The organism is Streptomyces sp. NPDC096079 (assembly GCF_040303145.1).
Classification (GTDB): domain Bacteria; phylum Actinomycetota; class Actinomycetes; order Streptomycetales; family Streptomycetaceae; genus Streptomyces.
On sequence record NZ_JBEOST010000009.1, the window covers coordinates 1 to 230,686 of the forward strand.

General features: G+C 72.4%; 182 protein-coding genes, 1 tRNA gene and 7 pseudogenes (1 of these 190 cut by a window edge). 88 read left to right on the top strand and 102 right to left on the bottom strand.

Features of this window, described 5'->3' with window-relative positions:
• Positions 1–105: 105 nt before the first annotated feature.
• Positions 106–1,350, bottom strand: coding sequence for a serine hydrolase domain-containing protein (locus tag ABTY59_RS19390; protein WP_352020208.1), 1,245 nt, complete (start codon positions 1,348–1,350; stop codon positions 106–108).
• Between the two features lie 131 nt (positions 1,351–1,481).
• Here ABTY59_RS19390 and ABTY59_RS19395 point away from each other — a divergent pair, with 131 nt between their 5' ends.
• The gene (locus ABTY59_RS19395; protein WP_352020209.1) at positions 1,482–2,141 is read left to right on the top strand and encodes a maltokinase N-terminal cap-like domain-containing protein; all 660 of its coding nucleotides are present in this window, start codon (positions 1,482–1,484) and stop codon (positions 2,139–2,141) included.
• Positions 2,142–2,175: 34 nt separating this feature from the next.
• Here the strand turns inward: ABTY59_RS19395 and ABTY59_RS19400 are convergent, their stop codons facing one another.
• Positions 2,176–3,249 (bottom strand): trypsin-like serine peptidase, encoded by a 1,074-nt coding sequence (locus ABTY59_RS19400; protein ID WP_352020210.1) that lies wholly within the window; start codon positions 3,247–3,249, stop codon positions 2,176–2,178.
• Between the two features lie 126 nt (positions 3,250–3,375).
• A complete protein-coding gene (locus ABTY59_RS19405) occupies positions 3,376–4,272 on the bottom strand; it encodes a DNA/RNA non-specific endonuclease (protein ID WP_352020211.1) in 897 nt (298 codons plus the stop codon).
• Between the two features lie 209 nt (positions 4,273–4,481).
• Here ABTY59_RS19405 and rox point away from each other — a divergent pair, with 209 nt between their 5' ends.
• The gene (gene rox / locus ABTY59_RS19410) at positions 4,482–5,909 is read left to right on the top strand and encodes a rifampin monooxygenase (protein WP_352020212.1); all 1,428 of its coding nucleotides are present in this window, start codon (positions 4,482–4,484) and stop codon (positions 5,907–5,909) included.
• 214 nt (positions 5,910–6,123) lie between these two features.
• On the opposite strand, the gene ABTY59_RS19415 is transcribed toward rox, so the two are convergent.
• The 7 genes from ABTY59_RS19415 to ABTY59_RS19445 all read right to left on the bottom strand — a co-directional run bounded on the left by ABTY59_RS19415 (position 6,124) and on the right by ABTY59_RS19445 (position 16,797).
• Complete coding sequence (locus tag ABTY59_RS19415) at positions 6,124–9,057, bottom strand: helix-turn-helix transcriptional regulator (protein WP_352020213.1); 2,934 nt, start codon at positions 9,055–9,057, stop codon at positions 6,124–6,126.
• Positions 9,058–9,282: 225 nt separating this feature from the next.
• Positions 9,283–11,085: a S8 family serine peptidase gene (locus ABTY59_RS19420; protein ID WP_502995386.1), complete on the bottom strand. Its 1,803-nt coding sequence runs from the start codon at positions 11,083–11,085 to the stop codon at positions 9,283–9,285.
• A gap of 661 nt (positions 11,086–11,746) precedes the next feature.
• Positions 11,747–12,613 (bottom strand): GNAT family N-acetyltransferase, encoded by an 867-nt coding sequence (locus ABTY59_RS19425; protein ID WP_352020214.1) that lies wholly within the window; start codon positions 12,611–12,613, stop codon positions 11,747–11,749.
• A gap of 146 nt (positions 12,614–12,759) precedes the next feature.
• On the bottom strand, positions 12,760–13,659 hold the full coding sequence (locus ABTY59_RS19430; RefSeq protein WP_352020215.1) for an NAD(+)/NADH kinase: 900 nt from the start codon (positions 13,657–13,659) through the stop codon (positions 12,760–12,762).
• Entirely contained in the window at positions 13,656–14,666 is a 1,011-nt protein-coding gene (locus ABTY59_RS19435; protein ID WP_352020216.1) for an SPFH domain-containing protein, read from the bottom strand. The genes ABTY59_RS19430 and ABTY59_RS19435 overlap by 4 nt, the downstream gene beginning before the upstream one ends.
• Before the next feature lie 176 nt (positions 14,667–14,842).
• The gene (locus ABTY59_RS19440) at positions 14,843–15,922 is read right to left on the bottom strand and encodes a DMT family transporter (protein WP_352020217.1); all 1,080 of its coding nucleotides are present in this window, start codon (positions 15,920–15,922) and stop codon (positions 14,843–14,845) included.
• On the bottom strand, positions 15,919–16,797 hold the full coding sequence (locus ABTY59_RS19445; protein ID WP_352020218.1) for a phosphatase PAP2 family protein: 879 nt from the start codon (positions 16,795–16,797) through the stop codon (positions 15,919–15,921). Before ABTY59_RS19445 ends, ABTY59_RS19440 begins: the two co-directional genes overlap by 4 nt.
• A 151-nt stretch (positions 16,798–16,948) precedes the next feature.
• Between ABTY59_RS19445 and ABTY59_RS19450 the strand changes: the two genes are divergently transcribed.
• Both ABTY59_RS19450 and ABTY59_RS19455 read left to right on the top strand, forming a co-directional pair.
• The gene (locus ABTY59_RS19450; RefSeq protein WP_352020219.1) at positions 16,949–17,551 is read left to right on the top strand and encodes a TetR/AcrR family transcriptional regulator; all 603 of its coding nucleotides are present in this window, start codon (positions 16,949–16,951) and stop codon (positions 17,549–17,551) included.
• Positions 17,552–17,614: 63 nt separating this feature from the next.
• Positions 17,615–17,992 (top strand): DUF488 domain-containing protein, encoded by a 378-nt coding sequence (locus ABTY59_RS19455; protein WP_352020220.1) that lies wholly within the window; start codon positions 17,615–17,617, stop codon positions 17,990–17,992.
• Here ABTY59_RS19455 and ABTY59_RS19460 read toward each other — a convergent pair.
• Positions 17,969–18,457 (bottom strand): annotated as a pseudogene (locus ABTY59_RS19460) (DUF309 domain-containing protein); the annotation flags it as partial. The gene ABTY59_RS19455 and the pseudogene ABTY59_RS19460 overlap by 24 nt on opposite strands.
• Positions 18,458–18,843: 386 nt before the next feature.
• Between ABTY59_RS19460 and ABTY59_RS19465 the strand changes: the two are divergent.
• Together ABTY59_RS19465 and ABTY59_RS19470 are read left to right on the top strand one after the other, a co-directional pair.
• Complete coding sequence (locus ABTY59_RS19465; protein WP_352020478.1) at positions 18,844–21,528, top strand: AAA family ATPase; 2,685 nt, start codon at positions 18,844–18,846, stop codon at positions 21,526–21,528.
• 53 nt (positions 21,529–21,581) lie between these two features.
• Positions 21,582–21,655 (top strand) — tRNA-Pro (locus tag ABTY59_RS19470).
• Positions 21,656–21,712: 57 nt separating this feature from the next.
• On the opposite strand, the gene ABTY59_RS19475 is transcribed toward ABTY59_RS19470, so the two are convergent.
• Complete coding sequence (locus tag ABTY59_RS19475; RefSeq protein ID WP_352020221.1) at positions 21,713–22,558, bottom strand: AraC family transcriptional regulator; 846 nt, start codon at positions 22,556–22,558, stop codon at positions 21,713–21,715.
• Between the two features lie 82 nt (positions 22,559–22,640).
• On the opposite strand from ABTY59_RS19475, the gene ABTY59_RS19480 reads away from it, so the two are divergent.
• The 4 genes from ABTY59_RS19480 (at position 22,641) to ABTY59_RS19495 (ending at position 26,217) form a co-directional block, all read left to right on the top strand.
• Positions 22,641–23,471, top strand: a complete 831-nt coding sequence (locus ABTY59_RS19480; RefSeq protein WP_352020222.1) for an alpha/beta fold hydrolase — start codon at positions 22,641–22,643, stop codon at positions 23,469–23,471.
• A 2-nt stretch (positions 23,472–23,473) separates the two neighbouring features.
• On the top strand, positions 23,474–23,746 hold the full coding sequence (locus tag ABTY59_RS19485) for a hypothetical protein (protein WP_352020223.1): 273 nt from the start codon (positions 23,474–23,476) through the stop codon (positions 23,744–23,746).
• 98 nt (positions 23,747–23,844) lie between these two features.
• Entirely contained in the window at positions 23,845–25,566 is a 1,722-nt protein-coding gene (locus ABTY59_RS19490; RefSeq protein WP_352020224.1) for a PP2C family protein-serine/threonine phosphatase, read from the top strand.
• An 84-nt stretch (positions 25,567–25,650) separates the two neighbouring features.
• A complete protein-coding gene (locus ABTY59_RS19495; protein ID WP_352020225.1) occupies positions 25,651–26,217 on the top strand; it encodes a HutD/Ves family protein in 567 nt (188 codons plus the stop codon).
• An 8-nt stretch (positions 26,218–26,225) separates the two neighbouring features.
• On the opposite strand, the gene ABTY59_RS19500 is transcribed toward ABTY59_RS19495, so the two are convergent.
• The 4 genes from ABTY59_RS19500 to ABTY59_RS19515 form a co-directional block, all read right to left on the bottom strand.
• A complete protein-coding gene (locus ABTY59_RS19500; protein ID WP_352020226.1) occupies positions 26,226–27,674 on the bottom strand; it encodes a purine-cytosine permease family protein in 1,449 nt (482 codons plus the stop codon).
• A 150-nt stretch (positions 27,675–27,824) separates the two neighbouring features.
• Positions 27,825–29,090 (bottom strand): MFS transporter, encoded by a 1,266-nt coding sequence (locus tag ABTY59_RS19505; RefSeq protein WP_352020227.1) that lies wholly within the window; start codon positions 29,088–29,090, stop codon positions 27,825–27,827.
• Between the two features lie 14 nt (positions 29,091–29,104).
• Positions 29,105–30,472, bottom strand: coding sequence for a GH1 family beta-glucosidase (locus tag ABTY59_RS19510; RefSeq protein ID WP_352020228.1), 1,368 nt, complete (start codon positions 30,470–30,472; stop codon positions 29,105–29,107).
• A 93-nt stretch (positions 30,473–30,565) separates the two neighbouring features.
• On the bottom strand, positions 30,566–31,231 hold the full coding sequence (locus ABTY59_RS19515) for a TetR/AcrR family transcriptional regulator (protein WP_352020229.1): 666 nt from the start codon (positions 31,229–31,231) through the stop codon (positions 30,566–30,568).
• Between the two features lie 83 nt (positions 31,232–31,314).
• On the opposite strand from ABTY59_RS19515, the gene ABTY59_RS19520 reads away from it, so the two are divergent.
• Both ABTY59_RS19520 and ABTY59_RS19525 read left to right on the top strand, forming a co-directional pair.
• Positions 31,315–31,977, top strand: a complete 663-nt coding sequence (locus ABTY59_RS19520) for a helix-turn-helix transcriptional regulator (protein WP_352020230.1) — start codon at positions 31,315–31,317, stop codon at positions 31,975–31,977.
• A gap of 32 nt (positions 31,978–32,009) precedes the next feature.
• Positions 32,010–32,510 (top strand): DUF3291 domain-containing protein, encoded by a 501-nt coding sequence (locus ABTY59_RS19525; RefSeq protein ID WP_352020231.1) that lies wholly within the window; start codon positions 32,010–32,012, stop codon positions 32,508–32,510.
• Positions 32,511–32,689: 179 nt separating this feature from the next.
• Here ABTY59_RS19525 and ABTY59_RS19530 read toward each other — a convergent pair whose 3' ends face one another.
• From ABTY59_RS19530 to ABTY59_RS19555, 6 genes are all read right to left on the bottom strand, one after another.
• Positions 32,690–33,922: a serine hydrolase domain-containing protein gene (locus ABTY59_RS19530; protein WP_352020232.1), complete on the bottom strand. Its 1,233-nt coding sequence runs from the start codon at positions 33,920–33,922 to the stop codon at positions 32,690–32,692.
• Positions 33,923–34,040: 118 nt separating this feature from the next.
• Positions 34,041–34,736 carry an alpha/beta hydrolase gene (locus ABTY59_RS19535; RefSeq protein ID WP_352020233.1) on the bottom strand — a complete coding sequence of 232 codons (696 nt, stop codon included), beginning with the start codon at positions 34,734–34,736 and terminating at the stop codon, positions 34,041–34,043.
• A 158-nt stretch (positions 34,737–34,894) separates the two neighbouring features.
• Positions 34,895–35,716 (bottom strand): SDR family NAD(P)-dependent oxidoreductase, encoded by an 822-nt coding sequence (locus tag ABTY59_RS19540; protein WP_352020234.1) that lies wholly within the window; start codon positions 35,714–35,716, stop codon positions 34,895–34,897.
• Between the two features lie 210 nt (positions 35,717–35,926).
• Positions 35,927–38,110, bottom strand: a complete 2,184-nt coding sequence (gene katG, locus ABTY59_RS19545; RefSeq protein WP_352020235.1) for a catalase/peroxidase HPI — start codon at positions 38,108–38,110, stop codon at positions 35,927–35,929.
• 153 nt (positions 38,111–38,263) lie between these two features.
• The gene (locus ABTY59_RS19550; protein WP_352020236.1) at positions 38,264–40,147 is read right to left on the bottom strand and encodes a transketolase; all 1,884 of its coding nucleotides are present in this window, start codon (positions 40,145–40,147) and stop codon (positions 38,264–38,266) included.
• Complete coding sequence (locus tag ABTY59_RS19555; protein ID WP_352020237.1) at positions 40,144–40,770, bottom strand: endonuclease; 627 nt, start codon at positions 40,768–40,770, stop codon at positions 40,144–40,146. Before ABTY59_RS19555 ends, ABTY59_RS19550 begins: the two co-directional genes overlap by 4 nt.
• 158 nt (positions 40,771–40,928) lie before the next feature.
• Between ABTY59_RS19555 and ABTY59_RS19560 the strand changes: the two genes are divergently transcribed.
• From ABTY59_RS19560 to ABTY59_RS19570, 3 genes are all read left to right on the top strand, one after another.
• Positions 40,929–41,192 carry a DUF6213 family protein gene (locus tag ABTY59_RS19560; RefSeq protein WP_352020238.1) on the top strand — a complete coding sequence of 88 codons (264 nt, stop codon included), beginning with the start codon at positions 40,929–40,931 and terminating at the stop codon, positions 41,190–41,192.
• A gap of 5 nt (positions 41,193–41,197) precedes the next feature.
• Complete coding sequence (locus ABTY59_RS19565) at positions 41,198–41,425, top strand: hypothetical protein (RefSeq protein ID WP_352020239.1); 228 nt, start codon at positions 41,198–41,200, stop codon at positions 41,423–41,425.
• Between the two features lie 135 nt (positions 41,426–41,560).
• Positions 41,561–43,870, top strand: coding sequence for a SpoIIE family protein phosphatase (locus ABTY59_RS19570; RefSeq protein WP_352020240.1), 2,310 nt, complete (start codon positions 41,561–41,563; stop codon positions 43,868–43,870).
• Positions 43,871–43,874: 4 nt separating this feature from the next.
• Here ABTY59_RS19570 and ABTY59_RS37665 read toward each other — a convergent pair whose 3' ends face one another.
• From ABTY59_RS37665 to ABTY59_RS19590, 5 genes and pseudogenes are all read right to left on the bottom strand, one after another.
• Complete coding sequence (locus tag ABTY59_RS37665) at positions 43,875–44,282, bottom strand: response regulator (RefSeq protein WP_502995395.1); 408 nt, start codon at positions 44,280–44,282, stop codon at positions 43,875–43,877.
• An 18-nt stretch (positions 44,283–44,300) separates the two neighbouring features.
• A pseudogene (locus ABTY59_RS19575) lies at positions 44,301–46,774 on the bottom strand (HAMP domain-containing protein); the annotation flags it as partial.
• Between the two features lie 137 nt (positions 46,775–46,911).
• Positions 46,912–47,361 carry an ATP-binding protein gene (locus ABTY59_RS19580; protein WP_352020241.1) on the bottom strand — a complete coding sequence of 150 codons (450 nt, stop codon included), beginning with the start codon at positions 47,359–47,361 and terminating at the stop codon, positions 46,912–46,914.
• 60 nt (positions 47,362–47,421) lie between these two features.
• Positions 47,422–47,829 carry an STAS domain-containing protein gene (locus ABTY59_RS19585; protein ID WP_352020242.1) on the bottom strand — a complete coding sequence of 136 codons (408 nt, stop codon included), beginning with the start codon at positions 47,827–47,829 and terminating at the stop codon, positions 47,422–47,424.
• Positions 47,826–48,752 (bottom strand): SigB/SigF/SigG family RNA polymerase sigma factor, encoded by a 927-nt coding sequence (locus ABTY59_RS19590; protein WP_352020243.1) that lies wholly within the window; start codon positions 48,750–48,752, stop codon positions 47,826–47,828. The genes ABTY59_RS19585 and ABTY59_RS19590 overlap by 4 nt, the downstream gene beginning before the upstream one ends.
• 186 nt (positions 48,753–48,938) lie before the next feature.
• Between ABTY59_RS19590 and ABTY59_RS19595 the strand changes: the two genes are divergently transcribed.
• Positions 48,939–49,280, top strand: coding sequence for a DUF3040 domain-containing protein (locus ABTY59_RS19595; protein ID WP_352020244.1), 342 nt, complete (start codon positions 48,939–48,941; stop codon positions 49,278–49,280).
• A 96-nt stretch (positions 49,281–49,376) separates the two neighbouring features.
• On the opposite strand, the gene ABTY59_RS19600 is transcribed toward ABTY59_RS19595, so the two are convergent.
• Positions 49,377–49,532: a hypothetical protein gene (locus tag ABTY59_RS19600; RefSeq protein WP_046906037.1), complete on the bottom strand. Its 156-nt coding sequence runs from the start codon at positions 49,530–49,532 to the stop codon at positions 49,377–49,379.
• Between the two features lie 207 nt (positions 49,533–49,739).
• Here ABTY59_RS19600 and ABTY59_RS19605 point away from each other — a divergent pair, with 207 nt between their 5' ends.
• The 4 genes from ABTY59_RS19605 (at position 49,740) to ABTY59_RS19620 (ending at position 53,999) form a co-directional block, all read left to right on the top strand.
• A complete protein-coding gene (locus tag ABTY59_RS19605; RefSeq protein WP_352020245.1) occupies positions 49,740–50,342 on the top strand; it encodes a DJ-1/PfpI/YhbO family deglycase/protease in 603 nt (200 codons plus the stop codon).
• A 136-nt stretch (positions 50,343–50,478) separates the two neighbouring features.
• Entirely contained in the window at positions 50,479–51,273 is a 795-nt protein-coding gene (locus ABTY59_RS19610) for a polysaccharide deacetylase family protein (protein WP_352020246.1), read from the top strand.
• 71 nt (positions 51,274–51,344) lie between these two features.
• On the top strand, positions 51,345–53,528 hold the full coding sequence (locus ABTY59_RS19615) for a TerD family protein (protein WP_352020247.1): 2,184 nt from the start codon (positions 51,345–51,347) through the stop codon (positions 53,526–53,528).
• Between the two features lie 165 nt (positions 53,529–53,693).
• The gene (locus ABTY59_RS19620; protein WP_352020248.1) at positions 53,694–53,999 is read left to right on the top strand and encodes a hypothetical protein; all 306 of its coding nucleotides are present in this window, start codon (positions 53,694–53,696) and stop codon (positions 53,997–53,999) included.
• 162 nt (positions 54,000–54,161) lie between these two features.
• Here ABTY59_RS19620 and ABTY59_RS19625 read toward each other — a convergent pair whose 3' ends face one another.
• Positions 54,162–54,653 carry a carboxymuconolactone decarboxylase family protein gene (locus ABTY59_RS19625; protein ID WP_352020249.1) on the bottom strand — a complete coding sequence of 164 codons (492 nt, stop codon included), beginning with the start codon at positions 54,651–54,653 and terminating at the stop codon, positions 54,162–54,164.
• 140 nt (positions 54,654–54,793) lie between these two features.
• On the opposite strand from ABTY59_RS19625, the gene ABTY59_RS19630 reads away from it, so the two are divergent.
• From ABTY59_RS19630 to ABTY59_RS19650, 5 genes are all read left to right on the top strand, one after another.
• Positions 54,794–55,717: a pirin family protein gene (locus tag ABTY59_RS19630; RefSeq protein WP_352020250.1), complete on the top strand. Its 924-nt coding sequence runs from the start codon at positions 54,794–54,796 to the stop codon at positions 55,715–55,717.
• Positions 55,718–55,763: 46 nt separating this feature from the next.
• On the top strand, positions 55,764–56,114 hold the full coding sequence (locus ABTY59_RS19635) for a GNAT family N-acetyltransferase (RefSeq protein ID WP_352020251.1): 351 nt from the start codon (positions 55,764–55,766) through the stop codon (positions 56,112–56,114).
• Positions 56,115–56,489: 375 nt separating this feature from the next.
• Positions 56,490–57,905, top strand: coding sequence for a family 2B encapsulin nanocompartment shell protein (locus tag ABTY59_RS19640; RefSeq protein ID WP_352020252.1), 1,416 nt, complete (start codon positions 56,490–56,492; stop codon positions 57,903–57,905).
• An 88-nt stretch (positions 57,906–57,993) separates the two neighbouring features.
• Positions 57,994–59,385, top strand: a complete 1,392-nt coding sequence (locus ABTY59_RS19645; protein WP_352020253.1) for a family 2 encapsulin nanocompartment cargo protein terpene cyclase — start codon at positions 57,994–57,996, stop codon at positions 59,383–59,385.
• A gap of 13 nt (positions 59,386–59,398) precedes the next feature.
• A complete protein-coding gene (locus ABTY59_RS19650) occupies positions 59,399–60,283 on the top strand; it encodes a geranyl diphosphate 2-C-methyltransferase (protein ID WP_352020254.1) in 885 nt (294 codons plus the stop codon).
• Between the two features lie 57 nt (positions 60,284–60,340).
• Here ABTY59_RS19650 and ABTY59_RS19655 read toward each other — a convergent pair whose 3' ends face one another.
• Positions 60,341–61,834 carry an MFS transporter gene (locus tag ABTY59_RS19655; RefSeq protein ID WP_352020255.1) on the bottom strand — a complete coding sequence of 498 codons (1,494 nt, stop codon included), beginning with the start codon at positions 61,832–61,834 and terminating at the stop codon, positions 60,341–60,343.
• A 155-nt stretch (positions 61,835–61,989) separates the two neighbouring features.
• On the opposite strand from ABTY59_RS19655, the gene ABTY59_RS19660 reads away from it, so the two are divergent.
• Entirely contained in the window at positions 61,990–62,430 is a 441-nt protein-coding gene (locus ABTY59_RS19660; RefSeq protein WP_352020256.1) for a MarR family winged helix-turn-helix transcriptional regulator, read from the top strand.
• Positions 62,431–62,469: 39 nt separating this feature from the next.
• Here the strand turns inward: ABTY59_RS19660 and meaB are convergent, their stop codons facing one another.
• Genes meaB through ABTY59_RS19675 form a run of 3 tightly spaced genes read right to left on the bottom strand, consistent with a single transcriptional unit; the run spans position 62,470 to position 67,438 of the window.
• Positions 62,470–63,453: a methylmalonyl Co-A mutase-associated GTPase MeaB gene (gene meaB / locus ABTY59_RS19665; RefSeq protein WP_352020257.1), complete on the bottom strand. Its 984-nt coding sequence runs from the start codon at positions 63,451–63,453 to the stop codon at positions 62,470–62,472.
• Positions 63,450–65,624: a methylmalonyl-CoA mutase gene (scpA, locus tag ABTY59_RS19670; protein WP_352020258.1), complete on the bottom strand. Its 2,175-nt coding sequence runs from the start codon at positions 65,622–65,624 to the stop codon at positions 63,450–63,452. Before scpA ends, meaB begins: the two co-directional genes overlap by 4 nt.
• Entirely contained in the window at positions 65,624–67,438 is a 1,815-nt protein-coding gene (locus tag ABTY59_RS19675) for a methylmalonyl-CoA mutase family protein (protein ID WP_352020259.1), read from the bottom strand. The genes scpA and ABTY59_RS19675 overlap by 1 nt, the downstream gene beginning before the upstream one ends.
• A 141-nt stretch (positions 67,439–67,579) precedes the next feature.
• Here ABTY59_RS19675 and ABTY59_RS19680 point away from each other — a divergent pair, with 141 nt between their 5' ends.
• A complete protein-coding gene (locus ABTY59_RS19680; protein WP_352020260.1) occupies positions 67,580–68,287 on the top strand; it encodes a DUF2470 domain-containing protein in 708 nt (235 codons plus the stop codon).
• Positions 68,288–68,423: 136 nt separating this feature from the next.
• On the top strand, positions 68,424–70,694 hold the full coding sequence (locus ABTY59_RS19685; RefSeq protein WP_352020261.1) for an MMPL family transporter: 2,271 nt from the start codon (positions 68,424–68,426) through the stop codon (positions 70,692–70,694).
• Positions 70,695–70,725: 31 nt separating this feature from the next.
• Here ABTY59_RS19685 and ABTY59_RS19690 read toward each other — a convergent pair whose 3' ends face one another.
• Positions 70,726–71,652, bottom strand: coding sequence for an LLM class F420-dependent oxidoreductase (locus tag ABTY59_RS19690; RefSeq protein ID WP_352020262.1), 927 nt, complete (start codon positions 71,650–71,652; stop codon positions 70,726–70,728).
• Between the two features lie 77 nt (positions 71,653–71,729).
• Between ABTY59_RS19690 and ABTY59_RS19695 the strand changes: the two genes are divergently transcribed.
• Positions 71,730–72,233, top strand: coding sequence for an HD domain-containing protein (locus tag ABTY59_RS19695; RefSeq protein ID WP_352020263.1), 504 nt, complete (start codon positions 71,730–71,732; stop codon positions 72,231–72,233).
• Positions 72,234–72,241: 8 nt separating this feature from the next.
• Here the strand turns inward: ABTY59_RS19695 and ABTY59_RS19700 are convergent, their stop codons facing one another.
• The gene (locus tag ABTY59_RS19700; RefSeq protein ID WP_352020264.1) at positions 72,242–73,162 is read right to left on the bottom strand and encodes a glycerophosphodiester phosphodiesterase; all 921 of its coding nucleotides are present in this window, start codon (positions 73,160–73,162) and stop codon (positions 72,242–72,244) included.
• A 170-nt stretch (positions 73,163–73,332) separates the two neighbouring features.
• Between ABTY59_RS19700 and ABTY59_RS19705 the strand changes: the two genes are divergently transcribed.
• Together ABTY59_RS19705 and ABTY59_RS19710 are read left to right on the top strand one after the other, a co-directional pair.
• Entirely contained in the window at positions 73,333–74,061 is a 729-nt protein-coding gene (locus ABTY59_RS19705) for an IclR family transcriptional regulator (RefSeq protein WP_352020265.1), read from the top strand.
• 172 nt (positions 74,062–74,233) lie between these two features.
• Positions 74,234–74,704 carry a hypothetical protein gene (locus tag ABTY59_RS19710; protein ID WP_352020266.1) on the top strand — a complete coding sequence of 157 codons (471 nt, stop codon included), beginning with the start codon at positions 74,234–74,236 and terminating at the stop codon, positions 74,702–74,704.
• Between the two features lie 60 nt (positions 74,705–74,764).
• Here the strand turns inward: ABTY59_RS19710 and ABTY59_RS19715 are convergent, their stop codons facing one another.
• The 4 genes from ABTY59_RS19715 to ABTY59_RS19730 form a co-directional block, all read right to left on the bottom strand.
• Positions 74,765–76,207: a GH1 family beta-glucosidase gene (locus ABTY59_RS19715; RefSeq protein WP_352020267.1), complete on the bottom strand. Its 1,443-nt coding sequence runs from the start codon at positions 76,205–76,207 to the stop codon at positions 74,765–74,767.
• Positions 76,208–76,255: 48 nt separating this feature from the next.
• Positions 76,256–77,137 carry a carbohydrate ABC transporter permease gene (locus ABTY59_RS19720; protein WP_352020268.1) on the bottom strand — a complete coding sequence of 294 codons (882 nt, stop codon included), beginning with the start codon at positions 77,135–77,137 and terminating at the stop codon, positions 76,256–76,258.
• A gap of 4 nt (positions 77,138–77,141) precedes the next feature.
• Positions 77,142–78,155 (bottom strand): carbohydrate ABC transporter permease, encoded by a 1,014-nt coding sequence (locus ABTY59_RS19725; protein ID WP_352020269.1) that lies wholly within the window; start codon positions 78,153–78,155, stop codon positions 77,142–77,144.
• 88 nt (positions 78,156–78,243) lie between these two features.
• Positions 78,244–79,590 carry an ABC transporter substrate-binding protein gene (locus ABTY59_RS19730; protein ID WP_352020270.1) on the bottom strand — a complete coding sequence of 449 codons (1,347 nt, stop codon included), beginning with the start codon at positions 79,588–79,590 and terminating at the stop codon, positions 78,244–78,246.
• A gap of 295 nt (positions 79,591–79,885) precedes the next feature.
• Here ABTY59_RS19730 and ABTY59_RS19735 point away from each other — a divergent pair, with 295 nt between their 5' ends.
• A complete protein-coding gene (locus ABTY59_RS19735; protein ID WP_352020271.1) occupies positions 79,886–80,908 on the top strand; it encodes a LacI family DNA-binding transcriptional regulator in 1,023 nt (340 codons plus the stop codon).
• Between the two features lie 66 nt (positions 80,909–80,974).
• On the opposite strand, the gene ABTY59_RS19740 is transcribed toward ABTY59_RS19735, so the two are convergent.
• Together ABTY59_RS19740 and ABTY59_RS19745 are read right to left on the bottom strand one after the other, a co-directional pair.
• Positions 80,975–82,729 (bottom strand): glycoside hydrolase family 6 protein, encoded by a 1,755-nt coding sequence (locus tag ABTY59_RS19740; protein ID WP_352020272.1) that lies wholly within the window; start codon positions 82,727–82,729, stop codon positions 80,975–80,977.
• A gap of 16 nt (positions 82,730–82,745) precedes the next feature.
• Positions 82,746–84,293, bottom strand: coding sequence for a cellulase family glycosylhydrolase (locus ABTY59_RS19745; protein WP_352020273.1), 1,548 nt, complete (start codon positions 84,291–84,293; stop codon positions 82,746–82,748).
• Between the two features lie 308 nt (positions 84,294–84,601).
• On the opposite strand from ABTY59_RS19745, the gene ABTY59_RS19750 reads away from it, so the two are divergent.
• The 5 genes from ABTY59_RS19750 (at position 84,602) to ABTY59_RS19770 (ending at position 89,712) form a co-directional block, all read left to right on the top strand.
• Positions 84,602–85,363: a MerR family transcriptional regulator gene (locus tag ABTY59_RS19750; RefSeq protein ID WP_352020274.1), complete on the top strand. Its 762-nt coding sequence runs from the start codon at positions 84,602–84,604 to the stop codon at positions 85,361–85,363.
• Positions 85,364–85,609: 246 nt separating this feature from the next.
• Entirely contained in the window at positions 85,610–86,197 is a 588-nt protein-coding gene (locus tag ABTY59_RS19755) for a hypothetical protein (protein WP_352020275.1), read from the top strand.
• 82 nt (positions 86,198–86,279) lie between these two features.
• The gene (locus tag ABTY59_RS19760; protein ID WP_352020276.1) at positions 86,280–87,800 is read left to right on the top strand and encodes a carboxylesterase/lipase family protein; all 1,521 of its coding nucleotides are present in this window, start codon (positions 86,280–86,282) and stop codon (positions 87,798–87,800) included.
• A 59-nt stretch (positions 87,801–87,859) separates the two neighbouring features.
• A complete protein-coding gene (locus ABTY59_RS19765) occupies positions 87,860–88,324 on the top strand; it encodes a pyridoxamine 5'-phosphate oxidase family protein (protein WP_352020277.1) in 465 nt (154 codons plus the stop codon).
• A 224-nt stretch (positions 88,325–88,548) separates the two neighbouring features.
• Entirely contained in the window at positions 88,549–89,712 is a 1,164-nt protein-coding gene (locus ABTY59_RS19770) for a Cmx/CmrA family chloramphenicol efflux MFS transporter (RefSeq protein ID WP_352020278.1), read from the top strand.
• Between the two features lie 47 nt (positions 89,713–89,759).
• Here ABTY59_RS19770 and ABTY59_RS19775 read toward each other — a convergent pair whose 3' ends face one another.
• The 4 genes from ABTY59_RS19775 to xylA all read right to left on the bottom strand — a co-directional run bounded on the left by ABTY59_RS19775 (position 89,760) and on the right by xylA (position 93,979).
• Positions 89,760–90,395, bottom strand: coding sequence for a LutC/YkgG family protein (locus ABTY59_RS19775; protein ID WP_352020479.1), 636 nt, complete (start codon positions 90,393–90,395; stop codon positions 89,760–89,762).
• Positions 90,396–90,571: 176 nt separating this feature from the next.
• Complete coding sequence (locus tag ABTY59_RS19780) at positions 90,572–91,996, bottom strand: lactate utilization protein B (RefSeq protein ID WP_352020279.1); 1,425 nt, start codon at positions 91,994–91,996, stop codon at positions 90,572–90,574.
• Complete coding sequence (locus ABTY59_RS19785; protein WP_352020280.1) at positions 91,993–92,709, bottom strand: (Fe-S)-binding protein; 717 nt, start codon at positions 92,707–92,709, stop codon at positions 91,993–91,995. The genes ABTY59_RS19780 and ABTY59_RS19785 overlap by 4 nt, the downstream gene beginning before the upstream one ends.
• A gap of 100 nt (positions 92,710–92,809) precedes the next feature.
• Positions 92,810–93,979 carry a xylose isomerase gene (gene xylA, locus ABTY59_RS19790; RefSeq protein ID WP_352020281.1) on the bottom strand — a complete coding sequence of 390 codons (1,170 nt, stop codon included), beginning with the start codon at positions 93,977–93,979 and terminating at the stop codon, positions 92,810–92,812.
• 105 nt (positions 93,980–94,084) lie between these two features.
• Here xylA and xylB point away from each other — a divergent pair, with 105 nt between their 5' ends.
• Entirely contained in the window at positions 94,085–95,563 is a 1,479-nt protein-coding gene (gene xylB / locus ABTY59_RS19795) for a xylulokinase (RefSeq protein WP_352020282.1), read from the top strand.
• Between the two features lie 76 nt (positions 95,564–95,639).
• On the top strand, positions 95,640–95,870 hold the full coding sequence (locus ABTY59_RS19800; RefSeq protein ID WP_352020283.1) for a hypothetical protein: 231 nt from the start codon (positions 95,640–95,642) through the stop codon (positions 95,868–95,870).
• A 79-nt stretch (positions 95,871–95,949) separates the two neighbouring features.
• On the opposite strand, the gene ABTY59_RS19805 is transcribed toward ABTY59_RS19800, so the two are convergent.
• From ABTY59_RS19805 to ABTY59_RS19815, 3 genes and pseudogenes are all read right to left on the bottom strand, one after another.
• Positions 95,950–96,369 (bottom strand): arsenate reductase ArsC, encoded by a 420-nt coding sequence (locus ABTY59_RS19805; protein ID WP_352020284.1) that lies wholly within the window; start codon positions 96,367–96,369, stop codon positions 95,950–95,952.
• Positions 96,370–96,536: 167 nt separating this feature from the next.
• A pseudogene (locus ABTY59_RS19810) lies at positions 96,537–97,229 on the bottom strand (aquaporin); the annotation flags it as partial.
• Positions 97,226–97,606: an ArsR/SmtB family transcription factor gene (locus ABTY59_RS19815; RefSeq protein ID WP_352020286.1), complete on the bottom strand. Its 381-nt coding sequence runs from the start codon at positions 97,604–97,606 to the stop codon at positions 97,226–97,228. The pseudogene ABTY59_RS19810 and the gene ABTY59_RS19815, both read right to left, overlap by 4 nt.
• A gap of 87 nt (positions 97,607–97,693) precedes the next feature.
• Between ABTY59_RS19815 and ABTY59_RS19820 the strand changes: the two genes are divergently transcribed.
• Positions 97,694–98,113 carry an ArsI/CadI family heavy metal resistance metalloenzyme gene (locus ABTY59_RS19820; RefSeq protein ID WP_352020287.1) on the top strand — a complete coding sequence of 140 codons (420 nt, stop codon included), beginning with the start codon at positions 97,694–97,696 and terminating at the stop codon, positions 98,111–98,113.
• Positions 98,114–98,136: 23 nt separating this feature from the next.
• On the opposite strand, the gene ABTY59_RS19825 is transcribed toward ABTY59_RS19820, so the two are convergent.
• From ABTY59_RS19825 to ABTY59_RS19845, 5 genes are all read right to left on the bottom strand, one after another.
• The gene (locus tag ABTY59_RS19825) at positions 98,137–98,520 is read right to left on the bottom strand and encodes a nuclear transport factor 2 family protein (RefSeq protein ID WP_352020288.1); all 384 of its coding nucleotides are present in this window, start codon (positions 98,518–98,520) and stop codon (positions 98,137–98,139) included.
• A 51-nt stretch (positions 98,521–98,571) separates the two neighbouring features.
• The gene (locus ABTY59_RS19830; RefSeq protein ID WP_352020289.1) at positions 98,572–100,008 is read right to left on the bottom strand and encodes an amidase; all 1,437 of its coding nucleotides are present in this window, start codon (positions 100,006–100,008) and stop codon (positions 98,572–98,574) included.
• Between the two features lie 81 nt (positions 100,009–100,089).
• Positions 100,090–100,617: a hypothetical protein gene (locus ABTY59_RS19835; RefSeq protein ID WP_352020290.1), complete on the bottom strand. Its 528-nt coding sequence runs from the start codon at positions 100,615–100,617 to the stop codon at positions 100,090–100,092.
• A gap of 240 nt (positions 100,618–100,857) precedes the next feature.
• The gene (locus ABTY59_RS19840; RefSeq protein ID WP_352020291.1) at positions 100,858–101,787 is read right to left on the bottom strand and encodes a ketopantoate reductase family protein; all 930 of its coding nucleotides are present in this window, start codon (positions 101,785–101,787) and stop codon (positions 100,858–100,860) included.
• On the bottom strand, positions 101,787–102,353 hold the full coding sequence (locus ABTY59_RS19845; RefSeq protein ID WP_352020292.1) for a winged helix-turn-helix transcriptional regulator: 567 nt from the start codon (positions 102,351–102,353) through the stop codon (positions 101,787–101,789). Before ABTY59_RS19845 ends, ABTY59_RS19840 begins: the two co-directional genes overlap by 1 nt.
• 130 nt (positions 102,354–102,483) lie before the next feature.
• Between ABTY59_RS19845 and ABTY59_RS19850 the strand changes: the two genes are divergently transcribed.
• The 3 genes from ABTY59_RS19850 (at position 102,484) to ABTY59_RS19860 (ending at position 106,062) form a co-directional block, all read left to right on the top strand.
• On the top strand, positions 102,484–103,695 hold the full coding sequence (locus ABTY59_RS19850) for an ROK family transcriptional regulator (protein ID WP_352020293.1): 1,212 nt from the start codon (positions 102,484–102,486) through the stop codon (positions 103,693–103,695).
• A gap of 150 nt (positions 103,696–103,845) precedes the next feature.
• Positions 103,846–105,315, top strand: coding sequence for an ABC transporter permease (locus ABTY59_RS19855; RefSeq protein WP_352020294.1), 1,470 nt, complete (start codon positions 103,846–103,848; stop codon positions 105,313–105,315).
• A 42-nt stretch (positions 105,316–105,357) separates the two neighbouring features.
• Entirely contained in the window at positions 105,358–106,062 is a 705-nt protein-coding gene (locus ABTY59_RS19860) for an ABC transporter ATP-binding protein (protein ID WP_352020295.1), read from the top strand.
• A 21-nt stretch (positions 106,063–106,083) separates the two neighbouring features.
• On the opposite strand, the gene ABTY59_RS19865 is transcribed toward ABTY59_RS19860, so the two are convergent.
• Both ABTY59_RS19865 and ABTY59_RS19870 read right to left on the bottom strand, forming a co-directional pair.
• Positions 106,084–107,079 carry a M23 family metallopeptidase gene (locus tag ABTY59_RS19865; protein ID WP_352020296.1) on the bottom strand — a complete coding sequence of 332 codons (996 nt, stop codon included), beginning with the start codon at positions 107,077–107,079 and terminating at the stop codon, positions 106,084–106,086.
• A 2-nt stretch (positions 107,080–107,081) separates the two neighbouring features.
• Positions 107,082–108,029, bottom strand: a pseudogene (locus ABTY59_RS19870) (SPFH domain-containing protein); the annotation flags it as partial.
• 269 nt (positions 108,030–108,298) lie between these two features.
• Here ABTY59_RS19870 and ABTY59_RS19875 point away from each other — a divergent pair.
• Together ABTY59_RS19875 and ABTY59_RS19880 are read left to right on the top strand one after the other, a co-directional pair.
• Positions 108,299–109,735 (top strand): WGR domain-containing protein, encoded by a 1,437-nt coding sequence (locus tag ABTY59_RS19875; protein ID WP_352020297.1) that lies wholly within the window; start codon positions 108,299–108,301, stop codon positions 109,733–109,735.
• Between the two features lie 26 nt (positions 109,736–109,761).
• The gene (locus tag ABTY59_RS19880; protein WP_352020298.1) at positions 109,762–110,214 is read left to right on the top strand and encodes a hypothetical protein; all 453 of its coding nucleotides are present in this window, start codon (positions 109,762–109,764) and stop codon (positions 110,212–110,214) included.
• 17 nt (positions 110,215–110,231) lie between these two features.
• Here ABTY59_RS19880 and ABTY59_RS19885 read toward each other — a convergent pair whose 3' ends face one another.
• From ABTY59_RS19885 to ABTY59_RS19895, 3 genes are all read right to left on the bottom strand, one after another.
• Positions 110,232–110,654, bottom strand: coding sequence for a DUF350 domain-containing protein (locus tag ABTY59_RS19885; RefSeq protein WP_352020299.1), 423 nt, complete (start codon positions 110,652–110,654; stop codon positions 110,232–110,234).
• A 154-nt stretch (positions 110,655–110,808) separates the two neighbouring features.
• The gene (locus tag ABTY59_RS19890) at positions 110,809–111,420 is read right to left on the bottom strand and encodes an HdeD family acid-resistance protein (RefSeq protein WP_352020300.1); all 612 of its coding nucleotides are present in this window, start codon (positions 111,418–111,420) and stop codon (positions 110,809–110,811) included.
• Between the two features lie 35 nt (positions 111,421–111,455).
• Entirely contained in the window at positions 111,456–112,832 is a 1,377-nt protein-coding gene (locus ABTY59_RS19895) for a dipeptidase (RefSeq protein WP_352020301.1), read from the bottom strand.
• A 170-nt stretch (positions 112,833–113,002) separates the two neighbouring features.
• Between ABTY59_RS19895 and ABTY59_RS19900 the strand changes: the two genes are divergently transcribed.
• Positions 113,003–113,554: a DoxX family protein gene (locus tag ABTY59_RS19900; protein ID WP_352020302.1), complete on the top strand. Its 552-nt coding sequence runs from the start codon at positions 113,003–113,005 to the stop codon at positions 113,552–113,554.
• Between the two features lie 83 nt (positions 113,555–113,637).
• Positions 113,638–114,549: a glucose-6-phosphate dehydrogenase assembly protein OpcA gene (opcA, locus tag ABTY59_RS19905; protein WP_352020303.1), complete on the top strand. Its 912-nt coding sequence runs from the start codon at positions 113,638–113,640 to the stop codon at positions 114,547–114,549.
• Positions 114,550–114,850: 301 nt separating this feature from the next.
• Here the strand turns inward: opcA and ABTY59_RS19910 are convergent, their stop codons facing one another.
• Both ABTY59_RS19910 and ABTY59_RS19915 read right to left on the bottom strand, forming a co-directional pair.
• Positions 114,851–115,636, bottom strand: coding sequence for a class I SAM-dependent methyltransferase (locus ABTY59_RS19910; RefSeq protein ID WP_352020304.1), 786 nt, complete (start codon positions 115,634–115,636; stop codon positions 114,851–114,853).
• 2 nt (positions 115,637–115,638) lie between these two features.
• On the bottom strand, positions 115,639–116,724 hold the full coding sequence (locus tag ABTY59_RS19915; RefSeq protein ID WP_352020305.1) for a cytochrome P450 family protein: 1,086 nt from the start codon (positions 116,722–116,724) through the stop codon (positions 115,639–115,641).
• A gap of 378 nt (positions 116,725–117,102) precedes the next feature.
• Between ABTY59_RS19915 and ABTY59_RS19920 the strand changes: the two genes are divergently transcribed.
• Together ABTY59_RS19920 and ABTY59_RS19925 are read left to right on the top strand one after the other, a co-directional pair.
• Positions 117,103–118,293 (top strand): cytochrome P450, encoded by a 1,191-nt coding sequence (locus ABTY59_RS19920; RefSeq protein WP_352020306.1) that lies wholly within the window; start codon positions 117,103–117,105, stop codon positions 118,291–118,293.
• A gap of 375 nt (positions 118,294–118,668) precedes the next feature.
• Positions 118,669–118,911, top strand: a complete 243-nt coding sequence (locus ABTY59_RS19925; protein ID WP_352020307.1) for a hypothetical protein — start codon at positions 118,669–118,671, stop codon at positions 118,909–118,911.
• A gap of 54 nt (positions 118,912–118,965) precedes the next feature.
• Here ABTY59_RS19925 and ABTY59_RS19930 read toward each other — a convergent pair whose 3' ends face one another.
• The 4 genes from ABTY59_RS19930 to ABTY59_RS19945 are packed head-to-tail and all read right to left on the bottom strand — an operon-like array spanning position 118,966 to position 122,616.
• Positions 118,966–119,640 carry a peptidoglycan DD-metalloendopeptidase family protein gene (locus ABTY59_RS19930; protein WP_352020308.1) on the bottom strand — a complete coding sequence of 225 codons (675 nt, stop codon included), beginning with the start codon at positions 119,638–119,640 and terminating at the stop codon, positions 118,966–118,968.
• 10 nt (positions 119,641–119,650) lie between these two features.
• A complete protein-coding gene (locus tag ABTY59_RS19935; protein WP_352020309.1) occupies positions 119,651–120,367 on the bottom strand; it encodes a peptidoglycan-binding protein in 717 nt (238 codons plus the stop codon).
• A 19-nt stretch (positions 120,368–120,386) separates the two neighbouring features.
• A complete protein-coding gene (locus ABTY59_RS19940) occupies positions 120,387–121,907 on the bottom strand; it encodes an esterase/lipase family protein (protein WP_352020310.1) in 1,521 nt (506 codons plus the stop codon).
• 16 nt (positions 121,908–121,923) lie between these two features.
• Entirely contained in the window at positions 121,924–122,616 is a 693-nt protein-coding gene (locus ABTY59_RS19945; protein ID WP_352020311.1) for an SH3 domain-containing protein, read from the bottom strand.
• 303 nt (positions 122,617–122,919) lie between these two features.
• Here ABTY59_RS19945 and ABTY59_RS19950 point away from each other — a divergent pair, with 303 nt between their 5' ends.
• Positions 122,920–123,699, top strand: a complete 780-nt coding sequence (locus ABTY59_RS19950; RefSeq protein WP_352020312.1) for an AfsR/SARP family transcriptional regulator — start codon at positions 122,920–122,922, stop codon at positions 123,697–123,699.
• A 14-nt stretch (positions 123,700–123,713) separates the two neighbouring features.
• Entirely contained in the window at positions 123,714–124,592 is an 879-nt protein-coding gene (locus ABTY59_RS19955; protein ID WP_352020313.1) for a peptidoglycan-binding domain-containing protein, read from the top strand.
• Between the two features lie 153 nt (positions 124,593–124,745).
• Here the strand turns inward: ABTY59_RS19955 and ABTY59_RS19960 are convergent, their stop codons facing one another.
• Positions 124,746–124,940, bottom strand: coding sequence for a hypothetical protein (locus tag ABTY59_RS19960; RefSeq protein WP_352020314.1), 195 nt, complete (start codon positions 124,938–124,940; stop codon positions 124,746–124,748).
• Between the two features lie 174 nt (positions 124,941–125,114).
• Here ABTY59_RS19960 and ABTY59_RS19965 point away from each other — a divergent pair, with 174 nt between their 5' ends.
• Together ABTY59_RS19965 and ABTY59_RS19970 are read left to right on the top strand one after the other, a co-directional pair.
• Entirely contained in the window at positions 125,115–128,489 is a 3,375-nt protein-coding gene (locus ABTY59_RS19965; RefSeq protein WP_352020315.1) for a LodA/GoxA family CTQ-dependent oxidase, read from the top strand.
• Positions 128,490–128,529: 40 nt separating this feature from the next.
• On the top strand, positions 128,530–129,795 hold the full coding sequence (locus ABTY59_RS19970) for an NAD(P)/FAD-dependent oxidoreductase (RefSeq protein WP_352020316.1): 1,266 nt from the start codon (positions 128,530–128,532) through the stop codon (positions 129,793–129,795).
• Here ABTY59_RS19970 and ABTY59_RS19975 read toward each other — a convergent pair.
• From ABTY59_RS19975 to ABTY59_RS19995, 5 genes are read right to left on the bottom strand one after another with little or no spacing between them, the layout of a single operon-like run.
• Positions 129,707–130,588: an RICIN domain-containing protein gene (locus tag ABTY59_RS19975; protein ID WP_352020317.1), complete on the bottom strand. Its 882-nt coding sequence runs from the start codon at positions 130,586–130,588 to the stop codon at positions 129,707–129,709. The genes ABTY59_RS19970 and ABTY59_RS19975 overlap by 89 nt on opposite strands.
• A gap of 34 nt (positions 130,589–130,622) precedes the next feature.
• On the bottom strand, positions 130,623–131,390 hold the full coding sequence (locus tag ABTY59_RS19980) for a T-complex 10 C-terminal domain-containing protein (protein WP_352020318.1): 768 nt from the start codon (positions 131,388–131,390) through the stop codon (positions 130,623–130,625).
• 43 nt (positions 131,391–131,433) lie between these two features.
• On the bottom strand, positions 131,434–133,611 hold the full coding sequence (locus tag ABTY59_RS19985; protein ID WP_352020319.1) for a hypothetical protein: 2,178 nt from the start codon (positions 133,609–133,611) through the stop codon (positions 131,434–131,436).
• A gap of 28 nt (positions 133,612–133,639) precedes the next feature.
• A complete protein-coding gene (locus tag ABTY59_RS19990) occupies positions 133,640–135,967 on the bottom strand; it encodes a hypothetical protein (RefSeq protein ID WP_352020320.1) in 2,328 nt (775 codons plus the stop codon).
• 25 nt (positions 135,968–135,992) lie between these two features.
• Entirely contained in the window at positions 135,993–138,020 is a 2,028-nt protein-coding gene (locus tag ABTY59_RS19995) for a hypothetical protein (RefSeq protein WP_352020321.1), read from the bottom strand.
• 80 nt (positions 138,021–138,100) lie between these two features.
• Here ABTY59_RS19995 and ABTY59_RS20000 point away from each other — a divergent pair, with 80 nt between their 5' ends.
• The 5 genes from ABTY59_RS20000 to ABTY59_RS20020 are packed head-to-tail and all read left to right on the top strand — an operon-like array spanning position 138,101 to position 146,992.
• Positions 138,101–139,198 (top strand): hypothetical protein, encoded by a 1,098-nt coding sequence (locus tag ABTY59_RS20000; protein ID WP_352020322.1) that lies wholly within the window; start codon positions 138,101–138,103, stop codon positions 139,196–139,198.
• 39 nt (positions 139,199–139,237) lie between these two features.
• Positions 139,238–141,391: a hypothetical protein gene (locus tag ABTY59_RS20005; protein ID WP_352020323.1), complete on the top strand. Its 2,154-nt coding sequence runs from the start codon at positions 139,238–139,240 to the stop codon at positions 141,389–141,391.
• Positions 141,392–141,402: 11 nt separating this feature from the next.
• Complete coding sequence (locus ABTY59_RS20010; protein ID WP_352020324.1) at positions 141,403–143,655, top strand: hypothetical protein; 2,253 nt, start codon at positions 141,403–141,405, stop codon at positions 143,653–143,655.
• A gap of 23 nt (positions 143,656–143,678) precedes the next feature.
• Positions 143,679–146,078, top strand: coding sequence for a hypothetical protein (locus tag ABTY59_RS20015; protein WP_352020325.1), 2,400 nt, complete (start codon positions 143,679–143,681; stop codon positions 146,076–146,078).
• Positions 146,075–146,992, top strand: coding sequence for a hypothetical protein (locus tag ABTY59_RS20020; protein WP_352020326.1), 918 nt, complete (start codon positions 146,075–146,077; stop codon positions 146,990–146,992). Before ABTY59_RS20015 ends, ABTY59_RS20020 begins: the two co-directional genes overlap by 4 nt.
• A gap of 85 nt (positions 146,993–147,077) precedes the next feature.
• On the opposite strand, the gene ABTY59_RS20025 is transcribed toward ABTY59_RS20020, so the two are convergent.
• Complete coding sequence (locus tag ABTY59_RS20025; RefSeq protein WP_352020327.1) at positions 147,078–149,192, bottom strand: ATP-binding SpoIIE family protein phosphatase; 2,115 nt, start codon at positions 149,190–149,192, stop codon at positions 147,078–147,080.
• A gap of 411 nt (positions 149,193–149,603) precedes the next feature.
• The gene (locus ABTY59_RS20030) at positions 149,604–150,668 is read right to left on the bottom strand and encodes a zinc-binding dehydrogenase (protein WP_352020328.1); all 1,065 of its coding nucleotides are present in this window, start codon (positions 150,666–150,668) and stop codon (positions 149,604–149,606) included.
• A 228-nt stretch (positions 150,669–150,896) separates the two neighbouring features.
• Here ABTY59_RS20030 and ABTY59_RS20035 point away from each other — a divergent pair, with 228 nt between their 5' ends.
• Complete coding sequence (locus ABTY59_RS20035) at positions 150,897–154,106, top strand: bifunctional cytochrome P450/NADPH--P450 reductase (RefSeq protein ID WP_352020329.1); 3,210 nt, start codon at positions 150,897–150,899, stop codon at positions 154,104–154,106.
• A gap of 69 nt (positions 154,107–154,175) precedes the next feature.
• Here ABTY59_RS20035 and ABTY59_RS20040 read toward each other — a convergent pair whose 3' ends face one another.
• Positions 154,176–154,799, bottom strand: a complete 624-nt coding sequence (locus ABTY59_RS20040) for a TetR/AcrR family transcriptional regulator (RefSeq protein WP_352020330.1) — start codon at positions 154,797–154,799, stop codon at positions 154,176–154,178.
• 374 nt (positions 154,800–155,173) lie between these two features.
• On the opposite strand from ABTY59_RS20040, the gene ABTY59_RS20045 reads away from it, so the two are divergent.
• Entirely contained in the window at positions 155,174–155,698 is a 525-nt protein-coding gene (locus tag ABTY59_RS20045) for a peptidylprolyl isomerase (RefSeq protein WP_352020331.1), read from the top strand.
• A 78-nt stretch (positions 155,699–155,776) separates the two neighbouring features.
• On the opposite strand, the gene ABTY59_RS20050 is transcribed toward ABTY59_RS20045, so the two are convergent.
• The 3 genes from ABTY59_RS20050 to ABTY59_RS20060 form a co-directional block, all read right to left on the bottom strand.
• Positions 155,777–156,412: a VOC family protein gene (locus ABTY59_RS20050; protein ID WP_352020332.1), complete on the bottom strand. Its 636-nt coding sequence runs from the start codon at positions 156,410–156,412 to the stop codon at positions 155,777–155,779.
• Positions 156,413–156,599: 187 nt separating this feature from the next.
• Positions 156,600–157,736 carry an HNH endonuclease signature motif containing protein gene (locus tag ABTY59_RS20055; RefSeq protein WP_352020333.1) on the bottom strand — a complete coding sequence of 379 codons (1,137 nt, stop codon included), beginning with the start codon at positions 157,734–157,736 and terminating at the stop codon, positions 156,600–156,602.
• Between the two features lie 212 nt (positions 157,737–157,948).
• Entirely contained in the window at positions 157,949–161,779 is a 3,831-nt protein-coding gene (locus ABTY59_RS20060; protein ID WP_352020334.1) for an nSTAND1 domain-containing NTPase, read from the bottom strand.
• A 210-nt stretch (positions 161,780–161,989) separates the two neighbouring features.
• Between ABTY59_RS20060 and ABTY59_RS20065 the strand changes: the two genes are divergently transcribed.
• From ABTY59_RS20065 to ABTY59_RS20075, 3 genes are all read left to right on the top strand, one after another.
• Positions 161,990–162,160 carry a hypothetical protein gene (locus ABTY59_RS20065; RefSeq protein WP_352020335.1) on the top strand — a complete coding sequence of 57 codons (171 nt, stop codon included), beginning with the start codon at positions 161,990–161,992 and terminating at the stop codon, positions 162,158–162,160.
• Between the two features lie 57 nt (positions 162,161–162,217).
• Entirely contained in the window at positions 162,218–162,604 is a 387-nt protein-coding gene (locus ABTY59_RS20070) for a hypothetical protein (protein ID WP_352020336.1), read from the top strand.
• A gap of 290 nt (positions 162,605–162,894) precedes the next feature.
• Positions 162,895–163,698: an alpha/beta hydrolase gene (locus ABTY59_RS20075; protein ID WP_352020337.1), complete on the top strand. Its 804-nt coding sequence runs from the start codon at positions 162,895–162,897 to the stop codon at positions 163,696–163,698.
• A 14-nt stretch (positions 163,699–163,712) separates the two neighbouring features.
• Here ABTY59_RS20075 and ABTY59_RS20080 read toward each other — a convergent pair whose 3' ends face one another.
• Positions 163,713–166,475 carry an ATP-binding protein gene (locus ABTY59_RS20080; protein WP_352020480.1) on the bottom strand — a complete coding sequence of 921 codons (2,763 nt, stop codon included), beginning with the start codon at positions 166,473–166,475 and terminating at the stop codon, positions 163,713–163,715.
• A gap of 210 nt (positions 166,476–166,685) precedes the next feature.
• Between ABTY59_RS20080 and ABTY59_RS20085 the strand changes: the two genes are divergently transcribed.
• Positions 166,686–167,336: an HAD-IA family hydrolase gene (locus ABTY59_RS20085; RefSeq protein ID WP_352020338.1), complete on the top strand. Its 651-nt coding sequence runs from the start codon at positions 166,686–166,688 to the stop codon at positions 167,334–167,336.
• A gap of 25 nt (positions 167,337–167,361) precedes the next feature.
• Here ABTY59_RS20085 and ABTY59_RS20090 read toward each other — a convergent pair whose 3' ends face one another.
• The 3 genes from ABTY59_RS20090 to ABTY59_RS20100 form a co-directional block, all read right to left on the bottom strand.
• Positions 167,362–167,850, bottom strand: coding sequence for a TetR family transcriptional regulator (locus tag ABTY59_RS20090; RefSeq protein WP_352020481.1), 489 nt, complete (start codon positions 167,848–167,850; stop codon positions 167,362–167,364).
• 348 nt (positions 167,851–168,198) lie between these two features.
• Entirely contained in the window at positions 168,199–169,071 is an 873-nt protein-coding gene (locus ABTY59_RS20095; protein WP_352020339.1) for an alpha/beta fold hydrolase, read from the bottom strand.
• Positions 169,072–169,357: 286 nt separating this feature from the next.
• A complete protein-coding gene (locus ABTY59_RS20100; RefSeq protein ID WP_352020340.1) occupies positions 169,358–170,422 on the bottom strand; it encodes an alpha/beta fold hydrolase in 1,065 nt (354 codons plus the stop codon).
• Between the two features lie 556 nt (positions 170,423–170,978).
• On the opposite strand from ABTY59_RS20100, the gene ABTY59_RS20105 reads away from it, so the two are divergent.
• On the top strand, positions 170,979–172,421 hold the full coding sequence (locus tag ABTY59_RS20105) for an aldehyde dehydrogenase (RefSeq protein ID WP_352020341.1): 1,443 nt from the start codon (positions 170,979–170,981) through the stop codon (positions 172,419–172,421).
• A gap of 49 nt (positions 172,422–172,470) precedes the next feature.
• Here ABTY59_RS20105 and ABTY59_RS20110 read toward each other — a convergent pair whose 3' ends face one another.
• The 3 genes from ABTY59_RS20110 to ABTY59_RS20120 all read right to left on the bottom strand — a co-directional run bounded on the left by ABTY59_RS20110 (position 172,471) and on the right by ABTY59_RS20120 (position 176,519).
• The gene (locus tag ABTY59_RS20110; protein WP_352020342.1) at positions 172,471–173,031 is read right to left on the bottom strand and encodes a CGNR zinc finger domain-containing protein; all 561 of its coding nucleotides are present in this window, start codon (positions 173,029–173,031) and stop codon (positions 172,471–172,473) included.
• A gap of 115 nt (positions 173,032–173,146) precedes the next feature.
• Complete coding sequence (locus tag ABTY59_RS20115; RefSeq protein WP_352020343.1) at positions 173,147–174,805, bottom strand: ABC-F family ATP-binding cassette domain-containing protein; 1,659 nt, start codon at positions 174,803–174,805, stop codon at positions 173,147–173,149.
• A gap of 79 nt (positions 174,806–174,884) precedes the next feature.
• Complete coding sequence (locus ABTY59_RS20120; protein WP_352020344.1) at positions 174,885–176,519, bottom strand: ABC-F family ATP-binding cassette domain-containing protein; 1,635 nt, start codon at positions 176,517–176,519, stop codon at positions 174,885–174,887.
• A gap of 752 nt (positions 176,520–177,271) precedes the next feature.
• Here ABTY59_RS20120 and ABTY59_RS20125 point away from each other — a divergent pair.
• Positions 177,272–178,891 carry a tannase/feruloyl esterase family alpha/beta hydrolase gene (locus ABTY59_RS20125; protein WP_352020345.1) on the top strand — a complete coding sequence of 540 codons (1,620 nt, stop codon included), beginning with the start codon at positions 177,272–177,274 and terminating at the stop codon, positions 178,889–178,891.
• A gap of 43 nt (positions 178,892–178,934) precedes the next feature.
• The gene (locus ABTY59_RS20130; RefSeq protein WP_502995389.1) at positions 178,935–179,375 is read left to right on the top strand and encodes a hypothetical protein; all 441 of its coding nucleotides are present in this window, start codon (positions 178,935–178,937) and stop codon (positions 179,373–179,375) included.
• 418 nt (positions 179,376–179,793) lie between these two features.
• Here the strand turns inward: ABTY59_RS20130 and ABTY59_RS20135 are convergent, their stop codons facing one another.
• The 4 genes from ABTY59_RS20135 to ABTY59_RS20150 all read right to left on the bottom strand — a co-directional run bounded on the left by ABTY59_RS20135 (position 179,794) and on the right by ABTY59_RS20150 (position 182,390).
• On the bottom strand, positions 179,794–180,222 hold the full coding sequence (locus tag ABTY59_RS20135) for a hypothetical protein (protein WP_352020346.1): 429 nt from the start codon (positions 180,220–180,222) through the stop codon (positions 179,794–179,796).
• Positions 180,223–180,251: 29 nt separating this feature from the next.
• A complete protein-coding gene (locus ABTY59_RS20140) occupies positions 180,252–180,656 on the bottom strand; it encodes a hypothetical protein (protein WP_352020482.1) in 405 nt (134 codons plus the stop codon).
• Entirely contained in the window at positions 180,653–180,811 is a 159-nt protein-coding gene (locus ABTY59_RS20145) for a hypothetical protein (RefSeq protein ID WP_352020347.1), read from the bottom strand. The genes ABTY59_RS20140 and ABTY59_RS20145 overlap by 4 nt, the downstream gene beginning before the upstream one ends.
• Before the next feature lie 1,387 nt (positions 180,812–182,198).
• Positions 182,199–182,390 (bottom strand): hypothetical protein, encoded by a 192-nt coding sequence (locus ABTY59_RS20150; RefSeq protein WP_352020348.1) that lies wholly within the window; start codon positions 182,388–182,390, stop codon positions 182,199–182,201.
• 389 nt (positions 182,391–182,779) lie between these two features.
• Between ABTY59_RS20150 and ABTY59_RS20155 the strand changes: the two genes are divergently transcribed.
• On the top strand, positions 182,780–183,205 hold the full coding sequence (locus ABTY59_RS20155; protein ID WP_352020349.1) for an Ohr family peroxiredoxin: 426 nt from the start codon (positions 182,780–182,782) through the stop codon (positions 183,203–183,205).
• Between the two features lie 76 nt (positions 183,206–183,281).
• Positions 183,282–183,482, top strand: coding sequence for a hypothetical protein (locus tag ABTY59_RS20160; protein WP_352020350.1), 201 nt, complete (start codon positions 183,282–183,284; stop codon positions 183,480–183,482).
• A 307-nt stretch (positions 183,483–183,789) separates the two neighbouring features.
• Here the strand turns inward: ABTY59_RS20160 and ABTY59_RS20165 are convergent, their stop codons facing one another.
• Positions 183,790–184,344 (bottom strand): hypothetical protein, encoded by a 555-nt coding sequence (locus ABTY59_RS20165; RefSeq protein ID WP_352020351.1) that lies wholly within the window; start codon positions 184,342–184,344, stop codon positions 183,790–183,792.
• A gap of 860 nt (positions 184,345–185,204) precedes the next feature.
• Here ABTY59_RS20165 and ABTY59_RS20170 point away from each other — a divergent pair.
• The 3 genes and pseudogenes from ABTY59_RS20170 to ABTY59_RS20180 all read left to right on the top strand — a co-directional run.
• Positions 185,205–185,495: pseudogene (locus ABTY59_RS20170) on the top strand (molybdopterin-dependent oxidoreductase); the annotation flags it as partial.
• A pseudogene (locus ABTY59_RS20175) lies at positions 185,495–186,031 on the top strand (cytochrome b/b6 domain-containing protein); the annotation flags it as partial. The pseudogenes ABTY59_RS20170 and ABTY59_RS20175, both read left to right, overlap by 1 nt.
• A 595-nt stretch (positions 186,032–186,626) precedes the next feature.
• A complete protein-coding gene (locus tag ABTY59_RS20180) occupies positions 186,627–187,148 on the top strand; it encodes an SsgA family sporulation/cell division regulator (RefSeq protein WP_352020352.1) in 522 nt (173 codons plus the stop codon).
• Here ABTY59_RS20180 and msrA read toward each other — a convergent pair.
• On the bottom strand, positions 187,091–187,606 hold the full coding sequence (gene msrA, locus ABTY59_RS20185; RefSeq protein WP_352020353.1) for a peptide-methionine (S)-S-oxide reductase MsrA: 516 nt from the start codon (positions 187,604–187,606) through the stop codon (positions 187,091–187,093). The two genes, ABTY59_RS20180 and msrA, sit on opposite strands and share 58 nt — an antisense overlap.
• Positions 187,607–188,238: 632 nt before the next feature.
• On the opposite strand from msrA, the gene ABTY59_RS20190 reads away from it, so the two are divergent.
• On the top strand, positions 188,239–188,706 hold the full coding sequence (locus ABTY59_RS20190; RefSeq protein WP_352020354.1) for an SsgA family sporulation/cell division regulator: 468 nt from the start codon (positions 188,239–188,241) through the stop codon (positions 188,704–188,706).
• Positions 188,707–188,783: 77 nt separating this feature from the next.
• On the opposite strand, the gene ABTY59_RS20195 is transcribed toward ABTY59_RS20190, so the two are convergent.
• Positions 188,784–189,041 carry a hypothetical protein gene (locus ABTY59_RS20195; protein WP_352020355.1) on the bottom strand — a complete coding sequence of 86 codons (258 nt, stop codon included), beginning with the start codon at positions 189,039–189,041 and terminating at the stop codon, positions 188,784–188,786.
• A gap of 554 nt (positions 189,042–189,595) precedes the next feature.
• On the bottom strand, positions 189,596–191,155 hold the full coding sequence (locus ABTY59_RS20200; RefSeq protein WP_352020356.1) for an AMP-binding protein: 1,560 nt from the start codon (positions 191,153–191,155) through the stop codon (positions 189,596–189,598).
• A gap of 218 nt (positions 191,156–191,373) precedes the next feature.
• Here ABTY59_RS20200 and ABTY59_RS20205 point away from each other — a divergent pair, with 218 nt between their 5' ends.
• A complete protein-coding gene (locus ABTY59_RS20205; protein WP_352020357.1) occupies positions 191,374–192,291 on the top strand; it encodes an alpha/beta fold hydrolase in 918 nt (305 codons plus the stop codon).
• Here ABTY59_RS20205 and ABTY59_RS20210 read toward each other — a convergent pair.
• From ABTY59_RS20210 to ABTY59_RS20245, 8 genes and pseudogenes are all read right to left on the bottom strand, one after another.
• On the bottom strand, positions 192,285–193,622 hold the full coding sequence (locus ABTY59_RS20210) for an MFS transporter (protein ID WP_352020358.1): 1,338 nt from the start codon (positions 193,620–193,622) through the stop codon (positions 192,285–192,287). The genes ABTY59_RS20205 and ABTY59_RS20210 overlap by 7 nt on opposite strands.
• 885 nt (positions 193,623–194,507) lie before the next feature.
• Complete coding sequence (locus tag ABTY59_RS20215; RefSeq protein WP_352020359.1) at positions 194,508–197,048, bottom strand: ATP-binding protein; 2,541 nt, start codon at positions 197,046–197,048, stop codon at positions 194,508–194,510.
• Between the two features lie 56 nt (positions 197,049–197,104).
• A complete protein-coding gene (locus ABTY59_RS20220) occupies positions 197,105–200,335 on the bottom strand; it encodes a phospholipase D-like domain-containing protein (RefSeq protein ID WP_352020360.1) in 3,231 nt (1,076 codons plus the stop codon).
• Positions 200,332–203,946, bottom strand: coding sequence for an AAA domain-containing protein (locus tag ABTY59_RS20225; protein WP_352020361.1), 3,615 nt, complete (start codon positions 203,944–203,946; stop codon positions 200,332–200,334). Before ABTY59_RS20225 ends, ABTY59_RS20220 begins: the two co-directional genes overlap by 4 nt.
• Positions 203,939–207,976: a hypothetical protein gene (locus ABTY59_RS20230; protein ID WP_352020362.1), complete on the bottom strand. Its 4,038-nt coding sequence runs from the start codon at positions 207,974–207,976 to the stop codon at positions 203,939–203,941. Before ABTY59_RS20230 ends, ABTY59_RS20225 begins: the two co-directional genes overlap by 8 nt.
• A gap of 4 nt (positions 207,977–207,980) precedes the next feature.
• On the bottom strand, positions 207,981–209,432 hold the full coding sequence (locus ABTY59_RS20235; protein WP_352020363.1) for a lipase/acyltransferase domain-containing protein: 1,452 nt from the start codon (positions 209,430–209,432) through the stop codon (positions 207,981–207,983).
• 209 nt (positions 209,433–209,641) lie between these two features.
• Positions 209,642–210,406, bottom strand: a pseudogene (locus tag ABTY59_RS20240) (IS701 family transposase); the annotation flags it as partial.
• Between the two features lie 61 nt (positions 210,407–210,467).
• Entirely contained in the window at positions 210,468–211,421 is a 954-nt protein-coding gene (locus ABTY59_RS20245) for a hypothetical protein (RefSeq protein WP_352020365.1), read from the bottom strand.
• 1,201 nt (positions 211,422–212,622) lie between these two features.
• On the opposite strand from ABTY59_RS20245, the gene ABTY59_RS20250 reads away from it, so the two are divergent.
• From ABTY59_RS20250 to ABTY59_RS20265, 4 genes are all read left to right on the top strand, one after another.
• Positions 212,623–213,735 carry a tyrosine-type recombinase/integrase gene (locus ABTY59_RS20250; protein WP_502995397.1) on the top strand — a complete coding sequence of 371 codons (1,113 nt, stop codon included), beginning with the start codon at positions 212,623–212,625 and terminating at the stop codon, positions 213,733–213,735.
• 637 nt (positions 213,736–214,372) lie between these two features.
• Entirely contained in the window at positions 214,373–215,272 is a 900-nt protein-coding gene (locus tag ABTY59_RS20255) for a peptidase S1 (protein ID WP_352020367.1), read from the top strand.
• 356 nt (positions 215,273–215,628) lie between these two features.
• On the top strand, positions 215,629–216,198 hold the full coding sequence (locus ABTY59_RS20260; RefSeq protein WP_352020368.1) for an RICIN domain-containing protein: 570 nt from the start codon (positions 215,629–215,631) through the stop codon (positions 216,196–216,198).
• 100 nt (positions 216,199–216,298) lie between these two features.
• On the top strand, positions 216,299–217,597 hold the full coding sequence (locus ABTY59_RS20265) for an NAD(P)/FAD-dependent oxidoreductase (RefSeq protein ID WP_352020369.1): 1,299 nt from the start codon (positions 216,299–216,301) through the stop codon (positions 217,595–217,597).
• Here the strand turns inward: ABTY59_RS20265 and ABTY59_RS20270 are convergent.
• Positions 217,572–218,555: a hypothetical protein gene (locus tag ABTY59_RS20270; RefSeq protein ID WP_502995390.1), complete on the bottom strand. Its 984-nt coding sequence runs from the start codon at positions 218,553–218,555 to the stop codon at positions 217,572–217,574. The two genes, ABTY59_RS20265 and ABTY59_RS20270, sit on opposite strands and share 26 nt — an antisense overlap.
• Before the next feature lie 1,207 nt (positions 218,556–219,762).
• On the opposite strand from ABTY59_RS20270, the gene ABTY59_RS20275 reads away from it, so the two are divergent.
• The 3 genes from ABTY59_RS20275 to ABTY59_RS20285 all read left to right on the top strand — a co-directional run bounded on the left by ABTY59_RS20275 (position 219,763) and on the right by ABTY59_RS20285 (position 221,912).
• Positions 219,763–219,957: a hypothetical protein gene (locus tag ABTY59_RS20275; protein ID WP_352020371.1), complete on the top strand. Its 195-nt coding sequence runs from the start codon at positions 219,763–219,765 to the stop codon at positions 219,955–219,957.
• 157 nt (positions 219,958–220,114) lie between these two features.
• Positions 220,115–221,677: an adenosine deaminase family protein gene (locus ABTY59_RS20280; RefSeq protein ID WP_352020372.1), complete on the top strand. Its 1,563-nt coding sequence runs from the start codon at positions 220,115–220,117 to the stop codon at positions 221,675–221,677.
• A 34-nt stretch (positions 221,678–221,711) separates the two neighbouring features.
• Positions 221,712–221,912, top strand: coding sequence for a hypothetical protein (locus ABTY59_RS20285; RefSeq protein ID WP_352020373.1), 201 nt, complete (start codon positions 221,712–221,714; stop codon positions 221,910–221,912).
• Positions 221,913–221,954: 42 nt separating this feature from the next.
• Here ABTY59_RS20285 and ABTY59_RS20290 read toward each other — a convergent pair whose 3' ends face one another.
• Positions 221,955–222,635: a GAP family protein gene (locus ABTY59_RS20290; RefSeq protein ID WP_352020374.1), complete on the bottom strand. Its 681-nt coding sequence runs from the start codon at positions 222,633–222,635 to the stop codon at positions 221,955–221,957.
• A 252-nt stretch (positions 222,636–222,887) separates the two neighbouring features.
• On the opposite strand from ABTY59_RS20290, the gene ABTY59_RS20295 reads away from it, so the two are divergent.
• Together ABTY59_RS20295 and ABTY59_RS20300 are read left to right on the top strand one after the other, a co-directional pair.
• A complete protein-coding gene (locus ABTY59_RS20295) occupies positions 222,888–224,045 on the top strand; it encodes a SulP family inorganic anion transporter (RefSeq protein WP_352020375.1) in 1,158 nt (385 codons plus the stop codon).
• Between the two features lie 227 nt (positions 224,046–224,272).
• Positions 224,273–224,605, top strand: a complete 333-nt coding sequence (locus ABTY59_RS20300; protein ID WP_352020483.1) for an STAS domain-containing protein — start codon at positions 224,273–224,275, stop codon at positions 224,603–224,605.
• 60 nt (positions 224,606–224,665) lie between these two features.
• On the opposite strand, the gene ABTY59_RS37670 is transcribed toward ABTY59_RS20300, so the two are convergent.
• Entirely contained in the window at positions 224,666–227,680 is a 3,015-nt protein-coding gene (locus ABTY59_RS37670) for a DUF1254 domain-containing protein (RefSeq protein WP_502995391.1), read from the bottom strand.
• A 167-nt stretch (positions 227,681–227,847) separates the two neighbouring features.
• On the opposite strand from ABTY59_RS37670, the gene ABTY59_RS20320 reads away from it, so the two are divergent.
• From ABTY59_RS20320 to ABTY59_RS20340, 5 genes are all read left to right on the top strand, one after another.
• The gene (locus tag ABTY59_RS20320) at positions 227,848–228,204 is read left to right on the top strand and encodes a SpoIIAA family protein (protein ID WP_352020376.1); all 357 of its coding nucleotides are present in this window, start codon (positions 227,848–227,850) and stop codon (positions 228,202–228,204) included.
• A gap of 847 nt (positions 228,205–229,051) precedes the next feature.
• On the top strand, positions 229,052–229,378 hold the full coding sequence (locus ABTY59_RS20325) for a PadR family transcriptional regulator (RefSeq protein WP_352020377.1): 327 nt from the start codon (positions 229,052–229,054) through the stop codon (positions 229,376–229,378).
• Positions 229,375–229,731, top strand: a complete 357-nt coding sequence (locus tag ABTY59_RS20330; RefSeq protein ID WP_352020378.1) for a DUF1048 domain-containing protein — start codon at positions 229,375–229,377, stop codon at positions 229,729–229,731. The genes ABTY59_RS20325 and ABTY59_RS20330 overlap by 4 nt, the downstream gene beginning before the upstream one ends.
• A 1-nt stretch (position 229,732) precedes the next feature.
• On the top strand, positions 229,733–230,059 hold the full coding sequence (locus tag ABTY59_RS20335) for a DUF1048 domain-containing protein (protein ID WP_352020379.1): 327 nt from the start codon (positions 229,733–229,735) through the stop codon (positions 230,057–230,059).
• A 354-nt stretch (positions 230,060–230,413) separates the two neighbouring features.
• Positions 230,414–230,686: the beginning of an ATP-binding cassette domain-containing protein gene (locus ABTY59_RS20340; RefSeq protein ID WP_352020380.1), read on the top strand. The gene runs 681 nt beyond the window's last position; only the first 273 of its 954 coding nucleotides appear in the window; the start codon lies at positions 230,414–230,416; its stop codon lies beyond the right edge, outside the window.

The following is a 230,686-nucleotide window of genomic DNA, read 5'->3' on the forward strand; positions in this document are numbered from 1 at the left end:
GAGGAGCTCGTCGAGCAGGCTCTGGGTGAAGGGGGTGCCCCGGTGGTCGAGGTCGGTGCCGGGCGGAGGCCGACAGCCGGGTGATCGCGGGTCCGGGGGCGCGCGTCAGCTTCCGCTCGGACTCGGCTTGGCCTGCGTCACGGGGATGTCGAAGACGTGGTTCGGGGTCACGATCTCGGTGATGGCCTGACCGAACAGCGTGCTGGGCTCGTTGCCGTCGTGCAGGACGTCCGTGTTGAGGACCACGACCAGGGTGGCCTGGGCCTCCGGCAGATAGATCGTGAGCGACTCGTAGCCCGGCAGCGAGCCGTTGTGGCCGATCCAGCCCTGGACGTTGAAGATGCCGAGGCCGTAACCCGCGCCGGCCAGGCCCGTGGGGAACGTCTTCAGCCGCTCGGCCTGCGTCTGGGGCGTCAGCAGGGTTCCGGTCGCGACCACCCGGGCCCAGGTGCGCAGGTCCTGGAGGTCGGAGATCATCGCACCGGCCGCCCAGCCCCAGGAGGGATTCCAGTCGGTGGAGTCCTCCAGCTTCCCCGAGGCGGTCTGCACCGTGTAGCCGTGGGCGTGCGGGCTGGGGAACGCGGCGTTCGTCGGGAACACCGTGTGGCGCAGCCCCGCCGGCTCGATGACGTTCTTCTGGATGAACTCGTTCAGCGGCGTCCCGCTGACCTTCTCCACCACGAGCCCGAGCAGGATCAGGTTCGTGTTGCAGTACTGGAACTCGGCGCCCGGCTGGAACTGGATCGGGTGCTTGAAGGAGTAGTCGAGCAACTCCTGCGGAGTGAAGGGCCGGTAGGGATCGGACGTGAGCGCCTTGTAGAAGTCCTCGTCCGCCGAGTAGTTGAAGAGGCCGCTGCGCATGGAGGCGAGGTTGCCCAGGGTGATCTTGTCGCCGTTCGGCACCCCGTCCACGTACTTCGAGATCGGGTCGTCCACCTTCACCTTGCCCTGGTCGACCAGTTCGAGCAGGGCGGTCACCGTGAACGTCTTGGTCTCGCTGCCGATCCGCATGTAGAGGCCCGGGTCCATGGACTGCCCCGTCGCCTTGTCGGCGACGCCGAAGGAGCGGATGTACGTGCCCTTGCCGGGCGCCGAGAGACCGACGGTGACGCCCGGGACGCCCGCCTCCTTCATCACGTCCTGGACCGCGCGGTCCAGACGGGCGGCGACGGCCGGGGTGAGCTGCGGGAACTCCTCGTCCGCCGAGGGGGAGGGGGCCGCGGCCAGAAGGGCGGCCGGCCCCGAGGGCTCGGCCGCGAAGGCCGTGCCCGCGCCGACGGGGGCGACGAGGATCCCCACGGCCGCGAGGGCCGCGCAGACGCGTCGGTTACGTGTGTGCGAGTACCTCACGGCGGGCCTCCTGCCGGCCGGGGACAACACCACCTCCAGGCTAGGTCGGCGTGGTGGTCCCCGCATCGCGACCCCGCCCGTCTGTTAGGTTGCGGATTCTTCGACCCCAGGTCACGAGGGAGATGCGCACGATGGCCGTCATCCACCACACCACGATGCAGCCCACCAAACTGGAGCTCCTCGCCGAGTGGCTCCCCGGCCGCGCCTGGTACACGGCGGGGCCCGGCGGGCCGGGACCGGTCAAGGCGGGCGGCTTCCGGCTCGACGACCCCGCGGGCGAGGTCGGCATCGAGTTCATGGCGGTCACCGACGGCGCCGGGCCGGACGCGCTCACGTACCTGGTCCCGATGACCTACCGGGGCACGCCCCTGGAGGGCGCCGAGCACGCGCTCATCGGCACCTCCGAACACGGAGTCCTCGGCACCCGCTGGATCTACGACGGCGTCCACGACCCGGTGCTCGTCGCCCAGTTGTACGCCCTGCTCGCCGGCCGCGCCGAAGCGCAGGCCCAGTCCGTCGACGACACCCCCGACCCCACCGTCGCCGCCTCGCTGGCCCCCGCAGCGGCCGGAGCGGAGCTCGTACGGGCCGCGGACGGGTCCGGCCACACCGATGTGCTGGTCCACGAGGCCGGCGCCGCCGCCCCGCTGACCCTCCGCGTCCGGCGCGTCCTGCGCTCCGGCGAGGACGGCGGACCGGGCCGCGGCCGGATCGTCGCCGAATGGCGCCTCGCCGACGGCACCACCGCACGCGGCGCCTTCACCGTCGCGCTCGCGGACGGCGACCGGTAGCCGCGGGACCGCCCGCCGTCTCCCGAGCGGGGTCTCACACCCAGTTGACCTCCGCCTTCTCCAGCAGCGGGTCGTCCTCCAGCTCCCACAGCGGGACGGCGACGTTGCCCGTGCCGTAGCGGCCGCCGAAGTGCAGTCCGAGGACGCGGTGGTCGGCGAGGTCGAGGACCGGGGCGCCGCCGTTGTCGCCCAGCGTCGAGCAGTCGTGCCCCATCACGAGGCCGTCGGGGACGAACGCGGTGGCCGTCCCGGGCTGGAGGCGCTTCACGCCGTAGACGTCCATGAAGAGCCGGCGCATCGACTCGGGCTCGTCGCGCCGGCCGTCCCAGGCCGGGTAGCCGATCACGTACACCGGCCGGCCCGGCAGGTCCGCCGGCGCGTCCGCCGCCACCGCGAGCGGCGTCGGCAGGCTCGCGTCGGTCGCGGGCTCGACGCGGAGCAACGCCAGGTCGACGTCCGGGTGGACGCCGATGACGTCCGTGATCGTGTACGGCACGGCGGGTCCGCCCGGCTCGCCGTCGACGGTCGGCTCCTCCGCCGGGTCGACCCGCGCCGACATCCCGAACTCCAGGCTCCAGCGCTCGTCCTCGAAACGGCTGAACTCCGCGGCCACATGACGGGTCGTCATCACCGTGCGCGGGCCGACCAGGAAGGCCGTGCCGATCCAGTCCAGGCTGGGATGCCCGGTGACCTCCACCCGGCCGACCCGCGCGAGCGACTCCCGGATCGCGGGCCGCTGCGGTTCGAGTACCGACCACTCGTCACGCTGTACGGCGAAGTCCTGGCGCTGGACCAGGATCGCGGGCCGCCCTTCGAGGAGGACGATCGCTCCCACGCCGAAGGCCTCGTCCTCGCGGAGCTCGTCCTCGCGGTGCCCGGCCAGCTTCTCCAGGCCGCTGACCCCGGCCTCCAGGACACGGGCCCGTTCCTCGCGCGCGAAGCGGGAGATCTCGGCCGCGGGGGACGCGTCGGCGGGCGGATCGAGCACGGACTCGGCGATCTCCGCCTCCAGTTCCGCACGCACCCGCGCGGCGACCTCCCGCAGATCACCGAAGATCCGCTCCGGCCCGGCCGCCACCGGCGACACGCTCCGTGATCCGTTCGGCATGGTCGCTCACCTCGGCTGATCCCCCTCATCGTTCCACCGGCCGGAGACGGTCGCAATCGCTCCTCGCGGGCCGGGAAGGGCCGGGCCGCGACGGGCGCGCCCGCGACGGGCCGGGCCGCGACGGCGTCACGGGTGCAGCACGACGTCCTCGTACGCCTCCAGGCGCCGCCACCGCTCCTCCGGCTCGCCGTACGGGGGCATCACGTCCACGTCCGGAAGCGGCCCGAACTCCAGCTCCGTGATCTCCGCGACGTCCGCGACCGGCACCTGGTACACGCGGAAGGGTCCCAGCGGCGGCGGCGCGCCCGACGGCGTCCCGGCCAGGGCCCGCTCGGCGTCCCGGCTCAGATCGGGGCTCTGGTCGAGGACGTACGCGGCGGCGGCGAGCGCCCCGTCCTGGAGGAAGGCGGCCACCTTCCAGAACCGCAGCGGCACCTGGAGCCCTCGGTACGGCGGGTCGGAGTCCTGGAGCACCGGGCCCGTGAGCACCGCCAGCCTCCGGTCGTAGGGGGCCGCGTGGTCGAGCAGGTGGTTCTCCAGCCCCTCCCACAGCTCCCGGTCCCGATTGAAGACGTCCGCCCGGGGAGCGGCGTTGGGGTAGTGGAAGGTGTCCGCGTCGGCCGACGCCGCCACGGCCGGGGCTCCCCAGGCGACATCGGGACGGCGGACGAGGGCGCCCCGGTCGAGGCTGTTGTTCCGGTAGACCTCGTCGCCGGCCTGGTGCTCCTCCGGAAGCCGGGGGTCGTACGCCCAGCCGTGCTCGCCGGGTGTGTCGAGCCGCGGCTCCCGGCCCTCGACGCAGACGGCGGCCGAGGCCGCGAGCCGCCGGTCGGGCCGGAACACCACGGTGAAGCGGGCGTACGGCAGGATCACCGTCCCGACCGTGTGCCGGACCGGGAGCGCCAGGGGGACGACCGGGCCGAGGAAGGCCTCGTCGTAGCCGGTGCGGCCGGCGAGGGCGGCGGCACGGCGCTCGGCGGGGGTCGGGCGGCCCGGAGGCGGCGGCACGTCGGAGGGCGTCATGCGATGTACGTACCGCGTGGGGCAGGCCGCGCTCGGCACCGGACCGCAGGCCACTCGATCAGACGCCCCGGGACAGCAGAAAGGCAAGGAGGAACGACCTCTCCTTGCCACTCTCAAGATATAGCGCATGGGGGGCCTTGCGGCAAGGCCCCCTTGGTGGCGCAGAATCTCCGTCCTGAGCAAGGAACTGAGAAAAACGGGGCGTAAAGATGTTCGATGCGATCGTGGTCGGCGGCGGACCCACCGGCCTGATGCTGGCGAGCGAACTGCGGCTGCACGACGTGCGGGTCGTCGTGCTGGAGAAGCTGGCCGAGCCGACCCCGGAGTCCCGGGGCCAGGGCCTGCACGCCCGCAGCGTGGAGATCATGGACCAGCGCGGTCTCCTGGAGCGGTTCACCGCCATCAGCAAGAAGTTCCAGGTGGGCGGTCTCTTCGGCGGGGTCATGAAGGAGTGGCCCGAGCGGCTCGACACCGGCCACCCGTACGGCCTCGCCACCCCCCAGCCGGACACCGAGCGGATCCTCGACGCGCGCGCCCGGGAACTCGGCGCGGAGATCCGGCGCGGCGCCGAGGTGGTGGGACTGAGCCAGGACGGGGACGGGGTGACCGTCGAGCTCGCGGACGGTACCACCCTGCGCGCCCGCTACCTCGCCGCCTGCGACGGCGGCCGCAGCACCGTGCGCAAGCTGCTCGGCGTCGGTTTCCCCGGCGAGCCCGCGACGGTCGAGACGCTCCTCGGCGTCATGGAGGCGACCGCGGACCCGGAGTCGATCGCCGCCGCCGTCGCGGAGGTCCACAAGACCCAGCTGCGCTTCGGCCTCGCCCCGCTCGGGGACGGCACCTGGCGCGTGGTCGTGCCCGCCGACGGGGTGGCCGAGGACCGGGCGACCCCGGCCACCCTCGACGACTTCAAGCAGCGGCTGCGGGCCTTCGCGGGCACCGACTTCGGCGTGCACTCGCCGCGCTGGCTGTCCCGTTTCGGCGACGCCACCCGGCAGGCCGAGCGCTACCGGGTCGACCGGGTGTTCCTGGCGGGCGACGCGGCGCACGTCCACCCGCCCACCGGCGGCCAGGGCCTCAACCTCGGCGTCCAGGACGCCTTCAACCTCGGCTGGAAGCTGGCCGCCGCGGTCGACGGCTGGGCGCCGGAAGGGCTGCTCGACACCTACGAGGCCGAACGGCACCCGGTCGGTGCCCGCGTGCTGCGGAACACCCGCGCGCAGATGACGCTCCTCGGCGCCGAGCCCGGCCCGACGGCGCTGCGCGAGCTGTTCTCGAAGCTGATGGACTTCGAGGAGGTCAACCGGTACGTCACCGGCATGATCACCGCGGTCGACGTCCGTTACGACCTCGGCGAGGGCCATGAGCTCCTCGGCCGGCGCCTGCGGGACCTGACGCTGAAGCGGGGCCGGCTGTACGAGCTGACGCACGCCGGCCGCGGACTGCTCCTCGACCGGAGCGGACTGCTCTCGGTGGAGGGCTGGGCGGACCGCGTCGACCACGTCGTCGACGCCGGTGAGGAACTCGACGTGCCCGCCGTGCTGATGCGGCCGGACGGCCACGTCGTCTGGGTCGGCGAGGAGCAGGAGGAGCTGACCGCCCGTCTGACGGAGTGGTTCGGCGGCGCGAAGGGCTGACGCCCGGCCCCGTGACCCGGCGGGCGGCGTCCGATGTCCCGGACGCCGCCCGCCCGCCCGTTCGGGACCTGCCGTGGGACGGGCCCCCGGGGGGTGCGGGGGGACCGGGGGCCGGCCGGGCGGGCCGGTCGTGCGGATGCCGGGTCCGCCGGACGGGGGTGCGTCGTACATCGAGAAGCCGTGGGCGGGCGGGGCCACGCGTGGGTGCCGGGCGCTACGGGCGCAGCGCGGTCGCCAGTTGGGCGCGGGAGCGGACGTCGAGCTTCTGGTAGATGCGCGTCAGGCGTGCCTCCACCGTCTTCACGCTCAGGTACAGCTTCGCCGCCGCCTCCTGGTTGCTCGCGCCCTGGCCCACCAGCCGGGCCAGGCGCAGCTCCGCCTCCGTCAGCGACGAGAGCGCGGACACCGACTCCTCGCCGGCCGCGCCGGGACCCGTGCCCTCGGCCGCCGGCGTCTCGCTCACCAGGGCCAGCCACGGGACCGCCCCCGCCCGCTCGAACACCGAGGCCGCCTCGTGCAGCGCCGTCTGCGCCGCCGACCGCCGCCGGCGCCGCCGCTCGACCCGGGCCAGGGCGATCAGCGCCCGCCCCCGCTCCAGCGGCAGCCCGGCCCGCCCGAAGCTCTCGGCGGTACGGGTGAGCAGCTCGGCCGCCTCGTCCGTCCGCCCCTCCGCCGCCAGGCACAGGGCGTGCGCCCGGTCGCAGCCCAGCAGCACCGTGGACCGGCCGAGCCGCTCCGCCACCGGCCGCACCTCCGCGAGCAGCGCCAGCGCCTCGTCGCCCGCGTCCTGGGCGAGCAGCGCCTCGGCCAGCTCCTCGTGCCAGCGCAGCATCGACGGGTCCACCGTCGACTGCGCCCGCTCGTCGGCCTGGACCCGGCGCAGGGTCTCCAGGGCGGCGGTGACGTCGCCGTTGATCAGCTGGACGCGGCCGAGCGCGTACCGGCTGCGGGAGAGGAACACCCGGTCCCCCTCCTCCTCCGAGGCCTGCACGCTGCGCCGGGCGTAGCTCGCGGCCCGCGCGAAGCTGCCGCCCGCCGTCTCCGCCAGCGCGAGCGTGTACCACGCGGGACCGGGGGAGAGGCCCGCCTCCAGGGTCAGGGCGAGGGACTGGCCCGCGTGCGCCAGGGCCGCCGCGCTGGCGCCCCTGCGGGACTCGATGGCGGCGAGCGTGGAGAACAGCTCGATGGTGTCCTCCACCGAGCCGCGCCGCTGGACCAGGGGCAGCAGCGCGTTCAGCTCGTCCCGCGCGTCGTCGAGACGGTCGTCGAAAAGGGCGTGACGGATCGTCAGGATCTGGGCGGCGTTGCGGATCCCGAGCGGGCGCTCGGCCCGCTCCAGGGCGCGGGCCTGCCCGAGCACGGTCTCGGCGTCCGGGGAGCCGAGCGCCCGCTCCATCCGCGCCTGCACGGTCAGCGCCTGCGCCGCGAGCCGGGGGTCGCCCATCGAGGCGGCCAGCGCGGCCGATTCGACCGCGGCCGTCCGCGAGCGCTCCGGATCGCCGTCCGCGAGCACGTACTTGACGGCGAGCCGCAGCTGCACCGCGGCCCGCAGGGCGGTGTCCCCCTCCGAGTCCTCCATCGCGTGGACGTACATCTCGTCGAGCCCGGTGAGCCCCTGCCCCGCCGTGTCGAGCACGGCGAGCCGCGCCCTGACCCGGTCGGAGGGCACCGCGTCCCGGGCGAGCAGATCGGTGGCGGCCCGCATGGCCAGGTCGGCGCGGGCGGCGCGGGCGGCCTCCTCGGCGGCGTCCACGAGCCGCGCGATCCGCCGCGACCCGTGCCGCCCGGGGGTCGACTCGGCGGCGAGCAGGGCGAGTTCGGCGGCCAGCGCGCTGTTCCCCCGCCGCCGGGCCAGGTCGGCGGCGGCCGCGACCTCGGCGGCCAGCTCCTCGTCCGGCCGCTCGGTGGCCAGCGCCCGGTGCCGCACCGCCTCGACGGGATCGTCCACGACCTCCGCCAGGGCCGCGTGCCCGGCGCTCCGCTCGGCCCAACAGGCGTCGTGCACCAGGGTGGAGGGCAGCAGCCCGGCGGTGAAGGTCACCGAGCCGTCCTCGGAGAGCGACACCAGGTCCGCCCGCTCGGCCGCCGCGAGGTCCGCCTCCGCGGTGGGCCGCCCGGCGCGGCGCACCAGCGTCGCGGAGGGGCGCAGCGCGAGCGCGGCGAGCAGCAGCGTCTCGCGTACGGCGGGGGGCGCGGCGCCCAGGAGCTGACGGGCGAGGTCACGGGCGCGCCCGGAGAGGGTCAGGGCCTCCGCGTGGTGCACCGGGGTGCGCGCGTCGGCGAGCGAGCGGCCCACGGCCAGCGCGAGCCGCGGGTTGCCGCCGCTGGCGCGGTGGATGCGGCCTGCCATCCGGGACGGCAGCCGGTGGTGGATGAGGAGTTCGGCGATCTCGTCGGCGTGCAGCGGAGGGACGCGGAGCACGTCCGCCTCGGAGGGGACCCAGAGGTGCGCGGCGTGCGGGTCGTCGGACCGGTGGCTCTCGCGGTACGGCGCATGGGCCTCGGCGTACGGCTCCGGGGTCTCCACCGCCACCACCCGCAGCGCGGGCGGGGCGAGGTGGAGGGCGAACCGGAGCAGGTCGGCGCTGTCCGCGTCGACGTGCTGCACCCCGTCGACGACGAGCAGGACCGGACCCCGGCAGGTCAGGGCGCGCAGGATCCGGGCGATGCCGAGGCGCAGCGCGATCGGGTCCCAGCCGCCCGCGTCGATCGGCGCCTCGCGGCAGAGCATGGCGACGGCGGTGCGCTGGGGTCCCGGCAGCTGGTCGAAGACCCCGGACGCGAGCACGCCCGAATCGAGCACCCCGGATGCCGCGGCGGCCGGGGTCCCGGGTGTCCGCGGCGCTCCGGCTTCGGCGCCGGGCCCCCCGGTGCCGAGGCCCGGCCAGGTCACGGTCGCCGCGACGGAGGCCACGAGCGCGGCGGCCGCCGCCCCGGGTATCTCCCGGTCGGACGGCAGGGTCGCGAGCCACAGCACGGTCTCGCCGCGCGCCTCCGCGCGGGCCGCCTCGGCGAGGGCGACCTCGGTCTTCCCGACGCCGGCGGGTCCGGTGAGCAGGGCGCGGCCACGGGTGTGGAGGGCGCGTTCGAGCCGGGTGAGGAGTTCCTGCCGGCCCACCGGGGCAGGGCTCTGTGGAGCTGTCGTCACTGTCCACCACCTCCGGCCCCTCGGGGCCCGGCCCATGAACCCCGTGCGCAGAGGATACGGAGCCCACCGGCACAGTCCAGGCCCCTTGTCCGGCATTCGGACAGACGGCTTCGTCGGCGTGTGTCCCCCAACGCCAGGACGCGCCAGTGGTGTAGACCACGGGCGCGTCGCTGACCAGCAAGGATGCTGATGTGGGGGGTGGTTCAGAGGTGGTGCGGTGGTGCGTCAGAAGGTGAGGCTCCACGAGTTGATGTAGCCGGTGTCACCCGAGGCCACATCGCGGACCTGGAGCTTCCAGGTGCCGTTGGCGACCTCGCTCGACGCGTCGACCGTGTACGTGGTGATGACGTTGTCGGCGCTGTCCGAGGACGAGGAGGCCTTCAGGTTGCGCACCGTGCCGTCGGGGGCGACCAGGTCGACGACCAGGTCCCCGCGCCAGGTGTGCTTGATGTCCACGCCGACCTTGAGGGTGGCGGGGGCGTTGCCCGTGAGGCCGGTGACGGCGATCGAGGACGACACGGTGGTGTTGTCCGGGATCTGCACGTCCGTCGCGTTGGTGAAGACGGTGCCGGTCGGCGGGGTCGTGTTGAGGACCGCGTCCACCGACTTCGCGGAGTCGGCGATGCCGGTGCCGCAGCCGCCGGTGCAGGTGCCGGGCAGCGGGCGGGCGTTGCTCTTGATCGCGGACTCGATCTCGGCCGGGGTGAGGGTGCTCTTGGCCGACTTCAGGAGGGCGGCGAGACCGGCGATGTGCGGAGCCGCCATCGAGGTGCCCTGGTAGGGCTTGTACGTCTCGGTCGACTGGGTCGTCAGACCCGAGTTCAGCGTGGAGTAGATGCCGTTCTCGGGGGTGGTGACGGTACCGGGCGTGTCCGTCGAGCGACGGGTCTCGCCGCCGGGCGCGGCCACGTCCACGATGGTGCCGTAGTTGGAGTAGTACGACCGGTTGCCCTCGCGGCTGGTCGACGCCACGGTGATGACGTTGGAGCAGTTCGCGGGGGTGAAGCCGGAGGCGTTGGCGTTGCTGTTGCCCGCGGCGACGACGACGGTGGTACCGCGCGAGACGGCGCCGTTGATCGCGGTCTGGTAGACGCTCGGGCAGGTGGCGCTGGCGCCGCCCAGGCTCAGGTTGATGACCTTCGCCGGGTTCGCGTTGGCCGGGACGCCGGGCACGGTGCCGCCGGAGGCCCAGGTGATGGCGTCGGCGATGTCGGAGGACGAGCCGCCGCACTTGCCGAGCACGCGCACGGGCTGGATCTTCGCGTTGTACGCGATGCCCGCGATGCCCTTGGTGTTGTTCGTGGTCGCGGCGATGGTGCCGGCCACGTGGGTGCCGTGCCAGGAGGAGTTGGAGGCGGTGGAGCCGGTGCCGCACTCGCCGGCGGTGGCGTTCCAGTCGCCCTCGTCCTTCGGGTCCGCGTCGCGGCCGTTGCCGTCGCGGGCGTCGGCGGAGGTCGAGATGAAGTCGTAGCCGGCGACGACGTTGCCCGCCACGTCCGAGTGGGCGGCGTAGCCGGTGTCGATGACGGCGACGGTGACGCCGGAGCCGGTCGTCTTGTCCCAGGCCGCAGGAACGTTCATGCCACCGGTGGGCTCGAAGAGGTCCCACTGCTTGGCGTAGTCGGTGTCGTCGGGGGCGACCGCCATCGCGTAGGCGCGGATGTCGGGCTCGACCGAGGCGACGGCCGGGTCGGCGCGGAACGCGTCCATGACCTCGGTCACGTCCTGCTTGGTCGCCTGGCCGCCCAGGTTCACGAGGGCGCCACCGCCGGCGAGGCGGCGCTCGAAGGAGAGCTTCTCGCCCGTCTTCGCGGCCTTCTCGGCCGTGTCGCTCTTCGCGGCGGTGTTGGAACCGGCCTCGGCGGTGCGGGTCTTGTAGGTGACGATCAGCTTCTCGACGGGGGCGCTCGGCAGCGCCCGCATCGACTGCGAAGCCGGGACCGGCTTCGGGGTGGCAGCGACCGGGGCGGCGGCGAACGCCCCGGAGGTCATGGCAGCGGCACCGAGGATCGCGGCGCTCGCGACCACGGATATGACTCTCCGCCTGGAACCGTTCAAGGTGTGGCCCTTTCGAGTACGACGTGACTGCGGAGCAGTGGCGGCGGCGCGGGACACGCGGGGCGAAGTGGGGTCGCGTCCGTCGTTCCCTGGGCTTGGGGGGCCCGTGCGCCGCCACCGGCGCGACGGCCCGGGTCAAGGCCGTCACCGGCGGACAGCACCCCCTCCGCATGCACCTGTCAGGGTGCGCTCGGGGGATGATATCTGCCGGTGCGGAGGACAGTAGGGAACGGGGTGGTGAACCCGATACGGGGAAAACCCTTGTCACCCCTCACCGGCCGGCGGGGGTCCGGCGAGGGGAGGCCACGAGGCACCCCCGGAGAGCCGGAGCGCCCGCCGCGTCAGGGTATGCGGTGGGGATGTGGGCCGGTGAGCGGGGGTACGCGCCGTCACACGGGGCTGCGCGGGCCGGTGCGACGGGCGCGGGACGAGGGTTCCGGAGGGTTGGGCGGGAGCCCCGGGGGGCTTCGGGGTGCGGGGGTTTCCAGGGTCGCAAAGGCGTCGGAGTGCGGGCGCTTCGAGGCCGGGGCTTCGGGGTGCGGGGGTTTCGAGGCTCGGGAGGGCGTCGGAGTGCGGGAGCTTCGGGGGTGGGCGGTGCGGGGGTGAGGGGTGTCGGCCGGGGTGCGGGGCGTCAGCCGAGTTCGAGGGTCGTGATGCCGAAGACGCGCTCGCGGGCCACCGGGCGGACCGGGCCCGTGTACATCCGCGCCGTCTCGAACGTCGGCTCCAGACCCCGCTCCTCGGCCAGCGCCGCCGCCGCCGGATTCGCCTCCGGCATGTCGACCGCGATCCGGTCCGCCCCGAACTCCCGCGCCTCGGCGGCGAGCCCGTCCAGCAGGGCGGCCGCGTCCGCCGGGGTGTCCGCGAACAGTGGCCCCACGCGCGCCTCGTCCTCGGCGGGACGAACCACCCCGAACCCGGTCAGACGTCCCTCGGTGACACGCGCCAGCGCCCGATGGCCGGGCGTCGACAGCCAGGCGTCCAGGAAGCGGGGCCGGTCGGCGTGATGACAGGCCGAGTCGTACGCGGCGAGGGCGGCCCGGTCGACCCGCTCGGCCGCCACCAGGCCGGCCACGGGGCGGTCGGGAGCCGGGACCTCGCCCACGTACCGCGCGGTGCGGTGCGCCGGCGCGAAGCCGGAGCGGCGGTAGTTGTCCTGCTGCGCCGGGACCCCGTCGAGCCCGACCGTCCGCCCGCCCGCGTGGGCGAGCGCGGCGCGCCAGGTGGCGAGGCCGTGCCCGAGGCCGCGGAGTTCGGGGCGGACGAGGTAGAAGCCCAGGAAGGCGTAGGAGTCGTCGTAGGTGACGACCGAGACGGCGGAGACGGGCTCCCCGTCGACCCGCCCGAGGAAGAACCCGGCGGGGTCCTGCGCGAAGAACGCCGACGCGTCGGAGCGTCCGGGGTTCCAGCCCTCCTCGGCGGCCCAGGACCGCACGAGCGCCCACTCCTCCTGGGTGGCGGAGGAGACGGAGAGCGAACCGGAGGAGACGGAGGTCATGGGGTGTCCTTCGACGGCCGGGAGGCGGGCGGGCACCTGAGTGGTCGGAACCCGGGCAAACCGCGCCGAGCATAACGCCGCGCGGCGCGGCCCCGACCCCCGACCGACCACTTTCGGCCGCGGGCTCCCGTCGGGCGGCGGGCCGTTCAGTGGATCAGGTGGAGGCGGGTGCTCGCCGTCGTGAGGCGGATCGTCTGACCCCAGGTCAGTTCCAGCGCGTCCGACTCCACGCCGTCGCCGAAGGCGACGAGCCGGTCCGACTCGACGGTGAGCCGCAGGCCGTGTCCCGGGTCGAGCAGCCCCTCGACCCGGGACGTCCCCGTCGCCGGCGACGGCCAGGCCTCGCGGACGAACCACGCGAGCCGCCCGTCCGACGGCGCGGGCAGCGCGAGCGCGCTGGAGCGCTGCTCCCACAGGGAGCGGAGCCAGCCCGTGGCGCCCGTCCCGGTGCCGACCAGGACGCCCGAGGAGGCCTGGGGCTCGGGCGGGACCTCCGCGCCGTCGAGGTCCAGGGTGTAGCGGGCGGTCTGGTGGCCGGGCGGGCCGACGTAGATCTCGTTCAGCGCGAGGAGCCGCTGCCGGTCGTCGGTGACGGCCTCGACCATCGTCAGCTCGTCGACCGCGGCCCCGGCCCCCGCCGCGTACGGCAGCAGCCGCCGCGCCCGGTCCGGCCGGTGCCGGACCAGGACGCCCGCGTTGCGCCCGGGATCGGCGTCGATGCCGATGACGGGCTGCCCGGTGAGGTACTTGGCCGCGTTGGCGACGAGGCCGTCCTGCCCGACCACCACGACGACGTCCTCGGGCCCGAACAGGAAGCGGTCCAGGTCGGCGCGCTCCACCCTGGTCTGGCGCCACGTCAGCGGCACCGCGCCCGCGACCTCGGCGAGCGCCCGCCGGGTGCGCTCGTGGCGTTCGCGCACCGCGTCGACCGAGCGGCCGCGCGCGGCGAGGAAGAACGCGGCCTGCCCGTGCGTCCCGTGCCGGGCGAGCAGCTCCTCGTACTCCGTGGTCCGGTGCACGAGCACCGCGCGCGGCGCGAGGCTCACGGCCGCGCCCCGCCCTCGCCGCCCAGCTTGGCGAGGAGTCCGGTCAGCACGTCGGGGGAGAGCGTGAGGTGCTCGATGCGCGGCAGGTTCTCCGCGGCCCGCGTCACCGCCAGGGCGTGCAGGGTCGCCGGGTCGGCCTCCGTGTGTGCCCGCAGCCACGCCGCCTGCGCCCCGGCGCGGGCCTCGCCGACCTCCCGTGCGGCCTCGGCCTCCGCGCGGGCCAGCCGGACCTTCCGTACGGCCTCGGCCTCGGCCCGTACCGCGTCGGCGGCCGCGTTCTCCTCGGCCTCGCGGCGGGCGTTGGTGCCGCGCTGTTCGACGAGGCGTTCCTCCTGCCGGGCGAGTTCGATCTTGCTGGCGAGTTCGTTCTCGGCGATGGCGCGTTCCCGCTCGACGGCGACCGCGCGGCGCTCGTAGGTGGCCCGGTCGGCCTCCTGCTGGATCTGCTCGCGCGCGGGCGTGCGCAGGGCGCGCTCGACCTCCGGCTCGGGGCGGATCGCGACGACCCGGACCGCGACGACCTCGATGCCGGTGTCCGGGAGGCGCGGTTCGTCGGCGAGTCCGGCCGCGACGCGGTCCCGCACCGCCGCGACGCCGTCGACGAGCGCGGCGGCGAGCGTGGTCCTGGCGAGGACGTCGAGGGCGTGCTGCTGGGCGGTCTCGGTGAGGAGGGTGGCGAGCTGCTCCAGCGGGGTGCCGCGCCACGCGCCCGTGTCGGGGTCGATGGAGAAGTCGAGCCGGGTGGCCGCGGCGGCGGGGTCGCCGATCCGGTAGGTGACGGTGGACTGCACGCTCACGTCCTGGAAGTCCGCGGTGCGGGCGTGGAAGGCCATCGCGAGTTCGCGGTCGTTCACCGGCACCTCGGAGAGGGCGGCGGTGAGCGGCCGGAACCAGAAGCTCAGCCCGGCGCCGTCGTGGACGAGCCGGCCGCTGCGCTGGTGGCGGATGTGGGCGGTGGGCGCGGAGCGCAGATGCCGCCAGCCGGCCCGCCGGGTGATGTCAGCCATGGAACCCCCTTGTCGTCATCATGACGATAGGGGGTTCGGCTGATTGTCGTCAAGATGACGAATACGGGCGGGGTGTCGGGGGTGCTGGGGGTACTGGGGGTACCGGCGGGTACGGGCTTGCCGGTACGGGCTGTGCCGGGGGTGCCACGGGTGCCGGCGGTGCCGGGGGTGCCGCCTCAGCCGGCGACCGGGGCGGGCGCGGGCCCGGTCGCGGGCACCGGATCCGTCTCCGGAGCCGAGAGCCCCGGGAGGTCGGGCAGGCCGGGCAGGTCGGGCAGGCCGGGGAGTCCGGGAAGGTCCGAGAGGCGGGGGCCGGGCATCGGCAGGGCCTCCGCGACGGCGGTCCGCGTCTCGGATGGCGCCACCGCTTCCGGCGTGCCCCCCTTCGTCAGCAGCACCACGCCCCGCGCCGCGACCAGCGATGCCCCCGCCGCGACCAGCCAGCCCCAGGCGCCCGCCCGGAAGGTCTCCCCGAGCAGCGCCACGCCGATCACCGCGGCCGCCGCGGGGTTGGAGAGGTTGACGACGGCCAGCGGGGCCGCGAGGCCGCCGCGGTAGGCGGCCTGGGAGAGCAGCAGGCCGCCGCTGGCGAAGGCGGATATGAGCACCGCGAGGATCGCGGTCTGCCACCACGTCGGCTCGGTGCCGGGCAGTTCGAGCGCGAGCGCGGCGGTCAGCGTCTGGGTGAGGGCCGAGGCGACGCCCGAGGCGATCCCGGAGGCCGTCGCGTGTCCCAGCCCGCGCCGGGCCGGACCGTCGGTCCCGCCGTGCTCGCGGCCGTGCAGCCGTCCGGAGGCCAGTACGGCGATGAGGAGCGCGGTCGCCGCCGCGACGATCAGGGACTCGCGCAGGCTGAGTGCCTCGCCGGGGGCCGCGGGTCCGGTGACGGCGACGAGCCCGACGAGTCCGCCCAGGGTCCACAGGGCGCCGCGCCATTCGGTACGGGTCACCCGGCGCCGCGCGCAGTACGCGCCCAGCGGGAGTGCCGCCACGAGCGTCAGCGCGCCGAGCGGCTGCACCAGGGTCAGGGGCCCGTAGTGCAGTGCGGCCACGTGGGCGAGGGCGCCGGCCGCGTTGAGGCCGACCGCCCACCACCACTGGCCGCGCGCGAGCAGGGCGCGCAGCGCGCCGCGCCCGTCGGGGGCGGCGGGGGAGGCGGCGGCGAGCCGGGACTGGGCGACGGCGGCGAGCGCGTACCCGGCGGCGGAGACGAGGGAGAGGAGGACCGCGAGCGCGGTGCCGGCGGCGGGGTTCATCGCAGGGCTCCGACCGGGAGGGGCGCCGCACCGAGCGGGCGAGGTACGGGTGGGGGCGTCGTCCGCCGGCCGGGCGCGCGGACGGCGAGCAGCGCGAGGCCGAGGAGGGCGGCGGCGGCGAGCGCGTCGAACCAGTAGTGGTTCGCGGTGCCGACGATGACGAGCAGGGTGAGCAGCGGGTGCAGCAGCCAGAGGAGCCGCCAGCGGGACCGGGTGGCGGCGATCAGGCCGATCGCGACCATCAGGGCCCAGCCGAAGTGCAGCGACGGCATGGCCGCGAACTGGTTCGCCATCGAGTCCGTCTCCGGCGTCGCGCCGTAGACGGAGGGGCCGTACACCTGGGCGGTGTCGACGAGTCCGGAGGCGGCGAGCATCCGGGGCGGGGCGAGCGGCATCAGCAGGTGGAGCGCGAGCGCGGCGCCGGTGGTGAGGGCGAGCACCCGGCGCGACCACAGGTAGTGCGCGGGGCGGCGCCAGTACAGCCAGACCAGGAAGGCGATGGTGGCGGGGAAGTGCACGGCCGCGTAGTACGTGTTGGCCGCCTGGACCAGCGGTTCGCCGTGCAGGAGCAGCTGCTGGACCGTTCCCTCGCCCGGCAGGTGGATCGCGCGCTCGGCGTCCCAGACACGGTCGGCGTTGCGGAAGGCGCGGGTCTCGTGGCCGTTGGCGAAGAGCCGGCCGCACTTGTACACGAGGAAGAGCGCGGTGACGAGCAGGAGCTCGCGCAGGAGCGGCGGCCTCGCGGAGGCTTCGCCCCCGGGATCCGGCGGGTCCTCCGGGGCCTCGGTCCCGTCGCCCCGGGCCGGGACGGGGGGAGGGGTCGTCCCCGGTCCTGCAGGACGTGGTCCTCGTATCCCGCCTACCCCGACAGCCATCGCGCGGCCCTCTTAATCCGTCAAATCGCCAACAAACGGAGTGAGCCTAGATCCGATTTCATCGAGACGCAAGCGTCTCGATACGTTTGCGTCTCGATTGTGCACCCCCTACTCTCGTATGTGCAGAGACAGAGGTGTCCGGGAGGGATCGATGTCCACTCAGGCCGCGACCGCGGCAGCCCGTCGCAGCAAGATCACGCCGGAGCGCGAGACCGAGCTGTACGACGCCGTGCTCTGCCTCCTCCGCGAGGGCGGCTACGACTCGGTGACCATGGAGGGCGTCGCCGCCCGCACCAAGTGCGGCAAGGCCACCCTCTACCGCCAGTGGGGCACCAAGCCCCAGCTCGTGACCGCCGCGCTCGCCCAGCGCCGCTGTACCGTCTTCACCGGCATCGACACCGGCACCCTCGCCGGCGACCTCAGGGAGGCCGCCCGCGTCGCCGCCTCCCGCCGTGACCGGGACGCCGAGCTCATGGAGGCCGTCGCCCAGGCCTACATCCAGCACCCCGACCTGCGCGCCGCGCTCCGCGAGACCGTCATCGCCCCCGAGGTCGCGGCCATCGACGCCGTCGTGGCCCGCGCGGTCGAGCGGGGCGAGGTCGCCGCCGACAACCCGGCGATCGGATTCGTCGCCCCCAGCTTCATGGGCATGCTCCGCATCGAGCGGATCTTCGAGGAGCGCTTCGCGGACGCCTCGACGATCCCCGCCTTCGTCGACGCCGTCCTCCTCCCGGCCCTGGGCGTCCGGGGCTGAAACCGGGCCCCGCGCCGCGCGTCGGGGCCGGTGACGCCCCGTCCCGTCCCGCACCCTGGGACCATGGCCGCAAGCACCCCCGACGTCCGTGTCCGCCGCGTCTACGACGACCCGTCACCCGACGACGGCGTACGCGTCCTCGTCGACCGGCTCTGGCCGCGCGGCCTGAAGAAGACGGACGCCCGGATCGACGAGTGGCCCAAGGCGCTCACCCCGTCCACCGAACTCCGCCGCTGGTACCACGGCACCGAGGGCGCGTACGAGGAGTTCCGCCGCCGCTACGAGGCCGAACTGGACGCCCCGGCGGCCGCCGAGGCGCTCGACCGGCTCCGGGACCTCGCGACCGCCGGGACCGTCACCCTCCTGACGGCCGCGAAGGACCCGTCCGCGAGCCACACGACCGTCCTGCGCGGCTTGCTAGGACAGTCCCTGAAGCCGTAGCCGGGGCGCCTGCGCGGCGGCGTCCACGCCGTCCCCCGTCCCGTCCTCCGTACGGTCGGCCAATTCCCGCGCCCACGCCACCAGTCCGCCGACATCGATCCCGTACGCCCCGGGGACGCGACGCGCGCCCGCCAGGCGGTCCGCGCCGCGACGCAGCAGCCTGGCCCCGCCCGCCGCGTTGCCGCGCGCCGCGTGCGTCAGGCCGACGGCGAGCTGCGCGAGCCCCTGCCACAGGTCCCGCTCCGCCTCCGGGCCGGACTTCCAGGCGTCCTCGAAGACCTCGTGCGCGTGGAACGGCATCCCCGCGTCGAGCAGCCGCTGCGCCTCGCGCAGGGTCTCCCCGGGCGCGCGGACGACGCCCTCGGGCTGCCGGGGCACCCCCTCCGCCCCGTACGGCAGCGGTCGGCCGAGCCCGTCCCGGGGCCGGGCGCTGCGGGCACGCCCCTCCTCGTCCCGGTCCCTGCGGCCGCCGTCCCCGGCGCCCCGCCCAGGCCCGTCGACACCCCCGGCACCGTCTCGTCCGCCGCCCCCGGCGCCCCGCCCAGGCCCGTCGACACCCCCGGCACCGTCTCGTCCGCCGCCCCCGGCGCCGCGCCCGCCGTCGTCGCCGGTACCGTCAGTTCCGGTGCCGTGGTCACCCGTTGTCCGGTTCACCCTCCCATTGTCGCCCGTCGGACGATCACGAGCGCTAGGCTCGACGATCCGGCGCTGTTCCGGTCCGCGCGGGTGGTGCCGGACGCGTCATGCCAACAGTTCGTGTGGGGAGTGAGTCACCGGTGCCGACGGATCCCGAACAGTCGCCGCCCGCAACGCCGTTCGCGCCCGGCGTCTCCGACGCGGAGCGGGGCGCTCTGCTCGAACGCGGTCCCGAGCTCGCCGCGGCCGCCCACGCCGTGGACGAACTCGTCGCCGGAGCGGCGGCGGGCGGCCCCGGCCGCGGCGGCATACTCGTCTACCGGGGCGACGCCGGCATAGGGAAGACCGCCCTCCTCGGCGAGATCCACCGCACCGCCCGCGACCGCTGCACCGTGCTCACGGCCCGCGGCGGCGAGACGCTCACCTCCGTCCCCTTCCACCTCACCCGTCAACTGCTCCAGCCCGCCCTCGACGGCTTCGCCGCCGACGAGGTGCGGCAGCTCTTCGGCGACCACTTCGACCTCCTGGCGCCCGCGCTCGGCCTCGCCGCGCCCTCCTCCGACGCGCCCGCCGACCCGCAGGGCGTGCTCCTCGGCCTCGCCCGGCTCCTGGACCGCCTCGCGGACCGGCTGCGGGACCGGCCGCCCGTGCTGCTCGTGGACGACATCCACTGGGCCGACGCCGAATCCCTCGCCTGGCTCGACACCTTCACCCGGACCCGGCCCGGCGGCCGGCTGCCCGTCCTCGTCGTCCTCGCCCACCGGCCGTTCGTACGGGAGCCGCAGGGGCCCGGCAGGGCCGCGACGCTCGCCGCGCTCGCGGACCGCGCCGTGCTCACCCTCGGCCTGCACGCCCTCACGTCCGGCGCCACCGCCGCGCTGGCCCGGGACACGCTCGGCGGGCACGCGGACGAGCCGTTCTGCCGCGAACTGTGGACGGTGACCTCGGGCAACCCGTACGAGACGGTCGAACTGCTCGCCAAGGCCCGCGACCGGATGCTCGAACCGGTCGCCGGTTCCGCGGGCCTCCTCCGCGGCCTCGGTGCCGGAGCCCGGGGAGGCGGACTCGTCGCCCGCCTGGAGGAGCTCGGCAGCGGCCCGACCCGCCTCGCCTGGGCGACGGCGGTCCTCGACACGGACAGCACGCCCGAACTCCTGGAGGCCCTCACCGGCCTCGGCGCGAAGCAGGTCGCCGAGGGCACCGCGCTCCTCCGCGCCGCCAGGATCGTGACGGCCCCCACGTCCGGACGGAACGGACTCGCCCTCGTGCCCGTCCCGCCGCTGGAGTTCACGCACCCGCTCATCGCGACCGCCGTGTACGGCTCCGTGCCCCCGGGCGTACGCACCGCCATGCACGGACGCGCCGCCTGGGCGCTCACCCAGGCCGGCCACGGACCGGCCGCCGTCTCCCGCCACCTCCTCGAAGTGCACCCCGACGACGACCAGGACGTCGTGGCACGCCTGCGGGCCGCCGCCGTCGAACACCTCGCCGTCGGAGCGCCCGACGCGGCCCGCCGCTGCCTGGAGCGCGCGCTCACCGAACCGCCCGGCCCGGACGCGTACGCCCGCGTCCTGTACGAACTCGGCTGCGCCTCCCTGCTCACCGCGCCCGCCTCCACCGTCAGGCACCTGCGCTCCGCGCTCGAACTGCCCGGCCTCGACGACGAACTGCGCATCGACGCGACCTACCGGCTCGTCCAGGCCCTCGCCCACAACAACCAGCTCCAGGAGGCCGCGCGGGCCGCCGCCGTCGAGTACGCCAGGACCCCGCCCGGCACCGGCCGACGGCGGCTCCAGGCCGCGCACTTCATCTACGAGGGGTTCCAGGCCGCCGAGGAGGACGGCCCCGGCCGCTCCCGCCGACTGGCCGAGCTCACCGCCGGTCTCACCGGCGCCGACAACTCCGAGCGGGCCCTCATCACCGTCCGCGGCTTCGACGCGACGATGCGCGGCGAACCCGCCACCGAGGTCGTACGGCTCTGCGACCTCGCGCTCGTCGACGGCGTGCCCGCCCGTGGCCTCGGCTGGACCGACCCCGTCTGGGGCTTCGAGCTCCCGGCCTTCACCGGCATCGCCTACGCCTTCGCAGACCGCCCCGACCGGGCCGAGGCCCTCTTCACCGAGGCGGTCCGGGCGTTCGAGATCTCCGGCTGGAGCGGCGCCCACCTCGCCTTCGGCCACACCCTCCTGGGCCTGGTCCACCGGCGCCGCGGCGATCTGCCCCGCGCCCAGCACCACCTGGAGGAAGGGCTGCGCCTCGCGGACCGCGTCGGGGACGGCCTGCCGGTCCACTGGGACACCGCGTGCCTGCTCGTCGACACGCTCGTCGCCCGGGGCCGCATCCCCGAGGCGCGGGCCGTCGCCGACCGGTACTCCTTCGGCCCGCCCTGGCCGGGCGCGATCGTCCTCCCGGACGGCCCCAGCGTCCTCGGCAGGCTGCTGCTCGCCGAGGGCCGCGTCGACGAGGCCGTGTCCACCCTGGAGGGGGCCGCCGAGGCGCTGACCGTCCGGGGCCGCCACCACATCGTCTGGGCCCCGTGGCCGCTCGACCTCGCCCGCGCGCTCGCACCCACCGATCCGAAGCGCGCCGAGCGGATCGCCCGCGAGGCCCTCGGGCACGCGGAACGCCTCGGCACCCACACCGCCCTCGGCGAGGCCCTGCGCTGCCTGGCCCTCTTCGCCGACCCGGACGAGTCCCGCCGCCTCCTGGAGCGGGCCGTCGACCACCTCGCGGCGTCGCCGTCCCGCTACGAGGAAGCCCGCGCCCGCTGCGACCTCGCCCACGCCACCGGCTCCGCCACGACGCTCGCCGAGGCGAAGGCCCTGGCCGCCACCTGCGGCGCCGACCTCCTCACCCCGGACACCGTGACAGCCCGTGCGTCATCCCACCCCCGCGAGTGAGGTAATGTTTTCCCTGCACGGCACCGAGGGGGAAACCCCCCGGAGACGCGCATCGGGACGTGGCGCAGCTTGGTAGCGCACTTGACTGGGGGTCAAGGGGTCGCAGGTTCAAATCCTGTCGTCCCGACTCGAAAGAGTCGTGGTCCGAGGGGCCGTTTCAGAGGTATCTGAAACGGCCCCTCGGTCATGTCGCGGCCGTTGTGAGGCCGGGCCAGGCGAGGGTGTCCACCGCGAGGAACGGTTCGCGGGCCACGGTCGTGGGGGTCGCGCCGGTGAGTTCCCTGACATCACGGTGCAGGTGGGACTGGTCGGCGTAGCCCGTGTCGGCCGCGACGCGGGCCGTGCCCTCGCCCGCGACCAGGCGGTGGGCCGCGTGGTCGAAGCGGATCAGTTTCGCGGCGCGCTTGGGCGGGAGGCCCAGCTGTGAGCGGAAGCGGGACCACAGCCGCTTCCGGCTCCAGCCGACCTCGGCCGCGAGCCCGTCGATCCGGGGCAGGCCGCGGCCGGCGACGATCCGCTGCCACGCCCAGGCCACCTCCGGGTCGACCGGCGGCCCCGACTCGTACCGGCGTGCCAGCACCAGGTCCGTCCACGCGAAGCGTTCGTGCCACGAGGAGGCGTCGGCGAGCCGCTCGCGGATACGGGAGGCCTCCCGGCCCCACAGGTCGTCCAGCGGCACCACGGCGCCGTCGAGGTCGGCGGGGGAGACGTCCAGGACCGCGCGGGCGATCACCGGGGACAGACGCACCTGCACGCACTCGACGTTCTCGCCCCGGGCCCGCACCGCGCCCCCCGATCCGAGTCCGGGTCCGGCGACGAGGCTGCCCCGCCGCCGCTGCCCCGGGGCGCAGTCGAGGACGGCCGTCCCGTCGCCGAAGTCCAGGAGCAGGGTCACGGCCGGGTGCGGCACGATCCGGAGCGCGGCCAGGTCGGCGACCCGGAACCCGGCCATGCCGACTCCGGCCACCCTGCTGGGCAGGCGCGGGCACGCGACGTCCCACATCGCCGCCCCGTGCGTGAAGGTCCGCATCGGTCCATGATGCGACGCCGGCCGGCCGGGAGGGGAACATTCGTCCAATACGGCGGCGCGTGCCCGCGGAGAGAGTGGGCTCATGACTGTTGCTGACGAAGGCTCGTACGCGGACGGTGGCGCCGGGGCCGGTCACGGCCTGTACGTGTGCCAGGACGGCCCCCGCGACGCCCCCGCACTCCTGCTCCTCCACGGGTCCGCCTCCTCGGCCCGCTCGTGGAACGCGATGGTCCCGCTGCTGACGGGATCTCACCACGTCATCCGGATCGACCTGCTCGGGCACGGGCGCTCGGCGAAACCGCTGGACGGCGGTTACGCGGTCCCGGACCAGGCACGTCGGGTCGGGGAGGTCCTCGACGGGCTCGCCGTCGCGCACGCCGTCGTCGTCGGGCACTCCAGCGGCGGCGTCGTCGCCACCGCCCTCGCCGAGCAGCGGCCCGACCTGGTCCGCGCGCTCGCGCTCCTCGATACGGGCCCCCGCCCGGAGGCCTTCGTGGGCCCGCCGTCCGGGGCGATCACCCCCGAGCAGTGGCCGCCGGACGACGAGCGTCTGCGGATCCTCGCGAGCACCGCGGTGAGCCGCCCGGGCTACCGGATCCCCGACGAACTCCTCCAGGACGTACGCGACATGACGTACGAGTCGTTCGTCGCGACCGCGAGGGCGACGCTCTCCTACCTGGAGCGGCGCGCCCTGCCGGACCGGCTGGCGGTCCTGGGCAAGCCGCTGCTCGTGCTCTTCGGCGAGGAGGACCGCCGGTGGCGCCCCTCGTCCGCCGCCGAATACTGCGCCGTCCCCGGCGCGCGGGTCGAGCTGCTGCCCGGCCTCGGGCACTCGCCGCTGCTGGAGGACCCGCAGCTGACCGCCGCCCGGGTGCTCGCCTTCGCCGAGCTCCACGCCGTGCGGGAGGCCTGAGGGTGACGCTCGTCGGCGACGCGGGCTACTGCCCCGGTGCCGTCGTCGGCGGCAGCACCGGCCTGACCGTCGTCGGCGCGTACGTCCTCGCCGGGGAGCCGAGCGCGGCGGGGACCCTGGTCCCCGCCGCGCGCGTCGGCGCAGGGCGCCCGCCCGATCTCCTCGCTGCCCGCGGGCCCCGGTCGCTCCTGCTCCGGCTCACCGCGAGGACCGGGCGCCGGCACGACTCCATGACGGTCGAGGTCCACCCGCCGCCCGCACCTCGTGGCGCATGATCGCCCGTCGAGCGGGCAGGGGCCCCGAGGACGCCCCGGTGGCGGCCGGGCCGGGACCGCCGGCCCGGTCCCGTGCCCACCGGCCCCGGGAGGCGATCATGGGTTTTCCGCTGCCCGACACCGTCGAAGAGCTCAAGACCCTCATCGGAAGCGAGGTCTCCGCACTGCGCGCCGCGGTCCGCCGTGCCGCCGACCGGCCGCCCGCCCCCACCCCCGGTGACGAGGTCACCGCCCCGGTCAAGCAGCTGACCACGGCGCCCGCCACGCCCGCGCACGACGGCACCCGGACCACCTGCCTGTGCAGCACCCATGACCCCGGAGCCACCGGCGTCTGCTCCGTCCTCGCAGTGATACCGGCCTCCGCGGCCCTCCTCGAACCGGTCCACGACGAGGCGGGGACGGTACGGGACTTCCGCATCGTCGCGGGCAACCGGATCCGCTCCGCGGACTGGCTGGAGGCTCCCGACCGGCAGGTCGGGCAGCGGTTCCTGGAAGCCAGGCCGGGAGCGGCGGCGAGTGGCCTGCTGCCGGCGCTGACGGACCTCATGGCCGGTGGCGGCCCGCTGGAGGGCCGGGTCGTGGACTACACGGAGCAGCGCCTGGGGCGGCTCCACCGCGCCCCGCTGCTCTATTCGGCGGCGCTCTGCGGCGAGCAGCTCCTCGCGACCTGGCGGCCCGTGCAGAGCCGGACGGAGCTCCTGACGATCGACGCCCAGTACCTCGCCTCCCTCGGCTGGGGCAACTGGGACCTGCTGTCGGGGAAGGTGACCTGGTCGGAGGGGCTGAGCCGGATCTTCCACGCCGAGATCCAGATGCCCTGGCCGCTGGAGCAGCTCTGCGACGCGCTGCTTCCCGACGACCTGACCGCGTTCTCCGAGTTCCTCACCTCCGTCCTGGCCGGGGAGGAACCCGCCTGGACCCGGATCCGCTTCCTCGTCCTCGGCGAGGTCAGGACGCTCGATCTGATGGGGCGGCCGGTCGCGGGCACCGACGGCCGGCCCTGGGCGGTGAACCTGGTCGCGCGTGACCTCACCCCGCAGATCCGCAGTCGCCGCAGGCTCGCCGAGACGGAGCGCGAGTCGGACCGGCTCCGGCGTCAGGCGCGGGCGGAGCGCCGGGTGGCCGACGCCCTGCGCGAGGCGCTGCTGCCCACGCACTCCGAGGCCCTGGCGGCGGTGGGGCTGACCGTGGCGGCGGCGTACCGCCCGGCCGAACCGGACGCGGCCGTCGGAGGCGACTGGTACAAGTGCCGCCTCCTGCCCGACGGCCGGGTCCTGGTCGCCATCGGCGACGCCGCGGGGCACGGCCTGGACGCGGTGGCGCGGATGTCCCAGCAGCGCCACGCCCTCGCCGGGCTCGCGCAGACCGGGGCGTCCGCGGGCGAGATCACGACCTGGCTCAACGAGCTGGTCTGCAGCGACCCTTCGGAGCAGACGGCCACGGTCGTCGCCGGGCACATCGACGAGGACCGCGCCTTCCGCTGGGCCGACGCGGGCCACCCCGCGCCGATCCTCCGCCGGGACGGGCACGCCCGCCCGCTCCGTACGAGCCGACGCGGCCCGCTCCTGGGGGCGCTGCCCGGTTACGCGTACGAGACCGCCACGACGGCTCTGAACCGGGGCGACCTGCTGCTCCTCTACACCGACGGGATCGTCGAGCGCAGGGGAGAGGACGTCACCAAGGGCATCGACCGTCTGGTGGACCTCGTCTCCCGCTCCCCGCACGCCGAGCCCCAGGAGCTGATCGACACGATCCTCGCCGATCCCGACCAGTCCGGTCTGGAGGACGACGCCTGCATGCTCGCGATCCGCGTCGACTGACGGCCGCCCGCCGGGCCCGGGGGGCCGTAGATTGGGGGCGGCGGTCGTGACCGCCGTCGGCCCGCACCCAGCCCTGGAGACCGCATGCACCGCTTCGACGTCGAGACCCTCCCCGCGGGCCGGTGGCGGAACGGCGGGGGTGCCACCCGGGAGATCGTCTCCTGGCCGGTCGGCGCCGAGGAGTTCGGGTGGCGCGCGAGCGTCGCCGACATCGACCGGGACGGGCCGTTCTCGGCGTTCGCGGGGGTCGACCGCACGCTCACCCTGCTGGCCGGTGACGGCGTGCGGCTGACGGGGCCCGGGGGCTTCGACCGGACGACGCGCGTCGAGGAGCCCCTCGCCTTCCCCGGCGACCTGGAACTCGCCGCCGAACTGCGGGGCGGGGCCTGCCGGGTGCTCAACCTCATGGTGCGACGCGGCCGGAGGACGGTCAGGGTGCGACGGGTCAGCGGGCCCGTCGCTCCGCCCGCCGGGCACGCCGGGGTGTTCCACGTGCTGCGCGGCCGGTGGCGGGCGGGGCACGGACAGCCTCCGCTGGAGGCCGGGCAGGGCGTGTGGTGGGGCGGGGACGACGAGGCGCCGGGCCCGGCGGTCGCACCGCTCTCGCCCGACGCCGCCGCCCTGTGGGCGGACGTCGCCCCCGTGGGGTGAGTGCCGGGTCAGCCGACGGTCGCCGTCGCCCGGTCGCCGTCTTCGGTGCCGGCCGGGTGCACGGTCGCGGCGGGCGGGTTCGCGGTGCGGCGCACCCACAGCCAGTACAGGGCCGCGGTCACGACGAGGCCGACGATCCACGAGATGTCGGCGCCGCCGAGCTTCTCGGTGATCGCGCCGGTGTACAGCTTGGTGGCGAGGAACGGCACCTGGACGGCGACGCCCAGGACGTAGCAGGTCAGCGCCGTCACGTTCCAGCGGCCGTAGCGTCCCTCGGGGTCGTACAGGGCGGGGATGTCGACCCGCTCGCGGGAGACCAGGTAGTAGTCGACGAGGTTGATCGCGCTCCACGGGGTGAACACCATGAGGATCAGCAGCACGAAGTTCTTGAAGTTGTTCAGGAAGTCGGCGCTGGCGGCGAGCGCGATGCCGATCGACACGGCGGTGAAGCCGACGATGTACGCGGCGCGTGCCGCCGCCGAGATCCGCGAGCGGCCGTCGAAGGCGGTGACGGTGGTCAGGATGGACATGAAACCGCCGTACGCGTTCAGGCAGTTGACGGTCAGCTTGCCGACGACGATCACCAGGTAGACGAGGACGGCGAGGGCCGCGGGTCCGGCCAGCTCGCCGAGGAAGCCGACCTGGTCGGTGAGGAAGGCCTTGCCCGCGACGGCCGCGGTGAGCGCGCCGAGCGTCATGGCCCACTGGGAGCCGATGACGGAACCGGCGAACGTCGACCAGAACGTCGCGCGGGTGCTGGTGTCGCGCGGCAGGTAGCGCGAGTAGTCGGCGACGTACGGGCCGAAGGTCAGCTGCCATCCGGCGCCGAGTCCCACGGCGAGCAGGAACGTCGCCGCGTCGAAGCCCTTGTCCCCGACGTGCGCGCCGACGTCGTACTGGGTGAACACCCGTACGAGCAGATAGCCCAGGCCGAGGACACCGGCCACGGTGGCGACGCGGCCGGCGGCGTGGATGAGCCGGTAGCCGGTGACGGCGACGACGGCCGTCAGCACGCCGAACACGAGGATCCCGACCCGGGTGTCGTCGATGTGCAGCATCGCCGACAGCGCCTGGCCGGCGAGCACGCTGCCGGTCGCGGCGAAGCCGAGGTACATGAGGATCACGAGCAGCAGCGGCAGGACCGCCCCGTGGACGCCGAACTGCGCGCGGCTGGAGATCATCTGCGGGACGCCGAGCCGCGGGCCCTGCGCGGAGTGCAGCGCCATCACGATGCCGCCGAGCACGTTGCCGACGAGCAGCGCCGGTATCGCCCACAGCGCGTCCGCGCCGAAGACGACGGAGAGCGCGCCGTCGACGATCGCGGTGATCTGCATGTTGGCGCCGAACCAGAGCGTGAACTGGCTGCGCGGCGTGCCGTGCCGCTCGGCGTCGGGAATGACCTCGATGGTGCGCCGCTCGATCGCGGGCCGCTCCCCGGGGCTGTGTTGGACCGGCATGGTGGAGACCTCTCCCCGCTGCGATTCCTTGTGTGTCCGGACGGGCCGCAGCCGTGCACCCGCACTGCGGTGCGCCGAATCTCGCATGGAGCACAACAGGGATCAAGACTCTGAATGAACAATTTCAGTCCCTGAGATCCCGGTGCCGCGTCAGGCGACTCCCCGCACGCGGTGGACGAGCAGGCCGCCGGCCAGGATGACCAGGGCCGCGCCGGCGTACAGGCCGGTGTAGCCGCCGAGGTGCGCGATGACCGGCGAGGCGACGGCGGGGGCCAGGACCTGGGGTCCGGAGTTCGCGATGTTGATGACGCCGAGGTCCTTGGCGCGGTCGGCGGCCTCCGGCAGGACCTGGGTCACCAGGGCCTGGTCCACGGCGAGGTAGATCCCGTACCCGCCGCCGAGGACCGCCGCGGCGGCCAGCGCGGACGGCCAGGTGTGGAGCAGGGCGAGCAGCAGCGCGGCGGCGGCCATGATCAGCGAGCAGAGGACGACATAGCCCTTGCGGCGTCCGGCGCGGTCGGACAGCACGCCCACGGGGACGGCCGTGAGCGCGGCGCACAGGGTGTAGACCACCGTGAGGATCAGCACGCCGGTGCCCGGGTCGTCGTAGTGGACGGCGTCGGCGAGGAAGTAGAACAGGTACAGGGTGCCGAGCGCGTTGCCGAGGTTGATCAGGAACCGGGTGAGCCACGCCCAGCCGAAGTCGGGGTGCCTGCGCGGACTCACCCAGAACGACCGGGCGAAGGCGCGGGCGTCGAAGGCGGGGCGCAGTGTCCGGGGCAGCGGCGGCTCGGTCTCGCGCAGGACGAACGGGAGGGCGAGGGCGACGGTGAGCGCGGCGAGCGTGACGTAGCCCGACCGGACGCCGGTGACCAGGAGCGTCGTGATCAGCGCGCCGAGGACCAGGCCGACGGACTGCGTGAGCCCGGTCCAGCCGGAGACCACCGCGCGCTGGCCGAGCGGCACGCGGTCCGCGATCGGGGTGGTGACGCCCGCGAGCATCGCGTTGAGGCCCGCCTGGGCCAGGCACCAGCCCACGGCCACTCCCGCCACGCTGTGCTGCGAGGCGGTGACGACGAGCCCCGCAGCCCCGGCGAGGGCACCGCCGAGGATCCAGGGCCTGCGGCGCCCGAACCGGCTCGTGGTCCGGTCCGACCAGGCGCCGGCCAGCGGGTTGGCCAGGACCGCGACGAGCGCGCCGAGGCCGGTGACGAGCGACAGCGCGCCGTTCTTGTCGTGCGGGTCGATGTGCTCCAGCTGGAGCGGCAGCAGGATCTGAATGGGCGTCATGAACGCCATGAAGACGGCCAGGGTGGCCAGCGAGAGGCTCGCCGTCCACCCGGCCGCGACCGGGACGGTGGGCTCGGCGAGGACGGCGGCGGCGTCCCCGGCGGCTTCTTCCGCGGCGTGCGCCACGACGGCTCCGTCGCTCACGGCCGCTGGGCGGCGATCAGGTCGCGGTACCACGCGAAGCTCGCCCGGGGCGTGCGCCGTCCGGTGGCGAAGTCGACCTCGACCAGGCCGAAGCGCTGGTGATAGCCCTCGGCCCACTCGAAGTTGTCGAGCAGCGACCAGGTGAAGTAGCCGCGGACGTCCACCCCTCGGGCCACGGCCTCCGCGACCGCCGTGATGTGTCCGGCGAGGTAGTCGACGCGCTCCTGGTCCTGCGGGCCGGCGGGCTGCGAGCAGCCGTTCTCGGTGATCCACACCGGGGGCAGGGCGTCGCCGTAGCGGTCCTTGAGGCCGGTGAGCAGTTCGGTCAGTCCCTGGGGGACGACGGGCCAGCCGAACGCGGTGCGACCGTACGACTCCTGGGGTTCCGTCAGGTCGAAGGGGAGTCCGGCGGCGGGGTCGGCCGGGGCGGTCACCCAGGACGGGTTGTAGTAGTTGACGCCCAGCCCGTCCAGCGGGGCGGCGAGGGTGGCGAGGTCGCCGTCGCGTATCACGCCGCCCCAGGAGGGGTCGGCCATGCCGTACGCGGACAGGTCGGGGTAGCGGCCGAGCAGCACCGGGTCGTTGAAGATCCGGTTGTGCAGCGCGTCGTACGCCGCCGCCGCGGCCGCGTCCGCCGCGGACCGGGCGTCCGTGCGCAGCCGTACGGGCGTGCAGTTGTTGGCGATCAGCACCTGGCCGTCCGGGACGGCCGCGCGCAGGGCCGCGGTCGCGAGGCCGTGGCCGAGCAGTTGGTGGTGCGCGACGGGCAGCGCGTCCAGCATCAGGGCGCGGCCGGGGGCGTGGACGCCGAAGGCGTAGCCGAACGCCATGTGCACGAACGGCTCGTTCAGGGTGATCCACCGCTTGACCCGGTCGCCGAGCCGGTCCGCCGTCACCGCCGCGTACTCCGCGAACCGGTACGCCGTGTCGCGGTTCAGCCATCCGCCCTCGTCCTCCAGGGCCTGCGGCAGGTCCCAGTGGAAGAGGGTGGGCGTGGGCTCGATGCCCGCGGCGAGCAGCGCGTCGACCAGCCGGTCGTAGAAGTCGAGGCCGCGCGGCTCGACCTTGCCCGTACCGCTCGGCAGCACGCGCGGCCAGGAGACCGAGAAGCGGTACGCGTCGAGCCCGAGGCCGCGCATCAGCGCGACGTCCTCGTCGAACCGGTGGTAGTGGTCGCAGGCGACGTCGCCGGTGTGGCCGTCGCGGACGGCGCCGGGGCGTCGTACGAAGGTGTCCCAGACCGACGGCCCCTTGCCGTCCTCCTCCGCCGCGCCCTCGATCTGGTACGCGGCGGTCGAGGCGCCCCAGACGAAGCCGGCCGGGAGCAGGGGGAGTCGGGTGGGATCGGTGGGGCTGGAGGTCACGGGTTCCTGCCTTCGCTGCTGGCTCGCCGTCCGGAGTGGGCCGCACCGTAACATGAACACTCGTTCACGTTCTATGGCCGGGACCGGCCGGATTCACCCCTCGCCGGTCAGCCGCTCGCGCAGGTCCTCCCAGTAGCGGTCCAGCATCCGCTTCAGCTCCGCCACCGTCTCCAGGTCCGGCTCTCCCTCGCCCTTGAAGGCCTCGTGCAGCACGGCGTTGGCCGCCCACACCACCATCCGCGTCGCCCGCCGCGCCCGCTCCCCGCCGGGTGCTCCGGTGAGGTGCTCCACGATCCGCAGCAGGCCGTCGGCGATGAGCGCGTTGCTCGCCTCGTCGGCGCGCGCGAGCTCGGGGCTGAGGTGCCGCCCGGCCCACAGGGCCATCCCGCCCGGCTGCGACCGGAACAGCTCGCTGTAGACGTCGACCATCGTGCCGACCAGATCGGTCAGCTCCCCCTGGACGGCCCGCTCGACCAGCTCGTCGATCGCCGTCCCGAAGCCCTCCAGATACCGCCGGCCGAGCGCGTCCACCACGGCGCCCTTGTCGGGATAGAACTGGTAGATGCTGCCGACCGGCACCCCCGCGCCCTCGGCGATCCGGCGCATCGTCAGCGCCTCGTACCCCTCCTGGGAGAGGATCCGGTCGGCCGCGCCGAGGACGGCCTCGACCCGCGCCCTGCTGCGCGCCTGCTGCGGCTGCCTCCGCACGCGCGGGCGCGCGCCCGGCTCCGGCCGTGCCGCTTCTGTCGCCTCTGTCACCCTGTGCTCCCGGTCGTCCGACGGGGGGAAGGTAGCACCCGGCCGCTTCTATCGCGGATGCGCGTTGTTTCTAGAATGGTCCGGTGGAGGACATCGACGCGATCGCGGTGCTGCAGGATCCTGTACGGCGCCGTCTGTACGAGTACGTGGTGGCGCAGGGCCGTGAGGTCGGGCGCAACGAGGCCGCCGAGGGGGTCGGGGTGGCGCGGACCCTCGCCGCGCACCACCTGGACAGGCTGACCGAGGCCGGGCTCCTGGAGAGCGGCAGCCGTCGCCTCACGGGGCGCTCGGGGCCCGGGGCCGGCCGGCCCGCCAAGGTCTACACGCGGGCGCCGGCCGAGCGCTCGGTGTCGCTGCCCGGGCGCGACTACCGGACCGCCGCCGAGCTGCTGGCCGAGGCCGCCGAGGAGGCCGGGCTCGACGCGGGGCTCTGCGCGGCGGCGCGCCGCCGGGGCGAGGCGCTGCGCGGCCCGGAGGGGCCCCGGGCCCTGGAGGAGGCCGTGGCGTTGCTCGGCGCCCGCGGCTACGAGCCGTACCTGGAGGAAGGTGAAGGCGCGCCCGTCGTCCGGATGCGCAACTGCCCCTTCCATGCCGTCGCCGAACGCTTCCCGCCGCTCGTCTGCGGCATGAACCTCGCCCTCCTGGAGGGGCTGCTGGGTGCGGACGGGCCGGTGCGCGCCCGGATGGACGCCCGGCCGGGGGAGTGCTGCGTGGTGGTCGAGGATTCTAAAAACAACGATCATTGACATAGAAAAGCGGGTCGTGCTGGGATGAGGCCATGACCGCATCCGCGCACGGCCCGCACCTCGCCCAGCTCAACGTCGCCCGGCTCCGCTTCCCCCTCGACGACCCGCGCGTGGCGCCGTTCGTCGACATGCTCGACCCGGTCAACGCCGCCGCCGACGCGGCGCCCGGCTTCGTCTGGCGGCTCGTGGAGGACGGCGAGGCCGACGCGACCGGCCTGCGCCCGCTGGGCGACGACGTCATCGTGAACCTGTCGGTGTGGGAGAACCAGGAGGCCCTGTGGGACTTCGCCTACCGCAGCGGACACCTGGAGGTCATGCGCGGGCGCCGTGACTGGTTCCACCGGCACGTCGAGGCGCACCTCGTGCTCTGGTGGGTCCCCGCCGGGCACGTGCCGACCGTCGCCGAGGCCGTGGAGCGGCTGGCCGAGCTGCGCGCGCAGGGACCGTCCCCGCGCGCGTTCACGTTCGCCTCCTCCTACACCGCCGCCGAGGCCGCCGACCACGCCCGGGGCGGGGAGTCGGCGACCGTCTGAGGCGGCCCGTCCGCGACGGGGCCGGCTCGTCCGCGTCGGGGCCGGCTCGTCCGCGTCGGGGCCGGCTCGTCCGCGACGGGGCCGGCTCGTCCGCGTCGGGGGGCAGCCCGTCCGTTACGGGCCGGCTCGTCCGCGACGGGGCGGGACCGTCCGCGACGGGACCCGGCCGGAGTCCGGGCTCAGCCGAAGTCGGGGATCGGGTGGTCCGGAGCCAGCGCGGCGGCGATGCGCTGGGCGATCGTGTGCGCCGAGTGGCCGGCCGGGGCGTCCGGGCCGTTCGTGGTCGACACCGCGATGGACAGCCGCCGCGACGGGAGGTACGCCATGGACGCCGAGTACCCGAAGAACAAGGGGTGCTGGGACACCCAGTCGCCGAGGACGAGCACGCCCATCCCGTAGTGGGTGGCCTCCGTCTGCGCGAGGCAGACCGTCGCCGGGCACTTCTCGGTGGCATGGCCGAGACCGACCGTCCCCGGGTCCAGCAGCTCCCGGTGCGAGGCCGGCGAGAGCAGCCGACCCGAGCCGATCCCCGCGGCCGAGGCCGCCAGGTCGCAGATGTCGGTGGTCTCCACCGCCCCCGGGGCCGTGGTCCACGAGGGGTTCCAGAAGGTGGACTCCTCGTACGTGCCGCGGTCCGAGTCGAAGGCGTGCAGGACCGGTTCGGGGATGTCGGGGGTGGCGGAGTCGCGGGTCTCGCGCAGTCCGAGCGGGCCCAGGACCTGACGCCGGAGCAGCACGTCCAGACGCGTCCCGGTGATCTTCTCCAGGGCGGCGCCGAGCAGGACGAAGTTGGCGTGCGAATAGCTCCAGTTGGTGCCCGGCTCGTACCACCGCTCCTCGCTCGTCGAGAGCCGTACGACCTCCTCGGCCGTCCACTGGCGGAAGGGGTCGGCCGACACGGCCTGCTGGAACGCGGGCAGCCGGACGTAGTCGACGAGCCCGGTGGTGGAGGCCGCCAGCATGCGCAGGGTGATCCGCTCGCCGTCCTTCAGGCCGGGCAGCCAGCGGGCGACGGGGTCGTCGAGCCGCACCTTGCCCTGGTCCACGAGACGCAGGAGTGCCGTGCCCAGGTAGCTGATCGCGATGTTGCCGTTCCGGAAGTGCATCGCGGGCGTCGCCGGCACGCCCGTCATCGACTCGCCGAGTGCGCGGGTGACGACCTCGCGGCCGTCGACGGTGACCCGCACGATCACGGACTTCAGGTCCATGTCCGCCTTCGCCCGCTCGGCGATCCGCAGGACGTCGCGGGCCGGGCCGGTCTCGGGCGGCCGGGAGGCGACACAGGGCCGGGGCCGGCCGGGATCGGCCGCCGGGCGGCCGGCGGCCGTGGCGGGGGCGCCGAGCGTGACGAGCGCGACGAGGGCGGCGGTCGCCGCGCGGCGCGCCCTGGGGGTGCTGCGGGGTGGTCTCATGGCCGGAGTATTGGCCGGTGCCGCCCGCGCGGTGACGCAGGCGCCGTCGAGCCGCGCGAACATCACCCGTCAGGACCGCGCGAGATGACGGACCGTCACCGCCGCGCCCCGGGGGCGGTCAGCCGGAGGTGCCGTTCACCGCGTCCTCGATCAGATCGACGACCTCCTTGGGCCGGGAGGCCAGGGAGGCGTGGCTCGCGTCGAGCTCGACGGTCCCGCGCGGGTTCATCCGCGCCGCCATGCGGCGCTCGTTGTCGGGATGGATCATGCGGTCCTCGGTGGACACCTGGTACCAGACCGGCTTGGCGCGCCAGGCCGGTGCCGTGACGGCGTCCCCGAACGTCGAGCCGAGCGGGGCCTTCTGGGTGACCGCCATCACCAGGGCGTCCTCGCGGGTGAGGTCCTGGGCGAAGCTCTCGTGGAACTTGTCCTGCGCGATCCACAGGTAGCCGTCGGAGTCGGGGGCGATGTTCGCGACGGCGGCGGGCGGCTTCTCCGCGGTGATCCCGCCCGGACTCTCCCCGGCGTCGGGCGCGAAGGCCGCGATGTAGACGAGGGCCCTGACGTTGGGCAGGTCGCCCGCCTCGGTGATGACCGCACCGCCGTACGAATGGCCCACGAGGATGACCGGGCCGTCGACCTGCCGGACCATCGTGCGGGTGCGCTCGGCGTCGTCCGCGAGCGAGGTGAGCGGGTTCTCGACGGCGTGGATCCTGTCGTAGCCCCGCTTGTCCAGCTCGACGATGACGTTGGCCCAGTGGGCCGCGCCGCCCCAGAAACCGTGGACCAGGACGATGGTGGGCTTGGCGGGCATGCGGGCTCCTTCGGTGGGGCATCACTGAGGGTGAGTCTGCTGTCCGGGCTCCGTCGCGGCGCGGCACGCGGTCCAACGGGGTGACACGCCCACGACCCCCTCGGCCGGCCCTCCGCCCATCAGGCGCCGGGGCCGCCGGGCACCCGCGTGGGGGAGCCTCAGCCGGCGCGCCCGACCAGTCGGTGCGTCAGGCTCATCAGGCGCTCGCGCGCCGCGGCGTCGTAGGCCTGCTCATGCGCCCGCGCCTCGGTGAAGCGGTCGAAGTAACGGCCGGTGACCGTGGCCAGGTCCGGATCGAGGAGCAGCCGTACGGTCGGACGGACGCCCTCCTCCGTGGTGGTGACGGGCGTCAGCCCGTAGTCGCGGACGCCGGGCGTGTCCATCAGATGGGCCGGGTGGAGGGCGTTCACCGTGACTCCGGTGCCCTCCAGTTCGGCGCCCAGCTCGAAGGTCGCCATGATCATGGCCAGCTTGCTCCGGCAGTACGCCTGCAGCCCCTCGTAGTCGCGCTCCAGCATCACGTCGTCGAAGTCGACGGCCTCCTGCCCGATGGACGCGACGTTGACCACCCGCGCCGGGGCCGAGGCGATGAGCAGCGGAAGCAGGGCGCGGGTGAGCGCGTACGGCGCCAAGTGGTTCACCGCGAAGCGGAGTTCATGGCCCTGTCCGCTGAGCTCCCGGACGAGCGGGCGCTCCCCGCCCCCGGCCACCGCGTTGTGGATCACCCCGTCGAGGCGCGGCTCCGACGCGCGGATCCGCGCGGCCATCGCGTGCACCTGGTCCAGGTCGGAGAGGTCGGCGAGGTACGTACGGACCGTCGTGCCCGGCCCGGCCGCCCGGGCTTCGGCGGCCACGCCCTCCAGCCGTTCGGCGTTCCGGCCGTGCAGGAGGAGGGTGCCGCCGAGGGGCGCCAGGTCGAGCGCGAGCGCGCGCCCCATTCCGTGGGTGACGCCGGTGATCAGAGTGGTGTGCTGGGTCATGGCGACCACGCTGGACCACGCGGCCCCCCGCAGGGAGTGCGTGCCACACCTGGTGTCGGCACCACCAGGCTCCCGAGCGGAACGAGGACGGGACGTCACGTCAGGGGCGCCGCCACCGGGATCCCGCGGCCATCCTGTGTCGTCCCCACCGGGATCCCGAGGGGAACGACGAGGGGGCCGGGGCGCGCCGCCCCGACCCCCCGAGGGCGCTCAGCGCAGGTCGAACCGGTCCAGGTTCATGACCTTGTTCCACGCGGCGGCGAAGTCCCGGGCGAACTTCTCTCCCGCGTCGGCCGACGCGTACACCTCCGCGAGCGCCCGCAGCTGGGAGTGCGAGCCGAAGACGAGGTCGACCGGGGTGGCGCTCCACCGCACCTCGCCCGTCGCCCGGTCGCGGCCCTCGAAGACGTTCTCGTCGGACGTCGACGCCTTCCACTCCGTGCCCATGTCGAGGAGCCGGACGAAGAAGTCGTTGGTCAGCGCGTCCGTGCGGTCGGTGAAGGCGCCGTGCGCCGACCCCCCGAACCCGGTGCCGAGCACCCGCATGCCGCCGACGAGCACCGTCATCTCCGGCGCGGTCAGCGTCAGCAGACTGGCGCGGTCCAGGAGCAGCGTCTCCGGGGACAGCTTCTCCCCGGCCCGCAGGTAGTTGCGGAAGCCGTCCGCACGGGGTTCGAGCACCGCGAACGACTCCACGTCGGTCTGCTCCTGCGAGGCGTCCGTGCGCCCCGGCGCGAACGGGACCGTGATGTCGTACCCGGCGTTCTTCGCGGCCCGCTCGACGGCCGCGCACCCCCCGAGGACGATGAGGTCGGCGAGCGAGATCCTCGGCCCGCCGGCCGAGTCGAGGTCCGCGCGGATCCCTTCGAGGGTCTCGACCGTCCGCGCCACCTCGGGCGAGTCGTTGACCTCCCAGTCCTTCTGCGGTGCCAGCCGGATCCGGGCCCCGTTGGCGCCGCCGCGCTTGTCCGTGCCGCGGAAGCTCGCCGCCGACGCCCAGGCGGTGGTGACGAGCTGGGCGAGCGAGAGTCCCGAGTCGAGGATCCGGGCCTTCAGCGCGGTGACGTCCGCCTCGCCGACGAGCGGGTGGTCGACCGCGGGGACCGGGTCCTGCCAGAGCTGCGGCTCGGGGATCCACGGACCGAGGTAGCGGGAGAGCGGGCCCATGTCACGGTGCAGCAGCTTGTACCAGGCCTTCGCGAACGCCTCCGCGAGCTGGTCCGGGTTCTCGTGGAAGCGCTTCGCGATCGGCGCGTACACGGGGTCGAGCCGCAGCGACAGGTCCGTCGTGAGCATCATCGGCGCGTGCCGCTTCGACGGATCGTGCGCGTCGGGCACCGTGTCCTTCGCCGACGCGTCCTTGGGCGTCCACTGCTGCGCGCCGGCGGGGCTGGTCGTCAGCTCCCACTCGTACCGGAACAGGTTGTCCAGGTAGCCGTTGTCCCACGTCGTGGGCGCGGTGGTCCACGCCCCCTCCAGACCGCTGGTGAGCGCGTCGGCGCCGCTACCGCTGCCGTGCGCGTTCCGCCAGCCGAGGGCCTGCTGCTCCAGGGGCGCCGCCTCGGGCTCGGGACCGATGTACTCCGGGTCGACCGCGCCGTGGCACTTGCCGAAGGTGTGGCCGCCGACGATGAGCGCGACCGTCTCCTCGTCGTTCATCGCCATGCGCCCGAACGTCTCCCGGATGTCCCGGGCGGCCGCCACCGGATCCGGGTTGCCGTTCGGGCCCTCCGGGTTGACGTAGATCAGGCCCATCTGCACGGCGCCGAGCGGGCCGCCGAGCTGCCGGTCGCCGCTGTAGCGCTCGTCACCGAGCCAGGTGTCCTCCGGGCCCCAGAAGATCTCCTCGGGCTCCCAGACGTCGGGACGCCCGAAGCCGAACCCGAAGGTCTCGAACCCCATGGACTCCATGGCGCAGTCGCCCGCGAAGACCAGCAGGTCGGCCCAGGAGATCTTCCGCCCGTACTTCTGCTTCACGGGCCACAGCAGCCGGCGCGCCTTGTCGAGGCTCGCGTTGTCCGGCCAGCTGTTCAGCGGGGCGAAGCGCTGGGCGCCGGCACCGCCGCCGCCCCGGCCGTCCGCGATGCGGTACGTCCCCGCCGCGTGCCAGCTCATCCGGATGAAGAGCGGCCCGTAGTGCCCGTAGTCGGCGGGCCACCACTCCTGGGAGTCCGTCATGACCGCCATGACGTCCCGCTTCAGCGCGTCGACGTCGAGGCCGGCGAACTCCTTCGCGTAGTCGAAGTCCTCGCCCATCGGATCGGACAGGGGCGAATGCTGATGGAGGACCTGGAGGTCCAGCTGGTTCGGCCACCAGTCCATGTTGGTCTTGGGCCGGGTCTCGGTGGGGGTGGGTGCGGGAATCGCCGGGTTCTCGCTGTCGCTGCCGGGCACGTGGGTCCTTCTTCCGCTCATTCGTGACGGTTTCGGCGTCCGACATGCTCGCGCACGGGGGACCGCGCGGCCGTGAGAACACGCAGGGCCGCCCCAACCGACGGAAATGATCAGAAGAGGGGACTTTACGCACCCGTACCCGGCGGCCGGCGTCTACCGGGCCAGCGCGCGGGCGGCCCGCGCGATGTGGCTGCGGGAGATGCCGCACCGGTCGAGGAGCTCCTCCGTGGTGCCGGAGCCGGGCAACTCCGTGACGGCGAGGTGCGCGAAGGCGGGCCGGTCGCCGCTCCCGGCGAGCGCCGACAGGACGGCCTCGCCGATCCCGCCCTCCGGATGGTGGTCCTCGACGACGACGAGCGCGCCGGTCTCCCGGGCCGCGCGGGACAGCGTGCCCGCGTCGACCGGCTTCACGGAGCACAGGTCGACGACCCGGGCCGCCACCCCCTCGGCGGCCAGCTCGTCGGCGGCCGCCAGGCACTCGTGCAGGGTCACGCCCGCCCCGACCAGCGTCACCCGGTCGTCCGCGCCGTGCCGCGGCGTCTTCGACCCGCCCACCGGGAAGGTCTCGTCACCGCCGTAGAGCACGGGGTAGGCGCCACGGGTCGCGCGCAGATAGGAGATCCCGTCCAGGTCGGCCATGGCCGCCGTCAGGGCGGCCGCGGAGGTCGCGTCGGCGGGGTACAGCACGGTGGAGCCGAGCACCGCGCGCATCATCGCGAGGTCCTCAAGACCCATCTGCGAAGGGCCGTCCGCACCGATCTCGACCCCGCAGTGCGTCCCGCACAGCGACATGGTGATCCGCGAGACGGCGGCCATGCGGATGAAGTCGTGCGCGCGCGTGAGGAAGGCGGCGAAGGTCGTCGCGTACGGGCGGAAGCCGCGCACCGCCATGCCGACCGCGTCCGCGACCATCTGCTGCTCGGCGATGTACGTCTGGAAGTACCGCTCCGGGTGGGCCTCGCCGAAGTCCTCGGCGTGGGTCGAGTTGCCCACCTCGGCGTCCAGGGCGACGACCTCGGGCCGGGCGCCGAGCGCGGCGAGGGCGCCGCCGAAGGCCACCCGGGTCGCGACCTCGTCCCCGACCTCGTAGCGCGGCAGCTCGACCGGACCGGCGTCCCGGGAGCCGGTCCGCGCGGACCCGTCGCGGTCCGGGAGGGGGCCGCGCACCCGCAGGTCGCGTACGCCGCCGAGCTCGGCGACGGCGCGCCCCGCCAGCTCCTCGGGCAGCGGCTTGCCGTGCCAGCCCTCCTTGTCGGCGACCTCCGCCACGCCACGGCCCTTGACGGTCCTCGCGACCACGACGGTGGGCGCCCGCCCGTCGGAGGCCTCGGTCAGGGCCCGGTCGACCGCTTCGAGGTCGTGGCCGTCGACCACGATCGCCCGGCACCCGAAGGCCTCGACACGGCGGGCGTACGCGTCCGTGTCCCACTCCAGCGCGGTGGGGCCGCTCTGACCGAGACGGTTCACGTCCAGCAGCACCGTGAGGTTGGCCAGACGGCGGTGCCCGGCCTTGTCCAGGGCCTCCCACACGGAGCCCTCGGCCGTCTCGCTGTCGCCGCACAGCACCCACACCCGCCCGGGCCGCCGCTCCAGGTCCCGCAGGGCCAGCGCGATCCCCGCGGCGTAGCCGACGCCCTGGCCGAGAGAGCCGGTGGCCACGTCCACCCAGGGCAGCTCGGGGGTGGGGTGGCCCTGGAGCCGGTGGCCGGCGCGGCGGTACGTCGTCATCAGCTCGGCGTCGGTGACGGCCCCCGCGGCCTTGAACATGGCGTACAGCAGGGGCGAGGCGTGGCCCTTGGAGAAGACCAGGTGGTCGGCGTCCGGGTCGTCGGGCGCCGCCCAGTCGTAGCGGAGGTGGCGGGTCATCAGGACCGCCATGAGATCGGCCGCGGAGAGACTGGAGGTGGGGTGCCCGGACCCCGCCGCCGTACTGGCGCGCACCGCGTCCACCCGCAGCTGCGCCGCGAGGTCGCGGATCCGTGAGAGTTCGCTGCGGGGGCCGAGCGTGGCGGCGGGGGTGGCGGGAGCTGCGGTCATGACCGGGTCCTTTCCCCGGCCCGCCCGGCGCGCACGAGGGCGGCAGCCAGGCGGGCCAGGTCCTTCGGAGGGACGTGGCGGGCGAGGCCCGCCGGAGTGTGGGGCAGCGAGAGGTCCGCGGCGACCGCGAGGCAGCGCTCGTCGAAGTACGGGCGCAGCTCCGGCCAGACGGCCTGCGCCTCGCGGCAGAAGATGCCGGCACCGACGGGGCCGATCCGGGGGAACTCCCGCAGCAGCTCGGCGAGGCGCTCCGGGTCGCCGGAGGCCCGCTCGCGCAGCCGCCGCAGGTCGCCGCGGTAGCGGTCGAGGACCAGCTCCGCGCCGTCGCCCAGGGCCGTGGCGGTGCTCTCGTCGTACCGGACGTAGTGCGCCCGTCCGAGCGCGTCCACGCGGTCCTGCCAGGAGGAGTCCGCCATGGCCCGGGGGGTGCGCAGACCGGCGGCGGACAGCTCGCGGGCGGCGGCGGTGGCGGTCGAGGCCCTGATGCGCACGGAGCAGAGGACCGTGAGGACCAGCAGCCGGTACAGCGGGGCGGGCTCGTCCCGCAGCGCGATCCCCGCCTCGTCGGCGAAGGTCCGCCCGTGCTCGCGCAGCAGTCGCGCGACGGCCTCGCCGGTGTCCATCGGAATCCTCCTCCGCGGCGGCCCGCTCCTCTCTCGGCCGGCGTCTACCCGCGGACGGGGGAGGTACGCGTACGGGACGCGGTGCCGGGTACTCGGTGGGGGAGGAGCCGGCGGGACCGGCTTCCCGTCCCCGTTCCCCACAGCGGCGGAGGTTCCCCATGAACGCGTCGATGTCGCTCGTGCACGTCCCCGGAGGCCCTCTCCTGCTGCCCGCCGACGAGGTGACCCTCCTGCTGAGGCGGCTCGCGACGCGCTGGCTGGAAGCCGCCGACGACGGCGCTTCGGGCCTCGAACCGGAGACCGTCCAGGCCCTGGTCGAGTCGCTGACGGAGGTCGCGGACCGCATAGACACCGAGTGCATCGCCCTCATGCCGTTCGGCGACGGGGAGCGCGGCGGGAGCGGCACGCCGGACGGAAGGTGAGGACCATGAGCGAGCCGCAGAGCCCACGACGCGCGGACGAGCCGCTGCCCAGGGACCGTGAGGACCAGCAGGCCGCCGCGGGCGACCCGCTGTCCGTCCCCGTCCCGGTCTCCGAGGAGACCGACGACGGGAAGGTCCCGGACCCGGACGAGGCCGGTACGGGCCCCAGGGGCCGCCCCCGGGACGGCACCGTCCACCCGGAGCACCCCACCCCGGAGGAACCGGCCGACTGACCCCGCTCCCCCGTGGATCCCGAGGCGTGCCGGCCAGGGGCTCGGAGCCCCGCGCTCCGGCCCGTCCGCGAGTAAAATCCGGAGCGGATCCGCAGGCCTCCCGCACGTCCGCGCGGAGGCGGATCGGAGGTCGTCTTGACACCTTCTCCACGGTCCACCGGGCCGCCGCTCGGCGCCCGGGGGGATCCGGGGCTGGCCGCCGAGAACCGGTGGCTGCGCGACCGCTTCGCCCGGCGCCGTCTGCTCGACCTCGCCTCCGGTGTGCTGACCGCGCAGCTGCGGGTGCCGCCCGCCGAGGCGGCCGCATACCTCGACGCCCTGGCCCAGGCGACGGGTCTGACGGTCGAGGACCTCGCCGCGGACGTCGTGAACGCCGTGATCGGGGACGCCGTCGCCCCCGCCGTCGGCGGCAGCGCCGAGCGTCCCGCGGAGAGCCGCCGGGCCCGCCGCACGGCCTCGGCGGTGGAGGCCGCGGACACCGTGGGCGCCGCGGCGGCGACCCTCCTGGAGGAGGGCCTCGCCCCGCTCGGCGTGGACAGCCTCTGGCTGTGGCGGCGCGTCGACCGCGACTGCCTGCGGCTCGCGGGGACCGCCGGGGTGGCCGCCGCCGAGGCCGCGGCCTGGCAGTGGATACCCCCCGCCGTTCCAGGGCCGTTCCGCGCCGCCCTCGTCGACGACGAGCCCGTCTGGCTGGAGAGGGGACCGCCCGGCGGCGATGAGCTGCCGGGCGCCGGGGCGCGCGCGGCCCGGGCCCTGCTCCCGCTGCGCCGGCGCGACCGCACGATCGGCCTGGCCCTCGTCGGCTGGCCGGGACCGACGACCCTCGACGACGGCGTACGGCGGATCCTCACGGGGCTCATGGAGGTGGCCGGCACGGTGCTCGACACCGACGACCCGGCACTCACTCCCGTCCCCGTCCTCGTGGACGTGCTCGACGCCCTCACGCAGCCGGCGATCCTGCTCGACCTGCGGGACGCCCGGGGCGCGGCGGGGGCGCGGGAACCGGGCGCGCGGCCGCCGGCCGTCGAGCACCTCAACGAGGAGGCCGCCGCCGTGCTCGGCGGGGCCTTCGCCGGAGGAGGCCCGTCCCTCGCCCGCGCGTTCCCCGGGGTCCACGCCGACCTGGCCCGTCTGGCGCGCCGCGCCCTCGGCACCGGCCGCACCCAGCGGGCGGCGCGGCTGCCGGCGACGGCCGTCCCCGAGGAGGAACCCCTGCCCCTGGTCGACGTGCGGGTCCTTCCGGCCGGCGGGGGGGGGCGCGCCGTGCTGCTGTGGCACACCGTGGGCGCCACCGGCCTCGCCGCGGCCCGCGCGGTCGCCCGGCTGCAGAGCGTGGCCCCCTTCCAGGACAGCCTGACCGGCGGCGACACCGTCTGGTCGGGGGAGGCGTACGGCATCTTCGGCATGGACCCGAAGGAGGCGCCGGTCCCGCTCCCCGAGCTCCGGGAGCGCATCCGCCCGGACGACCAGGAGGCCCTCGCCGACCTGCTGGCGACCCTGACCGAACGGCAGACCGGCGGGCAGACGCTCCTGCGGGTCGTGCTCCCCGACGGAACCGTGCGCCATGTGCGCGTGGCCGCGGAACCGCTGATCGCGGAGGGGGCGGTCACCGGCTTCGCCGGGGTGTACCAGGACGTGTCGGACAGCCGCAGGACGGAGGCCGCGCTGACCGCGACCTTCGACCACCTCACCGCCCTGCACGACCAGGCGGAGCTGCGCCACCAGCTGGCGCTCCAGCTCCAGCAGGCCATCGTGCCCGAGGTGCCGGGGTTCCAGGAGCTGCCCGGGGACCTCATGGTCGCCGCCCGCTACCGGCCGGCCGCGGAGGAGTACCGGGTCGGCGGCGACTGGTACGACGTGCTCGCCCTGCCCAGCGGGAGGGTCCTCGTCGCCGTCGGCGACATCGCCGGGCACGGGATCGACTCCGTCACCGGCATGGTGGCGCTCCGCAACGCGCAGCGGGCTCTCGCCTTCACCGGCCACTCGCCCCGACGCCTGATGGAGTGGCTCAACGACGTCACCCTGCGCACCGGCGGCGGCACCACGGCGACCGCCGTGTGCGCGCTGTACGACCCCGAGGACGGCGGCCTGCTCTGGTCCAGCGCGGGCCACCTGCCCATGCTGCTGCTGAGGGACGGCCGGGCACGGATCCTCGAACCGCCCCACGACCTCCTGCTCGGTGCGCAGCCCTCGTACGTCTACCAGGAGCAGCGGATCGGCCTGCGCCCCGGCGACACGCTGCTGCTGTACACCGACGGGCTGATCGAGCGCCGCCACGCCGGCCTGGACGAGGGGGTGGCGCGGCTCGCCGCGCAGGCGGAGCGGGTGGCCGGCCTCGCGCCGGACACGCTCGTCGACGAGCTGCTCCGCAGGGCGGCCGGCGACACCGACGACGACACCAGCATCGTCGCCGTACGCGTACGTGGCCTGCCGCCGGGGCCCTGAGCGCTCAGCGCGTCAGCCAGGCGCGGATCTTGGCGGTCAGCTCGTCCTCGTCGACCGGCTTGGACACGTAGTCGTCGGCGCCCGCCTCCAGGGCGTCGGCCCGGTCGCCGGGCATCGCCTTCGCGGTGACCACGATGACGGGGAGGGCCGCGCGGCCCGGCAGTCTCCGGATCGCCTCGATCGCCGTGTAGCCGTCCATCCCGGCCATCATGACGTCCATCAGCACGAGCCCGACCTCCTCGTGCGCGGCGAGCAGGTCCAGGCCGGCCCGGCCGCCGTCGGCCGTGAGGACCCGCAGCCCGTGCCCTTCGAGCACCTCGGTGAGGGCGAAGACGTTGCGCGCGTCGTCGTCCACCACGAGCACGGTCCGGCCCGCCGTCCCGTCCGGGCCCGCGGCCGGCGCGGGGCTCACGGCGGGGGAGGGGCCGAGGTCCCGGGCGTCGTCGTCGGCGGGGCCCGCGCCGGGCGCGGACGTCCCCGCGAGCCGGGGCGCGGGCAGGTAGAAGGTGAAGGTGCTGCCGCGGCCGGGGACGCTCTCCGCCTGGATCGTCCCGCCCAGCAGCGCGGCCACCTCCCGGCTGATGGAGAGCCCCAGACCGGTGCCTCCGTACCGCCGGGCGACCGTGCCGTCGCCCTGCTGGAAGGCCTCGAAGACGTGGTGGAGCTGCTCGGTGGGGATGCCGATGCCGGTGTCCGTCACCCGGAAGGCCAGGACGCGGTCGGCCGTGCGCAGGGTGGGCGGTGTCTCCGCGGGGGAGGCGTATCCGACGCCGAGCGTCACCCGGCCCTCGTCGGTGAACTTCAGGGCGTTGGACAGCAGATTGCGCAGGACCTGCCGGATGCGTCCCTCGTCGCCGCGCAGCTCCTCGGGCAGGCCGTCCGCGAGCGTGACGGTGAAGTCGAGGTGCCGCTCGTCGGCGACCGGGCCGAACGTGGCCTCCAGGTACTGCATCAACTGGCTCAGCGGGAAGGGCTCGTGCCGGATCTCCATCTGGCCGGACTCGACCTTCGACAGGTCGAGGATGTCGTTGATCAGCTGGAGGAGGTCCGAGCCGGCGGAGTGGATGACCTCGGCGTAGTCGATCTGCTTCTGGGTCAGGTTCCCCTCGGCGTTCTGGGTGAGCAGCCGCGCCAGGATCAGCAGGCTGTTGAGCGGGGTGCGCAGCTCGTGGCTCATGTTGGCGAGGAACTCGGACTTGTACATGGAGGTGCGGGACAGCTGCTGGGCCCGCTCCTCCAGCTCCTGCCGGCCCTGCTCGATGACCCGGTTCTTGGATTCGATGTCCTTGTTGCGCTGCGCCAGGAGCGCCGCCTTCTCCTGCAGCTCGGCGTTGGAGCTCTGGAGTTCGATCTGTCCCGTCTGCAGTTCCTTCGACCGGAACCGCAGCTCGTCGGCCAGCTTCCGGTACTGGCCGAGGAGTTCGTCCGTGCGCAGGTTGGCGACCAGGCTGCTGAGCACGGCTCCCGCGCTGACCACGAACCGGTCGAGGAACTCGCGCCGGAGCGGGGTGAAGGGGTGGAGGGAGGCGAACTCGACGGCTCCGAGGACCTGTTCCTCGACCACGATCGGCAGCACGATGAGCATGCTCGGACCGCCCGAACCGACCCGGAGGCGAGGGTGGCGTAGCCGTCGGGGACCTGCTCGACGAGGAGCGCGCGCCGGTCGCGGGCGGCCTGCCCGACCAGGGACTGCCCGAGGCGGAACCGCCGCGGCTCGGCGTCCGGGTCGTCGGGGGAGCCGTACGCGGCGGTCATGACGAGTTCCGTGCCGCGCTCGCCGTCCTGGGCGAGGAAGAAGGCGCCGTACTGCGCGGCGACCAGCGGCGGCACCTCGGCCATGATCAGTTCGGCGATCTCGGGCAGGCTCCGGGTGCCCTGGAGGAGTCCGGTGATCCGGGCCAGGTTGGTCTGGAGCCAGTCCTGCTCCTCGTTCGCCCGGGTCGTGGCCCGCAGCGACTCGACCATCGAGTTGATGTTGTCGCGCAGGTCCCGGACCTCGCCGGGCGCGTCGACGGTGATCGAGCGGGTCAGATCGCCCTCGGCGACGGCGCTGGTGACCTCGGCGATGGCCCGGACCTGACGGGTCAGGTTCCCGGCGAGTTCGTTGACGTTCTCGGTGAGCCGTTTCCACGTGCCCGAGACGCCCTCCACCTCGGCCTGGCCGCCGAGCTTGCCCTCGGTGCCGACCTCGCGGGCCACCCGGGTCACCTCGGCCGCGAAGGAGGACAGCTGGTCGACCATCGTGTTGATGGTGGTCTTGAGTTCGAGGATCTCGCCGCGGGCCGAGACGTCGATCCGGCTGGTGAGGTCTCCCTGCGCGACGGCGGTGGTGACCTGGGCGATGTTCCGCACCTGGTTGGTGAGGTTGTCCGCCATGGAGTTCACGTTGTCCGTGAGGTCCTTCCAGGTGCCGGAGACGCCGTGGACGGTGGCCTGGCCGCCGAGCTTGCCCTCGGTGCCGACCTCGCGGGCCACCCGGGTGACCTCCTCGGCGAAGGAGGACAGCCGGTCGACCATCGTGTTGATGGTCTCCTTCAGCTCCAGGATCTCGCCGCGCGCGTCCACCCGGATCTTCCGGGTGAGGTCCCCGCCGGCGACCGCCGTGGCGACCTGGGCGATGGACCGCACCTGCGAGGTCAGGTTGTCCGCCATCGTGTTGACGTTGGACGTCAGCTCGCGCCACACCCCGCGCGCGCGTGGTTCGCGGATCCGGCCGCCGAGCAGCCCCTGACCGCCGACCTCGCCCGCGACACGGGTGACCTCGGAGGTGACCAGCGAGAGCTGGCCGACCATGTCGTTGTAGACCCCGGCGATCTCGCCGAAGATGCCGCCGCCGGTGTCGGGGAGCCGCACGGACAGGTCGCCGTCCCGTACGGCGGTCAGCCCGGCGAGCAGCCGCCGGAGGCCGTCCTCCCCGAGCTCCGCCTGCGGCGCGGACGCTCCCGAGGGGGAGAGGGGCTCTGCCATGGGCACCTCGCGCAGAGGGCTGTCGTGGAGCGGCTCCGAGGACCCTCGGGGCCGCCTTGCGTCACCCCTCCACTCTAGGTCGGTGACCCGTTCCCGGTCCGCTCCCGCACCACGACCTCGAACCAGACGGCCTTGCCGCGGTCCCGGGGGACGCAGCCCCAGTGGGCCGCGAGCCGCGCCAGGAGGTAGAGGCCGTGCCCGGAGGGGCGATCCGCGTGGTGCCGGCCGCGGGGCCGGGGCCGCACCGCGCTCGTGTCGCTGACCTGCACCCACAGCCGCCCCTCGGCGTGGTCGAGGCGGAGCTCGTACGGGACGCCGCCGTGCGTGAGCGCGTTGGTGACGACCTCGGACACCAGCAGGAGGGCGTCCTCCGCGGCGAGGCGCCCGGGGGCCCCGGCGGACCCGAACCACTCGCTCAGGGCCCGCTGCGTGAGTTCACGGCACTCCCGGACCACGCCCTCTCCGGCCGCGAGGTCGTAGCGGCGGGTGCGGGGCTTCGCACGCCGGGTGCTCGGACCGGTCATACCGAGCGGCTGCCCCGGTCCCGCCCGGCGAACCGTCCTGGGCCCGTCTTCCCCGCACCGTCACGGGCGGCGTGCCTCCGGCGTGCCGAGTGCGGTGTCGACGTCGTCGTACACCCCGAAGACCTGGAGCGCCCCGGTGATCGCGAAGATCCGCTCCACCGGCGCCCGCAGCCCGGCCAGCTCGACGCGGCCGCCCTCGGCGAGCAGCCGCAGCCGCGTCCGCAGGAGGACGTTGAGACCGGTCGAGTCGCAGAACCGCAGCCCCGAGCAGTCCACGACGACGCGCACCGCGCCCGAGGCCCCGCCCAGCGCGTTCCGCAGGGGTTCCGCCGTCTCGTGGTCGAGTTCGCCGTCGAGCGACAGGACCACGGTGCCGGGGCGCCGGTCGGGCAGGATCTCGACGAGCAGGCGGCCGGCCCGCGCAGCCCTCGGTCTCCCCGTCGGGCCGCCGGTGTCCATGCCGGTCATGTGTCCGCGCCGCCCCCCGGGGTGTCGTCCTGGAGGAGGCCGGTCCTGAGCTCGCCCAGGATGCGGGTGAGCAGCCGCGAGACGTGCATCTGGGACAGGCCGATCCGGGCGCCTATCTCCGCCTGGGTGAGTTCCTCCCCGAAGCGGAGCTCCAGGATGCGCCGGTCGCGGTCGTCGAGCCGGGCGAGCAGGGGCCGCAGGGCCGTCAGCGACTCGATCAGCTCGTACGAGGGCTCCGCGTCGGCCAGGTGACGGGCGCCGGCACCGGGGGTCCCGTCCTCGTCCCCGGCGGGGACGTCCAGGGACCGGGCCGCGTAGCCGTGGGCCGCGAGCTGGCCCTCGGCGACCTCCTCCTCCGTGAGGTGCAGCTCCGCGGCCAGCTCCGCCCGGCTCGGGCGCCGGCCCAGGCCCTGTTCGAGGCCGTCGGCGGCCTTGGCGAGGTCGATGCGGAGTTCCTGGAGGCGGCGGGGGACGCGCACGGCCCAGCTGGTGTCCCGGAAGAAGCGCTTCATCTCGCCGACGATCGTCGGCAGCGCGAAGGCGGAGAAGTCGACCGCGCGGTCGGGGTCGAAGCGGTTGATGGCCTTGATGAGGCCGATCGTGCCGACCTGGACGATGTCCTCGGCGGGCTCGGCGCGGTTCCTGAACCTGCGCGCCGCGAACTTCACCAGGCTGAGGTTCAGCTCCACCAGCGTGTTGCGGACGTACGCGTACTCGGGCGTCCCCTCGTCAAGCGCCCGCAGCCGGGCGAAGAGCGCCACGGACAGGGTCCTGGCGTCGTCCGTGGAGACCGCGGTCGGCCGGGCCGGCTCGGGGAGCCCGTCCAGCGCCCGACGGCGCGTCGCGGCCCCGGCCACGGGCGTGCCGGCCGGGGTGCCGAGGGTGGCGGGCGTGGGCCCGGTGCGTTCTCGGGCGAGCGACATGAGGGCTCCTTCGACGGTGGCGAGGGGCCTGCGCCGCGGCCGGGGGGCGGCGACGGGGGTCCGTCGGTCGAGCGTCCTGCTGGAGAGAGGATGCCCGCCTTAGACTGGTTTGACACGATTTCTCGGGGAAGTCGCCGGATACGACGCACGCGCGTCGCCCGCGGTGATCGCGAGGAGGTGACCGCGATGGACGAGGCCCGGCTCTCGGCGCACGAGCGGCGCGTTCTGGCGGAGATCGAGGAAGAGCTGAACCGGGACGGAGCGCTCGCGCGCCGGCTGCGCACCATGCGCCGAAGCCCGCGTCTGCCCCGGCCCTCGATCGCCGCGGCCCGACGTCACCTGCCCTCCCTGAGCGTCACCGTGCTCGCCGTCATGACGCTCGCCCTGCTCGTGCTGGGCGTCGCCACCGAGGCGCCGGCCTTCATCTGGGCGTTCGCCGCCGTGTGGGTCCTGACCCTGCTCGTCGCGCTCGGCCTGGTCGTGCGCTGGACCCGCCGCCGGGCCCCGGGGGCCCGGACGGAGAAGTGAGCCGGGCCTTCCCGAAAGGCCGGGCCTACCCGGCACCACGAGCGCCGCCGCCCCGGACGATGTCCGGGGCGGCGGCGTACGACCGGGGAGCCGCGCTCACCAGCGGTACCAGCGTCCGCTGCCGCTCCGCATCAGGAAGCCGAGCAGCCACAGCACGAGGACGGCGATGGCGACGTACCAGAGCACTTCGACGGCGAAGCCCGCGCCGAACAGGATCAGGATCACGAGGAGTACGAGGAGAAGGGGAACCATGGCTGCACCTCCGCTGCCTGCGGGGCCCGGCCGTCGGTTGTCGGCGCGGGAACTCGGTATCAGCGCGGTTGCCCCCTCCCTCCGAGAACATGCGCGCTCCTTCGGGAACGCGTCCTCCGGGGACCGGCGCCCCGCGATGTTTCGAGGCGCGCGGGCGGGTGAGGCGCGTCAGTGGCGGGGGCCGTGACACCCGAGAGGAAGCGCACTGTGCCGACCGACCGACAGCACGACGGACAGCTCGAAGAGAATCGCGACGGACAGCTCGACGGACGGAACGTCCTGGTCCTCACGACGAACTACGGAACGGAGCAGGACGAGTTGCGCACCCCGGTGGCCGTCCTGCGGGAGCACGGAGCCCGGGTCACGATCGCCGCGCAGCAGGACGGGCCCGTACGGACCCTGGTCTCCGACCGGCGTCCCGGCGCCGACGTCCCGCCGGACACGACCCTCGCGCGGGCGACCGCGGACGGGTACGACGCCGTGATCGTGCCGGGCGGCACCCTGAACGCCGACCGCCTGCGGACCGATGCCGACGCACGGCGCCTCGTCTCGGCCTTCGCCGAAGCGGGCAGACCGGTGGCCGCCATCTGCCACGGACCGTGGCTCCTGGTCGACAGCGGGCTCGCCGAGGGGCGCGAACTGACCTCGTACCCCTCGCTCCGTCCCGACCTGGAGAACGCCGGGGGCACCTGGCGGGACCGCGAGGTCGTCGTCGACACCGCGGGCCGGCACCCCCTCATCACCTCCCGCAGACCAGGTGACCTCGACGCCTTCTCGGCGGCGATCGTCCGGGCGCTCACCGGAAGCTGAGTCCCGGTCGGATCGCGCCGCCCGCCCCTCCCTCCGCCCGTCCCGGCAGTCGGTCGCGATTGGGTGAAACCTTCCGGCTCCTCGTACCGTCCTCTCACCAGGGAGAAGGACAGAACGACGGGGAGTGGGGAATTCCATGGGGCAGGGCAAGTACACCGCGCACATAGCCGTGGTGGCTTCGGCGGTGGGGCTGAGTCTGGCGGTGTGGGGCGCCGCGGCGCTGATGGACGACGAGGCCGCCGCGAACATGGGGAACGGGCCGGTCGCGCAGGCGCCGGACGGGAAGCCGGCGGCTCCGGACCGCGTACCGCCGCGGAAGGTGCCGGTGAGCATCGCGCACGCCGCCGAGGCGGGCGGTCAGGCCGTGAACATCACCATCGACGACGGCCCCGATCCGCGCTGGACGCCCCAGATGCTCGACATCCTCAAGGAGAACGGCGTCAAGGCCGTGTTCTGCATGATCGGCCCGCAGGCCCAGCAGCACCCCGACCTCGTCAAGCGGGTCGTCGCGGAGGGCCACCGGCTCTGCGACCACACCATGACCCACGACACGACGATGGACAAGAAGCCCGTCGCGTACCAGAAGCAGCAGATCCTCGACGCGAAGCGGCTCATCGAGAACGCGGCCGGCGGCGCGAAGGTCGACTACTACCGGGCCCCGGGCGGTGCGTTCACCCCCGACAGCCGCAAGATAGCCGCCGCCGCCGGGATGCGGCCGCTCGGCTGGAACGTGGACACCAAGGACTTCGAGCAGCCGGGCACGGCCGCGATCGTCAACACCGTCAAGAACGAACTGTCCAACGGGCCCACCATCCTCTTCCACGACGGCGGCGGCGACCGCAGCCAGAGCGTCGAGGCCCTGCGGCAGGTCCTGCCCTGGCTCAAGCAGAACGGACACCCGTTCAGCTTCCCGGTCATCACCACGCCCTGAGCCTCCGTAGCCCCGCCCCACGGCCCGAAATCCGCATGCACCGGGCCGTGCGGGGCTGGCAGCATGCCGGAATGGTCCACGCTCTCGAACGTCTGGTCGTCCGCCACACCCGCCGCCTGCCCCTCCCGGCCGCCACCGCCGGCAACGGGCGGGCGCCCGGGAACGGAGCGGCGCGGCGACTCGACGCCGCCCTGATGTCGGTCGGGTTCAAGCTGTCGGCCGGGCTGTTCGACGAGCTGTCCCGGCTTCCGGAGGAGACGGTCCTCGCCGTCGCCGCCCGCACCCTCGACTCCGTCCGCGAGACCGTCGGCGACCACGTCCGGCACAACGTGTACTTCATCGACTTCCCGGCCAACGTGCCCGACACCACCGACTTCTGGACGCGCTGCGTCGCCGAGGCGCTCGACGACGACACCGCGCGCCCGGGACTGCTCCGGCGGCTGCGCGCCGGCGTCCTCGACCTCCTCGCCCTGCCCTCGTACGGCTCCTACCGCCACACCTACGAGGAGATGCTCGCCGCGCACGACGCACTGATCGCCGCCGCGGGCGACCGCCTGACGGTCCTGCACCCCGGCGGCTCCCTCGACGACGAGGTCACCGCCCTCTACCTGTCCCTCGCCGGAAGCACCACCCCGCTCGGCGACGACCACCTGCGTGACCTCGCGCTCCTCGCCGCCCACCGCGCCGACGGGCCCCAGCCCGAGACGATCCCGGTCCGGGAGCACCGGGCCGTCGTCAACCGGGCCCGGCTCGACGCCGGAGCCGGCCTCCTCCTCGACACGGTCACCGACGTCCTGCGCCTGGCCTGCGCCCTCTCCGACGGCGACGTCGCCCTGCGCGAGCCGACCCGGTTCCGCGCGCTGTCCCGCCCCGTCCGGCGCGCCCTGCTCGGCGGACTCGACGCCGTCGTCGCCGCCGCCCCCGCGAAGCTCGCCGACGTCGCCGCGCACCGCGAGGCGTGGAAGCGGCTCGGCGAGCGGCTGCACCCGCACGAGTACCCGCGGTGGCCGCACGCCGCCGAGGTCTTCTCCGTCGCGCGCGGCGAGACGAAGGCGCCCTCCCTCGACAGCCGCGTCGAGGAACTCCTCGGCCGGAACGACGTCGTCGGCGCGGCCACGCTCCTCCGCTCCGCCCCCGGCCGGCTGCTGCGCGCCCTCGACCGGCTGCTCCGCGCGGCCGACGGGCCGGAGGAAGTCGACGCCGTGCTCTCCGCGTGCGAGAGCGCCGTCCCCCGGGTCTCGGGCCGTGTCGTGCTCTCGCTCCGCGAGCACGTCCAGAACCGCACGGGGACGGCGGGGGACCGGCGGGTCTTCGTCAACCGGCTCGGTGCCGCCTGGGTCACCCCCGACACCCGCCCGCCGCTGCCTCCCGAGGTGCGGGAACGCCTCTGCGCCGTCCTCGACGCCGAGACCCGGCGCCGGCTCCCCGCCCCCGGGCACCTGCTCGTCGACCCCGCCGTCCTGGACGTGGCGCTCCCGCTCAGCGGCCGGGCGACCGCGGCCGGCCTCGGCGTCCTGCCGCGCGGCTCCGTGTCGCCGGTCGAGGGCGAGCTGCTGCGCTTCTTCACGTACTGGAAGCAGACCGCGCGCACCACGGACTACGACCTCTCGGCGCTGGTCCTCGACGAGGACCTCGGGACCGTCGCCTGGCTCTCGTACACGGCCCTCACCGCCGTCGAGGGCCGGCACTCCGGCGACATCACCGACGCGCCCGACGGTGCCTCGGAGTTCATCGACCTGCGGCTCGGCGCGGTCCGCGGCCGCTACGTCGTCCCCCAGGTGAACCTCTACCGCGGCGAGGGCTTCGAGGAGGTCGAGGAGTCCTTCTTCGGCTTCATGCTGCGGGAGTCCGAGCAGCGGGGCCGCCCGTTCGAGCCGCGCACGGTCCGGATGAAGTCCGAGCTGCGCGGGCCGGGCCGGGTCGCGCTCCCGCTCGTGTTCGAGCGCGTCGAGGACGGCGCCTGGCGCGCGCGGTGGCTGCACCTGTACCTGAGGGGCAATCCGTCCGAGAACCGGGTGGAGGAGAACCGGGTGACGGTCGCGGTGCTGCTCCGCGGTCTCCTCTCCCGCACCCCGCTGACGGTCCGCCATCTCACCGGCCTGCTGGCTTCCGAGGCCACGGCGACGACCTGGTGGGACGGCGTGACGCTGCCGGAGGGCCCCGTCACGTACATCGGTCTGGAGCGGCCCGAGGGCCTGCCGCCGGGCTCGCGCGTCCTCACGCCCGAAAATCTGCGCGACCTGATCCCGGCCTGACTGCTACGGTCGTCCCGGGCGAGGCCATGAAGGGGCTTCCTTCTCAAAACCCCTTGAATATAGCCTCTTCGCTCTCCTCGCCCCTCTGCTTGGTGCGGGACCCCCGTTCGGACGGTGCGGGCGGGGGCTCCCGTGTCCCACGGCGGGCCGGTCCGTTGTGAGGGTGTGACCTCTACACGACGCATCTCCTCGATCCTCGCCGTCGCCGCCGCGTTCTCGTGCCTCGGCGCGTCCGCGGCCTCCGCCGCCGGCGCCGCCGACGCCACGGGACCGCTCGGCCCCAAGGTGAACCCCGTCAGCGAGCTCGACGCCCTCACCATGACCGGCATCCCCGAGGAGTCCCGCGGGCGGTTCCCCGGCATCGCCGACCAGCTGGGCGGCCTCAGCCGGGTGAACGAGCTGGGGCAGCTGCGCCAGCTCACGGACCTGGCGGCCCCGGCCACCGGTGTCCTCCCGGAGATCTCCACCTGACCGACCCGCACGCCCCCGACGCGAAGGCCCGGTGCCCCGGCGGCACCGGGCCTTCGCCGTGTCCGGGGCCGGATGGTCCGACGGCACCGGGGCCGGATGGTCCGACGGCACCGGGGCCCGATGGCCCGGCGGCACCGGGCCCCGCCGGGTCGGCGGCCCGGATCAGGCCTTCGGGGCCATCTCCCGGACGGGGTGCTTGCTGAGGATCGAGACCCGGTTGAAGGCGTTGATCGTGATCGCCACCCAGACCACCGCCGAGATCTCGTCGTCGGTCAGGGAGCCGCGCGCGGCCTCGTACGCCCGCTCCTGCGCCAGGGCGTCGGCCGGCGCGGTGGTGGCCTCGGCGAGGGCCAGGGCCGCGCGCTCCCGCGCCGTGAAGAGCCCGGTGTCGCGCCAGGCGGCGAGCACGCCGAGGCGGCGGGTGCTCTCACCGGCGCGCAGGGCGGCCCTGGTGTGCACGTCGAGGCAGTACGCGCAGCCGTTGATCTGGGACACGCGGAGGTTGACCAGTTCCACCAGCACGCGGTCGAGCCCGGCGTCGGCGGCCGTGGCGCGCACCGCGTCCGCCGTCTGGACCAGGGCGTGATACGCCTTGGGGCTCTGCTTGTCGACGTAGACCCGCCGGTCCGCCGGGGCTCCTGCCGTGTCGCTCACCGTGTGCTCCTTCCCGGGACGCGAGGTCCCGCTGCCGACCGTGCGTGTCACCGTCGCAAGGGCTATCATCATCCATGATTGTTGAAAATGGAACTAAATCCATGGAGGGGTCGGCAATGAACGTCACGGAAGGATCGGCGATGAGCGCCACCGGAATCGAGGTCCTGACGGCACGGGACGTCCCCCTGGGCGGGCCGCGGGCGATGACCGTACGCCGCACCCTCCCGCAGCGCGCCCGCACGCTCATCGGGGCCTGGTGCTTCGCCGACCACTACGGCCCCGACGACGTCGCCGAGTCCGGCGGCATGGACGTCGCGCCCCACCCGCACATCGGACTGCAGACCGTGAGCTGGCTGTTCAGCGGCGAGATCGAGCACCGCGACAGTCTGGGCAGTCACGCCTACGTGCGTCCCGGGGAGCTCAACCTCATGACCGGCGGCCACGGCATCAGCCACACCGAGGTCTCCACCGCCCGCACCACCACCCTGCACGGCGTACAGCTGTGGGTGGCGCTGCCCGAGGAGCACCGGAACGCGGCGCGGGACTTCCAGCACCACGCCCCTGGCACCGTCCGCGTCGACGGAGCCGACGTCCGGGTGTTCCTCGGCTCGCTCGCGGGCTCGACCTCCCCGGTCCGCACCTTCACCCCCCTGCTCGGGGCCGAACTCCTCATCGACCCCGGCGCGACCGTCACCCTCCGCACGGACCCCGGCTTCGAGCACGGGCTGCTCGTCGACCAGGGGGAGATCCTGCTGTCCGGCACGCTCCTGCGCCCCGCCGAGCTGGGCTACGCCGGCCCCGGGGCCGAGACGCTGACCCTGACCAACACCTCGGACACCCCCGCCCGCGCGGTCCTCCTCGGCGGGACCCCGTTCGAGGAGGAGATCGTCATGTGGTGGAACTTCATCGGCCGCAGCCACGAGGACATCGTCGAGGCCCGCCGGGAATGGGAGGAGGCCTCCGAGCGCTTCGGCACGGTCGAGGGCTACCCCGGCGACCGCCTCCCCGCCCCCGCCCTCCCCAACGCCCGGATCGCGCCCCGCAAGAACCCCTCACGTCACTGACCCCGCGTCTCCGCTCCCGGCACCCGTCACGCGAAAGGCACACCCCATGACCGAGCAGACCCCCGCCGCCACCGCTCCCGTCGTCCGCCGGGTGGACCCCCGGCACCGTTACGAGATCCTCGTCGACGGCGAGCGCGCGGGGCTGACCGCCTACCGCGACCGCGACGACCGGCGCGTCTTCTTCCACACCGAGGTCGACGAGGCCTACGCGGGCCGGGGACTGGCCTCGCTCCTCGTCGAACAGGCCCTCGCCGACGTCCGCGCCTCCGGAATGCGCATCGTCCCCGTCTGCCCCTACGTGGCGAAGTTCCTGAAGAAGCACGAGGAGTTCGCCGACATCACCGACCCCGTGACGCCCGAGGTCCGCCAGTGGCTGGACGGACAGCTGGGGCGCTGACCCGGGGTCAACACGACGCACGCGGGTGCGAATACTTCGCCCGGATGGGCCAGTTGTGCGCGTCCGGCTCCCGCGGCACTCCGCTTCGGGCGGCCGGACGGGCGAACCGAAGAGCCGTTCCCGCGCGCGTCGTTGGCCGACCTTCGATCAGTTGGCCGGAATGCTGCTGATCGAGAGTTAAACATCGTTTCGAGCAAGATCACTGCATGGAGGTAATGCCCTCGGACTCATCGAGCGAGGCGGGCGCGGCGGCCGTTACTGTTCCCCGGGATCTGGACGGATTCCCGGATCTTCGCCCCCCTTTTATCTTCTTTCACCGGATTTCGGCGTGCCCGCACGCCGATCGCCGACCCCCCGCGAAGGAGAGCTCGCCCGATGACCGTCGACGACCGCCCGGACGTGACGCCCGCCCCGCCCCGGCCGCAGTCCAGCCTCAGCACCGCGGCTGCCCGCAACCTCGCCACCACGACCAAGTCCGCCCCGCAGATGCAGGAGATCAGCTCCCGCTGGCTGCTGCGGATGCTCCCCTGGGTGGAGACCAAGGGCGGTGCCTACCGCGTCAACCGCCGCCTGAGCTACACCGTCGGCGACGGCCGCATCGACTTCGTCCAGGACGGAGCCCGCGTCCGCGTCATCCCCCGCGAACTCGGCGAACTCGCCCTGCTGCGAGGCTTCGACGACGACGGGGTGCTGAACGCGCTCGCCGACCGCTGCGTCCAGCGCGACTTCCGGGCCGGCGAGGTGCTCGTCCAGCGCGGCGCGCCCGCCGAGCAGATCCACCTGATCGCCCACGGCCGCGTCAGCCAGACCTCCCTCGGCAAGTACGGCGACGAGGTGGCCGTCGCCGTCCTCGCCGATGGCGACCGCTTCGGAGAGAACGCCCTCCTCGACGGCGACGCCGGCTGGGACTACACCGCGACCGCCGAGACGGCGGGCACCCTGCTCACCCTCTCCCGCGCCGACTTCGCGAACATCCTCGCCACGGCGCCCAGTCTGCAGGCCCACATCCAGGAGTTCAGCTCGCTGCCCCTCCAGCGGCAGAACAAGCACGGCGAGGCCGAGATCGCCATGTCGGCCGGCCACACGGGCGAGGCCGAGATCCCCGGCGCCTTCGTCGACTACGAGCTCAAGCCCCGGGAGTACGAACTCTCCGTCGCCCAGACCGTCCTCAAGGTCCACACCCGGGTCGCGGACCTCTACAACGGGCCGATGAACCAGACGGAGGAGCAGCTCAGGCTCACCATCGAGGCGCTGCGCGAGCGCCAGGAGTACGAGCTGATCAACAACCCGGAGTTCGGGCTGCTGCCCAACGCCGACTTCAAGCAGCGGATCCAGCCGCACTCGGGCCCGCCCACCCCGGACGACCTCGACGAGCTGCTCTGCCGCCGCCGCAGCACCAAGCTGTTCCTCGCCCACCCCAAGACGATCGCGGCGATCGGGCGCGAGTGGAACAGGGCCGGGCTCTACCCGGACACCGTCGAGCTCGACGGGCACCGGGTCCCGGCCTGGCGAGGGGTCCCGATCCTGCCCTGCAACAAGATCCCCATCAGCAAGGAGAACACCAGCTCGATCCTCGCCATGCGTCTCGGCGAGGACAACCAGGGCGTCATCGGTCTGCGCCAGACCGGTCTGCCCGAGGAGTACGAGCCGGGCCTGTCCGTGCGGTTCATGGGCATCAGCGAGCAGGCGATCATGTCGTACCTCGTCACGACGTACTACTCCGCCGCGGTCCTCGTCCCCAACGCCCTCGGCGTGCTGGAGAACGTGCAGATCGCGCGCAGGCGCGACTAGGGCCTGTCCGACCATTCCCGTCGGGTCCGGGCCGGGCCGGCATGCCCGGAATCCGGGACGGCCCACCCACCTCTCCAAGGAGTCACGGATGCCCGATCCCGGGCTTTCCCCTCTGCAGTCCAGCCTGCCCGGCGCCGCGGCCTCGTTCACCGCCCGCGTCCTGGCCGACGCGGCGGCCCACGGCATCGCCGTACCCCAGGGCCTCGCCGAAGCGCGGCCCGTCCCCACCGAACCCGGCCCGGAAGCCCCCGACGGAGCCCCCGCCGGGCTCCGGGAGGGGGCGGGGCTCTCCACCGGGGCCGCTTCCGGGCTCCCGAGCGGGCTCCCCGCCGGGACCCCCGCCGGAGCCGGCGCCGTCGCGGCTCCCGTCGTGGTCGCGCCGTCACGGCCCGATCCGGGGTGGGCGCCGCGCGGGCCCAGCGGCCTCGGCACGGCGGGCCTGTCCCTGGTCCGGCGTGCGGAACCCCCGGCACTCCCGGCGGAACCCACCGCGCCGGAGGGCGCCCTGATCATCCCGGGGCTCTACTGGCACCCGATCCCCGAGCCCGACCCGGTGCGCGTGGAGGAGGTGAGCCTCCGCATCAAGTCCTGGGCGCTGGACGAGATCCAGCTCTATCCCGAGGACTGGGAGGGCGACTTCGACGGGTTCCGCGTCGGGCCCTACATGGTGGCCTGCCACCCGGACGCCCCGACCATCGAGCACCTGATGGTCGCCGCCCGGCTGATGGTCGCCGAGAACGCGGTGGACGACTGCTACTGCGAGGACCTCGGCGGCTCGCCCATCGGTCTCGGCGGACGGCTGCTGCTCGCGCACACCGCGCTGGACCCGCTGCACTCGACCGCCGAGTACCAGCCGGTGTGGGCGGAGTCGCTGCACGCGGACGCGCCCCGGCGCTCGTACCGCTCGGCCATGGAGTACTTCGTCGGACTGGCGACGCCCTCCCAGGCCGACCGGTTCCGGCACGACATGGCCCGGCTGCACATGGGCTACCTCGCCGAGGCCGCGTGGGACGAGACGAACCACGTGCCCGAGGTGTGGGAGTACCTGACGATGCGTCAGTTCAACAACTTCCGTCCCTGTCCCACCATCACCGACACCGTCGGCGGCTACGAGCTCCCCGCCGACCTGCACGCCCAGCCGGCGATGCAGCGGGTCCTGGCGCTGGCCGGCAACGCCAGCACCATCGTCAACGACCTGTACTCGTACACCAAGGAACTCGCCAGCCCCGGGCGGCACATGAACCTGCCCGTGGTGCTGGCCGACCGGGAGTCCCTCTCGGAGAAGGACGCGTACCTGAAGGCCGTGGAGGTCCACAACGACCTCATGCGCGACTTCGAGGCCGCCTCCGCCGAACTGGCCGCCGCCTGCCCCGTCCCGAGCGTGCTCCGCTTCCTGAAGGGCGTGGCCGTGTGGGTCGACGGCAACCACTACTGGCACCAGACCAACACCTACCGCTACAGCCTGCCCGATTTCTGGTAAGAAGGATTCATCTGTGACCAACACCGAGCTCCCCACCGTCAACGGCACCACCGCGTTCGTCCCCGGCCCGGCGACGCCGTACCAGGGAGACATCGCCCGTTACTGGAACGCCGAGGCCAGGCCCGTGAACCTGCGCCTCGGTGACGTCGACGGGCTGTACCACCACCACTACGGCATCGGGGCCGTCGACCACGCCGCCCTCGGGGACGTCGAGGACAGCGAGTACGAGAAGAAGCTGATCGCCGAGCTGCACCGGCTGGAGTCGGCGCAGGCCGAGGTGCTCCTCGACCACCTGGGCCCGATCGGTGCCGAGGACACGCTGGTCGACGCGGGGTGCGGTCGCGGCGGTTCCAGCGTCATGGCCCACCTGCGCTTCGGCTGCAAGGTCGAGGGCGTGACCCTCTCCTCCACGCAGGCCGACTTCGGCAACAAGCGGGCCAAGGAGCTGGGCATCGACAGCCATGTCCACGCCCAGGTCTGCAACATGCTCGACACCCCCTTCGAGAAGGGCAGCATCGCCGCCTCGTGGAACAACGAGTCGAGCATGTACGTCGACCTGGACGACCTGTTCGCCGAGCACGCGCGGTTCCTCAAGGTCGGCGGCCGCTACGTGACCGTCACCGGCTGCTGGAACCCGAAGTACGGCCAGCCCTCGAAGTGGGTCTCGCAGATCAACGCGCACTTCGAGTGCAACATCCACTCCCGCCGTGAGTACCTGCGCGCGATGGCCGACAACCGGCTCGTCCCGCAGGCCGTCATCGACCTGACGCCGGACACCCTGCCCTACTGGGAGCTGCGGGCCACGTCCTCGCTGGTCACCGGCATCGAGGAGGCGTTCATCGAGTCGTACAGGGACGGGTCCTTCCAGTACGTCCTGATCGCGGCCGACCGCGTCTGACGCCGAGGGCGCACGGCAGAGGGGCGGGCCCGTCGCCGGACGGGCCCGCCCCTCTCGTCATGCCGCGGCCTTCTCCTTGACGGCGGTCCCGGCGGCCGGCGCGCCCACCCGCTCGGTGCGGGGCGCCTGGCCGTTCCGGAGGCCGAAGCGGGCGATGACCGCGACCAGCGCGAAGGCGGCGGCGCCGATCCAGAAGGTGAGGGTGAACCCGGACTCGGCGGGCAGGGCCGGGACGCCCGCGGGCAGGTGCCCGATGGTCTGCGAGGCCAGGATCGTGGTGACCACGGCGCTGCCGACCGCGCTGCCGGTGGAGCGGGAGATCGAGTTGATGCCGTTGGCGATGCCGCTCTGGTGGTGCGGGACGCTCGCCATGATGACGGCGGGCATGGCCGCGTACCCGAAGCTGACGGCCGCGCCGACGATCACGCCGGCGCCGATCACCGACGCGGTGTGGCCGTGGTCGAGGGCGAGCCAGCCGAAGCCCACGGCGCCGAGCGCGGCGGCGAGGGTCAGGGCCGTGCGCGGGCCGCGGTGGCGGACGAGCCTGCCGCCGATGGGCGAGGCGAGCAGGGAGACGATCGCGCCGGGCAGCAGGAACTCGACGGAGGCCCGCAGGATCGAGGCGCCGAAGCCGTATCCGGTGAGGGCCTCGGGCATCTGGACGAGGTACGAGACGCCCAGGAAGTTCGCGAACATGCCGAAGCCCACGAGGATGCCGGCCAGGTTCGCCATGAGCACCGGCCGGTGCACGAACATCCGCATGTCGACGAGGGGCTCGCGGACCTTGAGCTCGGTGAACACCCAGACGACGGTCATGACGGCCGCGGCCGCGAAGCTGCCCAGGGTGCGGCCGGAGGTCCAGCCCCACTCGTGGCCCTGCGAGATCGGCAGCAGGAGCAGCAGCAGGGTCGCGCCGAGGGTGAGCGCGCCGAGGAAGTCGGTGCGGCCGCCGGTCTTGTGGCGGGTGGCGGGGACCAGGAACACGACGGCGAGCAGGGCGATCGCGGCGAAGCCCGTGGCCATCCAGAAGGCGCTGCGGTAGTCGGCGTCGGAGCCGGAGGTGAGCAGGCCGGTGGCGACGAGCGCGAGACCGCTGCCGAAGGCGAGGGTGCCGCTGACGAGGGACATCGCGCCGGGCAGCTTCTGCGGGCGGACCTCCTCGCGCAGGACGGACAGGGCGAGCGGGAAGATCGCGGTGGCGGCGCCCTGGAGGACGCGGCCGAGGATCAGCAGGGGGAGCGAGGTCGCCAGGGCGGCGACGACGGAGCCGGCGACCATCACGCCGAGGACGGCGACCAGGGTGGGCTTCTTGCCGTGCTGGTCGCCGAAGCGGCCGAGCAGCGGGGTGAAGACGGCGGCGGAGAGCAGCGTGGCCGTGGTCACCCAGCTGACGTTCGCGGCCGAGGTGCCCAGGTCGGCGCGGATGAGGCCGAGGATCGGGACCGGCAGGGTCTGCATCATCGACACGACCATGGCGGCGAGGCTCAGCGCGAAGACGACGCGCGTCTCGCGCCGGGGATCGGCGGCGGGCAGGGTGGTCTCGTGACTCATGTGTGGGGGCCTTCTGGGAGCTTCAGATCGTCGATGTTTGATGTCATCAAGTAATAGGACGAAGGTAGGCCCTGATGCTTGAGGGGGTCAAGTAAATGCTTGAGGCTGTTAAGTAAACAATTGATAATGTCAAGGATCTTGAGTACGCTCGAACCATGAGCGCGACGACCCCCGAGACGCCCACCAAGCTCCAGCTCCTGGAGCTCCTCGCCGCCATCGGCACGGCCCAGTGGCGCGACTTCGCCGCGGCCGCGGCCCACCACGGGCTCACGTCCACGCAGGCCAAGGTCCTCGCCCAGCTGAACGGGCCCCTGCCGATGCGCGCCCTCGCGACCCTGCTGGTCTGCGACGCGTCCAACGTCACCGGGATCGTCGACCGCCTGGAGGGCCGCGGGCTCGTGCGCCGCGAGCCCGACGCCTCCGACCGGCGCGTCAAGAACGTCGTCGCGACCGACGAGGGCCGGGACGTCATCCGGAGGGTCCGCGAGGAGATGCAGGCGACCCACGGCGCCCTCGACACCCTCGGCGCCGAGGACAGCGCCACCCTCTACGCCCTGCTCGCGCGGCTGCGCCCGGGCATGGAGAAGGACGCCTGAGCCCAGGGATCCTCCCCCTGGGCCCGGCGTCCGTCGTCCTCAGTCCCGGCGCTCCCCGAACGCCCGCAGGATCTCCTCGGCGGCCAGCGTCGCCGTCAGCTCGCCGTCCCTGACCCGCCGCTCCAGGGCGGGCGTCACGTCCTGGACCGCCGGGTCGGCGCTCAGCCGCCGCAGCAGCTCGTCGCGGACCATCGTCCAGGTCCAGTCGACCTGCTGGTCCTGGCGCTTGGCGGTGAGGCGGCCCGTGGAGTCGAGCAGCGTCCGGTGCTGCCGCAGCCGCTCCCAGACCTCGTCGAGACCGGCCGACTCCCGCGCGCTGCAGCTCAGGACCGGCGGGGTCCAGACCGCGTCGGCGCCGTGCATCAGCCGCAGCGCGCCCGCCAGCTCACGGGCGGCGGCGCGGGCGTCCCGCTCGTGCGGGCCGTCCGCCTTGTTGACGGCGACCACGTCGGCCAGCTCCAGGACGCCCTTCTTGATGCCCTGGAGCTGATCGCCCGTCCGGGCCAGGGTGAGCAGCAGGAACGAGTCGACCATGTTGGCGACGGCGGTCTCGGACTGGCCGACGCCCACCGTCTCCACCAGCACCACGTCGTACCCCGCGGCCTCCATCACCACCATCGACTCGCGGGTCGCCTTCGCGACCCCGCCGAGCGTGCCGGCGCTGGGGGAGGGGCGGACGAAGGCCGCCGGGTCCACGGCGAGCCGCTCCATCCGGGTCTTGTCGCCCAGGATCGAGCCGCCCGTGCGGGTCGACGACGGGTCGACGGCGAGCACCGCCACCCGGTGGCCGAGCCCGGTCAGCATCGTCCCGAACGCGTCGATGAAGGTCGACTTGCCGACGCCGGGCACCCCGCTGATCCCGATCCGCACGGCCTGTCCGCTGTGCGGCAGGAGCTCGGTGAGGAGCTCCTGCGCGAGGACCCGGTGCTGGGGGCGCGTCGACTCGACGAGGGTGATCGCGCGGGCGATCACCGCCCGCTTCCCGTCGAGCACGCCCTTCACGTACGTGTCGAGACCGATCACAGGTCGTGCCCGAGGCCGGCCGCGAGCCGGGTCACCAGGTCGTGGGCCGCGTCGGGGATCACCGTCCCCGGCGGGAACACGGCCGCCGCACCCATCTCCAGGAGGGTCTCCACGTCCTGCGGGGGGATGACACCGCCGACCACGATCATGATGTCCTCGCGGCCCTCCGCCGCCAGCTCCTCCCGCAGCGCCGGCACGAGGGTCAGATGACCCGCGGCCAGCGACGAGACCCCGACGATGTGCACGTCCGCCTCGACGGCCTGCCGCGCCACCTCGGCCGGGGTCTGGAACAGGGGGCCGACGTCCACGTCGAAGCCCAGGTCGGCGAAGGCGGTGGCGATCACCTTCTGGCCGCGGTCGTGGCCGTCCTGGCCCATCTTGGCGACCAGGATGCGCGGCCGGCGCCCCTCGGCCTCGCCGAAGGCGTCGACCAGGGTCCGGGTGCGCTCCACGGAGGGGGACTCGCCTGTCTCGGTGCGGTACACACCGGAGATCGTACGGATCTGCGCCGCGTGACGGCCGTACACCTTCTCCAGCGCCTCCGAGATCTCGCCGACGGTGGCCTTCGCGCGGGCGGCGCGGACGGCGAGCTCCAGCAGGTTGCCGTCGCCGCCCGCGGCGCGGGTGAGCGCGTCGAGCGCGTCCCGGCAGGCCGTCTCGTCGCGCTCCTCGCGCAGCCGCCGCAGCTTGGCGATCTGCTGGGCGCGGACGGAGGAGTTGTCGACCTTGAGGACGTCGATCTGCTCGTCGGACGCCACCCGGTACTTGTTGACGCCGATCACCGGCTGCCGGCCGGAGTCGATCCGGGCCTGGGTGCGGGCCGCGGCCTCCTCCACCCGCAGCTTGGGGATGCCCGCGTCGATGGCCTTGGCCATGCCGCCGGCCTGCTCGACCTCCTGGATGTGCTGCCAGGCGCGGCGGGCCAGGTCGTAGGTGAGCTTCTCGACGTACGCGCTGCCGCCCCACGGGTCGATGCTCCGGCAGGTGCCGGACTCCTGCTGGAGGAGCAGCTGCGTGTTCCGCGCGATGCGCGCCGAGAAGTCGGTGGGCAGCGCGAGCGCCTCGTCGAGGGCGTTGGTGTGCAGCGACTGGGTGTGGCCCTGGGTGGCCGCCATCGCCTCGACGCAGGTCCGCGTGACGTTGTTGAAGACGTCCTGTGCCGTCAGCGACCAGCCGGAGGTCTGCGAATGGGTCCGCAGGGACAGCGACTTGGTGTTCTGGGGGTCGAACTGCTTCACCAGCTTCGCCCAGAGCAGCCGGGCGGCGCGGAGCTTGGCGACCTCCATGAAGAAGTTCATGCCGATCGCCCAGAAGAACGACAGGCGCGGCGCGAACGCGTCCACGTCGAGCCCGGCCTCGCGGCCCGCGCGGATGTACTCCACACCGTCCGCGAGGGTGTAGGCCAGCTCCAGGTCGGCCGTCGCGCCCGCCTCCTGGATGTGGTACCCGGAGATGGAGATGGAGTTGTACCGCGGCATCCGCTGCGAGGTGTACGCGAAGATGTCGGAGATGATCCGCATCGACGGCCCGGGCGGATAGATGTACGTGTTGCGGACCATGAACTCCTTGAGGATGTCGTTCTGGATGGTCCCGGCCAGCTTCTCGGGCGGTACGCCCTGCTCCTCGGCGGCCACGATGTACAGCGCGAGGACCGGCAGCACCGCGCCGTTCATCGTCATCGACACCGTCATCCTGTCCAGCGGGATGCCGTCGAACAGCTGGCGCATGTCGTAGATCGAGTCGATGGCCACGCCGGCCATGCCGACGTCGCCGGTGACACGGGGGTGGTCGCTGTCGTAGCCGCGGTGGGTCGGCAGGTCGAAGGCGACCGACAGGCCCTTCTGGCCGGCGGCGAGGTTGCGCCGGTAGAAGGCGTTCGACTCCTCGGCCGTGGAGAATCCGGCGTACTGACGGATCGTCCAGGGCTGGTTGACGTACATCGTCGGGTACGGGCCGCGCAGGTACGGGGCCATGCCCGGACGGGTGTCCAGGAAGTCGAGGCCCTCCAGGTCCTGCCCGGTGTAGAGCGGCTTGACGGCGATGCCCTCCGGGGTCTCCCACAGCAGGTCGTCACCGCCCGCCGCCTTCTTCACGGCCGAGCGCCACTCGTCGGTCCCGCCGCCGGCGGCCTGTGCCCCGAGCTCGATCCCGGAGAAATCGGGGATGGACATCAGGACACTCCCATGCGGTCGAGGGTCGTGGAGAGCAGGGCGACGGCGTCGCAGCCGGCGAAGACGTACGAGTCGACACCGGTGTACGACGCGGGGCGCCCGGCGAGGAGGACGTGCGCGGCTCCCGCCGCGCGCAGTTCGCCCGCGGCGGCCTCGGCCCGCTCCTCGTACAGCGCGTCGCTGGAGCAGAGGCAGGCCTCGGGGGCGCCGCTCTCCTCGAAGGTGCCCTCGGTGACGGCCTCGATGCCGCCCGCCTGGAACAGGTTGGCGGCGAAGGTGAGCCGGGCCGAGTGCGCGGCCGCCGGGCCGAGCGCGGCCAGGTAGACGCGGGGACGGGCGCCGGTGGCCGCGAGGTGCGCGTCGGAGCGGGCGCGCAGCGCCTCGTACGCCTCGTCGCGCCGGACGCGGGGGAGTCCGCCGGACGGCGCCTCGGGCGCGGGCGCGCGGTCGACGGGCTTCTCCGCGAGGTCCGGGAACTCGCTGACGCCGGTGATGGGTTCGCGGCGGGTGGCGAGCTTCTTGCTGCGCGCGGCCCAGGTCTCGGCGAGCCGTGCGCCGATCGCCCCGGAACGCAGCGCGGCCTCCTGGCCGCCCTCCCGCTCGACGGTCTGGAAGAACTCCCAGGCGGCGTGGGCGAGTTCGTCGGTGAGCCGCTCCACGTACCAGGAGCCGCCCGCCGGGTCGATCACCCGGGAGAGGTGGGACTCCTCGATGAGGACGGTGGAGGTGTTGCGGGCGATCCGGCGGGAGAAGGCGTCCGGCAGGCCCAGCGCGTCGTCGAACGGCAGCACGGTGACGCTGTCGGCGCCGCCCACGCCGGCGGCGAGGGTCGCGATGGTCGTGCGCAGCATGTTCACCCAGGGGTCGCGGCGCGTCATCATCACCGGCGAGGTCACCGCGTGCTGGCGCTGCGCGCCGGCCTCCGGGGCGCCGCAGGCCTCGGCGACCCGGGCCCAGAGGCGGCGCGCGGCGCGGAGCTTGGCGATCGTCAGGAACTGGTCGGCGGTGGCCGCGTATCGGAACTCCAGCTGTCCGCAGGCCTCGGCGACGCTCAGTCCGGCCCCGGTCAGTCCGCGCAGGTACGCGACGCCGGTGGCCAGGGAGCAGCCGAGCTCCTGCGCGGCCGAGCCGCCGGCCTCGTGGTACGGCAGGGCGTCCACGGTCAGGGCCCGCAGCCCGGGGTACGTGTCGGTGCAGCGGCGCGCGAGGCCGGCCGCGGCGGCGAGGGTGGTGCGGGCGGCGCGGCCGGTGCGGGCCTCCTGGCCCAGGGGGTCGGCGCCCAGGTTGCCGCGGGCGGCCTCCGGGGCGACGCCGCGCTCCTCGTACAGCCGGAACAGCCGTTCGGCGGCGGCCTCCGTCTCGTCGCCGGCGTCGAGGACGACGGGTGCGAGGTCGAGGTAGACGCCGTCGAGGACGCCGTCGAGCGAGGACACCGGGATGCCGGAGCCGCCGACGCCGAGCCACAGGGAGGTGACGCCGTTCTCCAGGTCGGCGAGGACGGCCTCGCCGTCGGCCGTCGCGTGGCGCTGGCGCACGTCCCAGCCGCCGACGGTGTTGCCCTCGGCGCGCCCGCCGCGCACGAAGGGCGCGAAGCCGGGGAGGCCGGGGTCGGGCGCGGTGTCGTGCGCGGTGTACAGCGGGCGGGTGTCGAGGCCGTCCTCCAGGAGGGTGGACAGGGCGTCCTCGGCGGCGGCACCGGATACCTCCTTGCCCGACTTGCGCAGGACACCCGCCACGAGGTGTTGCCACTGTTCGTGTGGCGCGTCTGGGAATTCGGACGCCAGGGAGAGCTCGTCGTCAGGCAGGACCGTCATGGCTCGGATGCTAGGGGAGATCGCTAAAGCAGCAGGAGAGCGTACGACTGTGACCTTCTTCTCTTCCCCCTGATGGATTAGGTTAGGCTTGCCTAAGTTCATCGTCGGAGCGTCCTCGTCAGCTCATCAGGGAGACCACGCATGCGTCCCTTCAGCGCCCCCACCACGCGCCCCACCCCCGCCGAACGCGTCCGTTCGATCCTGACCTCCGCCCACTCGATGACCGTCGTCACCGACGGACTCCACCAGGAGGTCCACCGCCTCGACGGCACCGGTCCGATGGGTCACCTCCACCTCCACGACCCCTCCGAGGACTGCCCCGCCGGCCGGACCGCGCGCATCCCCGTCCGCCTGGAGCTCACCGACATCGCCCCCACCCCCGTCCGCAGGCGGCTGCGCGCCCGCGTCACCCTCACCGGACTCCTCTCCGCCCCGTACACCACGGACGCCACCACGAGCACCTGCGTGGAGTTCGGCCAGGCACTCCTCCAGGACGACGACGGGCGAACGTTCGTCACCCTCGACGAGATCCGGGCCACCGACCCCGACCCGATGGCCACGTGCGAGGCGACCATGCTCACCCACCTCGCCGACCGCCACGCCGAACTCGTCCCCCTGCTCCTCCGCCTCGTCCGCCCGCGGCCCGCCCGCGACACCGTCCGCGTCCTGCCCCTCGCCCTCGACCGGTACGGCATCACCCTGCGCCTCGAACACCGCGCCGGCGACGACCGCGACGCCCGGCTGCCCTTCCCCACCCCCCTCACCGACGTCGACCAGGCCGGCCCCCGCATCCACGCCCTCATCGCCGCCGCCCGCCGCGCCTCCCACACCGACCAGCTGCTGACCTGAGCCGGGATCCCGGCCACGGCCCCACCCCGGCCGAGATGCCGGAGCGCAGCGGCAGGCGCACCATGGACGGCGTAGGCCCGCGTGCTGCGGGTGCCGGAACCGCTCGGGGACTTCCCTATCCGGACACGGCCACGCCATGAACGCAGGAAGCCCGGCCAAGAGCCGGCCAGCACCCACCAAAGGCGTCCTCTACCGAACCGGTCACTGGTGCGCCCGCCACTTCGTCATCGTGATCGCCCTCTGGCTGGCGGCGGTCGCGGGACTCCAGGTCCTCGACCGGGCCGTCGGCGGCGAGTACGAGGACAACTTCGCCCTTCCAGGAGTGCAGTCGGCCGAAGGGCTCGACGTCCTCAAGGCGCACGACCCCGCCGCGGGCGGCTACAGCGCCCAGGTCGTCCTGAACGACCCCTCCAAGCCCCTCACCCAGGAGGCGTCCGCAGTCAACTCCGTCGTCGCCGCCCTGGCGAAGCTCCCGGAGGTCATCGGCGCGCAGAACCCGCTCCCGCCGCCCGGGACCACCCCGCCGCCGCTCCCGGCCGGGACGCCCAACGTCGGACCGCTCTCCACCGACGGCAAGACCGCCTACATCACCGTCCGCTTCAGCGTGGCGCCCTCCACCCTGGGCCCCGACTACCTCAACGGCGTCGACGCCGCCGTCCAGCCCCTCCGGGACGCCGGCGTCGACGTCGAGTACGGCGGTTCGCTCGGCGAACTCGCCCGCCCGGCCGCCGACGACCGCACCAGCGAGGCCATCGGCTTCGCCGTCGCCATCGTCGTCCTCCTCATCGGCTTCGGCAGCGTCATCGGCGCCGTCATGCCGCTGGTCACCGCACTGCTCGGAGCGGTCTGCGGGCTCGCGCTGCTCGGCCTGATGGCCGCCGCCTTCACCTTCGGGACCGTCTCACCCACCCTGGCCACCATGATCGGCCTCGGCGTCGGCATCGACTACGCGCTCTTCCTCATCACCCGCCACCGCCAGAACCTCATGAACGGCCACGATCCCGCCGACGCGGCCGCCCTCGCGACCACCACCAGCGGCCGCGCGGTCCTGGTCTCCGGCTGCACCGTCATCATCGCCCTGTCCGGCCTGTGGGTCTCCGGCGTCACCTTCATCGGAAAACTCGGCCTCGCGGCCGCCTTCACGGTCGTCACCGCCGTCATCGCCGCCCTCACCCTCGTCCCGGCCATGCTCGGACTCGTCGGCAGACGCATCGACCGCTACCACGTCCGCAAGCCCGTCGCCGAGACCGACGCCGAGCCCGGGACGCCCGCGCACGGCACCTGGCACCGCTACGCCCAGCGCGTCGAGAAGCGCCCCTGGTGGTTCCTGACCGGCGGAGTGATCGTCCTGCTCGTCCTGGCGTTCCCCCTGCTGTTCATCCAGCTCGGCCACATCGGCGACGGCGCCGACCCCAAGTCCTTCACCGACCGGCGGGCCTACGACCTCATCTCCACGGCCTTCGGCCCCGGCGCGAACGGCCCGCTCACCGTGGTCGTCGACCAGTCGGCCGTGCCGGCCGCCGACCGCGCCGACCTCGGCACCCAACTCAAGGACGCGCTGACGGGCGTCCCGAACGCCGCCTACATCACCCCGCTGCAGACCACCTCCGACGGAGACGTCCTCGTCGGCACCGCCTACTCCGTGGCATCCCCGCAGGACGCCAAGACGACCGAACTGACCAACCACCTGGTCGACGACGTCCTCCCACAGGCGGCCACCGGCACCGACGCGCAGACCTACGTCACCGGGAACACGGCCGCCCAGGTCGACTTCCTGGACATCGTCTCCAGCCGTCTGCCACTGATCATCGCCGTCGTGGTCGGGCTCGCCTTCCTCGTCATCCTCATCGTCTTCCGCGGCGTCCTGGTCGCGGTGAAGGCGGCCGTGCTCAACGTCCTCTCCATCGCCGCCTCGTACGGCGTCGTCGTCGCCGTCTTCCAGTGGGGCTGGGGAGGACCCGCCCTCGGAGTCAACGGCAAGGTGCCCATCGAGAGCTACGTCCCGATGATGATGTTCGCCATCGTCTTCGGCCTGAGCATGGACTACGAGATCTTCCTGCTGTCCCGCGTCCGCGAGGCCTGGCTGCGGACCGGGGACGCCAAGGCCAGCGTGGCCCACGCCCTGGAGATCACCGCCCGCGTCATCACCTGCGCCGCTCTCATCATGGTCAGCGTCTTCGCGGCCTTCATCGTCTCCGACAACATCGTCATCAAGATGCTCGGCCTCGGGCTCGCCGTCAGCGTCCTCATCGACGCCACCGTGGTGCGCCTGCTGCTCGTGCCCGCCGTGATGACCCTCCTCGGCCGCCACGCCTGGTGGACCCCCGGATGGCTGGACCGGATCCTTCCGCACCTGGACACCGAGGGCGAGGAGGCGCTCAAGGCCGAGGAGGAGGCCCGTACCTAGGGCCCGGCCTCCGGTTGCGGAGAAGGCGCCGTCACCCCCGCGACAGCTCCCCGAGCAGCTTCCAGGTACGGCGGCGGTCGTCCTCGCCGCCCAGGTCCGTCGAGCTGAACACCACCTCGGTCGCCCCCGCCTCGCGGTAGCGCCGCACCTCGGCGGCGACCGCCTCCTCGTCGCCGATCACCGCCAGCCCGGCCGCCCCGTCCGCGCCGGACAGCTCGATCACCCGCTGGTAGGAGGGGATCCGCTCGTAGAGCGCGAGCGCTTCCGCAGCCCTCTCCCGCACGCGCTCGGCGTCCGAGGTCACCACCCCCGGCACCAGGGCCACGATCCGGGGCGCGGGCCGGCCCGCCGCCTCGGCCGCCGCGGTCACCGCCGGGACGATGTGCTCGGCGAGCGCGCGCGGCCCCGCGAGGAACGGCAGGACGCCGTCGGCGAGTTCACCGCTGACCCGCAGGGCCTGCGGACCCATCGCGGCGACGAGCACCGGCACCGGAGGCTGCGCCCCGGGCACCGCCGCCGAGTACGGGGTCGTCGCGGTCAGCAGCTCGCCGTGGAAGTCCGCCTCGCCGGTCTCCAGGAGCGGCCTCAGGGCGGTGAGGAACTCCCTGAGCAGCCCGATCGGCCGCTCGTACGGGAGACCGAACCCGGTCTCGGTCAGGTGCCGGGTGCCGAGGGCGAGCCCGAGGTGGTAGCGGCCGCCCGTGGCCGCCTGGGCGGTCTGCGCCTGACTGGACACGAGCAGCGGATGGCGGCCGAAGACGGGGATCGCGGACGTCCCCACCTGGAGCCCGGGCACCTCGCGCCCGACGATCGCCGCGAGCGAGGGCGAGTCGTACGCGAAGGACTGGCCGAACCACGCCGAGTGCAGACCGGCGTCGTGCGCCTCCCGCGCGAGGGCCACCGTGTCGTCGATCGGAAGCTGCCGGGAGGTCGAGGCGAGCGTCACACCGAGAGTCATGACCGCGGCAACCGGCGGCTCCCCCACCGGCATTCCCGATTCCGTGTGAACGGCGTGTGGCGGGGATGATGAGCCCCATGAAGACGCTCGCCGAAGTGGACGCCCTGGCCGACCGCGCGCACGCCGGACAGCTCGACAAGATCGGCGTCCCCTACATCGCCCACGTCCGCGCGGTCGCCGCCGGCCTGGAGCCGTTCGGTCCGCGCCTGGCCATGGCGGGGCTGCTGCACGACGTCATCGAGGACACCGACTGGACGGCGGAGCGGCTCCTCGCCGCCGGGATCCCCGCCGACGTCGTCGCCCTCGTCGAGGCCGTCACCAACGATCCGGCCACGGCCTACGAGGAGAAGCTCCGCCGCATCACCCGGGACCCCGGTGCCACCCTCGTGAAGATCGCCGACAACGCGCACAACAGCCGCGCGGACCGGGCCGCCGCCCTGCCGCCCGCCGCCCGCGAACGGCTCGCCGCCAAGTACCGCGCCGCCAGGGCCGTCCTGTGGCCCGCGGCCGACCCGGGCGACATCGCGACGATCCTCCGGGTGGTCAACCCCGCCCTCCTGGACGAGCCGACCCCCCACTGACCAGCCGCTCAGCCCGTCCGGCCGGACAGCCAGCCGCTCAGCTGGGCGGGCCGGTTCGTGATGACGCCGTCCACGCCGAGCTCGTCCAGGGCCTTCCAGCGCTCCGGCTTGTCCACCGTCCACACGTTCACGGCGACCCCGGCCGCGTGCAGGTCGGCGACCACCTGAGGCCGGGTGGCGAGCACGCTGTCCCCGACGTTGTACGCGGCGAGATCCAGGTCCCGGGCCACCGCCACCGGGTCCGCGTCCAGGGTGTCGCGCAGCAGGCCGAGGGGCAGCTCGGGCGCCAGCTCGTGCGTGGCGACGAGGGACGCCACGTCGAAGCTCTGCACGAAGACCCGGTCCGTCATGTCCTGGTCGCGGACCTCCTGCACGATCCGGGCCACCTGGGCGCGCGTGTGCGGCCCCTTGATCTCCAGGAGCAGCTTCCCGCCCCGCTCCCTGAGGTCCGCCAGCTGCGCGGCCAGGGTCGGGACCCGTACCCCGGCGTAGGCGGGGGCGAACCAGGAACCGGCGTCCAGACCGTCGAGCCGGGCGGAGGACAGCGAGCGGATCGCGCCCGTGCCGTCCGTGGTCCGGTCGACGGTCGTGTCGTGGAGGATGTACGGCACCCCGTCCTTGCTGGGCTGCACATCGTTCTCGATCCAGACGGCCCCGCCCCGCCGGGCCACCTCGTCGGAGACCAGGGTGTTCTCGGGAGCCGCCGACGACGCCCCCCGGTGCGCGATCACCGTCAGCGGCGCCCCGGGCGCGCGCATCCACGGACCGGCCGGCGCCGACGCCCCGGCCGCCGGACCGGGCGCGGACGACGAGGGCGGCGCGGCGACGACGAACGCGGTCGCGACCCCCGCCACGACGGTGGCGACGGCGACCAGGCTGATGATCCCGCGCCGACGGGACCGGGCGGCGGGCGGTTGAGCGTCTCTCATGGCCGCCCACCCTAAGGGGTCCCCCGCCGATCGGGCCGCGACGGACGGCGACACGACCGGCGACACCAGCCCTTCGCCGGTACGGCCCGGTCTGCGGCATCGTGTGACGTATGCCCGCAGCCGCGCCATCGGGGGACCACGGCCGGGCGTACGGAGTCGGGGGGACACACATGGACACCGGAGCCGCACCGAGAACCGACGGCGACACGAGCACGGCCGCACCGGCCCGCCCGGAGCGCGGGCGCGGAGTGCTGGAGGGAGCGTTCGCGCTGCTCGACGCCCTGCGCCGCACCGGCGACGAGGCGGGGGTGACCGAACTCGCCCTCGCCTGCGGCGTGCCCAAGGGCAGCGTCCACCGCCTGCTCGACCAGCTCGTCGGGGTCGGCGCCGTCGAGCGGAAGGGCAACCGCTACCGCGTTGGCCCCCAGCTGTACCGCCTCGGCCAGGCCTGGGAGCCGCACCCCGGGCTGCGCTCCGCCGCCCGGCTGCCGCTCCAGCGCCTGAGGGCCGCCACCGGCGCCAGTGTCGTCCTCGCCGTGATGCGCGAGGACATGGCCCTCACCGTCAGCTCGGTGCCGGGAGAGCTGGAACCGCTGCTCCCCGTCCGCGACGGGATCGCGTTCCGCCTCGACACCGCCGCCGGGAAGGCGCTGCGGGGACCGCTCAGGGGCGGGGCCGTGCTCGACCGCGAGGACGTGATGGACGGCGTCTGCTGCGCCTCGCTGCCGGTCCGCGCCCCGGACGGCCGCACGGTCGCCGCGCTCGCCGGCATGGTCCCCGCGGGCCGGGGACTCGACGCGCTCGCCCAGGCCGTCGCCGAGGCGGGCGCCGCGGTCACCCGCGCCCTCGCCCGGGGCGGACAGCGTCGACCGGTCCCGCCGACCGCCCTCGTCCTGTAGCCCCGCCCCCGATTCCCGGGAGCCGTTCCGTCCAGCGGAACGCGCGGAGAGCCGGGACCGGACCGCCCGGCACAGTAGGTGTCGTGCCGGGGGGAAACGGCACACCGGAGCCGCCGGGGAAGGCGGACCGGACACCACGTCACACCCGTGACCCGATGTGTGGGGGGACCACATGGGCAAGAACCGGATCGTACGGACGGCCGCCACCGCCCTGCTCGCGCTCGGCAGCCTCGGCGCCTTCGCCGGCACCGCGCACGCCGAGCCGATCGACTACGTGAGGATCGAGCTGTTCGAACTGCACTGCCAGCAGAACAGCGAGGGCGATCACGACGAGGCCTATCTGAAGATCACCGACGCCAACGGCAACGCCGTCAAGGTCTGGCCCGGCAACGGCGTCAAGTACCAGACCATGGGCACCGGTTACGTGCGCTCCATGGCGGACGGCAACGGCAACGCCGCGCTCATCCTCGGCAAGGAGCAGGCCCGCACCCTGACCCTGTGGGACTACGACTCCACCAGCGGCGACGACAAGCTGGGCGCCACGCTCGTCACCGGCAGCGAGGCCGGCGCCGAGACCCAGTGGCGCAGCGTGGAGGGCTCCGGCGGCGTGTACGTCATCGGCTACCGGGTCGTCGACATCTGACCGGCCCTCAGCACATGAGGAAGGGCCGTGCCGGGCACCCGGCACGGCCCTTCCCGCGCGTCAGGCGCCGTCCGGGGCGTGCAGCTCGCCCGAGCGAGCCACCCGCGCGTACCAGCGGGCGCTGGACTTCGGCGTCCGCTCCAGGGTGTCGTAGTCCACCCGGACCGCGCCGAACCGCTTCGCGTAGCCGTACGCCCACTCGAAGTTGTCGAGCAGCGACCAGAGGAAGTACCCCCGCACGTCCACCCCGTCCGACAGCGCCCGGTGCACCGCCTCCAGATGCGCGTGCACATAGGCCGCACGCTCCGGGTCGTGCACCGAACCGTCCGGGCCCGCCACGTCCTCGTACGCCGCCCCGTTCTCGCTGATCACCAGCGGAAGACCGGGGTATGCGGCCGAGACCCGGCGCAGCAGGTCGTACAGCGCGCCCGGGTCGACCGCCCAGCCCATCGCCGTCCGCTCGCCCGGCGCCCGGTGGAAGGCGACCGCGTCCGCGCCGGGCCACGGGGAGTGCGCGCTGTCGCCGTGCCCGTCGTCCTGCGGCTTCTCCCCGCCCTCCGGCACGTGCGAGACGACCGTCGGCGTGTAGTAGTTGATCGCGAGCAGGTCCAGCGGCTGGTTCACCGTCGCGGTGTCGCCGTCCTGGACGAAGGACCAGTCGGTCAGGTGCGCCGTGTCGGCGAGGAGGTCCTCCGGGTAGGCGCCCTCCAGCATCGGCCCCAGCCAGACCCGGTTGCCGACGGCGTCGATGCGGCGGGCCGCGTCCAGGTCCTCGGCCGACCCGGTCAGCGGCCGGATCTCGTGGAGGTTGAGCGAGACCGCGAGCTGGCGGCCCGCCGGCAGCGAGGCGCGCAGCGCCTGGACCGCGAGACCGTGCCCGAGGTTGAGGTGGTGGGCGGCGCGCAGCGAGGCCACCGGATCGGTGCGGCCCGGGGCGTGCACCCCGGAGCCGTAGCCCAGGAAGGCGCTGCACCACGGCTCGTTGAGCGTCGTCCACCGCCGCACCCGGTCGCCGAGGGCGTCGGCGACGATCCCCGCGTACTCGGCGAACCGCTCGGCCGTCGTCCGCTCCGGCCAGCCGCCCGCGTCCTCCAGCTCCTGCGGCAGATCCCAGTGGTAGAGGGTCAGGGCCGGCTCGATCCCGGCGCCGAGCAGCTCGTCGACCAGCCGCCGGTAGAAGTCGAGCCCCCGCTGCACGGCCGGACCCCGGCCGGTGGGCTGCACCCGGGACCAGGAGACGGAGAACCGGTAGGCGTTCAGGCCGAGTTCGGCCATGATCCCGACGTCCTCGCGGAAGCGGTGGTAGTGGTCGACGGCCACGTCACCGGTGTGACCCTCGAAGACCTTGCCGGGGGTGTGCGAGAAGGTGTCCCAGATGGACGGGGTACGGCCGTCCTGCGTCGCCGCCCCCTCGATCTGGTACGCGGCGGTGGCGGCGCCCCACAGGAAGTCGGCGGGGAACGAGCGGAGGGCGGTGAGCGGCCGGATTTCGGGCGCGGTCATAGGAGGGGGCTCCCAACACGGGTACGGGTGACGGAGACGGTGGGCCGGTCAGCTCTTCACGGCGCCGGCCGTGATACCGCCGACGATGTGCTTGCCGAGGAAGGCGAAGACGAGCAGCAACGGCACGGTGGAGATCAGGGCGCCGGTCAGCACCACGGCGTGATCGACGCTGTGGTTGCCCGCGCCGAGGCCCGCGAGCGCCACCTGGAGGGTGGGGCTGCCGTCCGGGGTGAGCGCGATGAACGGCCAGAAGAAGTCGTTCCAGGCCTGCACGAAGACCAGCATGCCGAGCACGGCCATGGCGGGCCTCGCCACCGGGAAGACCACGTGCCAGATGATCCGGAGGCTGTGCGCCCCGTCCATCCGGGCCGCCTCCACCAGCTCGGTCGGCAGTGCCTCCACCAGGAACTGACGCATGAAGAAGACGCCGAACGCGGCGACGAGCGAGGGCAGGACCACCGACTGGAGCTGGTCGAACCAGCCGAGGTCCGTGATGATCCGGTAGAGCGGGATCACGCTGAGCTGGGGCGGGATCGTCATGGTGGCGACGACGAGGGAGAGCAGCAGGCCCCTGCCCCGGAAGGGCAGTTTGGCGAAGGCGAAGCCGGCGAGCGTGGAGAACAGCACGGTCGACAGGGCCACCAGGCTCGCCACGACCGTGGTGTTGACCAGCGCCTCGCCCATGTCGACCTGGTTCCACGCGAAGCTCAGGTTGTCCAGGAGCCGCTTTCCGGGCAGCAGCGGCGCCGGGGCCTCCACGACCCGCTCGCCGGTGTGGGAGGCGGCGACCACGTTCCAGTACAGCGGGAAGAGCGAGACGACCGCGGCGAGGATCAGCAGGACGTAGGTCAGCGGACCGGCGTGGTGCTGACGGCCGGCCGACTGCCCGAACCGGCTTACGGACGTGGGTGATGCGAGTGTGCGGGCCATGAGGTCAGTCCCCCTGCTTCGTGCGGTTGTGGCGGGAGACGAGCGCCTGGACGCCGCCGATCAGGAGGAGCAGCAGCAGCATCACCCAGGCGATCGCGGAGGCCTGCCCGAGCGCGCCGGTCACCCAGCCCTTCTCGTACATCAGCAGGCTCAGGGTCTGGAACTGGTTGCCGCTGCCGCCGCTGATCCCGACGCTGCCGCCGTAGAGCATCGGCTCGCCGAACAGCTGGGTGGCGCCGATGGTGGAGACGATGACCGTGAAGAGGATGGTCGGCCGGATCGACGGGATGGTGACGCTGAGGAACTGGCGCCACCGCGAGGCCCCGTCGAGGGAGGCCGCCTCGTACAGGTCCTGCGGCACGGCCTGCATGGCGGCCAGGTAGATCAGCGCGTTGTAGCCGGTCCAGCGCCAGGTGACGATCACCGAGATCGCGATCTGCGCCGGCCACTTGGACGACTCCCAGTCCACCGGGTCGAGGCCGATCCAGCCGAGCAGGCCGTTGATCATGCCGTAGTCGGTGTTGAACAGCTGGGCGAAGACCAGGGTCGCCGCCGCGATCGAGGTGGCGTACGGGGCGAGGACCGCGACCCGGAAGAAGCCCCGGCCACGGATCCTGTAGTGCAGCAGGTGCGCCAGGCCCAGGGCCATGAGGAGCTGCGGAACGGTCGAGATGACCCCGATGGTGAAGGTGTTGAACAGTGCGTTCCAGAAGAACTCGCTGGTCGCGAGGTCGGTGTAGTTCTCCAGGCCCTTCCACGCCGGATCGCCGCCGAGTTCGACCCGGTTCAGCGAGAGCCAGCCCGTGTAGATCAGCGGGAAGAGGCCGAAGGCCGCGAACGTGAGGAAGAAGGGGGCGACGAAGACGTACGGGCTCGCCTTGACGTCCCAGCGGTGGAACGAGCCGCGCGGGCCGCCCGGGGAGGAGCGGCGGCGCCCGGAACCGGGGGCGTCGGGGGAGTGGGGCGGTGCGGCGGGCGGCGGAGTACCGTCCCGCCCCGCCCGAACGGAGGTGGCCACGGGGGCGTCCTTCCAGGTCGATGCGTGCGGTCGTGCGGACGGCGCCGGTCCGCCGCGCGGGGCGGCGGCGGACCGGCGGGCGCCCCCGCTACTGGTCGATCTTGTCGTCGACCAGCTTCTTGACGTTCTCCCAGGCCTTGGCCGGGTCGGTGCCGCGCTGCTCGATGTCGAGGATGCCGTTGTCGGTGAGGAAGGTCTTCACCTGGCCGTCGTAGCGGCTGATGGCGGCGGGGGTGATGCCGGCCGCCGCGCTGGAGAAGATCTTGCCGACCGGTGTGTCGCCGAAGTACGGCAGCTTCGCCTCCTGGACCGCCGAGGAGAGGAGCGTGTCCTTGGAGGAGGGGATGTTGCCGTTGACCGCGAACACCTTGGCGTGCTGCTCCGGGGCGGTCAGCCAGGCGGCGAGCGCGGCGGCCTCCTTGGTGTGCTTGCCGGCCTTGGGCACGGCGAGGAAGGAGCCGCCCCAGTTGCCGGCGACCGGCGGCGCGGCGATGTCCCACTTGCCCTGGTTGGCGGGGCCGGCCTGGTCCTTGATGATGCCGGTCATCCAGCTCGGGCAGGCGACCGTGGCGAACTTCGAGTTCTTGAAGGCCGCGTTCCACGTGCCCTTCTCGTCGAACTGGCGCAGCTTGGCGGTGAGTCCGCTCTGCGCCGCCTTCACGGCGGTGTCCCAGGCGTTCTTCACGCCGGGGCTGTTCTCCCAGTCGAGCTCGCCGCTCGCGTTCGCGTACTGCACCGGGTCGCTGGAGACGACCGCGTTGAACAGGCCGCTCGCGGAGTCGTGGAAGGCGGTGCCGGCGGGCGCGGCCGCCTTGTACCTCTCACCCGTCGCGATGAACTTGGACCAGTCGCCGGCCCACAGCTTGGCGACCTCCTCGCGCGCGGTGGGCAGCTTGGCCGCGGCGAAGAGCTCCTTGTTGTAGCAGATGGCCATGGGCCCGATGTCGGTGCCGAGGCCGATGACCTTCCCGTCGGCCGTCGTCGCCTGCTTGACCTTCCAGTCGAGGAAGTCGCCGAGGTCCGCGCCGCCCTCCTTGCCCAGGTCGACCCACTTGTTCGCCATGGCCGTGCCGGTCGCCTCGGCGATGTAGCCGACCTCGACGGCCTGGATGTCGGCGACGCCGCTGTTCTGGGAGAGGCGCAGCTTGAGCGTGTCCCAGTACTTCTGGCCGTCGGAGACGTTCGACTCCTCGATCCTGATGTTCGGGTGGAGCCGCTCGTACTCGGCGTACAGCTTGGCCCCGGTCTTGTCGTCGTAGCCGAAGGAACCGAAGGTCCCGATCCGCAGCGTGATCTTCCCGCCGCCCTGGCCGCTCGCGTCGCCCCCGCCGCCGTCCTCGTCACTGCCGCAACCGGTGAGCAGGGCCGTGCCGGTCGCGACGACGGCGACCGCCGCGATCGCCGCGCGGCGTCCGCGTCTGCTGGAAGTACGCATTCCACTCTCCTCGTCCAAGGTGGTGCTCTCTGTGCGTCGAACCGGCGTATGGGAGCGCTCCCACGTCGTTGCCGGAAGGTTGCTGCCTGGCGGAGCGAGTGTCAAGAGATGAACGCGGATTCGTTACCGGAAGGTTTTCCGGGGGTTTCGCGCGGCTCGCACGCGCGGCGGCGTCCATCTCCTGAACGCGGGCGCGTGGCGCGACGGGCTGTCGGTGGACTAGGTTTGGGAGCGCTCCCACCGCTTGGTGCCGTGGCTGAGCGGCAGGGTGTCCTACGAGGGGAGTGCGGAATCCGTGAGCGGACGGCGGAGCGGCAGACCCACCCTGGAGCAGGTCGCGGCCAGGGCCGGGGTCGGCCGGGGCACGGTCTCGCGGGTGATCAACGGCTCTCCCCGGGTGAGCGAGCGGACGAGGACCGCCGTCGCCCGGGCCGTCGCCGAACTCGGCTACGTGCCCGACCAGGCCGCCCGCGCCCTGGCGGGCAGCCGCACCGACGCGATCGCGCTGGTCATCCCGGAGGCCGAGGCCCGGCTCTTCGCCGAGCCCTACTTCCTCGACCTGATCCGCGGGGCCGGCGCCGCACTCGCCGAGGCCGACCGGCAGCTCCTGCTCACCCTGGTCCGCAGCGGACGGGAGCGGCAGCGCTTCGAGCGGTACCTCGCCGCCCAGTGCGTCGACGGGGTGCTGCTCGCCTCCGTCCACGGCGACGACCCGCTGCCCGACCGCGTGCGGGCCCTGGGTGTCCCGGTCGTGATGAACGGCCGCCGCACGGAGGCGGAGTCCGTGCCGTACGTGGACTCCGACAACGTGGGCGCCGGACGGACGGCCGTCGCCCACCTGGTCGGTCGCGGCCGCAGCCGTATCGCGACCGTCACCGGCCCCCTCGACATGTACGTGGCACGGGCCCGGCTCGGCGGCTACCGGGCCGGGCTCGCGGAGGCCGGACTCGCTCCCGACGAGGCCCTGGTCGCGGTCGGGGACTTCACCGAGGAGGGCGGCCGGCGGGCCATGCAGCTGCTGCTCGACCGGAGGCCGGACCTGGACGCCGTGTTCGCCGCATCCGACGTGATGGCGGCGGGCGCGCGCGCTGCCCTGCGCGAGGCTGGCCGCCGGGTACCGGAGGACGTGGCCCTCGTCGGGGTCGACGACTCGCCGGTCGCCCGGCTCATGGACCCGCCGCTGACGAGCGTGCGGCAGCCCATCGAGGAGATGGGCCGCACGATGGCGCGCATGCTGCTCCAGGACGTCGCGGGGGCCCCGGGGGAGCATCGCCGGCAGGTGCTGCCGACAGAGCTGGTGGTGCGGGAGTCCGGCTGAGCCGCGACGCCCACGGACGGCCCCGAGGGCTCCGGAACCCTCAGGGCCGTGCGGTGCGGCAGGGGCCTACAGCGCCGGGTACGCGTTCTTCAGGAGCTCCTGGAACTGGGCCGAGAACCACCGGCCGGAGATCGGGGCGTCCGGCAGCGCGCCCGACATGCTGTTCCCGTTGCGGGCGTTGCCCGTGTACGTGGGGTCGCACATCCGGTCGAAGCCCTTGCCCTCGTTGTTCGGGATCTCCTTGGAGGCGCCGTCGGACTCGCCCGGGGGCTTCATCCAGACGTACGCGTCGATGCCCGCGGCCGGTGCCGCCTGCGGCCGCTCGCCGAGGCCCGCGCCGGACTGGTTGCACCAGTTGCCGAGGTGGATGCGGCGGTCGTACTTGCCGCCGTTGACGTACGTGTCGACGTTCGTCGTCGGGCCCGCGCCGGTGGGCCGGGAGGCGCCGCCCCAGCCGTTGCGGGAGGTGTCGATCAGCATGCCGAGTCCGCTGTCGAAGCCGAGCGAGACCAGCTTGGCGCGCATGGCCTGGGCGTACGACAGCTCGTCGGTGTAGCGGTTCCAGTCCACCCACTTGGACTGGCGCACGGACACGCCGTTCACGCTGTCGCCGATCGTGAAGTGGTCCTCCTTCAGGGCGCTGTAGTTGGCGGTGTTCACGATGAACCCGTGCACGTTGGCGACGGTCGAGCCCTCGGCCGTGGCGGCCTGCTTGAAGAGTTCGGCCGAGGCGCCGAAGTTGTCGTCCCAGCCCAGCCAGCCGTGGTGGCCGGCGTCGATGTAGTTGTAGACGTTGCCGATCGCGCCGAACTTCTTGAGCGCGTAGCCGACGCCGGTGATGTAGTTGCCGTTCGCCTTCATGACGTCGCAGTTCGCGGTGGCCGTGGGGCGCCCGGAGACGTTGGTGACCAGGTTGGGCAGCGAGTCGATCTCGACCGTGGTGACGATCCGCAGCCCCGCGTACTTCGCGTCGGCGAGGATCGCGGCGATCGGGTCGATGTACTCGCTCTTGTAGCGGCCGATCTCCGTCGGGCCCAGTTCGCCGTTGGACGCGAGCGCGGCGCAGTCGCGGCCGGGCAGGTCGTAGATGACCAGCTGGACGACCAGCTCGCCCGAGCCCTTCTGCTTCAGGGCCTCGTCGAGGTGGGCGCGCAGGCCCATGGAGCCGGCGGAGCCGTCGATCGCGGCGATCCGGTCGAGCCAGACGCCGGTGGGCTGGTTCGCGACCTTGGTGCCGCCGGGCTCGGCCGCCGCCTTGGCGGACCACTCGGGGTTCACGTACACCCTGGCCCCGGCGTAAGGGTTGTCCGCCCTGGTGCCGGCCGGCGGGGTCGTGGGCGGAGTGGTCGGCGGGGTCGTCGGGGGCGTGGTGGGCGGAGTGGTCGGAGGGTCGGTCGGCTGCGTGGTCGTGTTGCAGGTGACGCCGTTCAGCCTGAAGGTGGCCGGCACGGCGTTGGTGCCGCTGTACGAGCCGTTGAAGCCGAAGGAGGTGGAGCCGCCCGTGGCCAGGGTTCCGTTGTAGGAGACGTTCCTGGCGGTGACGGCGGCGCCGGACTGGGTGAGGGTCGCGTTCCAGCCCTGGGTGACCTGCTGGTTGCCGGCGTAGGTCCACTCCAGGGTCCAGGCGGTCACCGGGTCACCGGTGTTGGTGACGGCGACGTTGGCGCCGAAGCCGGTGTTCCACTGGTTGGTGATGGTGTAGTCGACCTTGCAGCCCGGGGTGGCTGCGCCGGCGGTCGTGCCGAAGACCGTGGCGGTGGCCCCGGTCGCGGTGACGAGGCCCAGGGCCGCCAGGAGGGCGGTACGGCTGGTGCGGCTCATGGTGGGGGTGTTCCTCTCAGGGGGTGAGGGCGCGCAGGTGGTCGCGCAGCCCGATGCCGAATGCGGTGGGGGTGCCGTCGTACGAGGTGATCAGTGCGGGACCGGAGGCGCAGTTCCAGGTGTTCCAGGTCCAGCCCAGGTACGAGAGGCCGCGGTCGTCGAACCACTTCATGACGCGGTCGACGAACGCGTGAGCGCAGGTGTTCTCGCCGATCTCGCCCGCCAGCAGCGGCACTTCGGCGGCGACCGGGGCGAGGGTGGCGTTCCAGCACGTCTCGTCGGAGCAGCTGTTGAAGTTGTAGACGTGCCAGGCGGCGGCCAGATTGCCCGCCGGGTCCGTGGGGCGGTACGTGAGCCACTGGCTCAGGTCGTTGGAGTACGCGAGGCCCGGGACGAGGACGAGGTTCCTCGCCCCCGTGGCGCGGACGGCGTCCACCAGGTCCTGCATGCCGGCGACCTCGTACCCGATGCCGGGGCAACTGCCGCCGTCGCGCCAGCAGGACCAGGCCTGGGCGGGGGTGGAGGTGGCCCGGTCCGGATAGGGCTCGTTGAACAGGTCGAAGACGACCCGCCTGTCGTTCCGGAAGGTGTTCGCGACCGAGGTCCAGAACGCGGGGGTGTACTGCGCGTCCGGCATCGGTTTCTGGCAGGTGGCGTGCACGTCGGAGCAGCCCGCCGAGTTCCCGGTGTACTGGCCGTGGGTCCAGTGCAGTTCGACCACGGGGGTCATGCCGTGGGCGAGCACCTTGGCCACCAGGTCCTTGACGGCGGTGACGTAGTTCGCGCCGCGGTACTCGGGCTTGACGGTGTCGAGGCCGAGCCAGCACTCCTCGTTGAGGGGGATGCGGACGGTGTTGGCCTTCCAGCCGGCGATGGCCTGGACGGAGGCGTCGTCGACGGGGCCGTCGAAGAAGCCGTGGCCCTGGACGCACATGAACTCGCCGCCGGACCGGTTGACGCCGAGGAGGCGGCGGGTGGCGCCGTTCTGGTCGATGAACTTGTTGCCGGAGACGGAGAGTTCGGGTGCGCCGGTGGCGGGGGTCGGTGGGGTGGTGGTCGGTGTGGTCGGTGTCGGGGGAGTGGTGGGGGGTGTGGTCGGGTCGGTGGGTGTGGGTGTGGGTGTGGGCGTCGGGGTCGGTGTCGCGTGCGTCGTGCACGGGGTCCCGTTGAGCGTGAACGCGGTGGGCGGGGTGTTGGCGCCCGCCCAGGAGGCGATGAAGCCGCCCGAGACCTTCGCGCCCGTGCCGAGCGCGCCGTTCCAGCTCTCGTTGACGACCGTGACGGTCGGGCCGGACTGGGACCACGTGCCGCCCCAGCCCTGACCGACCACCTGGCCGGCCGGGAGGTCGAAGCCGAGCCTCCAACCGTTCAGCGCGGCACCGTCGTTGGTGACGTTCACCGCACCCTGGTAGCCGCCGGTCCACTGGCCGACGACCGAGTACTCCACCGTGCAGGCGGATGCGGCCGAGGCTCCGGCGGCCGTACCCATGAGGGCGAGAGCGGTGCTCGCCATCGTGAGCGCCGCTCCGGAGAGCAGCGCGAGCAGACGTGGGGGATGTCGCATGAGCGAGTCCTCACAGCGAGGGCACACCTCTCGCGGTGTGCCGACTGGATGGAATCGCTCCCACTGGGTCGGGCCAGACCGTAGCGCCAACTACCGCCAAGGAAAAGAGGAGTTGGGGAAAATTCCCGGGTTTTGACTTCAGGTCCCGCACGCACCTTGACGGCGTGGGACCCCGACTGCACAGTGGGAGCGCTCCCACTGGTTCGAAGCTTGACCGTCCCGCACGACTTGTGGTTGACGCGGCGTCAACCCCTACCGTCTTCGTACGGGGCCGGAGACACCGCCCCCGGCGAGGGAAGGACACCGTCATGGCCTGGTCGATCGCGGACGTGGCCCGGATGTCCGGGGTCACCTCCCGGACGCTGCGGCACTACGACGAGATCGGACTGCTGACGCCCGCCTGGACCGCGAGCGACGGGCACCGTCACTACGAGGAGCCCCAGCTGCTGCGCCTCCAGCAGATCCTGCTCATGCGGGAGCTGGACGTCGGCCTTCGTGAGATCCGGGACGTCCTGGACAGCGGGGCCGACCGCGTGACCGTCCTGCGCGAGCACCACGACCGGCTGCTCGCGGAGCAGGACCGGCTCGGCACCCTGGCCCGTACGGTCGCCCGCACCATCGCCGAACTGGAAGGAAGTGAGGACCCGTTCATGGTGAGCATCAACCGGCCGGAGAACCTCTTCGAGGGGTTCCAGCCCGACCCCGCGATCGAGGCCGAGGCACGGGAGCGGTGGCCGGAGGCGTACGAGCGGTCGCGGCAGGTCGTCGAAGGGATGAGTCCGGAGACGGCCCGGCAGTGGCAGCGCGACGTCACCGCCCAGATGGTCCGCTTCGCCGAGCACATGGCCGCCGGCACACCCGTCGACGACCCGGCCGTCCAGGCGGAGGTGGACGCCCACCACCGGGACGTCAGCCGGTTCTGGACCCCGAACGCCGAGGCGTACCGGGGGCTGGCCAGGACCTACGTCGAGGACGACCGGTTCCGCGAGAACTTCGACCGGATCGCCGTCGGCCTCGCCGACTACCAGCACCGTGCGATGACGGTCTACGCGGACACCCGGCTGAGCTGACGCCGAGGGGGTGCCGTGCCGATCCGCACGGCACCCCCGAAGGCCGGTGTCGAAACGACGGACGGGCCGGACGAGGTTCGAGGAGGGCGGGTGCGGCGCGTGTGCTCGCGCGCGACTCCTGGCCGACCCCCTCTCGCCCGTGCGGGGGAGGGGGTTCGGTCCGGCGGGGGATCCGGCGGCGGCGTGCGGGCGGGATCGTCGTCGGTGACGGGCCGACCGCCGGCCCCCGACACCGAGGACCGTGGAATGAACACGCTCTCCCGCAGCGAGGCGGCCGGCGACCGGGCATCCGGCGCGCCGGGCCGGATCCGTTCCGCCTGGCACGCCGCCCACGCCCCCGCACCCGGAGTCTCGGGGCGCACCCGACTCCTCGCCCTCGCCGTGCCGTTGACCGTCCTCCCGGCGAGCCTCTGGCGCCTCCCCGCCGCGTTCGACGCCGGGATCGGCATCGGCGAGCGGGCGTACGTCGTCTTCCTCTCCGTCTTCTCCGAGGCCGTGGCGTTCACCGCGATCGGGCTCGTCGCCCGCTGGGGCGAGGTCGTCCCCTCCTGGGTGCCCGTGCTGCGCGGCCGCAGGATCCCCCCGGCGGCGGTCCTCGTCCCCGCCGCCCTCGGGGCCACGGCGCTCACGCTGCTGTGGACCGTGCTGGCCCTCGCCACCCAGCTGATGGGGACGACGATCCGCGGTGACGCGCTCCCCGCCGACTTCCCGAGCGAGACCGGCGGCTGGACGGCCGTCTCCTTCTACCTCTGCTATGCCCCGCTCGTCCTGTGGGGGCCGCTCCTGGGCGTGCTCACCGTGGCGTACGGCAGGCGGCGCCGCGCGTCCCGCTGACCCGGGATTCACACCGCGGAGGCGTCAATCGTCGTGATCTTGGTGTTGGCGCGGGTGAGCGGCGCGATGACAGGCTGTGGTCATGGACATCTTCACGACGACGGGCGGCGCCGTACGGGGTGCCCGGGTCTCCGGTGACGTCGTCGCCGTACTCGGAATCCCGTACGCCGCACCGCCGTTCGGGGCCCTCCGGTTCCAGGGGCCCGCCCCGGCCGCGCCCTGGACCGGGGTGCGCGACGGCAGGGCCTTCGGCCCGGTCGCCCCGCAGTCGGCCGAGCTGCCCGGCGCGCCCGCGTGGTCGCCCGGCGACGAGGACGTCCTCACCGTCAACGTCTGGACCCCGGCCCCGGACGGCGGCTCCCTCCCCGTCCTGGTCTGGATCCACGGCGGCGCCTACACCTTCGGCTCCTCCGCCCAGCCCGACTTCGACGGCGAGGCACTCGCACGCGCCGGCCTCGTCGTGGTCACCCTCAACTACCGGCTCGGCTTCGAGGGCTTCGGCCACGTCCCCGCCGCCGGGAGCGGAACCGCCTTCCCCGACAACCGCGGTCTCCTCGACCAGGTCGCCGCCCTGCGCTGGGTCCGGGAGAACATCGCCGCGTTCGGCGGCGACCCCGGCAACGTCACGGTCGCCGGCCAGTCCTCCGGTGCCGCTTCGGTGGCCTGCCTCATGGTGATGGACCGGGCCCGCGGCCTGTTCCGCCGAGCCGTCGCGCACAGCCCCGCCAGCCCCTGCTACACCCGCGAGATCGCCGAGGCCACGACACGCGAGGTCGCCGCGGCGGCGGGCCGTCCGGCCACCCCGGAGGGCCTGGCGTCCGCGCCCCCCGAGCTCCTGGTCGCGGCCTCCGACCGGGTCGTCGAGGCGTACCGGAGCGATCCCCGCTCCGGCTCACGCCACTACGACCCCTCGCTCTACGCCCCCGTCCTCGACGGAGACGTCCTGCCCGTCGACCCCCTGACGGGCCTCGCCGCCGGTGCGGGACGGGACGTGGAGCTGCTCGTCTGCCACACCACCGAGGAGTACTGGCTGCTCGACGCGGTCGGCAGCAGCGCCAAGGTCACCACGGAGGACCGACTCGGGCGCTTCGCCGCGGACTTCGGTCTCCCCGACGGGCTCGTCGCCGGCTATCGCGCCGCACGGCCCGACGCCCCGGTGCTCGACGTCTACCTGGCCGTCTTCGGCGACCTCCTCTTCGGGGAGTACGCCCACCGGCTCGCCGAGGAGCACGTCAGGGGCGGCGGCCGGGCGTTCCTGTCCCGCTTCGACCGCCGGCGGACCGGCCCGCACGAGCCCGTCCGGGCCTGGCACTGCGCGGACGTCCCCTTCGCCTTCGGCAACGCCGACGAGGACTGCGTGTCCTTCCTCGTCGGCGGCGCCCTCACCCCCGCCGACCGTGCGCTGTCCCGCCGGATGGTGCGGGCCTGGGCGGACTTCGCCGGTACGGGCGAGCCGGGCTGGCCCTCGTACGACGACACCACCCGGCGGTCGATGGTGTGGCGTACCGAGGAGGAGGGGATCCAGGAGCCGGTCGGACGGGTGGACCCCGGCGATCTCCGCACGCTCTGGGCGGGGGCGCGGTTCCCCCTCTTCCGTCCGTGAGCGGGCGGCCGGGCCTCGGCCCGGACGGTTCCGGGGAACGGCCCGGTAGCCTCCCGGTCATGACGATCACTCAACCCCCGCGCGACACCGCCTCCCGCATACGGGACGTCCTCGCCCGCCTCGACGAGGAGCAGGACGTCTGGGTCTCCACGGCGGACACCGCCGGGGCGCCGTACCTCGTGCCGCTCTCCTTCCTCTGGGACGGCACCCACCTGTGGCTGTGCACCCGCATCGGCAACCCCACCGGCCGCAACCTGTCCGACGGCGGCCGGGCGCGGCTGGCGCTCGGGCACACGCGGGACGTCGTCGTGCTCGACGGCGAGGTCGAGACCTACGGCCCGAAGGAGGTGCCGACGGAGGTCGCGGACGGGTTCCACGCCAAGACCGGCTGGGACCCCCGGGGTTCGGGGCCCGCCTACCACTGGTTCCGGGTGCGCCCCACCGCCGTCGAGGCCTGGTACGAGGAGCCCGAACTGGTGGGCCGTCACATCATGCGCGACGGCGCCTGGGTGGAGGCGCCCTGATCCGTCGGGCCCGGTGGGGCTCCGGTCCGCGAGAAACGTGGTGCACCCGCGAGGCGGGGCCGGGTAGCCTGATCCGCATGTCGAGCCCCGAAGCAGCCAGGGTGGGGGCTTTCGGTCACGCCGTCAGCCCCCTGCACCACTGAGTACACCGGCACGCGCCCAGGGGCGCTGACCGCGGTGACGAGACGAGTCCTCTCGTGTCTTCTCCTCACCCCGGAGCCTCGATGCCTCTCCCGCTCTATCTGCTCGCCCTGGCCGTCTTCGCCATGGGCACCTCCGAGTTCATGCTCGCCGGTCTGCTGCCGGACATCGCCACCGAACTCGACGTCCCGCTCGGGACCGCCGGACTGCTCACCTCGGCCTTCGCCGTCGGGATGGTCGTCGGCGCCCCGCTCATGGCCGTCCTCGCCCGGGGCCGGTCCGGACGGTCCGGGCTGCTCGGGTTCGTCCTGCTGTTCCTGGCCGCACACGTCGTGGCCGCCCTCACCACCAGCTTCCCCGTCCTGCTCGCCACCCGCGCCGTCGCCGCCCTCGCGAACGCCGGGTTCCTGGCCGTCGCCCTGACGACGGCCGCCGCGCTCGTCCCGCCCGAGCGCAAGGGCCGCGCGCTCGCCGTCCTGCTGTCCGGCACGAGCGCGGCCACGATCGCCGGTGTCCCCGGCGGGGCGCTGATCGGCGCGCTGTACGGCTGGCGCGCGGCCTTCTGGGCCGTCGCCCTCCTGTGCCTGCCCGCCGTGCTCGGGATCCTCCGGGGCGTCCCCGGCCCGGGGAGCGAGGAGGCGGGGCGGCGGCCGGCCCTGCGGGCGGAGCTGTCCCGGCTCGCGCGGCCGCGCCTGCTCCTGGTGATGCTCCTCGGCGCGCTCGTGAACGCCGCCACCTTCGGCAGCTTCACCTTCCTCGCGCCCCTGGTGACCGGCACGGCGGGTCTCGGCGTCACCTGGGTCCCGGCCGTCCTGGTGCTCTTCGGCGCCGGCTCCCTCGCCGGGGTGACCGCCGCCGGGCGGCTCGCGGACCGGCGCCCCGGCCTCGTGGTCACGGCCGGAGCCCCGGCGCTGCTCGTGGGCTGGCCGGCCCTGGCGCTGCTCGCCGCGCGGCCGGCCGCCTTCCTGGTCCTCGTGTTCGTCCTGGGCGGGCTGTCGTTCGCGGTGGGCGCCACCCTGATCACGCGTGTCCTGTACGAGGCGGACGGCGCTCCGACGCTGGCCGGCGCCTACGCGACAGCCGCCCTCAACGCCGGTGCGGTCCTCGGCCCGTGGCTCGCCGGGCTCGCCCTCGGTACGGCGGCCGGGGACCGGGGCCCGCTCTGGGTGAGCACGGCGCTCGTCGGGGCCGCCGTGCTGGTCGCCCTGTCCTGGCGCGGAGCGGCCGATCCGCGGGGCAGGTCGTGAACCGAACGGCTCAGTAGGGAAAGCCGAGGAGGCTGACGGGGCCCGCCTCAGGACCCCGTCACCAGGACGACCTCCAGGGTCCGCGGCCCGTGGACCCCCTCCACCCGGTCGAGTTCGATGTCGCTCGTGGCCGACGGACCCGAGATCCAGGTCAGCGGACGCGCCGGGTCGAGACGGGGGAGCGCGAGCGGCACGGACGCCACCACCTGCTCCGGAGCCCGCACCACGCAGAGGTGGAGATCGGGGACGAGCGTGAGCGCCCGGCGGCCCTGCCCGGGACCGCCGTCGAGGACGATCGTGCCGGTCTCGGCGATCGCCACCGCGCACCCCGTCACCACCGCGTCCGTGCCGTCCAGTTCGTACGGGGTCAGCCGGGGCTCGTCGAACCGCCGCACGGCCCCGGTCGCGCCGAGCCACGCCTCGGGCAGCCCGGGCGGGACGGCCACGCTCCGTGCGCCGCGTTCGGCGAGGAGCCGGGCGAGGAGCGCGGCGAGGCCGTCCGGCGCGGTGCGGTGGACGTGGGCCCGGTAGTCGGCCAGGTTCTCGTGGAGGAGGTCGAGCAGGGCGTCCGGGTCGTCCGGGGTGTGACTGACGCGGTAGTCCCGGGCGACGGGCACGGCCTCGGGCGCGCCGCCGACGGCGGTACGGATCCGGGCGAGGATCCGCGCACGGGAGCCGCTCACGCGCGGGCGCCCGGCGTCGGGTTCGGGTGCGTCGGGCGGGTTCGCGGGCGGGTGCTCGGCGTCGGCTTCGGGTGCGTCGGGCCCGGGCGGGCGCGAGTGCGCCGCGTCGGTTTCCGTACGGCTGGGGCCGGTCGTGTGCGGGGGGTTCTCGTCGGGCTCCGGTGCGCCGGGAACGGTCATGCGCGGTTCTTCCTCCACCAGTCGCGGAACGGTTCCGTGGGAAGTTCGGGCAGGTCGCGGCTCTCCGTCCACTGGCGGGCCCCCGGCCCGGGCAGTCGCCTCGGGTGCAGCCCGCGGGTGGCGGAGGCGAGCCGTTCGCCGGCGGCGAGCACCCCGGGGTGGTCGAGCACCCAGGTGGACGCCTTGATCGCGGCCTTCTCCAGCCGGTGGCCCTTCCCGCCCTCCTCGGCCACCTTCCCCCGCAGGTGCACCAGCACCTCCGGGATGTCGATGGCGACCGGGCACACCTCGTAGCAGGCGCCGCACAGCGAGGAGGCGTACGGCAGGGAGGCGTCGACCTCGCTCGCCGTGCCCCGCAGTTGCGGGGTCAGGATCGCGCCGATCGGTCCGGGGTAGACCGAGCCGTACGCGTGACCCCCGGCCCGCTCGTACACCGGGCAGACGTTGAGACAGGCCGAGCAGCGGATGCAGCGCAGGGCCTGCCGCCCCACCTCGTCGGCGAGGGCGTCGGTGCGGCCGTTGTCGAGGAGGACCAGGTGGAAGGCGCCGGGCCCGTCCCCGTCCGCCGTGCCGGTCCACATGCTCGTGTACGGGTTCATCCGCTCGGCCGTGGAGGAGCGGGGGAGCGTCTGGAGGAAGACCTCCAGGTCCCGCCAGGTCGGCACCACCTTCTCGATGCCGACGACCGAGATGAGCGTCTCGGGAAGCGTCAGGCACATGCGGCCGTTGCCCTCCGACTCCACCACCACGAGGGTTCCGGTCTCGGCGACCATGAAGTTCGCCCCCGAGATCCCGACCCTGGCCCGCAGGAACTTCTCCCGCAGGTGCAGCCTGGCCGCCTCCGCGAGCTCGGCCGGCGTGTCGGTGAGCCCCTCGGGCGCCGGGCGCCCCCAACGGCCCATCTCCGCGCGGAAGATGTCGCGGATCTCGCCCCGGTTGCGGTGGATCGCGGGCACCAGGATGTGCGAGGGCCGGTCCTCGCCGAGCTGCACGATCAGCTCCGCGAGATCCGTCTCGTACGCGGCGATGCCCTCGGCCTCCAGGTGCTCGTTGAGCCCGATCTCCTGGGTGGCCATCGACTTGACCTTGACCACCTCGGTCTCGCCGGTGGCCCGCACGAGCTCCGTGACGATCCGGTTCGCCTCCGCCGCGTCCGCCGCCCAGTGCACGGTGCCGCCCGCGGCGGTCACCTCCTCCTCCAGGCGCAGCAGATGCGCGTCGAGGTGGCGGAGCGTCTCGTCCTTGATCCGCCGCCCCGCCTCGCGGAGCGCCGCCCAGTCGTCCAGCTCGGCGACGGCACGCGCCCGCTTGTCCCGGATGGTGTGCGTCGCGTGGCGGAGGTTGGCGCGCAGCGTCGCGTCGCCCACGGCCGCCCTCGCGGCCTCGGGGAAGGCCGGCATGCCGACGAAGGTTCCGCTCAACGCCAGGGCTCCTCTTCCGTGCTCGCCAGGATCTCCGCGAGGTGCAGCGCCCGCAGGGGGGCCTCCTGCCGTCTCAGCATGCCGCCCACGTGCAGCAGACAGGAGTTGTCCGCGCCGCACAACACCTCCGCGCCGGTGGACAGCGCGTGCGCGATCTTGTCGGCGCCCATCGCCGTCGACACGTCCGGGTTCTTCACCGCGAACGTGCCGCCGAAGCCGCAGCACTCCTCCGCGCCCGGCAGTTCCACGAGCTCCAGGCCCTTCACCGCCTCCAGGAGCCGTCGCGGCCGGTCCCCGAGCCCGAGGAGTCGCAGGCCGTGACAGGACGGGTGGTACGTCACCCGGTGCGGGAAGAAGGCGCCCACGTCCGTCACCCCGAGCACGTCCACCAGGAACTCCGTCAGCTCGTGGACGCGCGGCACCAGGCCCGCCGCCCCCGCGCCGAACGACGGGTAGTGGTGCCGCACCATCGCCGCGCACGAACCCGAGGGGGTGACGACGTGGTCGTACCCCTCGAAGGCCCGGACCGTGCGCCGTACCAGCGGCTCCGTCTCCGTCCGATAGCCGGTGTTGAACTGCGGCTGCCCGCAGCAGGACTGCGCCGCCGGGAAGTCGACGTCCACACCGAGCCGTTCGAGGAGCCGGACCGTGGCCACGCCCGTCGAGGGGAAGACGGCGTCGTTGACGCAGGTGACGAAGAGGGCGACGCGCATCACGGTTCCTCGGGGACGGCTCGGGTCGGGCGGCGGCCCGGTCCCAGGCGGTGCCGTCGCCCTGCGGTACGTAGTGTCGCAGGGCGTGCCGGCGGACGGCTCAGCGCACGCCGAGCAGGTGCTCCAGGGCGAGTTGGTCCAGGTGCTCGAAGGCCATCGAGCGAGCCGCCGCCGCGTCCGGGTCGAACGTCTCGTACGCCGAGGGGTCGGCGAGCAGGCCCGCGAGCCCGTCGGCGGCCGTGGGGACGGCGAGCTCGGGCAGCCGGGAGGCGGTGAGCGCCGCCACGACGTCCGGATCGGCGCGGAAGGCCGCGGCGCGCTCCTTGAGGATCAGGTAGTTCCGCATGCAGTTCCGCGCGGACTCCCACACCCCGTCGGAGCCGTCCGTGCGCACCGGCTTGAAGTCGAAGTGGCGCGGGCCGTCGTATCCGGCGGTCTCCAGGAGGTCGACCAGCCAGAAGGCCTGACGCAGGTCGCCCGCGCCGAAGCGGAGGTCCTGGTCGTACTTGATGCCGGACTGGCCGTTGAGGTCGATGTGGAACAGCTTCCCCGCCCACAGCGCCTGCGCGATGCCGTGCGGGAAGTTGAGCCCGGCCATCTGCTCGTGGCCCGTCTCGGGGTTCACGCCGACGAGTTCGGGGCGCTCCAGGCGCTCGATGAAGGCGAGCGCGTGGCCGATCGTGGGCAGCAGGATGTCGCCGCGCGGCTCGTTCGGCTTGGGCTCGATGGCGAAGCGGAGGCCGTAGCCCTGCTCGGTGACGTACTGGCCGAGCAGGTCGAAGGCCTCCTTCATGCGGTCGAGCGCCACCGCGACGTCCTTCGCGGCGCCGGACTCGGCGCCCTCGCGGCCGCCCCAGGCGACGTAGGTGGTGGCGCCGAGCTCGACGGCCAGGTCGATGTTCCGGAGGGTCTTGCGCAGCGCGAAGCGGCGCACGTCCCGGTCGTTGGCGGTGAAGGCGCCGTCCTTGAAGACGGGGTGCGTGAAGAGGTTCGTGGTCGCCATCGGCACCGCGAGTCCGGTGCGGTCGAGGGCGGCCCGGAAGCGCTTGACGATCGCGTCGCGCCCGGCCTCCGGCGTACCGAAGGGGATCAGGTCGTCGTCGTGGAAGGTGACGCCGTGCGCGCCGAGCGCGGCGAGCCGCTCGACGGCCTCCACGGGGTCGAGCGCGGGGCGGGTGGCCTCGCCGAAGGGATCGCGGCCCTGCCAGCCGACGGTCCAGAGGCCGAAGGTGAACCGGTCCTCGGGCGTGGGGGTGAAGCGCTCCCGCATGGTGTCTCCCTGCTCTGGCGGTCAGATTTGTTTTCTGAGATAACTAATACGGGACGGGGCAGCATGGCGCCACCCCTCCGACGAATCGAGAGATGAGGTGAGGGCGTGCCCGCCAGCCGCTCCGTCGTGATCGGTGTCGACAGCTCCACCCAGTCCACCAAGGCCGTCGCCGTGGACGCCGACACCGGCGCGCCCCTCGCGATCGGCCGCGCCCCGCACGCCGTCACCGGCTCCGCAGGAGCGCGCGAGAGCGACCCCGGGCAGTGGTGGACCGCGCTCGTCACGGCCGTCCGCGCGGCCGTACGGGACGCCGGCGTCCCGGCCGCCTCCGTCACCGGCATCGCGGTCGCCGGCCAGCAGCACGGCCTCGTCACCCTCGGGGCCGACGGCCGGCCCCTGCGGCCCGCGCCGCTCTGGAACGACACCCGCTCCGCACCCCAGGCAGCCGCCCTCGCGACCCGCCTCGGCGGCCCCGCGTCCTGGCTGGAGCGCACTGGTTCGGTGCCGGTGGCCGCCGTGACCGCCGCCAAGTGGCAGTGGCTGCGCGAGCACGAGCCGGAGCACGCCGAGGCGGCGCGCGGCATCCGCCTCCCGCACGACCACCTCACCGAGCGGCTCTCCGGAGCCGCCGTCACCGACCCCGGCGACGCCTCCGGCACCGGCTGGTACAGCCCCGCCACCGGCGCCTACGACCCGGACGTCCTCGGCCTCCTCGGCCTGGACCCCGCCCTGCTGCCGGCCGTCGCCCCCACCGGAGCCACCCCCGTCGGCACCCTCACCCCCGCCGCCGCCGAGGCCCTCGGCCTGCCCCGTACGGTCGTCGTCGCCGCGGGGACCGGCGACAACATGGCCGCGGCCGTCGGACTCGGACTCGGCGGCGCGGGTCTCCTCGACCACCCCGTCGTCAGCCTCGGCACCTCCGGCACGGTCTTCGCCGCGACCCGCGCCCGCCCCGCGGCTCCCGGGCTCTCCGGCTTCGCGGCCGCCGACGGCACGTACCTCCCGCTCGGCTGCACCCTCAACTGCACGCTCGCCGTCGACCGGTTCGCCACGCTCCTCGGCCTCGACCGCGAGGATCCCGCACCGGGCGACGGCGTCGTGGTCCTCCCGTACCTGGACGGCGAACGCACGCCCGACCTTCCGCACGCCGCCGGTCTCGTCACCGGCCTCCGGCACGGCACTGACCCGCGCGCGATCCTGGGCGCGGCGTACGAAGGGGCGGCCTTCACCGTGCTGCGGGCCCTCGACGCACTCCTCGCCGCCTGCGGCCTCGACCCGGCAGCGCCCGCCGTACGGGACAGGCCGCTGCGCCTGATCGGCGGCGGGGCCCGCGGCCGGGCCTGGACGCAGACCGTCCGCAGGCTCTCGGGCCGCCCCCTGGTCGTGCCCGCGGCCGGGGAACTCGTCGCCCTGGGCGCCGCGGCCCTGGCCGCGGGAGCGACCACCGGCACCGATCCGGTGGCACTCGCCACCCGGTGGGGCACGGGCGCGGGCGAACTCCTGCCCCCGGTCCCCCGGGACGAGGAGACCTGGGACCGGATCGCGACCGTCCTCGCCGCGGCGACACCGGCCCTGCTGCGCTGACGACCGGACGCGGCCGGCGAAGGCCTGTCCCCGGCGCCGATCTCCGGGCTACCCTTCGGTGAACGACGGGGGTCACATGTCTTCTCTGCTCATCCTGTTCGGCGTCCTCGGCGGCATCGGGGCGCTGCTGATCGTCACCCTGCTCCGCCGGGGCGGTGGCCGTCCGGACACGGTCGACGGCGTGCTCCAGGAGCAGCAGGCGCTGCGCCAGGCCAAGGCCGACCGGGTCTCCTTCAACTCCTTCGCCGCCCACAACACGATGCCGACGTCGAGCGACACCTACGTCCGCCGCGACGGCCGCCCGTAGGGGCCTGTCCTTCGGACCGGGCGCGACCGGGCCCGTAGGGGCGTCTCCAGGGCCCTTCGGGGCGTCTCCAGGGCCCGGATCAGACGGGCTCGCGCAGGAGTTCGCCGATGAGGCCGCGCACGCGCCGCTCGATCTCGTCGCGGATCGGCCGGACGGCCGCGACGCCCTGGCCGGCCGGGTCCTCCAGCCGCCAGTCCAGGTACCGCTTGCCGGGGAAGGCGGGGCAGACGTCGCCGCAGCCCATCGTGATCACCACGTCCGAGGACCGCACCGCCTCGATGGTGAGCACCTTGGGGATCTCGGCCGAGATGTCGATGCCCGCCTCGCGCATGGCCTCGACCACGGCCGGATTCACGGTGTCGGCCGGGGCGGAGCCGGCGGACCGGACCTGGACCCGGTCCCCGCCGAGGTGGGTGAGGAAGGCGGCGGCCATCTGGGACCGGCCGGCGTTGTGCACGCAGACGAACAGCACGGACGGGGCGGCGGAGGGGGTGCTCATCGGGTCAGGGCGCTTTCGTCGGTGGAGGGGGCGGGAGCTTCCTCGGGGGAAGGGGCGGGAACCTCTTCGGGGGAGAGGGCGGGAGCTTCTTCGGGGGAGAGGGCGGGAACCTCTCCGGGGGAGACGACGGGAACGGCGGCCCGCCGGCCGGCCCCGCGGGGGCGGGCGTCCGCGGCACCCGGGCGGCCGAACGTGACGGCGACCAGACCGAGGCCCGCGGCGGCACCGACCAACTGGGCGGCGAGGAACGGCGGCACGGAGGCGGGTGCGATGCCGGCGAAGGAGTCGGTGAACATCCGGCCGATCGTCACGGCCGGGTTGGCGAAGGACGTCGACGAGGTGAACCAGTAGGCCGCGCCGATGTAGGACGCCACGAGCGGCGCCGCGAGGTGTGCGCGGCCGGCGCGGGTCAGACCGAAGACGAGCCAGACCAGCCCGGCGGTGGCCACCGCCTCTCCCAGCCACAGGTGCGCGGCGAAGCGGTCGTGGGTGGAGAGCTCGGCCGGCGGCCTGCCGAACATGGCGTCGGCCAGGACCGCGCCCGCGATCGCCCCGGCGACCTGTGCGGGGACGTACGCGGCGACCTCGCGCGGGCCGGGGCCGTCGCCGGTGCGGCGGCCGGTGAACCAGGCGGCCAGGGTGACGGCCGGGTTGAAGTGCGCCCCCGACACGGGGCCGAGGAGGGCGATCAGCACACCGAGACCGAAGACCGTGGCGAGCGAGTCGGCCAGCAGCTGCGTGCCGACGTCGTGGGTCAGTTCGGTGGCCTGAATGCCGGAGCCGACCACGACCGTGACCAGTGCGGCCGTCCCCAGTCCCTCGACCGCCGCCCGCCGCGACAGCGGCGCGGGCGCGGTCACGCGAGAACCTTCGCGGGTGCGGCGGGAACCTGGAGGAGGGCGGACAGCTGCGCCAGGGCCTCGGGGCGCACCCAGTAGTACACCCAGGTCCCACGCCGCTCGGAGTCGACGAGGCCGGCCTCGCGCAGCACCTTCAGGTGGTGGGAGATCGTCGGCTGGGAGACGTCGAACGGGCCGGTGAGGTCGCACACGCACGCCTCGCCGCCCTCGTGCGAGGCGATCAGCGACAGCAGGCGCAGCCGGATCGGGTCCGACAGGGCCTTGAACATCCGCGACAGCTCCGCCGCGGCCTCCTCGCCCAGCGGCTCGCGGACCATGGGCGCACAGCACGCCGCGTCGTCCTGCCCGAGCACCGGAAGACCTGCTTGTTTCGACATTCCTCAATATTGACATCTGTCGATTCCGGCGGCAAGGTCGCACTGTATCGACAGATGTCGAAACAGTCCGCCCGATGGGAGACCGTCATGTCCCGTGTCCAGCTCGCCCTGCGCGTCGCCGACCTCGAAGCCTCGATCGCCTTCTACTCCAAGCTGTTCGGGGCCGAGCCCGCCAAGCGCCGCGAGGGCTACGCCAACTTCGCCCTCACCGAACCGCCGCTCAAGCTCGTCCTCATCGAGGGCGAGGAGGGAGAGGACACGCGCCTCGACCACCTGGGCGTCGAGGTCTCCGCCGCCGAGGAGGTCGTCGCCGCCACCGCCCGGCTGAAGGGTGCCGGCCTCGCGACCTTCGAGGAGAACGACACCTCCTGCTGCTACGCCCTCCAGGACAAGGTGTGGGTCACCGGCCCCGGCAAGGAGGCGTGGGAGGTCTACGTCGTCAAGGCCGACACCGACCGGCTGGGCAAGAGCCCCGTCCCCGCCGCCGACACCTGCTGCGCCGGGTAGGAGCGGCCCCGTCGCGCGCGGCCTCAGGCCTCCGGGACGGGTGTGGCCTGGTGGTAGTACATGCGCCAGCCGGACGCGTCGTCCACCTTCCGCCAGATCGAGCTCCTCCGCGCCCGTCTGCCGTCGATGACGGTCTCGAACGTCAGGTGCACGATGCCCGGCGCCAGCACCGTGCCCGTCATCCCGCTGGTCTCGTACCGCGGGCCGTCATCGGTCGCGCCCTGCATGACGGGCAGCGCCGACAGCATCGAAGCGCGGTCCCACCTGCGCCCCGAGGCGCCCACCTCCACGAACTCCGGGTCGAGCAGCTCGTCCGACAACGCCCTGGACGACCGCACGGCCGGACTCATCAACCGCAGCTCCCGCTCGACGACCTCGGCCACGCTGCGTTCCCTGTCCCTGTTCATCGCCGTATCCTGCCCCGGCCGGCCCGGGCGTCCGCAAGCGGATTGCGCGCCTCAGAGGGTCGGGCGGCTGCCCCAGGGGCGTATCGCCTCGATCGCCGCGGCGGCACGGAACACGGTGACGTCGTCGTACGTCCGCCCGACGAGCTGCACTCCCGTCGGGACGCCCGTCGAGGCGAACCCGGACGGCACGCTCAGGACCGGGCAGCGGCCGGCGATGTTGAACGCCGTGGTCATCGCGGCCTCCAGATACGTGTCCAGCTCGACCCCGTCGATCACGACCTTCGTCGACAGGTAGTCGTCGTCCGCCCGCAGAGCCGGAACGGCCGTCGTCGGGCAGAGCAGGAGGTCGTGGCGGTCGAGCAGGACGCCGAGCGTCCTCTGTATCGCCGCCTCCCGCTCCAGACCGCGCAGGACGCTCCCGGGCTCGCGGACCGCCTCGGCCGTCCGCTCGGCGAAGTCGAGCGCGTACGGGGTGAGGAGGTCGCCGTGCTCCGCGGCCACCGACGTGACGTACGGGCCGAACACGGAGCCGAAGTGGATCATCGCCGCCTCCCTCACCTCCGCGCGCGTGATCGGGACCTCCACCTCCTCCACGACCGCCCCGGCCGCGCGCAGGGCGTCCGCGACCGCGCGGGTGTGGGCCTCGACCTCGGGGTCGACCGGCCAGTCCCCCAAAGTGACGGACAGCGCCACCCTCATGCCCGCCACGCCCTCACCGCCCGAGAAGCGCTCCGGAAGCGTCACCTTCGGACGCAGCGAGACCGCGTCGAGCGGGTGCGGCCCCGCGATGACGTTCTGCAGGAGCGCGCAGTCGGCGACGGTCCGCGCCATCGGGCCGTCGTGGCAGTACGTGTCGAGGTTGAACGGCGCCATCGCCGGCACCCGGCCGTACGGCGGCTTGTACCCCACCGTGCCCGTGAACGAGGCGGGGATGCGGATGGAGCCGCCGATGTCGGAGCCGGTCGCGAGCGTCGTCTCGCCGGCCGCGAGCGCGGCGCCGGCGCCGCCCGAGGACCCGCCGGGGCTGAACTCCAGGTTCCACGGGTTGCGCGTCACGCCCCACAGCCGTGACTGGGTGAAGGCGGCGCAGCTGAACTCCGGGGTGGTGGTCCGCGCGTGCACGATGCCGCCCGCCGCCTGGACCCGCTCGACGACCGGGTGCGTCTCGTCGGCGATCTCGTCCCGGAAGGCCAGCGAACCGTCCGTGCTGCGGCGGCCCGCGATGGGCTGCTCCTCCTTCGTCGCCACCGGGAGCCCCTCCAGCGGACGGGGCGCGTCTCCCTTGCCCGCGTACCGCGCCTCGGCCTCGCGGGCGGCGGCCAGGGCCTCGTCGAAGGTCCGCTCGGCCAGGGCGTTGACCTTCGGCTCGACGGCCTCGGCGCGGGCGATGACCGCGGTCATCAGCTCGACCGGCGACAGCGAGCGGTCCCGGAAGCGGTGCAGGGCTTCGGTGGCCGGAAGGTACGCGAGGTCGGTGAGGTCGCTCATGGGCGGGGCCCTTCCTGGGGCGGCGGAGGCTGGACGCCGGGCGGTGCACCGCCTCGACGGCAGCATCGAACCGCTGCGCGCTCAGGGCGTCAACGGCGTTGACGTAAGGCCTCGGCGGCGCCGGTACGCGATCGCCACGGCCGCGAGCAGCGGGGCCCAGGCCGCGAGCGGGAGGTAGCAGACGTAGAGGAGCGCCTTCCGGAACGAGCCGTCGATGTGGGCGACGGGGGAGTACGCGCCGATGCCCGCGACCACCACGTACGTGAACCAGGCGGTGAGGGCGGCGAGTCCGCCCGCCCCCGCCAGCGCGGCGAACGTCGCGCCGCGCGCCCCGACCGGGCGTCCCCCGAGGAACGGCAGCCGGCGGGGGAACACCTCGCCCCACTCCCGGACCAGACCCAGCGTCAGGAACGCGAGCAGCTCGGCGAGCACCGTGAGGCCGAGCTGGTAGGCCGCCAGGCCGAGGGTCGGCTCGTCCACCCGGGCCACCGGCGCGCCGAACGTCAGGGCGACGCGCCAGACGCCGGACGGCAGGACGATCAGCGGGACGGCGTGCGCGGCGACGACGGCCCAACGGGGCACGTCGGGGAGGGCCTTGAGCTTCATCATGCGGATCAGACTGCCGCCGGTGCCGGCCCCCGGACATCGCCCCGAAGGCCGCGCCGGATCCGCCGCGCGGGGGAGGAGGGATCATCCCCCGAGGCCGGCACCGCGGTCCTCGGAGGGTGCCTGCGCGGGGGCCCTCAGAGGGGCCCCTCGCCGCGGCGCGGGGGCCTTCAGCGAGCGCCCCTCGCCGTGGCGCCCCGGCATCGCGACCCCTCGCCGCGGCGCCCCGGTCCGGACGGGTCCTCAGTCCTCCACCCGTCGCTGGTGGACCCGCAGGTGGAGGGTCGCCAGGTCCAGGAGCGGGGTCGCCACGCCCAGGGCGCGTGCCCGGGCCGTCAGGTCGCCGAAGAGGTGCTCCACCTCGGTGGGCCGGCCCGCCGCCAGGTCGCGGTAGAGGGACGGCACCATCGGCGAGCCCGACGCCGACACCACGGCGAGCGTCGCCGCCCGCTCCTCCTCCGGTACGGGGTGCCCGGCCGCCGCGGCGACCGCGGCGGTCTCGTCGAGGAGCGCGGGGCCCAGGGCGGGGCCGCCCTCCGTGTCGTACACCTCGCCGACCGTGCCGCGCATCAGGCTCGTCACCGCGCCGAAGGTCGTGATGAACACCCACTTGTGCCACATCGCCGTGAGGACGTCGGCCGGGACGAGCGCGTCGATCCCCGCCCCTTCGAGCACCTTGCGGATCCGCTCCACGCGCGCGGAGACGGTCCCGTCCCGCACGCCCTGCTCGCCGAACGTCAGATGCGCCAGCGGGGCGAGCCGCCGGATGTCACCCGAGTCGTCGAGGGTCGTCACCACCTTCGCGACACCGCCGAGGACGGCCGACGCGCCGAAGCGGGCGTTGAGCGCGTCGATGTGGGCGAGGCCGTTCAGGAGCGGTACGACGGCCGTGTCCGGCCCGACGGCCGGTGCCACGTCCGCCATCGCCCGGTCGAGACCCGTGGACTTCACGGACAGCAGCACGAGGTCGTACGGCCCGCGCAGCTCGTCGGCCGTGACGAGCCGGGGCCGCAGCGTCCACTCCTCGTCCCGGCCGACCACCCGCAGCCCGCGCTCGCTCAGCGCGGCCGCCCGCGCCGGGCGGACCAGGAAGGTGACGTCCTCGCCCGCGCGGGCGAGCAGGGCACCGAAGTAGCCACCGGTGGCACCGGCGCCGACGACCAGGATCTTCATCAGGGTGAACCCTTCGTGGGGCGCCCCGAGGGCGCGGTGGTGAGCAGGGGGGTGAGCAGCCGGTGCGGTCGGGCCAGCGCCGCCGTCACCGGGTCGTCCTCCGGGGCCGCGGCGGCGAGCCCCGGGCCGGGGGCGACCAGGACGTCCTGGACGGGCACGGCCGCGCCGCAGCCCGTGCAGCGCCCGTCCGGTTCGAGCCGGGCCTCGTCCACGGCGTGCAGGAAGACGCGGCGCGGGCCGCCCCCCGCCGCGTAGAACTCCTCGCCCCAGACGGTGAGCGCGCGGACGGCCGGCCAGAGGGCGACCCCCTTGGGCGTCAGCCCGTAGACCTCGCGGCGGCCCGTGCCCGTCCCGGGGAGGCGGGTCAGGACGCCCGCCTCGGTGAGGGTGGTGAGCCGGCCGGTGAGGACGGCCCGGGGGACGCCCAGGTGTGCGGCGAACTCGCCGAACCGGCGGACCCCGTAGAAGGCGTCGCGCAGGATCAGCAGCGTCCAGCGCTCGCCGACGATCTCCATCGAGCGGGCGAGGGCGCAGGTCTGGCCCCGGTAGTCGCGCGGCAGCGTCATGGGGCGGAGCGTAGCGCACGAGAGTTCGGTCACCGAACTGTTTTCTGCGAAGGGCTGGGAGCGGGTGGGGCACGGGCGGCGCCGCACCGTTTCCACGTGAGCGAAAGGGACGACTAGGCTCTCGCTCACCATGAACCAGCCCACGGAACCCAAGGCCGACAAGTCGGGAGTGCGCCGGCACAACCTGAGCCTCGTCCTGCGGACCGTCCACGAGGCCGGCGAGACGACGCGGGCGGCGGTCGCGGCCAGGGTCGGGCTCACCCGCCCCGCCGTCTCCTCCCTCGTCGAGCAGCTCCTCGACCTCGGCTTCCTCGTCGAGTCCGGGAAGACCTTCAGCGGGCAGGCGGGACGGCCGGGCACCGTCCTCAAACCGGCCGACACGGGACCCGCCGGCCTCGGCGTCGAGATCAACGTCGACTACGTCACCGTCCGGGTCGTCGACCTGACCGGCACCGACCGCGTCCGCCGCACCGAACCCCTCGACCACCGCGAGGCCGCCGCCGACGTCCTCGCCCGCGCCGCGCGGATCGCCGCGGAGGCCCTGGACGAGGCCGCCGGCCTCGGCCTCGCCCCGGTCGGGGCCGGTCTCGCGCTCCCCGGGCTCGTCCACGACGGAACCGTCCGCCAGGCGCCCAACCTCGGCTGGCACGAGGTCCCCGCCGAAGCCCTCTTCGGCAAGGCCCTCACCGCGCTGCGGCCCGGCACCGCAGGCCTCCCCGTCACCTCCGACAACGAGGCCAACATGGCGGCCCTCGCCGAGCTGTGGTCCGGCTCCCTCGGCGAGATCCGCACCTTCCTGCACCTCACGGGGGAGATCGGCGTCGGCGGAGCGATCGTCGTCCACGGCGAACTCCTGCGCGGCGCGCACGGCTTCGCCGGCGAGATCGGACACGTCGTGGTCGACGCCGAGGGCCCGCGCTGCCGCTGCGGCTCCCGGGGCTGCCTCGAACAGTACGCGGGCCAGGCCGCCCTCCTCGCCTCGGCGGACGCCACCGGCGTCCCGGACCTCGCGCGCCGCGCCGGGGCGGGGGAACCGCGTGCACTCGCCGCCCTCGCCGAGGCCGGCCGGATGCTGGGCCGCGCCCTGTCCGGGGCGGTGAACCTCCTGGACCCCGAGGCCGTCGTCCTCGGCGGCATCTACCCGCTCCTGATGCCCTGGCTGGCGCCCGCCCTCGCCGGGGAACTCTCCGACCGCGTCGTCTCCGGCCTCTGGACCCCGGACGCGGGGCGCCTGCGCCCGGCGTCGGCCGCCGCGGACGCCTCGCGCGGAGCGGCGGCCCTGATCCTGCACGCCGCCCTGGCGGACCCGTTGACGTACGCCCCCGCCCCGTCGCGGCCCTGATCCTCCCGCGACCCGGAAGCATCTCTGGGCGTACGCCCCTCACTTCGCGTACGCCGCGCCACCGCCGCCCACGTGAGGGGCGCCCCGCTCTCATCCCGCTCTCACGCGGGACTTATCCCGTCATCACCTGCCGCACCTAGCTTCGCGCCCATGTTCTTCACCTACCTCCGGCGCGAACTGCGGCGCCGCAGAAAGGCGGCGCTCGTCGTCGCCTCCGGGCTCGCGCTCGGCATCGCGCTGGTCATCGTCGTCACCTCCGTCTCCTCCGGCATGAGCCGGGCCCAGGGCAAGGTCCTGGAATCCCTCTACGGCCTCGGCACGGACCTGACGGTGACCAAGGCGCAGGAACGGCCCGAGGCCGGTGCCCAGCCGCAGCGGCCCCGGTTCGAGTTCCAGGGCCAGGAGGACGGCAAGCAGCAGAGCAGCGACCGGCTGATGGTCCAGGGCTTCCAGACGCTCGCCGACTCCACCGTCGGCACGGTCGCGAAGCAGCAGGGCGTCGCCGAGGCCGTCGGCGGCCTCAGCCTCGTCGACCTGAAGATCGACGGCGAGTTCGAGCGCGGCCGGATCCAGCCCGGCCAGGGCGGGCAGACCCGGCGCGGAGGCCCGGGCGGCGGGTCCGGCGGACCCGGCGACACCGTGACCGGCGGCGGCGCGGCCTTCGACGTCGACTCCTTCACGATCTACGGCACCGATGTCACCTCCCCGGACCTCGGCCCCCTCACCACCTCGACCGTCTCCGCGGGCCGCGCCTTCACGACCAGCGAGACCGACGCCCGGACCGCCGTCGTCGACAGCGCCTACGCGCAGGAGAAGGACCTCTCCGTCGGCGGCGAACTGACCGTCAAGGGAGTGAAGTTCGAGATCATCGGCATCGCGACCGCCGACCGCGGGCAGTCCGCCGCCCAGGTCTACCTGCCGCTCAAGCGGGCCCAGACCCTCTCCGGCTCCGCCGGCAAGGTCACCACCATCTATGTGAAGGCGACCGACTCGACGCGCGTCGACGCGGTCAAGACCGCCATCCAGAAGAACGTCTCCGGCACCACCGTCACCACCTCCGCCGACCTCGCGCAGACGGTCTCCGGCTCCCTCGACACCGCCGCCGACCTCGCCTCCCGCGTCGGCACGTGGCTCTCGTACGCCGTGCTGCTCGCCGCCGTCCTCGTCGCCGGGCTCCTCACCTCCGCGGCCGTCGGCCGCCGGGTCCGCGAGTTCGGCACCCTCAAGGCCCTCGGCTGGAAGAGCGGCCGGGTCACCCGCCAGGTCGTCGGCGAGGCCCTCGTCAACGGCGTCATCGGCGGCGCGCTCGGCATCGCGGTCGGCCTCGCCGGCGCGTACGCCGTCACCGCCGCCGGCCCCACCCTCACCGCCGAACTCGGCGCGTCCGGAGGCGGGTTCGGCGCCGGACGCGGGGGCGGCACGGGCTTCGGCGGCGGCCCCGGCGGAGCCCGTACGGCGGTCGGCAGGACGGTCGACATCGCCCTCACCGCCCCCGTCAGCGTCACCACCGTGGGTCTCGCCGTCCTCCTCGCCCTCGGCGGTGGACTCGTCGCGGGCGCCTTCGGCGCCTGGCGCGCCTCGCGGCTGCGCCCCGCCGACGCGCTGCGCCGCGTCGAGTAGCCGACCGCCCGACCCCACCCCACGGACCACAGGAGTCCCACCATGTACGAACTCATCGGCGTCACCAAGCAGTACCGGCGAGGGCAGCAGAGAGTCGACGCGCTCGCGGGCGTCGACCTCACCCTCGACCAGGGGGAACGGCTCGTCATCCAGGGCCCCACGGGCGGCGGCAAGTCGACCCTCCTCCAGATGCTCGGCGGCCTCGACCGTCCCACCTCCGGCCGGATCCTGCTGGACGGCACCGATCTCGCCTCGCTCTCCGAGCGCCGCCTGACGGCCGTGCGCGGCGAGACCATCGGTTTCGTCTTCCAGAGCTTCAACCTCATCCCCACGCTCACCGCCCAGGAGAACGTGGAGACCGCGCTCGTCCCGCTCGGCGTCAAGGCCTCCGAACGGCGCGCCCGGGCCGCCGGGGCGCTGGACTCGGTGGGCCTCGGCGAGCGCCTCGGCCATCTGCCGGCCGAGCTCTCCGGCGGCCAGCAGCAGCGCGTGGCCATCGCCCGCGCCCTGGTCAAGCGGCCGAAGGTCCTCCTCGCCGACGAACCCACGGGCAATCTGGACGAGTCGATGCGCGACGGGATCGTGGACCTGCTCGAAGGGCTCTGCGACGAGCACGGGCTGACCTTCGTCATGGTCACCCACGACAGCGCCGTCGCCCGCCGGGCACCCCGCCTGGCCACGATCCGGAAGGGCCGGATCACGGTCGAGGAGAACCGGCGGACGACGAAGGACCGCGTCGGGGCCTGAGCGCGAGCGGTGCGAGCCGCGCTACACGGACACGCCGTGGCCGCGCAGATAGGTCAGTGGCGCGATGTCCGAACCGAAGTACGGCGTGGTCCGCACCTCGAAGTGCAGGTGCGGCCCCGTCACCCGCCCGGTCGCCCCCGACCGCGCGATCCGCTGCCCGCCCGACACGCTCTGCCCGGGCGAGACGTCGATCCGGGAGAGGTGGGCGTACTGGGTGTAGCGGCCGTCCGGGTGACGGATCACCACCTCGTGGCCGTACGAGCGGCCGTACCCGGCCGTCACGACCCGGCCGGGGCCGACCGCGCGGACCGTCGTACCCGTCGGCACCGCGAAGTCCTGCCCCGTGTGGTAGCCCTTCGACCAGGCGCCCGGCCGGCCGTAGTACCCCGTGAAGACGTACGAGGACACCGGCAGCGTCCAGCCCCGCGCGGAACCGGTGGGCTTCGTGGGGGCGGTCGGCCCCGGCGGGGTCGGCTTCGTCGGATGGGCGGGACGGCCGGTCCGCTGCTCGTACTTCCACGCGTGGCGGGTCCAGTACCAGTGGCCGTCGGACGGGAACCAGTAGACGCCGCACCGGGCGTCCCAGCCCTGCCGGCCGTGGAAGACCGGCTCCCGGGTGCGGTCGCCGCCGGCCTGGGCGGTCCGCCGGTCACCGCCGCTCGCCGTCCGCCGGTCACCGCCGCCGGAGGCGCCGGTGCGTTGCGCGTACGTGGCGTGGTGGCCGGTCCAGCGCCACTCGCCCGCCTCGTTGCGGAACCAGTACCGGGAGCCGTCCCAGCCGGCGTGCGCCGGGGCGGGATCGGCGGCGGCCGTTCCGGCGCCCGCGCCGGTCAGGGCGACCACGCCCACGGTCGCGACCACCGCGCGGCGCACGCCGTGCAGGGCGCGCTGCCCGCCGGCCGTCCGGCCCGCGCGGACGGCGTCCAGGCAGCCCGCGCAGGCGCACGCGGGGGGTATGTCGTCGGTGAACGCGGGAACGTCGAGGGCTTCGGCGTGGTCGTGGGCTCGCAGGGTCATCGTCACTCCTGGTTCGGTTCGGCCGGGCCGCCACTCCGGGTGTAGAAGGCCACGGTCAAGTCCTTGACCAGGGCCTGGCGTTCGAAGTCGTCGAGCTCGACGAGCCCCCGTGTGGTCAGCCGGGTGACGGTGTCCGCGACGGCGTCGATCACGCCGGTCAGGACGGAGTCCCGGTGCTTGGCGTCGAGGGCGGCGATCTGCCGCCGGCGCATGGCGGCGGCGACCTCGGGGGCGTACTCGATGCGGGTGGGCTGGGCGGAGAAGACGGCGATGCCGACGGGACGGCACTCCGCCGCGAGCATCCGGGTCAGGGCGTCTCCGACGGCCTCGGCGTCCCGGAGGGTCGGCGCGCCGCCCCGGAAGGCGTCCGCGGGGAGCTGCGAGAGCACGCGCGCGGACGCGGCCTCCACCTGCTCGCGCAGATAGCCGAGGTGGTCGTCGACCGCGAGCAGCGCGCGGGCCGTGTCCCGCACCGACCAGACGACCAGGACGACCACGCGCAGCGCCGAACCCTCGGCGTCGACGACGGCGAGGGGTTCGCTGCGCCAGTGCCGCAGCCGTACGTCGATCCGGCGGCGCAGCACGAACGGGCTGATCCAGACGAGGCCGGTCCGGCGGACGCTGCCCCGGTAGCGGCCGCAGAGCGAGAGCACCCAGGCGGAGCCGGACCGGCCGCGGGTCAGCCCGCCGAAGGAGACGACGGCGACGACGACGCAGCCGGCGAGCGCGGCCCACTGCCACGGCGGCAGCTCGACGGTGCGCGGCGGACGGGCCCGCCAGAGCGCGGCCGACGCGCCCGCGAGCGCGGTGAGGCCGGTGAGGACGGCGGCCCAGCCGGGGGCGGCGGGGCCGGGACGCTCCGTCAGATCGGGCTCGGAGGGCGGCGGTCGGCGGGAGAGGGCGACGGAAGGAGCGGGGGAGGCGTCGGGTCGTTTCCCCGACCGTGCCGGGGTCCGGGCCGACCGGAAGAGGTCGTTCATCGGTATGCCGTCCGTGTGCCGGCGGGTGCGGACGGGCAGGGGCCGTTTCTGCAGCTCGGTCATGAGGCCCTTCCGGCCGTTCCTGAGATGACGGCTCGTCGGATGATCTTCACGCACCATCGTCACAGGGGTTAATGTCCGGAATGCCACTACGAAAGTCCTGAATGTCCGGGCCATTGGTCCCTTGGCCACGACCTCACCGAGGGCCGTTGTCAGTGGTGGCCCCTACCGTTTTCACCATGACGACGACGACCTATCTGGAGCTGTCGCAGGACGGCGGCGGTGCCCACAAGTTCTACGAAGTGACCGTCGAGGACCTCGCGGTGTCGGTGCGTTACGGCCGGATCGGCTCGGACGGCCAGACCCAGCGCTCCACGTTCCCCACGGTGGCGAAGGCCCAGGCCGCGGCGGCCAAGAAGATCGGCGAGAAGGTCCGCAAGGGGTACGCGCCCGCCGTTCGGGGACAGCGCGCCGCGCGTTCCGTGACGCGCCGCGAGGTCGCCTCCGCGCCCTCCACCGCACGCGCCGTCGCCCCCGTCCTCTGGCGGTTCCGCACCGGTTCGGCCGCCTTCGGCATCCACGTCGACGAGGAGCGCTGCTGGGTGGGCAACCAGGCGGGGGACGTCTTCACGCTCGACCGCACGGGCGAGGTGCAGGCCCGCTACAGCCTGCCGGACGGCGTCAAGTGCCTGGTCGCCGACGACTTCTGGATCTACGCGGGCTGCGACGACGGCACGGTGTACGACCTGTCGTCCAAGCTCCCGTTCGCCGCGTACGACATCGCCACCGACGTCGACATCTTCTGGCTCGACATCCACGAGGGCGTGCTGAACGTCGCGGACCGCTCGGGCCGGCTCACCGTCATCGACCACGAGGACGAGCACCAGTGGGCGCGCGCCGGCGCCGGAGAGCACGCCTGGATGGTCCGCGCCGACGGGGACGCCGTCTACTACGGCGACACGCGGGGTGTCGCCGCTCACGCGCCGGACGGCGGCGGCGAGCTGTGGCACGCGCCGACCGACGGCGGCGTGCTCTTCGGCTGGCAGGAGGACACCGCGGTCTACGCGGGCACCTCCCGCAAGAAGGTGCTGCGGCTCGCGAAGCGGGACGGGCGCGTGGAGGCGGTGTACTCCTGCGACAGCCCGGTGTACTCCTGTGCCACCTCGCCCGGCGGCCGGTTCGTCTTCGCGGGCGACTCCGCCTCCTCGGTCTACTGCTTCGCGGAGGACGGCACCCGGCTCTGGAAGCTGGGCACGGGCGGCGGCTCGGCGCTCTCCATGCAGTACCGGGACGAGCGGCTCTACCTGGTGACCACGGACGGCTCACTGGTCTGCGTGGACGCGGGCGAGGCGGCGATCGAGGCCGCCCAGCGGGGCACGGTCCCGGTCGCCAGGGACGTCAAGCTCGCCGCGGCCCTCCCGGTGTACGAGCCGGCGACGACCGTCACCGCCGTGACCGCCGTCAGTGACGCCCCGGCCGGCTCGGTGGTGGTGGAGTGCGTGACCGAGGGAGGGAGGACCCGCGTGCGGGTCGTCTCGCAGGGCTACGACTCCGGGTGGAACGTGCAGTTCCCGCGCGCGATCCGGGAGCCCGGCGCGCGGTACGTGGTGGACGCCCTGCACCCGGCGGCGGGCGGGTTCTACCGGGTGCGCGGCGACATCCGGCGGCTGCTGTGACCGGCGGCGGAGGAGGGGAGCCGGGGGTGTTCGAGGCAGCCACGGGCGACGGGCCGCCGCTGCCGCCGGACGGGGCCGAGCAGCGCTCGCGCGAGATCCGCGCGGCCGTCGACGGGCTGCTCCAGATCAGGCGGCTGACCCTGCGCCAGGGCGGCGACCCGAGGGGCGTGCCCGCCGACTGGGAGCGCCGGCGGCCCGTCCGCGCGGTGGCCCTGGCCCTGGAGTCGGGCGGGATCACGCCCTCGTCCGCGGACCCGTCCGGGGCGCGGCTGTCCACCGGCTACCGGGTCACGGCGGGGGAGCGGCCCGGCACGGCGGTGGTGGAGTGGCTCGGTCCGCCGGGGGCGGGCGCCGCCCGGGAGGAGGCGGCGGCCCTGGGGGCGTGCGTGCCGGTCCTGGTGCGGCTCGGCTGGGACGCCCTCCTCTACAAGGGGCCGCGCGGCCGCCGTTTCCTGGAGGTGGAGCCCCTCGGGACCTGAGGGCCCCGGTGCGCCGATCAGGCGATCGACGCGGAGACGATCGCCGAGACGGCGATGTTGCAGGAGGCGGTCACCCAGACCGCCGGGTGCGGCTCGGGGTCGACGAGCGTGGCGCCGAGCTTCCCCGGCGTGACCAGGTCGACGACGAGGAAGGCCACGGCCATCATCGCCAGGCCGAGCAGACCGAATGCGGCCGTCGAGACGAGCCCCTTGCCGAAGTCCTCGTACGTCGTCCAGATCGAGGTGAAGACGATCCCGCCGATGCCGAGGAGCGCCGAGCTCAGCAGGATCGAGGCGTTGCGGTTGCGGTCCTCCCAGATCTGGCGTCCGAGCTTGCCGGGGGTCAGCAGGTCCACGAGCACGATGCCGAGGATCAGCAGGACCACGCCGAGGGCGCCGTAGGCGCCGGCCCGGCCCAGGCCGTTGACGATGTCGCTCATGAAGTGCCGGCTCCGAAGGGGTGCGATCGCGGGGATCGGTGGTCAAGGACCGGCAAAATGTAGCGCACGCGTCAAAGTCGTCCGCCGCCCGCCCGAAGGTCGGGCGGGCGGCGGACGACGGGTTGCCCGGGCGGGGGAGGCCCGGCGTCGGGGATCAGGCGCCCGGCGGAAGGTCCTTGGCGCGGGAGCGGACCATGAACGCGGTGACGATCTCGGTGCCGCCGACGACGAGGAGCCAGACGCCGCCGAGGACCGTGAGCACCGCGGCCGACTCCAGCGGGGACACGATCAGGACGATGCCGGCGAGCGCGCTGACGATGCCCAGGAAGATCTGCCAGCCGCGCGCCGGTGTCGCCGGGTCGGAGGCGGCCGCCACCGTCTGCATGATGCCGCGGAAGAGCCAGCCGATCCCGATCCACAGCGCGAGCAGCAGGATCGACTGCGTCGCGCCCCGGAAGCAGAAGAGACCCAGCAGGATCGACAGCGCGCCGCTGATGAAGGCCATGACCCGCAGCGCCGTCGTGGCGTGCGTGCCGAACGCGGCGACCAGCTGCACCACACCGCTGAACAGCAGGTAAAGACCGAAGAGCACCCCCACCACGGTCAGGGTGGCCTCCGGCCAGGCCAGGACCAGGGCGCCGAGGACCAGCGAGACCAGCCCGGCGACGAGCAGGGCCTGCCAGGCGAAGCCCGCCAGCATGCCCAGGGGCCCGGGCGGCACGTCCCGCGTGGCGCGGCCGTGCGGACTGTCATGAGTCTGTGTCATGGGCCGGAACCGGTCCTTTCGTCGTGGGCGGCCGCTCAGCGCGCGGTGGCGTAGGAGCGCAGGAACAGGGCCTCGGCCAGTGCCATGTGCTCGATCTCGGAGGGGTCCACGCTCTCGTTCGGCGCGTGGATCAGACAGCCCGGCTCCTCGACGCCGATGAGGGCGATCTCCGCGTCGGGGAAGTGCGCGGCGAGCACGTTGCACAGCGGGATCGACCCGCCCTGCCCCGACTGGACCATGTCCTTCCCGTACGCCTCGCGGAGTGCCGTCCCCAGGGCCCGATAGGCGGGGCCGTCGGTGCGGGCCCGGAACGGCTGGCCGGCGCTCTCCGGTTCCACCTCGACCCGGGCACCCCACGGGGCGGTCGAGGTCAGGTGGTCGGTGAGCGCGCGCAGGGCGGCGTCGGCGTCGATGCCCGGCGGTACGCGCAGGCTGACCCTGGCCCGTACCCTCGCCTGGACCGCGGCCGAGGAGCCCACCACCGGCGGGCAGTCGATGCCGAGGACGGTGACGGCGGGCCGCGCCCACAACTCGTCGGCGACGGAGCCCGTGCCCACGAGGGACACGCCGTCGAGCACGCCCGCATCGGTGCGGAACTGATCGGCCGGATAGTCGACCCCCTCCCAGACGCCCTCTCCCTCCAGGCCCTTGATCGCCGTGTTGCCGTGCTCGTCGCGGAGGCCGTCGAGGATGCGGACGAGCGCCGCCAGGGCGTCCGGTGCCGGGCCGCCGAACATGCCGGAGTGCATCTCGCCCTTGAGGGTCGAGACGGTCACGACGACGTTGGTGAGTCCGCGCAGGGAGGTGGTCGCGGTGGGCAGGCCCAGGGCGAAGTTGCCCGTGTCGCAGACCAACAGGGTGTCGGCGGAGAACAGTTCGGGCTGGAGCGGCACGAGCTGTTCGAGCCCCCCGGTGCCCTGCTCCTCCGAACCCTCCGCCACGAACTTGATGTTCACGGGGAAACCGCGGCCCTCGGGGCCGCCGAGCGCGCGCAGCGCCGTCAGGTGCATCGCTATGTTGCCCTTGCAGTCCGCGGCACCGCGCCCGTACCAGCGCCCGTCGCGCTCGGTGAGCTCGAACGGCGGGGTCCGCCAGGCCGCGTCGTCGAGGGGCGGCTGCACGTCGTAGTGGCAGTAGAGCAGTACCGTCGGCGCCCCCTCCGGTCCCGGCGCGTGCCCGACCACCGCGTCCGTGCCGTCCGGGGTCGCCACCCGGCGCATGTCCCGCAGCCCGGCCTCCGTGAAGGCCCGCACGAGGAAGTCGGCGGTCTTCGCGCACTCCTCGGGCGGGAACTGGCGGGGGTCGGCGACCGAACGCATCGCCACCAGCGCGGTCAGGTCCTCCTTCGCCCGGGGCATCAGCGCCCGGACCCTCTCCCGCAGGGCTGCGGTCTCGGTGGACTCGGCGGACATGCGTACCCACTTCCCTCGGGATCGAAAGCACACCCAGTCAAGCAACAGTGGGCAACAGCCGCAAAATATGACTCAAGTGGACTATTCGGGATGTGCTTCGAGGGGCGCCGGGAGGCGGTCCGGACGAGAGTGGGCTGTGCACGCGACCACCTCCCGCACCTGGAGAACCCATGGCCCACCCCAACCGACGTGACCTCGGGCTGCTCGTGCTGAGGGTCGGCACCGGTGCCGTGCTCGCCGCGCACGGCACGCAGAAGCTCCTCGGCTGGTTCGGCGGCGGCGGCATCGAGGGCACCACCAAGGCGATGGAGGCCATGGGCTTCCACCCGGGCCGGGAGAGCGCGATCGCCGCCGGCCTCGGCGAGGCGGGCGGCGGGGTGCTCCTCGCCCTGGGCCTCGCCACCCCGGCCGCCGGCGCCGCCGCGGCCGGCGCCATGGCGGGAGCCGTCGCCGTGCACGCCCCGGCCGGCTTCTTCGCCCAGGGCGGCGGCTTCGAATACCCGGCCTTCCTCGGCTTCACGGCCGCCGCGATCGGCATCACCGGCGCAGGACGGTACTCCCTGGACCACGCCACCGGACACGTCCTCGACCGCCGCTGGGTGGTGGCCACGGCCTTCCTCGGCACGGCGATCGCCGCCGCGGCCGTCGTCGGCCGTCGCGCCGTGGACCAGGCGTCGCCCGAGCCGGAACCCGACCCCGGACCTGGGCCGGTGGCCGCCTAGCGGCGGCCTCTCCGGGGGACCGGCGCACGTGCGCCGCACGGGAGGGTTAGGCTCGCCGCAGAGGAAGGGACGGGCGCCGCACCATGAAGATCGATCTGACGGACACCGACTCCAGCAAGATCAACAAGGCGATCCTGCAGGGTCGCAGGGCCGTCGGCACCCCCGCCGTCGGCGCCGTGCTCACCCTCCTCGTCGTCACCGACGAGGAGAACGCCTACGACTCCGTCAAGGCGGCCAACGAGGCCTCGCGGGAACACCCTTCCCGCACCCTCGTCGTCATCAAGCGCCACGCCCGCACCCCCCGGGACCGGGGCGTGACCCGCCTCGACGCCGAGGTCAGGCTCGGCACCGACGCCGGCTCGGGCGAGACGGTCCTGCTCCGGCTGTACGGCGAACTCGGCGACCGCGCCGACTCCGTGGTCCTGCCGCTGCTCCTGCCGGACGCCCCCGTCGTCGTCTGGTGGCCCGTCGACGCCCCCGAAGTTCCCTCCCGGGACCCGCTGGGCTCGCTCGCGCAGCGCCGCATCACCGACATGTACGCGGTCGAGGACCCCCTCGGCGCCCTGGAGCGCCGTGCCGCCTCGTACGCCCCCGGCGACACCGACCTCGCCTGGACCCGGCTCACCCCGTGGCGCTCCATGCTCGCCGCGGCCCTCGACCAGGCGCCGCTCACCGTCACCTCCGCCGCCGTCGAGAGCGAGGCGGAGAACCCCAGCGCCGAACTCCTCGCCCGCTGGTTCGAGGTCCGGCTCGGCGTCTCCGTCGACCGCGTCGTCACCGACGGGCCCGTCGTCACGGCCGTCCGCATGGGCACCGCCGACGGCGAGATCCGCATCGACCGGCCCGAGGGCCCGGTCGCGCGGCTCGCCATCCCCGGCCAGCCCAGCAGGGTCCTCGCCCTGAAGGTCCGGTCCACCGCGGAGCTGATCGCGGAGGAACTGCGACGGCTCGACCCCGACGAGGCCTACGCGGCGGCACTCCGCGGCCACGCCTGACGCTGCCCCGGCCCGAGGGCGCCCGCGCCCGTCGCGGGCCATCGCCCCTCCCCGGACTTCGCCCGGGGGTCCCGGACTTCGCCCGGGGGTCCTGGACTTCGCCTGGGGGTTCCGGACTTCACCGGGGGGTTCCGGACTTCGCCCGGGGGTCCTGGACTTCGCCTGGGGGTTCCGGACTTCACCGGGGGGTCCCCGGACTTCGCCCGGGGTCCCCGGACTTCGCCCCGGGACCCCCGGGCCGAGGTCCGGGGGAGGGGCGCCTGCTCACGACGGGCGGAACCCGGGCTCGCCCACAGGCCCGTCAGGGCTCGCGGTGGAAGAGCAGGACGACGTCCGCCCCGCGGCGGACCCGCGGGGTGTCCGGGGACGGAAGGGCCAGCAGGCGCGCACGGGTCTCGTCGACCAGGCGGGTCGCCTCGCCGTCCACCGCCCAGGCGCCCGTGAACAGACCGCGCGTCAGCGACTCGGCCATCGCCCGCGGCGACACCGCGAACGAGGTGGGGCGCTCCGACGCGGTCCCCTCGTAGACGAGGCCGTGCGCCGCGGCGATCGGCGCCAGCCACTCCGGTCCGTCGCGGCGGCTGCCCTCCGGATCGAGACGGTCCTCCAACTCCCCGACGAGGACGCCGATGTCGTCCGTGGGACGCGTCCCGCCCGCCGGGACGACCAGATAGCGGCCGCCGGGCCGCAGGACCCGGGCGACCTCGGCCAGGACGGCCCGGTTGTCCGGGCCCGCGTGCAGCAGCCAGGTCGACACCGCCTGGTCCACCGATCCGGTCCGTACGGGCAGCCGGCCGGCGTCGCCCACCGCCACCCGCGCGCCGAGCCGGGCCCTCGCCCGCGCGAGCATGCCGGGCGAGAGGTCGATGCCGTGCACGGTGTGGCCCCGGGCCGTCAGCTCGGCCGCGACGATGCCCGTCCCGACGCCGATGTCGAGCACCGGGAGCGCGGGGTCGAGCAGCGGCGCGAGCTGCTCCGCGAAACCGGCGGCTCGCGCCGTACCGCCGCGCGACTCGTCGTACACCGGGGCGATGTCGTTGAACTCGGCCGCGGGGCGGCCCGGAGAGGAGGAGGCCACCGTGCTCACCCTCATGCCTCCGCGGTGAAGGTCACGGGCAGCGTCGCCATGCCGCGCAGGATGCCCTCACGGCGGCTCAGGTCCGCGTCCGGGTCGGCGAGCCGCAGGTCGGGGAAGCGGCGCAGCAGGGTGCCGATGGCGATCCTGGCCTCGGCGCGGGCCAGCGGGGCCCCCAGGCAGAAATGCACACCATGGCCGAAAGCGAGCTGTTGCGGCACCTCACGGCGGGCCACGTCGAGGATGTCGGGACGGTCGTAGCGCCCGGGGTCCCGGTTGGCGGCGGCGAGCCCGATGATGATCATCTCGCCGGGCGGGACGGTGACGCCGCCGATCTCGTACGCGTCCACGGTGAAGCGTGCGACGCCCCGGCTCACCGGGCCCTCGAAGCGGAGGAGTTCCTCGATCGCCCCGGGCAGCAGCGACGGGTCGTCGCGCAGCGCGGCGAACTGCTCCGGGTGGCGCAGGAGGGCGTGGACGCCGTTCGCGATGAGGCTCGCGGTCGTCTCGTGGCCGGCGAGCGTGAGCAGGATGGCCATGGCCGTCAGCTCGCGGTCGCTGATCTTCTCCTCGGCCTGCGCGGCGCACAGCGCGCTCAGCAGGTCGTCCTTGGGTTCGGCCTTGCGGGCGGCGATCAACGGCTCGAAGAACTCGGTGAGTTCGGCGCGCGCCCGGGCCCCCTTGGCGAGCCGCTCGGGGGTGTTGGGCGGCATGATGAGACCGACCGCGAGGCGCGCGAAGTCGGGCTGTCCCTCGGCCGGGATGCCGATGAGCTCGCTGAGCACGGCCATCGGCAGCGGGAGCGCGAACTCGGAGACGAGGTCGGCGGATCCGCGCTGGGCGATCGCGTCGAGGAAGGCGTCGGTGTGCGCCTGGACGCGGGGCGCCATCGCCTCCACGCGGCGGAAGGTGAAGGCCTTCGAGACGAGGTTCCGCAGCCGGGTGTGGTCCTCGCCGTTGGCCACGAGCATGCTGGCCATCAGGACGTTGGTGCGCTCCTGGTGGGCCATCTCCTCCTCAAGTCCGTTGACCCCCACGGGGCTGCTGCTGAGGCGGGGATCGGTGAGTGCCGCCACCGCCTCGTCGTAGCCGGTGACCATCCAGACTTCAAGGGTGGGATTCAGCCGGACGCGCTGGACGACACCGTGCTCCCGGATGCGTTCGAAGAGCGGGTAGGGGTTGGGCTGTTGAGCGACGTTTACCGGGACATCGTGAACGATTGTCTGGTCTTGACCGGTCATCTTCCGTAACTCCCCGAAGCTTTGTGAAAGATCTCTGGCAGGTAGTCATACCAGCCACCCCAGTTGCGTGGTAGCGTCACCGGCGCTCGGCTCGGATCATGTACGGGGAAGGACCGGCGAACAGCCGGAGAAGCACCCGCGAGACGTCCCGCCCAACCGGCGGTTCCGCGTCTCGTACGGCTCGACTGTAGGCAGCCAAGGCCTCAACCAGGCCCGATGCGCAGGGGGGAACGTTTCGTGGAGCAAGCGGCAGTCGTGGACCCGATCCTGGACCTGGCCCGCCCGTCGGTCTTACGGAACCCCTACCCGGCCTATGCCCGGATGCGGGAGACCACGCCCGTCTTCTGGCACGAACTGCTCGGTTCCTGGGTCCTCACCCGCCATGCCGACTGCCTCGCGGTGCTCACCGACAGCAACCGTTTCGCCTCCGACTGGCGCCGCGCCGGGGAGGACATCCCCGCCCCGCTGCTGAGCGTCCAGACCCTGGACCCGCCGGAGCACACCGCCATCCGGCACCTGCTGCTCGACGGCTTCCGCGCCCAGGACCGCAAGGCCCTGCACGACGACCTCGATCACTGGATCTCGGACCTGCTCGCCGAGCTGGCCGAGCGGCCCTCCTTCGACTTCGTCGGCGAGCTCGCCGAGCCGGTCGCCCTGCGCTTCGTCACCGCCTTCCTCGGTGTCCCCGCGCCCGGACTCGACTGGTTCGTGCCCATGTCCCGTACCGTCGTCGACGGCATGGACGCCGGACTCTGGCCCGAGAAGCACGAGCCCGCCGTCGCGGCCCGCGCGCGGCTCGCGGAGTACGCCGGCGGCTGGCTCGCCGATCCGCCCGAGGACGGGCTCATCGCCTACGTGGCGGAGCACGCGGCGGACAGTGGCGTGGCAGAAACGGTTCTGCGGAACAGTCTGCGTGCCGTCCTCCACGCGGGCTACGAATCGGCCTCGCGGCTCCTCGGCAACGCCGCGGCCGCCCTCCTCACCACCCCCGGCGCGCTCGACGCGTTCCGGGCGAGCCCGGCCGCGGCCGTGGACGAACTCATCCGGTACGACGCACCGGTCCAGGCGGACGCCCGGGTCTGCGTCACCGACACCGAACTGGGTGGCGTCACCCTCAAGGCGGGTGATCCGGTCACGCTCTTCCTGGGCGCGGCCAACCACGACCCGCTGCGGTTCGACCACCCCACAGAGCTGCGACTCGACCGCGCCCCGAACCCGCACCTGGGGTTCGGGCGCGGGGCCCATGCCTGTCTGGGCGCGTCCATGGCGATCCGGCTCGCCGGATCGGTCCTCGGGGCCCTGGCCAGGGACTACCCGGACGCACGGGCCGTCGCGGAACCGGACCACCGGCGCAATCTGACCCTCCGCGGTCTCGACCGCTTCGAGGTCACTCTGCGTCCACGAGCGGGGGAGGAGGTTCGACCATGAAGTACTGGCACTGAAACTCGCGAGCGTGACGCCCGTCCGGGAGGCGGCGCACGCCGGTGTGCGGCTCACGTGCACCCGCCGGAGCCCGGGTCCGCTGCGCGGCCCGGGCTCCGGCCCATTCCGTCGCCGGCCCATTCCGTCGCCGGCCCATTCCGTCGCCGGCCCATTCCGTCGCCGGCCCATTCCGTTGCCGGCTCGACGGATCCGTGCGACGGACACTCCGCGCGGTGAACGCCGCGTGAACGACGTGGGGCCGTCACTCGTGACATCCTCGGACGAACCGCCCACGCCGACGTCCCCTGTGGGCGTTCCTCGTCTCCTGTGCGGAGGGTCGCCTTGTTCATCAGCCACGCCGTACGTCACGACGTTCTGCACGTGACGCTCCACCACGACCTGGCCGTCACGAACCGCGGCGCGGCCGCCCTCCGGATCCAGGCGCTCGTCCAGGAGCACCGGCCCGCCCGGGTGGTCATCGCCGTCCCGGCCGCCGACCCCAGCCCCGCCACCCTCAGCGCCCTCGCCCGCGCCCACCGCATGTGCGCCGGTCTCGGCGTCCCCCTCACGCTCAGCGGCGCGAGCGACCGCACGCTGCGCCTCCTGGACGCCAACAGCGCCTGACGAGACGGCGTGCGGGCGAGCCGACGCCCCTCGTCGGTCGGCGGGCGGTCGGTGTCAGTAGACGGGCTTCGCCACGTTCCCGTAGGACCACTTGGGTCCCTTGGACATCTCGAAGTGCAGGTGCGGCCCGGTGGAGTTGCCCGTGGTGCCGACCCGGCCGAGCTGCTGCCCCGCGGCGACCTTCTGGCCGGCGGCCACCTGCCGCTGCGAGAGGTGGCAGTAGGTGTAGACGTGGCCGTTGTCCGCGGACAGGCCGATCCACTGGCCGTACGCGCCGCCGTCGCCGTTGGACCAGGCGATGGTGCCGCCGCGCACGGCGACCACGGGGGTGCCGCTCTTGGCGGCGAAGTCCTGGCCGGTGTGCCGGCCGTAGACGCCGTCCGGCTTCCAGGCGTAGGGGCCGCGCTCGTAGAACTCGAAGGTGACCTTGTGCCCGGGCACGGGGGACGAGGCCCGGCCGCCGCCTCCCACGGACGCCTTCCGGCAGTCCACGCTGAAACCGGCCAGCTTGCCGAGGGCGGTCAGGGAGGTGCAGCCGGGCACGCCGTCGGCGTCGGCCCCCTTGAAGCCCTGGGCGATCTGCTCGGCCCGGTAGGCCGCCTTGGTCTGCTCGCCGAAGTAGCCGGTCGCCCCCTCGGAGATGGCGCGGCCCCGGGCGATCAGGGCCTTCTGGACGGTGCGCACGTCGTCGTTCGTCTTGCCGAACTGGACGTTGGAGAGGTCCACCATGACGGGGCTCCTAGTATCCGTGGGGTTTGCGGTTCGGATCCGCCTGCTGGACCCGGGCGGCGAAATCGGAGCCGGACCTGTTCACGTGGTAGCGGTCACGGACGTAGTTGATCGTTGCGCACATGGCCGCGACCACGTCGTAGGGCGTGGTGGCCGTCCCCGCCTGGTGGTAGGCGGCGAACGTGGTGGGGATGCACTGGGTGGCTCCGCGGGAGCAGTTCAGCGCGTGGCCGTCTGCGGCCTTGTTGCCGTGGGCGTTGACGTCCCAGGTGTTGACCCGCTGCCCGGGGGCGTTGAAGGCGGATTCGCGCTTGGCGATCGTGGTGAGCGCCGGAACGCCGAACTTGGGGTCCATTCCGGTCAGTTCGCACGCCTTGCGCGCATAGCGGCGCATGGCCTCCTCCCCGGAGTCGTCGCCCGGGTCGTGGTAGGTGACCTGGGAGAGGCTCAGCCGTCCCCCGCCTCCGGCGGACGCGCCGGAGCAGTCGACGGGGAAGCCGATGCTGTGGCCGAGGGCGGTCAGGGAGGTGCAGCCGGGGACGCCGTCGGCGTCGTTCCCTGTGAATCCCTGGGCGATCTGCTCTGCCCGGTAGGCCGCCTGGGTCTGGCCGCCGAAGTATCCGGTGGCGCCGTCGGGGATGGCGCGGCCCCGGGCGATCAGGGCCTTCTGCACGGTGCGCACGTCCTCGTTCTCCTTGCCGAACTGGACGTTGGCCAGAGCGACCATGGCGTCTCGCTCCCTCTCGTCAGTTCCATGCGGTCGCGGTGAGGCGGATCCGCGCGTCCTTGCCGAGGAGCTTCTCGGTGGATTCGGGCAGGCGGATGTGGCTGACCCAGCTGCCGCTCTCCGCGTCCTCGTCGGCCAGGTCCGGGGTGTCCGGGGTGTACTCGCTGACGGGACCGTCGATGGTGGAGTTCCAGACGGCCCGCAGCGCGGGAACCCCGCCCTCGCCGCTGACGTCGACGACGAGGATGTCGTCGAAGTCTGCCGTCTGCTCGATGTGGTCCCGGAAGTCCAGGAAGCCGTTGTCCCGTTCGCGCAGGGACAGGATCCGGAGGTGCAGCGCGTACCGCAGACTGCCGGCGCCGTTCGGGCTGGCCAGGTTCTCGCACAGGAAGGTGCTCACCAGCGGCACGGTGCCGTCGCCGTCGGCGCCGGGCCGGGTGTCGTGGCCGAGCTGGATCGGGCACCACTGGGCGCTGGTCCGCTCGTGCATCACGATCTGCAGACCGCGGATCGACAGTCCGATCTCCGCCTGCCACGCCGTGTTCTTCTCCTCCGGCAGCCGGTGGTGGACGAGGGCGGACTCCACCTTGAGGTCGCCGAAGAGGAACCGTCGCAGGTTCTGGTACCCCTCCTCGGAGTTGACGAGCCCGTAGCGCCCGCTGTGGCTGCGGTGCACATACGCGTAGAAGGCGCCCGGCACATAGGCGTTGTCGATCTGCACCAGGCCGTCGCTGCGCGGTCCGACCGCCGCGGACGACAGGCCGTGCGCCACGTCGTAGTCGCCGGGGTCGGTGCCCACCAGGCAGAAGACCCGGTGCAGGGGGAAGGCGAAGGGCTCCCCTTCGCCGGGCATGACGCGCGGGTCCCAGTTCCTCGGCGGCTCGGCGCCCTCGGAGACGCCGGGGGTCAGGTACTCGTACATCCGCTCGCGTCCGAAGATCTCGGCCCCGTTGATGCCGATGGCGTCGCGCAGCCGCTCCAGCATCCCGAAGCCGAGGTCGAAGGCGATGCCGCCGTGCGGGGTGCCGTAGGTGAACAGCTTGTCGACGTAGTCGGTCGGCTGGACGCCGCGTTCCGGGAGGATCTTCTGGATCAGGCACCGGCAGATGAGCCCGCCCATGGAGTGGGCGATGAGATGCACCCGGTCGACGTGGGCCTTCGCCCGCAGTTCCTCGATCAGTTCGGCCAGGTCCTTCGCGGCGTCCTCGACGCGGAACGGCCGGGGCGTGCCGCCCCAGGTGCTCGCGGACCGGTCGTAGAAGCGGTGGATCCAGATGCTGGCGGGCGGGATCTCCGCGTGGCCGTCGAGATAGGTCTCCTGGCTGCCGTGGACGAGGAGCTGGTATCCCTCGTCCACCATCAGCCGCAGCAGCGGGCTCTCGAACTGGTAGAAGCTGGGCTTGTTGTCCGGTCCGATGCGGATGTGCGTGGAGCCGGCGTTGAACCCGAGGAACGGGTCCGTCACCGCGCTGTCGATGCCGGACTGGCCGCCGGCGAAGCCGCGGACGTAGATGACGGGGATTTTCTCGGTCTGCGACATGGGGGCCGCCCGGGGGTCAGCATTCGTCGACGCCCGGGAGCCAGGCCGCCGGGTCGTCGATGAAGATGTTGGACAGGTATCCGCCGAGGGCGGGGACGTACGCCCAGGCGTCGTTGACGTGGTCGGCGGTGCTGACCGCGTCGCCCCGGGTCTGGCACGAGACCGTCACCCAGGTCGGTCCGGGCAGCACGGCCACGACCGCGGCGTCGAGGCTGGGCTCCGCCCGCACGTTGACGTCGGTCCCCCAGGTGAGGAAGGTGCCCGGTGCCACGGTGTCACCGCCCCCGCGGTCCGGCACCTCGCCGAAGAGCGGGAGGCTCCAGTCCTGTGTGTCGTCGCAGAGGGGATCGGCCACCACGGACACGTGGACGTGCGCCTCGTGCGGATTGGCACCCGTGTACGGCTCCCACTGCCAGGTGCGGTTGGCGGCGATGCGACGGTTGGCGATGACGTACTTGATGCGGGCGTCGCGGCTGTCGAGGAGCTGGTCGGCGACCTGTTGGATGTCGAGCCCGTGGGCCGGATCGTGGGTGAAGTCACGTGCGGTGACGATTCCGGGTCCGTACCAGGGGTTGTGGTCACTGTCGGTGCCACGTGCCTGGTGGGCCGCGTCGCCGATGCCGCCGTCGGCCGTGAGGCTGCGTCCGGGGAAGCGGCCGTCGAGCTGATGCCGCAGGGTCTCCAAGCTGTTCGCCATCCGCCAGGACATCGCGGCCTCCTAGGAACGCGCCTGTGGGAGACCGGCCGGGGAGGGTCCGTCACCGGTTCTCCGCTCGTTCTTCCCCGGATCGGCCCCGGCCGGCGTCTCACGACGGTACGGAACCGCCGTCAGCCCGGCGTCACCCCGCCGTCATCGTGACCGCGGCACCTCCGCGACCAGCTGTTCGGTACCCCGCGACGGGCGGCGAGCGGTGGGTTGCAGAGAGAGAGCGAGGGGCAGAAACTGGTGGGGACAGGCCGCTACGGCTTTCACGAGGCGCGCTCACGCGGGACCGCGGTGAGCAAGACGATCATGACGGTGACTTCCTCCGCTCAGTTGCGGTTGCTCGGTCAGTTCCGACTGGAGTTCGGAACCGAGAGCGTCGAGCTGTGCCGCAACGGTCAGCGGCTCCTGGCGTTCCTGAGCCTGCGCGAGCGGGTGCCCCGCACGGTCCTCGCCGGCACCCTGTGGCCCGAGGTGACCGAGGAGCACGCCCGGGGCAGCCTGCGCACCACGCTGTGGAAGCTCCCCCGGGGCGAACTCTCCCTCGTCCGCTGCTGCGGGGACGTCCTGCTCGTCAGCCCGGCCCTGCGCGTGGACGTCCACACCCTGACCCGCACCGCCCTCGGCGTCGTGGCGGGCTGCGGCCCGGCACCGTACCGCCGCCCCCCGCTCGGACTGCTCACCGGGGAGGACCTCCTGCCGGGCTGGGACGAGGACTGGGTGCTGCTGGAGCGCGAGCGCCTGCGGCAACTGCGCCTGCACGCCCTCGACTCGCTGGCGGAGTCCCTGATCGAGCAGGGCAGGGCCGCCCTGGCGATGGAGGCGGCGTGGGCCGGCATACGGGCCGAGCCGCTGCGCGAGAGCGCGCACCGGGCCGTCGTGTCCGCGCACCTCGCGGAGGGCAATGTGTGCGAGGCGCTGCGCCACTACGCCGCCTTCCGCGACCTGTTGAACGACGAACTGGGCGTCGAGCCCTCGCCCCGGTTCACGCGTCTGCTCGCCGAGCGGCTGCCGCCGCGGGCCGCGGGCCGCGGCGGGACACCCCGCGTGCGCTTCCCGGCCGACCGCGTGACCGATGTCCACACCTGACGGAGGAGCGCGCCATGCACCAGAGCGTCCGCGACTACTGGATCTCCTTCAACGACCCGCTCGAAGGGCGCGTCGACTTCATGTACCTGGACACGAAGGGGTACGTGAGCACGGGCATCGGCAACAAGATCGACGAGACCGCGCGGGACAACTCCGCACCGACCGAGGAGGAGCGGGCCGCCTCGCTGGCGGCGGCCTTCCGGCTGGCCTGGCGGGTGAACGGCGGCGACACCGAGGCGAGGCCCGACGAGATCACCAACGAGTGGGACACCGTGAAGGCGCACCTGGAGCTGGCGCCGGCCGGGCACCTCGCCTTCCAGCCGCCGCTGACGAGCCTTCACGTCACGGACGAGGAGATCGACCGCCACGTCTTCGAGAAGCTGGACGAGATGGAGGGCGTGCTGGTCTCGCGCCCGGAGTTCGGCGACTTCGGCTCCTGGCCCGCCAACGCCCAACTGGCCACCCTGAGCATGTGCTGGGCCCTGGGCCCGATGTTCGACTTCCCCATGTTCCGGGGGTACGTGGCGCAGCGGGACTGGGCGGGCGCCGCGGGCGAGTGCCACTTCACCCCGGACGTGGGCACGATCGTCACCCGCAACCACCTCGACCGCGCGCACTTCCAGCTCGCCGGCACGGTGGAGGGCCAGGGGCTGCCCACGGAACGGATCGCCCTGTACGTCTCCGATGTGTTCGGCGTCCAGGGCGGACTGCTCGCCCTCGGGTACAAGCCCCTCACCCAGGACGGTGTCGACGGGCCCCGCACCCAGGGCAAGGTCAAGGAGTTCCAGTCGGCGTGCGCCCTCGGCGAGAACGGGGCCTTCGACGACCCCGACACGGTCAGCTCCCTCGCCACCCAGCTCTCGGGCCTCGGCTTCACCGTGCTGAGCGCCTGACGGGCGTACGGGAGCCCACGCGACCCGTCCGGCGGTCACGCACGATCCGTCAGGCAGTCACGCACGACCCGTCCGGCCGTCACACACGGACCCGGCCCCGCACCTCGTGGGATGCGGCGGCCGGGTCGGTGACGTGTCCTCGCGGCGGAGGCATCAGCCCCGGCCGTACCTCCTCGGCGGCTCGGGAGCGGGCGTCTCGGCCGGCACGGCGGGCTCGACGGGAGCCTTCTCGGGCGCCTCGCCCTTCTTGCGCTCGCCCGGCGATTGCTGCTCGCGCTGCTTCAGCGTGTCCTTCGCGGACTGCTCGGCGCGCAGAGCTTCCTTGTCCTTGTCCTTGGAACCGGCCACGACGACCCCTACTTTCGCAACGATGGTGTCCGGATTCGGGATCCCGCCCCCTGCCATTCTAGTCGCGGCGGCCCGCCGCAACCTCTGGAGCCGCTTGCACCACACAGGTGACAAACCGTGTCCTGGACAGGCCGTTCGTCGTTTCGGCCGCGGGCGTCCGGTGAACTGCTGTCCATGAATCTGGACGACGTCGTGCGGTGTGAGATCCATCCGTCCCTCGGCATTGCCCGGGTGGGGAACAGCCCGACGGAGTTCTTCGTCGGCCCGGAGACACCGGGAGTCCCCGCGCGGCCGGCCGGCGGCTTCAAGGACGGCGAGGGCCGCGTCAAGCGCCAGGCGGCGCGCTTCCGCGTCTACGGGTACGCGGCGGACGGCACCGTGCTGGGCGAGCTGACCGCGGAGCACGCGGAGATCTCCTGGACGGTGGAGCTCGCCAACACCAAGGGCGACTGGTTCAAGTTCGTCGGGCGGCACCAGGACGGGGCGGAGGACGGGGGCGCCCGGGACCCGAGGTCCCGCCGCAACCAGGCCGTCGACGTCGCCGATCCGGAGGCCCGCTCCGGGCTCGCCGTCCGGCCCGGCCCGCGCACCGTCACCGGGCCGGACCGCTCGGGCCCCGAGGCACGGTTCGACACCGGCACCTTCCTCGGCACACCGGTGCCGCTGGGCGAACTGCGCACCGACGCCGACGGCCGGCTGCTCGTCCTCGGCGGCTTCGGGAACGCGGGCACCACCCGCCCCGACAACCCGGTCGTCCACTTCGCCAACAACGACTTCTGGTACGACGACGTGTCCGACGGGCCCGTTCGTGCCACCGTCCGGCTGCGCACCGGAGGCGAGCCGCTGCGGGCGCGGCCGGCCTGGGTCCTGGCCGCACCGCCCGACTTCTCGCCCGACACGGAGAACCTCGTCACGCTGTACGACGTGCTGGCCGAGGCCTCGGGGCACGAGCGGCCCGAGGCCGTCTCCTTCACCCGGGACATCCATCCGATCCTGCGCCGCGTCAGCGACTACCAGTGGGTGAACGCCGCCGCGCTGCGCGGCCACGGCGAGGGCGAGCCCGGACACTTCCTCGCCCCCGCGCTCCTCGGGCAGCTGGCGGCGAACGGCCCCGGGACGGCCGAGCTGCGCCGGTCGGTCTTCCGGAGGCTGCGCGGTCCCGACGCCGGGGTCGCCGAGGCCACCTCCGTCTACATGCCCCAGCTCGCCGGGGACGACGGGGAACCCCTGGACGGCAAGCCGGGCCGGTGGATGTCCCTGCTGCCCGGACAGTACGAGCGGATGCGCCGCTGGGCGGAGGGCGACTTCACCCCCGACTGGACGGGCCAGGTGCCCGCCCCGGCGGAGCCCGCCCTCCAGGACGAGCCGCACGCCCTGGTGCGGGCCGCCCTGGAGGCGTGCAGCGGGGGACCCTTCTACCCGGGCATCGAGATGACGTACATCGCCCAGGACCCGGACCTCTGGGCGGCGCCGTTCCGGCCGCGGGAGGACCTGGAGCCCGGCGACCTGACCAAGTACCTGGCCCTGCCGTGGCAGGCCGACTTCTACGAGTGCAACACCCACTGGTGGCCGGCCCAGCGGCCCGACGACGTCTACCCCGAGACGCAGTTCCTCTCCCTGCTCCGCGCGGCCGGCGAGCAGGCCGCCCGGAGCATCGGCCCCACCCCGTACCGCCGCCCCTGGGCACGGGGCGTCGGGCAGCAGATCGTCCGCCGACCGAAACCGCCCCGCATGGCGGGGGAGAGCGACACCGCCTACGACCAGAGGGTGGACGACCGCTGGAGGCGGATGCGCGCGCACGCGGGCGCCCAGGACATGGTCGGCCAGTGGAGCCGCCTCGGCTTCGTCGTGGCCCGCCAGGCACCCGACGGCAGCCGCGTCCTGGTCGAGACGGAACGCGCCGACCAGGTCGGCCCCAGCCACCGCGAGTGGTTCTACGCGCTCCAGCACCCCGACCGCTTCCCCGACCAGGTGAAGGCCTCCCGGGCGTTCGCCCAGTCGTTCCTCGCCGAGGCGCTGGCCGTCCAGCACGATCCCGCCGCGCCCCAGACGCTGCGGCCGTTCCGCTACACCCCGGAGAGCCTGGAGGAGCGTCTCGACCTGATCTACAGCCGGCTCGCGCAGGACGCCGAGGCGTACGACCCGGCCGACCCGGACGTCGAGCAGGTGTTCCGTACCAGGGACGCGGTGGTCGAACGGGTCAGACAGATGGCGCCGTTCAACCTCCTGGACGGGGTGTGGCTGCGGCACCTCACGGAGGCCAAGCCCATGGACGACGTCCGCGGGCTGCTGTTCTCGATCTGGAAGGAGGAGGTGGGCGACGGCAATCCGGCACTGAACCACTCCACCCTGTACCAGAACCTGCTCCAGCAGATCGGCGTCCACCTGCCGCCGGTGGACTCCCGCGCCTTCGCCACCAGGACGGACCTGCTCGACTCCGCGTTCACCTGCCCTGCGTTCGAGCTGGCGATCTCCTGCCACCCCGAGACGTTCTTCCCGGAGCTGCTCGGCATGACGCTGTTCCTGGAGTGGGAGGTGCTGGGCGTCGTCCCGCTGGCGAAGCTCCTCGACCACCACGGCATCGACTCCCGCTTCTTCCGCATGCACATCGGCATCGACAACGCCGCGGACGGCCACGGCGCCCGCGCGCGCGACGCCGTCATGCGCTACCTCGACCAGCTGCACACCCTCGGCGGGGAGGAGGCCGTCCAGCGCCAGTGGGAGCGCATCTGGAACGGGTACGTGGCCTTCGCGGTCACCGGCAACCTCGGCGAGGAACTGGTCGCGCATCTGAAGTCACCGCCGCCGCCCGAGGAGAGGCTGCTGCGCATGATCGCCGACAAGGCGCCCCGGGCCGCCCTCAACCACGAGGGGAAGATGCTCGCGGGCAGCTACCTCAACGACTGGTTCGCCGACCCCGAGGGCCTCCTGGACGCGCTGGCCGCCTCGGAGTGGATCGTCCCCGGCGATCCCGCCGGAAGCCCCTTCTTCCGCCTCTTCCGCTGGAACGGACCCATGTACAAGGTGTTCGACGCCGAGGAGACCGAGGTGTGGCGGGAGTGGATCCGCTCGCTCGCCGAGGAGCCGGCCGAGCGGCGCGCCTACTCCCCGCTGGAGGCCGTCCTCCTCCTGGCCGACGCCGTACGGACGCGGCCGGACGGCCTCCTCGCCGACGGCCGGACCCTGGTCGGCCCCCAGCCGGGCGACCCGGGACGGCTCGTCGAGCGTCCGCTCGCCTGGTGGTGCCTCCAGCCCGCTCCCGCGCTCCTCGCGGCGCTGACCCATCCCGGGAACACGGCCGGCGGCGACGGGCCCGCCACGGACCTCCTCCGGGAGTTCTTCGGCCCGGCGGAGGCCGCGCGGCTCGCCCAGGACCTTCCGGTGTCCCGTACCGTGCGGGAGATCGTGGACGACTGGGTGGAGGCCGGCTGCCCGCTCCCCGACGCCGGGGCCCCGGACGCGCGCGTGAGCCTGTCGACCGCCCAGCCCGTGCCCGAACCCGACAGCCCGCTCCGGCTGCGCATCCAGGGCATGGGGAGCATCCATTGACCCGGCCCGGACGCCGCACGCGCGCCGGCGGCGGCACGCCGTGACGGGATCCCCGGACGTCCTCGTCGCGGGCGGCGGCCCCGCGGGCGTGGCCGCGGCCCTCACCCTGGCGTCACGGGGCGCCGACGTCGTCCTGGTCCATCCCGCCCCGGACGCCGGGCGGCGCGTCCTGGAGAGCCTGTCACCCCTGGCACGGCCCCTGCTGAGGGGACTCGGCGTCCTCGACCGGCTGCCTCCCGAGTGCCTCGCGCCCTGCCACGGCAACCGGTCGTCCTGGGGCGGACCGGCCCTGACGGCCGCGGACTTCCTCCAGGAGCCACACGGAGCCGGCTGGCACGTGGACCGCGGGCCGTTCGACGCGGCGCTGCGCCGTGCGGCCCGCGCGGCGGGCGTACGGCTGTACACCGGCAGCGTCCGGTCGGTGGCACGGCAGGGCGGCCGGTGGCGGGCGACCGTGTCCGGGACGGTGACGACCGCCCCGTACCTCGTCGACGCCACGGGGGCGCGAGCCCGGCTCGCCCGCCGGCTCGGCGCACGGGTGGTGCACACCGACCACCTGGTGGCCGTCGCGGCCGAGGCGCCGGGTCCGGGCCCGGACCTGGACCTGGACCCGGTCCCGTTCCCGGTGCCGTTTCCGGTCCCGTTCCCGGTCCCGGTGCCGGGACATGACGGCCCGTACGGAGCCGAGGATCCCACCGCGCGTACGTCGCTCGTGGAATCCACGCCCTACGGCTGGTGGTACACGGCGTCCCTGCCGCGCGGGCGGCACGTCGTCATGGCCGTGACCGACGCGGACCTCGTGGCCGGCGCGGGTCTGCGGACCCCGGACGGCTGGTGGACGGCGCTGGCCGGCACCCGGCACGTGCGGGTCCGGGCAGCCGCCCACCTCGCCACCGCCCCCCACCGCCTGCGCGTCCTGCCCGCCGGAACCTCGCGCACGCTGCCGCCCGCGGGACCCGGCTGGGTGGCGGCCGGGGACGCGGCGGCCGTGACCGACCCCCTCGCCGCGCGCGGCGTCACGCACGCCCTGGCGACGGGGATCGCGGCGGGCACCGCACTGACCGAGCAGGCCGACGGCGATCCGGGGGCCCCGAGCCGCTACGCGGCCCTCGTGGCCGCCGTGCACGACGAGTTCCTGCACGCCCGTGCCGTCCGCTACCGGGCGGAGGAGCGGTGGGACACCCCTTTCTGGACCCGCCGCCGCACCCCGGCGGACGTCACTCGACCGGCGCCAGACGCCACGCCTGGTTCTTCCCGTCGAGACACTGCCACTGCTCCAGGTACGCGCCGGGAGCGGGCACGGTGAACAGCGGATTGTGCGCGGTCAGACACTTGTCGCTGACCCGTGAGCGCAGCTGCCAGAACTCGTCCTTCTGCGTCCACAAGGACCACACGGAGGGGTCCGACCAGTCGCACTCGCCCAGCACGACACGGGTGCCGTTGTTCACACCGCCCTGCGCCACGGTCAGGCACCGGCCCGATGCCAGGTCCTTGATCATGAAGCCGTTCTCGTGCGCGTTCAGGTCCCCGCGCCGCATGAACTGGAACCGCTGGGAGTCACTGCCGTTGTCCTGGGTGACCTTGGTGCCCGTGTCCACGTCGATCTGCTCACCCCGCGCGTCGATCACCAGCTCACCCGCGGCGGGCGGGGGAGCGGTGGCCTGTCGCGCGGCGATCGTGTACGTCGCGCCGGGGGCGAGGAACGGGTGCGCGTTGCTGCCGTCCACGCGCTTGGAGGCCGTCCAGCGGTCGGGCGCCTCGCTGTTGTCCTGCCACGCCTGGGAGCGCACGACGGGATCGACGCACGTGAGGTCGTACGGCGTCCCCTCGCGCCAGACCCAGCCCTGCCGGCACGTCGCGGGGCCGTAGGGACCTCCGTCGGGCTCCCGCCGCTCCTCGGCGTGGCTGTTGTCCTCGACCACCTGGTCGTGGACCTCCTGGGTGACGCACACGTGGTCGTCGGGTGTCGCCAGACGCCACACGTACCCCTCCACACACGAGTCCGGTCCGGGCGGCGGTGCCGCTCCCCGAGCGCTGCCGACGCCGCCGGCGGCCGCGAGGACGAGCGCGGCGACCGCCGCGACCCGGTGCCTGGTCACGGGGCACCTCCTCGGTCGGAACGCGCCGTCGCCGTCATGCTTCCGTCATTCCCGTGTCGGGCCACATCAGCGCGAGACGGTCCGCGTAGAAGTCGTCCTCGTTCTGACGGCAGGCGGTCACCCAGATCTCGTTGAGGGTCCGCCGCGGGTCGCTGCCCAGGTAGGCGGTGCGCAGGAGGACCCGGTTGCGCAGGGCCGATCCGGAAGCCCCGTCGGCGAGCTGTCCGGCCGCGGTGCGGACGCCCTCGGCGTAGCGCGTCTGCTTCTCCTGGACCGTCTCCGGGGAGTCGAGCGAGTACGGTCCCTGGGGGTAGGCGGGCTCGCCCATGTCCAGTGCGCCGTACACCAGTCCGTAGCAGTAGCCCATCGTGCCGTAGGCGCGCGGCGCGGAGTCCAGCGCGTGCCAGACCTCCAGGGCCATGGTGATCGGCGCGAACATGGCGTTGATCGGCTCGACGAGGGCCAGCGCGCCCTCCGCGTTCGCCAGGACGAGGGACGCCTCCACGACGCCGCTGAGCACGTGGACCCCGCTCTCGACCTCGCCGAAGGTCGCCACGGGCGCCTCGGTGACGGGCGGGGCGGGCAGCGGGTTGCCGGTGTCGGGGTCCAGCGGCGTGCCGTACTGGTCGTTGAAGGTGCGGCTCCCGTCCGGGTAGGTGTTCAGCACCCTGCCGTCCGGGAACGTGCGCATGGTGGAGCCGTCGGGGTAGGCGACTTCGTTCGTGCCGTCGGACCACGTCGTGGTCGACGTGCCGTCGCCGTTGTCCACGGTGGTGGAGCCGTCGGCGTTGGTCACTGTCATCGCGTCTCTCCTGTCCGTGCGTGTACTGCTCCGGCGCCCGCGCTCAGGTCACCGGCGTGACGAGCAGGTTCCGTCCCACCACCGACTCCCACGCGGAGAAGTCCCCGGTGCCCTTGGTGGCGAGGTTGCGCCGCCGGTACTCGAACTTCGGCTGGTCCGGGTGCAGATCGGCGATGAGGTCCTGGAAACCGAACGGGATGTCGCTCGTCGCCTCGGGAGCGTCCCGGGTGAGGCTCACGGTGACCGCCTGGGCGCTGCCCCGCCGAATCTCGACGTCGATGCCGAACACGTCGGCCAGCTCGGGCGGAAGCGCCTCCGGGTGCTTGAGCTGGTAGCTGCTCACGTTCACCCGGGCCATCAGGCCGGTGGACATGCCCAGTTCGTGGACGCGTTCCAGCATGACCGCGGGATCGATCTTCACCGTGACCCCGCTGTAGTCGAGGGCCAGCGAGCTCACCAGACGGGGATCGATGGGTTCGGCCTCGGTCTGGGTGAGCCGCAGCAGCACCTCGCCGTTGCCCACGGGCGGGTTGGCGGGCGGCTGGAACGCGGGCGGGCCCGCGGGGGCGGGGGGCGGGGGCTCGGCGGGGGGCTGCACCGGCGCCGCGTCGGGCCCGCCCAGCGAGAAGGCCGCGGGAGTGGCCGCGACGCGGGCGCGGTCGACGGGTACGCCGGTGAGCGGGTCGTTCACCAGCAGTGCCGCCACCACGCCCGAGACGTCGGCCCGCACCGTGCTCGGGGAGCGCACCTTGGCGTAGAACGGCGGGGTCCAGCCGGGCGGCCAGGTGGCGGCGTCCGGGAAGGGCGCGGTGATCTGTTCCGTGGTGAGGAAGCCGTCGTCGGGCCGGTCGAGCCGGATCTTCACCGGCACGTCGCGCTGTACCGTCGCCGAATCGTCGTCGGGCGACCTGCGCAGCATCAGGACGACCTGGCCCTCGACCCCGGTCGCCGTACCGGAGGCCGGGGCGAGTATCTGCGCGAGCAGCGTGTAGTACTCCATGGTGCAGTCCTTCACGAGCTCGAACCCGCGGGGGTCGATCGCCTTGCTCTCCGAGTCCGTGCCGACGGACCTGCCTCCCAGGTTCTTCAGCCAGTCGGACTCGACGAAGGTGGCGCTCGCGTAGCCGCCCAGCACCAGTTGCGGGTAGGCGATCCCTTCCTCCTCGGCGATGACCGCGCGCAGGCGCTCCATCGGCGCCGGGTCGAGCCAGGGCACCAGCTTGAACCGCACCCTGACCTTCCACGCCTCGTCGGGCCCCGCGGCCTTGTCCGCTGCCACGTCCGGCCGCACGAGCAGCACGCTCATGGCGGGGGTGCCGCGCTCCGGGTCGAAGGCCAGCCGGTACTCGCTGGGGAGGACGAAGTACTGGTTGGGCAGGGGCGACGTCTGCCACAGCCCGGCCGGGCTGTCCACCCACACGTTGTCCGGGTCGAGTCCCTGGTCCGCGCCGGCGCCGCTCTTGACGTTCCAGTGGTAGTAGATCGGGCGGTTGGGCTTGTCGGACGTCGGGAGGTACGCGGCGATGCCACCGCCTCCGGCGCCGAGCAGCATCGCCGTGTTGAACACCTCCAGGCCGGACTCCTCGTCCGGCGAGAGGTCGGCGAGGACCGTGCCGTCGACGGTCTCGCTGTCCCACACCCGGTAGGACAGCGTGCCGTTGACGACGATCGCCGCGTTCATGTCGTACTGCAGCGTGTCGGCGGTCGCGGCGGCGTCCACCTCGGCCGCGAGCGCGAGACGGCGCGCGACACCGGGGCCCGGCACCGGCAGGTCGGTCACCGACGCGAAGGTCACGGTGGACTGCTCGTCGGTCGTGGTGAGCACGGCCGTGAGGTCGGTCAGCGGCATCGGCTCGGCCTCGGGCGGAACGGTGTCCGGCCGTACCAGGTCGATCCACACCAGCAGGCTCCATCTGCCCTGGGCGTCGGCCTCCAGGAACACGGCGGGTGTCCGCGACCGCTTCGAGCGGGCGGGCAGGGTCGCCACCGGCACGAAGTAGTCGCCGTGGGCCCCCTGGAGGACCTGGCCGGGTTCCTCGGGCGTCGTGGGCACCAGCGGGATCCGGGATGCCTTCGGCTCGGCCCGCAGGGCCATCAGATCGTTCAGGAGGCCGGGCTGGAAGGTCTCGCCGGTGTCGGTCAGGGTCTGGCCGGCGGCACCCGCGAGCCCGGGATCCAGATGCAGGTCCTCGACGTGCGTGGCACCCGGTTCGTCGCTCATGGCACAGCTCCCTTCGGACGGCCGCCCGTCACAGCTCGACCACGAGCAGCTTGTCGCTGGTCGTCGCGGCGGGCACCGTCTTGCGGGTTCCGTCGACGCCGTAACCGTCGATCTCGTAGGTGTAGGTCGTCGCGGCGGGGTCCTTCAGGGTGACCTTCCACGACTGGTCCTGACCCGCGGTGGCCGGGGTGATCTTGAGCGTCTGCTCCTGCACCTCGTGCGTGGCCGGGTCCTCGTACCGCAGCGAGACGACGACCAGCTTCCACTTGGTCATGTCCAGCGCCGCCGCGGTCACCGACACGTCGAGCAGCGAGCTCTTCACCTCGCCGACCTGGACGGTGCCCTCCTGGCCCACCTGCCACTGGCCCGGAGTGGTCGTCCCGTCGACGTAGGTGATGTCGGCCTTGTACTGGAACTCCCGCTTCTTGGAGGAGGGCAGGTCGACATCCCAGCGCCAGGTCGTGGTGTTGTTGGTGAAGATGTTGGTGCCCTCGCTGTGGTACGAGGCGTCCGGGTCCGCGTACTTGGTGGACAGCACGATCGACTGCAGCGGCGGGAAGAGGCCCTGGGGCACGAAGGTCGCGCTCATGCGGTCCTCGAAGGGCGCGTCGATGAGGAGACGCGAGGCGGAGGTGCGCTGGGGCGGGGTCTTCATGCGGCTGCCGTTCACCAGCAGGAACTCACAGCTGTACTCGTACTCGGGGGACGTCTGGCCGCCGGTGTAGCTGAACCAGCTGTCCTCGACGGTCTGCTGGTTGAGGACGATGGTCTTCGTGGCCGAGGGGAGGTTCACGTTGGGCAGCTTCAGATCGACCTGGACCGCCTGGACCGTCGTCCACGGCACGGTGCCGGCCACCACCTTGACGTCGACGCAGCTCAGCCGGTCGTAACCGAGGATGAGGCTTCTCTCGCGGGTGGGCTGCGGGGCGATGTCGGTGGACGCCTGCGCGGCCTTGTAGTGGAGCCGGCTGGCGTAGGTGAACGTGTCCTTGGGCGCCCCCTGGGCGTCCTTGGCCAGAGTGGTGCGGAAGTAGTACGTCTCGGTGCCCTTGAGGAAGTCGAAGGTCTCCGACTTGGTCTTGACCTCACCGGTGCGGTCGTCGGTCTGCCGGTAGTCGAGGGTCACCTGGATGCCCGCGATCGGGTCGTGCTCGAAGTCGGCGGTCACGCGGACCGGGACCTGGAGGGTGTGGAAGAGAGGCGTGTTGAGGTCGGCCTCGATGAACGCCTTCTCCAGCTCCTGCGGGGTGACCATGGCGACGAGGGCGGCGCTCGGGTACGTGGAGAAGGGCTTGGCGATGTTGCCGTGGAAGGTCATGTCGAAGTCCGACTCGCCCGTCTGCTCGAACTCCGCGAGCCACAGCTGGTTGCCGCCGCTGACGGGCGTACCGGGCGGCTTGAAGTTCTGCATCGGGTCGGTGCCGAGCTTCTCCTTGTCGAGCTGGCCGGTGATGAGCGGCGTGCAGAACATGCTCTTGAGGTACGCCGTCGTGATCTCCAGGACGAAGCTCTCCAACTGCTCGCGCAGTTTGTCGTCCTGCTGGGCGAAGTCGAACTTCGTGTACTCGACGTGGAGGCTGCCGGACAGGTCGTGCAGCTGCTTCAGGCTGGTGATCTGGGGGAACGTGCGGACGGGGACGCCGTTCTCGGTCTCCACGATCGGGGCGCTGTTCTTCAGCTCCCGGTGCACCGCCTCGGAGTGACCGCTGATGGTGACCGTGATCGAGGGGACGCGGGCCACGAACTGGAGGGCGTAGGCCACGTGGGCGGGCAGCTTGCCCGACTTGATCGTCTCCTTGAAGAGCCGGATGCCCTCCTGCCCGAGCGCGATGGAGAAGCTGGCGACGTTCGACTCGGTGAGGGACGGCTTGACCTTGTTGTCCCCGGGCTTGATGAACGTGGGGCCCAGGGCGGACGGGAGGCAGAACTGGACGTCGCCCTCGATCCAGGTGGGGTAGGCGAGTTTCGGTTCACCCGTCACCGGTCCGCGCCACTCCGCCTTGATCTCCCCTTCGGAGGACACCGGCCGGGCGAGCCGGAGCGCCCCCGACAGCACCTGGCTGCGCAGGTACGCGAGGATCTTCTCCCGGTCCTCCTGCCGCACCGTGCACTCGACGGTCAGGGTCATCAGACCGCCCTCGGTCTCGCCGGGCGGCAGGGGGGTGTCGATGCCTGCCATCAGGCTCATGTCCCGCGCGAAGGCGAAGATCGACAGCTCCGGAGTGGTGTTGTCCGGGCCGAGGGCGGCGCGGACGCGCTGCGGAATCATCCAGAACTGGAGGGCGTCCTCGTCGTCCTGGTAGATGTCGACGTGGTTCACGTCGGGAACCACGAACTTGTGGAGCAGGTTCAACATGACGTGCTCTCCTCGCGGGGCTGGTTCAGGCCGGGAGCCGCAGTACGACGATCGGGTCGGTTCCGGGCGTCTCGGGGGTGGTGCGGTGCTCTCCGTCCTGGAGGTAGAAGGTGGAGGTGACGGTGTAGTCGGGCCCGCCCGCGGCGGCGGACCCGTCGTCGGACAGCGGCAACCGCCACGTCTCGCTGGTGGCCCGGCCGGCGGCGAACACCATGTCGTGGGTGGGCTGTTCGCCCGTGGGCACGGGATGGCGGAGGGTGGTCTTCACGAGCTTGACGACCGTGAAGTCCACCAGGTCGGCCACCACCGTCACGTCCAGGACCCGCGACGGCGCGGGCCCGACGTCGAGGGACTGGGAGCCCTCGCCGTCCGTCCAGGGGTCCACGGTGGAGTGCCCGTCCGCGTAGAGGGTCGTCACGCGATGGCGGAAGCGTCCGGGGGCGGTGGGAGCGAGGCCGGTGCGCCAGTCCGCCGTGTCGGTCTCGGGGGTGAGCCGTACGGTGTTCCGGTTGGTGCGTCCCGTGCCGTCCTCGGCCTCCAGGTCGACCTGGAAGGCGCTGATGCCGCCGGACCAGCCGGTCGCGCGCAGCCGGAGCGCCAGCCACCGGTCGAAGGGGGCGGGTACCAGGACGGCCCTGCCCGTGTGCGGCGACCAGTCCCGCACCACGATCTGTCCGTCGGCCAGGTCGTACTCAAGGCGCAGGTCGTAGGGCCGGTTCACCGGGGCGTACACCATCCGCTCGTAGCGCTGAGCCGGGCGGGACGCGTCGAGCCTGAGGGTGTCCTCGACGAGTCCGACGCCGTGGTCGCCGTCCTGGTAGCGGATGCCGGCCTCGACGTGGCCGACCGTCGACCAGTCGACGGCCGCCGTGGTGAGGTCGACCGTCAGCCGTCCGACGTCGTCGACGCTGAGGAGCACGAACTGGTTGTCGGTGCGCAGCTCCGGAAGCTCCAGGGTGGCGCTGGACGCGGCGAAGGTCACCAGCGGGCGCACGGTGATCGTTCTGCCGAGTGCCGGGTCGACCGTCCAGGTGAAGCGGTCGACGGTCTCGTTGTCGGTGAAGACGGCGTCGCGGCGCTTGTCCCCGTAGGAGATCCGGGCGGTGACGGCGGCGATGGTGCCCGCCGCGAAGTCGGCGTTGCAGCGGACCTCGGTGGCTCGCTGGAGGAAGATCGGATCGGAGAGGTCGAGGGCCAGGAAGCAGCCCTCGTCGCGGGTCAGGTCCGGGGGGTCCATCGAGCCCGCGGCGTCGAACGGCCACGGCAGCCCCGCCGCGCCGGTGAACACCGCGTCGATGTCGCCGGTGGGCGGTGTCCCGTGCGGCGGCAGCCAGGGGGCGAGGAACTCCCAGCCCCATGCGACGAACGCCTCCCGCAGCTTCGGGTCGCCGTTCACGGGCCAGTCGAGGACCTCTACGCCGGCCGCGGACGACTGGACGAGCGCCGCCCGTGGGTCGGGGAGGGCGCCGGCCTGCGCCCACTGGGCGGTCACGTCGGCGCTGTGGGCGTACGCGTGCACCGTGCCGTCGGGGATCCTCGCCATGGCGCGCAGCCGGTAGGCGGCCTGGAGCGTGGGCCGTCCGGAGCGCAGCACGTCCCACTCCATGGCGGCGCCCTCCGGCGTCAACGCGGCCTGGAACACCGCCGGGTTGGCCCCGGACAGGGAGGGCTGGACCTGCACCGTCCGTTCCTCGGCCTTCGCCGAGGGGTCGAGGAGGCGCAGGGAGGCCGTGCCGTCCAGCCAGAGGGGGGTGGCGAGTTGGGGTCCGCCCGCCGCCCGGACCGCCGCCGTGTCGCCGCCGTGGGCGCGGGCCGCCGCGAGGGCCTCCTCGCGTTCCTGCGGGCGCAGCGCGAGGTCCGTTTGCACTTCAATGATTCCGCCGTTCAACCTGTCAGGTCCGGAGCGGTACTTGATCAGGGTGAGAATGGCTGCCCCGTCGGGTCCCCGGGCCAGCCGGGGCACGGTCGGGATCGCGTAGAAGGCCTGGTCAAGCTGGTCGTCGGCGTACAGCGACCAGGTCGGCCCGGCGACGAGTGCGGGGAGCCGGAGCACGAGTCTCCACCTTCTTCCGTGCGACCAGGCGGAACGCGCTCTACACTCGATTGTGAGCATACCGACCCAGAAGAGGCAAAATGTCCTCACGTTCCTCTCCCCGGGTCCTCATCGACCGGCACGACCCTCTGACGGTCCGTCTGCTGCCGGGAGAGCCCGCCCTCGACCTCTCGCCCCAGGGCGTCCCCATGGCCAGTCTGGTGATGGCGGGCGACTCCGCGTCCCTGCAGATCAGCGCGCACTGGTGGCCGGACCGCGACGAGACGGACGCCCTCCTCGTGCGCGCCGCCGAGGAGTTGGAGACCTCGCCCGACGCGCTGATGGTCGCGATCGGAGGTGTGGAGGTCCACGGCGTCACGCTGACCGCCCGGGAGGACGGGGGGCACGAGACCGTACTCGCGCGCTCCACGTCGTCCGGTGCTCCGCCGTACACCACGATCCTGACCGCCCCCGTGGAGCCGACCCTGGTCCCCCTCGTGAAGGACGCCCTCTCCGGAGCGGCCGGGAAGCTCTTCGTCCGCTTCGACGCCACCCTGGAGGCCGAGCGGGTCCTGCGGGAGCTGGACGTCGGCCGGGCCCTGAGCACCGCGCCCGCGGCGGAGACGCACACCTTCGCCGTCCCCGATCCGTCACAGGCCCCCGAGCCCGGGCCCGGCCCGCCGGAAGCGCAGCTGCCGCTCCGGGTCTCGGTCCCCGTGGGGGACCCCCCGGTGCGCCGGCTCGATCTGTCCGGCGCCGACGCGGCGGGGGCGCCCTGGACGGTCTCCGTCACCGGCCCGGACACCGCCCCGGCCCGGCTGCCCGCCGGGGACAGCCTGCGCCTCACCGTCCGAGGGGACGACGGATCCTCCTACGCGCGCACGGCCACCCCCGATGCCTCCGGCTGGCTCGTGGACGATCACGCCCTGGGCGTCGTCACCGTCACCTGCGAGGCCCCCGGCCGGGACCAGGGCGCGACCGTCGCCCTTGAGGTCTGGTACCAGCCGGCCGGCGAGGGCCTGCCCGACCACCGCGGCCTCACCCTGACCGCGCCCGCCTGGTCCGCGTCCTGGCGGGTGGCGAGCGGCCGGGACGACCTCGACGGCGAACTCGTCGTCGACGTGTCGGAGACCGACGGCGGCGGCGCGGGCCTCCCGAAGCGCACCGTCCGCTCCACCACCCCCCACATCCGGATCTAGCCGGAGCACCGGCCGGTCCCGGGCCCCAGGAAGGCCACCATGCTCCAGATCGACAAGGCCCAGATGATCGCCGGCGTACAGGTCTACGGCGATCACGAGAACCCCGCGCTGTTCTACGCGGTGCCGCAGCAGCCGACCTTCCGCTGCGACGCCGAGGGGAACCCCGTCTTCATGTACCTGAAGTACCGGCAGCCGAAGGTGCAGCCCTCGGGCAAGACCGGGGGCGGGTTCGCGACCTTCGACACCCAGTTCGCGCTGGACGACGCCACCCGCGCCGTCATCCTGGAGCAGCTGCGCGGCCAGGTGGGGCAGGGCCTCGCCGACCGGGTCGGCCTCGGGACGATCACCTGGGCGACCGGCACCGCCCACCTCAACCTGTCGGAGGTCAGCGGCAACCTCGTCACCAAGGTGTGGAACCCGGTCGGGCCCTCCCTGTACGGCGACAACGTCACCCCGTTCACCCTGGAGCTGCCGGACTTCGGCGCCACCCTGTTCGCCGAGGCCCTCCAGGGCAAGGGCGGCATCGTCCAGGTGTCCTACGGGATGAACGGCTGGGTCATGCTTCCGGCCATCACCGGATACGGCCACTTCTCCTCGACCAAGTTCAAGTCCTTCGTGCAGGACGCCTCCGACGACGCGGGGTGGGGCGACGACACCTTCTCCAACAAGATGGCCGAGGTGGCGACGAGCAACGACGTGATCTACGTCGAGGTGAAGTCCGGCACGGGAGCGAACGCCGACACGGTGGCCAAGATCGAGGAGAGCGTGCGGCGGACCGTCCTCGACATCGCGACCAAGCGGATGGCCGAGCAGATCGAGGGCTACACCGGCGACCGCTCCGTCCTGGAGGACTACGAGACGATCCACCGGGAGTACAGCAACCTGCGCGTCGACGACTTCACGATGACGGTCAACCAGCAGACCGCGGTGCTCTGGCCGTTCAATCCGCAGGGCACCCTGCCGAACATCACCAACATGGTCGACAAGAAGGGCCAGCCGGTGCTCTGGTCCGACCACTACCGCGAGATCGACCTGGACGACCCCTTCTTCCGCTCGTTCTCCGTGCCCGTGCGGGTGAACGCCGACTACGGAGCCGAGCGGCCGGTGCACAGCGTGGACGTGCACGTGGAGTACCGGGGCGACAAGGTGGAGGCGGCCGACTACCACTTCGACAAGCCCGAACAGACGGAGACGTTCGCCGCCTACGTCACGGGCGACTCCCGGGAGTACCAGCACTCCTACACGGTCAACTACAAGGGTTCGTCGGCCGTGTACGCGTCCCCCCTCGCCCCGCACACCGGGCCGCTCACCATCAACGCCGACGACCTGGGCGTGCTCGAACTGCACGTGCTGCCCGGCAACCTCGACTTCAAGTCCGTGGAGTCCGCCACCGTCAGCATCGAGTACACGCCGTCCAACGGCCCCGCGATCACCGATCAGGTCGTGTTCACCGCGGCGAACAGCACCGAGCAGACCCTCAGCCACGTCATCGGGGAGAAGCGCGACCGGCCCGTGCGGTACAAGGTGGACTACCGGACCAAGGGGGACGCCTTCCAGGACGACTGGAAGGAGACGACCGGCAAGCGCATCTACCTGAGCTCGCCCTTCAACGACATCCGCCCGTTCCGCGTCGTCGCCGTCGGCGACCTGGCCGGCACGATCGACTCCATCCTCGTCGACGTCCGCTACGAGGACCCCCAGAGCGGCTACAGCTGGTCCGAGAGCAAGCAGCTGAACGCGACCGACTCCTACTGGAACTGCCCCATCCAGGTGCGCGACGCCCAGGCCGGCACGCTGACCTACGGCGGCCTGGTGCGCTACAAGAACGGCAGCGTCCGCGAGATCCCGGAGACCGTGACCGAGGAGACCACCGTCGAGGTCGGGGACATGGTCGGAACGGTGATCAGCGTCTTCGTCGCCCCGGACCTCGTCGACTGGACCGCCGTCGACCTGGTCAAGGTCGTCCTGACCGTCGACGGCGGAGCCCCGGCCCAGGAGCAGGTCAAGAGCACCCTCGTACGCCAGACGGCCGGCCCCCCGCCGCCCGTGGTCTTCTCGCTGCCCGAGGCCACCACGAAGGACTTCTCCTGGACCGCCACGTACTACTTCAAGGACGGCACCAGCGCCACCACCCCGCCGGCCACGACCGCGGACACCAACGTGCTGCTGCCGCGCCGTCCCGGTACCGCCTAGGAGCCGCCGCCATGCTCTCGCTCGCTCCGCCCTTCCTCATGGTCGACGGGTTCAGCCTCTTCCCGGACCACGCCGACCCGCTCCAGTGGTACTACCTGCCCATGGGACCGTCGATCGCCGTCCGCAGCGAGGGAGGGGCGCCGGTGCCGGTCTTCTCGCTGCTGCAGTTCCGCGGGGAGCAGGACACCATCACCGGAGGACTGCTGAACTTCGACGTCGTGCTCGGGCCGCCCACCGACCGGCTCGACAGCGTCCTCGACGGGGTCGCGGGGCAGATCCAGTCCCAGCTGGACCTGCCCGAGCGCCCGCGCAGACCCGTCCCGGTGCCGCTGGAGAGCGGCACCGTCAAACTGGTCCTCCTCGACAGCGAGAGCGGCGCGGCGGCCGACGACTCGCGTTTCGTCGAGCGCATCATCCACCAGGCGCAGCCCAGCCTGTACGGGGTCAACCAGGCCGCCTTCTCGGCCGTGCTCGACGCCCGCGGGTCGACCCTGCTGGCGAGCTGCCTGGACGGGGCCGTGGCACCCATCGGCGTCGTGTACGCGCTGGAGTTCCTCGGACTGCGTCCCGCCTACACGGTGACCCTGAACATCCGCTGGGACCAGCTGAAGGAACGCCTCGACAAGACCTTCGGCGTGGAGGGCGTGTTCGTCTCGTCGCAGATCACCGAGCAGCTGGACAGGCTCAAGGACGAACGGGTCATCGACATCCAGGACGACCTGTTCGTGCCCGAGGGCGAGGCCGGCAAGTCGGTGATCGCCGGCCACGACCGGGCGGTGTCGGCGGTCTACGACATGATCACCGACTCGTTCTTCGAGGCCGCCCTCGCACCCCGGCCGGCCCCCGACGGCTGGGACCGCGCCGCCGCGTTCGCCAACGAGTTCGGCCGCGTCGCCATGACCGGCGGCCTGTCCCTCGCCGGCACCTACACCTACCGCCGCGTCTCCTCCGTCCAGGAGGTGCAGAAGCGCCTCGACGTCCGCATGGGCCAGCGCACCGCCGTCCGCAGGACCGTCTACCCGCAGGGGCACCTGAGCGGCATCGCCGCCCTGATCGCCGCCTCCGGACGCCCGCAGAGCGACTTCACCCGACGGGTGACGGTCGACGACCCGTGGTTCGCCCGCCGCAAGGTGAAGGTGGTCTCGCGCGCCGACTTCAGCACCGGGTTCCTCACCTCGGTGGGCGTCGACCTGCGCTACGGGGACGACACCAAGGCCGTCCTCCTCGACGGGGTGAACAACGCCGGCGAGGTCGACTGGGCCAGCAGGCTGGACGGCGGCGCGATGGTGAGACCGGTGGCCGTGGACGTCGACTACCACCTGGCGAAGCCCGCCGGCTGGGTCCTCCCGGACCGGCTGACCGTCCACGACACCACCGAGACGGAGATCGCCGAGATCCGCCCCGGCGACACCTTCGGCCTCCGCCCCGTCCTGATCCGAGCGGACGGCGTCCCCTGGGAGCGCTGGCGGTCCGTCATGGTCGAACTGCGCTACCAGGACGCGGCCTCCGGAGTGTCGGGGGAGTACGTCCTCGACCTCGACCCGGAGCATCCGCTGTGGCAGTGGCCGCTCTTCGTCGTCGGCTCGGCGACGCCGGTCACGTACGGCTACCGCCTCACCTATCACGGGATCGACCGCCCGGACACGGTGCGCGAGTGGACGGAGACGGACGACCTCGAGGTGAGGGTGGGCGATCCCTTCCCCGACAGCCACACCGTGACGGTCCGTCCCCTGGTCGCCTGGGCGACCGTGAGCACGGTCCTCGTCGACCTGCTGTACGAGGACCCGGCCCACCAGGTGCGGCAGGAGGCGTCCCTGGAGTTCACCAGCGAGAAGGGCGGCGCCCAGACGTTCGTCGTGGGCCTGAAGGACCCCGGCCTGCGCCGCGTCACCTACCGCGTCACCCTGCTCCACACCGACGGGCACATGAGCACCGTTCCGGAATCCTCGACCGGAAGCACCACGCTGATCGTCGCCGCCGACATGCCCGCCCACCAGGCCGTGGTCGTCCGCGTGGACACCAAGGCCGCGGAGGAGGCCGGCCTCCGGGAGACGAAGGTCGAGTTCGCGCAGCCGGGCACCGAGACGGCCACCGCTTCGTACTCCTTCATCCGCGGCTCCGCACCGGTCGTGCACGAGTTCGACGTGACGGGGGCACCGGGATTCCGCTACCGGGTGGTCCGGATCGACACCAGCGGGATGAGCCGGGTCGGGGCGTGGACCGACGCCAACCTGCCCGTTCTCGACGTCGTCCCCGGCGCCTGACGGTACGACTGGAGGGCTTCCTCATGCTGCAACTGGGCACCACATCGTGGCTCGTCGACGGCGTGGAGGTGTTCCCCGATCACGCGGACCCCAACCAGTTCTGGTACCTCCCCGCCCCCGTCACCCTCGCCCAGGGGGACCAGGGGCCCGTCTTCACCCTCATCACCTGGCGCGACAAGGCGGGCGCCGCCGACTCCGTCGGGGGCGGCTTCCTGATGTTCCAGACCGCCCTGAGGCTCGACGCGGAGGCCGAGTCCCGGCTGCGGAGCCGGCTGGCCGAGCGCGCCCCGGGGACGGTCAAACTCTCCGTCGTGCCGTACGACGAGGGCGACGTCCAGTGCGTCGCCCTGGACGTCCAGGGCGCCGGCGGAACGCAGAACACGCTCCCGCCGGGCGCGTTCCGCGCGGTCGAGACGATCCTCGGAGCGGCCGTGCCCTCGCTGTACGGGGACAACACGGCCATGTTCAGCCTGCGGCTCAGCGCGGAGGGCGCGACGCTCCTCAAGCAGGTCTTCCGCGCGGGCGGCACCCCCGTCGGCGTCATCTACCGGCTGCGGTTCACCGCACTGCGCCCCGCCCTGTCCGTCACGATCACCGCCAACATGCACCGCGTCTACAGCGAACTGTCGGCCGGGATCGAAGCCCAGATCTACTGGGCCCGCGTGGGCCTCGAAGCCGCGTTCCAGAGGCTCCGCCAGACCGGGGTCATCCACATCGACATCAAGGAGTTCACCACCGAGGCGGACAACGAGCAGAAGATCCAGTGGGCGCTGGACACGTTCATGAACCGGGTGCTCGCCCAGTGGTTCGAACCCTCCCTCAGCCCCCGGGACCTGCCCTCGCCGACCGGCGTCGCGACCGGCAGCCAGGCGGGCCCGGTGACCCGGGCGCCCGCGCCGGCCGTCGGCGGGTCCCCGGCGGCGGGCCGGGTGACGGCCCCGCCGCCCACGGGAGGCGTCGTCCCCCCGAAGCTCCCGCCGGGCGCCGGACCGGTCACCCCGCCCGGAGCGGGGGCGCTCCCCCCGGCGGCACCCGCCAACCCGGGCCCCGTGCGGCCGCCCGGCACGCCGCCGCCCGGGTCTCCGCCGCCCGGCGCGCCGACATCGCCCGGGGCGCCGCCGCCCGGCGCACCGCCGCCCGCCGCTGCGCCCCCCGCAGCGCCCGCCGCCCCGGCCCCGCTGATCGCCGTCACCCTGCCGCCGCTGCCCACCCCTCCGCCGCCGCCCGTGACCCTCACGCCCCAGCCCGCGCCGGCACCCCAGAAGGCGGCCGCGGCGGCCCCCGCGACGGCACCGAAACCGTCCCCGGCCCCGAAGACACCCCCGGCGGGCACCCCCGCGGCGGCCGGCGGCGTGAACCCCTCGATCCTGACCTTCCGGCTGCGCTACGGCCTGCAGATCGAGGACAAGCAGGTCTCGTTCACCTACGACCGGGCCGAGGCCGTGCAGCGCACGTACGCGCCCCAGGGATTCCTCGGCGTCCTCGCCGCGGACCTGAACGGGCCGCCGCACGTCATCGACGTCGACCTCGACGACCCCTTCTTCCGGACCCTCACCGTGCGCCTGGCCGGTGACGTCGACTTCGCCGCCCTCGGCCTCACGAGCATCGCCGTGACCGTCCGCTACGGCAGGGCCGAGGACCCCGGCGGAACACGCTCCGCCGACCGCCTCGCGGACGCCGCCGCCCCGCACCCCGAACCCGTCAGCTTCTTCCTGGACAGCGTGGGCGACACCTCGTACGCCTACCGGATCGAGTACCACTTCGCAGCGGATTCGGGCTGGCAGGGACGGGAGCTCACCGTGGTGCGGGAGGGGCGCGACGACCAGTACGCCCTGTCCATCGACCCGCACCGGTTCCTGGGCTTCCTCCGGGTGGAGATCGCACCGCACGACATCGACGCCCAGCTGGTCCGGGAGACCCGCGTCGAGCTGACCAGGAAGGAACCCGACGGAACCGAACTGCGGGACACCCGCACCCTGTTGCCCGGCGACCCGCCCTCCGAGTGGAAGGTCCGCACGGCCGACCCCGCCGACCTCGCCTACACCTACCGGCTCGTCCACACCATGACCGACGGCTCCGTGGTCACCTGCGACCCCGTCACCACGAGTGCCACCCGCCTGCCGGTCAACGACCCCTACCCCGGGCAGCTCGACATCGACCTGGTCCCGGACTGGAGCACGGCCCCCGTCCAGAAGGTCTTCGTGGACCTGCGCTACGCCGACCCGGCCGCCGGCTACCAGCGGGAGCAGCGCATCGAGCTGGACGCCGCGCAGACCGCCACCCGCCGCGCCTGGTTCGCCCTGCCCGACCCGCAGAAGCGCGAGTTCTCCCATCGCTTCACGTTCGTACGCGCCGACGGCAGCACGTCCGCGACGGAGTACGTGACGACGACGGACTCGCTGGTCCTGGTACGGCCCCCGTGACCGCGGGGCTGCCGCCCGCCCTGCGCCGGGCGCTGCCGCTGCTCGGACCGGGGGCCCGCCGGTGGCTGCCGAGACTCCTGGAACCCGTCGCGGCGACCCCCGGTGACGACCGGTGGCGGCGCAGCCTGCTGACCCCCGAGCGGTTCCCGGTGGAACTGAGCGTGTCCACGGCCTCGCCCCACACCGACCGCTACGCCACCGAGTTCGTCGCGCCGGACCGTCCTCCCGGGACCAGACTGGCGGCCGGCCTCGCACGGCTCGACCGGATCGGGCTGCCACCGCCGGACCCCCGGCTCACCGCCCTCCTGCTGGACGCCCACCGCCGCCATCCCGTCGTCTGGGGGACCTGGCTGGCCGGCCGGCACGACCCGCGCGGCGACCGCTTCAAGCTCTACGCGGAGGTCCCGAAGGCGGCCGCCGTGCCGCTCGAACGCGAGGTGGCCCGCCTCGTCGGCGCCCGGCCGTTCCCGCTGCCCGAGGCCCGGCTCCGCCTGGTGGGCATCGACCTGACGACCGGCGCGGTCGAGCGCTACCACCGGGTGGGCCGCCTCACGGCCGCCGACCTGCGCCTCCTGACGCCGCGTGACCTCGATCCCGGACGGGACTGCCTCGTCGAGGCCGTCCGTGACCTGCTCGGGAGACCGGCCGCCGACGAACTCCCCGGATGCAACGTGAACGTGAGCCTCGCCCCCGGCGCCCTCAGTGTGTCGGCCCCGGCGCTGAGTTGGCTCGGCGCGTGCCCCGAGGCCCGCACCAGGCTCCTGGACCACGCCGCCCGGCACGGACACGACCTGCGCCGCTACGCCGCCCTGACGGCGACGCCGCCCGGGACGCACCGCAACCGCCACGGGATCGTCACCCTGACGGCCCAGTCCGGCCCCACCGTGCACCTGACCATCGGCTTCAGCCCCTGACCTTCGGGCATGCGACGGCGCATCGAACACGGCGGGGCGGGGCGGAATCGCGACGGTGCGGTCGGTACGGACCCGGTCCGCCGGGTCAGGCGGGGAGGGCCTGCTCCGCCCAGATGACCTTGCCCTCGCGGTGGTGGCGGGTGCCCCAGCGCTCGGTGAGCTGGGCGACGAGCAGCAGCCCGCGGCCGCCCTCGTCGAAGGTCCGGGCCCGGCGCAGATGCGGTGCGGTACTGCCGGCGTCGGAGACCTCGACGGTGAGCGTGGACTGGAGGATCAGGCGCAGCCGGACGGGCGGCTTGCCGTACCTGATCGCGTTCGTCACCAGCTCGCTGACCGCGAGCTCCGTGGTGAAGGCGAGCTCCTCCATGCCCCAGGCGGCGAGCCGCTCGGTGGTGAAGGCCCGGGCCCCGGCGACGGCCGCGGGGTCGGACGGGAGGTCGAGCGTGGCGACGTGGTCCGGGTCGAGCGCACGCGTGCGCGCCACCAGGAGGGCGACGTCGTCCGCGGGGCGGTCGGGCGCGAGGGTGGCCAGCAGCCGGTCGCAGATCTCCTCCGGACCCTCCGGCGCCTCGGCGAGGACGGCGCTCAGCGCGGCGCGCCCGGCGTCCACGTCGCGGGTACGGCTCTGGGTGAGGCCGTCGGTGTACAGCGCGAGGAGGCTGTCCTCCGCCAGGGTCACCTGGGCCGTCTCGAAGGGCAGTCCGCCCAGCCCCAGGGGCGGCCCGATCGGCGGCTCGGACAGGTCGCCGCCGTCGGTGCCCGGGGGGTGCCCCATGATCGGGAGCACGTGCCCCGCGCTCGCCAGCGAGCAGACCCGGGAGACCGGGTCGTACACGGCGTACAGGCAGGTGGCGCTGAGTTCGCCGAGGCCGTGGCCCTCCTCGCGCTGCATCCGGATGACCACGTCGTCGAGGTGGGTGAGGAGTTCGTCGGGCGCCAGGTCGATGTCGGCGAAGGCCCGGACGGCCGTGCGGAGCCGGCCCATGGTGGCGGCGGCGTGCAGCCCGTGGCCGACGACGTCGCCCACGACGAGCGCGACGCGGGCTCCGGACAGCGGGATGACGTCGTACCAGTCGCCGCCCACGCCCGCCCGGGAGCCGCTGGGCAGGTAGCGGGAGGCCACGTACACCGCCGACTGCTCCGCCGTGTGCCGGGGGAGCAGGCTGCGCTGGAGGGTGAGCGCGGTGAGCCGTTCGTGGGTGTACCGGCGCGCGTTGTCGATCGACACCGCCGCCCGGGCGGTGATCTCCTGGGCGAGGTGCAGGTCGTCGTCGTCGAACGGTGCCGTGCCGGGGCCCCGGAGGAACCGGACGAGCCCCAGGACGGTCCCGCGTGCCTGGAGGGGGAGCAGGAGCACCGAGGGAAAGACGTCGTCGGCGCCCTCCGCCGCCCGTCCGTCCCGCGCCTCGGCGGTGTGCCGGGCGGGCGTGCCCGTGGCCAGCGCGCGGTCGGGCGCGGACCTCGGAGGGAAGTGGTGGACCCCGCCGGTGGGTGCCGCGAACGACGTCCCCCGGACGGCGAGCTGGGCGATGCGCCGGAGCGGGAGTCCGGTCCCGGGGTGCGGGGGCGGACCGTCCTCGTGGAGGGCCGACTCCAGGAGGTCGACGGTGACCGCGTCGGCGAAGTCCTCCGTGCCGACCTCGGCCAGTTCCTCGGCGGTACGGGTGAGGTCGAGGGTGCTGCCGATCCGCCGGCTCGCCTCCGCCGCCAGGGCGAGCCTCCGCCGCAGTCGCCGGTCCCGTTCCTCCTGGTAGGCGCCGACGACCTGCTCCGAGCCGCGGTCGACGTACGCGAACCCCTCCCGGGTGAGCCGGATGGCGGCGGCGTTGACCAGCTCCGCGTCGTCGGTCAGCCGGGGCGCCTCGGCCTGGAGCTGCTGGAGCAGGGCGAGGTGGCCGATCCGGTACGCCCGGAGCAGCGTGCTGAGCGACAGCCCCCGCCGGGCGAAGGCCCGGGCGAGTTCGAGGGCTTCCGGGGGCGTCGGGGTCTCCGAGGCGTCCGTGCCGTGTTCCAGGACGTCGAGGAAGGCGGTGACGTGACCGGCCGTCTCGGTCACCGCCATGGCGGACAGGTCCTCGTGCTCCCACAGCTCCGGGAGCTCCTGGCGGAGCCGGGTGAGCAGCACGTCGACCGACTGGTCCGTCCGCGGCCTGAGCTCCCGGGCGAGCCGGCGGAGGAACTGCTCTGCGTCGGTCCCCATACGGAAAGTCTGCGGAAGGGGTGCGACGGGTGCCACCCGAGGCCGGTCCCGCCGGGCCGGGACCGGCGGGCCGGTGCTGGCGAGGTCCTCGACGCCGCGGGCCGGGCGGGTCCTGGCGAGGTCCTCGAACCCGCGGTCCGGGCCGGTGCTGGCGAGGTCCTCGACGCCGCCGTCCGGGCGGGTGGACGGACCATCCCACGGGCCGGGTGGACGGACCGCCTTCCTCCGCCCGTCGCCGGAGTCCCCTCTCCCCCTCACACCCGATGAGCCCCGGGCGTCGCCGCGTCCTGCGTCGTCCATGTCCTCGTCCTCCCCTCCTTCCGGGACGGCTTCGACCGCCGGGGACTCCTGTGGTGCGCCCACGGCGGACTCCCCGGCCACCGGAGGGGCGTCGTCGTGCGACGCGGGTGCTCAGGGCGTGAGCACCAGGCGGATCGGGTCGCCGACCTTGTTCTCCAGGCGGGCGACCGCCTCGGCCGCCTCGGCCAGCGGCACGTGGGCCGTGACGGACGGGGCCAGGTCGATGCGTCCGGCCGAGGCCAGGCCGACGAGCTGCTCGACGTGCTCGGGCTCGGAGCCGTAATGGCCGCGGACCTGGTTGACGTTGAAGCAGAAGCCGATGCTGTCGGCGATCGTGACCGGCTCCGGGGTGAGCCCGGCGAGGACGAGCGAACCGAACGGGCCGAGGACCGACGCGGCCTGGGCGCGGGCCGCGCCCACGCCGGCGAAGTCGAAGGCGACGTCGAGGCCGCGTCCGGCCGTCGCCTCCCGCACCGCCTCGGCGAAGTCCGGGGCGAGCGGGTCGAGGGCGAGGTCCGCGCCGAAGAGCAGGGCCCGCTCGCGGGCCGAGGGCAGCGGATCGATCGCGAGGATCGGGGCCGCGCCGACCATCCGGGCCAGCCGCACGGCGTGGGCGCCGAGGCCGCCCGCGCCCCAGATGCCGACCGACTGGGCGGGGCGGACCGCGCCGGTGCCCACGATCGCGGCGTACGGGGTGGACACCGCGTCGGGGATGATCGCGGCCTGGTCGAAGGGCAGGTCGTCCGGGATGGGGAGCAGGGTGCCCTCGCGGGCGATCGTGTACTGCGCCCAGCCGCCGTCGTAGTCCAGACCGCGGGTGAGCGGACGGTGGCACATCATGCGGCGCAGGCAGCCGGGGCAGTCGCCGCAGGCCTCGCCGGCCTGGAGGACCACGCGTTGCCCGGGCGTCCAGTCGCCCTTCACGTCCGGGCCGAGGGTGTGGACGACACCGGCGACCTCGTGGCCGAGGGTGACGGCGCCCGCCTTCGTGACCGCGTCGGTGGGGAAGAAGGGGCTCAGGCTGCCGTCGATCAGGTGGACGTCCGACAGGCACACGCCCGCGGCCCGCACCTCGACGAGGACCTCGCCCGGGCCGGGGACCGGGACGGCGACCTCTTCGACCGCGAAGGAGCGGGTGTCCAGACGGAGCCGTCCGGCGAGCATCGTGCTGCTCATGAGGGGACCTCGATTTCTCTCGCATGACTTGTTCGACCGAACAAGTCACCCAACCGTGTCGATAGACCGGGTCGGATGTCAAGCGGGAGCTGGCCTACGTTCTCGCTCGCCGATTAGTTCCGTCACATGATCGTGTCGAGCAACACAGTCACTTGACATGATCGGGTGACAATGTCGTCTGTAGGGTGAGTGCGAAGCGACTGCTGGTCTGCGACGAAAGGCACGTTCATGACTCAGATGTCCGTTGGCAGGGCCCGGGCGATCCCCGAGCGCCCCGCGCTGCCCCTGATCGGACACGCCCTCACCTTCCCCGGGGGCTCCGACGGGCGTACCCACCTCATGAAGGAGGTCAAGGACTTCGGGCCGATCTACCGCGTCCGCCTCTTCGGGACCGAGACCGTCGTCGTCGGCGGCCTGGACCTGGTCACCGAACTGTCCGACGAGACCCGCTTCCGCAAGAACGTGCACGGGGACCTCGTCGAAGTCCGCCAGATCGCCGGCGACGGCCTCTTCACCGCCTTCCACCACGAGCCGAACTGGCGCAAGGCCCACGACATCCTGATGCCCGCCTTCTCGCTCGGCGCGATGCGCGGCTACCACGACACCATGCTCACGGTGGCCCGCTCGCTCGTCGGCAAGTGGGACAGGATCGCCGGAGTCCAGTCCGTCGACGTCCCCGACGACATGACCCGGCTCACCTTCGACACCATCGGGCTGTGCGGCTTCGGCTACGACTTCGAGTCCTTCCGCCGCAACGACCTGCACCCCTTCGTCGAGGCGATGGCCCGCGCCCTCGGCTTCACCCAGGAGAAGAGCGAGTCCATACCGGGCACCGAGATCTTCAAGCGCAAGCAGGTCGAGCGCTTCCGCGCGGACGCCCAGCTGATGTCGGACCTCGTCGACGACGTCATCCGGCAGCGCCGGGCGTCCGGCGACAGCAGCACCGACGACCTCCTCGGCATGATGCTGCACACCAAGGACCCCGCGACCGGCCAGCCCCTGGACGACGTCAACATCCGCCACCAGGTGATCACCTTCCTGATCGCCGGTCACGAGACCACCAGCGGCGCCCTCTCCTTCGCGCTCTACTACCTGACCAAGCACCCCGAGGTGCTCAAGCGGGCCCAGGCCGAGGTCGACGCCCTCTGGGGCGACACCGACATGCCCGACCCCGACTACGCCGAGATCGGCAAGCTCTCCTACATCCGCCAGGTCCTCAACGAGAGCCTGCGGCTGTGGCCCACCGCGCCCGGCTTCGCCGTCGAGCCCATCGAGGACACCGTCATCGGCGGCAAGTACGCCGTCCGCAAGGGCGAGTCCCTGATGGTGATCACCCCGGCCCTGCACCGCGACCCCGCCTGGGGCGAGAACGTCGAGCTGTTCGACCCCGAGCGCTTCTCACCCGAGCGCGAGCAAGCCCGCTCCGTCCACCTCTTCAAGCCCTTCGGCAACGGCGAACGCGCCTGCATCGGACGCCAGTTCGCCCTGCACGAGGCCACCCTGCTGCTCGGCCTCCTCGTCCACCGCTACCGCCTGGTCGACCACACCGACTACCAGCTGAAGATCAAGTCCTCGCTCACCATCAAGCCCGACGGATTCAGCCTGCGGCTCGCCCGCCGCACCGGCGACGAGCGCCGCATGCCCGCCGTCACCACGACCACGACCGCCGGCGGCAGCGCCGCGGCCACCGTCCGGCGCGCCGCCGGCACCGCCCTCACCCTGCTGCACGGCTCCAATCTCGGCACCTGCGCCGGCATCGCCCGCGACCTCGGCACCGACGGCGAGGACCACGGCTTCACCCCGTCCGTCGCGTCCCTCGACGACCACGCCGGGAAGCTGGCGGGCACCGAGGGCCCCCTCCTCATCGTCGCCGCCTCCTACAACGGCCGCCCCACCGACGACGCCGCCGCGTTCGTCGCCTCACTGGAGACCCTGGAGCCCGGCTCCCTCGAAGGACTCCGGTACGCCGTCCTCGGCGTCGGCGACCGCAACTGGGCCGCCACCTACCAGCGGATCCCCGCCCTCATCGACGAGCGCCTGAAGGCCGCGGGCGCCACCCCGCTCCTGGACCGCGGCGCCGCCGACGCCTCCGGCGACTTCGCCGGCACCGTCGACCGCTGGACCGCCGACCTGTGGACCGCCCTGCTCGACACCTACGGCGAGGCCGTCGAAGGAGCCGCCCCCGCCGCCGGACCCACGGAAGAGGGCCAGGGCCTGTACGAACTGGAGGACACCTCCGAGTCGGTCACCGGCGGCCTCGCCGACCGGCACGGCGTCCAGCCGATGGAGGTCCTCGAAGCGTACGAACTCGTCGACACCGACCACGAACTCGGCCGCTCCAAGCGCTTCCTGAGGCTTCGGCTCCCCGAAGGCGTCACCTACCGCACCGCCGACCACCTCGCCCTCCTCCCGAGCAATCCCGAGGCTCTCGTCCAGCGGGTCGCCGACCGCTTCGCCCTCGACCTGGACCGCACCGTCCGGCTGCGCGCCCGCCGCCGCAGCCGGGGCGCCCTGCCCATCGACCGGCCGCTGACCCTGCGCCGCCTGCTCACCGACTTCGTCGAACTCCAGGACACGGCCACCCAGGAGCAGATCGCCGTGCTCGCCGAGCACACCGCCTGCCCGCCCGAGAAGCAGCCCCTGGCCGAACTCGCCGACGCCGACGCCTTCCGCGAGCGGGTCACCCTCGCCGGACGCAGCCTCCTCGACCTCCTGGAGCGGTACCGCGCCTGCGAACTGCCCTTCGAGACCTTCCTGGAGCTGCTGCCGGTGCTGCGCCCCCGGCACTACTCCGTCTCCTCCTCCGCCGCGGCACGGCCCGGCGAGGTGGACCTCATGATCTCGCTGCTCGCCGCGCCCCACCGCGGGGGAGAGGGCACCTTCCGGGGCATCGCCTCCCACCACGTGCAGACGATCCGGGCCGGCGACACGGTCCAGGCGCGGGTGCTGCCGTGCAGCGAGTCCTTCCGCCTGCCCGAGGACACCTCCGTACCGGTCATCCTGATCAGCGCGGGCACCGGCCTCGCGCCCTTCCGCGGCGCCGTCCTCGACCGGCACCACACCGGCTCGACCGGCACGCTGCTCTGCTACTTCGGCTGCGACCACCCGGACGTGGACTACCTGCACCGGGACGAGTTCGAGGCGGCCGAGGCGGCCGGCGCCGTCAGCATGCGCCCCACCTTCATGCACGCCCCCGAGAACGGCGCCCGCTTCGTCCAGGAGCGCATCGCCCGCGAGAGCGAGGAGGTGTGGGCGGTCCTGGAGGCCGGCGGACGCGTCTACATCTGCGGCGACGGCCGCCGCATGGCCCCCGCCGTCCGCGAGGCGTTCCTGGCGATCCACCGCGAGCACACCGGCGCGACCGACGAGGAGGCCGTGGCCTGGCTCGCGGGCCTGGTCGAGTCCGGCCGCTACGTCGAGGACGTCTGGGCCGGCTGACGGCGGGACCGACACCGACGGCCATGGGCGCGACTGAGGGGCGCCCATGGCCGTCGTGCCGTACTCCCGTCAGCCGACGGGCACGTCCGTGAGCTCCAGCCGCCCTCCGGCGAGCGCCACGGTCGCCGATACCAGGGCCCGCAGCCCCACGTGCTCGGCGGTCTCGTCCGGCAGACAGAGGTGCTGCATCGTCAGCCCGTCGAAACCGGACAGGAAGAACCGGGCGACGGTCTCCGCGGGCTGCGCGAGCGCGTACCCCGTCCGCTCCGCCGTCTCCGTCACCAGCCGGGCCGTCACCTCTATCACCTGACGGTAGTGCCCCTGCCGGGCCTCGTTCAGCCGGGGCGTGCGCAGGGAGAACATGGTCAGCTCGGTGAGCAGCTGGTGATGGGTCGCGGGCTCGCTCATGGTCCGCCACAGCGCCCCGGCCAGGGCGGCCATGGTCTCCTCGAACCCGGCCCCCTCGGGCGCCGCCCGCTCGACCTGGACGATCAGGTCGGCGGTGATCTGGTCCATGACCGCCCGGTACAGGTCCTCCTTCGTCCCGAAGGTGTAGTGCACCGTGGCCTGCGCGACCCCCAGCTCGGCGGCGATCGCCCGCGTACTGCCGGCGGCGACACCCTCCCTGGTCATGAGGTCGATGGCCGCCTTGATGAGCTGGGGGCGGCGCTCGGCCGCGGAAACATGAGCCATGCGTCCACTATATCGACTCAGTCAATCGACCAAGTCGGCCCTGACCGGCGGGGACGGGCCAAGCATGGGGCTGCGCCGTGCTGATCGGCCGGAATTTCCACTCCCGCAGACCAGACCACGCCCCTAGACTGCGACCGCTCCAAGACCTGGAGATCATCGGGAGGGCGTGCAGGATGAAGCGAGCACTGATCGGCGCATGCGCGGCCGTGGCGTTAGTCGTGTCCGGGGGGAGTGTCGCCACCGCTTCCGACAGCGCTCCGCCACGCACCACGCACGGCCCTTGCCAGTACACGCAGACCCCGGACGAGCCGGCGGCGCGCCCCGTTCCGCTGCCGCCCGACCCGCGGCGCACCCCCGGTCGCGGCACGGTGGACATGGCGGTTCCGACCAGCCAGGGCTCGCTCCCGCTGCACCTGGACCGGGCCAAGGCGCCGTGCACGGTGCAGAGTTTCCTGCACCTGGCGCGGCACGGGTTCTACGACCGCACGGTGTGCCACCGACTGACGGCGTATCCGACGCTGAAGGTCCTGCAGTGCGGCGACCCGACCGGTACCGGTGAGGGCGGCCCCGGGTACAAGTACAAGGACGAGCTGCCGGTGGACCTGCCGCCCGCACCCACCGATCCCACCGGCACGCGCCGCCTCTACGGGCGCGGCCTGCTGGCGATGGCCAACGCCGGTCCGAACACGAACGGCTCACAGTTCTTCGTCGTCTACGGCGACTCCGCACTGCGCCCGAACTACACGGTGTTCGGCACGGTCGGCCCCGCCGGCCTGACGACACTCGACAAGATCGCCGCCGCAGGCATCGAGCCGACCGCGGAGAACCCCGCACCGGTCGACGGCACACCCGTCCTGCGGACCGAGCTGCTCCGCGTCCGGCCGTCCTGCCGGCATTGACGCACCGCGACGCGACACGACCTCCACGAGCACGCCCGGCGCCTGCGACCGCCCCGGGCGGAGAGAGCCGGGCCCCGGTCAGATCGTGACCGGGCCGTGGGGGGTGGCGAACTCGACCGAGACCAGGCCCGGTTCCTCGTCCTCGACCCAGGTGACGTCGATCTGGTCGAGGGGGTGGTCGGCCGGTTCGCCGAGGAACTCGGCGATGGGGGCGGCGTCGCCGGCGATGGAGACCCCGTGGATGGTGGTGGAGGTGCGCGGGTCGGCGCTCGGGCGCTCCTCGCCGGGGACCAGCCACTGGAGGAAGTACGGCAGTTGCGGGTCCTCCATGAGCTCCAGCAGGCCGATCTGCTTCCACCTCAGGTCGAACCCGTCGGGGCGGACGCGGTGCCCCTCGGTCGAGGTGCGGCCGAGGCGGGCCTCGACGGGGGCGATGTCGTCGACGGAGACCACCCAGCCGAGCCAGCCGCCGCCCTCGGCGGCGCGGCGCGCGACCGCCTGGCCGAAGGGTGCGCGGTCGGCGGCGGGGTGGTCGAGTGTGGTGACGACCTCGACGTAGGTGCCGCCGCTCAGCGGGAGGATGAAATTGCGGGTGCCGAATCGCGGGTGCACGCCTCCGTCGACGAACCCGGCACCGAGGGCCGATCCGATCCGCTGGACGGTCGAGACGAAGCTGTCGCGGGCCACCGCATAGGACACGTGATCAAGTCGCACGTCGGCATCATCACCCGACAACCGCTCCACATCCCGACGCCACGCCCGTCGCCCGGCCGTGTCCTCCGGGGATTCAGCCGGGGAGCGGATCGATCACCGTCATCCCGGCCGGGGAGGCCCGTTCGAAGCCGGGCAGCAGCACCGTGCCCTCGTCGAGGCCCACGACCCGCTCCCCGCACGGCGCCGGTCACCATGCCGCATGCTTGTGCCGGGCGACCTCGGCCAGGATCCTCGTCAGCTCCTTCCTGGTGCTGCCGTACGTCTTGACGCGGTGACAGTTGGGGCACAGCGCCACCATGTTCCACGGAAGATCAGGGCCACCGTCCTCAAGGGCCTGAACGTGGTCCACTTCCAGGATCGCGCTGCCGTCGTCCTTGACATCGGCCGGCTGCCCCGCGCACCCCGGGTTCTCGCACAGTCCACCGCAGCGCACGAGGACGGCCTCCCTCGACTGTTCGATCCGGGCCCGCGTCGAGGAGCCCTTGCGCCGGATTCCGCGCATCGTCGGCTCACGCTGCTCGGCAAGGGCGACCAGGCGCCGGTACTCCGAGCTTCTGCCGCGCTGTTGTTGCTCGTGGACGACGGCCGGGCTCAGGGGGAGCGCCTCCACGGTGTCCTCGACCTGTACCAGCTTCGCGGTCTCGCATCTCCTGTGTCGAAACTGGCCGGGCTGCAGTCCGCCCTTCCCGCACACGGGGCAGAGCCTGCCGTCAGGATGGTTCAGGGGGATGTCCTTCGCCGTCGAGGCGGCCACCACTCCCGCCGCTTCGGGAGGGGTGTTCTCCCTCGTGTTTCCGACGGGTGTGATCAGCGGAGCGCCGCTGAAAGGCTTCTGTTCGGCGCGGAGGACCAGGAGAGCAGCCTTCTCCTTCTCCTCGGGGTTCGTCAGAGCCTGCTGCGCCGTCTGAAGCGCCTGGGCGCTGCCGGCGAGCCGACGGTCCGCCTCCTCGTATCGATGTCGGGACTCCTGGTGCCGCTGTTCCGCGATCCCCAGCCGTCTCAGCGCGGCGGCAAGCTGTCGGGGAGTCAGTTGGTCCTTCTCGGTCGCCAGCCGTGCCGAGCCGAGCCTCTGCTCGTCGAGGGCGGCTGCTTGGCCGTCGCTGAAACGCTGTTGGCGGGCGCGGCTGAACGCGGTGAGAGCGGGCTCGAACTGCTTCCACGCGGCCGAGACTCCGAAGACCGCGGGTGAAGGCGTGTCGGGGCGAGGGACACTCGGCAGGGCAGGCGGCTGCGGCCTGGGCCTGGTACTTCGGCGCGTACGTCGGCGGGGAGAGGGCAGCGCGGGCGGCAGCTCGGGAGGCAGGAACAACGGTGTGGTGGGCACCCTCGGGGTCTCCGGTGTCTGCGGCAACATCATCCTCTGGTCAGGGCGGCAGCCGAGCCGGCCCGCGTCGTCTCGTCGGAGGCGACCCTCATCTTGCCCCGACAGACACCGCTCTCGGTCGCCTTGACCAAACCGTTGTCCCCTCTCCGGCCGGTTGGCCGTCATGGAGCGCCGCCTCGCGAAGGGCGAGCGTACGTCGTGGCCCGCCCCGCTCAGCAGATGACGCGGTACTCCTCGTCGGGGATGTAGGCCGCCCATTCACCGGGGGTGAGTGAACCGAAGCGGGTGCACAGCTCGGCGGCGAGGCGTTCGGGGGCGAGGGATTGCGTCCGTGGGCGGGTGTTGCTCGCCTGGATGTGCAGGGCCTGGCCGTCCGGAGTGAACGCGAGGGTTCTCACTCGGTCCCCGGTGGTGGGCAGCGGGGCGCCGATCACGGTGCGGGAGGGGATGTCCCACAGGCGGATGCCGCCCGACTGGGATCCGGCGGCGAGAGTGCGGTTGTCCGGGGAGAACGCGAGAGAGGTGACGGCGACCACGGTGCCGTCGGGGCCGTCCGGTTCTCCGCCGCTCAGGACACCCCGTGGGGCCTTCATGGCACCGTCGTAGAGCAGGATGCGGCCGGAGCCGTCGGCGACGGCGAGGAGGTCGCCGGTGCCGCTGTACGCCATGGCCTGCCCGAGGTCCCGTTCCGTGTGGTCGCGGACCGTCCGGCCGGTGGCGAGTTCCAGGACCGTCCCGTCGTTGAGGGCCAGCAGTGACGTGCGGGGATGGAGCGCCATCCGTGTGGCGGGCGTCCCTTCCCGCAGGGGGGTGAGCGGCTTGGCGTACGTGAGGTCCCAGATCTGCGTCGAGACGATGCCGTAGACCACGGGCTTTGCGCGGGTGTTCGCCACGGCGAGGGCATTGGGCGGTTCCTGGCCGCGGCGCATGCGTACGTCTGCCGCCGGGCGGCGGGCCTCCACGTCCCAGACCCGGATGAGGGGGACCGAGGCCGTCTGCGCGCTGAGGTCCTCCGGGAAGGCCGAGACCGGGGTGAAGGCGAAGAACCGGCCGTCCGGGCTGAACGCCGCAACGGGCTTGGGCGTCCGGTCCGAAGGGTGGCTCACGCCCGGAGTCGTGCCGAGGAGACGACCGGTTTCCGTGTCCCGCAGTTCGTAGGACAGTTCGCCTGGCGTCGTGGTCCTGGGGACCGCCGTGACGCTCCCGGTGGGGCTGGGCAGGGAGGGAGGGCTTTTCGCGTCGTGCCAGGGCGCCTTGAGGATGTCACGGGCGTTGACGGTGCGGACGGTTCGTCCGCCCATGGCCAGGTAGCGGATGACGCCGGCGGTCGGGTCGATCCGTACGTTGTACGGCTTGTCCTGCGGGGGAAGGGGCAGATTCAGCGGCATCGCCCCGTCCCACTCCTCGTACGGCTCCTGCCGGTCGGGCGCGTGGCGGGTGTTGCGCCACACCAGGAGCCGGTCGTTCGTGACACCCACGACGAACCGGGAGTCCGCGCTGAAGGACACCTCGGTCAGGCCGCGCTGAACCAGCTCGTCCAGCGTGTCGCCGGTGACGGTGTCGATGCGTTCGACGCCCTGATCGCGTAGGGCCAGCAGCGTTCTGCCGTCCGGGCTGAAGCGCAGAGAGCCGGGCCGACAGGATGGCCGGATCGCTTCCCGAGGCACGTCGAGCGCCTTGAGGGGCACCTTCCTGCCGCTGGGAACCCGCCGGATCTCGACCCGGACGCCCGTTCCGCAGCGTGCCACCAGCCGGCCGTCCCGGCTGAGGGCGACGGCCCCGTCGCCGATCCGCGCGCCGCGCAGTGTCAGGAGGGGCCGTTTGCCGGCCCGGTCCCATACCTCCGCGTAGTCCTCCATCGCGAGGGCGACCCGGCTTCCCTGCGCGGAGAGCGAGATGTCCCTGACCCCGTTCGTCATCCCGACGGGCAGCGCGTGACGGGCTCCGGCCGCTGTGTCCCACAGGGTGACGCTCCCCTGTGGGGTCGCGTCCGCGGCCCAACGGCCGTCCGGGCTCCAGACCGGCAGTCCGGGATAGAAGGGAAACAGTTCGACATCCCGCGGATCGCCCGCGCTGTTCACGGTGAGCAGGCCCCGCACTGTGGACGAGCGCGTCATGGTGTGGGTGGTCGTGTCCCACACCTGGACGCGTTCGCCCCTCTGGACGCGTACGAACCGGCCGTCCGAGCTCAGTGACGCGTGTGAGGTCTCGCTGTTGCGGACCGGCGGGGTGAAGTCCGGCTCGGAGCGTTGTCCCAGAGCCGCGAGGAGGGACGAGCGGGTCTCCTGGGTCCGGGCGAGCCGCCAGGAGGCGATGCTGAGACGTCCGGCCAGCGTGGGGGCGGTGGATCGCAGACTGGCCGCCACAGTGGTGGTGCGACGGGCGGCGTTCTGTGTGCGCTGCTCGTTCCTGGCGCTGTTCTGTTGGACGGCGATCGCCGCACCGAGCACGGACAGGGCCACCAGGGCGCTCAGGACGCCGGCGGTGGTACGCCGCAGCCGGGCCCGGGACCGCCGGGCCCGCACGCTCCGGTAGAGGAAGTCCCGCTCGTCGGGAGTGAGCGCGGCGGAGCCGCCGGCGGTGAGCAGGTCCGCGTGCCGGGTGGGTGCGAACGCCTGTGCGGCGGCCTTCAGCCCGGTGCCCCGCAGCAGCGCGCCGCGGTCCCGGCCCAGCGACTTCCACACCTCGGTGGCCTCGGTGAGGCGGCGGTGCGTGCGCAGCCGGTCCCGATCCTCGTCGATCCACCGGGCGAGCCGGGGCCAGCCGGCGATCAGGACCTCGTGGGTCAGATCGACGTCGTCCCGGTCGAGCGTGACGAGACGACTGCGGCTGAGGTCGTCGAGAACGTCGGACGCGTCCGGGCCGAGGCCCTCCAGCTCCGCGCGCGTGGTGGGGCGCTTGGTGTCCGGGGTGCCTTCCCCCGGTGTGACCAGACGGAGGAGCATGCTGCGGGCCGTTGCCTGCCGACCGTCGTCCAGGCGCGCGTACGCCGCCTCCGCGGCCTGGGCGATGGATTCTCGCAGCCCGCCGGCCTGTTCGTACGCCGCCAGCGTGAGCGTGCGGGCCTGACGGCGCCGCCACGTCTCGAGGAGCACGTGCGAAAGGAGTGGCAGGGCGTTCCGTTCCGTCGCGACGGCCTCCAGCAGGCGGGCGGTCAGGGCGCGTTCGACAACCGCCCCCCGCGTACCGGCGGGCCCGGTGATCACCTGGCGGAGGTCGGTCTCGGTCATCGGACCGACCGGCAGCGTGGCTTCTCGCATCACGACTGCCAGCTCCGGGTGTTCGAGACACCGGGCATAGAAGTCCGCCCGGACACCGAGCACGACGCGCAGCCGGCTCTCCGCCGCCCGCGCGGTCAGCAGCATCTCCGTGAAGGCGAGGCGCTCCGCCGGGTCGGCGCACACAGTGAACAGTTCCTCGAACTGGTCGACGATCACCCAGGTCTCACCCGCGCCTGTCGCGGGCACGAACGCGGACCGGTGTACGTCCACGGGGTGTGCTCCGGGCGCCAGGACCCGGATCGTTGCCGGACGCAGCTCCGTTCTCCCCTCCCGGGACGGTGCGTTCCGTCGTAGACGGGGGATCAGGCCCGCTCGCAGCAAGGACGACTTGCCGCTGCCGGAGGATCCGAGCACGGCGACCACGCGGTGCTCCCGCGTCAGTGCCAGAAGGTCGTCGCTCAGCGCCTCACGGCCGAAGAAGAGGTCCTCGTCGCCGGGTTCGAACCGTGCCAGACCTCGGTACGGGGACGGGCCGTCGTCCGCTCGCTCGCGCGTCGCCAGTTCCCCGGACACCGCGAGCCAACGGCGCTCCCACGCGTCGGGGTCCGCCCCACAGGCCGACGCATAGGCCCGTACGACAGGCAGCGAGGGCAGCTGCTCACCCGCGGCCGCCCGCGACAGCGTCGCCACCGAGTATCCGGCCCGTCGCGCCATGGCGGCGTACGTCGGCCCACCCGCGTCCCCGCGCAGCCGGCGCAGATCATGGGCCAGCCGTGCCACCGGACCCTGTTCCGGATCGAGCGGCTTCTCCTGACGCCCCACATCCCACCCCTGTCCTGCCGTCGCCCCCGACCTGCCGAGCACGCACTCAACCGGGGCCGGGGCGCGGTCGACAAGAGGGTTTCACGTCGTGACGAGAGCGGCGGGGCGGGATTGTCTCGTCGCCGGAACGGGGCTGCGCAACAACCTCCCACCGGCGAAGACTCGAAGCAACGGGGGCCGGCAGGCCGCCACTACGGAAGGGACGACGTCATGCCGTTGAGCGACGACGAACTGCGCATCATCGAGGAGAACCGCCGACGCGCCGAGCAGGAGCACGCGGACTTCCAGGCCAAGCAGGAAGCCGACCGCCAGGCCCGCTACGCGGAGGAGGAGGCCCGCCGTCGGGCGGAGGAACGGCCCCACTCCGGACCCACCTGGTAGGTCATCGGGACCGCACCCATCCTTCGCCCCACCACACTTCGAGACCTCAGGAGACCCATGAAGCAGATTCTCGGCAGAGCGGCCGGCGCCGTGGCGCTCGCCACCGCCATGACGCTCGGCCTCGGCGTCGTCGCCGAAGCCACGCCGGTGCGGGCGTCGGTGCCCGCGGCCGCGCCGGTTCCGGCGCGCGCGCCCCTTCCGGCCTCCGCGCCCGTTTCGGTGCCCGCGTCCGTGCCGGCCTCCGCGTCCGCGCGGGCCGTGTCCACGGCGAGCACCACGGTCCGGTCCTCCACGAGGGTGCGGAAGATCTACATGGGCGGCATGAACGTCTTCAGCTGCTACCTCTACGGCCGGTACTACGTGGCCTCGGGTCAGGCTGTCGCCTTTGAGTGCCTCCCGTACTCGCTCTTCATGGCCCTCCAGTGGGTGTGGGTCCGCTACTGAGCGAGCACGACGGGATCACACCCGGGTTCCACCGGCGTCGAGCAGCCGACCGGGTCACCGCAGGGGAGTGACCCGGCGGCGCCGGCGTCGGCGGACCCGTGACGGGCTTGGTGCCGCCGACGCCTTCGGCGGCACCAAGCCCTCGACGGCGAGTTGGACAGAGCCGGCAACGTCGTGGACCGGAGAGCATGCAGTCATTCGACTGTCGTCCGAGGCCTGTGCCTGAACGACCCTGGAACAGTCGCCCGTGTGCCGGTGCCGGGTGGTCGTCGTGCTCGGAGGAACCAGCCGTGAACCGTACTCCCGTCGTCTTCATCCATGGCGCGTGGCTGCACGCGCAGTCCTGGGAGGCGTGGGCCGAACGCTTCGCCGGCCAGGGATTCCTCGCCCTCACGCCCGGGTGGCCGGGGGAAGCCGCCACCGCCCGGGACACGCGTCTGTCCCCCGGGCCGCTCGCCGGCCTCGACCTGGACGCGCTGACGGACCACTACGCCGGCATCGTGAGGTCGCTCGGCGTACCGCCGGTGCTCATCGGGCACTCCGTCGGCGGACTCATCGCGCAGCGCCTCGTCGCCGACGAGGCCGGCCGGGCGGCCGTGGCCATCGCGCCGGCCCCGATCAACCGGGTGCCGTTGCCCCGGGCGCCGGTCACCGCACGCATGCCCGGCGGCGGCGCGGCCGATCCGCTCATGGCCCTGTTGCCGGAGCAGTTCCATGAGGTGTTCGCGAACACCGTGACCGCGGAGGAGTCCGGCCGGCTCTTCGAGCGCTACGCCGTGCCCGTACCGCGCCGCCTGCTGACCGACCTCGGCTGCGACGGCGCGGCACGCAGCCCGCTCGCCCGGGTGGACACCGGCAACGCGGTCCGCGGGCCGCTCCTGCTGATCTCCGGGCAGGAGGACCTGCTGGTCCCCGACGCCGTCACCCGCGCCGTCTACAAGGAGTACGGCGACTCGACGGCCGTGACCGATCTGAAGCAGTTCGCGGACCGCGCCCACTCACTGGTGGTCGACGCCGGATGGCGGTTCGTCGCCGACTACGTGCTCGGGTGGCTGGACGAGCACGGCGTTCGCCCGCTCACCGAGACGGGCTGACCCTCCCGGGCAGCTCAGGCGTCCTGGTCGCTGGGGAGCCTGCCCAGCGCGTCGCGCAGCGCCGCTCGGGAGGTGATGCCGAGTTTGGGGAAGACGCGGTAGAGGTGGGAGCTGACGGTGCGGGGGGACAGGTGCATGCGCTCGCCGATCTCCTTGTTGGTCAGCCCGCCGGCGGCGAGGTCCGCGATCCGGTGCTCCTGCCACGTGAGGGCCGTCAGGTGTGCCGAGGGGGTGGCCTGGGCGCCGGCGGTGCGCAGTTCGGCCTGGGCGCGTTCGGCCCAGGTGGGGGCGCCGAGTCGGCGGAACGTGTCGGAGGCGAGGGTGAGGGGATGGCGAGCGGCCTTGCGTCCACTGGTGTGCCGCAGGCGGATGCCGTGGGCGAGGTGGATCCGGGCGAGTTCGAAGGGGAATTGGGCGGCGGACGGGTGGGTCTCTGCCCGGCGGTACATCTCCTCGGCTTCGGTCTGGTCGGTCGCGGTCATGGCGAGGGCGCCGTAGGTGGTGAGGGCGAGGCGGGGGGAGACGTCGGGAAGGCCGGCGTCTCGTGCGGCCAGGGCGTGGGTGCGGGCCTGTTCGGCGCGGCCGGTGTGGACGGCCGCTTCGACGAGGTCGAGGAGGGTGCGGCTGGCCTGGTGGGCGTAGGGATGGAAGGTGCCTGGTGGTGTGATGCCGATGGCGTGGAGGTAGGCGGCCTCGTAGTCGCCCTCGCTGAGGGCGGCGGTGGTGCCGATGGCGTCGCTGATCTGCGCGAGGAAGCCGACACCGCGGGGACGGGCCCAGGCGTCGACGGACGCCTGGAGCTCCCGGGCGCGCTCGACCTGGCCGCGCAGGGCGGCCAGCAGGCCCAGATACGCTCGGGTGTGCTGGACGAACAGTTCGTGCCCGTGCGCCGTCGTCAGCTCCAGGCTGCGCTGCCCGGTCCGCTCGGCCTCGGCCCACTCGCCGACCGCGATCTGGTCCAGCATGACCAGGTGCTGCATCGTCATGGCGTCGGCCACGGCACCCGTCTCCATCTCGCGGTCCATCGTGCGCTCGATGAGCGGCCGGTACTGGCTGAGCATGTCGACGTGGTACGAGGCGGCACCCAGCCTCGTGATGTCCCACGGTTCCAGCCGGCGGAGATCGGAGAACGCCTGTTCCACCCGCAGGCGCACGCCCGCGCCGCGACGTACCACGTCGCCCCACGCGTCCTGGTAGATCCGCGAGTACGGGGACACCAAGTCACCCAGGGGGACCAGCAGTTCGTGCGTCCGCTCCCAGGCGGTCGCGTCACCGGCGTACTGGTTGACGGCCAGGAGCAGGTCGATCAGCCGGGTGAGTGTCTCGTCCGGCTCGTGCACCCCCTCGTCACGCATGGTCTCGATCGCCGCGAACACCTGGCGCTGCGAGGAGCGCACGTCCCCGTCCTCGAAGAACGCGACGTAGCCCGAGGCGACCACCGAGGCGGGGGACTCGTGTCCGCCCGGCCCGGTGTCCGAGTGGATCAGCTGCCGGGCCTGCCCGAGCAGGCCGGAGTGTCCGGCGACGTAGGCGGCGCTGCCCAGCCGCCTGGACCGCTCCGCGGGGCTCTCGCTGAGTTCGGCGGCCCGGGTCAGCCAGGCCACGGCGGCCATCGCGCCGCCCTGGAGGGTGGCGGAGTCCGCCGCCGCCTCCAGCGTCGCCGCGACCTCCTCGTCGGGGTCGACCGTCGACGCCGCCAGGTGGGTGGCGCGCCGTTCCAGGTCGTCATGGTGGATACGGGCCAGCACGGCGTGCGCCGCGCGCCGTGCGTTGGGGGTCGCCATCTGTACGACTGTCGAGCGCACCAGAGGGTGCCGGAAGACGAACGTGCCGCCGACCGGGTCGATGTCGAGGAGCCCGCAGGCGGCCGCCTCGTCGACGTCCGACATGCGGTAACGGGTGCCCCTGATGTGACCGGAGGCGGAGCCCGCCTCGACGCCGTCCAGGGCGCCGCGCAGCAACTCCGCGCGCACGCCGTCCCTTAGGCCCTCGATGCGCGAGCCGTACACCTGCTGGAGGCGCTGGGGCAGGGTGACGCCGCGGATTCCGAGTGCCGCCTCGGGGCCGCGTGCCTGGCGGGCGCCGCGTACGTAGGGCGGCAGCTCCAGCAGGGCCAGCGCGTTGCCACGGGCCTCGTCCAGTACCAGACGGCGGATCTGGGGGTCGAGGTCCGGGTGGCGTGCGTTCAGGAGCTCTTCGGCGGCATGCGGCGACAGCGTGGGCACGGTCAGCTCGGACAGTGCGGCGGTGTCGAAGCCCGACGGCACGTCCGAGCGCAGTCCGACGACGAGCCTCACGGAGCTGCCGGTGAGCCGGCGTCCCACGAACCCGCAGACCTCCGTACTGGAGCCGTCCAGCCACTGACCGTCGTCGAGAACCAGCATGAGGGGCTTCTCCGACGTCGCGAGCGAGAGCAGGTCGAGCACCGCGATGCCGAGGGTCATGACGGAGGGGGGCGAACTCTCGTTCCTGCCGAAGACGACGTCGAACACACGCCGGTGCACGTCGTCCAGCCGGTCGATGTGGGACAGCAGCGGGTACAGGAACTGGTGCAGGCCGGCGAAGGGGAGTTCCGACTCGGCCTCGACGCCGGCCGCCCGCACCACCCTGTGCCCGTGGGTGTGCGCGAGACCGACGACATGTTCCAGCAGAGTGCTCTTGCCCACGCCGGCGTCGCCCCTGAGGACGAGTGCCCGGCCTCCTGGTGCCGTGACGAATTCGGAGAGCACCTTCTGCTCCCGTTCACGGCCGATCATGGTCCCGCCCGTCGAATCCATCATCCCCCCACTCCCTTGACCGCCGAGTCGGTACCCGACCCGGGCGCCGCACCGGTGTACGCGGATCGCCGGCGCCATGGGGAGGGTACGTCGTCGTTCCGCCGCGCCGTGGCGGCGGGTTGCTCCGTGCGAGCCGTGCTGGTGGGGGCGTGCTGAGACACATGTCGACCTGATGTGAGGCTGGGATCGGCCACCTTCTAAGGTGTGCGCATGACTCAGCACCGCAAGGGCCTCGTCCTCGATTTCGGCGGTGTGCTGACGACTCCTCTGCTCCCCGCCGCCCTCTCCTTCGAGCAACGCGAGGGACTGGCCGAGGGGACGCTGCTCACGGGTCTCTACCTGGACCCCGAGGGAGTCCGGCTCACCGAGGAGCTGGAGCGCGGCACACTCACGCAGACCGAGTGGAACGAGGCGGCCGGCCGTCTCCTCGGCATCCCGCCTGACAACCTGATGGGCCGGATCTTCGCCGGCCTGCGGCCCGAGCCCGTCGTGATCGCCGCGGCGGCGGCCGCACGTCGGGCCGGGGTGAAGGTCGGGATCCTCTCCAACTCGGTCGGCCTGGCACCGTGGAACCTGTACGCCGGGTACGAGCTGGAGCGGCGCTACGACGCCGTGGTGGTGTCGGAGGTCCACGGGACCCGCAAGCCCGAAGCCGGGATGTACCGGCTGGTGCTGGAGGAACTCGGCCTGAGGGCCGAGGAGTGCGTGTTCGTCGACGACACCGAGCAGTACCTGCCGCCCGCGGCGGACCTGGGATTCGCCACCGCCCACGCCGTGGACCCGGCCCGGACGGTCGCCGCCCTGGAGGCCCTGCTCGGCATCCCGCTGACCGGCGACGAGCCACACGGGGTCACGGTCTGAAGGAGAGCCCCGGGGATCTCCGGCGTCAGGAGGTTCCGAGGCCGCGCAGCAGGGTGTCGACGACGACGTCCGCGGCCTGGGCGGGGGACAGCGCCGGGAACTGCCGCGCCACCAGGTGCATGAGCCGGGGCAGGAGAGCGCTCGCCCAGCCCTCCGGGATTCCGGCGCGCAGCAGGCCCTCGTCCGTGGCGCGGTCGAGGAAGACGTCGACCTCGTGTGCCAGGGCATCCCGACGGGCCCGCACGGTGTCGTCGGCGAGCATGTCGGTGAGGTCCACGGGCCAGGTGCGATTGACGCCGATGACGTTCTCCACGTACCGGTGCAGGGCGACGGCGACGGGGGCCTCGCGCAGCCGGGCGTCCTCGATCGCCTCCTCGATGGCGGCGAGACGCGCCGCGTAGACGGCGGCGAGGAGGTCCTCGCGGGAGGCGAAGCGCCGGTAGACGGTGCGCCGGTCCACACCCGCCTCGGCGGCGATGCTCGCGATGCTCGCCCCGGGGTCGGCGGCGAGCATGCGTGCCCCGGTGGTCAGTACGGCTTCGATGTTGCGTGCTGCGTCGGCTCTCACCACGCCGATCTTACCCTGGAGCTGTGACCCTTCAAGCCCTTAGTGCCTCTCCAGAGGGATGAGTCGCCTTTTAAGTACTACAGTGAAGTGACACATGAGATCGGCGGTTCGTCGTCGCTGCCCGTGCGCTGCCCGCCGCCACCCGGGCTGCCAAGGTTCGGATCGGCTGCGCCGGCGCCACCCGTCCAGGCCGCCATCGCCAGTGGCCCGGTCCTCTCGGGCGGCGCGGCTGGAAGCCGCTTGGACCGAGCGCTCGGGGGCGGGGGCCGGAGGGCCCCCGCCCCCGTGAGGGTGTCAGCGGGTGGTGGTGCGGGCGGCTCGTTCGATGATGTCGGCGACGATGCGGGGGTGGGAGACGGCCACGGAGTGGGAGGCGGTGACTTCGGTGGTGCGGGCGTTGGCGCGTGCGGCCATGAAACGCTGGGCCGCGGCGGGGATGTTGAGGTCGCGGGTGGTGACGATGGCCCAGGAGGGCTTCGTCCTCCAGGCGGCCGAGGTGGCCTTCTCCTCAAGGGCGGCCTGGGCGATCGGCCGCTGCGTGGCGGCCATGAGGGCGGCCTGCCTCGCGGGGACGTCGGCGGCGAACTGGCCGCGGAACTTGTCCTGCTGGATGTACAGGTCGGTTGCGGTGGAGCCGTCGCTCTGCTTGTACGTGATGGGATCGAGGGCGTCGGGGAGGGTGGAGCCGGGGAACTTGTTGGTGAGTTCCAGTGCGCTCTCGCCGGGGGCGGGGAGGAAGGCGGCGACGTAGACGAGGGCCTTGACGTCGGGGTCGTCCGTGGCGGCCTGGCTGATGACGTTGCCGCCGTAGGAGTGGCCGACGAGGATCTTGGGGCCCTCGACGTGGTCGAGCACCGTGCGCAGGGCGGCGGCGTCGGCCGAGGGGCCGCGCAGGGGGTTCGCGGCGGCGACGACCGGGTAGCCGTCGGCGCGCAGTTCGGCGATGACGCCGTTCCAGCTGGAGCCGTCGGCGAAGGCGCCGTGCTCCAGCACGACGGTCGGCTTGGCCTTGGCATGCCGGCCGGCGTCCACGGCCTCGGTGGTGGCGTCGGCGGACGCACCGTTGGCGGTGCCGGCGAGGGCGAACGCGCCGAGCGCGAGCCCCGCAGTGAGCGTCGAGACCACGCCCGTCACCAGTCGCTTGCGTCCACCCTTGTTGCTGACCACGGCATTTCCCCTTCAGGTGCTTCGACAACGGGTACGGAGCGTCGACTTCGCCGACTCTTCGTCACCGTTCTGATCGGTGACGAATCTGTCAGGGCGCGGCGTCACCTGTCAAGGTGGTGACGAACCTTGATCGGTGTGGAACGCAGCAACACCACCGCGTCCCGCGCGGCATGGTCGCGCAGCTCCGCGGCGGTGGGACGGTTCCGGCGGACTTCGCTCGTCCGGGTCTGGTCGTGGAGGTGCCGGCCCGGGACACGGGGCGCCGGGCCGGTGTCGCGTGCGGGGATCAGAGGCGGTCGGCGTCGACGACCGCCTGCGCGAAGGCGGTGGGCGCCTCCTGCGGCAGGTTGTGGCCGATGTCCGCGATGGTGCGGTGCGCGTAGGGGCCGGTGAAGTGGTCGCGGTAGCCGGCCCCGTCGCCGGGCGCGGTGAAGGGGTCGAGAGCCGCGTCGAGGGTGACCGTGGGGACGTGGATGGAGGGCTGGGCGGACAGCGCGCGCTCGTAGCGGTCGTAGCGGGCCTCTCCGTCGACCAGCCCGATGCGCCAGCGGTAGTTGAACAGCACGATCGCCGCGTAGTCGGGGTTCGTGAACGCCTCGGCGGTGCGCTGGTACGTGGCGTCGTCGAAGTTCCAGCTGGGGGAGACCAGGGTCCACACGTAACGGCACAGCGCGAGACGGTCCTCGACGCTCTCCATGGCCTTCTTGCCGCGGTCGGTGGCGAAGTACCACTGGTACCACCAGGTGTGCTCGACGGCCGCGGCCGCCGGTTCCAGTTGTGTCTTGCGGTGGGTGATCAGGTACCCGCTGGTGGAGACCAGGGCCTTGACGCGCTCGGGCCACAGGGCGGCGATGATGTCGGCGGTGCGCGAGCCCCAGTCGAAGCCCGCCAGGACCGCCTTGTCGATCTTCAGGGAGTCCATCAGGGCGATGATGTCGAGCGCGATGGCCGACTGCTCCGCCGTACGGGGGGTGCGGCGGGACAGGAAGCGGGTGCTGCCGTGACCGCGCAGGTAGGGGACGATGACGCGGTAGCCCAGGTCGGCGAGGAGTGGGGCGACGTCGACGAAGCTGTGGATGTCGTACGGCCAGCCGTGCAGGCAGAGGACGACCGGGCCGTGGGCGGGGCCCGTCTCGGCATAGCCGATGTCGAGGACGCCCGCCTTGACGTGCTTCAGCCTGACGAAACCCGTGTGGGTGCCGGGGGTGATGTCCGGCACGGTGGGTGCCGGTGCACCACTCGTCCGGTGTGGGGCGGCGGCCGCCGCGCCGGTCTGCAGCCCGGTCAGCGAGACGGCTGCCGCGCCGGTGCCCAGGCCGACGGCCTTGCTGAAGGTGCGCCTGTCGATCATGTGAAGCCCTCCGTCGTGTGTGTGAGGTGGCCGGCTCGCGTACGGAACACGCCCCCCGCAGCTGCGGTACGAGAGGGCTGCGGCGCTTCGGCGTGACGACGCGCGCTCTCGTACGCCGCCACCTGCCGATCAGGCGGTCGCGTACTGACGTGCCGCACGAGTCCCGGACGCGGACCGGCGCCGGCCCGGGTCTGCCCGACACGGTGCCGGCGCCGGGCCGACGCCCACATTCTGGATCGCTGCGAATGCGGACACATCAGTCAGATGACGGTCTGGCGTGAGCGGGTCGAGCGAGGCTCCCGGCCCTCGCCGGCTTGGGTCATTCGACGGATCCGCTGATCCCCTGATCCGCCGATCCTGGGCGTCGGCGGATGTCCTCGTCGGCGAGTACGCAGGCCAGGTCGACCAGCCACCCCTCACCTTGAGTAGTGCCTGGGATGTAGAGGAAAGAGCGCTATCTGCGCCACTCCTGCGCAGCAAATCAATGGAAGTGCTACATTTGAGTGACAGTTTGTCGAGAGGTTCGCACGACCGCAGCAGAGAAGAGAGGAAGCACGTGATCACCTACGACCGGCTTTTCATCGGTGGTTCCTGGGTCCGGCCGAGCAGCCCGGAGCTCCTCGACATCACGTCGCCGCACGATCGGTCGGTGGTCGCCCGGGCCGCGCAGGCGTGGCCCGCGGACATCGACCGCGCGGTCGCCGCAGCCCGCGAGTCCTTCGACCGGGGCGTGTGGCGGCTCACGCCGCCCGCCGAACGCATCGCGCTCCTGCGCCGGTTCAACGCACTGCGTGAGGAGAACGCGGAGAAGATCGCGCACCTGATCTCGCTGGAGAACGGCTCGGCGGGGTGGTTCACCCGGGCCGGGCAGCCCGGCCTGTCCCGGCAGGCCAACGCCTACCTGAAGGCCGCGGAGGAGTTCGGCTGGGAGGAGACCCTGGTGCCGTCCGACCCGTCGGCGGCGGTGCGCAGCGTGGTCCGCCGCGAGGCGATCGGCGTCGTGGCCGCGGTGATCCCGTGGAACTCGCCGTTCTCCTCCGCCACCTCGAAGATCATCCCCGCTCTCGTCGCCGGAAACTCCGTGGTCCTCAAGGTCTCCCCCGAGAACTCGCTGAGCATGGGCTTCCTGGCCGAGCTCCTGGAGCGGACCGGTCTTCCCGAGGGCGTCGTCAGCGTTCTGCCCGCGGACCGCGAGACCAGTGAGTACCTGGTGTCCCACCAGGACGTCGACAAGATCGCCTTCACCGGGTCGACGCGCGCCGGCCGCCGCATCGCCGCCATCGCGGGCGAGCAGCTCAAGCGGGTCAGTCTGGAACTGGGCGGCAAGTCCGCCGCGATCATCCTGCCCGACGCGGACGTCGCGAAGGCCGTCGCGGGCGTCAAGTTCGGCTCGCTGCTCAACAACGGCGAGTCCTGCATCGCCCAGACCCGCATCCTTGCCCCGCGCAGCCGGTACGAGGAGGTCGTGGTCGGACTGAAGGAACTGGTCGAGTCGCTCAAGGTCGGCGACCCGGCCGACCCCGGCACCTTCATCGGCCCGATGATCCGCCCCGACCAGCAGGAGCGGGTGCGCGACTACATCCGGCTCGGCATCGAGGAGGGTGCCCGCCTGGTCGCCGGCGGCCCGCAGATTCCCGAGGGACTGGAGAAGGGCAACTACGTCACGCCCACCGTCTTCGCCGACGTCGACAACTCCATGCGGATCGCCCAGGAGGAGATCTTCGGCCCGGTCCTGGTGGTCATCGCCTACGACGACGAGGACGACGCCGTCCGCATCGCCAACGACTCCGAGTACGGCCTCTCCGGCGGCGTCTGGTCCGCCCACGAGGAGCACGCCCTCGCCGTCGCCCGCCGCGTGCGCACCGGCACCGTCACGGTCAACGGCGTCTCCGTCGGCTTCGACGGCCCGTTCGGCGGCTTCAAGGCGAGCGGCATCGGCCGCGAGTACGGCGCGGTCGGTCTCGGCACCTACACCGAGTACAAGACCATCACCCTCTGAGGCGAGGTCGTGGGTGAGCGTTCTCCCCGCACCCGGGGTCAGGCCGTCGTCACGCGCTCACGCCGGACGTGGTCTTCTTGCGGGCGCGGTAGGCCGCGGCCTTGTGCTTGTTGCCGCAGGACTCCATGCCGCACCACTGGCGGCGCATGCCGCGGGACCGGTCGATGTAGACGCGGGTGCACTCGGGGTTGCCGCACTCCTTCAGCAGGGGCACGTCCGGGCCGCTGAGCAGCTCGACGGCCTGTCGGGCTACGGTCGCCAGGGCCTGCTCGGGCGTGGCCTCGGCGTGCCTGCCCCGCATGGTGAGCTGCGGCGTCACGGGGATCTTGCGCGCGGCTCCGTTGAGCAGCGCGAGTGCCTCGCGGTCGAAGTCCTCACCGAGGCGGCGGTCGGTGATCAGTCGGTAGAGGGCCTCGCGTACCGTGATCGCCTCCCGGACGTCCTTCTCGTCACCCGGGGTGATCGCGTCCACGAGCCCGGACTCCAGGTACCAGGCGTTCAACCGCTCCGGGGTCACGAACATCTCGAACCGGGTCGATCGCCGGGCCCGGAGGGTGGCCGCGAAGTCGAGCGCCGGGTGTCCACAGACGAAGGCATGGTCAAGATTCACGTCACCATCTTGACAGGTGACTCTCTCGGAAGGCAAGGGACCACCGCCCCCGACGGACGATGCCGCCGGTCGGGGGCGGGCCGACTCCACCCGTGCCTGCCGCGGTGCACACGCGTCAGGCACGGGCCGGGGCCACCTCCGCCCGGAGGTCGCGGACCGGCTCCAGCCGGATCTCGCGGCCCCGCCAGCCGCGGCGCAGCCACCGGTCGTGGCTGGCCACCACGATCGCGCCCGGACCGGTGCCCAGCGCCTCCTCCAGCTCGTCGCACAGGCGGGGCGAGAGGTGGTTGGTCGGCTCGTCGAGCAGCAGCAGCTGGGGCGGGCGCGCCACGAGCAAGGCCAGTGCCAGCCGGCGGCGCTGCCCCACCGACAGGTGCCCGACCGGCCTGCCCAGGTCCGCATCGTGGAGCAGTCCGAGCGAACCGAGCGGCACCCGCTCGGCCCCCGCCGCGCCCACCGACAGCTCGTAGGTGTCGCGAACGGTGGTTTCGGGACGGTCGAACACGGTGTCCTGGGTGAGCAGCCGCACCGTCAGGCCGCGCCGCCTGCCCACCTCGCCCTCGGCCGGGAGGAGACCGGCGAGCACGCCGAGCAGCGTCGACTTGCCCGCCCCGTTGTCGCCCGTGACCAGCAACCGGTCGGTCGCCGCCACCTCCAGGCCCCCCAGTGCCAGCCGGCCCGGGACCCGGACGTCACACAGGGCCACCAGCGGCTGCGGGCCCTCCTCGGCGCCGGCCGCCAGGTCGCCGCCGACGAACCGCAGGGGGAGAGGCGGTTCGGGCGTCTGAGCCCGCTCCAGCTCCTCCAGCCGCCGCGTGGCGTTGCGCACCCGGCGGGAGACCTGGTTCTGCACCCGGCCCGCCCGGTGGCCGTAGCCCATCTTCTCGTTGTCGACGCGCCCGCGGTCCGGGGCGACCCGGTGCGCGGTCACGCCCGCCGACCGGCGCAGCTCCTCCAGTTCCTCCTGCTCCTCGGCGTAACGCCGTTCCCATCGCTCCCGTTCGGCGCGCTTCTCGGAGAGGTAGGCGCTGTAGTTGCCGCCGTAGCGGACCGGGCCGTCCACCGCCGGGTCGAGGTCGATCAGGTCGGTGCAGACGGCGTCGAGGAACGCCCGGTCGTGGCCGGCGACCACCACGGTGCCGGGCAGGGAGCGGATCTGCTCCTCCAGGAACGAGGCGGCCCCGTCGTCGAGGTGGTTGGTCGGTTCGTCGAGGAGCAGGGCGGAGGGGCGCCGGACGAGCAGCGCGGCCAGGGCGAGCCGGCCGCGCTGCCCGCCGGAGAGCGACCCGAGGGGGCGGTCGTGCGCCACCGCGCCGAGACCGAGACCGTCCAGTACCAGGGTGGCGCGACGGTCGGCATCCCAGGACTCCCGGTCCTGGGCCTGCTCCAGCCGCCTGCCGTAGCTGTCGAGGAGTTCCCAGTGGCCTGGGTCCTCCTCGGGGACCCGGGCGAGTTCCTCGCCGAGCCGGTCCAGCTCCGCGAGGTCCTCGCGGGCCTCGCGGAGCGCCTCGTCGAGCACGGCGGCGATGGTCGAGGCGGCGTCGAACGGCATCTCCTGGTGGAGGAAGCCGAGGTCCGCGGGGCAGGTGACGCTCCCTGCGTCGGGTTTCTCGACGCCGGCGAGTACCCGCAGGAGGGTGGACTTGCCGACGCCGTTCTCCCCGATCAGGCCGATCCGGTGACCGGGGGAGGCCGTCAGGGAGACGCCGTCGAGGACGCGTCGTCCGGCCAGGTTGAGGACGAGGTCGTGGGCGATCAGGGCAGGTCGGTGCATGGGAGTCCGTCCGGGACGATCGGTGGTCGGCCCGCCGGGCGCGGAGCCTCGGGCGCGGGCCAGGTCACACGCCGGCGGCTCACACCACGGGGGCTCCGGTCTCCTTCAGCACCCCGTCGGCCAGCCGCAGCCAGCGGTCGATGCCGATCTCGGCGAGGAACCGCTCGTCGTGGCTGATGACGATGAAGGCGCCCTGGTAGGAGTTGAGGACGCTCTCCAGTCGGCTCGCGCCGGCGAGGTCGAGGTTGTTCGTGGGTTCGTCGAGCAACAGGAGGTGCGGGGCCGGTTCGGCGCACAGCACGCAGGCCAGGGTGGCGCGCAGCAGCTCGCCGCCGGAGAGGTTGCCGACCGAGAGGTGTGCGCGCGGGCCCCGGAAGAGGAAGCGGGCGAGGAGGTTCATGCGCTCCGCCTCGGGCCGCTCGGGGGCGAACTTGGCGAAGTTCTCCGCGACGGTGAGGTTCAGGTCCAACAGGTCGAGGCGCTGGGAGAGATAGGCGACGCGGCCGTCGTTCCGCTTGATCTCTCCGCCGCCCGCGGCGAGGTCACCGGTGATCAGCCGCATGAGGGTGCTCTTCCCGGCGCCGTTGGGACCGGTCAGCGCGATGCGCTCCGGGCCGCGGACGGCCAGGTCGACGCCGCCCGCGGCGAACACGTCCGCGTCGCCGAGCCGGACCTGCATCTGCTCGCCGGTGAACAGGTTGCGGCCGGCGGGCACGTGGGTGTCGGGCAGTTCCAGGGTGAGGCGAACCTCCTCACGCAGCGCGCGCCCGGCCTCGTCCAGGCGGGCCTTCGCCTCGCTGACCCGGGCGGCGTGCATCGTGCCGGACTTGCCCGCGGCCTCCTGCGCGCCCCGCTTCATGTTCCCGGCGAAGATGCGCGGCAGGCCGGCGTTCTTGAGGTTCTTCGCGGCGTTGCCGGCCCTGCGGTCGGCGCGCTCACGGGCCTGCTGGGCCTCGCGCTTCTCGCGCTTGAGTTCCTGTTCGGCGGTGCGGACGTTCTTCTCGGCGACTTCCTGTTCGGCGCGGACGGCCTCGTCGTATGCGGTGAAATTGCCCCCGTACAGGCGGAGTTCGTCGCTGCCGAGTTCGGCGATGCGTTCCGTCCGGTCGAGCAGCGCGCGGTCGTGGCTGACGAGGAGCAGGCAGCCGTTGAAGTCCGACAGGACGTCGTAGAGGTGATGGCGGGCCTGTGTGTCGAGGTTGTTGGTGGGTTCGTCGAGGAGGAGGACGTCGGGGCGCTTGAGCAGCTGGGCGGCGAGCCCGAGGGAGACGACCTGGCCACCGCTGAGCGTGCTCAGACTGCGGTCCAGGGTGAGGTCGGCCAGGCCCAGGCGGTCGAGCTGGGCGCGGGTGCGCTCCTCGATGTCCCAGTCGTCGCCGATGGTGGTGAAGTGCTTCTCGTCGACGTCGCCGGACTCGACGGCGTCCAGGGCGCGGATCACCTCGGCGATGCCGAGGACCTCGGCGACCGTGAGGTGCCCGGTCAGGGGCAGGCTCTGCGGGAGGTAACCGAGAACGCCGCTGACGCGCACGGATCCGGTGGCGGGCTTGAGTTCACCGGCGATCAGCTTGAGCAGGGTGGACTTGCCGGAGCCGTTGGGCGCGACCAGGCCGGTGCGGCCCGGGGGCACGCTGAAGGACAGGTCGTGGAAGACCGGGGTGTCGTCGGGCCAGACGAAGGAGAGGTTCGAACAGACGATGGCGGCGTCGGACATGAAAGACCTCGGAGGCACTGAGGGCAGAGCTTGGACCTCTGCCCTGGAGAGACAGTGGAAAGGGGGTACGACGAAACGGACCACTGCGGCAGCGCTTGCGAGCGCGGGCCGGTGGCCGTCAGATCCGGATCTCACCCGGAGATGTCGTCTTCACCCACCACGTCTGTGACTCCTCGATCGACAATCTGTCTCTCTTTCACCGTATCAGCTCGACTGGGCTGGACGGTGTGTGTCCGGTGGGCTGCGTCGGGGCCGCGAAGGCATGTATCAGAGGTGGGGGTGGTCGAGGGCCGATGTGGGTTGAGGGGATACGTGTCAGTAGCGTTACCTGTTGAACCGGTGGCGAATGTCGCCAGCCTCGTCCGGGGGCGTCATCCCGAGTCCGTGGCCGCCCTGGGGCTCGAAGGCGGCAGGTTGGGGAGTGCGGCCTGCGGCGGGCATGACGTGGTCAGGCGCTGGACCCGTCAAATGACCTGAAGGTTCTCTCTTGTGCTGGGTTCGACGTGCGCGGAGGCCGACCGTCAATTGACTGTTCTCCGCCGATCGGCGAGGCCTCAGGCTGGGGTTGCCTGTCGCGGTGGAGGGCAGGTCCGGGGTTCACCGATCTCTGTCGTCACCGGTCTAACCGGTGATAGGGTCCGGATCAGTCTTCGGCGCACCGAGAGTTCCGAGCTCCGGCCCGCCGCCTCCTCGCCTTGCGTACACATGTGTCGCGGCACGGCCGCGTGCACTCCTACCTCTGGACGGACTTCATGAGACGACGACTTCTGATCGCTGTCGCGGCCGGTGTGCCGCTTGCTGCGGCCGTGTATCTTCCGACCGCGTCGGCGGAGACCGGGACCTCCGCCGCCTCGACCCCTCTCAACTGCCGGACCGTGCAGGTGAAGAGCCCGGCCGGTACCGCGGTGGAGTCCGTGACGGCGGTGCGCCGGGCCGGCGGCACCATCAAGGGCTCCGGCCTCCTCGGCGGCGAGGTCAGCGGTGTGCCGGCCTTCTGCGAGGTGACCGTCACCCTCACCCACCCGGGCGACGGCGACCACGCCAGGATCAGGACCTGGCTGCCCGAGCAGGGCTGGAACGGGCGCTTCCAGGCGATCGGCGGCAGCGCCTACCTCGCCGGGGACAACGGCGTCGGGCTCGGCGCCGCGGTGAAGAACGGCTACGCCGTCACCACGACGGATGCCGGCGTCGGCGACGTACTCGACGTGAGCTGGGCGCTGGACGGTGACGGCAGGACCGACAAGGTCGCGCTGGAGAACTTCGCCTCCCGGTCCCAGCACGAGGCCTCCGTCGTCGGCAAGGACGTCGTCGCCGCGGTCTACGGCAAGCGCGCCTCGTACGCCTACTTCACCGGCTGCTCCACCGGCGGCCGCCAGGGCTACATGGAGGCGCAGCGCTACCCGGACGACTACGACGGCATCCTCGCCGACGCGCCGGCCATCAGCTGGGACGAGTACGAGGTCGCCACCCTGTGGCCGCAGGTCGTCATGAACAACGAGAGGACCTACCCGACCGGCTGTGAGCTGGACGCCTTCACCAACGCCGCCGTCAAGGCGTGCGACAGGCTCGACGGGGCCCGGGACGGGCTGGTCGAGGACACCTCCCGTTGCGACTTCGACCCGCGTCCGCTGATCGGCACGAAGGTCGTGTGCGAGGGCAAGGAGCTGACCATCTCCGCCGCTGACGCGGCCGTCGTCCGCAAGATCTGGGACGGTCCGCGCACCACGACCGGTAAGAAGCTGTGGCCCGGCGTTCCGGTCGGCGCGGACCTGAAGGGCCTGGCCGGCACCGTCGTCGACACCGACGCCACCGTCAAGGGCGCGCCCTTTCCGGTGCCCGCCTACTGGCTCACCCACTGGGTGAAGAAGAATCCGTCCTTCGACATCTCGACCATCACGTACGGCCAGTTCACCGAACTGTTCAAGCAGTCCCAGGCCGAGTACGACGGGATCATCGGCACGGACGACGCCGACCTGTCCGCCTTCCGCGACTCCGACGGCAAGCTGCTGACCTGGCACGGCAGCGCCGACGAGTTCATCCCCACGCAGGGCACCGTGAAGTACCGCAAGCAGGTCGAGCGGATGATGGGCGGCACCGAGAACGTCGACGACTTCTACCGTCTGTTCCTCGCCCCGGGCACCAGCCACTGCGGCCTGAACGGCCAGGACGGCTCCACCGACGGCCTCGCCGCCCTCACCGCCTGGGTCGAGCAGGGCGAGGCGCCCAGGACGCTGCCCGCCACGCTGGTGAACGCCGACGGCAAGCAGGTCGAGCGCAACCTGTGCCGGTACCCCCAGGTGTCCCACTACAAGGGCTACGGTGCCCTCGACGAGGTGACCAGCTTCCGCTGCGTCTCCCCGTCCCGGCACTGAACCGGCTTCCTGACCGGCTGAATCGGGAAAGCCCGGACTCCTCATGAGCACGCAGACCTCGACCGCCGCGGCCTCGGCGGCGGCCGGGGAACGCTCCTCCCTGCCGAGGCCGTACCCGGGCCGTGGCGTCCTCGCTGGGACGTGGCCACTGGCGTTCGCCGGATCCCACGACGACGTCGATGCGGTGGCGATCACGGTGCTGGTCGCCCACCCGTCGATCGACGCCGTGTCCCAGCTGATCGACCGCCGAGCCGTCCCCGACGGCTCCGAGCGTCGGGTCACCGCGTTCAACGGCGTACTGAGCACGCCGGCCGCCGTCGCGGCGGCCGGCGCCGATCCCTCGCTCGACGTGCTCTCTCCCGGTGTACGCCACCGGCGACGGAGTCCGGTTCATCCTCCAGGCCCTCCTGCTGGGCTGGAAGTCCCGTCAGACGCGCACCCGACCCGCCTGACCCGCAGCCTGCCCAGCCCCGGTCTCTCGTGAGGGCCCCTGGGGCCGATTCCGCCCCGCGGGATGTCATGCGGCGGGGCGAAGCGCTGCGGAGGGACCGGTCCGGGGGGTGCCCCCCTCGGTGCGTCGAGGTCTGTGGGACGAGACCGGCGTCGCCCACTCTGCGGCCGGGAGCCGCAAGCCGCCCCGCACATACGCCAGTTGACGGTCGAGGCACCCTTCGCGAACCGTGACTGACGCCACCGCCGGCAGGACGTGGGAACGGCCCGCACCGCGGGTGACGTAAGCCGGTCGGCGGGCCTTGCCGAGTCTGCCCGCACCGCGAACGGGAAATCCCCCGCCGGCGGTGGACGGGGGACGTGACACCGCGGGCGGGGGAGTGGGTGGGGCGCCGCTGAAGAGCCAAGCCGTGCTCCTGCAGCAGCCTGGCGGATGGAGCCGCCGGCTCGGTTCACTTGCCCCGCAGGGGCACCGCGAACGACTTGCGCAGGGACGAGGGTGCCGCCAGCGGCAGCAGCGAGGCGAGCATCCTGCCCTTGATCGTGCTGGGCTGCCGCGTCAGCTCGACGTCGACCCGGTTGCCGCCGTCCCCGGGGGTCATCCTGAAGACCCAGCCGCCACCCGCGCCGAAGAGCTTGGAGTCCAGGGTGGTGATGGTGACCGTGTCGCCCCCCGGCGTCCAGTCGTACCGCGCGCGCTCCCAGGCGGCGGCGGTGCCCTCGGTGACCTCAGCCCAGGTGTCGCCCAGCTCGTGGACCTGGAAGTGTTCCGCGTCGATGGTGGGCCAGGCGTCAGCTCGGGAGGGACCGAAGTCGGTCAGCACACCCAGCACGTCCTGCGGGCTGAGCTGGGAGACGAGATGGAACCGCACGACTGCCATGGGACTTCCCTCACTCTTGACTAACCGCTTTAACCGGTGACGAGAGGCTTCCATGGGTCATCGTCACCTGTCAAGGTGGTTACGCAGGCTGTGTGCATGCTGCACCGCGCCGAGGCGGCCGCCCCGCGCGGTGATGACGACCTCGTCGAGCTGGGGTAGAGGGAGCGGAACCAGGGGCATCCTTCCCGTGAACCCGGGCGGGGCAATTGCCCGTTACCGGGCCCGCTCACCCCGGTCGGGGCGAGCCGGGCCGCCCGCGAAGGCACCCACCGTTCCGCCGTCGTACCTCCCGAGTCCGCACGGCGAGGCCACGGCGCCCCTCGCCTCAGGAGTCCAGCCGCCGCAGGGCGTCCCGGATGGATCTGGTGGTGCAGATGCGCGCCGACGGTCCGGTGCGAGAGGAACTGCCGCTCCGCGATTTGCTTGTTCGTCAGACCGGTGGCGCCAGCTCGGCGATCTCGCGTTCCTGGGCGGTGAGTGCGGCCCCCGTCCCGACCTCACGGTGCGACATGCCCCCGCCGGCCGTCTCGGTGTCCCCGCGCGACACTGTCACCAGGCCCTTGGTGTACTGGAAGAACCAGGTGCACACGGTGTACCCGGACTCCGCGCACTGGGCCGCAGCTTGGCGACGGCGGCGTAGTAGGGGACCCACAGCTCCTCGCGGAGCAGTGGCAGGAAGTGCGGCGCGTCGACCAGCGCAGGGTCCTCGGCGTCGAAGCCGTGGTCGCCGTCCTCGGCGGCGCCGACCAGCAGCCGGTGCGGTCGCCAGGTCACCCTCGCTGTTCAGCACGAGTTGCACCGCCGCGGTCGCGGACCGCAGCGAGGCGCCGTGCCGGGGGTCGGCCCGCCAGGCATCCTCCGGCAGCGTCGACGCGCTGCTCAGCGCGCCGATGGCCTCGGGGCCCACGTACGCGGCCTCCGCCAGCCGTCGCGCGCGGTCGGAGTCCAGCGGGCTGAGGTCCGCGGTCCAGGTGAGCGCGGCGACCGCCGCCACGGCGTCCCGCGGTCCTGGATGCGCCGCGCCGTCCGCTCCAGCAGGAGGGCAACCTCCTCGTCGGGCTGGAGCGTGCCCTCCCCCAAGTGCCGGGCCCGCCGCTCCGGCTTGTCGGCCGGCACCCCCGCCAGGGCGCGGTGTGCCGCGCGCCGCGCGCTGCTGGTGACCTCCCCGACGACGGCCTACTTGATCAGCGGGTGGCGGAACACCAGCCGGCGCGGCGAGTCCTCCACCCGTACGAGCCCGTCCACCTCGGCCGGGTCCAGATCGCCCAGGCCGGCGTCCCGGTCCGTGGTCGACACGGCGGCGGACAGGACGCCGAGGTCGCCCGTGTCGTCCAGGGGTGGCGAGCAGCAGCAGGGTGCGGATCGCGGCGGGCAGGGAGCGGACCCCGGGTGGCGAACAGCGACGGCCGACGTTCGCCCAGCGGCAGCACGGCCGGAAGGCCCTCCCGGGCGCGGCGCTGTTCCGCACGCAGGACCTCGGGGAGCTCCAGCGGCGCCCGGACAGCCGCCGCGCGAGGAAACCGTGCGCTCGGGCGCCGGCCCGGCGCCGAAACCCCGGGCGAAACCCAGGGCGTCCCGGCTCGGAGCGGCGAGTCGGTCGAGGACGCGGTGCCGGCCGCGCGCAGGCCCCGCGCACCGTCCCGGGCGGCGGCCCCCGCCACCGCGTCCAGCACCGCGGACTTGCCGACGCCGGGCCCTCGCGAAGCGGTCCATCATCCCCAGCACCGGGTGCGGCCTGGCCGTCTACGCCATCGATGCAGCGTTGCGAGGCGTGCGTGAACGCCCCCGCACCCGGCCGGGGTTCCCCGGCGCCGGCTGCTCCGCGGCCTTGCCGGACGGGCGTAACGGCCTCACGGTTCCCGGAAGAGGACCCGTCGCGCCCGGGGGCGTGACAGGCCTCGCCGGTCGGTGGAGTGCTGCCGGGTGAGCCGTAGGAACCGCGGCGCCCCGCGCCCGCCCCGTGGTGGCCCGAGCCCTTACAGGCCCAGGTCGAGGGCCACGCACGAGTAGAAGTTCCACGCGCTCTCGGGGTGGTAGCCGCCACTGGCGCCGGCCGGGTCGGCCTCGGTCTCAAGGGTCATGTCCTCGGGACGGATGCGCTCGGGCAGCGTGCCGAAGCGGGCGAGGCGGGCGATCGCGTCGGGGTCATTGGCAGGGGTGTCGCTCATGGCCAGGCTCCGCTTCGTCAGTCGTGGATCGCGTCCTGTGGTCGTTCTCGTACGGCCGATACCAGCATGCATCTTCGTTCGTCACCCGTCAAAGGGGTGACGTACGAGAAGTGTGGCAACCCGGTGATTCGCCCACCCCGTCACGTCCCTGAAGGGAGCAGCCTCGGTCGTGGCCCCGCGACCCACGGGCGGACTCCTCCAGGTCGTGCGGCTCCACTGGTATCCGTCACGGGAGAGGTGGCCCATGACGGGTCGCCTGCAGGCATCCGTCACCACCTTGACTGGTGACGGTTGCGAATGCCATGGTGACGTCACCGCCTCAACCGGTGACTCTCAGGGTCCGGAAAGAAGGCGTTCTCAAGAGTCCACACACGTGGGGAGCAACAGTCATGGCAGTCACCTACACCGCCGTTGTCGACGTCGACGGAGAGGGCCGCAACGGCGGTCGTGCCCGTTCTTCCGACGGCCTCCTGGAGACGAGTCTCGGTCTCCCGAAGGAGTTGGGCGGGTCCGGCGCCGCGACCAACCCCGAGCAGCTCCTGGCCGCGGGTTGGGCCGCATGCTTCCTCGGTGCGCTGCGGCGCGCCGCAGCCCTGCGCAAGATCCGGCTGACGAGCACCACCATCACGGCCGAGATCACCCTCACGCACGGCGACGACGACCAGTTCTCCCTCTCCGCCGTCCTGCGTCCCGTCCTCGGCGGTGTCGACCATGCCACCGCCCAGCAGCTCGCGCAGGCGGCCCACCAGATCTGCCCGTACTCCAAGGCCACGCGCGACAACGTCCCCGTCGTCATCGTGGCCGACGCCGCCTGACGGCCCCATAGACCGCGGGTCCCGCGCGCCCCCACGCGGGACCCGCTCCCACCCCACCAGAGAGCGAGGACAGGTCATGGACTCCGGAATGCGCATGCCTTCCGGCGAGTACGGCCGTCCGGGCATCAGGCGCGACTTCGAGGCCCCCGACGAGCGCACCTCCCCGGCAGCGGAAGGTCTCGCCCGGCGGGCACGGCCCACGGACACGCACGTGTGGACCTGGGCGCTGAGCGTGACCTTCGCCGCGTACGGCCCGTCCCCTTCCGACTTCCTGTGATCGGCGGGCGTCGGCCGAACCCCGAGGACGTCCGTGCCTCGGCATGCGCGGCGAGTGCGGTTGCGCCACTGCGAGGGTCATCCCGCCGGGCTCAGGGTGTCCGTCGATCTCAGGGGTGGGGTGTCACCCCGCAGCGGCCCGGCACGCCTTGAGAGGGGCGGGCGCCCGGATGAGGACGTCGCGTGGTCCCAGTGTCGGCGGACATGGTGGGAGGCGGACGCGCTACGGCTGCGGAGAGGCGTGGAGGCCCGACGCCTTCGGCCAGCTGTGGCGAGCCGGGGTCCGACCGCTACTCCACCCCGTGACCTCAGTGCGCGGAGTCCGGATCGACGAGGGTGTACATGACGGATCGCTGCTGCCTGTGACGCTGGATGCGCCCCTTCGCGACCAGGGACTCGAGCGTGTTCCTGACCACCTGCGGGGTCGGGTTGCGGTCCGGGTGCTGCGCGAGGAGCTCGTCCCGCAACTCCTTGGCGAGGCGGGGTTCTGCGTCAGCTCCGAGCAGTTCCATCAGGAGGTCGCCGAGCAGCGGCTGTCGGGCCGTCTTCTTCGTGCCGGCCTTGCGCGTGTGACCTCCCGCAGGGGTCCCGGCCGGGGCCGAACGACGGGCGGCGGCACCCGCGGAGGCTCGCTTCGCCTTCGTGGTGGCGGTGCGGGGCTCGTCCTGCAGCTGCTCGGGCAGCCGGGAGGGGTCAGCGAAGCCTTCGTACCGCCGGGCGAGGTTCAGGATCTCCGTCAGGAGGGCTTCCTCCTGCTGCAGCATCGTGATCCGATCCGTCAGCTCCTGCTGCAGCCGGCGGTTCGTCTCCAGGTCCGACGCGGCTTGGTCCACCAGCCGGGTGGCGGTTGACTGGACGGTCACAAGGCTTTCCTCCCTCGGTAGAAACGTTGCTCCGCATGCTACCCAGGCCCGGAGCTCCTGCGCAGATAAGTCGGCCTTGTCCCGCCGCCCCGCTGGGTTCGGCAGGTGTGGGTCAAGGCGCGGTCACGTGCTGCGGCCGTCCCCCACTTCGCGGGGCGCGGCGCATGGGATTTGATCCACGCGGGCGACTGCGTCCGGTGATCCGATCCGCCCGGGCCGGCCTCCTCGGCCGGGACCACCCCGCTGGAGACTCGTCACACATGTGTCGCCATGGACACACGCGATGGCGACCCGGCGCATGTGCTGTGTGACTCACGGGTGTGTGCGTCCGAGGGGGAACGAGCGTCGCGCCGGAAGTCATTGGGGTCCCCTGCAGAGGTCCCGTCGCCGGTTCCGGCAGCCCCGAGGTGTTGCACGAGTCCTCGTGCTCGCACGGTTGCCGCGCGGACTGTCCCCCGAGCACCGCGCCGTCCCGTTGTCCCGGTAGGGGTTCGCCGCTTGTGGCAGGCGGCGGCTCCGGGACGGGCCTTCGGGGAGTTCGCCATCACCTCGCGACCGGGGACCCGCCCGCCGCCGACGGTCGGATTCCCCCGTGTCGCGGACCGTCGGCGCGCTCGCAAGACCCGTCAGCTGAGCGACGGAAGACCCCTCGCCGCCGGGCGGGACCATGCCCACGACTCCGGACCTAAGGCACCAGGAGGCGAGCCAGGTCGAAGCCGCGAGCACCTCGCGCGGAGTAACCCATCTGACAGGTGACTCTCTGGCTTCGTCCAGGAGGTGGCGGTCTGTGTTGGGGACGCTGGGAGCGGGAGCCGCCTCACTCGCCCTCGCGGCTCCGCTGCAGCGCGGCTGGGAAAAAGATCTACACGCTCGCCGACCTGCGCGCGATGCCCCAGACCCGGGTCGTCGCCGACGTGCTGTGCACGGACGGATGGCGTGTGGACGACACGCCCTTCGAGGGCGTGAAGCTGGCGGACATCCTCGATGCCTCCGGGGTGCGCTCCTCGGGAGCGGCGGTCCACTTCACGTGCTTCGACGGTGCCTCCACCGAGAGCCTCACCCTGGAGCAGGCGCGCCGCTCCGACGTATTGGTGGCACTGAACATGCAGGACAAGCCCCTCACCCACGAACACGGCGGCCCTGTCCGCCTCGCCGGCACCTGATGGCCACCCTGCACGAATGGTCGGGCATCCCTCTGCCGGCGCCCTTCCTGCTCGGTCTGTTCTCGGCGGACTTCCGCGCGGACCTGTGCAGGCTCAACCGTTCCGCCCCGTACGACCGGCAGTGGCTGGCGGCCGCACGCGGGCGCCGGACCTCGCCGGAGGCCAGGCCGGCCGGCGAGTTCAACGCGGGGCAGAAGCTCTACGCGGGCTGGAGCGCCGGTGCGGTTCTGGTGATGATGTCCACCGGCCTGCTGATGTGGTTCATGGGGCTGCTTTCCTTCGTCTCGCGCACCAGCGCGATCTTCGTCCACGACCTGGTGGCCTGGCTGATCGCCTTCGTCCTCATCGGGCACATCCGCAAGGCCCTTGAGGACCCGGAATCGCGGTTCGGGATGCGTACGGGGTACGTCAGCTGGTCCTGGGCCGAGCGGTACCACTCCCACTGGCTGCAGGATGAAAGCGATGCGTCGGCCACCGGCCCACGGAGTCCGCGAACGCGGCGGGCGGGGGCTGGTACGACGTGATCGCGATGCCGGACGGCCGGGACGCACGGACGGGAAGAGCCGAGGTGGCTCTGGCAAAGCACGCGGCGCCGCTCGCCGGGCTGTCCGGTGGGACCGTCCGGCCACTGTCGGCGCCCGCCGACGCGCCGCTCGGACGGGACGCGTCCGGCGGCGCGATCCGCGCGGTGTGCGAGCGGTCCGCGACTTCGTGCACGAGCGCCTGTGCGCCCGGGGACTGGCGGACCTGTCTGCCGACCTCGACCTCGTCGCCTCGGAACTGTTGATCAACGCGCTCGTCCACACGGACGGTGGACCTGCGGCTCCGGGCGTCGGGCGGTCGCGTCGGCCTGGAGGTGCGGGACTCCGCGATCGATCCGCCGGTGCCGACCGCCCACTCGTTCACGGAGCAGGGCCGTGCGGGCCGAGCACGGTCGAGGTCTGTATCTGGGCCGGACACTGACCCCGGCCGCTGGGCGGTGGCGCCGGTGACGACGTCGAGAGGGGGACGGTTCGGCACCGGCGTGAGGTAGGCGACCGCGGCACTCTGACAGCCGGCCGCCGACGATGGTGACGTCGACCGGGGAGAAGCCTTGTTCCGGACCGCCGCTGATGTCCGATGCCCGGCGCTGTCCGGTCTCGGCCGCTCCGGCGAGACAGGCGAACAGCGTCTCGTTGGGGCAGACGTGGCAGTGGGCCAGGGGTCGGTACGCCGGGGGAGTTCCTCGTCGACGGCGGTTCCCGCGCCTCGTGGCGCATCGGAGGTGACCTCCTCCAGCTAGGGCCCAGGTCGCCGAGCGGCCTCGGCGGCAGTCGGACGTGGCCGTCCTGCGCCAAGGAGCGGGCTGCTACCTGGCTCCAGCCGCCTACCGGCGACGTGGTGACCCTGTTCGAGTTGCCCGCGCCGTCGCTGGCCGCGTGGCTGGGGCACGTACGGAACTGGTCCCTGCCGGATCCGAGTGCACCGGGATCGACTGGGACGCCGCCGTCCGGGGCGGCGGGTGACGCCCCGGACGGTGAGCGGGGGGAAGGGAAGGGCGGAGCGGTCGGAGGGAGTGTCGCTCCTCCCGACCGCTCCCGGTGTCAGGACGCCTCGCGCCGGGGCAGTCGCCAGTTCGGGCGCGGGAAGTGGCAGGTGTAGCCGTCCGGGTAGCGCTGGAGGTAGTCCTGGTGTTCCGGCTCCGCCTCCCAGAAGGGGCCGGCCGGTTCGACCTCCGTCACCACCGGGCCGGGCCACAGCCCGGACGCGTCGACGTCGGCGATGGTCTCCCGGGCTACGCGGCGCTGCTCGTCGTCGGTGTAGTAGATGGCGGAGCGGTAGTCGTGACCCACGTCGTTGCCCTGGCGATCGCGGGTGCTGGGGTCGTGGATCTGGAAGTAGTACTCCAGGATCGTGCGGTAGTCGGTGATCGAGGGGTCGAAGGCGATCTCGATCGACTCCGCGTGCCGTCCGTGGTCGCGGTAGGTGGGGTGGGGCTTCGCGTCGTCTCCCGTGTAGCCGACCCGGGTCCGCACCACGCCGGGCAGCGACCGGATGAGCTCCTGCATGCCCCAGAAGCACCCGCCCGCCAGCAGGGCCCTCTCCTCGGCTGTGCTCATGTTCGTGCGCTCCTCTTCTCGATGGCCGATCTCCAGCATAGTCACCGTCTTGACGGGTGACGAAGGTGGGTTTCGGACCGCCTCCGTCACGCCCACGCCCTCACCGACGGCGGCATCGCGTTCCGGGGCAGCGAGGACGGCGGGCCGACGTCCTGCGGGCGTCCTCGGCAGGTGGGACCGACACCGGCCTGGGCAAGCAGCGATGACCCGCACCCGTCGGCCGGCTCCCGTGGTCGGAGGGGCGCACCCCCGTGCGTGGCAGACCCGCCCTCCGAGACGTCCCACCCGGGAGTTCCTGGTGCTCCGGGTGCACGACGCGGAGCTGGAGGAACTCGACCACGCGGCGGCCGTCCTCCTGGGGGGCGCCACCGGCGGCGCCCGCGCTGCGCGCGCCGCCGGAGCGTCCGCTGCGGCTCGGCCGAACAGGTCCGGGCTCGCCAAGGTCCGCCACTCTCCCAAGGGGCGCAGAAGATTGACTGACGACACGCCCCGTGCGACCCCCGCCACGCCTGACGGCACGTCCAACCGTCGGGGACGGGATGACTCGTCGACCGTCAACTGACCGATGTGGGGTGTCCGCCTCCGGCGAAGAGTGGGAGGCGCAGATCTCGCCCTATGGAGGGAAACCCATCATGCATCGTGACCAGCCGACCTTGCGTGCTCGCTCGACCTCGGACCTCGTGCCGCCGCTCTACCTGGAACTCGACCAGTTGCTCGACGAGTTCACCCGGCTGCGGATGCGCGCGAAGTTCGTCTTCGACCCGGAGATGGCCGCGGTGATCACGGTCGAGTTCCTCGCGGAACGCGGCCCCAGCCTCATCTGGCACATCGGACGCGAACTGCTCCACCTCGGCGTCACGTCGATGAGCGGAGCCGGCGACGTACGGATGTGGCCGACGCTGGACCGCGAGCGCCCCTCGTCGTGGCTGCTGCTGGAGTCCGAGGAGGTGGAGGCGCTGTTCGAGGTACCGGCCGAGCCGTTGACGGCGTGGCTGGACGCCACGTACCGGATCGTCGCGGCTGGTGGGGAGATGGAGGGCCTGAACTGGGACGGCTTCCTCAGGAGCCTCCTCGGCAGTCCGGAGGCACCGGCCGGCTGAACCCTCACCGCGGCCCGCATCTCATGGTGCAGCCAGATCAGTTCGTCGAAGTCGTCCTGGGTGATGCGCATGCGCTGCTAGAGGGACCGGAAGCGCGGATCCTGGTGCAGCGGGAGCGCGGGGCCGGTGTGCAGCGGCACGCTGTCGTTGTAGCCGGCCGCCACCGCGGCTTCGAGGTGGACGACCGCCCGGTCCGCCTGCCCATGCACGAACGCCATGCCGCTGAGGTTCGCCTGAGCCGCTGCGGCGATCCACGCGCCGTCGGGTCCGAGCGCCGCGCCCCGGTCCACGACGTCGTGGAGGCCCGGGGCGATGTCGACGGCCCCATCGGTCACGTGCGTGACGAGCAGCTCGTGAAGGGTTCCTTCCGACCAGCATCCCGTGGAACGCCGGTGGTCCGGACCACCGTGTGCCCTGACCCTGGAGCGGTAGGGGCACGGTCCCGGGCCTGCGTCAGCATGTGGGCCGGGGTTTGGGTCTCGCGTGTCCAGACTTCCGCGGCTCGCGCCAGGACGTTTTCCGATTCGCCGCCGAGGCGTCGGGGAGAGAGCACCGAACACGCCCCACAGCTCGATGCTTCGGAGAAGCTGGACGTGATCTCTGGCGCCTCGGGAACGCGGCGGAGCCTTGGCGCGGGCCGGTCCGGAGGTGGTCCGGATCGTCTGCTGCCGGACCACATTGTGCGCCACGCGGCCCGGGACGACGCGCTGCCGCTGCCTACGATCACTGGTGGGCGATGTCGGCCTCATCGGCGCCCAGGCCGTCGGCGAAGGACCGCTCGGCCCAGGCCACGGTGGCGTTGGCCGGGGTCAGCCTCGCCCCGCGCGCGGTCTGTGCCGCACCGGATACCGGCGGCGAGTCCTCCGTACCGCAGTCGACAAGGGAATCGTCAGCTCAGCAGCGCTCGCAGCTTGCGCCTGTCGGGCTTCCCCACAGGCGTGTGGGGAAGTTCGGCCAGCAGGTGGACCGCGGCCGGTGCGTACCGGTCGCCCTTGCGGGCGGTGACGAAGGCATGGATCTCGTCCTGGCTGATGTCGTGGTCCCGGCCGGGTACCACGGCGGCGTGCACGTGCTCGGTCGCGTCCTGGTCGGACACGCTGAAGACGGCGCACTGGGCGACGCCCGGATGGGTCAGGAGCACCGCTTCGACCTCGCTGGGGTAGATGCCCCCTCCCCTCACCTTGATCATGTCGTTGCATCGGTCGACGAGGAAGAGATATCCGTTCTCGTCGAGGTATCCGACGTCACCTGTCCGCACCCAGCCGTCCCGCATGACCTCGGCGGTGAGCTCCGGCTGCTTCCAGTAGCCGGACATCATCCCCGGGGAGCGGGCGACGATCTCCCCTTGCGTCCCCGCAGCCGCGGGTTCGCCGCGCTCGTCGCGGATGGTGATCTCGACGCCGGCCATGGGGCGGCCGACGGTGATCTGACCGTGGCGTCCGACCACCGTGTGTTCCTCGGGGCCCACCTCGGTGAGTCCGAGGGTTTCGCTCTGCCCGTACCAGCTGTGGAGCACGGGCCCGAAGACCTCCTCCGCGCGCCGCAGCCTCGCCGGTGCGGCCGGGCTGCCCCCGTAGGTGATCCGCTCGATGTGGGACACGTCGGTCGTGGGGAGGGAGGGATGGTCGAGCAACTGGTTCAGAAGGGGCGGCAGGAGCCATGTGTGGGTGATGCGCTCGCGCTCGATCGCGGTAAGGACGGCGCCGGGCTCGAATGCGTGCTGCAGCACCACCGATCCGCCCTGGAGGAGCGTCAGGTCGGCGCAGAGTCCGGCGACATGGGAGAGGGGAGTGCAGGCGAGGAAGCGGGGCGGGTCGCCCGCGTGGACACGGAGGTTCTCCAGGCAACTGCGGTACTGGCCGTGCGTCACCTGGATGGCCTTCGGAACGCCCGTGGTACCGCTCGTGTGGCGGATGCACCAGTCGTCGTCCGGGGCGACCCTCACGTGCAGCGGCTCAGGTGCCTGAGGGGCGCCTTCGGCGATGATGTCGGTGAGGTCACCGCCGCGTGGCCCCGGGCCCAGCGTTGCCACGGCCGGTGCGGGTACGAGGGGCAGGAGCCGTTCCATGTCCCCAAAGCGGCCGGAGTCCACAAGCAGCAGGCTGGGTTCGACATGGTGGACGATGTGCGCGAGGGATTCGGGCGGCAGCACGTCGTAGAGGTAGACCAGGCGGGCTCCGGCCAGTGCGGCCGCGTGGCGCGCCACCAGCGCTTCCACGCTGTTGCCGGTGAGCAGCGCGACGGTCGTGCCCGGACCGATACCGCGTGCGGCCAGAGACCGCGCCAGTCGGACGGTCGTTTCCCGGAGTTCGGCCGCGGAGACGTGCACGCCGTCCGGGGTGATGACCACGGGTCGGTCAGGATGACGGCCCAGGACGTCGAGGACGGTTGCGGCGTAGCTGACGAAGCGGCTGCCGGAGGACGATGCCGTGCCCCAGGTCGTGGACATGTACTGCTCCAGTGTGTCGGCGAGGCGGTGGTGGTTCCGGCGGGGCCGGATGCCGCACGGTGGCAACGAATCGGGACGGCTGTCGGTGGCGGTTCGTATCGCTGCCACAAGCGCGCAGGCCGTGACTCGATCGTGTAGTGGTGGGCAACGAACAAGATCCATCAAGTGGGTGACTCGTTGATCCCGGTACGCGTTTCCCCTCTTTGGAGCCTTCCCGTATGTCTGCTGACCAGGTGCATCGTTTCGTCTTCTCCGGCTTCGGCTACCGGTGCCGTGTGGTGGAGAACCCCGCTCCCCGCACGGAGCCCATCGTCGTGATCGGCGGAGCCTTCCAGAACATGTACTCCTACCGCCGCCTCGAAGGGACTTGGGCCGAAGCGGCCACCGTGGTCAGCGTCGACCTGCCGGGTTCGGGAGGGTCCGACGCGCTCCCGGCCGCCTACGGATTCGACTTCCTCTCCGATGTCCTGGCGGACCTGTTGGAACGTCTTGCCATCGGCAGGGTCAACCTGTACGCGGTCTCCTACGGCGTGCCCGTCGTCTACGGCCTGGCTCAGGAACACCCCCGGCACGTCGCCCGTCTCGCCCTCATGGGAGCCGCTCCGATCTACCCTCCCGAGGGGCTCAGGGGCCTCGAAGCGATGGCCGAAGCGCTCGCGAACGGCGATGCCGAGGGCTACGCCCGCCGCAGCGTCGAGGCGCTGATGGCTCCCTCCGACCGGCCGGTACGCAACCGGGCCGCCGTCACCCGGCTCCTCGCCCGAGACATGGCAGCCATCCAGGGGGACGGATTCCAGCGGCACCACGCGTCGACCCGCCGGGTCATCGACTGGCAGGGTCTTCCGGCGGGCGGCCTCACGGGCATCCCCACGCTGTGCTTCACCGGCGAACACGACACGCTCACCCGCCCCGACCTGGGCCGTGACGTCGCAGCCCGCATCGCGGACAGCGTCTTCACCCTCGTCCGTGAAACGGATCACCTCCCCGCTCTGGAGCGGCACCGAGAGGTCTCGCAACTCCTCCTGCGCTTCTTCACGGACCAGCCGCTCGACACTCTGGACTTCCTCACCCCTCTCGAACGCCCCTCCCGCGCCCCGCTCGACGTGGCCGCGGGTGTGGCGCCCGGAGGTCACTGACCCCGGCCCTTGCCGGTTCCTTCGCCGGGTGCGTGGCCGCCACCGATGAGCACGGGGGCTTCGGTCGGCGTCGGGATCACGGGCAGGGCGGTCAGACGGCCCACGGGTGAGCGCCACAGCACCGCGACCGGGACCGCGAGCAGCAGCGCCCCCACGAGCAGCGCCGCATGGACCCCGTAGGCAGTGGCCACGGCGCCGCCGGCCAGAGCCGCGAACGGCTTGCTCCCGGAGACGAGCCACGTGGAGGTCTGCTGCGCCCGCGCCTGCAGGTGCGGCGGGCAGATCTGCTGCCGCAGGGCCCTTTGAGTGGTCCCCGCCACCCCCGCCGCCGCGAGCTGGACGGCGCCCGCCACCGCGATCAGGCCCAGCCAGCCGACGCCCGGGCGGGCGATGAGCAGAGGCACTCCCGCCACCGGGCAGACGACGAAACCGGCGAGCAGTGTCCGGCCGGGGCCGAAGCGGACGACGATGCGCGGAGCGAGCAGAGCTCCGGCGAGCGCTCCCACCCCGGAGACGCCCATGACGATCCCCAGCCCGGTCGGGCCCGCGGCCAGGGTGGTCAGCAGGTAGTAGGAGAACAGGGCACCGGTGATGCCGACACCCAGACCGACGACGGTCAGGGCGAACACGAGTTCCCGCACCAACGGGGTCCGTGCCGTGTAGGCCAGCCCCTCCCAGATCTCGGCGGTGAACCGGCGCCGTCGGCTCCGTCCGGCTACCGGTAGACCCGGTTCCCGGAGCCGGCTCGCGCACCAGGCGGACAGCAGATACGACAGGCCGTCCAGCCAGAACGCCCGTGCCGCTCCGGTCAGGGCCACGACCGCGGTGCCCAGGTACGTGCCGGCGGTGTCCGCCGCTCCGAACGCGGCCCCGACCCGGGCGTTGGCCCGGTGCAGCATGGCCGGTTCGACCAGTTGCGGGACGATCGCGATGGCCGCCGCCTGATGCAGGACGCTCACCGCGCCCAGGACCAGGCTGATCCCGTAGAGCAGAGGCAGCGTCAGGACGTGGAGCAAGGCGGCCGCGGGAATCGCCGTGACGGCCGTGGCGCCGGCCAGATCGGTGAACACCAGCAGGGCCCTCTTGGGATACCTGTCGACGACGGCCCCCGCCGGGAGGGCCAGCAGGAACGTGGGCAGGTAGGACAGGGAAGCGAGCAGGGCCGTCTGCCCGGCGCTCGCCCGCAACTCCAGTACGGCGAGGGCGGGAAGGGCCACGCGGTGGACGGACGTCCCCACCAGGCCGGCGAACTCCCCCGTCAGATAGAGGTCGAACCCCCGCTTGACCACGGAGGCGTGATCGGGTGCGGCGGTGCGGGGCGTCACCATCATGGACGGGCCTCCTCTCAGGAACGGATTCCCGGCGGCCTCTGGATGGGCGTACGGCTGGTACCGGTGCTCCAAGAACGGTTCGCGATCGCGTGCGTCACGGCCGACCAGGGGGCAGACCGTGAACGAATGTTCCAGCTCCGTCCCGGGCGTGGGCCATCCGGCTGGTCCGGTGTGGCCGTCAGGGGCCTGGCTCGGCCGCAGGGCGGTCATGGGCGGCCACGGGGGTGGCTGGTGCGTACAGGCGGACGGCGGGGCAGGTCGTCGTTCCCATGCCTGCGAGCCGGCTTCTGGGAGGGTCGAGCGCTGACCGGGGCGATGTTCCTCACAAACATCGTTCGGCATGTGCCGGTGTAAAGTCGAGGTCGCCCTTGACCTGCAGAAAGCAGGCAGGGAGCCGTCTCAGAGGAGTCCACAGTGCTGCGCACTCTGTTCAAGTCGAAGATCTGACTATTTGGCGTCGCCGCAGGTTAGGGGCATCATGTGCCCCCCTCAGGTCAGCAAACGGTCAGCATTGGACCGAAAGGTGTCCTGCTGGAGCTGGCCTCACGTAGCAGGGTTGGTGGCCTGACCGCACCGGGAAAGCCCTCTCCAGTGTTCGGCAGACTGTCCATGACAGGCGGCTGCCGGTGGCAACAGGTATAGGCTCGAAACTGACTCCCGCTCCTCTCCGTGTAGGGAGGTACCCCGAGGCAGTCGATGTCCAGGCGACACAGGTCGATCTGCTCTGTCTCTCGAGGCACCGCTCCTGGCCGGGGCGTGATCAGCTGGCGTCCGTACACTTGGGCCTCTGAGCGTGCAGGGGCGACCTGAGTTCGCTACCTGGGAACCGCAGCTGTCCGCACGGCGTCAGCAGCGGTGATCCGAGCCGGGTGTGTGGTCCGCTGCTCACGAGTCCGAGGGCTCAGGCTCTGGAAGGACGAGCCGCAGGGCGGCGCCCGTCAGCGCCGGATGGGAGGAGCGGAAGACCTCCACCTCTGCCTCCACCGCAGGATTCGGCAAGGCTTGGAGGAATTTCCGGACCCGGTGCAGCCCCCACCCACGACCGGGGCCACGAGTGGTCCACTCCGGCTGGAACACCCTCCGGCCTCGCGCCTCCTCCGGGAGGCCCGGACCGTTGTCTGCGACCTCGACGATCACCTCGGGACTCTCCTCCGACACGGAGACCTGGATGAGACCGGTACCAACGCCTTCCAGAGCTTCCGCGGCGTTGTCCAGCACCTCGTACAGGATGGCGCGCAGCAGGGGAGCCGGGATGTCCACCCGCAACGAGGGCGGGCAGCGCAGGTCGAGGTGGAGGTCCGGATACTGCTCCCCGCACAGGGCAGTCAGCTCTGGCAGGACCGTTCCCAGGTCCGCGACCCGTGGCGTCGCTCGTGCGAAAAGATCGTGGGGAGAGGAGGTCAGGAGCTCCTCGCTCGCGCGTTCCGAGAGGTATGCGAGTTCCTCGGCGCTGGCTCCCGACTGGTTAGCTGCGAGGAGCGTGGCATACGCTGGCACGGGTGCGAAGCGGTTGCGATGCCAGGGCGTCCACGCACGACGTGCTGAGGGAGCGGGAGTCGTGGCCGCTGGAGTGTCGACCGGCGCCCCGCTGACGGCGGCTCGTTCCATTTCCTCGAGGAGCGTGCTCAGCTCGGCCTCGGCCGTGGCACGGAGTGCGCGGACAGCTCCGCACAGGGAGACGCGCAGGACGAGGTCCGTCGTTTCTGCCGCAAGCTGTTCTTCCTCGCCCAGCGTCGAGCGACTCCGGTCGGCGTCCTGTTCCGTGGGGACCAGCAGGCCACGCTTCACCAGCGTTGCTGTTCCCTTGAGGGCCTCGGATCTGGCACCAGCCCACCCCGAGCAGATCTCGGCCCACTCCCCGAGGTCTTCGGCCACGACCCGGCCGTCTTCCTCGTCACAGATCGAAAGGGCCGCCCACCAGGCGACCCGAGCCGCCTGGTCACCGCACTGCGCCAGGAGTTCGGACCGCAGCGCGTGGAGCAGTGGAGAGTCTTTCCGCCAGCCGCCGCTCTCCGCGGCCCACAGTTCCATGTGCGGGGATCGGTCGATCGCGGTCTCGGCGTACCGGAGCATCGTCCCGAGGAGCCGGGGCTCCATGCCAGTGCAGTGCTCCATTGCCTGCACCGTGGGAGGGCCGCCGCCCAACGACAGGTAGGTGATCCATCGCAGGGTTCGCCAGGCCGCTTCGGGTGACGCCCCGAGGATTCGTTCCAGCGCTGCCGGGCTGTCTCCGATGAGAGCGTCCACCGGCCACTGACGGGCAAGGATGGCCAGCATGCGGGTACCGCGGTCGGCCTCCAGCACGACGAGTCCGAGCAGGTCGCGCAGACCGAGTACGGCGGTGAGGGATCGGTCGCTGTACCCGGTGGCCAACAGACCCGGACCGACGGCGACATGCGGGTCACCGAGACCCGCCAGGGCCTCGGGAGGCGTGGTGGTCTCCGGGTCGGCGACGTAGAGGTCGATCCGACCCGTGGGGATCAGCCCGGAGAGGGGTTCATCCCGGGGCACGTCGAAGGAGGTGAAGTAACCGCCATCAATGGGAGCGGCTACGGCACCTTCCCCTGGTCCCCCCAGGAAGCGGCCTAGCGCGTCGGCGAAGCTTACTGCTGCTGCGGGCGAGGACTCTCGCTGCAGCCGGTCGAAGGCGGTGAGCAGCACTTCTGCGGACTCGTCGGCAGCCTTCCATGCGCTGAACTCCGGTGGCCTGCGCATCGTCGGGTTCAGATGGTACTCAAGGAGGGTGTGGGGAGTCCACAGCTCGTCCCATACAGGGAACGCCGTCAGCGCTTCCGGAATGGGGGCGCCGAGCGGCTCCCGGTTCAGCAGTGCTTGGGCCGCCACCAGTTCGCCCGACCGCAGCAGCGCCCGCACGCGGGACGCTGTGACGAGTTCGCCGGTGTGCTGGTTCACACGGGCCTCGGTGCCGACGAGCGCGTGCTCCTGTTCGGCGACGATCAGTTCCAGCTGTTCCCCCAGCGATGTGATCCCGTCTTCGATTTCACGTTCGATCGTCGTCAGCGCCGCTTCCGCACTCACAGTCCGCGACCGTGACTTCCTGATCAGCGACGCCATGTCCGGACGCTCGAAGGAGATCCCCGCGGCCTGTGCTCGTCTGGCCAGCTCGGACACCCGCTGTCGGACCGACTCCGCCCCTGCCTCGCGGGACTCCTCCAGTCGGCGGGTCAGCACCTCCGCCTGGTGGCCTTCTCGATGCAGTTCATCGGCGAGAACACGTTCCGCCGCATCGTGCTCTCCCTTCTCCAGAAGCGCGTCGAAGGCTGCTCGCGGTGGCACGCCCCCTACGTGGACGAGCACGGCCTCGGCGAGTGGATCGCTGTCCAGCTCGGCCGCGACGGGTCGCGCCCCGGAGCCGTCCCGGTCTCCGTCGTCGGCTCGGCCGTGCGCCGCCAGGGCGATCAGCACGCCAGGGAAACGGACACGGCCCGGCCAGCTCTCCAGTAGTTCGCGTGAAATCCCGGTCAACTGTCTTCCCTTCCGATCACAGGCAGTGAGGCGAGAGCACTCAGGAGAGCCATCGCGGGATGGCGGGCAGGCTCCCCCAAGCCGTCGGCCTCGTCGAGGAGGGTGGGCCACGCACGACCGAGGAGCCGCGCGAAGGCGGTCTGGTCCGGAGTGAGCACCGGGAGAATTGCGGCCGCGAAACTCGATGTGCTTCGTTCCGCCTCGGTCGCGGAGAGCTGCGCGAGGCGCCTGGCTTCGCTCATCACGTCTGCCACCCGCCTTGCGTAGGCCAGGTGGTTGCTCCATTCGACCTTTCTGAGTCCTTGGCTCAAGGCGAGCTGATCCATGTGGAGACGGGCGTCCAGCTCGGTGATGGGCAGTCCGGCGGCGGTGCTCACCTGGAACTCGGGGTCGACGTCCTCCCCGGCCATGGCCAGAACCCGGGCGAAGAGTCCCTCAGGAGGCCGGAACATCGCTCGATGCATCCGTTTGCCGTCGAGGAACTTGAAGTGCTGCTCCCCCCGTTCGAAGTCGCTCACCTCCTTGACCAGCCGGACCCAGCCCGTCCGGATGGCCATCGACTGGTTTTGCTGCTCGGCCCAGGCATTGATCTCCTTAAGCGGCAAGGGAGCCTGGGATGAGTCGAAACACTGCGCGGCCTCCCGCGCCAGCAGGAGCCAGGTTGGCGGTAGCCCGTTAGACTCCCCTGGATCTGAGCCGGCCAGCGCTTCACAAACCAGTAGGCCGGTGTTGCCCCCGTGCAGCAGCATCTCCGCGACAGCGCCGATCAGAGCGACCGTGCGGTGCTCTCGCGGAGCGTCGGACAATTCCAGCGCGCTGTAGTAGAGCTGTTCGCCCAGCGGACCGTGCTCGAGCGGCGCCGCGACGGCGGCCAGAGGCACGGGCATGGTCTCCCCGCTGCCGAGCCGGGGAGCCAGCAGAAAGGCTTCCATGAAGGCGTGCCTCTGCCATGCGTCGTGCAGGAGCCAGCGTGCCCACCAAAGACGTTGGTCTGTGGAGCCGGTGGAACCATAGAGGAGCGTTGCGGCTTCGGTACGCAGGCGCTCGGGCGAGGCGGTGCCGGATGCCCGGCGGTTGTTCAGAACTGCCCAATCGTCCGATGCGACAGGCGCTGACGCGAGGGCAGGCAGCGGCGGCAGGTAGTCGTGGGCACCGACGGCGTCTCCGCCGTCCGTGGTGTCGTCCCCGAACCAGTCGCGAATGCCCAGCTCGCTGGCGAACTCAGTTGTGAAGGCGGTGTTCATGATGTGCAGGCCGAGTTCGGTGGGGGCAGGCCCCCGGGCCGGGTTGACCGGCCTGTTGCCGAGCGGCCGGTAGCTACCGACGACGGTCTCGTGGTCGGACAACGTCGCTCGCGCCCGTGCCTTCGTGTTCCGCAGCGTCCCCTCCGCGCCGAGGCGACGGTGGAGCTCGGTGTAACTGCGGGGGGCTCTGCGGCCGTCCTTGAGCGGCGGATGCTGGAGATGGATCACGGCGCCCTTGTCCCGAAGGCCCGACAGTCGCTGACCGAGGGCATCCGTGCACGTCTCTGTCTCGGCGGAGTCGTCGGTGATGGCCAGCCGCTCGGTCGCACTGTCGATGGCTTGTTGGATCAGATCGGCGTACATGCCGTCCCAGACCGCCCGCACGACCGGCTGGCCTCGGTAGACGTTCTCCACCGCCTCCAAGAGCCCACGGAGCATACGGCCCCACTGCGCGGCCCACACCGTGGCGCTGGCGACCGTGTCATCGGCCCAGTCTTCCTTCAGTTCCGGCAGTGAGAAGTTAGGCGGTGTCGAGTCGACGTCCTCGGAAAGGTCCGTGCCTCGTTGTCCTCCGAAGTCGGTCGGCAGAAGGGCGATGTTCTGGCCCGTCTCCCAGTACGGATAGGTCCGCCGCGCCCAGCTCAGCATGTCCGCCACACAACTCGGTGGTTCGTTCGTGCCTTCCGCCGGGTTGACGAGCACACCGGAGCCGGTATTGGTGGCCAGCGGGCTGCTGGACCCCACGTACGCGTAGAGGTTGTCACAGACGACTAGGGACGCTGCGCAACTGCTGCTGCGCCGTTCGAGCAGGACGTTCTCGGAGAAACGGGACTGCAGGTCGAACAGTGCCGTCGCCACCTTGCCCTTCAGCACGGCAGACGGGGAGTCGCCCCAGAGGAACACGACTCTGACGCCGCGCTTCGCAGCGAGTTCCAGCGACGGCAGGACGGGGTGCAGGGCGTCGTAGGTGATCTGCGGTAAAGCTAGGACGAGTTGGTGGGCCGCCTGCTCGATCAGATCCTTCACCACCCACTCCACGCCCGCTCCAGGAGCCACCGCCGCAACGGAGCACCTGGCGCGGCGGGCCTCGGCAAGCTGGTGCAGTACCTTGCCCGCCTTGCCCCGCAGCTCTTCGTGCAGGGATGGCAGGGATTCCGGCGAGACGGTGTGCAGCCCGTCGGCCAGGCGGTCCAGCTCGACCAGCAGCGACCGCAGGTTGTCGGGCGGTACCACCTTCAGCACTTCGCGGGACAGCAGCTGCTGTACGAACCTGCTGTCGGGTCGGTTGCGTACCAGGTCGCTCACTCTGGCCTGGAAGAGCTGAACTGCCCGCCTGCCCCAGCCCTGAGGCATCTGGACGGGGCTGGCGGTGACCACGTCGGTGACCGGGTCCCGGTTCACCACGGCCTCGATGGTGTTCCAGTGCACGGGCTCGGAGGAGTTCAGCATCGGGTTAGCGAACGATACGTTCAGCACTCGCTCGTGCACGCCGCGTTCCCTGCGGTCGACGCGGACCGCTTCGCGGACCGCGCGCAGGAGCTCGGTCTGGGGGATGTCGGTCTCCGAGATGCCTCGCGCGAGAGGCATGGCGATCGCCCCGTTGGGAATCCGGTCCATGCCCTTCCGGTGCAGCAGGACGGCAGCTGTCACCGGGTCGAACAGGAACTTTCGGGCCTGCACCTTGGAGGGGATGGGCCGGCCTCCCTGCTCGACCAGTCCGGGCTGGGCTCCCTGGGTCGTCTCCAGCGTGTTGGTGGTGAAGTCGACGGCCAGGAACCCTCTGCTCCACAGACCGTGTACGACGTCGAGCATCAGGCGGCTCGGCAGGGAGAAGAGCTCGCTCAGTGCCCGGATGGTGTCGCGCCCCGCGGCCACGGCGCGGAGCACGAGGTCCTCAAGCGTGGAGGCTCCCTCTTCGGCACCGAGTTCCATCCGGAGGGTGATGACGCGGCATGGGATGGCGACAAGGACTGTCTCGGTCATCGGCTGTCTCCCGTGGCGTCGACGATGATCTGGCCTGTCGAGGCATCGACGATTCTGCCGACCTGGCGGAACGTGTCGATCACGGATTGCCAGGCAGGACCGCCATGACGCTCGAAGTGCGGCAGGTTCCCGACGACCACGAGAAGTTGCTGCGCCCGGGACAGCATCACGTTGATCACGTCGTCCTGGGCGGTGTGCCCTACGTTCTGGCGCGATTCCGTGCCCCGTTCCGAGCTGCGGACCAGAGAGACGATCACCGTCTTCGCCTGGCCGCCCTGGAAGGAATGGACGGTGTGCACCCGCCCGTCGAGGAACCCGCGTTCCAGCTCGCGGCGCTGCTTGCGGTACGGGGTCAGCACGACCAGCTTCCTCGGGTCGGGCGTGCTGTCGAGTCGCAGCTTTCGGACGAGGTCCTCGACCAGGTCCACCTCACCCGGATTCCACCAGTACCCGATGTCTTCGCAGCCCGGGTACTTGGACGTGTCCAGCCAGACCAGGGGAGCGCCTCTCAGGAATTCCGGATCGGTGGCGGAGTGGTACTCGTTGATGTCGGGATCGGGTGCGAGAAAGGTGCCGCCGCTGCCGTCCGGATAGAACGCCCGCGCGAAGGGCTCGGCGATGACGGGGTGCATGCGGAACTGTGTGTCGAGGGTGTCTACTGGGTACGTGGGTTCCGCCGGCTGGTTAGAGCCTCGCCCCTCAAAGAACCGTCCGAACATCTGCACGAAGCGTAGGTAGCTGTCGCGGGCCGCGTAATGCAGCTTGATGCGCTCGTCCGGGTGTCGGCCCAGGCCGTCCAGGAACGCCTTGATGTCTTCGGCCCGGTGAGGCCCAAGTTGCAGATGGTCGCCCACGAGGGTCCACCGAACGCCGAGGACCAGCGGCATGATGATCTCGGTCGGCCAGGCTTTGGCGGCCTCCTCGATGATCACCCAGTCGAAGACATCGGACGGATCCCGCACCTCGTCGGTGAGCGTGCCCGCGATCGAGCACGTGGCCAGCACGATGTCGGCACTGGCGCGGATCCGTTCGGTCAGCTCGACCATGTTCGCCTGGGCGACCTCGGCCCATCGCAGCATCAGGGCCTGCTCCGACGGGTTGCGCGCGCCGCTGTGGCTGTCCGTGACCCGCTGTTCGATACGCCTCACAAGATCCTCGGCGATCGCTTCAGCGGTGAAGGAGCGCAACTCCTCCGGCAGGTCATAGGCGTCCTTGCGGCGGGGCAGTTCACGGAGCATCAGTACCGACTGATCGGCGATGACCGGCTTGAGCAACTCCAGGCACTTCCCGGCCAACTGGTCCAGGGCGTCATTCGACTGAGCGCTCACGAGCACCCGGGCGCCATGCTCCGTCCTGAGGAAGTCACGCAGCGCATGGGAGACCACTGTGCTCTTTCCCGTGCCGGGCGGTCCCTGGAGCGCATAGAAGGGGTGGAGTCGCAGCATGTCCGTGATGACCCGGGAGGCCTTGCCCCGCAGGGGCTTTTCACCGGGCCGCGCCGGAATCGTCAGTGTCGTGTCGCGTCCGCCATGCAGCTCGATGGACTCCGGCGTGTGCAGTATGCGCGCCAGCCCGATCTTTTGGCGTAGCGAGCCCAGCCCTCGGGCCTCCCGGCGCAATTGGACCTCTGTGCCGCGATCCTCCTGGGGTCTGATCCATCCCTTGTCGGGAATCTCCTTGCCCGGTGCGGCCTCGACGACGATCGACGTCGCGTCGAGGCGCTCCTTCACCCGTACGTCGAAGGAGTCGCCACCGAAGCGCGGGGTGGGCCTGTCGTACACCACCGAGACCTTTGCCTGGTCGTTCTCGGCTAGGAGGCTTCGGGCGAAGTCGCCGAGGGGAGGTCGGCGCCGGGAGTCCGTGCAGTAGGCGGTGAGCAGCTCGTCCCCGTGCAACCATCTGCGTTCCCTGCCGCTGTCCTGCGTCAGTACGAGACGACCGTCCTCCGTATGGGTGAGCGTGTAGGGATACTGACGGGAACGGAGGACCACACCCTGGAAGTCCAGCATGAAGGAGACGGCCCGCAGCATCTCTTGGACCTCGGCGCTCTGGGCGCTCCGCTCGGTGCTCTGGACGGCGTCGATCAGATCCTTCCACGACGGGCGGCCCTCCTGCTCGTCGGCCAGCGGCTGTCCCAGCCGGAATGGCACCAGATCGATCTTGCCGATGCGTCGTTTGGGTTTGGCTGACAGGATCTCGGACGCGAAGCGTTTGTCCACGAGGTACTTGATGACGAGGGTATCGTTGTGCGTCACCGTCCGACGGCCCATCGCGTCGAGGTCGAAGAGGAACGCGCAGAACCACACCGCCTGCTGTCCGATGAGCACCCATTGGGCGTCGCCCAATGAGCGAGGATCACCGTCGACGAAGCCGACGGCACCGCCGTGCCAGTGGACGAGCTCCGCCTCGCGGAGTTCCTCCTCCAGGAAGGCCTGGAGCTCCTGGCATCCCCGGGGGGTGTCGGGGCTGTGGTCCGTCCACCCCCGGCTCGTGTGGACCGTTGTCACGGACTGGTCGGGCATGAACGCCAGGAGCCGTGCCTTGGAACCGCTTGGTACCGGCTCCAGCGCCAGACAGATGCTCGACCAGCCGCGCTGGAGGGCTGCTGACGCCTCGAAGGAAGTGCTGCGCTCCGTGGGTGAGTCGGCGAGCATCCCGAGCAGCGCGGTGCGCAGCGGCCGGGGAAGCCTTGGGTTGAGGTCGAGCTCGCGACGCATGGCCCTGTGCAGTCGGCCCAGAGCCGGCGGGAGCTCGTCTCCCTCCGCGGCTTCGACACCTGCGTACTCTTCGGGCAACCGGTCCATCAGGGAGCCGACGAACAACTCCCACCCGAGGACACCGAGGCCGAAGACATCGGTGCTGCCGTGGTCCAGGCGGCGTAGCCGTACGTCACCGAAGACGGCAGGGTGGCTCTCCGGTGCCAGGTACGCCAGATGATGAGCCTTGGTGACGCCCGACGGTGGGATGAGGAACATCGCCTTCACGACCTCGTCGTACGCCGCCTTGCCACTGGGCCCGTGGACGGACTGCAGCAGATTGTTGAGCAGTGCGCTGAGTTCGAACCGCGCCAGGGACAGGGTCGTCAGAGCCGGCTTGTCCTGCTTCGGACTGACGCGGACGGCCCCCAAGGTCAGGTTCCGGTGCACGATCCGCGTGCCGTGAAGTTGGCTGAGCGCGTCTAGGAGGAGGCTGAACTGCTCGAAGGCCACCACGGGGTGCTGTACGGCCCACTCCTCCACGACGGACCGCCAGTTTTCTGAGAGTGGCAACCCTTCAAGCCGCGTCATGATGAAGGCGACCCGGTAGCTGTGGTCGGACCTGCCCTCCACGATCTCCGGCAGCGCCGGATGGCCGAGCATTTTCAGCCGTAACAGGTTGCGCACCTCGTGGTCCCATAGCTCTCCCCCAACCCGCTGGACGTTGAGGAACAGCGCTACTTCGCGTACGTCCATGGCGTGCTCGACGTTGCGCAGCACGAGGTGGATTAGCCTGCCTCTGATCAGTTCCTGGTAGTCGCCCACCCGTTTGTAGTGGCCGTAACGTGCCTTTTTGCCGGTGAACAGATCGTCCAGCAGGTCTTCGATGCGTCGGGGCGACAGTTCCTCATCCATGTGTCTCCTCGGTTCCTTCACCGTGCACGGCCCGTGCGAGGGAATCGAGCCTGAGCACCACCACGCCGTCGTCTGTGGCGATGGCGAGCCGTCCCGATGCGAGTGCCGTGAGCCGCACGCACGGTGATCCCAGAGGGATGCGCCGTACCGGCCGCCGGCCGGACGGCTCCTCGCGCCACACCACGATGGTTCCTTCGCGTCCCGCGGTCACTCTGATGCGGGCCTCCGGGCCCCCTCCCGGCTCGTCGAGCGTCACGCAGTCGACGATGGACCCCGAGTGTTCACCGTCGGCCCAGGACGGGCGCGAGGGGTCCTGGGCACCATCCGCAGCCTCGTCGGAAGGCGGGGCGACTTCCATCAGGGCACCGTCCGTCGCGCGCAGGACCCGCACGGTTCGGCGGCCGGCCCGTTGCTCGGCTACGACCAGGGTCTCCGTACCCTCGGCACGCACGTGCCGTCGCATGTCGTCGACCCATGACTCGGGCCCTACAGGGGCGACACTGGCCCTCGTGGCCGAGGCGGGGTCGAAGAAGTGGACCCTTGAGTCGCGTTCGGCCACGGTGACCAGTACGCCGTCGCCCTGGGGGCCGAGCAGGACGCCGATCGCCCTGATCGGTCTGCTCCCGGTCGACGTTTCGAGGAGCTCGGGACGACCGGGCGCGGCCGCCGGCCGCACGAGCTGTATGACCCCCCGCCGGTCACCGACAAGCGGAACTCCGTCCCCGTCGGCCACAGGCATCACGGCCAGGACGGGATCGGCACCGCTGCATGCCTGGAGCAGATCTGCCGCAGTGTCAAGCAGGACACGGAGAGCACTGCCACTGGCTCGCACACGCCAGTACCCGAGGCGGCCGTCTTCCGCTAGGGCGAGCAGCCGGTTGGGCTCTGCCGAGGTGGGGGCGGGTACGAGTCCGGCCAGCGCCGTGCGCGCGCTCGCCCGGTGGAGGAGCGTGGGTACATTGCCGTCTATCGCCCACAGGGCCAAATCCCCGGACTGGTAGGCCGCCACGACCAGGGCCGTGTCCTCCGGGCCAGGGACTTGTGCCAGCCCCACCACGTCACGCGGGGCGACCGCCTCTGCTGCCGGGGACAGCGCTCCGTCCGGACCGAGGAGAGCGAGGTAGCCGGACTCACCTCCGAGCAGGAACCGGCGGGACCCGTCCGCCAGGGGCACGATGACCCGCACCGACTCCGTGCAGACCGCGTATCCCAGCGTGTGCCGGTCGACGTCGGTGTCCCAGAGGCGTACGCTCCGGTCGGCGTGGGCGACGGCTACCAGACCAGTGCCAGAACCCCCTTCACCGCTGTCCTTGTGCGGGGTCCCGGACGCGGCGAGCGCGGTCACCGGGCTCTCGGACTCGCTCAGCAGGGCGATCGGGTGGTGGTCTTGCCACGGCTCCCACACCATCACGGATCCGTCGAGGGAGCCGGTGACCAGCCAGGGGGCGTCGGCACGCGCGGCGATCGCGGTGATCGCCGACGGGGACCCCCCGAGCTGGAGATGCAGGGGTACATGGTGCAACCGTCCCCATGCCACCTCCCAGTCCGCGCTGGATCCCGTGGGGTGCGGCAGACCGGTTGCCCGCAAGCCCCCGAGCTGGCGCAGCCCGGGCCTGTCTCCAGGATCCGACTCTTTGATGAGATGTGCCGAGGCGACCGTGCCCAGGATTTCTACGGGCAGATCGGCCGGAGCGATGCCCGCACCTTGTCTCGGAGTGAGAGCGAGAGAGCTGAGAGAAGCCGGCGGTAGCTGGTCGACCACAGTGGGCCGGGCGGCCAGCGCCTCCCAGCCGGCCGCACCGCAGTCCGCCGCATACTCCGCGAGGCGCGTGGCCAGATGAGGACTGAGCGGCCGCCCGGATTCGACCTGGGAGGCCGCGAGCTCCAACAGGGCATGGAACATGTCGAACCTGCCCTCCGGCGGACTGTCCCCGACCAGCTGCTCGGCGTACGTGCGGTGGGCAAGCCGGTACACACTGCGCCGGTCCTCCCCGTCCACGAGGATGTACGCGGCGGCCCGGTTCAGGAACAGTTCCAGCTGCTCGTCGTCGATGGGAGCGTCGGTCTCGGCGATCCCCGTCGCGGCGTGCGCCCAGATGCCGTCCGCCAGCGGAAGCCCGCGTCCGTGTGACCAGGCCAGCGCCCGCAACAACGGCTCCGCAGCCGGGAGCCCGGTCGTGATGCGCTGGACCGCGGCCCTGAAGAGGCCGCTCTGGTCGCGTTCCAGCATCGCGGCGAGGGCCGCCCGCTCGTCGGGGCCAGGGGCAAGCAGGGCCGGGCGCTGCTCGATCTCCTGGACCACCAAGGACGCCTGGAGGAACTGCCAGGAGCCGTCCCGTACATGACCCTCGACGGCGCTCGCCACCGTGCACGTGACCGTCTCGTGTCGGTCGGTGTCGCCTGGGAAATGGTTCCGCAGGATGCCGCGGACCTTGCGCTCCGCGTACGCGCGAGCCGCCGACGGATCCGGTTCGAGAGCAAGCACGCGGGCGTGCCGGGATGCCGATCTGAACACGCCGAGCAGGTCGAGGTCCCTGCTGCCTCCGGCCGACGGCTGCGCGGACGGCACGACGGGGCACCGAGTCGGCCGGGTGCCGATGAGCAGCCGGACGCCGGGAATTGTAGTGAGTTCCCGCAACAGGCCGGCGATACGGAAGGGGTCCCTGGCCTCGTCGAGGGCGTCGGCGACGATCAGTGCGCGCATCGGTGTCCCCGTGGCCGGGGCGTCATGGAATGCCTGGCCGTCCTCGGCGGGGGCGCTGTCGGTCTCGGAGGAGCGCCCAGTGAGCTGCGTTAGGTGCCGACGTACGGCGTCGAGTGTTGCATCGTTCTCGTCGTGTTCATCCTGTCCGGTGTCGGCGGGAGGGGCGTCGAGCTGCTCGGCCAGCTGTCGGACGACGTCGGCAGCCGTGCTCCCCGTGAGCGGCAGGACCGCCACGATCGGTGGAGTCGGTGCGCCGGGGCGATCGGCCCCCTCGACCGGATCACCGACGTGCGACGGGTCGCTCGTGCTCTCCGGCGTCTCCCGGGCGGGCTGAGACCACCGCAGCAGCGCTTCCCCCAGCAGCGCGGACTTGCCGGTGCCGGGCGCGCCCGTGACGGCGAGCACTGCTGCTTCGGCGTCACCGGCACACCATTCGGCGATCGCGCGCAGGGGCGCCGTCCGGCCGGTGAAGTCAGGAACCATTTCGAGGAACGCCGCCTTGTGCGGGGTTGATCGGCGCGGCCATGCCCCAGGTGCCTCGTCGTAGCGGCGTTGCTGTCGCTGTACTTCCGCCACGGTGGTCGCCCCGGTGAGCGGCACCCTGTCATGGACGGCGAGGGCGAGCTCGACACCCGTCTCGTCGCCCACCAGCTCGGCGTAGCATTGATGGCTCTTGAAGTAGCCTTGCAGCTCACGCAGGTTGAAAATATCGTGAGAGGTCTTCTTCGTGGAGAGGAACTTCTCCAGTACCGTGCGGAACGTGCCCAGATAGCCCTGTGCCGACGGCTTGCCTGTAGCGATCAACAGCAGCGACCGCGTCCGTTCTTGTCTGGTCCCGTTGAACAGGCCGGCCAGGTCGCTCGCGAAGTTCTCCGAGTTGCACGCCTCGAGCACTACCAGCGACCAATGCGTTTCATCATGGTTCCGTCTGAGCTGATCGGCGTGTACGTAGTGGGCGAGCATCTCGGGTGTAACCCGGGTGTTCCCGCGCTTCTTGGAGCCCGGCACGAGCAACACCGATCCCATGCGACTCACCCGGCCGTGACCGAACCACAACAGGGCGGAAGGGCATCGCGAGTTGCCATCATCGTGTTCGCCGGCCCAGCGGGCCAGCGCCTCGTCGGCATCAGTGAGTGACTGCACCATGCCACCGGTCAACGGGGGAGCGACGGCCTCCCCGCCCAGCCTCCGCAGAACCTCCGCGGTTAGCGCGGCCTCGCTGACCGTGTCCGCGTCCTGGAAACCGATCACCGGCCCCACAGGCAGTACATGCACCGCGAACGTGCTGGCGACCTCGGCTCGCGTCTCATAGGAATCCGACGTCATTTCGTCAGGCTTGCCACTCCGATGCCAACACCAGAACGAGGCGTGTCACCGGCTCGCTGCCGCCGACGACCTCGATCTCGTACAGCCCCGGCAGGGAGGCGACACACGTCGCCCTCAGCCTGCCCTTTTCCCCCGGAAGCGGCTTCAACTCCGGATACAGGACGTCGCTGTGCCCGCTGATCTCCTTGGCGCTACAGCTCAGATCGGCGCCTCCGGACCACCCTGACACCTCGATCGTGAAGGGAGCGCCGGGCTCGGCCCATTCCGGGACGTCTAGATCGAACGAGCCGTCGCCGAGCATGGCTCCCAGCTCGTCGGGGTGACGCAGACCGCGCAGCATCCCGCACGCCAGGTCGATGACGGTGCGGCTGCGGGCCAGAGCGCCGTGTTCCTGGTAGACCGGGATCGCTCTCTCGCGGGCACCCGGCAGATGCGCGGCGAACTGATATACCGTGCCGTCGCCCCTGCGGTTCTCCCTGCGGGGTCGGCCTTCGGGGTGGAGTAGTACGCGGTGGTCGTCGGGATGCCGTACGAGGATCTCCTCCATGCCGACCACGGAGTCGCCCGCCATGTGGTAGCTCTGCAGCGTCCGTTTGCCGAATCCGACGATCATGCTGTGGTCAGGCAGGGTGATGCCCTGTGTGGCGTCTCGGCGCCGAAGGGATTCCTCGACCAGATCGCGTCGGCCACCCAGGGCGATCAGGTCGTCGGCGGTCGGCACCCGCGAGTCGATGCCGAGGTCGAGGGCCCGGTAGGAAGGGAGGAGGTCGTATACGCCGGGCATCGTGCGTGCCACGTCCCGCAGGGCGGTCCGGGGCAGGGGGAGCGGTGCTCCCGTGCCGGAGTTGAGTATGACAGCGGCGTTCACCGATCCGGAGAAAGGCGTGCCGATGGTCATGACCGCCCGGATGTCGGGACGGAGGTCGCTGTGAAGCATGAGCTCACGTACGAGGAGCCCGCCCATGGAGTGGGCGACGAAGATCAACCGGGCCGGTCCGGCCTCGGGATGCCGTTCGAGATAGTGACGATGGGCTGGATGGTGGCGCCAGGCCTTGAGGTGGCGGCGGACTTGATCGGCGAGCAGCCCGCCGTTGTGCTGGACCGAGAGTCGCCAATCATACGGGAACGGGAGGACCGCGCTACGGTCTACCGCCGCGCGGCGCAGCTCGCTCACGAGCTCGTTGTAGGGTTGAGCCCGGCCAAGCCCCGGCAGGCTGTCGGCAATGTTGAGCAGGCCGGACGGCTCGACTCTCCCTGTCGCTCCGTCGCGTTCGCCCTTGGTGAGTCCAAGGGCCTTGAGACGGTCCGTGTGCATGCGGGCCGTGTAGCCGAAGAGTCGCCCGACACCCCACAGTTGCTTGCCGCTCTCGACGTCCTTGAGGGCACTGCCCATGATGCCCGGAACGATGATCACGGCATCGTGGAGACGCAGTTCGGGTACTCGTAACTTGCTCATGTTCCACACCCTTCGAGCCACAGCTACCCGCTGCCCTGCGCGTCCCTGCGCGGTGAGAGCATGAGGCTAGCACGGGGGTATATGACGCTGGCCATGCCTTGAACAGGTGGGCATCAGCCTTTTGATGCACGATCGCTGTCCGTCGTGTGCTCGTGCGCCGCCTTGCCGGAGTCGAACGTTTCTGCTCCCGGGTTTGTTGGACGTGCTCTCGACAGTCGTTGCCAGGCCTCACCCGGTGCTTCTTCGATGAGCTGGTCGATGCGCCAGATACCGGCCAGGGACTTGATCTGCTGGGATTTCGGCACCGCCACCACGTAGCCGATGTCGAGTTGCTCGAGCAGGCGGCGGAAGTGCCAGTCGTGTCCGTAGACCTCGTCCGCGGTGACCCATGCGGCGGGCAGGCCGGCGGTGAGGCGGCGGCGGACGATGTCCCGGGCCAGTTCGCCCTTCGTCGCAAAGCGCCGCTCGTCAGGGATCTTCTCAGCCCGGCAGCGTTCACGGTCGGATGTCCAGGCTTTGGGCAGGTAGAGCTCCCGGTCCACCAGAGCCCGGCCCGAGCCGGAGGCGTAGGCGGCGAACACCCCGATCTGGCAATTGTCGATCTTTCCCGAGGTTCCGGTGTACTGCCGGCCCACCCCGGCTGACGTGGTGCCCTTCTTGATGAACCCCGTGTCGTCGATGATCAGTACCCCACCCGGGCCGAGCCGTTCGGCAACATAGTCGCGCAGGTCGTCCCGGACCGCTTCGACGTCCCACCGGGCGCCATTGAGCAAGTGCGGCAGGCCTGCCGGATCACGATGGCCGGCCCACTCGGCCAGCTGCCAGCCGTTCTTCCGCTCGACCGGCGCCAGCAGACCACGCACGTAGTCCCGTATCCGCCGCCGCAGATCCGCCCGGACGAACCGACCCGCCACCCGAGCGAACACCGACTCCAACTCGGCCTGCCACTGGCCGACTTCAGTTACCGCCTCCATACCCGGACAACGAAAACCACCAGCTCAGGACACGAAATCTAACTGGAGTATTAGGGGCGGGTCACCGGAACGAGCTCGAACGAGGCTCTTCGTCCTGTCCTGGCAGCAGCCGCAGGGCGAAGACGGAGCCGTCGGCGTGGACGGAGACGGGGCCGCCCCAGTCCTTGTCGAAGGTGAGGCGGGGGCGGACGTGGCGGCTTGCGTGGACGAGGGTGCGGTATTCCTCGACGTCGCCTCTGACGAGGAGTTGGAAAATCTCCTCGTCCACGCCGGAGAACGCTTCGACGCGGGGGCCGTTGAGGCGGAAGACGTGGTCGGTGCCGACATACTCGTTGCCGAAAAGGGTGTGGGCGGCGTCCTGGATGCTCATGCCGGCCGCGTGTTCGAGGCCGGTGAAGCGTTTGCGGCCTTGTCGGTCGGTCAGGTGGCGGGCGGTGGCGTGGCCAGAGCCGGTGAAGGCCATGAGCCCCGCCGCGGTGGTGTGGGCCAGGGACTCCTGGAACCAGGCGTAGTCCTTCGCTTGCACGTGGCATCCCCGTACGGGCTCCGGTGCTATCAGGCCCTTGGTCGGCGGGTGAATGTCCGGCATCACGTTCGCCTGGAACGGCGGGGCGTTCAGGTTTGCCTCCCGGCCCTCCACCGGGGACAGTCGGCCGCCACTGCCGGGTGCCTGGAGGGCGTGGACGGTCATCGTGCCGCCGTCCGTTGGGAGCTGTGTGCTGAACAGCAGGCCGGGGGTTTCGTTCCACGGGCCGATGTGGACTGCTTCGGCGTGGGCGGATGCGGAGGCCAGCTGCTCGGCGGAGGTGGCGGAGTCGCTGTGGTCGCCCATGCAGGCGAGGGGGATGACGAGGGACGGCTCGCCCGGCCGCCAGATCTCGGTGAAGTACTGGGGACGATAGGGGTACTTCACCTTCTCGCCCTTGTCCCTGCTGTTGAGGGCCCAGCCCGCGCGTAACGCCGTGTCTGCGGGGACGATCGTCACCGAGTGGTCGGGGAAGCGGCTGCGCAGCACGTGCTCGGCGGGCGTGAGGGCGAAGCCGATGCCGAGCTCGCCGGACTGCAGCGACTTGTAGTGGTCTGCGATGCGGTGGCCCTCGTCGGTGAGGCCGAGGAAGGAGTTGCTGCCGCCGGGCCAGGGCCTGGGTGTACTTCAGCGCGCCCCAGTGCTCCGCCAGCCCCCGTCCCGCACCACGCCACGACAGGGCCGTGGCCCGGGCGAGGGCGTGGAGGACGTCCCAGCGGGTCACTTCGAACTGTCGGGACAGTTCCGTCTGCGGGATCGGGACGAGACCGGGCTTCCTGCGGAGCGGCTCGTCCTCGTTCTCCTTCCGCTTCTTGTCATCCACCGCGACGGCGGCCTTCACCTTCCCGACGAGCGCGTCGTCGGAGTGGACGGAGACGTTCGAGGGCTGGGTCAGGTCCTGGAGTACTTCCTCGGTCGGCTTCAACAGCTCTCCTTTACGGTGTGCGAGGGCGGTTCGCCATCGGGCTGGACCGTACGGAAGGGAGGAGCGGCGCACGCAAGTGCACAGGGGCGCGTGACTTGGACCTCGGCTCGGGCGAGTCGGCATCGACGCCTTGGCCCCGCCTCGCTCGCGAGTTTCGCGCGGCCGGGGGGTCTCGGGTGGGGGGGGGCAGCGAGCCGGCTTCCGGGGCGGTCGATCGGCTGATGGCCGAAAGGACCTGTTCCATGAACCCGAGTATGTCGGTGCCCGACAGGTCGGGGGTGCGTGGACGCACGCCGTCAGTGTGTGCGGAGTGGTCTTCCACATGCCTGATGGCCCATCAGGCAAGTCAGCATTCGGTCAGCGTGAGGCGCCGGGCGTTCCCGGAGGATTGCCTGAACAGGCATTGGTGACGGGCGCGAAAGCCCAGGTGGAAAGCCGTCTCACCTGATGGGAGCGATGTTCCTCACAAACATCGTTCGGCGCGTGCCGGTGTACAGTCGAGACCGCCCTTGACCTGCAGAAAGCAGGCAGGGAGCCGTCTTACAGGAGTCCTGAATGCTGCGCACTCTGTTCAAGTCGAAGATCTGACTATTTGGCGTTGCCGCAGGTCAGGGGCATTATGTGCCCCCCTCAGGTCAGCAAACGGTCAGCATGCGTCCCGGACGTGTCCCCGCTTGCTGACCTGCGACTGACAGTGCGGCGCCTGAGCAAGATTCTTGGGCTGGAACGGACGGTGCGTACATGGCCCGACAGCTCGCCCGCGGCATGGGGTCCTTCTTCAAGGACTGCGGCTGCGCGAAGCCCACCCGCTGCCCTCACCCGTACTCGATCCGTTTCCGGGACGCGCTGGGCAAGCAGCGTGAGGAGTCCGGTTATGGCACGCAGGACGATGCGATCGAACGCCTCACGCAGCTGTATGCGGAGAAGAAGACCACGGCGCCGTCGGTGGCGGCGGCCCGCCGTGAGCTGGGTCAGCTGACGGTGGAGGAGTACGCGAAGCAGTGGCGGCCCCGGCAGCGCAAGATGACGGACTACTCCACCGGCGAGCACGTCGACAGTTCGATCAACGTCCACATCGTCCCGAGCCTGGGAGCGCGGAAGCTGAACTCGGTCACGCCGATGGTGGTCGAACGGTTCCTGGACGAGATGGAGAGCGACAGGGTCGGCCGGGGAAACCAGGTGAACATTTTCCGGGTCCTGAAGACGATCCTGCGGGACGCGTATGCCAAGGGGGCGATGGCGGACGACCCGGTGAAAGGAGTCCAGGAACCCGAGTACGTGCGTGAACAGGTCGCCATCCCGTCCCTCGCCTACGTGAAGAAGGCCCTGTCGGTCGCCGATGGGGAGCTCGCGCTGGAGATCGTCATGATGGCCGGTTGCGGTCTGCGCAACGGTGAGGCGCGGGCGGTGAACGTCAACAACGTCGTAGCCAAGGACGTCTACCGGGTGCGGGACCAGATCCACTCGAACACGCTGAGGCCGGCAAAACTGAAACACCGCAAGACGGGGGAGTTCCGGGAGGTGCCGCTGCCGCGGTCGGTCCGGGAGGCTATCGAGCGGTACGCGGCCAAGCACGGCACCACGAAGGACGGCTACCTGCTACGCGGCCCGGGCGGCTACTTCACCGAAGGTATGGAGCGGCGCCGGGTGAGGAAGCTCTTCACGGACCTGCCGCCGGAGGAAAGCGTCGGGATGTACGGCTTCCGGCACTACTTCGCCTCCAACGCCCTCGGCAACGGCATTCCGATCACCGACGTCGCGGAATGGATGGGCCACAAGTCCATCGAGGAGACGTACCGGACCTACCGGCACCTGATGCCGGGCAACATCACCAAGGCCGCCCGGATCCTCGACGCCGGCCTATGGGCAGCAGCCTGAGGGCGGCTAGAGCGACACATTGCCTGTCGAGACGGTGACGAGATCTTCCTGAAGTCGTCACCCTTCCCGCGCCGAGCTCCGGCGGATGAGGGTGAGGATCGCGCTGACCGGTGGCGTTGCTCGTTTCCGGTGATTTCATGGTTGTGCCGGTTCGTGTGGTCGATTCTCCCCAGCGGCTCCCCAGCGGCTCCCCAGCGGCTCCCCAGCGGCGCTCCTCAGAGCGGCTCGTTCCCCCCGGATACTTCCCAGCGGCGCCTGGTCCGAGGGATGTTGTCTCGTTCGCGGAACGTCTGTCGAGTGCACCGTCTCCGCTTTGCTCGTGCCGTCGGCTCGGATCCCCTGTGCCCGGCCGAGCGAGTACGGGACCGCGTCGTATCCGCGCCCACGACCTGCGGTCGCCCGCGCCGCCATTGAAGTGATCTTGCTGTTCTCGTGATCGTTCAGAAGACCGAACCAGCCCCCTTGCGGCTTCTGAGCAGGAACGTTCTGGCCCGCGCCCGGAATCTCGTTCGTGAAGTGCCGAGAAGCGGAATTGACCCTTCCGGAGCGCTAGTGTCCCGCCCGAACGCCGCATCCGCACACATGAGTGCGCCTCGTCTCTCGGCGTTGGATCGATGGTCTGCCTCCCGGAGGAACAGTGAAGAAGTCGAAGACGACCGTGCTCATCGCCGTGATCGCGGCGGGTGCGGGACTCATGGTGACGGCCGCGGCCGGTGCGTCGGCGCTGGCCCCGTCCACCGTCTCGGGCGACGGCGGTGACCGCATCGGGATCGTCAAGGGTGACGGATCCTCGCACGCCAAGGCCGGCGGGCTGAGCGCCCTGTGGACGGGGCAGGCCGACGACGTCAAGCAGATCGTGTTGTCGGGGTCGCGCATCGGCGTGCTCAAGGACAGCGGCTCCGTGTACGTCAAGGACGGCGACCTCGACGCCGAATGGAAGTGGCAGTCCGACCACGTCAAGCAGATCGCCCTGGCAGGTGACCGCATCGGCGTCCTCAAGGGCGACGGCACCGCCTACGTCAAGGCCGGCGACCTCGACGCCGCGTGGGTGGGGCAGGCCAACAACGTCAAGACCCTTGAGCTGTCCGGCGACCGGATCGGCATCGTCAAGGGCAACGGTGCGGCGTTCGTGAAGGAGGGCGGCCTCGACGCGCTGTGGAAGGGGCAGGCCGACGATGTCGTCGACATCGACCTCAGCGGCGACCGCATCGGTGTCCTCAAGGGCAACGGTGCGGCCTTCGTGAAGGAAGGCGCCCTCGACGCCCTGTGGAAGGGCCAGGCCGACAACGTCCTCCAGCTGGAGCTGTCCGGCAACCGCATCGGCGTCCTCAAGGACGACGGCATCCTCTTCGTCAAGGAGGGCAACCTCGACGCCCTCTGGAACAGGCAGGCCACCCACGTCATCCAGTTCGCCCTCTCCGGCACCCGTGTGGCCTACCTCGCCGACAACGGCACCGCCTTCGCCAAGCAGGGTGCGGTGAACGCCACCCAGTGGACGACGGAGGCCGACCACGTCACGGAGATCGCCCTCTCCTGACCGTCCGGAACAGCGCGGCGGACGGCTCGTAGGTCGCCGATCCCGTCGGTCGATGAAGCCCCAGGTCTCCGACCTGGGGCTCTTCCATGCGTGGAGCCCGCCTCGTACGGGCCCGGCTCGCACGATCCGGCCGATGCCTGACGACGGGAACGATCTCGAGTGCGCCCAACGGCGCAGTGGTTCGGCCGAGCGGCCCAGGCAAGATCGTTTCTCCGGTGGAGGGCGGTCCGTGACGCGTGACCATGGCCCGCCGTCATGGGACCGTCTTCGTACTCCCGGGCGTCAACCTCCTGCCCCGGCTTCCGCCGGCTGCTCGGTCGCGTCCGTACCCCCCCTCACGGAAAGAGCGCTCCGCCATGCGCAAGCGTTTGCTCTCGTCACTGGCCGCCGTCTGCGCGGCCGTTCCGATCCTTCTCGCCGGCGCCGGCCCGGCTTCCGCGGACACCCAGGTCAACCAGGACCTGGTCAACAAGATGAACGGCAGCCGTCTCGCCCTGGGCAGCGACAGCACCGCCGACGGCGCCGAGGTGATCGCGCTCCGCGGCACCCGCTGGGACTCCTACATCACCGAGGCCTGGGACTTCGACGGGACCTACGACAGCAACGCCAAGCTGTGGACGGCGACCCTGCGCAACAGGGCCTCGAACCGCTGCCTGGAGCCGGAGGCGGCGAATCCCGTACGAGGCAACCGGATCGTGGTCCGTTCCTGTGACGGCTCGGACCGGCAGAAGTGGAGCCTGCGCCTGGAGACGGGCGGCGGCAACACCGAACGCTGGTGGGTCTGGCGCCCGGTCGGCAACGTCAACGTGGCCATGACGATCCAGAACACCAACAACGACCAGTGGGACACCGTCCGCCTGGACTACTCCTACCCCTCCACCGACCGCCTTTGGCTCCTCGGCCCCAACAACAGCGCCTGGTGGTAGACCACCCCTCGGTGACGTGAGGCCCCGGGGGGTGCACCCCGGGGCCCCACCCGGACCCTCATGCCCACCCCCGCAGCCACCCGCGAAGGAGACACCGACCGTGCGTGCGGACGTCGTGGTCGTCGGAGCCGGCATGTTCGGTTCGGCCGCCGCCAAGTACCTCAGTCGTTCAGGAGCCGACGTCCTGGTGATCGGCCCTGAGCCGCCCGGCCGTGACGTTTCGGCCCCCCTCTCCTCGTACGGTGCCCATGCCGACGAGGCCCGGATCGTGCGCCGTCTGGGCTGGGACCATGTCTGGGGGACTCTTGACACCCGGTCGGCGGACCGCCTGCCCGCCCTGGAAGCCGAATCGGGCATCGACTTCTTCACCGAGTGCGGGTCCCTGGCGCTGATGGGCAAGGGAGTCCGGGACCGCACCCGTGAGATGCTCCGGCTCTGTGACGCCGGCGGTGTCCCGGTGGAAGAGCTGTCGGAAGCGGCTCTGGGGCGCGAGTTCCCCGAACTGGGACTCCCTCCGGTGGCGGGCGGGGTCGACGGGCTCCTGGAACGCCGGAGTGCCGGGTACCTGAATCCGCGACGTATGGTGCGGGCCCAACTGGAGCTGGCCGCCAGGGCGGGAGCCAGGCGGGTACGGGGAGCCGCGGCGGCCGTACGCAGGAACGGTCGTGCGGGAGCGTGGACTGTCGATGGATACGCGGACGGGGCTGCGTTCCGGGTAGAAGCCGAGAAGGTCCTGGTCGCGACGGGAGCCCTCATCAACCACACCGACGCGCTGCCGACCGGCACCGCACTGGACCTTCAGGCGTTCACCGAACCGAACCTGCTCTTCGAAGTCTCCGAAGCCCAGCTGGAGCGACTGCGGACCCTTCCCACGGTCGTGGTCGTCGATCCGGAGGACGCGGGCGACGACAACCTGTCCGCCTACCTCCTGCCGCCGGTCCGCCACCCCGACGGCGCGTGGTACCTGCGGCTCGGCCCCGGAATGCAGCCCCTCGTCCGTGAACTGCGCACAGCCGAGGAGACGCTGTCCTGGTGCGCGGCGCAGGCCGTCACGCGGGACCAGGCCCGGTTCCTCCGGAGTGTGATCCGGCTGCTGGTCCCCGCTCTGGAACCGGTGTCCGTACGCGAGGCCTGTTGTGTTGTCGACAAGACGCCTACCCGCTCCCCCTACATCGGCGCCTTGGACGGGTCCGATGGGCTCAGCGTGGTGGTCGGCGGCAACGGGCACGGCGCCCGAGGCTCCGACGAGATCGGGCGCCTCGCCGCGACGGTCGTCCTGGGCGAGACGTGGGACTTCCCTCTCCCGCCGGACGTTTTCGCCCCCAAGGGGCAGCCCCTTGCAGCGGGTGCCGACACCGGTCGGCCGGACTACCTCACACCGCCCTTCGGGCTCTGCTGACTTCGCCGGAGAGTGAGGAACTCGTCGACGGCGGTACGAGTGAAGGGCGCAGCGAGTGCGGGGGCGGGTGGGCGGGGCGTAGTGCGGTGAACCCCGCCCACCCAGGGGGGCACTCGGCCGCGACGATCTCGTTCACGAGCCAGGAGCCGAGTTCCTCGGTCATGACGGTGTGACCTTCGTTGCGGCCAGCGCACTTGAAGGCGTCGAGCGCGCTGGCGTCCGAGGCGATCGGGCGGTAGAGCGCCTTCGGGTCGTCGATGTTCCCGGCCGCGACCGCGCTGATGCTGGGGATGAAGCAGGACGTGGTGATGACGTCCGGGTCCACCTTGTTACCGAGGACGCCCATGAGGAGGGCGGCCAGACCGAAGCTGCCGGTGTCGCCCGCGGCGGACGGGAGGGTGAACACGCCGCCGGGAGCCCCGTCGATGTCAGGCAGTCCGCTGGTGCGCACCGACACCGGCGCACCGTCCGCCTTCTGGAGGCGGGCCACGGTCTGGTCGCCCTGTGCCTGGGTCTTGAGCCAGGTGTCCCGCAGAGTCTCGCCGTCGCCCCGCACGGCGGTCACGTCGCCCTTGATGCCGTTTCCGGTGCCGGAGTCCACTCCGTTCGCGACACCGATCTTCCGAAGGTTGCGCGGCCAGCTCCCGAGTTCGTCGAGCTTCTGGAGGAACTCCGCGCGCTCCGGAGCCGGCTTCGGGGTGTCACCGGCCTTGGCGATGTGCCATCGGGCCATCTGCTTCGCGGCCGGGCTGTTGAGCAGCCCGGAGAGCTGCCGCAGGACGGGGCCCACGCCGTCGGTGTCGCCCCAGTACTCCGTCGCGAAGTGTGTGAAGGCCTGGAGGGCGACGGGGAACCATCCACCGTGGTGGGGGGAGTCGTAGGACAAGTACGTGGACGTCTCGTGGTCGGGCAACGAGGGGTCGTGCTCCATCTTGGCCAGGGCGTAGCGGGTGACCATGCCGCCCATGCTGAAGCCGCCCACCGTCAGCCTGGCCTGCCCCACGCGCTCGGCGATGGTCCGGCGGACGCACTCGATGGCCGTCTCGGCGTTGTCGACGATCGAGGCCGTACGGTCGTCGTAGCCCAGGTGATCACGTCGCGGCCGATCGCGTGGAGCTCGGTGACGAAGCGGAAGTCACCGTTCTCCTCAAGGCCGTTCCACAGCTGGTCGAGGTTGCTCGACCCGGCCGAGAAGCCGTCGGAGAGGATGACGGGCCTGCGCAGCTGTCGGCGGTTCAGCGGGCTGTAGTACACCCAGGCCGTTCCACCGGCGAGGGGCCATTCGTCATGCGGTTCCGGCGCCGGGGGAAACGAGGAACGGGCTCCCGGGGCGACCGGGCCCCAGAGATCAACAACAGAGGTTGACATGCTCAGTTGACGGCATTCGCGTAGCGCGAGCAGACCGGCCGTCCGCGCAGTTCGTGAGCTATGCAAGGAGCGGCGGACGTAACCGTCCGATCGGGCGACCGTTGGTGCTTCGGGCGGGGCCGACCGGTCCCTGAGGACGAGGGAGACAGGCGCATGGACTCAAGGACGGACGGGAAGCGCGTACTCGGTGTGCTGACGGATGCGGAGGCCCAGCGCGACGCGGCGCGGGCCGTCTCCGAAGGGCGAGTCGTGGCCCATGGGTTCGGCAACATCTACGCCCTCACCTCCCGTGCCGACGCGGACACCGTGCGCGCGGTGAACCGCCTCAAGGGGCGCCCGGCGGGACAGACGGGAAGCATCACCGTCCCGCCCACCGGCAAATTCCGGCCGTCTTCGACTGGAGCGCCCTGCCGGCCGGCGTCTCCGAGGACCGGCTGCTCTCCCTCGTCGATCTGCTGCTCACTCTGGGTCCCATCGGCCTCCGTGGCCCGGCCGCACCCCACGTCCCAGCCCACCTCACGGAGGCGGACGGGCTCCTTCGTACGACACAGATCATCGCGCCGGGCCACCGCTGCCCCTCCAACGCCTTCCTCGCCCGGGCCGCCGCCCTCACGGGCGATCGGCTCCTCTTCATCACCTCGGCCAACCGCTCGCGCAGGGCGACCGGCGCGGACGACGAGCCCGCGCACTGGCAGGCCGAAGCGCTCCAGGCGGAGTTCGCCGCCGAACCGTCCGTCACCTTCCTGCCCCACGCCGACGAAGCCGCCGCACGCCGCTCCTTCCCCGACCACACCCCCATGTCGACGACGGTCCTCGCCTTCCCCTGTAGCGCCTCCGGACATAGCGGGCGCCCGGACCTCATCGTCGAACGCATCGGATCACTACCCATCGAGAACATCGGTGGCCTCGCGGCGGACATGGGGTTCGGGCTGACGGTCGCTTCCGCGACCGCCACCCGCCGCCTGACCCCGCGGGTCTACGCCGGGCAGTGAAACCACACCGACGGGGGCTGAGCCGGGGTCACTCGCGCGAGTGGTCAACGGCGTACACGCCGCAGCGGTGCGGTACATCGCACACTCCCGTTGGCGATCATGCGGGGTGACTGCTTCTCTCTACGGTTCCCGGCGCCGGTACCGCACCCTGTTCACCGTGGGTCTGAGCGCCCTCACGCTGCTGTCGCCACTCTCGGCACCCAGCGCGCAAGCCCACAGCGGCAAGGGCCTGGCGGCCGTGCCTCCGCCGCGCCCGACGACCGCCCTGGAGGCGGGCACGGCCGCCCATCTCGACACCCTCCGCGACAACCCCCGCCTGCTGCGTGGCTTCTTCCGCCACCTGCCCAAGGGCGGAGAGCTGCACAATCATCTCTCCGGTGCGGTCTCGACCGAGTACCTCATCGAGCTCGCCGCGCAGGACGGCCTGTGCATCGACACCACCACGATGACCGCGGTCGCCGCGCCGTGCGGCACCGGCACCCGCCCGGCCGCCGACGCCCGGACCGACCGCGCCTTCCACGACGCGATCGTGCGCGCCTGGTCCATGCAGGACTTCCCGTCCGATGGCAACGGACACGACCATTTCTTCGACACGTTCGGCAAGTTCGGTGAGGTGACCTGGCGCCACCGTGGCAAGCTCCTCGCCGAGGTCGCGAACGACGTCGCCGCGCAGAACCAGTTCTATCTGGAGACCATGGTCACCCCCGCCTCCGACGGCGCCAAGAAACTGGCCGCCGAAGTCGGTTGGGACGCCGACCTGGCGAGGCTCCACAGCAAACTGGCCGCCGACGGGAAACTCGACAAGCTCGTCACCGAAGCGCGCGCCGAGGCCGCCGACGGGGATGCGGAATTCCGGACCGCCGCCCGTTGCGACACCAGCCGTCCGCAGCCCGGCTGTCGCCTCTCCGTGCGGTGGATCTCCCAGGTCTCGCGCGGCAGTTCACCGGAGCGGGTCTTCACGCAGATGGCGCTCGGCATGCGCCTCGCGGAACGAGACGAGCGGTTCGTCGCCGTGAACCTCGTCCAGCCGGAGGACGGGGCGAGCTCCCTCAGCAACTACAGCCTGCAGATGCGCATGCTGAACTACCTCCGCAGCGTCTACCCCAAGGCGCACGTCACCCTGCACGCGGGTGAGCTGTGGCCCGGCCTGGTCAAGCCAGAGGACCTGAAGTTCCACATCAAGGAGGCCGTGGACGTCGCGCGCGCCGACCGCGTCGGACACGGCGTCGATCTGGTCCACGAGGACGACTGGCAGCAGACCGCCCGCACGATGGCCGCCCGGGAGACCGCCGTCGAGATCCCCTTCACCAGCAATGCCCAGATCCTGGGCGTACGCGGCGCCGACCACCCCTTCGAGACGTACCGTGCCTACGCCGTCCCCGTCGTCCTGGCCACCGACGACCCCGGGGTCAGCCGCATCGACATCAGCCACGAGTACCAGTACGCCGCCGCCACCTACGGCCTTTCCTACGTGGAACTGAAGGACCTCGCCCGCGCCTCCCTCGAGTACGCCTTCCTCCCCGGCACCAGCCTCTGGCACGGCAACCCCACCCGCGACGGGTACCGCATGACCGCCGCCTGCCAAGGCCTGCGCCCCGGACTGGCCGAACCCGGTGCGGCCTGCCGTCGCCTGCTGGCTTCCAGCCCGAAGGCCGCCGTCCAATGGCGCCAGGAGGCAGCCTTCCACACCTTCGAGCGGACCTTCGGTATCACTCGCTGAGGTCACTCACCTCTGCGTCCGCAGCCGGACAGCCATGAGGCCCCAGGCTGACGGCCTGAGGCCTCATCGCAAGGCGGATGAGAACGTCGCCGCCGGATACCGGACCGCGTTCCGTCTTTCCGGCGCGATCGTCGCCCTCGCGGCCGTGGTGGTGGCGGTGGGCCTGCGCCCTGAGCGGGACGCCCTGCGCACCACCGCGCGGCGGGAATCCCCGGAGCGGACCGTGACCGTCTGACGGGCGGGGGAGTCCGGCCCACGCCGTCCTGTGCCGAGGGCGTCACGCGGTCAGGCCGCTGATCGCGTCGCCCACGTACTTCGCTCCCAGGACCACCAGGACGGTCGTCATGATCGCCGTGTTGTGCGTGGTCATCCACGCCTTCCACCCGCCGAGAGTCCTGGCCGACTTCGTGCCGCCCAGGAAGTAGACGGCGAGTGGAAGGGTTGTGCAGAGGGACGCGACGAGCACCATGAGGACGGCCGCGACGGCCTTGCCGCCGGAGGACGCGGTGCTGGAGGCGATGGAGACCGCTCCGCCGACGGCCAGGACGAGGTTCTTGGGGTTGGCGACGGCCAGCGCGGCGGACAGGCCCGCGGCCTTGGCCGGGGTGAAGCGGTCGATGGCCTTCATCCAGCCGGGCGGCTCCGGCTCGTGGCCCTCCCTCGGCCGGTCCTTCCACTGTTTGACGCCCATCAGCAGGAACAGCACGCCGAGGGCGAGCTTGAGCCACAGGGTCCAGGTCGCGGGTCCGCCGTCGCCCTCGGAGGCGTCGGCTCCCGATCCGGCCAGCACGATCACCGTCACGAGGACCGCGAGGGACACGACCCAGCCCGCCGTGAACGCGAGGCCGTTGGTACGGCCCCTCGGTGTCGCGAGCATGAGGATGACAGCGATCAGGGGAAGCGGGCTGATGGCGATGCCGACGGCGGAGGCCAGCATCTGGCCGACGGCGTCTCCCACGGTTCACCTCCGGGTCGGACAGGGCCCGGAGACGCCCACCGGCTCCGGATCGTCCGACCGCTCCACGCTCACACGCCGCCCGTCCACCGGCACCTCGGACGGGTCCGCGCCACTCGACCTCACCCGTTCGGTGCAGCCCGGTCGCCGCCGCCCCGCCCCCGGGGTTGCCTGGGGATGACGGCCGCCACGCGCGGGGCGCCTCGGGCGACCGGGACGCGCGGTGCGGAGACGAGCGCGAAGGGGCGGTGGCGCATGAGGGCCGGCGGTCGGACGTCCCCGAGAAGACCGCTGCCCACGCTCGGCTGGCCCCGTCCGGCCGACGCCACCGCCGGCGCAGTCACCGGGCTGTTCTCCATCCCGGAAGGCATGGCGTACGCGGCGATCGCCGGCTTCAACCCCGTCGCCGGTCTGTACGCGGGCGTGGTGCCCGCGATCGTCGGCTCGCTGACCTCGCGCACGGTCCTCATGGTCACGACGCTGACCAGCGCCATCGCCCTCACTTCGCAGAGCGTCCTGTCGGACGCCGGGCTCGACCCCAAGGATGCCGGCAACGTCGCCCTGCTGACGGTCATGGTCGGCGCGGTGATGCTGCTGATGGGGGCGCTGAGGCTCGGCGTGGTGATGAGCTTCGTCTCGAATGCCGTGATGACCGGCTTCTCGACCGGCATCGCCCTGCAGATCATCACCGGCGTCCTCAAGGACGCCACCGGGTACAAGCCGCAGGGCGACAACAAGCTCTACCAGCTGGGCGACTGGCTGGTGCACGTCGGGGACTGGCAGGGCGCGGCCACTGCTGTCGCGGCCGCCACGGTGGCGGTCTGGGCGGCGGCGCGTTCCGTGAGACGCCTGGAGCCGGTCGCGCTGCTCCTCGCCATGGTCGTCGTCAGCGTCGGCGTCTTCGCCCTCTCCGCGGACGTGGAGCTCGTCCGGGACATCGCCGACATCCCGGCCGCCCTCCCCTCCCTCACCGCCCCCGACCTCTCCGTCGTGCCGGAACTCGTCGGCGGGGCCTTCTCCGTGGCGCTGGTGGCCCTGGCGCAGGCGGCCGGGATCGCGCCGTCGATGCCGAACCCGGACGGCTCGCGGTCCGACGTGAACGGAGACTTCCGCGCCCAGGGCTACGCGAACCTTCTCGGCGGACTGTTCCAGTCGCTGCCGTCCGGAGGGTCGATGTCCCGCACCGGGGTCGCGGTCAGCGCCGGCGCCCGTACCCGCTGGGCCGGGGTCTTCTCCGGCGTGTTCCTCGCGCTCGTCGTCCTCGTGTGCGGATCGCTCGCCGAACGCATCCCCATGCCCGTGATCGGCGGGCTGATCCTGGTCGTCGGCGGCGAGCTGGTCTGGGGGAGGCGGCGTGACATCGTGTTGGTGCTGCGCACCTCTCGGCTGTCGTCCGCCGCCATGGTGCGCTGACCTTCCTCGCCACGACCGGGCTCCCGCTCCAGCGGGCCGTCGTCATCGGCGCCGTACTGTCGCTGCTGCTGTTCTGCGCCCAGGCCGCCCGCCAAGCCACACTGGTCGCCCTGCGCGAGGGCGACGAAGGCACCTGGCGGACGGCCACCCCGCCCGACGGCCTGCCGCCCGGGGAGGTCACCGTCCTGGACTACGCGGGCGTCTCGTTCTTCGCCGAGCTGCCCCACATCGAGGCGAAGCTGCCCGATGTCACGGGCGCCCGCGACGCCGTCCTGGTGCTCGTCGTCCGCGCCGTGCCCGACGTGCCCTCCTCGGCGGTGGTCAAACTCCTCGACCGGTACGCCCGCCGACTCGACGAGGAAGGAGGCCGGCTCGTGCTCGCCGGGGCGCAGCCCGGCCTCGTCAGGGTCCTGGAGTCCTCGGGGCTGGCCGACCGGCTGGGGGAGGGCGGTGTCGTCCCGGCCCGTCCCGAACTCCTCGGCCCGCTGCGGACCGCCGTGGACGAGGGCCGTGCGTGGATCGACGCGCGACGCCAGGGGGATGGGACACGCACACGATGAGGCCCTGTTCCCGCCGGCGGTCCTCCGCCGGCGGGAACAGGGCTTCCGGCCGTGTTCCTCTCAGACCTGCGACAGCGGTTCGATCTCGCCGGGGCGCCAGGTCTTGTCGAACCAGGGTTCCAGGGGCCCGTAGAGGCGGAGCATCGCGAACCACGCCTTGCCGGGGACGGTCTGGATCCAGTTCGATTCCCGGTCGTCCGGGGCGGTCGGGCCGAAGAACAGGTCGGTGGCGCCGTCGTCGTTCGTCCTCACCGCGCCCGGGAGGCTGGACAGGGCGGGGTAGGGGTTGTCGGTCTGGAGGAGGGAGCGGGTCTGGGTGTCGTAGAGGTCGACGGCCCAGAAGTTCTTGGCGGGGACGTCGGAGGGCAGCCGGAGCCGGTAGGTGCGGGAGCCGTCGAGCCAGGCGCCGGTGGAGTCCTCGGCGGTGTAGGCGTACTGCGAGCCGGTGCCGACGGTCTTCGTGGCCATCGCCGGGGTGATGACGGTGGCGAAGTAGTGGAAGAGGGCACGGGCGTCGAGGAGCCGGGCTCCGTTCCGCAGGAACTCGTGGCTCCCGCCGATGAACGGCACCTTCCAGGAGGACTCGCCGGGGTAGACGTACGCGTCCGGGTCGCGCGGCTTGTAGACCAGCGCGCGGGCGATGCCGGCGGCGATCGGGGCGGCCTTCTCCAGGATGCCCCGCAGCCTGTTGTCGGGGGCGAAGGGCTGCCCCTTGATGATGCCGAGGGCCGCGAGCTGGCCGGCGCGTTCCGGGTCGAGGGCCTCGGCGGGTTCCTCCTGGACGAGGGTGTCGATCTCCTCGTAGTAGGTGTAGTCGTTGGAGTGGACGGTGTTGTGGTGGGTGTCGGCGATGTTGAGGTAGCGCATCGGCGGGGGTGCGTCGGCCTGGGAGAGGGGATAGACGCGGGTCTTCTTCAGACCGGGGACGCCGCCGAGGGCGCGGACGACGAGCCAGTTGGTGTACGTGGGGCAGCGGTACGTGACGTACTCGCCGGGCACCTCGTCCTCGTGGTCCGGCGGCAGGAAGAGGTACTTTCCGCCTGCGCCCTTGTCGGGTCCGGCGAGGCCGAGGTCGGCGACGTACCGGAACCAGAAGTCGTCGACGACGCAGAGCGATTCGGGCGGGTTCTCGACGACGGTGGGGCCGTCGGCGCGCAGGTCCAGGAAGGTCGTCCCGTAGGTCGTCTCGGTGTTGGGCGTGAGGTAGTAGCTCCCGGAGTTCGCCCGCGGATCGGTGTAGGCGAGAGTCCGGGCGCTGTCGACGCCGACGGAACGGAGCCCGGCCCGCAGGGCGACGAGGGAGGCGCCGGGGATGGTGTCGAGGTAGACGTCGATGCCGCGGATCAGGTCGAGCAGCTCGTACGACGAGGCGATGGTGGCCTCGTCGGGCAGTCCGTCGAAGAACCGCAGTTCGCCGAGGGGGGTGGTGACGTGGTCGGGCATCGCGATCGAGCGCAGGACGTCCTCGGGCACGGGGTGGTCGGTCACGGGCGCGGCCTTTCCGGCGAGACGGGTTTCAGAGGGTGGCGGGTTCGATCTCGCCGGGCTGCCAGCTCTTGTCGAAGAAGGACGGCAGGGGGCTGTAGAAGCGCAGGATGGTGAACCAGTTCCGGTCCGGGAGGGTCTGCACCCAGTTGCCCTCCGCCACCCCGTCGGGGCGCTCGGGCGCGAACCACAGGACCGTCGATCCGTCCGCCTCGGGCCTGGCGGCGGGGGCGGGTAGCCCTGCGAGCCCGCGCGCGGGAAGCGCTGGTCGGTGGCGACCATGGAGCGGGTCTGGTTGTCGTACAGGGTGATCGACCAGAACTTCTCGGCGGGGATGTCGGCGGGCAGCACTAGCCGGTACGCGCGTCCGCCTTCCAGCGGGTCACCGTTCGCGTCCATGGTCGCGCCGACGTACTGGGAGCCGATCCGGGGGAGGTTCATGCACATCGCCGGGGTGACACCGGTGGCGAGGTAGAAGAACGAGGTGCGGGCGTCGAGCAGTTTCGCCCCGCGGTCGGGGAACGGCTTCACGCCCTCCCGCGTGACCAGCGGCGGCGGGGTCTGGAAGGAGTACCCGCCGGCGAACAGCGGCGAGGTCCAGTTCGAACCCGTGCCGGGATAGAAGTGGAAGCCCTGCTCCGGGCGGGGCCGCATCGCCACCGCCCGCGCGTAGGCGTTGGCCGTCGCCGCCGCGTCCTCCAGGACCTCCCGCCCGTACGCGTCGGGGGAGAAGCCCTCGCCGTGGACGATCCCGGCGGCGGCGATCGGCGCGGCCACCTCGGGATCGAGCGCGGTGGCGGCCTCCGCCTGGACGGCCTCGTCGAGCAGCGTGAAGTACGAGGCGTCCACCGGCGGGATCGTGTTGATCACCGTCCCGCTGCCCTCGACGAACCGGGGGGTCCTCGGCTCGGCGAGCGGCGCGAGCCCGGCCTCACCGAGCAGGAAGGAGGCGATGGAGGTCCCGTACCCGCCCGGCGTGTACGGGGTGATCTTCAGCTCCTCCTTGATACGCCGGACGGCGGGCGCGGGGTCGTCGTCCTCCAGGAAGCACCGCCCGAGCATCCACACCCGGCTCGTCCGCACGTGGTGCGTGAACATCCCGCCCTCGGGCAGCGGCCCCGCATACCCCGGCCCGACGAACAGGTACCGCCCGCCGGCCCCGCGGTCCGGCCCGGGCACGCCGAGGTCGGTGACCCAGCGGAACCACATGTCGTCGGCGACGGTCAGGCAGTCCCGGGGGATGTCGACGACAACGGGCCCGTCCGACAGGTCCACGAACAGGAAGAAATAGACGGTGTCGGCGTTCGCGGTCAGGAACAGAGAGCGGCAGTCCATCAGCTCCGAGAACAGCAGCACGTCCCCGTCCCGCACGCCGGCTCCCAGCATCGCCCGCCGCATCGCCCACAGCGACACCGCCGGCAGCCCCGCCAGATACGCCTCGACGCCGTGCATCCGGTCCACTTGCCCGTACACGGCCTCCGTCGTCTCACGGGTCGGCAGCCCGTCGTCGAAGAGGAAGGTCCCGGCCGTCGACTTGACGGTGTCCGGAGTGACCAGGGAGGCGGGTACGGCGTCGTCGTACGTGACCACAAGGGGCCCCTTTCAGCGTCCAGTCCCGTTCGAGGCTAGGCGGAAGGGATGAACCACGTATTTCAGGCACTGTCACCCGAACGGAGGGTCAGGTGTGGTGGCCCCGGAGCGCAACGGAAAGGCTCGGGGCAGGACGGGAAGCCACACCCCACCGCCGGGAGCCTCTTGTGATCAGCCAGCTCGAGAACTTGCCGAACGGCGTCGTCGGATTCGAAGCCTCTGGAAAGATCTCCGCCGAGGACTACCGGGACACGGTTCTCCCCGCCCTGACTGAGGCGGCTGGGGCGGGCGAGGTCCGCTTCCTGCTCGTCGTGACCGACTTCGACGGCATGAGTGGCGGCGCTCTGTGGGAGGACCTCAAGGTCGGCGTCGAGCACTTGCGCGCCTGGAAGCGCGTGGCCCTGGTCACCGACATTGAGTGGATGACCCATGTCACCTCGCTCTTCGGCTGGATGGCCCCCGGCGAGACGAAGACCTTCCCCCTCGCGGCACACGGCGAAGCACTCGTCTGGGTCGCAGGCTGACTCGATCGGACACGGGACCGTTCGGTGCTTCGAGGGGTGGACCGTCGCCGGCCGGAGGGAGTCCGTACGCCCGTGGCCGGCCGATCGGACCGGTCAGGTTGGTCACGCGAAGCGCAAGGGGGACATCCGGGTTGCGGCCGCGCGACGTACGGCACCGCGCCGGTCAGTCCGCGGATTGGAGGCGGGTGGCGCGGGAGAGCGAAGCTGGTGGAGGGCACGCCTCCCTGGGCGGCGCCCACCAGAACTTTGAAGTGCTCACGCGGGCCATCGTGTCCCGCCGTTATGACACGCTGGGCACGGTGCGGGGAGCGCCGGAACCAGCTGGGCGTCGCCCCCGGTCTCCGGCCGCACCGCCCGATCCGTGACTAACCCGACCTCCAGGTCCAGAGTCTCGCCGGATGCACCGTGGTAGAGACCGAAGGCCGGACTCAGCACGCCGATCCGCTGAGCCCGGATGCTCCTGGCCAGGACCTCGAACGACATATCGAAGAAGTCCCGCGGCCCGTCCTTCGGGACGACGGCTCGCACGGCCGCCGTCGTCTTCGAGTGCAGATGGACCGCCACGGGCTCCGAAACGGCGAGCGCTGTCGTCCTGCAAGAGGTTGGCGGAGACCGTGAGATTCGCCGACTTCCACCAGGGCGGGAAGTGGAGGCCGAGGAGCACGCCGAACTCGAGCCACCCGGAGTCAATGGTTCGAGGCTCGCACCGCATGGGATCCCCGTCGTCGCCTCGCAGATCGCAGGGCTCGTCCGTGTTCGCCGATCGCTGGCCACCTCCACTACTCGGTGATACCGTGTAGTGGTACTCGGTGCTACGCAGTACTGAGAGGGCCGAGGAGGATCCGCGATGGACGACCTGACGGAGATGCTGAAGGGCACGCTCGAAGGGTGCGTGCTCGAAATCATCGGCATCGAGGAAACCTATGGGTACGCCATCACCCGCCGGCTGAACGAGCTCGGCTTCCCCGACGTGGTCGAGGGGACGGTGTACACCATCTTGCTGCGACTGGAGAGGAACGGCCTCGTCCAGGTGGCGAAACGACCGTCCAAGGTCGGCCCGCCGCGCAAGTTCTATGCGCTCAACGACGCCGGACGTGAGGAACTCGCGAAGTTCTGGGCGAAGTGGCAGTACGTGTCATCACGCATCGACAGGCTAAGGGAGGGCGGGAGATGAGCTTCTGGGAGACCGTCACGGGAAGTGATCTCACCAGGGAATGGAAGGCGTTCGAAGCCCGGGCTGAGGCCCTGCCGGACGACTACCGGGTGGCGTGGGAACAGATCAAGGGTCATCTCTTTCCCCATGGGGACTTCACCGGCCGCAACCTGATGCCGATCCTCGACGCCGCGCTGGGGCTGCTCGAGGAAACGGCGGCGGACGGACAGAGCGTCGATGAGGTTCTCGGCGATGACATCCAAGGGTTCTGCGCGGCGCTGGCCGGCGGTGAAGGGGCTCGGACCTATCGCGACCGGTGGCGCGAGCAGTTGAACAGGAACGTCGCCAGGAAACTGAGCCGGCTGGGAGGCTGACATGGGCATCCAGGACATCATCGAGGGCAAGAAGCAGTGGCGGGCGCACAAGGCCCGGGTCAAGGCGCTCCCGCCGGACTATCAGATCGTCTACAACGAGATGCAGAAGTACCTGTTCAAGGTCGGACCGATCGACCTGCCGGATGGGCCCCTGCTGCCCGGGATCGTCGACTTCTTCGAGGAGGGCGTTGCCGCGGGCAAGGGGGTCTTGGAGCTCATCGGCGCGGACGTCGCCGCGTTCGCTGATGGCCTGATCGAGGGCTCCCGCACTTACGCGGACGTCTATCAGGAGTCCGTCAACAGGAAGCCCGGCGCGACGGAGAAGTGACGCCCGCCTCACGTCGGTAGGCGTAGCCCGCGCAGGCGGTTCGTTCGCCCCAGGCGCAGCGCGAGCGGCTGGGCGTCGATCGCCGCCAGAAGGCCGCCGCGGATCCTGTCCACCGAGATGGTCGAGCCGGCCGATGAGGCCTGGCTCGGCCCCGGCGATGCCGCTCGGCGAGCAGGTCTCGGGCGGCGGCCGCTCAAGGCCCCCCAAGACGACCCGGCAGCCGTGTAGTCACGGACAGCCGATCAGTCCGAGTTCCGAAACAGCTTCCACCGTCCCCGCATCTTCGGCCTTCGAAAGGAAGTCGCCATGCGTTCGTCTGTCATGCCCACAACAAATCTGAGGAGTGGTCACCCGATGCCGACCGCCGTCTCCGCCGTCGGGCTACGCAAGTCGTACGGCGAGAAGACCGTCCTCGACGGCATCGATCTGCGCATCCCGGCCGGCTCCGTGTTCGCGCTGCTCGGCCCGAACGGCGCCGGAAAGACCACCGCCGTCAAGATCCTCTCCACACTCGTCACCGCCGACGCCGGCGACCTGCACGTCGGCGGGCACGACCTGGCCGTCGACCCGCAGGCGGTACGTGCCGCGATCGGCGTCACCGGACAGTTCTCCGCCGTCGACGGCCTG

What these genes read in the sequence shown, in the direction of transcription:
- ABTY59_RS20155 (WP_352020349.1), top strand. Translation starts at nt 182,780, where the DNA reads ATGGCAGTCACCTACACCGCCGTTGTCGACGTCGACGGAGAGGGCCGC.
- ABTY59_RS20125 (WP_352020345.1), top strand. Translation starts at nt 177,272, where the DNA reads ATGAGACGACGACTTCTGATCGCTGTCGCGGCCGGTGTGCCGCTTGCT.
- ABTY59_RS19580 (WP_352020241.1), bottom strand. Translation starts at nt 47,361, where the DNA reads ATGACCGGTCCGAGCACCCGGCGTGCGAAGCCCCGCACCCGCCGCTAC.
- ABTY59_RS19635 (WP_352020251.1), top strand. Translation starts at nt 55,764, where the DNA reads ATGACCGAGCAGACCCCCGCCGCCACCGCTCCCGTCGTCCGCCGGGTG.
- ABTY59_RS20005 (WP_352020323.1), top strand. Translation starts at nt 139,238, where the DNA reads ATGCTCCAGATCGACAAGGCCCAGATGATCGCCGGCGTACAGGTCTAC.
- ABTY59_RS20220 (WP_352020360.1), bottom strand. Translation starts at nt 200,335, where the DNA reads ATGACCGAGACAGTCCTTGTCGCCATCCCATGCCGCGTCATCACCCTC.
- ABTY59_RS20025 (WP_352020327.1), bottom strand. Translation starts at nt 149,192, where the DNA reads ATGGGGACCGACGCAGAGCAGTTCCTCCGCCGGCTCGCCCGGGAGCTC.
- ABTY59_RS19745 (WP_352020273.1), bottom strand. Translation starts at nt 84,293, where the DNA reads ATGCGACATCCCCCACGTCTGCTCGCGCTGCTCTCCGGAGCGGCGCTC.
- ABTY59_RS19595 (WP_352020244.1), top strand. Translation starts at nt 48,939, where the DNA reads ATGGACGAGGCCCGGCTCTCGGCGCACGAGCGGCGCGTTCTGGCGGAG.
- ABTY59_RS19600 (WP_046906037.1), bottom strand. Translation starts at nt 49,532, where the DNA reads ATGGTTCCCCTTCTCCTCGTACTCCTCGTGATCCTGATCCTGTTCGGC.
- ABTY59_RS19530 (WP_352020232.1), bottom strand. Translation starts at nt 33,922, where the DNA reads ATGAGACCACCCCGCAGCACCCCCAGGGCGCGCCGCGCGGCGACCGCC.
- ABTY59_RS19590 (WP_352020243.1), bottom strand. Translation starts at nt 48,752, where the DNA reads ATGTCGCTCGCCCGAGAACGCACCGGGCCCACGCCCGCCACCCTCGGC.
- ABTY59_RS20260 (WP_352020368.1), top strand. Translation starts at nt 215,629, where the DNA reads ATGCGCAAGCGTTTGCTCTCGTCACTGGCCGCCGTCTGCGCGGCCGTT.
- ABTY59_RS19835 (WP_352020290.1), bottom strand. Translation starts at nt 100,617, where the DNA reads ATGATGAAGCTCAAGGCCCTCCCCGACGTGCCCCGTTGGGCCGTCGTC.
- ABTY59_RS19760 (WP_352020276.1), top strand. Translation starts at nt 86,280, where the DNA reads ATGGACATCTTCACGACGACGGGCGGCGCCGTACGGGGTGCCCGGGTC.
- ABTY59_RS19900 (WP_352020302.1), top strand. Translation starts at nt 113,003, where the DNA reads ATGGCCCACCCCAACCGACGTGACCTCGGGCTGCTCGTGCTGAGGGTC.
- ABTY59_RS19940 (WP_352020310.1), bottom strand. Translation starts at nt 121,907, where the DNA reads ATGTCGCAGACCGAGAAAATCCCCGTCATCTACGTCCGCGGCTTCGCC.
- ABTY59_RS19400 (WP_352020210.1), bottom strand. Translation starts at nt 3,249, where the DNA reads ATGCCGAACGGATCACGGAGCGTGTCGCCGGTGGCGGCCGGGCCGGAG.
- ABTY59_RS19950 (WP_352020312.1), top strand. Translation starts at nt 122,920, where the DNA reads ATGACGGTGACTTCCTCCGCTCAGTTGCGGTTGCTCGGTCAGTTCCGA.
- ABTY59_RS20130 (WP_502995389.1), top strand. Translation starts at nt 178,935, where the DNA reads ATGAGCACGCAGACCTCGACCGCCGCGGCCTCGGCGGCGGCCGGGGAA.
- ABTY59_RS20225 (WP_352020361.1), bottom strand. Translation starts at nt 203,946, where the DNA reads ATGGATGAGGAACTGTCGCCCCGACGCATCGAAGACCTGCTGGACGAT.
- ABTY59_RS19475 (WP_352020221.1), bottom strand. Translation starts at nt 22,558, where the DNA reads ATGCGGACCTTCACGCACGGGGCGGCGATGTGGGACGTCGCGTGCCCG.
- ABTY59_RS20180 (WP_352020352.1), top strand. Translation starts at nt 186,627, where the DNA reads ATGCCCGGCGCTGTCCGGTCTCGGCCGCTCCGGCGAGACAGGCGAACA.
- ABTY59_RS19675 (WP_352020259.1), bottom strand. Translation starts at nt 67,438, where the DNA reads ATGACGGTCCTGCCTGACGACGAGCTCTCCCTGGCGTCCGAATTCCCA.
- ABTY59_RS19715 (WP_352020267.1), bottom strand. Translation starts at nt 76,207, where the DNA reads ATGACCGCGCCCGAAATCCGGCCGCTCACCGCCCTCCGCTCGTTCCCC.
- ABTY59_RS20325 (WP_352020377.1), top strand. Translation starts at nt 229,052, where the DNA reads ATGGACGACCTGACGGAGATGCTGAAGGGCACGCTCGAAGGGTGCGTG.
- ABTY59_RS19865 (WP_352020296.1), bottom strand. Translation starts at nt 107,079, where the DNA reads ATGACCCTGCGAGCCCACGACCACGCCGAAGCCCTCGACGTTCCCGCG.
- ABTY59_RS20210 (WP_352020358.1), bottom strand. Translation starts at nt 193,622, where the DNA reads ATGATGGTGACGCCCCGCACCGCCGCACCCGATCACGCCTCCGTGGTC.
- ABTY59_RS19690 (WP_352020262.1), bottom strand. Translation starts at nt 71,652, where the DNA reads ATGACTCTCGGTGTGACGCTCGCCTCGACCTCCCGGCAGCTTCCGATC.
- ABTY59_RS19985 (WP_352020319.1), bottom strand. Translation starts at nt 133,611, where the DNA reads ATGAGCGACGAACCGGGTGCCACGCACGTCGAGGACCTGCATCTGGAT.
- xylA (WP_352020281.1), bottom strand. Translation starts at nt 93,979, where the DNA reads ATGCGGGAGCGCTTCACCCCCACGCCCGAGGACCGGTTCACCTTCGGC.
- ABTY59_RS19405 (WP_352020211.1), bottom strand. Translation starts at nt 4,272, where the DNA reads ATGACGCCCTCCGACGTGCCGCCGCCTCCGGGCCGCCCGACCCCCGCC.
- ABTY59_RS20100 (WP_352020340.1), bottom strand. Translation starts at nt 170,422, where the DNA reads ATGATCGACAGGCGCACCTTCAGCAAGGCCGTCGGCCTGGGCACCGGC.
- rox (WP_352020212.1), top strand. Translation starts at nt 4,482, where the DNA reads ATGTTCGATGCGATCGTGGTCGGCGGCGGACCCACCGGCCTGATGCTG.
- ABTY59_RS19955 (WP_352020313.1), top strand. Translation starts at nt 123,714, where the DNA reads ATGCACCAGAGCGTCCGCGACTACTGGATCTCCTTCAACGACCCGCTC.
- ABTY59_RS20030 (WP_352020328.1), bottom strand. Translation starts at nt 150,668, where the DNA reads ATGAGCAGCACGATGCTCGCCGGACGGCTCCGTCTGGACACCCGCTCC.
- ABTY59_RS19915 (WP_352020305.1), bottom strand. Translation starts at nt 116,724, where the DNA reads ATGGTCACCGGCTACGACGAGGCGGTGGCGGCACTCACCGATCCCCGC.
- ABTY59_RS19680 (WP_352020260.1), top strand. Translation starts at nt 67,580, where the DNA reads ATGCGTCCCTTCAGCGCCCCCACCACGCGCCCCACCCCCGCCGAACGC.
- ABTY59_RS20190 (WP_352020354.1), top strand. Translation starts at nt 188,239, where the DNA reads ATGCATCGTGACCAGCCGACCTTGCGTGCTCGCTCGACCTCGGACCTC.
- ABTY59_RS19495 (WP_352020225.1), top strand. Translation starts at nt 25,651, where the DNA reads ATGCACCGCTTCGACGTCGAGACCCTCCCCGCGGGCCGGTGGCGGAAC.
- ABTY59_RS19450 (WP_352020219.1), top strand. Translation starts at nt 16,949, where the DNA reads ATGTCCACTCAGGCCGCGACCGCGGCAGCCCGTCGCAGCAAGATCACG.
- ABTY59_RS19490 (WP_352020224.1), top strand. Translation starts at nt 23,845, where the DNA reads ATGGGTTTTCCGCTGCCCGACACCGTCGAAGAGCTCAAGACCCTCATC.
- ABTY59_RS19555 (WP_352020237.1), bottom strand. Translation starts at nt 40,770, where the DNA reads ATGGACACCGGCGAGGCCGTCGCGCGACTGCTGCGCGAGCACGGGCGG.
- ABTY59_RS19855 (WP_352020294.1), top strand. Translation starts at nt 103,846, where the DNA reads ATGTTCTTCACCTACCTCCGGCGCGAACTGCGGCGCCGCAGAAAGGCG.
- ABTY59_RS19645 (WP_352020253.1), top strand. Translation starts at nt 57,994, where the DNA reads ATGCCCGATCCCGGGCTTTCCCCTCTGCAGTCCAGCCTGCCCGGCGCC.
- ABTY59_RS20230 (WP_352020362.1), bottom strand. Translation starts at nt 207,976, where the DNA reads ATGACGTCGGATTCCTATGAGACGCGAGCCGAGGTCGCCAGCACGTTC.
- ABTY59_RS19525 (WP_352020231.1), top strand. Translation starts at nt 32,010, where the DNA reads ATGACCGCATCCGCGCACGGCCCGCACCTCGCCCAGCTCAACGTCGCC.
- ABTY59_RS19890 (WP_352020300.1), bottom strand. Translation starts at nt 111,420, where the DNA reads ATGACACAGACTCATGACAGTCCGCACGGCCGCGCCACGCGGGACGTG.
- ABTY59_RS19435 (WP_352020216.1), bottom strand. Translation starts at nt 14,666, where the DNA reads ATGGCTGACATCACCCGGCGGGCCGGCTGGCGGCATCTGCGCTCCGCG.
- ABTY59_RS20160 (WP_352020350.1), top strand. Translation starts at nt 183,282, where the DNA reads ATGGACTCCGGAATGCGCATGCCTTCCGGCGAGTACGGCCGTCCGGGC.
- ABTY59_RS19425 (WP_352020214.1), bottom strand. Translation starts at nt 12,613, where the DNA reads ATGACCTCCGTCTCCTCCGGTTCGCTCTCCGTCTCCTCCGCCACCCAG.
- scpA (WP_352020258.1), bottom strand. Translation starts at nt 65,624, where the DNA reads ATGTCCATCCCCGATTTCTCCGGGATCGAGCTCGGGGCACAGGCCGCC.
- ABTY59_RS19965 (WP_352020315.1), top strand. Translation starts at nt 125,115, where the DNA reads ATGAATCTGGACGACGTCGTGCGGTGTGAGATCCATCCGTCCCTCGGC.
- ABTY59_RS20235 (WP_352020363.1), bottom strand. Translation starts at nt 209,432, where the DNA reads ATGAGCAAGTTACGAGTACCCGAACTGCGTCTCCACGATGCCGTGATC.
- ABTY59_RS19990 (WP_352020320.1), bottom strand. Translation starts at nt 135,967, where the DNA reads ATGTTGAACCTGCTCCACAAGTTCGTGGTTCCCGACGTGAACCACGTC.
- ABTY59_RS19740 (WP_352020272.1), bottom strand. Translation starts at nt 82,729, where the DNA reads ATGAGCCGCACCAGCCGTACCGCCCTCCTGGCGGCCCTGGGCCTCGTC.
- ABTY59_RS20035 (WP_352020329.1), top strand. Translation starts at nt 150,897, where the DNA reads ATGACTCAGATGTCCGTTGGCAGGGCCCGGGCGATCCCCGAGCGCCCC.
- ABTY59_RS19615 (WP_352020247.1), top strand. Translation starts at nt 51,345, where the DNA reads ATGGTCCACGCTCTCGAACGTCTGGTCGTCCGCCACACCCGCCGCCTG.
- ABTY59_RS19705 (WP_352020265.1), top strand. Translation starts at nt 73,333, where the DNA reads ATGGACACCGGAGCCGCACCGAGAACCGACGGCGACACGAGCACGGCC.
- ABTY59_RS20070 (WP_352020336.1), top strand. Translation starts at nt 162,218, where the DNA reads ATGAAGCAGATTCTCGGCAGAGCGGCCGGCGCCGTGGCGCTCGCCACC.
- ABTY59_RS20285 (WP_352020373.1), top strand. Translation starts at nt 221,712, where the DNA reads ATGAGGCCCCAGGCTGACGGCCTGAGGCCTCATCGCAAGGCGGATGAG.
- ABTY59_RS19980 (WP_352020318.1), bottom strand. Translation starts at nt 131,390, where the DNA reads ATGACAGTGACCAACGCCGACGGCTCCACCACCGTGGACAACGGCGAC.
- ABTY59_RS20015 (WP_352020325.1), top strand. Translation starts at nt 143,679, where the DNA reads ATGCTGCAACTGGGCACCACATCGTGGCTCGTCGACGGCGTGGAGGTG.
- ABTY59_RS19630 (WP_352020250.1), top strand. Translation starts at nt 54,794, where the DNA reads ATGAGCGCCACCGGAATCGAGGTCCTGACGGCACGGGACGTCCCCCTG.
- ABTY59_RS19765 (WP_352020277.1), top strand. Translation starts at nt 87,860, where the DNA reads ATGACGATCACTCAACCCCCGCGCGACACCGCCTCCCGCATACGGGAC.
- ABTY59_RS19885 (WP_352020299.1), bottom strand. Translation starts at nt 110,654, where the DNA reads ATGAGCGACATCGTCAACGGCCTGGGCCGGGCCGGCGCCTACGGCGCC.
- ABTY59_RS19825 (WP_352020288.1), bottom strand. Translation starts at nt 98,520, where the DNA reads ATGAACAGGGACAGGGAACGCAGCGTGGCCGAGGTCGTCGAGCGGGAG.
- msrA (WP_352020353.1), bottom strand. Translation starts at nt 187,606, where the DNA reads ATGAGCACAGCCGAGGAGAGGGCCCTGCTGGCGGGCGGGTGCTTCTGG.
- ABTY59_RS20090 (WP_352020481.1), bottom strand. Translation starts at nt 167,850, where the DNA reads ATGCTCGCCGCCGACCCCGGGGCGAGCATCGCGAGCATCGCCGCCGAG.
- ABTY59_RS19875 (WP_352020297.1), top strand. Translation starts at nt 108,299, where the DNA reads ATGACGACGACGACCTATCTGGAGCTGTCGCAGGACGGCGGCGGTGCC.
- ABTY59_RS19800 (WP_352020283.1), top strand. Translation starts at nt 95,640, where the DNA reads ATGTCTTCTCTGCTCATCCTGTTCGGCGTCCTCGGCGGCATCGGGGCG.
- ABTY59_RS19750 (WP_352020274.1), top strand. Translation starts at nt 84,602, where the DNA reads ATGGCCTGGTCGATCGCGGACGTGGCCCGGATGTCCGGGGTCACCTCC.
- ABTY59_RS20010 (WP_352020324.1), top strand. Translation starts at nt 141,403, where the DNA reads ATGCTCTCGCTCGCTCCGCCCTTCCTCATGGTCGACGGGTTCAGCCTC.
- ABTY59_RS19805 (WP_352020284.1), bottom strand. Translation starts at nt 96,369, where the DNA reads ATGAGCACCCCCTCCGCCGCCCCGTCCGTGCTGTTCGTCTGCGTGCAC.
- ABTY59_RS19535 (WP_352020233.1), bottom strand. Translation starts at nt 34,736, where the DNA reads ATGCCCGCCAAGCCCACCATCGTCCTGGTCCACGGTTTCTGGGGCGGC.
- ABTY59_RS20330 (WP_352020378.1), top strand. Translation starts at nt 229,375, where the DNA reads ATGAGCTTCTGGGAGACCGTCACGGGAAGTGATCTCACCAGGGAATGG.
- ABTY59_RS20080 (WP_352020480.1), bottom strand. Translation starts at nt 166,475, where the DNA reads ATGGATTCGACGGGCGGGACCATGATCGGCCGTGAACGGGAGCAGAAG.
- ABTY59_RS20135 (WP_352020346.1), bottom strand. Translation starts at nt 180,222, where the DNA reads ATGGCAGTCGTGCGGTTCCATCTCGTCTCCCAGCTCAGCCCGCAGGAC.
- ABTY59_RS19700 (WP_352020264.1), bottom strand. Translation starts at nt 73,162, where the DNA reads ATGAGAGACGCTCAACCGCCCGCCGCCCGGTCCCGTCGGCGCGGGATC.
- ABTY59_RS20065 (WP_352020335.1), top strand. Translation starts at nt 161,990, where the DNA reads ATGCCGTTGAGCGACGACGAACTGCGCATCATCGAGGAGAACCGCCGA.
- ABTY59_RS19755 (WP_352020275.1), top strand. Translation starts at nt 85,610, where the DNA reads ATGAACACGCTCTCCCGCAGCGAGGCGGCCGGCGACCGGGCATCCGGC.
- ABTY59_RS19685 (WP_352020261.1), top strand. Translation starts at nt 68,424, where the DNA reads ATGAACGCAGGAAGCCCGGCCAAGAGCCGGCCAGCACCCACCAAAGGC.
- ABTY59_RS19840 (WP_352020291.1), bottom strand. Translation starts at nt 101,787, where the DNA reads ATGAAGATCCTGGTCGTCGGCGCCGGTGCCACCGGTGGCTACTTCGGT.
- ABTY59_RS20085 (WP_352020338.1), top strand. Translation starts at nt 166,686, where the DNA reads ATGACTCAGCACCGCAAGGGCCTCGTCCTCGATTTCGGCGGTGTGCTG.
- ABTY59_RS19540 (WP_352020234.1), bottom strand. Translation starts at nt 35,716, where the DNA reads ATGACCCAGCACACCACTCTGATCACCGGCGTCACCCACGGAATGGGG.
- ABTY59_RS19720 (WP_352020268.1), bottom strand. Translation starts at nt 77,137, where the DNA reads ATGGCCCGCACACTCGCATCACCCACGTCCGTAAGCCGGTTCGGGCAG.
- ABTY59_RS19785 (WP_352020280.1), bottom strand. Translation starts at nt 92,709, where the DNA reads ATGCGCGTCGCCCTCTTCGTCACCTGCGTCAACGACGCCGTCTTCCCC.
- ABTY59_RS19930 (WP_352020308.1), bottom strand. Translation starts at nt 119,640, where the DNA reads ATGGTGGACCTCTCCAACGTCCAGTTCGGCAAGACGAACGACGACGTG.
- ABTY59_RS19655 (WP_352020255.1), bottom strand. Translation starts at nt 61,834, where the DNA reads ATGAGTCACGAGACCACCCTGCCCGCCGCCGATCCCCGGCGCGAGACG.
- ABTY59_RS20295 (WP_352020375.1), top strand. Translation starts at nt 222,888, where the DNA reads ATGAGGGCCGGCGGTCGGACGTCCCCGAGAAGACCGCTGCCCACGCTC.
- ABTY59_RS19445 (WP_352020218.1), bottom strand. Translation starts at nt 16,797, where the DNA reads ATGGCTGTCGGGGTAGGCGGGATACGAGGACCACGTCCTGCAGGACCG.
- ABTY59_RS20270 (WP_502995390.1), bottom strand. Translation starts at nt 218,555, where the DNA reads ATGGTCACCCGCTACGCCCTGGCCAAGATGGAGCACGACCCCTCGTTG.
- ABTY59_RS19830 (WP_352020289.1), bottom strand. Translation starts at nt 100,008, where the DNA reads ATGAGCGACCTCACCGACCTCGCGTACCTTCCGGCCACCGAAGCCCTG.
- ABTY59_RS19640 (WP_352020252.1), top strand. Translation starts at nt 56,490, where the DNA reads ATGACCGTCGACGACCGCCCGGACGTGACGCCCGCCCCGCCCCGGCCG.
- ABTY59_RS20045 (WP_352020331.1), top strand. Translation starts at nt 155,174, where the DNA reads ATGGCGGTTCCGACCAGCCAGGGCTCGCTCCCGCTGCACCTGGACCGG.
- ABTY59_RS19710 (WP_352020266.1), top strand. Translation starts at nt 74,234, where the DNA reads ATGGGCAAGAACCGGATCGTACGGACGGCCGCCACCGCCCTGCTCGCG.
- ABTY59_RS20250 (WP_502995397.1), top strand. Translation starts at nt 212,623, where the DNA reads ATGGGGTCCTTCTTCAAGGACTGCGGCTGCGCGAAGCCCACCCGCTGC.
- ABTY59_RS19550 (WP_352020236.1), bottom strand. Translation starts at nt 40,147, where the DNA reads ATGACCGCAGCTCCCGCCACCCCCGCCGCCACGCTCGGCCCCCGCAGC.
- ABTY59_RS19440 (WP_352020217.1), bottom strand. Translation starts at nt 15,922, where the DNA reads ATGAACCCCGCCGCCGGCACCGCGCTCGCGGTCCTCCTCTCCCTCGTC.
- ABTY59_RS19660 (WP_352020256.1), top strand. Translation starts at nt 61,990, where the DNA reads ATGAGCGCGACGACCCCCGAGACGCCCACCAAGCTCCAGCTCCTGGAG.
- ABTY59_RS19935 (WP_352020309.1), bottom strand. Translation starts at nt 120,367, where the DNA reads ATGGTCGCTCTGGCCAACGTCCAGTTCGGCAAGGAGAACGAGGACGTG.
- ABTY59_RS19815 (WP_352020286.1), bottom strand. Translation starts at nt 97,606, where the DNA reads ATGTCGAAACAAGCAGGTCTTCCGGTGCTCGGGCAGGACGACGCGGCG.
- ABTY59_RS19945 (WP_352020311.1), bottom strand. Translation starts at nt 122,616, where the DNA reads ATGTCCTGGCGGATGGCGAACAGCTTGGAGACCCTGCGGCATCAGCTC.
- ABTY59_RS20150 (WP_352020348.1), bottom strand. Translation starts at nt 182,390, where the DNA reads ATGAGCGACACCCCTGCCAATGACCCCGACGCGATCGCCCGCCTCGCC.
- ABTY59_RS19695 (WP_352020263.1), top strand. Translation starts at nt 71,730, where the DNA reads ATGAAGACGCTCGCCGAAGTGGACGCCCTGGCCGACCGCGCGCACGCC.
- ABTY59_RS20205 (WP_352020357.1), top strand. Translation starts at nt 191,374, where the DNA reads ATGTCTGCTGACCAGGTGCATCGTTTCGTCTTCTCCGGCTTCGGCTAC.
- ABTY59_RS20120 (WP_352020344.1), bottom strand. Translation starts at nt 176,519, where the DNA reads ATGTCCGACGCCGCCATCGTCTGTTCGAACCTCTCCTTCGTCTGGCCC.
- ABTY59_RS19610 (WP_352020246.1), top strand. Translation starts at nt 50,479, where the DNA reads ATGGGGCAGGGCAAGTACACCGCGCACATAGCCGTGGTGGCTTCGGCG.
- ABTY59_RS19860 (WP_352020295.1), top strand. Translation starts at nt 105,358, where the DNA reads ATGTACGAACTCATCGGCGTCACCAAGCAGTACCGGCGAGGGCAGCAG.
- ABTY59_RS20335 (WP_352020379.1), top strand. Translation starts at nt 229,733, where the DNA reads ATGGGCATCCAGGACATCATCGAGGGCAAGAAGCAGTGGCGGGCGCAC.
- ABTY59_RS19500 (WP_352020226.1), bottom strand. Translation starts at nt 27,674, where the DNA reads ATGCCGGTCCAACACAGCCCCGGGGAGCGGCCCGCGATCGAGCGGCGC.
- ABTY59_RS19455 (WP_352020220.1), top strand. Translation starts at nt 17,615, where the DNA reads ATGGCCGCAAGCACCCCCGACGTCCGTGTCCGCCGCGTCTACGACGAC.
- ABTY59_RS19565 (WP_352020239.1), top strand. Translation starts at nt 41,198, where the DNA reads ATGAGCGAGCCGCAGAGCCCACGACGCGCGGACGAGCCGCTGCCCAGG.
- ABTY59_RS19895 (WP_352020301.1), bottom strand. Translation starts at nt 112,832, where the DNA reads ATGTCCGCCGAGTCCACCGAGACCGCAGCCCTGCGGGAGAGGGTCCGG.
- ABTY59_RS20000 (WP_352020322.1), top strand. Translation starts at nt 138,101, where the DNA reads ATGTCCTCACGTTCCTCTCCCCGGGTCCTCATCGACCGGCACGACCCT.
- ABTY59_RS19395 (WP_352020209.1), top strand. Translation starts at nt 1,482, where the DNA reads ATGGCCGTCATCCACCACACCACGATGCAGCCCACCAAACTGGAGCTC.
- ABTY59_RS19560 (WP_352020238.1), top strand. Translation starts at nt 40,929, where the DNA reads ATGAACGCGTCGATGTCGCTCGTGCACGTCCCCGGAGGCCCTCTCCTG.
- ABTY59_RS20040 (WP_352020330.1), bottom strand. Translation starts at nt 154,799, where the DNA reads ATGGCTCATGTTTCCGCGGCCGAGCGCCGCCCCCAGCTCATCAAGGCG.
- ABTY59_RS20200 (WP_352020356.1), bottom strand. Translation starts at nt 191,155, where the DNA reads ATGTCCACGACCTGGGGCACGGCATCGTCCTCCGGCAGCCGCTTCGTC.
- ABTY59_RS20115 (WP_352020343.1), bottom strand. Translation starts at nt 174,805, where the DNA reads ATGCACCGACCTGCCCTGATCGCCCACGACCTCGTCCTCAACCTGGCC.
- ABTY59_RS19850 (WP_352020293.1), top strand. Translation starts at nt 102,484, where the DNA reads ATGAACCAGCCCACGGAACCCAAGGCCGACAAGTCGGGAGTGCGCCGG.
- ABTY59_RS19820 (WP_352020287.1), top strand. Translation starts at nt 97,694, where the DNA reads ATGTCCCGTGTCCAGCTCGCCCTGCGCGTCGCCGACCTCGAAGCCTCG.
- ABTY59_RS20275 (WP_352020371.1), top strand. Translation starts at nt 219,763, where the DNA reads ATGTCGACGACGGTCCTCGCCTTCCCCTGTAGCGCCTCCGGACATAGC.
- ABTY59_RS19730 (WP_352020270.1), bottom strand. Translation starts at nt 79,590, where the DNA reads ATGCGTACTTCCAGCAGACGCGGACGCCGCGCGGCGATCGCGGCGGTC.
- ABTY59_RS19845 (WP_352020292.1), bottom strand. Translation starts at nt 102,353, where the DNA reads ATGACGCTGCCGCGCGACTACCGGGGCCAGACCTGCGCCCTCGCCCGC.
- ABTY59_RS19585 (WP_352020242.1), bottom strand. Translation starts at nt 47,829, where the DNA reads ATGACCGGCATGGACACCGGCGGCCCGACGGGGAGACCGAGGGCTGCG.
- opcA (WP_352020303.1), top strand. Translation starts at nt 113,638, where the DNA reads ATGAAGATCGATCTGACGGACACCGACTCCAGCAAGATCAACAAGGCG.
- ABTY59_RS19480 (WP_352020222.1), top strand. Translation starts at nt 22,641, where the DNA reads ATGACTGTTGCTGACGAAGGCTCGTACGCGGACGGTGGCGCCGGGGCC.
- ABTY59_RS19770 (WP_352020278.1), top strand. Translation starts at nt 88,549, where the DNA reads ATGCCTCTCCCGCTCTATCTGCTCGCCCTGGCCGTCTTCGCCATGGGC.